The organism is Kordia sp. SMS9 (assembly GCF_003352465.1).
GTDB lineage: Bacteria > Bacteroidota > Bacteroidia > Flavobacteriales > Flavobacteriaceae > Kordia.
In genome coordinates, this window is record NZ_CP031153.1 from 4,139,044 (window position 1) to 4,369,729 (window position 230,686).

The window sequence follows — 230,686 nt, forward strand, 5'->3', positions numbered from 1 at the left end:
TGCTTCCATGATTCAAATATATTGGTTCTACGACATTTTTCAACATATGAAATAGTTTTTTTCGACTGCGATACAGCTTTATTTTCACATTATCATACGATAATTGAATGATTTCCGAGATTTCACGTAGCGATAATTCTTCAAAATAAAACAAGGTTAACAACACACGTTCTTCTTCGGGTAATTGCAACAGTGCTTTTTCTATCATTTGTTTTTTTTCTTTGGCTTCAATATACGTCAACGCGTTTTGCATGCTGCCAATGTCTGCTTCATTGATTTCATCAATATGTTCGGATAACACGACTCTTTTACTCTTTTTGAGATGATCTAAACTCGTATTATACACAATTCTGTACAACCACGTAGAAAATTTAGACGTGCCTTTAAAGCGATCCAACGCTTTGTACGCTTTTACAAATGTATCTTGCGAAACTTCTTCTGCATCTTCTTTATTTTCAACCATGCGCAACGCCAACGTGAATACCATATTCTTGTACTTACTCACAAGTGCCGAATACACATTTACGTTTCCTGAACGGATTTGTGCTATATAATCTTGGTCAGTGTTTGGTGTCATCTTGTAGTTAAGACGATCACTTTCTAGAAATGGTTACAAATTCTTTGATTTTTATTTGGTCTTGGGTTGTTCGCTGCGCTCTATTGTGAGTTGTGAGTTGTGAGTAAGATTATTTACTGTAGGTTTGTTTCAAAGGCTAAACTCTTAAACTTTTGATCTTTTAAACTTTGTTTTTTGTAGATTTATTATTACTCTTAACGTTTACCTTAATTTTTAAATCAAAACGTAAACTGTTAAACTTATAAACTATAAAACTTCTTTATTAAAGATACTTAGTTTTTAATTTTGAATTGTTCATCGAAACTTCTCTATACTCAATACTAATACCTCAATACTAGTTTTTCAAATAAAAAAATAAAAAAATCTGTAACCGAACTTACAAACCGTTCGTCATAATGGACAAATACAAAAACTAAACCTTAAAATATAAAATTATGATGGGATCAGAAGTAATTATTGTACCAGCTATTTTTGGCGTTATTTTCGGAATATATTATTTATACATTTCTTCACGAAATAGAGAACGCTTGGCATTGATTGAAAAAGGTGGAGACGCTTCCATGTTTTTTAATACAAAAAAATCATTAACACCAACTTGGAAGGTATTGGTCATCAATCTTGCCATTTTAATGATGGGCATCGGATTGGGCATTTTCATTGGATATATGTTACATACTGTTATGTTATTACCAGAAGAAGTTGCGTATCCAGGAACGATCTTTTTTGTAGGTGGAACTGCTTTGTTTACAGGGTTTTTTGTGACAAAAAAGTTAATCGCACAGGAATAAACAGTAACATCAATCAAAAAACCAGTTAGTTAATTAATAATGAGCAGAACGATTGTTTTTCTTCGGAAAGTCAATCGTTTTGTGTTTTGTAGACTTCGAGTGCCTTAGTCTACTTTACTGCATCTAACACGTCTAAAAGAAAAAAGATTCCTGCCTTCACATAAACAGGTCTAAACAGTCTCACAATCCAAGAAATTCATGTCTCCTCAGCAAAAGACTTGAAAAATCTAAGTAGTCTAACAAATCTAAGCAGTCTAAGTAAGTCTGTGATTCAATTCGTATCTTTGTTAAAAATTGAAAATATAAATCTACAGTCGTTTGAGAATAAAATGTAAGTTTTAAAAACGCTCACGACTGATACAGAAATTAATTTAATTGCTATGAAATCTATTTATTTGCCTTTAATTGCTATCTTTTTTGTTGTATTGAGCTGTAACTCGAATACTGCTCAAAAATCGATAGTAAAAGCAGAAGTTACACAAGAACAATTAGAAAAATATGAAACGGCCTATTTTGCCAGTGGATGTTTTTGGTGTGTAGAAGCTATTTTTGAAAGTGTACAAGGTGTACAGGAAGTCGTATCTGGTTATGCTGGAGGAAAAGCAGAAACGGCTAATTATCAATTGGTAAGTGCCGGACGAACTGATCACGCGGAAGCGGTAAAAGTGTATTACGATCCAACAATAGTTTCGTATGAAACCTTGGTAAAGGTATTTTTTGGTTCGCACGATCCAACTACGCTGAACCGACAAGGTCCAGATGCAGGAAGACAGTACAGATCTGCCATCTTCTACAAAAACGATAACGAAAAGAAAATTGTAGACACGTACATTGCACAATTGAAAAAAGACAATGTATTTAGCGGAACTATTACCACGGAAGTTACTAAATACACTGCCTTTTACGATGCAGAAGACTATCATCAAGATTACGAAGCAAGAAACCCAAACAATCCATACATTAAAGGTGTTTCAATTCCTAGATTGAAGCGTTTTCAAAAGAAATTCCCAGAATTATTGAAGAAAAATGCGCATTAGAGAATGTTGAACGTTGAATTGTTTAAGAACAATCGAAAATCAATATGTCATTACGAGAAAGCATGACGAAGTAATCTGCTAGTATCAAAGTACGTTCGTTTTTTGAAACAAACAGATTGCCACGAATTTCTTCAAAATTATCGCAAAGACGTATTAAAAAACTAAAAGAGTAGTACATTACAATATATAAAACCGATGACTTTTTGTTGTCGGTTTTTTTGTGAAAATCATTTTAACAAGTCAATTCTTTATTAATTGAACGCTTATTTGCAAAATACAACGCTTACAAAGTTATTTTCATTTATTAAATTACTTTTCCTACATTTATGATGTAATTACATACGAAAAACGCGTTTTTTCTATTTAACGAATTAAACACTTTAAAAACTCATGAAGAAAAAAATGATCTCATTTGCTTCTTTAGGAATTGTATGTGCTACATTTTTCCTAAGTTGTGAATCTAACAACCAAGCTGCAGAAGAGCAATTAGATGCCGCTTTAGAAACACCTGCAAAAATTATTTCGAATGCAAAAGCAGCAACGTTATTCAATAACGATCAACAAACGCGTTTGTCACAAATTGGAAAAGCCAATACACGATTTGAAGACAAAGCCATTCACTTTGATTTGGCAACATTAGAAAGTTACATCAAGCGTTTGGAAACTTTGGCTACTTCTAGAAACCTTCCAATTACAGGTGCGAGTTTTGTATTTGGTGCAGATGCCAACGGAAAAAGAACTGTTTTTTTAATGCCATCTACACGAAATGCTGACTTGGATTATCAAGAATCATTTACGATTGAAAATGGACAATTTCTAACATTCAAACATGTAGATCCGTCGTTAAAACCACAAAATAATTCTCAAAACGACGAGAATTTAGTGCTTTCACCAAACGGTTATGTATCTTTTAATGAATCTGTTGTAATGTTTAACAACTATCAAGCACAATACATTCAGCCATTTGCAAAGAAAGTCACTAAGGACTATTATACAAAAGCAGTTTGGTATTCGTTGGATGAACTTAAAGGTTATATACATTATCTCAAAAGAAAATCACACAAACATAATTTAGCTATTACAGGAATTGATGTATTCTTTGGAGCATACAATAATGATCCAAGTTTAGAATTAAAATCGAACGCGCAAACCGTCTTTTTAGCGGCAAGTACGCAACAACAAACGATTGTGAATGTTACAGGGAAATCATTACAAAGCTTAACGCAAGAAGATTTATTTGCTAAAAATGATGAGAACGTTAATGAAAGTTTAGCTTATAACATGGGGCAACTATCGCCACCGCCGCCAAGAGGATAATTATAACTTTTAATATCAGTATTATTTAAAAGTCGATTCAAGCTATTATGAATCGGCTTTTTTACTTTTTCTATAGAAAATATGACATTTATACATTGAAAACGGACATTCACACAACTTCTCGAAAACGATTGCGCATTTTTCTTACTTTTGTTCTTGTAATTACATTCTAAGTCATGACTTTGTACCAAAAGTACTGACAAACAACTTAGTAAGATGTATTCTAATCTGTAAGTTGCTTTTATTCCACACAAAAGTGGAATTCCTAAGAGTACCAATAATATCGTAAACTAAATACCATGAAGAAAAAAATGATTGCATTTGCTTCTATGGGATTGGTGTGTCTTACATTTTTCCTAAGCTGTAAAGCAAATGACCAAATTGATGAAGAACTCGTATCTTCTGTATTAGAAAAACCCGAAAAGATTATTTCTACTAAAGATGCGGCAATTCTTTTTACCAATGATCACCTCACTAGACTGTCTTCCATTGGAAAAGCTAGTACTACTTTTAAAGAGAAAGCTATTCATTTTGAATTGGCTGAACTCACAAAGTACTTTCAACATTTAGAAACAATAGCAACTACTAAAAATATTCCAATTACTGGAATTAGCTTTGTATTTGGCGCCACAAATGATGGAAAGCGAACAACGTTTATGATGCCGTCCATCAGAAATGCACAACTCGATTATCAAGCATCATTTACTATTGAAAATGAACAAATCGTTCCTTTTGTACATATTGATGACTATGTAACAGCTAGAACAGTTTCCAATAATGATGAAAATTTGATCCTTTCTCCCAATGGCTATATTTCTTTTAATGAAGCTACAGTATTGTTTAATTCGTATCAAACAAAATATATAGAACGCATTGCGAAAAAAGTTAAAAGAGATTATTACACCAAAGCTGTTTGGTATTCGCTGGCAGAAATAAAGTCGTATATAAACTATTTACAAAGACAATCGCAAGCCTATAACTTGGAAATTACTGGCATTGATGTGTTTTTTGGTGTGTATGATACCAATCCAGACTTGGAATTAAAATCGAATGCACAAACCGTGTTTTTAACAGCCAATGCGCAAACACAAACAATCATTGATAGGAAAGCATCGCGTTTGAGCCATTTTTTACAAAACGATTTTTTCCGCAAAGACACAGCTTCTGATGAAAGTGAAGATGAAAGTCTTGCTTATAATGAAGGACAACTTTGTCCTCCACCTAAAAATAATTAAAAAAGTTTCCTCCAAGCCTATTTAATTACTTTTTTTAAAGCAACAATTCATTCCCAATTCTTCACTCCATATTGATTGTAGTCTTTTTCTTAACACTTTTCTTTTTACCACTTTATTAAAAAAGGGAAAAACACCCAATTTTAATTTTTTAATTTTTTTTCTACTAAGATTGACTAATTTTAGCATGAATTAAAAAAGACTAACAAAACTACAACCCTTATGAAAAATTTAGTACGTACAATTGTTCCTTTGGTATTAGGAGCAGTGATAGGATTCTTTATCTGCAAAGAATATTTCTGTGAAAAATCTCCTGTCGTTGAAAAAGAACCTAAAGGAATTATAACCGTAAATGAAGCCATTAATTTGCATGAAGCGTATGTTCAAAAATTAAATGATACTATGTATCAAGACACTAACAATCCCGATTTTAAAGAAACACAATTCGTATGGTTTTCCATGGAAAAAATTCGTGATTATGTAAACTATTTAGATCATGTTGAAAAGGTAAATCCTAAAAATCCTAAAATATCTGGAATTCGCGTATATTTTGGAAAATATAATGAGCACAAGGAATACGAAGGACAACAAACTGTTTTCTTTACTCCAACAGTAGATACAAAGCTTGCAAAAGAAACCGATTATCCAAATATGAAAAATTTACCTTTTTATATTTTACCAAAAGAAGCTTCTTCTCCATTGGTAGGAAAATATAAAGTAATTAAACAATTATTGTTAGATGATCACCGACCATCTACGCGTGCAAATGATGCAAATGTATATTTGGGACATAAAGAATCGAAAGAAAAAATGGCTCAGAAATCTACCAATGCTAAAAATGGAGATGATGGTACTAGTTTATCATTTAATGAAGGGCAATTAAGTCCTCCACCTCCAAGAAATTAAATAGCTAACAATTAATTAATGATCAATAATATTCTAAAGAATTTTAGCCTTTATGCTGAAATAGTTACAGCTATCATTGCTAGTATTTATTACTATAAATACAAAAAATCACCCCTAAAGTATTTTTTAATACTACTATGGTATGTTGCTATTAATGAAAGCTTTGGATATTATTTAAGTATAACTTCAATTGAAAGTAATGCAGTAATATTTAATATATATCATATTATAAATTTTACTGCATTACTTTTAATATATAGACAATTTATTGAAAATAAAATATATAAAAAGTACATTATATATTTTATTTTTACTTATTTGATTTCTGTTATTATTAATGGATTTTATGAAAATTATCTAGAGTTTTCTCAAACGATACCATTTGTTATAGCTTCATGCTTTTTGATCATTAGTATATTATTTTATTTTATAGAAATATTGAAATCTGAACGAATTTTACAAGTGTCTAAAAATATATTATTTTGGATAAGTATAGGACTATTACTATACCATATTGGTTATAGCCCTTACAAATTAATCAGAAGATATGAAGTTTTATCTTCGATAGAGGATACAAGCTTACGGTCACTTTTTTTTAGCTTAATTCTGATTTTAAATATTAGTTACATCATTGGTTTTGTTTATGGAGACAAAATAGATACAAAAGGAAAATAATAATATAAAATTACCACCATGCCAGATACTGATAATGGAGCCTTTATTATTTCATTAATATTCATTCTATTAGTGGTTGTCATAATTGTACTTTTCTTAGTCTTCATCAAGCGAAAGAACAAACTCTTAGCTGAAAAACAACTAGCGCAACGCGAGTTTGAAAACGCCATTGCGGAAACGCAAATTGAAATTCGAGAGCAAACTTTGCGCAATATTAGTTGGGAATTGCATGATAATATTGGACAATTACTGACCTTAGCCAAAATACAATTGCATCAATTGGGTGACTGCAATGAAGATATTTCTAGCGTAAGCGACACTATTTCAAAGAGTTTGACAGAGTTACGCGCACTTTCCAAATTGATCAATCCAGATGCATTGAAAAATATCATGCTACCCGAAGCTTTAAGTTTGGAAGTTGCACGTTTCAATCGTTTAAATTTTATCGAAGCTACGCTAACCATTGAAGGAGAAGAAAAAATAATTGATGATAAAGCTGAAATTATTCTGTTTCGTATCTTACAAGAGTTTTTCTCTAATACCATCAAACATGCAAAAGCTTCTAAATTGGACGTTTGGTTGACCTATACAGACACAACACTGACAATTACGGCGAAAGATAACGGAAAAGGCTTTGACAAATCTGAAGATACACCCAATAAAGGCATCGGATTGCTCAATATGAAAAGTAGAGGTAAATTGATTGGTGCAGAAATTGACCTCGAATCGGAACTAGAAAAAGGAACGCAACTAACGATTATTCATTATCTTTAGGTTTTTGGTTGTTATGTTGGTCACTTGGGTAAGCCATAAACCATTAAACAATATATTAATAAAAGCTATTGGCAGATCGTCTTAGCTAAATCATAAAAACAAAAAAATTGAAAACATATTCTGTTGTCATCGTTGAAGATCATGTATTGTTATCACAAGCCATTGGTGGTTTGGTAGATTCGTTTGATCGTTTCAAAGTAAGCTATTTGTGTAAAAATGGCAAAGAACTCATTACGCGTTTGGAAAGAAATAATTCAAAGGTTCCAGATATCGTGTTGATGGATATTAACATGCCATTGATGAACGGAATTGAAACCACAACCTACATAACAGAACATTTTCCAAATATTGATGTGATAGGACTTTCTATTGAAGAAGACGAACGTACGATTATTCAAATGTTACGCGCTGGTGCCAAAGGATATTTGATGAAAGATGTGGAAAAAAGTGTGCTAGAAATGGCACTAAATGAAGTTGTAACGAACGGATTTTATCACTCAAAACACGTGACGAGTATCTTAATTGGTTCGCTGAGCGGAAAAGGAGGCTCGGGAACACGATTGAAAGAAAATGAAATTGAATTTATGAAGTTGGTTTGTACGGAAATGACCTATAAACAAATTGCCGATCAAATGTGTTTGAGTCCGAAAACAATTGATGGCTACCGAGATGCACTGTTTGAAAAACTTGATGTGAAGAATAGAATCGGATTGGTAATTTATGCTATAAAAAATAAAATCTACTTGCCGTAGTAATTGTTGTTAGTTGTTTTTTATGTTTATACTTAATAACCTATAAACTCATAAACCAAATCACGATTTTTTATTCAACACAACATCACTGTACTTCGCGTTGATATTGATTTCACTTCCAGAATTTGCAGTTTTTTGATACCCACGAACAATGGTATTAAACTGTGTTTTATTTTTGGTTCCTTTGACCGTTTCCGGATACGAAATGCTAGATTTTGAACCAATATAGTACAATTTAAACGCTGAAGACGGCAATTGAATACGTGCATCCGTATTTTCTAAAATAATGTCTAAGGTTTGAAAATTTTCTCCAATATTGTGAATCAACAAGTTTCCAAAAGTTCCACTGATAATTCCCTTCTCTCCTAGCGTTCCAACACTTACTTTGGAAGAATTGGACATTAAATTGATATTTGTTACCGATTGCAAATCTACATTTTCTACAAAATTCACTTTTAAAGCGCCTTCGTTCCATTTGGTCACATGAACAGGTGCATACGACGTTTCAATCGTCGTATTTGCACCTTCTATTACATTGGCATACAAAGCTGCGTGAGACAGCTTTGCATTCATATTTTCTCCAACAGAAGCAATCGTTACTTCTCCATGACGCACATTGAGTTTTAACTTTGCTTTTTTAGGCATTTTAATTTTGATTTTCTTCTTTACTTTTAGATGTTTTCCATCTTTAGATAGAAAGAAAATATTGTCATCCGATCCATTAATTAGGTCAACCTTACCGTTTAATTGCAATGCTTTTACCTTTTCTAATTTTTCAAGGATTTTCTCTTTATTTTTTAGTACTTCCACTTGATATTTCTTAGCAGTTTTTAATGCTTCTTCATGGATTTTAGCTAATTCCTCTTTTTTGAGCGCATGCTTTTCGTAGAATTTTTCTAGTACTTTTTCACGTTCTTCTTGTTGTGCTTCAAACTTTTCCTTCCACTCTTCCATACCTTCTTTGAATTTTTTCTCATCAAAGCCAGATTTCCATTGCTCTTTCCACTTTTTCATATACGCATCACCGTCTTTTTTAAAAGCTTCGTAGTCAAACTTAATGTCTTCCATAGATTCCATAACAATCAGCGGCAATTCAGGTACTTCAATAATCTCTGTGACTTCAGGGATTTCAGCAATTTCATCAATTTCAACTACGATTGGCATTTGGTTTTGCATGATGATTTGATCTGCCAAGACAAATTCGCCTGAATTTCCAAATAATGAATGACTTCCCTTAGAGGTTACGGTTACTTTTTCACTGTTTCCAATGGCTTTAAAATTCCATCTTTCAAAGTATGCGTCTACTTCTTCTTGAGTGGCATCTTCTACTTCAATAGTCGCCGTGATCTCAACTTTATTTTTGTTCCAAGTATCAAATTCTACATCGGCATGAGACGTGCTAATATCTAAGGTAACGTCTTTGTTTACCGTAAAAACTTCTTTCTTTGTTCGTGTTTTTGATTGTGAATATCCAAAGCTTATGACCAATAAGGCGATGAGTAAACTTTGTATTCGTTTTGAATTATACATCATTTTCTGATTTTTTTAGTTCGTTTAATTTTTCCTTTAATTGGTATAGTAATTTTAGTCTAAATTGTAAATTGTCAATCATCGCATTGACTGTTTGCTCGTTAGGTCCAATATCCGTTAACTCTTGCTGCAATACTTTGTGTTCTTCATTCAATTGCGATAGTTTTTGCATGTAACTTTCAAACAATTGTTTCCCGATTTCTGAAACTTCTACTTGCGTCAATTCGTAATTAATACTAGCCACATAATAGTCTTCAATCTTTTTTAAATCGGGTGAAATATCGCCCAAGCTTTTTGGAGAAGTTTTAGTAGCTTCTTTCGAATCTGTTTCTGCAATTGTGATAGTAGGATCAACTGAATCACCAGGTAATTGTTGATAAATCATTATTCCTAAACTACAGATTAAAATCACTACTGCTGCTATTTTATAGAAAGAAAAGGATCGCTTTACCACTTTTTGTTCTTGTGGCAATTCCGCTTCCAATCGTTCTAAAAAACGGGCTTCGTGTCCATCAGACAATCCTTTTTTGATATGTAATTGTTCTTTTTTCAACAAATCTTTAATATCCTGTCCCATGATTTCTCTTTTTTAATGCTTGTTGTAACTTCTTTTTCCCTCGTACTAATTGGGTGCGTGATGCGGTTGATGAAATACTTAATATTTCTGAAATTTCTTGATGATCGTATCCTTCTAACAAGAATAAAATCACAACGACTCGGTATTTATCGGGCAGATTTTCTATGGCTGCTTTTACTTCTTCTAAAGTCGTTTCATCACTCGTTTCCCAATTCGTTTCGTCAGCAACTATTTCTAGCTGCGCTTCGTCAATAGTGATATAATAGTTTTGCTTTGCGCGCAATTTGTCTAAACTTTTATTAATGACAATCTTTTTTAGCCAAGCTCCAAAACTTACTTCGCCAGTATATTGATCGATCTTTTGAAAAGCGTTGATGAATGCTTCTTGCATGGCATCTTCGGCATCTTCTGTATGTTTCAAAAATCGGTTGGCAACAATAAACATTCCTTCACAATACTGCCTGTACAGATGCAGTTGTGCTTTCCTGTCATTTTGTTTACACTTTTCGATGAGCTCTATTTGAGACATACTTTGGTTAGCTTTTTTGGTTTTGGTAATTGCTATACATTTTTAAAGACGTACGGTTTTTTACAATGTGACAATAATTTTTAAAAAAGTTTTTATTATTTGATTTTTATTTTGATAAACCCTTTGAATTTAATAGCTATCAAAAAGGCTTGAAACATGTCTGTTCTTTTTATTTGTAAAGTTTCATAATTTTTTTGAACTTTAGATTGTAAACCAATCAATATAGTATGAATATTATTAATGCGCTTTACGGAAGTCAATATTCCGAATTAAAAAATAAAAGTTACGATGTAAATAAAGGACGATTTTACGGCAATTTGCTATTGACTGCAATTATTATCATCTATCTTTTTATCGCGGTAATTATTCTTAATTTTATTTCAGAAGATATTCTTGATGATCTTTTAAAACCTTTGCGTAGAATGTTTGGCAGAAGTATGGGCAAAGCTGCAAGTCAGATTGTAGCAATTCCGTTAATAGTAGTTATATATTTGATTGTGATGCTCCTTTTTGGTTCTAAAAAACGCTATGAAAAAAGCTATCAAATTTATGATAAAGCTTCGAAGGAAGAAAAAGATAGTGCCATGGGAAAATTGATTGGTATTTTTTTGATTGGCTTTTTATCCTTGGTCATTTTAGGAATTACTAGTTTGTTTCTTTAAATCGAGTTGGGAGACTTGAATAAGCGCTGTTTTGAATACGTAATTGACTCTTTGTTATAAAGTTAACGCGAGTCAAAGACTCGCGCTAACATATCTAGAAAATTAACAAACTAGTTGGTTTAATACATGTTCAGGTACTTGTTTATAATCTTTCAATTTTAAGGTAACTGAACCTTTTCCACTAGTTAAAGTCCGTAATGACGAAATGTATCCGAAGGTTTGCAATAATGGTATTTCAGCATTTACTTTTCTTCGATTTCCATTTTCTTTGATTGAAACTATCATTCCACGACGTTTGTTAATGTCAGACGTCACGTTTCCTAAATAATCTTCAGGACAATTGATTTCTGCAATCATGATAGGCTCTAATAATACAGGATTTGCCTGTTTTGCAGCAACTCTAAATGCTTGACGCGCTACAGTTTCAAAATCCGAACTACTTGAATCATTCTCATGCATTTTTCCATCCAATAATGTAATTTTCATCGCTTCTAATGGATACTCCAACAAAATACCCGATTGCATTGCTTCTCGGAATCCTTTTTCAGTAGCATTGATACAATCTTTCGAAATCACTCCACCTTTGGTTTCGTTTACAAATAACAATCCTTTTTCGGCATCTGTGCGCGGTTGCATGGTAAAGGTAATTTCCGCAAAACTTCCACTTCCTCCAGTTTGCTTCTTCAATAATTCTGTATGTGTTACGGAAGTTGTGAGTAACTCACGATAGGAAACTTTTGGATTTCCTTTATTGATCGCAACTCCGTAATCCGTTTTTAGCTTTTCTATACGAACTTCCAAATGTAACTCGCCCATTCCATGCAGTAAGGTTTGTCCTGTTTGGCTATCATAAGAAGCTCGCAACGAAGGATCTTCATCAAGAAGTTTTGACAACGCATCTCCAAAATTTTTTTCATCATTTTTAGAAACAGGTTCAATAGCCAAACTAATAACCGCTTCAGAAACTTCAATAGATTCTAAAGAAAATGGTTTCCCTAATTCGCACAACGTATCGCCCGTTTTTACATTTTTCAATCCAATTAAGGCAACAATATCTCCTGCATTTGCCAGCGATAACTCTTTAAATTTATCTGCTTGTATGCTTAGAATTCGGCTGACTCTATTTTTGGCATTCGTCCTAGAGTTTAAAACCTGTGTACCAACATCAATGCTTCCCGAATACAATCGCACCATTGCCAATTTACCGACATATTTGTCAACAATCACCTTAAATACAAAGGCAGATAGTTGTTCGTCTACTGTACAAGCTAAAGTAGCTTTCTCATCGGTAATCATATCAATACCATCTACACTTTCAATATCTTGTGGCTGCGGTAAATAGTTTGCAACAGCATCTAACAAAGGTTGTACACCAATGTATTTATATGCTGAACCACACAACATCGGAACGGCTTTTCGTTCCAGCGTAATTCTTCTTATGGCTCGTTGTAAATCGTCTATAGAAATCTCGGTATCTTCAAGATATTGTTCCATAATAGCATCATCAAAATTAGCAATGCGTTCTAGTAAAATAGCACGCCATTTTTCTGCTAATTCAACCAATTGTTTAGGAATATCCGTTACGATATTTGATTTACCATAATCGTCCGCGTTCCAATATATAGCTTTCATTTGCAATAAATCTATCACACCTTCAAAATCGTCAGCATCGCCTATTGGAATTTGAATTGGCAAAGTTGTCGCACCAAATTCTTCTTCTATTTGTGATAATACTTTGAAATAATCGGCACCAATTCTGTCCATCTTATTAATAAATCCAATTTTTGGAATTCCATAACGCTCAGATTGACTCCAAACTGTTTCTGATTGTGATTCAACACCAGAAGCTGCACAAAATAAAGCTACAGCACCATCTAAAATTCGCAAGGAACGTTCTACTTCAATTGCAAAATCAATATGTCCAGGCGTATCAATAATATTGATTTGATAGATTTTTTCATTGTATTCCCAATCGGCTGAAATTGCTGAAGATGAAATGGAAATGCCGCGTGAAGCTTCTTGTACATCACTATCGGTTACCGTATTTCCATCGTCAATATTTCCTGGTTTATGAATAGTTCCTGTATAATATAATATGCGCTCAGTTGTGGTTGTTTTTCCAGCATCTACATGCGCTATGATACCTATATTTCGTATGTCTTTTAATCGTTTCATTTTGTTCTAATTTAATATTTTTTGTAATAAAAAGAAAGCCTCTCGATATCGAGAGGCTTTCTGCTAAGTTTGTACAATAGCAATCCTCTCCTACGTTTGTAGAATGATTTTAGTTCCTATGATTTTTAAAGTAAAAATGATGTTTAGGATTATTCTAGTTGTTAAATTTAAAATGCTATTGTAAATAGTCGATTGAAATTTGGTAGAACAAAAAAGGCTTCCTAAAAAGAAAGCCTTGCGAAATATATGAAGTTTTATCTTTTTAGAATACCAATGTTGCCCTACCCAAAAACACAGTTCTGATAGCGCCGTTTAATGCAATGATGTTAACGTTTGTTGTTTTCATTTTTTTAAAATTCTGTAGCAAATATAGATTTTTATTTGAAAATAAAAAAAGAGTACATGATTTTACCCAAACATACTAGAACCATAATAGAAAGTTAGCCAAACGAATACTGAGGAGAAAAAGATTCCTATCGTATTGGCTGCAAACGCTTGTTTTCTTTCTATATTAAACAAATACGTAGCAATGGTTCCTGCATATACACCTGTTCCTGGCAATGGAATCATTACAAAAAACATCAAGCCCCAAAAACCGTATTTTTGAATTTTGTCTTTGGCACCTTTTTTGGCTCTTCGCGCTACCCACAACGCTCCTTTTTTATAAGATCGAAAGCGTAAAAAGTATCTATTTACGTGATTTAGGAAAAAAATCATAACAGGAAATACCAATACATTTGCAACAAAGGCAGCTACAAAAATCACATACGGATTTGCTTCTGATTGTAAACCGATAGGAATACCAACTTTGGCTTCTCCTAGCGGTGAAATGCTCCACAGCATGGTTATCAATATATCTTCAATCACAATTTTATTTTAAAAGAATTGCAAAATTACGCCAATTTGTACTGTGAACAAATTTTAAGAATGTAAAGTTTTGGTAAAAAATCATTTTCCAGATCAATATTGTCAATTTGCTGTCAAATCACTTCGTTTACGACACTTTTCGTATCTTCCAACTGTAATTTTATGAATCCACGCTATGCATCCTATCCGAGCCATCCATCCTGATTTTGAACACTTCTTACAGTTAAAACCCAAAGCGTGTATTGAACATTTTATAGATATTCGAAATTTTATTTTAGCATTATATCCTGAAGCCAATGAACTTTTGTATCACACACATGCACTTACCGCAGTTTTTTCAATTTCTGAAAAGCTTTCGGATGGATTTTGCATGATTCCGATATATACGAACCATTTAAATTTAGGATTTCATAAAGGAACACTTTTAGACGATCCTTCTCAAGTATTGAAAGGCACTGGAAAGTTTATTAGACACATTCCTATTGCTTCTCCAACCGATTACAGAAATACAACAGTGGAAACATTGCTAAAAAATGCAATCGAATTTGCCATTTCAGACCTAAAGAAACCCTCTGAAACAACTAGTAAGACAATTTCTAAAATAAAGAAGTAACTTTTTGCGTATATTTATACATATCAGTAAAAAAAAACATTTTTAGTATGATGTCATGGCTTATTGCATTTTTTGGAGAATTATTTATTATTTCAGAAGAATGGAAATTTTATAAGAAGAAAAAGAACCGACGTGCTTATGAAAAGGCAAATAAACTTCCCAAGAAGCGAATGCTTTCTCCGCTTACAGAAGCATTTTTTGTGGTTCCTGTCATCATTGTTGCGGTAACTTTTGTGTTTTATTCGTTTGTAAACCCTATAAGACAAACGCGTGACACCAACGATAACCTAAGTGCCTTGATCTATTTATTGAGTAAGGACAAATCACATCATGGTATATATCCTGAAAATATTATCGAACTTTCTCGTAAAAATCCTTTGTATGGCGATTTGACAAAAGATGGTTGGGAACGCGAAGTTATTTACCAACAAATAGAAAATGGACAAGGTTTTACACTAAAATCTAAAGGAAAAGATGGGGTTTTAGATACGAAAGATGATATTGTATTTACAGAAAAAAAGTAACAGACTATTTTAGAGTTGGAGTTTATAGTACTCACAAAAAGTTGTAGACATTTAAGAGGATATGAAAAGTATAGTAACGTTTCAAAAAATAGTTTCTTATTCCAGTATTGGTCTGTTTTTTTTAGTGACTATTGTATTCTTTTCATCATATACTTCCTTAAAAAAAGAACGAAGAACAAAGTGGCGACTATATCATTGTGCAAAATTTCTTGCTACTGAAAAAGCAGCTACAAATGTATATCCACATAGTTTAAGATGTTTAGTGGATAATGGTTACAGAATTGAAGACGGAAACGGATATTTATTCAAATATGAATTCATTAACGACGGAGAAGATTATGTGTTATTTTCTGTTGGAAAAGACGGAATTCCGTATACTGAAGATGATGTGTATGCTACAAAATACGATCTGTCTCGTGACTACTAATAGCATTCTGACATAAAAAAGCGGGATAAACCCGCTCTTTTTTCAGTAGTATTTAATGTTTGTCAACTCCGCAACAAAAAGAAAATTCGAGCACACTAGTATTTGTTCCGCCTTTTATTTTTTGCTTGTCGAAATTTGAAATAACTGTTTTCGTAATCTTTAACGTTTTAAGATTTCTTTTTTTCATAATATATGTTTTTGGTTATGGTGTAATATACTAAAAGAACACTCAAATCGTTTACGGGAATACCATACTAATCTATAGCAAATCCCTTTATGAATCCTTTTCAAAAATTTACAACTTGGCTTACAGAAGAGTGTAAAAGTCATAATTTGCGTTTTCCCGCCGCATGCTGTTTTTCTACAATTGGCGTTGATGGCTATCCGAATGCGCGCTTTGTTTCACTGAAAGAAGTTACAGACGATGGCTTTATAATTACAGGCACACTTTCCTCCCAAAAAGGAGTTGAAATTACACAAAAACCAACAGCTGCATTGACATTTTGGTGGACAGCAACCGAACGACAGGTTCGGATACAAGGCGATCTTGTTGAGATTTCAGAAACACAAGCCGAACGATATTTTAGCCAACGAAATCGTGATTCACAATTGGTTTCTACTGTTTTTAACCAAGGAGAAAAGATAGTGAGTTTTGACATGATGAAAGCTCAATTTAAACAACAAAAAGAAGCTTTACAAGATGCTTCTATTGAAAAACCCGAAAATTGGAGTGGAATTTGTATTCTACCCAAACGTATTGAATTTATGGACTTTAAAGTCAGCAGGCTCCACGAACGAACCATTTTTGAAAAGCAACATGAACGTTGGGAAATCTATTGTATTCAACCGTAATTACATTCCTTTGAACACTTCCTGCATTTTATCATGTTGAATTTCTTGAAAGTCTGAAATGACCATATTGGCAATAGTATAATCTTGGTTTTTGGAATGGTGACTGTCATACCCTACACAAAAAATTCCCGCAGCGTTGGCAGCTTTGATTCCGTTGGTAGAATCTTCAATCACCATACAATTTGTACGTTCATAACCCGTAGCAAAAGCTGCTTTTTCAAAGATTTCTGGATGTGGTTTGGATTGTTGTAAATCTGCACCGCTAAATTTTGCAATGAAGTATTGATTCAAATCAAATCGTTCAAAAACATTGTCAATCGTCATCATAGAAGCGGAAGAAGCCAATACCAACTTGAGTTCTTTTTCGTAATATTCTTTAATAATGTCAAATACGCCATCAATCAATTGCAAGCTGTCATCGTTCGCAAATAGATACTTAAAGTTGTTGCGTTTTTTAAACATTAAGCTTTCTGGTGCTTGTTTTAATTCAAAATGATCACACAAACGTTTGCAAATATTGATGGTTGATTGTCCCGTAAACGACTCGTACAACGCAGGAGAAACTTCAATTCCAACTTCATCAAACATTTGGTGATATGCTTTGTGGTGTAATGGTTCGGTATCTACAATTACACCATCCATATCAAATAAAACGCCTTGTAACATTGTCTATTTTTTTGGCGAAGATACTAAAAGTGCATTGATATTCATGCTGGGTGATATTATTTGAAAGTTACCTTTTTATCAATACAAAACAGGAATACGTTTTTTATAAAATCGCAACGACTTCAATATTTTTTAAACACCTGTTTTTCAGTGTTTTATATTGTAATAAATCAAGATTTTACTTAAAAACAAAACTCCTTTTATCTTCTATAAAATCACTCTAAATGTTTGCTATGCGATTTTATAAAAACTCACAAACAACACTTTTTTAAGGATTTTTAATGGCATTTATTTGTGCAACAACCACAAAAAATCAAATAATTATGAAAAAAAAATTATGCATCGTTTTAGCACTGATTTCTAGTAGCATTCTATTCGCTCAAGCCGATAATACATTTCCTTATCCCAACAGTGGCGATGTAGGAATTGGTACCGGAACAGATCAAAATAACGTGAACTTCAATTTTCAAGTACATGGAATTACGGATTATATTATCCGATTGCAAGAAGCACAACAGGCAGTGACCAAATCAGGTTCTACAAAAGCATCAGGAGCTTTAAACGCTGGAAAAACAGCAAGAATTGGAATTACAAATTCCGAAACTGGAGCTACTGAAAATGATGGCGCTGTGCTTAGAATGTCTAAATTTGACTTCTATATTGTCAATCAAGAACGTAAAAATTTAGCTCTTACTTCTGGTGTTGTTGGATTGAGACTACATGGCGATCATCAACGAATTTGGATGGGCGCACAAAGTTATTACACACCTTCTACAAGTACCGAATTGGCATCCACCAATATTGGCACCACTTCCGATAACGGATTGTACGTTCGTACCAGAAGTAGTTCTGAAGAAGGATATGGCGTAAGTGTACGTGTTCGTAAAAATGAACAAAATGCCATTCAAGTCGTTAGTACCGACGGCGATGATGTCAATTTTACCGTAAAACCTACTGGTGAAGTATATGCTAGAAAATACGTAACTACGCTTAATCCGTTCCCTGATTATGTATTTGAAAACGATTATAAATTGCTGTCTTTTGATGAGTTACGCACTTATATTGCTCACAACAAACATTTACCGAATGTTCCTTCTGCAAAAGTGGTAGCAGCCAATGGTGCTGATTTAGGTGAAATGAATCGTGTTTTAGTCGAAAAAGTGGAAGAATTAACCTTGTACATCTTACAATTAGAAGCGCGTTTACAGAAATTAGAAAAACAAAAATAAACACACAACTATGAGAATATTTTATAAAATATGCCTTTGGTGTGTTATGCTATTTCTAGGAATTTCTTCTGTACATGCACAATGTGATAACGACGTAAGTACAGATCCTGAAAACCCAACAAATAATGCACTTCCGAAAGATTTACTAAATCCCGATGGTGATGAACGCTATTTAAACGGCACCAATTGGTTTCCGTTAACGCTGGGCGGAAGCTTGGAAGATTACGACCTAAGCAACATGTTTTGGTCGGGAACACCTTTGCCAGAAATGGACAATATTTGGTCGTTGTCAATTCCGTATTACAATTATATCAACGCATCTCCAAGACCGACTCCAAAAAATGGTTGGGAATTGTTGTTGGTAAATCTTGGACGGTATCCCAATAATGTAGAAGTGGCAGATAGCAACGAAACGTTTCAAGCATTGCCGTATATCGTGATTTACAATCGCTACTCCGGAGTTGTCCGTGTATTTGCTAATTTTGGATTAGATCAGTTAATTGGCGACGGACCTGACGCAGTTGAAGTTGTGATGAGTTTTGTATTAAACAATGACAACTCTGGCGCAACAGGATTGGCGCGTTTATACAGCGGTAAAGATCTCGCGTTAGATCAACATTCAAAAGTAACAACCATGAAATCGTTGGCAAAAGCAACCAATGCGCAACGGCAATGGTTTTCAACGGATTTTCAAATTGCGTATGATCCATGTACGTGTTCCTATCCATCAAAAATTCAAATTAGTTTTAATCAAATTACAGAAGAAAACATCACCTTGCACGGCAGAAGTTTGTCTGTAGATGATAACCTGATTAACAACGACTTGCAAATTGATCCTATGACATTTCTTTCAGGATTTGATGCGTCTGGAAACGATGCTGAAAAAGGTGGAATCTTAATTTACAAAGGATTACAAACCTTGGTTGATGATTATATTGAGCGTTATGAAAAATACGAAGCTGATTTGTTAGCAGCCAACAGACAGAATAAAATTGTAGAGCATAATTTAAATGTTTTAAAAGCCTTAAAATATACTTTATATGCTGTATTTACGCTTGGTGCGAATCCTTCCGCGATCGATATTGGTCCCATAGAAGCTACCGATTGGTATACAAAGCTAAAAGAAAAATACGGTGCTTTTATCAAAAAAGCAGATAAATTAAAAACAGACAACATTCTTAAAATTGCTAAAAAAGTACTGGGTTCAGATGCAAAAACCTATATAGAACAAAACTTTGAAAAAGTACCATTGCCAACGGCACCAGATCCAAATAAAGTACCAAGTGTTACCTTTACGGAAATGCACTTTGAAGGAATCATCTCGGATTCGCAAGTAAAAGGTGGCCCAACATTTTATACACCTGGAACTTATGGAACTGCAGCAACACAGGTTTTAAATACAGACACAGCAGATCCTACCGATATGCGAGATCCTATTTTGCAAACAATGTATGAATATCCGGTATATAATGAAGTCTTAGGAACGTTTGCCCTATTGAACAGTCCTGCGATTACCATTGCAGATCGGTATGTTCCAGAAACCGTTTTTGAAGATACTTTTTTAGTCGATACATTTTGGAATCCAATTCATTACAAATCTTGGACTCGTGAATATCAAATTAAAATTAGCAATGACTTAATGTACGCGCTCAACGAGTCTTTAGACATTAAAAAGCATGAAATCAAAGCTGCGTATCGCTTCAAAGCGAAAACAAATGTGGCGCTTACGGGACAATTACATTACAACGTATTTTTAGATCCATATTACACAACCAATGTCTTTTCTACAAACTATGATGTAGATGCGTATGACATTTGGATCAATCAGTCAGATACGCCATTTACCAACAGTGTAGAAAACGGTTGGGATCCGTATGTGGGCGATTATGGCGATGATGATGGAAACTTTCAAACTCCTTTTGTGCCGCTAGATGCTTTAAAAAACTTCAACGTGGGTGTGGGTTTAAAGCAAGAATTTTTTGAATTCGGTTGTTTGGATTGTACATTCCCTGACGATCCTAACTTTCCACTTCATGTGTGGCAAGGATTCAAATTTGGTTTCTATGATATTGAATTGGTATTAATGGTTGATATTGAGTATGAAACTAAAAACGAATATGGAGAAAACAATACGAGTACTCAAATTTTGACTTTTGATATTACCGAGGACAATATTGAATACAGCAGCGAACCTTACACGTATGAATTGATTGATGAAACCCTGCACACACAATACGATGCTAAATTATTTAATGAAAACTTAGGCTTTGAAGATGTGGTCTTTGATGGAAGTCCGGTTGAAGGTTGTTGGCTTTCTGGTTCCACATATACCTGTCGTGCTTGGAACGACATTGATATCACTGGAAACCTAAGCACTACAGCGGGATATAACGTAAACATCATCGCGGGGAATCAAATAGAAACATCGCCAGAATCTATTATTTCTCCAGAAATAGCAATGTGGATTGATTCGCCATTCAACCTTTCTCAACCGATGATTCATGCGACAGTAGGACAAATCAATGCGTTTTGTAATAGTAGTGATTACAAAGCAAATATTCTTGATCCGAGCATAGGCGAACGTACGGCAAACAATGAAGATGTATTATTTACACAGGCTGAAGAAGATGAAACTCCAGAAGAAATTTATCTCTATCCAAATCCGGCGAACAATTATGTTAACTTGTATATTGATCAAGAAAATTTAGGCAAAAATATCAGTATAGAAACCTATGACATGTCTGGCAGAAAATATATGCTGGAAATGAACACAATTGGTGCTGCTTCTTTCGCTATCAACATTGAAAGTTTGGCTTCGGGAATTTACTTTGTAAAAGTATACGACAATCAAGCTTTATTAAAAACGTTGAAGCTTATTAGAAAATAATCAAAATGAGTATTGTACTAGAACTAGCCTAATCTAGTTACAATTGATGGCGGTTTTCTTTCGTTAGAAAACCGCCTTTTTTATGAAGTCACACTGCTAATCTCGCAAAGTTGTTCCCTAAAATTATTTTTAAGTAGTATATTTAGTGCCCAAAATTACTTCTTATGACGATTCATGATTTTACTTCACAGCCTTCCTTGTTACATCAATTTATTGCCGAATTGCGCGATGTATCCATTCAAAAAGATTCGATGCGCTTCCGCAGAAATATTGAGCGTGTTGGTGAAATTTTAAGTTATGAATGTAGTAAAGTGCTTGAAAACACTACAGAAACCGTGACAACGCCTTTGGGAACTAAAGAAATGATTATTCCTAAAAAAGATATCGTCATTTGCTCTATTCTACGTGCAGGATTGCCATTACATCAAGGAATTTTAAACTATTTTGATCATGCCGAAAATGCGTTTGTTTCTGCCTATCGCGATCATATGGATGATGGAGATGCGTTTGAAATTGTCGTGAATTATATGGCAGCACCTTCGTTGGAAGGAAAAACGCTGTTATTAGTTGATCCGATGTTGGCAACAGGTCGCACCATGAAAAACGTGTATGAAGTACTATTGCAACAAGGAACGCCAAAAAACATTCATATCATTTCTGTGTTGGGTTCTATGCAAGGTGTAGATTTCGTCCAAGAAAACTTCCCAAAAAACACACATTTATGGATCGCTGCTGTAGATGACGTACTAAATTCCCGCGGATATATTGTTCCTGGACTCGGCGATGCGGGCGATTTGGCGTATGGAACGAAACGATCTTGATTGTTTTGTGTAGACGCGCCGCGCTGTTAGATCGCTATTGCTCTTAGTATTTTGGACTCGCTTTGCTTTAGATTGCTTCACTTCAACTTTGCTCAGCGCAAGTACTTTTGGTATTTTAGTTTACTATTTTCATGAAATTCAAAACGTCATATTGAGTGATTTTTATTGAAAAACTGTATCGAGATATGCTTTGACAACTTATACCAATTTTACTATAATCTGCAACAAATAAGCCCGTTCATTCAGCAGTCTATTTCCTTGCGACTATTTTCCGTAGCTATGGCTATACTTTGATTTTATGTCTTGAATACGCGAAAATTAATCTTAATTCTATACATCGCATTTTATAGTAGAATTGGTATAAAAACTAGCGTTAGTAAGAGGTACAATTCATGTCCATTTATAAACGGGCACAATGTTCTTTTTTGAATCTCACATTTTTCATTTTGATTTGTGTCATTATTAATTTTAAAATATTTAATCATGAAAAAAAAGAATTTAAACCACAAAGGGTTACAATTACAATTGAACAAAGCCACTATTTCTAGCTTAAAGGCTGGCGATTTAAAAGGAGGAACAAATGCTAGTATTTTTAGAGACAAAGCAGGAAACTGTTATGTAAGTGTAACTACTTGTCCGCATCATACACAACCGTATGCTACATGTTAATGTTCTCCAAAATCTGAGGCAGCTTACTGTATGTATCATGTTTTGTATAATTTTCTACTGAAATAATACCAATTTACATTTAAAATGGTATTTTGGATACGAAGTTGCTTTGGCAGTTTAGGACGCCGTGAATGTTTTGCATAGCCGTAGCTACAGAATATATTTGCAAGGAACTAGACTACCAAATGAACAAGTTTATAAACATCATTTTATGTGTAAATTGGTATAAGATAGAAGAATATATTAAAAGCTATTGTGAGTCTGAGACTTACAATAGCTATTTAATACTAATCACTATCATTTATATTTTATTGAATGATGATCTTTTTGATAATACTTTTACCGTTCGCCGTAATTTTTGATAGATACATTCCACTTTGTAAGTTTAACGGTATTTGTGTCGTTCCCGAGAATTGACGCACGAGTAATTTTCGACCATCGAGTGCATATATTTCCATGATTGCTTCATCTGTAATGCCTGCAATGGTTATATGATTTGAAGCAGGATTTGGATACAGTTTGATGGTATTTGCTGTAAATTCTTCATTAGACAAAGGCTGCATCCACACATTGCCAATTTGATTTCCCCAAAGATGTTCCACCAATTCAGGGTGATCTATAAACGGGTTTCTATTAAATTGCCATGTGTAAATCACATTGTTACGATTCATTTCAAAGTCATCTGGTGGATCATTTCTGTGCCATTGTATCAACGTTGCCAAATCTCCCAATTGTCCTTCTACAGCAGGGAAACCGTTTTCAATTGACAATCCGTTGTACCGAACCGCTAAAAAGAAAACACTACGTGCTACATCGCCACGAAAGCTTCCTGCAGTTCCTGTTGGCCCTGTGTATTGTCCGTAATGCTGATTCCCACGCGAACTATTTTCAGGTCCATCACTCGCCCGCAATCCATGTCCGTCAGAGTTTCCATGTCGTAACGAATCGGCTTTGGTCGCCCAAAATACGTCTCTACCATCTGCAATGTCGTCACCTTCAATACTTCCATATCCTGCAAGCGATCTTGGAAATGTATGTTCTCTGTTCCAAGCGCCTGTACTGTTTGAACCTGATTGTTGATCGAGCTTAGCTCTTCCCTGTTCTGTGTATACCAACCACACTTGATTGCTATTGGCTGGGTTTTCATCCGCTTCGCGCAACATATCATACACATCGGCATAGGTTTGCGCACGAACCGTTGCAGGATCTGCAATAATAGCTTGCATGGCATTTCTCAAATTTGTGTCTGCCAATCCGTCCATTGTATCATAATATCCATTAGGTACTGTAGTAGCAACGACGCCATACGTTGGATTTAAAGGTGTTCCAAAAGGTGCGACTGTGAAGTCATCATCTACTGCACGGATTAAAACTTCGTCATTTAGAATGATATATTCTACTGAAAAGTTATCCACCAAATCAATAATGAGTTCTTCATCTCCTTCGTCTAGCGTATCGTCTACCAACGTAATATTTGTGGTAATTGAGCTTTGTCCTGTTGGAATAGTTACGGTTGTCGCTCCTGTATAATCAGCTGCGTCAAAAGTTCCATTAGCAAGTGAATAGGTAATGTCTAAATTTGACGTTACAGGAAGTTCTGTCGTAAATTCTATCGTAAAGGTTTCGCCTTCGGTATATTGATCGTTTGCAACATTGACAGCAATTCCATTGAGAACTATACCGCTTCCATCGTTTAATTGTCGTGGTGTTGGTGTTCCTGTGAAATAACTTCCATCAGTTTCATTCCGTTGAATAGAGTTGGTATTGTTGTTTCCGCCTTCGCTAATTTGTGTTGTTAAACCTAGTAGCGTTAATAAACCTGTATCATCTGCTTCTCCTGTATCGTAAACAATCGCATCTATTAAGTCTGTGGTAGTGGCTTGTGTCCCTTGTGGAAAGTCAAAACCATCTGCTTGATAAATGGCTACTGCATCTGCTCCATTTTGAATGACGTTGGCACCAATTAACAATTGTGGTACTGGCGAAACCGTATTACTTCCAATTAACAGTAAACCGTTAACATCTGTGGTTTGTCCGTCTAAATCTAGTGCAAAGTAACTACTATCATTCCCAGAAGTGGATCCGTTAAAGAGTACTAACACATAGCCATCTAGGGCAAAATTAGGCGTATCAGATTTGAGTTCAATAAATTCTCCCGTATCTGAGCCTGGTGTATCACAATCAATTTCATTAATCACTACTTGACCAAAAGTAACTTGTGCTATCAATAGTAATAGACAGAAGGGCATTAGTTTTTTCATTATTTTACTTTTGGCAAAAGTACGATAATGAATGAATTTAATATGAATTCTGTGTGAAATTCGCTTAAATTATCTAAAAAATGAGACTAAAGTGATTTTATAAAGATTAGCGACTTGTATCGCCGATAGTAATCGTAGTATTTAGAACGATATCGCTTACAGGAACTTCTTCGAGCTTCGACTCTAAACGCAATAAAAGTATCTTTGCCGTTTGCTTTCCTATTTCTTTTGGATGTTGGTCAATGTAAGATATTTTAGGATAGCTGAGATCGTTTTGACCAGAATTTACATACCCAATTAAGGAAACATCTGTTCCTGGTATTAATCCTTGTCTTTGTATGATGCTGTTACAAAGCAGCGTAGCGTTGATATCTGCCGCTATAAAACCGTCAATTTTGTTTTCTTTAAGTGTTTCTTCTAGTGTGATTTGAAGGTCTTGTAAGTCTTCAAAAGCAATAACTGTTGGATTGTTGGTTTGCGATAAATAGCCTTCTTCTCTGGATCTACCAACAATTAATGTAGGAATGGAAGATACGAAAGCAATATTTTTACACTCTTTTTCAGCCAGATATTGATAGGCACTTACAATACTTTCGTAATCGTTTACTTGAACCGCATCAAAGCCAAGTGGTTGCATTGGAATACGATCAAATAATATTAAAGGAATGCCTTTTTGTTTGATTTGAATGATATGATCGAATGTTTTCTTTTTGTTGGTTTCTTCTGCAATACAAATAATAATTCCGTCTACATTTCCTTTTGAAAAGAAATCTAAACATTCTTTCTCTTTGTCTAAGCTTTCATTGCTAAAAAAAGTAATGATGTTGTATTTTGAGGAGCCAACCAATTCGTCAATCCCTTTTAAGACAGAAGCAAAGAAAGGGTTTTCAATGTTGGGAAGAATCACACCAATTTGCATGGTTTCTTGCTTTTGCAAGCGAACTGCAATCGGATTTGGTGAATAGCCGCGTAATTTGGCTAGGTTTTTTACACGTTCTTTTGTTTGCGCACTTATTTCTTCGCTATCGTTTAAAGATTTTGATACCGTGGATACTGATATGTTTAATTCTTTGGCTAATGATTTTAAAGAAACTACGTTTTTCATTGGTTATATTTTATCTGAATAAGAACTTGTAAAAAGCTATTACGATAGCTTGCTTATAAAAAAGTGTGCTTATTTTCATAAACACACTTTTTTGATGTGATCTATTGTATTAGTTTTTGACTAATTTGATACTGTTGGTACCTTTATCGGTATTGATCGTTGCAAAATAAATACCTCTTTGCAAACGAGTTCCATCTATGGAAGTTTGCGATGTTTTAGGTGACATTGTTAATACTTGTCTTCCCGAAACATCATATACTTGAATGGTTTTGATTGCAACATTATCTGTTACTATGTTCCACGCATCATTTGTTGGATTAGGATAAGCTTTAAACGATGTAGCCGTGAATTCTTCTGTACCTAACGTGCTTCCTGCTGTATTCCAAGTATAATCTCTAGACTGTTGTCCTAGTACATTGATGTATCTGTTTGTAAATCCACCATTACTTACTGTACCAGCATCTCCATCCATAAAATTTTCTTGATCAGCCCAGCCATCCACTTGAAACTTAAATTCTGTGTATGCTTCTGCCAATGGAAGTGTTACAGACCACATACCGCCGCCCATATCTGTCATAGGATTGGAAGTTCCGTCCCAGCCATTGAATTGTCCGCTAATATACAAAGTGGTAAAAGCACCACCATAGCCACTCATATCTACGTTAAACGTAGTATCATGTGGTCCAGCGTTTCCGTCATCGTAGCAAACACTAAATGTAGGCGTGTCTAAGGTCATTGCAGCACCATTGACTTCTAAGATTCTGTTTACAAATCCTCCGTCAGTAACTGTACACGCATCTCCACCTGTGAAGTTTTCTTGATCTGCCCAGTCATCAACTTGAAATTTGTATTGATATTCTCCATCGGCAAGATTCACGGTAGTTGACCAAATACCACTACCCATATCCGTCATTGGGTTGGAAGTTCCATTCCATCCGTTCATTTCACCACTTAGGTAAACTGTTGTAAATGATCCTCCGTAACTACTCATATCCACATTAAAAGTAATGTCATTTTGAGCAATTGTTGTTAAACTAATTAGTAATGTTACTACTGAAAAGTAAATTTTTTTCATACTCTATTGTTTAATTTAAGGGATTAATAATAGTATCAAATATATTACTTTATTTTTATAAATAAGGTGTGCCTCTTATTTCAGAAGCACACCTTTTAAAATTTTACTCTAGTTAGTCTAGTTTTTAACTAGTTTAACACTACTTGTACCTTTATCTGTGTTGATTCTAGCAAAGTAAATTCCTCCTTGTAAAGAAGTTCCATCAATAGTAGCACGTGTGTTATTTGGCTCCATTGCTAATACTTGTCTTCCAGAAATATCAAATACTTGAATTGTGTTAATTACCGTATCTTCTGTAACTACATTCCAAGCGTCATTTGTTGGGTTTGGATATGTTTTGAAAGATGATGTATTGAACTCATCTAAACCTAACGTAGTATTTTTGTGAAGGTAAATGTTATCGTACCACACATTCGTTAAGTTTGCAGTTGTAATACCAATTTGAGCAATATCACCTCTTTCAAGGTTTCCTACTACCACACCTCCTAAAGAAGAGATATCAAGATCAACAGAAACCCATGTGTTTGCAACAATAGCTGGCATTGTTCCTGTGTTAATGTTTATTTCTAAAGCAGAAGCTTCTCCGCCTCCACCAGCAAAATCAACTAATTTTACATTGAAAACATCTCCAACTAAATCTACATCATCCGTGTAGAAATCGAAATGTATATGTGTAAATGCATTTAAGTCTTGTCTGTTTGCAGAGAAATCGATTCCTTGACATGGAACTCCAGTATTCTTTTTGAATGTGTTATCACCATTGATTTGTACTTCTGTTACTGCTGAACCACACCAACCTGCATCATACGTACCTACTGTGATACTTGGATACCAATCTGTATAGATACCAATTACATCTGCTGCTGGTCTGTTTGGTGCTGATGGCGCCGCTGTTGCTGGTCCACTGATTACAAACGAAACTGTGTATGTTTCCATCACCATTCCATTTTGAGAAGTTACTACTACTGTAGCATCTCCAGGTACTGCAGGTGCTTGTGTAATAACTGCCATTGCCGCTGGATCCGTTGTTGTTGCCGAAGTAATTTGTGGAACTACTGTTGTTCCAGGAGCTAAATCTACGTTGTAGCTAAATACTCCAGAACCAAATCCTGTTAATGGAGCTGAATCAATTTCTAAAGCGCTTAATGTTGCGTCTGAACCTGCTGCGGTTGGATTCTTCCAAAAGTATACATTGTCTAAGTAGATGTCTACTGGCACTGTACTTCCTGGTCCATTTGCTGCAAACTTCATTTGAAAAACACTGTCCCAAGTCATTCCTGTAAAAGCAGATTTAGGAATATCAACACTTGTCCATGTTCCAGATGTGTAGGCAATTGAAACTAGAGTTTCTCCTGCACCTGATCCGTTGTTAATTGGACTTACTTGAATATCTGTTGCTCCAGGGCTTGCAGATGTCCAAATATCAATGTGTAAAAATTCCATTTGAGAAGCATCTTGTGTTGTCAACTCTGTTCCTTGGTAGTTAAAGTTAGGATACGCTAATAAAAGTTGTCCCGTTCCTGGGTCGTAACTTGGATTTACTAACGTGTGACCAGATTGTCCCCAGTTAGGATCGTAATTTGTTGCAATGTTTGTATAGGTATCACCGTACACAGAAATCACATCAACAGCAGCTTGTGTTGGAGTTGCTGGGTTTGTTGTTGGCTGTGCATACGCGATGCAAGCAAACAACAGAAATAAATACGTAATTTTCTTCATAATAATCTGTTTAAAATTTGAATTGTTCATGTTTATCCCAAAGTCCCCAATACGCGCCAACATCACCTTCATCACTTACTTTCCACGATTCGTCGAAAGAGGAGAAATAAAAGATTTCAATATCTTCTTCTTGGGCCCATCTTTGGGTGTTTATAAAATATTTAATTGCATTTGTGTTTGAAGGATATGCTCCTTCAAGACTTGTTCCTTTGTTTGGCCATCCTGTTTCTGTAATGATGACTTTTTTTCCGTTTCCTGCGCGCAATGCTCTGTTGTACATATCTTTTACATATAACAGCGAATAATCTTGATCGCAACCTTCCCAAAAAGGGTAACAATTTGCTAAGATGACATCACAAGCTTCTGTAATTTCTGGGCGTTCTACAAATTCATAGTACGCATCTACATATCCTACAGGAATTCCGTTGAGTTCTTTTTTGGTATCGTAAATGAATTTTAATAATTCATCTTCTGTTAAATCGCCTCGATACATGACTTCATTACCAACACCGGCAATATCTACAAGACCTTTGTCTGCAAGATTGACGAGTCCTTCAATTTCAGCTTCGTTTGTTTCTGGATTGTTCCCCAACCATGCGCCAACTAAGGTTTTCATGCCCATTTCCTTAGCAATTTCAGGAATTAATTCGTTGCCTTCTGTACATGAAAATGATCGTACCCAATTGGTATATGGTTTGATTACCTCTAATCGCCGTCTTATTTGCGTTTCAGAAAGCGTATCTCCAGGTTCTTGCCCTTCTGCATATGGACTGAAACACATGCCATGCATTCCAGCTTTCACTGTTTTGCGCCATAAAGATTTTAGGTCATCAAAAGTGTACCCTTCAAATTCAAGAGCAGCTAATGAGAAAAATTTTTCTTTACGTAAAGACATTGTTTTTGTTAATTTTTTTATTAAAATTTGAGTTTTTCGTGTTTGTCCCAAAGTCCCCAATATGCACCTACATCACCTTCGTCACCAGTTTTCCAGGATTCATCAAATGATGAGAAGTAAAATGTTTCGATATTGTCTTTTTCAGCCCAAACTTGCGTGTTAATAAAGTATTTTATTGCATTGATCTCAGATGATTCTGCTCCTCGTAAGCTTCCTCCTTGACTTGGCCATCCTGTTTCTGTGATGATGACTTTTTTACCATTGGCTGCATGTGTTGCTTGTCCATACATTCGTTGCATGTGTGCAAGTGATCCGTCAATATGGCAACCTTCCCAATATGGATAACAGTTGCTTAAAATGACGTCACTGATTTCGACCAATTCTGGGTGTACTGAGAATTCATAGTATGCATCTACATACCCTACTTCAACATCTGGTAAGGCTTCTTTTACTCTTCTGATATAGTCTAAGAGTTCTTCCAGTGTAAGATCGTTTCGGTATAGCACTTCGTTTCCAACAGCAGCAATATCAACCATTCCTTCTTTTCCTAATTCAATTAAAGCTGCTATTTCCTTTTCGTTGTCATCTTTGTCATCTCCTAACCAAGCACCAACCATGGTTTTCATACCGTGTTTTTTGGCATATCGTGGAATGTGTTCATTTCCTTCTATACAAGAGAAAGAACGTACCCATTTTGAGTATGGTTTTAGAATTTTTATTCTTCTTTCTACTTGTTCTTCACTAATAACATCGCCAGGTTCTTGTCCGTCTTCATACATACTAAAACAAATACCATGCATTCCTTTATTGAGTGTTGCTCGCCAAAGTTTTTTTAATTCTTCAAAGGAATATTTGCTAAAGTCTATTCCTGAATGCTCGGTGAAATTAATTCCGCCGTATAAGTGATAATCTTCGTCTCTATATGACATTTTTTTGTTTTATTCTAAAATTTATAAATAGGTTATAATTCTCCTCTTCTTCTTACTAATTCTTCTTTGATTTCGACCGCTCTTTTTTCGTTTAAGCTATATTTCCACATTACTATTAATGCTAAGGCAGCTGTAATTGCTGGAATAGTAATATCTGCTACACGCAATTGATATAACGTTTCTGCTGTTTGTTTAGGTAAGTTACCATCAAATCCGATTAACTTTAATACTAATCCTCCTAGGATTAATGCTATCGCTTGCCCTAGTTTTACCATCCACCAGTAAATAGCACCAAATGTACCTTCTTTACGTGGCATTCCGTTTTCTAATTCATCCAAATCACATACATCGGCTGTCATAGACATCATAAGTGTGAATAATCCTCCAAGACCAAATGCCATTAATGGAATAGGCATAAATACTAAATAAGGATTGTCGATATCGAAAGCCCACCACTTGAGAATGTAGCCAATAATAGAGATGAAAGTAGATATTAAGAAAGCCTTTCTTTTTCCTACTTTGTTTGCCATCCATGAAATAATTGGTATGATTAAAAATGCTGTTGCCATAGCATTTACAGTATTAAACCATGCAGGCCAAGTTCCTGCTGCTTCATAACTTCCTTCATACATATAAAATACAATGATATATACACTAAATGCTGCTACCATTTGGAAACCATTGAATACTAAAAATGTAGCTCCGCAAAGTTTCATAAAAGGTTTGTTTTTAGAAATCTGTTTGATCCCTTGAAAAAGATCTTTTAAATTTGAAGATAACGATTTCATGTTAATTTCTTTACGGTTTGCCATATTTGCAGAATCAATTCCTCTACAAAATATTGCTGGTATGATTCCGAAAACAATACAAATTACACCTACTACGACAGCCATGAATCTAACACCTTCTGCTTGTGTAGCAAAATAGTTTTGATCAGGGATTATGAAATATAACCATGGTACTATCATCCATGCAATTTGTCCCATAGTGTTGGAGAATGCCATTAATCTTGTGCGTTCTTTATAATCAGAAGTCATTTCGTATCCCAAACCAATTAAAGGCGTAGCAAATACCGTATTTCCTATTAAGAATATAACTTGCAAAATCATTATGTACCAAAAATTATACATCTCTGGGTCATTCTCGTCAATTTGCCACATTAAAATAAACATGATTCCGCTAAAAATAGCTCCGAAGAATATGTAAGGTCTTCTTCTACCCCATTTAGATTTTGTATTATCTGATATGAATCCCATGATAGGATCCGTAATTGCATCAAATATTCTAGGCAAGCCTCCTAATAGCCCCGCAAGAAAAGGGTCCATTCCAAAAGCAGTTAATAGAAAGTATTGAATGAAAACTCCTAATGTACCAGGTAAAATATTTAATACAAAATGACCAGAACCAAATGAAATTTTTTGAACAAAAGGAACTCTATCTCTGGTGGCTGTTTTATTTGACATATTTCTCAGTTTTAATTGGTTATCACGATAGTTTGAATCGCTTGTGGGTTAATTGATATTGATTTTGATGTTTCACCAAGGTGAAGTGAAAAGTATTTTTCGGTTTTACCCTCATTGAATACAACTACCGCAATGCTTCCGTCAGGATTTTTTGCCGCAGTCACCATTAAGTCTTTGTCTGTGTTGTTTGCGTCGATAATTTTTGCGCCAGGGCGAATGTACTTACTGAAATGTACCATGGTGTAATATAATGGCGTCATGTATACTTCATCCGCATCTGGATCAACGATGATTGGCGCGATACACCAGTTTTTAAACCAGTTTGGTCCGCCTTGTTTGTCTAACACCATGTTCCAGTCTACCCAACCGTCAACCCAATTGTTAAGACATCCGATGATATCACGTGCATACCGATTTACTGGAGCATATTTTGGGTGCAAGTATTTTTCTTCTTCTTTTGCCCAATCCCAACCCCAATCAGTTGCTTCTTTTTTCCAATACCAAGCATCATCTTTCCAAACAGGAACTTGTGCATCTATACAGCCTTCAGTTTCTATTAAATATTTATTTGGCGCTTTGTTGTGTGCATATTGCAAATCTTCAGCATATATTTTATAGGTACTTTCATACCAGTGAATTGCAGTTCCGTCATAGTATTTGGAAGAAGCTTCATCTTTAAACATTACGTCTACCCATTCTTTGAGTCCTGCACGATTTTGATCGTATCCTAAAATGATTAAATCACCTTTTCCGTCTTTTTCAAGTTTTGGTCCTAAGTGATTTTGTACGAAATCGGTCATTTCTTCTGGGGTATAGTGCATACTTTCCCAGTTGTTTCCGTTTCCATGTGGTTCATTTTCTACGGTGAATCCCCAAATATCAATACCTTCTGCTTTGTACGCATCTACATATTTTGAGAAGAATAATGCCCATGTATCGTAATATTTTTTCAAGAGTTTTCCTCCTACCCAAGCATTGTTATCTTTCATCCAAGGTGCTGCTGTCCACGGAGATGCAAATATTTTGAAACCATCTTGTGAAGCTGCCATGGCATCTTTAATCATTGGAATGAGATCGTCCATATCTTCTTCAATGGTAAAGTGTTCCAAATTTACATCGCCAGCTACAGGTGTATATGAATAGTTTGACAATGAAAAGTCGCACGAATTCATGTGTGTACGCGTAAGCGAGTAATTGGCGTGATCTTTATCAAAGTATGCTTTTATAATGAAGTCTCTATTTTTTTTGCTCAATTTGTTTAATAGATACGCAGATGATTCCGTAAATGCGCCTCCAAAACCTGTAATGGTTTGGTATTCTTTCGCAGGAGTTAACGTAATCAAAGTCGTTTTTGTCAGTGTATCTTTTACCGAATTGAATGTGGTTAGTTTTGTAAGTTTGTTTCCACTTTCGGAAGTTTCATATACTTCTGCTTCAAGCTGTTTTACCAAAGGCTTTTGCTCTTTTTCTTTGCAAGCTGTAATCATAATGAGTAGCATTATAAGGCTATATGTTTGTATTTTTTTCATGGTTAGTGATCTACGACTAGTTTTGCTTTTACTGGTGGCAATTGTACTTCTAACAGAAGGGAATCCTTTATGCCGTTATAGGTTTTTACAATTTGGTTTCCATCTCGCGTTAGGCCTTTAAACACGTCTTCATCTACAAGATTCCAAAGTGCATATTTGGCTTTTCCATCAATGGTAAATAATCCAAAGTGATTTTCAGATCCGCCAGGATTACGCGAATCTTTCCATATTTCATCAAATGCTTCAAAATAAAAGCATGAAACTTCGTTATTTTCTGACCACTCGCGTATGCTGTGGTAATAGATCGCTTCTTTGTATTCGTCTGTAGCTTTACTTCCCGTATCGCCATAATGTCCGTTGGAATAGGACGCCCAACCTGTTTCCCCAATATGAATTGGTTTGTCTACGCCCAAACTTTTCATGTAATTATGTACACTGTCAAATTGTGAAATGGCATATTCTTTGGCTTTTTCCATAGCATAGTCTATTTTTTCAAGACTCGATTTTTTACCATCGTCCACAGTTCCCCAAAAAACAGGGTTGTAATGCGTATCGTGCATTGGATAGGTGTGAATGGATAAGTAATCTACAGCTTTGATAAGCTTGTTTAAGTCTTCTACATGATAGATAGTATCGCCACCACCCCAAGAAGCAAAGTTGTCTGAGCTTGTTACCCACAGGTCTTTGTCTAGCTTTCCTTCTTTTTTAAGATTTTGTAGATGATTTACCCATTTTAGGATCACATTTGGTTGCACGTAGTAACTTGCCGCCCATTTTACCATGGCTTCATTACCTACAGCGATGATTTTTATGATATCTGGATATTGATTCGCCAATGCGACAGCTCTTTCGATTTCTTCCTCATTTTGTTCACTTTCTTGATTGTGATCGGGAGTTTGCCCTGTCCAGGCATACTTACAATCAATCCACGCGCCCAACATGACATACATCTCAAAATTTTTGTCTGCGTTTTTCAGTTCCCTGATTGCTTTTAAAAGGTTGGCTGCGTGTGGTAATTGTACATTGTATGTACGCAAAACTCGGATGCCCATCGCATGGAGAATCTTCATATCGTCCTTGAGCTCTGTTATGGTTGGTTGTACCTCACGTGTTTTGGTGCGATATCCTCCATAAGAGATGGCTACATAGTCTTTATTTCCTAATATATCTTTAGCTGTCACTTCTTTTTTTGTTTGTGGTTCTGACGAAGCCTTTTTCTTTTGCTCGCTTTCACAAGACATCATTAATAGCGTTACCAATAGTATTTTAGATATGTGCTTTAACGTCCTCATGATTGTGTTGATATTTTTTACTTTAAATGATCATTTTTTATGTGTACACTTATTTGTGCTACTTCTCCTGAACGGTCAAATACTTTTTGACTGATTTCAGCATCTAAGCTTAAGCTATCAAATGCCAATACACTTCCGTCAGAAAGATGCACTTCTAGTGAGCTTTGATTTGAAATTGTATATACAATTGGTACTTGGCAATAGGTAAAACAGATCGATCCTTTTTCTACAGATAGTTGTTTTGCTTCGCCTTGAATGCTTATATAGTTGAATGTTTTGTCGGCTAGTAAAAATTCATCTGTACGCAACATACATGGATCAAAGTATAGTTTTCCATAGGTAACAAAGACACCCAATTCGCCAAAACGACTTAGTATATCTTCTTTTACTTGTCCTGTCATTCCAGGTTGTTGTGCTCCTTTTCCATACGGCGTATGCGAATATGGATCTGTTGGGAATGCTCCATATAATGATGGAGATTTGTGCACCCCAATTCCTTCATTGATTTCGTAATAGTGTTCTAGAAGTCTTCCTTGAATTTCTGCACTTTCACCATCGTGAATGGCTTTTAAGCAACATTCTAATACGGCTAATTGTAGTTTTGAAACCATGTGCCAATAGATAGAACCTAATCCTTCGTATCCGTAGAAGGTTCCTGAACGACCGGTAAAAGCTTTGTGGTTGAATACTTCTTCAAACGTATTCAATGCGTGATTGCCTTCTGCGGCAGCTACATCACTATATTTTGTATCTTTTAGTTCAGCTAACGCTTCCGCTAAATCGCCTGCATTTTTAAAGTTTCCATTAAAGTGATATTCGCCATTGATATCTTTGGTAATAATGGCTTTGTTTCCGTCCGCAATTAATTGTTGAAATAACTGTGATTCGTTGACCGCTTCTCTTGGAATGGTGTTCCGTTGTATGAAACCTTTGAGTTCTTTGTTTGGATAGAGTAAGTAACTGTACTGATCTGGTCGGAAGAGTTTACTGCTCTTCAATCCATCCAACACTGCCAATACTTCTTTAGATGAGATATACCCTGAACTTAATACGGCTACTTGTCCTTCTAACATTTCATTGAGGTACGAAATTGATACTTCTTCCTCATTTTCAACCGTCATTAAGTTGTATGCATGATATAAGTTGTCTTCACGCCTATTTGCTTCTATAGCATGTTCTAAATATGCTAAACTTGTTGTGACAAACGCTTTAATATCTTCAACAGCAAGAGTTTCTTTTCTACCAGAAAAATCATGGTCATAGATTTGCTCGCGGTATTCACTACCTGCAATTCCAAGTCCATCCAACACCGCTTTACGATCTTTGTTATTTATTTTTCCTGCGAGAATGTATTGATGATCATGCAGCGTTTTTGCTACTTTTTGGAAGAAGGTTGCTAATTCTTTAGAGACTTCAACTGTATCTGTTTGCGATGAATTAAAGACATTTTCAAAGAATTTTAAGAAGCGACGCAAGTAATATAAAGTCACCATTGACACGCCGTTTCCTACCAACGCATTGTTAGCATCGTTCCACTCTGGACGTTGTGTGTTCATCCAAATTCCGCCTTCGGGAATAAAGTTAGAGATTTTAGCTAATGTCGTAGCTAATATTTTTTCGATGAAGTTTACTTTGACAATGAATTTGTTTTCATCGCGTAGTAAAGCGCCATCAGCTCCCAATTCTTCTCGTTTTTGGTGAATTTTATGATCTAATTCTTCATCAAATTCAATGGTATCTTTAGGATTTTTAAGTAAATCCGCATATTGTTTTATTCTGTACGGAACGTTTGCATATACAAACAGGTCTTTGTCAAAGAAACTTTCCAGCTTACCTGGTTTATGATTTTCAATGATTTCCAAGAATTTTTGCAAGTATATGATTTGATGATCGCCCCAATACCCAATGTACGACCATGGATCGTCTGGTTCCGCCACTTCCCAATCAAATCCGTCTTTTGTCACACGATACGGATTGTAACCGTCGAACGTGGTGGCATTTAAGAATTTATGAATCATACTTTCAATAAATTCTGGATAGGAATACGCTAAGGCTTCCCAGTTTTGGAAGATGTCACGCCAGTTTCCTTCGTAATCTAATATTTTAGAGCCATCAATTTCGCTTCGTGTATTGATTGAAAATTTGTTCCAAGGACGACTTGGATCTCCATGACGACGACTGAATTTTAATGGCATGTATTCTAAACACAAGCGTCTGAAATTTTTATCGGTACTTTCGTACGCTACTTTTTGGATGTCAGCCAGCGTGAATTCTGCTTGCAATCCATCCAAAATGTTTTCTGTGGTTCTCGCAACTTTTTTGTTCGCTTTTGCGAGATAGTTTTGAAAGTCCCACTTTTCTATTTGATAGTTATTGTCAAAGATTCCACCACGCATAATGTTGAACAGCGTGTTGGAGAAATGACGTGTATCTCTAAATTTGTCTGCCGTTAATTGCATTCCATCAGAAGCTGCATTGAGTTGTAATAACTTTTCTGTTCCTAAATCAATGTTTTGTTGAATTCTTTTGGTCAGATTGAGCTCATTTTGAATGCGGAATGATAATGCGGCAATGTCACTATGATCTTGATTCACATTTGCAATGGTACACCATTCTTTACTTTCCGAAGCTTGTAATTGCACTTGCGCATTGATAAAATACGCACCTTTTTCTGCTTTTACGTCCGTTTCTTGGTGAATCGGCATAAGTTTTCGGAAGGCATTTAGCTGTAATGATGATAGTAAGTATTGTGCATTTTCTAATCCTAACGACCAGACAATGTTGGCTTTCAACGCTTCACTAGGTTCTGCTTTATCCACAATGATGGCACTTAGTGCAAAGATTCCTAAACCAGTAGTTTCTTCCAGTTCCGTTCGCTTGTAGGCATCCACTAGATTGCTACTTGCGTTTTGAACATCTGCACTGACTCCATAGGGCAACACATTTTGAATCCCATCTAAAATATTTACATGAACTTCTTCTTGGGAATTGTTTGTAAGTGTTGATTTTTTTACAATTCCAAATTCATCACTGGAATTCCATTGGTACCGAAAGGTGAGTTCTAAATCGTGATTGATTTCCTCAAACAGTATTTTGTTTCCGTAATTGTTTTTGTAAAGATTACGTGTGGTTTGGTACTTTCCTCCAAATCGTTCTGAAAAAGGTTCCCACAAGTGTTTTTCACTGTTTTTCGTTACTTGAAATATGGATTTACTTCCGGTGATATCAGCTGATTCTGTAATTTTATCATCTGTATAGTATGGAAATATTGAAAATTCAGCGTTTTTACGCCCTGCAGTTAATCCGCCATTACTGGAAATAAACATCCAATGATCGGAATCACTCACAATACTCATAAAAAATGGTCGTATTGTATCGCTGTTTGAGATTTTGTAAAAATGCTCGTTGTCTATGTGTACGGTTTCTATTTGAGACATATTTGGTAGAATATCTTGATCTAAGCTTATTGTTTCTTTAATCATTAATTGGTCAATTTTTACTTCTAGCGAAGAAGGGGAATTTGTATGCTTTGGTTTTTTATTCTTGCGTTATATCGTCAAAGTAATACGTGTCACCATCACATGCAGCATTTCTTTCAAAGTAGATAATTACACTTTTAAAAGTCCCGGAAGGAACATCTGTGAAATCAAAACTAAGTTCTTGCCACTGTCCTACTTGTGTAATACTTGCAATTCTTTCTTGAAACGGATTTACATTTGGAAAAGGCATAAATTCTAATCGTAAGGTAACATCTGCCACTTGGTCTTCTGCCAACACTTTCATTTTGAATGTTTTGTTGGTGATTGTTGAAAAATCTAATGAAGTATCAAGTGCTACACCTACTCCAGACCATGTTTGACAACCGACTGCCTTGTCATAAACTTGAACAAAGCAACTGCTATTTACGGCATCTAATACTGGGTTTGCTACAATAGCACCACCAATGTCACCAAAGGCATCAAAAGTAGCATCATCACTTAAAAAAGTCCAGTTTAAGTCACCGTTTGCAGGATCAATATTTTCGTCTAATTCGTCATTACATCCGTCAATGGTGAATGTTTCTTCATATACACTTGATTGTCCTTTGTCATTATACGCAGTTAATACAACTGTATATGTTCCGTTATCATAACGTTTTACAGGGCTTACAAATGTTGAAGAGGAACCATCGCCCAAATCCCATGAATAGGATGTGGCATTGTTAGAAACATTTACAAATGAAATTGTTTTAGAATTTTGTTCTGTTATAAATCTTGCTTCTAAGCCAATTAATTCTATTCCACTTTCTTCGTTTTCTTCGCATGAAGTAAATAATGTTGCCGCGAATACTAGTGAAAGTAAGGCTATTTTGTATTTTAAAAATTTCATGTCTTTTTTGTTTTTTTAGTTATACACTCTTACGTAGTCAACAAGCATTCTTTGTGGAAAAGTTGTATTTGCGTTTGGAAAACCTGGTAAATTCCCTCCAACAGCTACGTTCATAATTATGTAGAAAGAGTTATCAAATACCCAAGTTCCATCGCCATCAGTTTCTTCTGCTACAGTTTCTGGCGTAATACTTTGGTACAATACATCATCTACATAGTAGTTGATTTGGTTTGGACTCCATTCTATACCAAAAACATGAAATTCAGTATCAAATCTATTGTCTGTGAGTTCATATTCTTTTGAGATTGAATTTTCTCCTGAAAAATTAGGTCCGTGTGCACTCCCAAAAACAACCGTAGGCGCATCTCCTAAGTATTCCATGATGTCAATTTCTCCACAGGATGGCCAAGGGTTTACATTGCAGTCATTTCCTAATAACCAAAATGCTGGCCATAGACCTTTTCCTTGTGGTAAACGAATTCGCGCTTCAAAACGTCCGTATTGTTGCTCAAATAATCCTTGTGTTTTAATTCTAGCAGATGTATAACCTCCTGCAGGATTTTCTCTAGCGGTGATGACTAGAAGTCCATTTTGAACTTCTACATTTTCGGAATCACTCGTATACACTTGCAATTCGTTATTTCCCCAACCAGGAGGCAGTCCTGCTGCGGTTCCATCTCCTAAGTCATACGTCCATAAGCTTGGATCTGGCGTACCATCAATGTCAAACTCATCGGACATGACTAAATTAGTTTTGGTAACAACCTCTTGAGTTTCATCCAATTCACAACTAACAAAAATAGTGCTTGAGATGATTGTTAGTGCTAGTATACTATTTTTAATTATTTTTTTCATATTTAATATTTTATAATTTCTTAATAGAAATAAATGTTATCAACTAAGAATGATGCTCCGTTGTTAGAAACAAAAACAATGTAACCAATGTTTCCTAAGTTAGGATTACCTGATCCACCTCCACCTGTAGGCAAGGTAAATGAACTTAAAGGAATGTCAATTCCAACCCATTGTCCTGGCATTAATTGACTGCTAAGGTTAAATCCTCCTGCAGATCCGTCACCGAAACCGTTGTCGGTATCATCTGGACCAAAATCAATTAATTCCATCACAAGTGCCGAACCTGCAGCGCTTGTTAACTGAACATCTAAGTGTACCATGGTTTCACCAGTTACATTTACTGTTCCGTCCCATCCAATTCCTATAAAGTCAATTCCTTCGTAGTTCACATGGCTGTTCCCTTCAAAGGTTTGTACTGAAATGTTTTCTGTGTTTGAACCTGCAAAAACTCCTGGATTGAATCCTGAAACACTAGGATATGATTCACTATATATAGAAATCACATCTGCTGCTGCTTGCGTTGGTATTGGCGCATTTACAAATGAACCTGTGGAATTTAGTATTAAAGATCCATCAGCTTGCGCATCTCCTATGCTTCCTGTTATGGTAGCTGTACCTGCACCAATTAGTGCTACGTCACCTGAAGAAGTCACTGTAGCTACAGAAGTATCAGATGAGGAAAAATCAAAATAAGCGCTTGATGCTTCTACTGATATGTTTTGTCCGTTAGGCAAATTGAATGTAGCCCCTAATCCTCCAATGGTAGCTGAAAATCCTGTAAAGTTATCTACTTCTATATCTTCACCGTTAAGAATAAATGGAGCTGCTGGGCTAATTGTTCCTAAGTTTTCATAGCGCAATTCATCAATCCAAAATGTATATCCAAGATTGTCATCTAAGGTCGTTACATTTGAGAAATCGTCATTTGATAAAACATCGAATGATCCGGCAGAGAATAAGAACAATCCTCTTTCTTGAGTTAATCTGGAAGGATCAGGAATTGGAATGATGTATTTTTTCCATCCCGTTGTAAGTTGTATTACAGTAGCTACTGGATAGATGTCTGTTTCAAAATCAGATCCAAATCCAAAGCGCACACTTCCGGTAAGTGTTCCTTTTGCCCAAAAAGTTAAGGCATCATAACCTGATAAGTCTCTACCAGCACCTCGATCTCTAAAGATCCCTCCAATAAATCCTCCATCAGGATCACTTGGAGCTGGCACATCAATTCGTATAGATGTTGTCCCTTCATACGATTCGTTATCATCTGTTCCAAAACCCGTTGCATTTGCGCCTACGGCAGGATCAAATGATTCAAAAAACTGATCTGTTAAGCCTACTGGAGCATCCGTAAATATGTCTGGTGTGTTCGGAAATGTTGCCAAGGTGGCATCATCTGATATATCGCGTTCACAGCTTACGGTTAAGGCAATTACCAAACCTGTAAGTAGTGTGTTTTTAAAATATGTTAGTCCTTTCATTTTTATAGCTTATTATTTTCCGATGTTGATGTGTATGTATGTTCTTATTTCCCATTCTGTTCCATTACCAAATCCTACAGGACTTACTATTGGAGCGTTAGAAAATTCGTCTGCGGCAACGTTTGGTGCAAATCTTGGAGAAAACTGATCTAGCGTACGCCACGTTCCACGAACTCCAATTCTTGTACTTGGTAGGACGAACCAATCTGGTTTTCCTAGCGTTGTAGAAATATCTAACATTAATTGTGTTGGATAGGTCAAGTTGAAATCTCTGTGGTAGTCAAATGGTCCCCAATCGTTAAGTTTCACATGAGTTTCTACTTTTATTTTTCTGTAGATCATTCTCACATCACCACCAAATCGTTTGATTAATCGTTGACTATCACCATTCGCTTGTGCATTTCCGTAGTAGAAATTACCAATGATTCCCAATTCTGGAGATACTTTAGAAACCATACGAGAGTTGATTTCCCATAGGTCTTCTGCTGGAACCGTAGTTGGAAAGGCAAAGAATGTACGATCTGCGTTGAAACCGATATGTGCATCTTGCTGTGTTGGTAAGTGACGGAATACAAATCCTAAGTTTGCTGCAAATTTAGCATCTTCTGATCGGTCGTTATTCCACTCATACATCCAAGTTCCTGGAGTTGGATCATAGGTAAATAAAATTTCACCTGCTGTCATTTCACGATTTCCACCTCTTACTGCAAAAGGATCGTCAATTACATTACGTAATCTTCCTGGTGCATCTACATCAGTAGGCATTGCATCTACTAATGGTTTTTGATACATAAAGTTTGGTGCAATTTGGAAATCTCCCACTGTATAGGTGAAACCAGATAAGAAGTTGGTCATGTTTCCACTTCCAGAGTCTCTCAATCTCCAACCTGTAAAGGTTTGTGTTTGATCTGCTCCACCGTTGGCAACTAATCCCATTACAGAACCTTGTGCATAGAAGTTAAAGCGTCCACCAGCATAGGTGAATTTCGCTTTTGCTCCAAAGTTGTCACTAGATTTTACTTTGTCATTCAGTACTGTATAGTTTCCAGAAGTACCTCTTACATCTTGGTACGTACTTCCGTTTAATGGACTTCCAGCCCAAATACCTCCAAGCTGTATTCCAAATTTTCCAAAGTCACGCTCTAAGGCGATGGTTGCTCTTTCCATTGGCCATGGTGGAATTACACCACTTCGCAATTGGTTGGCATCTAGAACACGGCGTCCTGTTTCATCAAATTCAAGATCAGTTTCAACATCTCTGTGATAGATTCCTGTTACATCCCAACCTTTTATATTTTTTGTGTATTTGAATAACATTGTTGGATTGGCTCCCCACCATAGTTGCGGTCCAAATGCTGCTTTTGCACCACTTAACGCTCCTTTACCGTCTACTTCAATACCGAGAATTTCACCTCCGTAGATATCTAAGTTAGGCCCGTAGTTTGCTTCTGGATACAATCCGAAGATATCACCTTCATATCCCCAGTGATAGTGTCCTGTACGATAAAATCCTCTTAAATCGAAGTCTTTCGCATTCCATTCAAATTCTGCTTGATAAACTCGAACTCTGTTGATATCTCCTACTTCTACATCCACATTATTTCCTCCTTCAATACCAGTCAAAGTGATCGGTCTTCCTGCATTTTCATAGAAAATTTCATTGATTGGATTTTCAGCTACATTTCCAAGAACATTGAAGTTTACACTTGCTCTCATGTTTGGAGAAGGATTTCCTTCTATTCCAATAAAGTATGATTGCATGTGATCAAAACCTAGTTGATTAGGAAATGCATTTTCATTCGGATCTTCTGAATTTGGAGTTGTAATAAGACTTCCACCTGTATTGAAGGTTGTAAATTCTGCTCTAAGTTGGCTTAGACGTATTTTTTGATTGCCGCCACCGCCCATTGCGGCTTTGTCTCCTCTAGCTCTTAAAACAGCATCCATGATTTGGATATTGTCTATATGATTTTCGATAAAGCTTTTGGAAACTCCTTTTTCATAAGGATTTACTTGGTGTACTTCTTTTAATGCATAGTACGCTGCACGTGGATATAATGTATATAATCCTCTTTCGTTGGTTGGTCCTTTGGCACAAATACCAAACCACTCTTCATTCATGTTTAAATCTCCTTCTTTCGCTTGGTCTCTGGAGTAACCTCCATTTGGCCACACGGCAACATTATCATGAACATCTAAGTTTTCAGTTTGTTTGTATTTCCACCATCCATCAGAAAATTGGAAGGTAAAACCTCCTAATGAGTTTTGTGCACCTCCAACGCCTGCTGCATTTGCATATATTTCTTTCCAATTCCCAACCATATAGTATGCTTGCGAATATTGATCTTCTTGATTGTCTCTAGCATTGAAAGCATCTGATCCAAATTCTGCAAAAAGAATTGGCATATCAAGTTCATCTCTTGTTTGTTTGAAAGCATCTCCGAATGATACTCCACGATACATGTTTGTACCATATATATCAACATCTGTACATTCTTCCTTTACTAAGTTTGAATAGAGTAAATCTCCATTACAGATCGCTACTGGATGTGAAGTATCAATTTTCTTTACTTCGAGTGTAGCGTCGTTAAATGCTTTGTATAAAGCTCTTGCTGCTTGTATTTTGTTTGAATCAATTCCTTCTATCGGAATGGCTTCCGTTTCTGCTCCTGTCCAAGATAAGTGATAGTTATTTTCGTTTCCTATCATATATAATAATAGTCCAGGAGTATCTTTATAAGTATTCGCCATGTCAATGGCTTCCTTCATCAATACTTCTCTAGTTGCAGGATCTGCATAATCAGTTTGTGGCGTCCATGCTCCATTGATGGTAAGTCCATAGGCTCCAAAAGTAATATTGAGCATCGTGTAGATACCATAATTCTCATAGATATACGTAATCCACTTTGGTTTTAAGCCATAAGTTCTAATAGCGTTTACACCCATGTTTTTTAGTAGCATCATTTCAGCATCTAATGCTGCCATGATGACATCGTCGGATCTGTTCCATATTCCAGGATCGGTAATTGTAGAACCAATTGGTACGTAATCCCAGTTCATACCATTGATCATAAAATCTTTTCCGTTAACTACTAATTTCATTCCTTGATCCGATTTCTCGACAGTAACTTTGTCTGCTTGAGAAAACATAGATGTCGTTAAAAAAATCAGTGCTAAAGTTAGAAAGGTTTTTTTCATCTGTTTGTTTTTAGTTTGTTAATGAGGTCAGATGGAATTCGCTAAAATTTTTCTGTAGTGAGTTACAAGATCATTTTCAGCTCATTTCATTGTTTATTTAATTTTGATTGGTTGTTCAGCGTATCTAAATACTACTGATTTGATTGTTACTAAAACTATATATTATTATTGCGAAATCTTAAATATAAACCACAACAAAAAACATACATCGCAAAGAAATGGTGTCAAAATTGACGTTTTAACAATTCAAGCCCTTTGTTTTTATAGGATTCACAATGTGTTTAAAGTTTCTATGTTTTAAAATTTTAACATTTCTCATGTAGCATTTTTATAGTATGTTGTGGTAATGTTGTAATGTTTGTATAGCGTTTTGTATATACTTTTTTCTCATTTTATCGACTTTTGGCTTTTTTATGTCGTTTTTGATATGTAAAACGAAAACGATGTCGTGTTAAAGAATTCGTATTTTATAGATAAAAACTTTATTAATTTTATGAATTAGTACGTAAAATTTTGGGAAAACGTTCTTTATCTGTTACTAATTAAACACTGAATATTGGCTATTTTTTTTGCAATGTTTGTTCTTTTCAAATTTGAAAAGAACAAACATTTTGCAAGATTAGTTGTATAGCTATATTCAAATATATTTTTATTATTATTTCTCTTATTGATACACTCTTACATAATCAATCTCCATAGTATCCTGAGTGAAAAGCGGATCAATATCTCCTCCTAAAGTTCCACCCATGGCAACGTTTAATATTAAGAAGAAATCATTGTTGAATGGTAAGGTAACATCGTTACTTACGGTATGATATACAAAATCATCTACTAAAAATGTAATGGTTGTGTCAGTCCATTCTATTGTGTAGTTATGAAATTCTGTCGTTGATGTTGGCAATGCTGTTGTAGAAGAATCACCGGCTCCTGGAGATACACCTGGATGATGTACGGTTCCTAAAACGGTGTTTTTGTCTTGTCCTTTTTGCTCCATAATGTCAATTTCTCCACATACTGGCCATCCAACGCTATCAAAGTTGGCACCAAGCATCCAAATTGCAGGCCATGTACCTTGTGATGCTGGTAATTTTGCTCTTACTTCTACTCTACCATAGGTAAATTCGAAAAGGTTTTCAGATTTTAATCGTGCCGAAGTATAGTTTCCACCAGCTTCTTGTATCGCGTTAATTTTAAGCATTCCATCTTCAATGATTACATTGCTTGCATCGTTGGTATAGGTTTGTGCTTCACCATTTCCCCATCCGCCATCACCTAGATCGTATGTCCAATTAGCTGCATCAGGAGCTCCATCTACATCAAAATTATCTTCCCAAATAAGGTTGTCATATTGTGTAATGAATCCTGTAGCTGGTTCTGCGGAAGTGATGATATGCCACCAATCAAATTCGCCATTACCATCTGTAGTTCTTAGTATTAATTCATTTGGCACAGAACGATCAAATATTTCATAGGTATGTGAACCACCTGTGTAATACCCTATGAATCCATTTCCTGTGAGTGCAATTGTTTCTACATCGTTTGGCGCAATTAACACCCAACTTTCTTGAAAATCGTCATATGGTAAGTTTTCAACATCTGCACCGTTGATTTCTCCACCTGAAGCACCTAAATCATCAATAAGATTTACACGACCAAATACCGTTCCTGAAGTATCTGTTCCGCCTTCATCATTTTCATTGTTTGTGATAAACGTGAAAGTTCCATCTGCATTAAAAATGTATCTGTCATCGTACATTCCCACAGTTGCCTTTTCATCAGGTTGCGCTCCATACCATTCTGTTGGTACTGTTCCCCCAACAGGACCTAAACCAAAGTGTCCAGCCTGTTCAGATTTAATTCTCCATGTTCTAGAGCCATCACCTACTAGTTTCTCTACTAGTTCTACTGGTGGTTCATAAGTAGCCAATACATCTACCGTTATGGTAGTCGTTGTAGCGGTTCCTCCTGTTCCATAAGCCGTTACGTTTACGGTGTATGAATTTAGTCCTAATTCAGCAAATATAAACGATGCTGATCCATTTGCTCTTGTCTTTTCGTCACTTAGGTATGCAAAACGATACGTAATGGCGTTGTCTGCCGTAGCATTAAAGGTAACTACACCACTACCATCTCCGTTTGGATTCATTGCATCTTGTCCTGCCAGCACTGCTGTTACTTGCAAGTTTGTTGGCGTGATTATATCGCCTACGGTTGCTTCATCTTGACAGCTTACTGTAAGTAGCATGACTGCTAGAAGCGATGCGAATATATATTTTAGTTTCTTCATCTTTTTCTATATTAATTTTTGATTAGCTTGTATGTCCAGAATACACCTCCGCCAGCTTCAATTTGTACTGTAATGGTGTTATCATCAATAAAAGTTACATCATATGTAATGGAACTTGGTGCGTCTGCAGGATTTGCAATTTCTCCTGTATTGGTTGCTTTTGGAATTCCTAAATACGATCCTGTTCCGTTGATAGTTACTGTTCCTGCAACAGCATCATAGACAAAAGTTCCTGGTGTTCCGTCATGTGGTGCAATTGGCGCTCCACAAGCATCTGCACTTCCACTTTGCCAACCTTCAATCCAAGTGTCTGTTCCTAAAACATTTGCAAATGATCCGTCATTTCCGAATACATATTCATCGTCATAGAAACATGCTCTTTCTGCAACTTGTGCATCACTGATAGAGAACCAATCGCCTGAACCTGGTGTTGGTCCTACCGCTAATGATCCTGCTTCTGGAGCCACACTCCAAGAACCTGCTAATGGTGAACTTGGCACATCGCCTTCACGGACTAACTTATACGTCCAGAATACGCCTCCTCCTGCTTCAATTTCTACAGTCATGTTGTTGATATCATCCAACGTTACATTATATGTAATTGAACTTGGAGCATCTCCAGGAGTTGATATTTCTCCTGTATTGGTTGCTTTTGGAATTCCTAAATACGATCCTGTTCCGTTGATGGTTACTGTTCCGGCAGCATCGTTATACGTATAGGTTGCTGCACCTCCGTTGTGTGGAGCAATTGGAGCGCCACAAGCGTCTGCACTTCCACTTTGCCAACCTTCAATCCAAGTATCAGCTCCTAAAACATTGGCAAACGATCCGTCTGTTCCGAACACATAGGTGTCATCGTAGAAACACGCTCTTTCTGCCACTTGTGCATCACTGATAGAGAACCAATCGCCTGAACCTGGTGTTGGCCCTACTGCTAATGATCCTGCTACAGGAGCTACTTTCCATGTTCCTGCAATGGTTGGTGCTTGTGATGGTTCTTTATAGAAATAGATATTGTCAATAAATACCGTTCCTGCTGCCCAAGGTGTTCCCACAAATTTTAATTGGAAGATTTCATTGACAGATAAACCTTGATCTACATATTCTGAAATTGGAATTTCAATCGTTGTCCATGAATCCGCTGTTAATGGACGTGTTACAGGCGCTTCTGCTGCACTTGCTGGATTGTTGATGAGTGATACTTCTATATCCGTTACTACATCTGCTGTCCAGACGTCTAAGTGCAAGAATTCCATTCCAGAAACGTCTACTGATGTTCCGTCTGCTAAAGCGATTCCTTGGTAACTGAGGTTGATGTACTGTAACATTTCATCGCCACCTAAATCGAACAATGCCCAGCTACTACCTTGTCCACCTTGTCCCCAATCTGGGAAATAGTTGGTGCCAGGCACATCATTATAGGCACTACTAAAAATCGAAATTACATCCCCATCTGCTCTTGCAGGTTGTGCTGGTGCCGATGCTAGTGGTGCTACAATCGCTGTTACTTCAAAGTCTTCCGTGTAGGTTGTAGTTTCAATGGCTCCACCCATTGCCACTAATGTAATTGTGTAGATTCCTGGATCATCATAGATATGCGAAATGGTTTCGCCAATATTTCCTGTTACGACTTCGCTTCCGTCACCAAAGTTAATTTGATTGCTCATCGCAAAATCTGCCGTAGCGGTAATATTTACTTGTTTAGAGATTCCTGGATCGTTTTCAATAGTTACGACCAAGTTTTGCGGTGCTTGGAACGATACTACAATTTGCTGCGTCAACGTTGTTGTATCTCCGTTTAATGCTTTCGCGATAAGCGTTACATCGTAGGTTCCTTCTGCATAGGTATTTTCTACAAATGCGCCTGGCGCAATGTTAGTGACCATATCAGAACCATCTCCAAGATTTAAGTTATACGAAGTTACCCCTTCTCCAAGCGGCGTGATTTTCACCAAACCTGTATTGTCTTGGGTAATTTCTGTAAGTAAGGACAAGTTTGTAGGTGCGTTAGCGGTGTCTACAAAGTCCAAATTTTCGTCATCCTCGCAACTGAAAACGATCAGTGCGATGAGACATATACTAAATACATATTTTATTGCTTTCATTTTGTAGTGTATTGTTTTCTTTTTCTAGCGATTAATATCCTGCATTTTGTTCCCAACGGTTTCCTGCCAATTCGATTTCAATTCGTGGAATTGGAAATAGTTCGTTTTTCCCTGGTGTAAACCCTGGAATAGAGCTTGTTTCTCCGGTTCTAACTTGATCGAAGAAACGATGTCCTTCTCCTGCTAGTTCTCTTCTTCTTTCTGCTAATACATTTTCTAATGTAGCGGTAATTCTGTTGTTTGTGTCTCCAAAAGCTCTGTCGCGAATGGCATCTAAGAATGTTTGCGGATTGGCGATTGGTGCTGGCGCACGCAAGTTTGCTTCTGCTGCCATGAGTAAAACATCTGCATAACGAATAGCTCTGTAATTGTTACTACGGTTGATATTGGCATCTTGAATTACGTTGTCATTTGCATACGGAATGTATTTTAGGTTGAAAAGACCTGTGTGTTCCGAGCCTTCTGTAAAGGTTACGTCTGGTCGTGCTACCACAAATGCATTGATGTCTAATATTGTTGCTGCTAAACGCGTATCTGCTGCTTGATAGAGATTTACGACGTCTTGCACTGGCACATTGAAACTGAACCCTGAAGCATACGGACTAAAGTTTCCACCTTGAAAACGTGGTCCCATGAAACCAACAGCAACATTTCCTTCTACACATTGAAAACATTCAAAACTTGCTCCTTCTTGTGTACCTGAGTATTGAATTTCAAATACAGATTCTGAGTTGTTTTCGTTGTTGTTTAAGAAGATTGTGTTGAAGTCTTGTACTAATTGATATTGTCCTGAGTTAATGACTTCATTGAATGCTTGTGCTGCTTCTGTAAATTTTTCTTGGTATAAGTATATTTTTCCAAGTAATGCCCAAGCTGCTCCTTTGGTAGCTCTTCCTTGTTGCGTTTGCGTCCAAGGTAAATTAGGAATGGCATCTATTAAATCCATTTCTAAGCGCATATATATTTCTTCTTTTGGAGTTCTGTCAATAGCTTGTGTTTCGTCTATGGTGATTCTTCTGTCTGTATACAAGGGTACATCTCCGAAGAATTTCACCAATTCAAAGTAAAAGTACGAGCGCAAGAATAGGTTTTCTGCAAGTAATTGATCTTTTCCTTCAAAATCCAAGTTGTCTTGAAATTCAACAATGTAATTTGCTCTACTGATTCCCGCATACATCCACTGAAAGATGTTACGCAACGCTCCGTTATCTGGCGTATGAATCATATCGTCAATTTGTTGCCAGTCGAGTACATCGGTTGGACTTTCTCCTCCACAGAGACTGTTATCAGAGGCAATTTCGCCTAATATGTTATTCAAATACGTAGTAGATAGTAAGTCGTACACTCCAATAAGAGCATCTTGATAGTTATCTGGCGTATTGAAAAAGTTTTCTGAGTTTTCTTGCCCTGGAGGCAATATGTCTAGGTAATCATCACAAGATTGTATACTCATAATGATTAACAGCGTAGCTGCTAGTTTTGTTATCTTATTATACATAGTGATGTGTTTAGAATGATACACTGATTCCTGTTGTAAATGTTCTTGCTAATGGATATTGTCCTAAGTCAACACCTGCCGAAAGCGGATCAGCATTGGAGACATCAGGATTGAATCCACGATATTTTGTAAACGTATATAAATTGTTTACTCCAAAGTACAATCTGAATCTGTCTAACTGCAATTTTTCTGTTAAAGATTCAGGCAATGTATACCCAACTTGAATGTTTTGTATACGTAAGTACGAACCATCTTCTACATAAAAGTCGGAAAATAAACGATTGTTTGCCGCATTTGTAGAAGCTCTTGGAACTGAGTTTGACGTTCCTTCTCCTGTCCAACGATCTAAATAGAGCGTTGATTTGTTGCTGTATGTTAAGAAACGTTCGTAACTTCTAGCAATGTCATTTCCGATAGAAGCATATAGCGACGTTCCAAAGTCAAAGTTTTTATAGTTTAGGTTTAAGTTGAATCCCATGGTAAAATCTGGAATTGGATTTCCAATCATTTTTTGATCGTCTTCACTTCCAAATTCAATAACACCATCGCCATCAACATCTACATAACGGATATCTCCTGGTTGCGCATTTGGTTGCACGGCATGTGCGTCAATTTCTGCTTGGTTTTGGAAAATTCCGTCTGTTTGTAATCCCCAAAAAGCTCCAATTGGCAATCCTGATTGGAAACGTGATGTATTTTGATTCAAGTCAAACAAACCTCCTGGTAAGAATCCTGCGGCATTGTTTACTTCAATTGCCTCATTGTCGATACTTGTTAGATTGTATCCTACTTGAATTCTAAAATCATCTGAAAATTCATGCGTAAAATTGATGCTTAAATCCAACCCTCTGTTTTCTACGATTCCCGCATTTACTACTGGTGCTGAACTTCCTCCAGCACTTGTTCCTAGCAATGCTGATACTTCAGGAACTAAGAGTAAATCTTCTGTTCGTTTTTGATAGTAATCAATACTTACGTCTAATTTACGATCAAATAAGCTCATATCAAAACCAATATTGGTTTGCTTGGTAGTTTCCCACTGTAGTTTTTCATTTGATAAAGCACCAATTGCATTTCCAAAAGAGAGTGTGTTTCCAAATGGATAGGTTGCTTCTGCATTGGCTCCTTGTAGGAATCCTAACCAACGGTAACTACCAATTCGGTCGTTACCTGTAATTCCCCAACTTCCTCTTAGTTTTAAATTGTCTATGATGCTTGATTTGAAGAATTCTTCTTTCGAAATTATCCAACCTCCTGAGAATGATGGAAAGTACCCTACACGATTGTCGGGTCCGAAACGCGTGGAAGCATCGCGACGTAACATTCCTGAGAATAAGTATTTTCCTTGATAATCATACTGAACCCTACCAAAAATAGAGTATAAACGATCTTCTCCGATTCCTGTGGTTGGACTTAACGTTTGTTGAATATCTTGTGGATCGCCGTCTGGCGTATCGTCCTCGTCAATAATAAATGATTGTGTATTGCTTAGATATGCATTGCTCCAATCGTCAGGTCCATTTACTAAATATCCTGTAGCGAAGAATCCATCGTATTGAAAACTTTGTAGCGATGTTCCCAATACAGCATTTACATTGTGATCGCCAAATGTTTTTTGATAGTTTACAAAACTTTCCCAAGTATAATCAAAGTAGTTTTGTACATTTTCTCCAACCAAACTGTATACGTCTCTGTCGCCATCTGCGTTGGTATCCAGTACAAATTGATTAGCATTATTAATTAGTACCGTGTTTTGTACTTTGTCTTGTCCGTAATATTGTAACGGAATGTAAAAACGATTGACTTCATCGGCATAGTTAAAGTTGAAACGTGATGTTGCTTGAATATCGTCTGTGATATCATATTGCAATTCTAGTTTTCCTGTAAAACGGTTTACTTTGGTTTCATTATAGGTATTATCAATGACTGCCAAAGGATTTACAATTTCAATTCCTTGTTCAGTTCCAATGTAAGAGAAACCTCTTGAAGGACCACTTCCGTCTGTTCCGTCAAATACGGGCGTTAATGGAGAAGCATTTGCTCCATAATATAGTATAGAACCACGTCCACCTTCAGGAATTCCTCTTCTTTTTACGTTTGTGTATAGTAGTAAAGTGTTTAGTTTTAATTTTTCGGTAAGATCAATGCTTAGGTTGTTTTTAAGTGTCCATCTTGTAAAGTTCGATTTTTCACTGGCAATGATACCTTCTTGTCCTAAGTAACTACCACTAATTCCGTAGGTGATATTTTCTGAACCACCAGAAGCACTTAAACTGTGACTGAATAATGGTGCAGTTGTGAATAATTCATCTTGCCAATCCGTTCCTTCTCCAAGTGAAGAAATGTCTGGATATGGTAGTGAATTCCCATCTGCGATTTCTGTTTCATTTACATACACTCCATATTCTGTAGCATTCATCAAGTCCAATCTGTTAGAAGTTTCTTGCACACTGAAAAAGGCATTGTACGAAAATCTTGTTTTGGCATTTTTGCGCCCTGCTTTTGTGGTAATTAATATGACACCGTTGGACGCTTGCACACCATAAATAGCGGAACTTGCATCTTTAATTACGTCAATTTTTTCAATATCATTTGGATCTATCACACTTAAATCATCTCCAATATTGACACCATCTACAATAATTAAGGGTGCATTATTTCCGTTAGAAGTAATACCACGAATACGAATGTTTAAGGCTGCACCTGGCGAACCAGAAGTAGCATTTACTTGTACTCCCGAAGCTGATCCTTGTAAAGCTTCTTCCACACGAACTGGGTTTCGTGCTACAATTTCTTCCGCTTCCACCGAAGCAAAAGCTCCAGAAACGAGTTCTTTACGTTGTGAACCATATCCAATCACAACGACAGACTCCAATGCTTCTGCGTCTTCTTTAAGTAATACGGTTAATTCTTTGTTTGAATTGACCACAATTTCCTGAGTTGCATATCCAACGGAAGAAAATACAATGGTACTTCCACTTGGTACTTTTTTCAGCGTGAAATTTCCATCAAAATCGGTGGAAGTTCCATTTGTGGTGTTTTTGAGTAAAACGGTGACTCCAGGCAATGGCATTTGTGAGCCATCTTCTAGGACTGTACCTTTTATCTCAAACTCTTGTCCATAACTCCATATCGAGACGAGTAGGAATGAAAGGATGATTACATAACGGTTCATATAGTAGTTTTTTAATTGGACACAATTTATCTACTATTGTTAACGAATCCTTAAAAAACACCTATACAAAAAACATACACGTTAATTTTTAATGAACTTTTTTGAGTAATTGTTAATAAAAGCCCTTTGTTTATATGATATTGACAACAATGCTGTATTTCAAAAAAAGTAGGCTGTAACGCAGAAAAACAACTACTACAACGTTATTGTTGTGGTAATGTTGAGGTGTTTTTTAAAATTGTTGAGGTATTTTACATGCTGATGTAGTCGTGTATCGGCAAGCTATGCTGCATTCTGTCTCTTTTTCTGTATTTTTAGAATGATTATTAATTAAAACTTTAAATCATGAAAAAAGTTAGACTTACACAAAACTTCAATTTTAAAATTGAATGAATTGCCAATGATATCTGGAGGATTAAAAGCTTCTGGTGCTCAAGGTTGTGGAGGTGAGAAAACACAGCCAGGATGTCCAACTACAATTACTAAATAGGAATTATTAATTTTGAATACATTTTTTTAATGAGCTATGATACTTTTGTATTGTAGCTTATTTTTTTGGGGTTGATTAAAGATTCAAGAAATAATCATTCAGATTGATTTCACGTGCAAGACTGATCTTTTTGCGCAAACGGTAGCGCTTTATTTCCACGCTTCGTACAGAAATATTAAGTAATGGCGCAATTTCTTTAGAAGATAGATTTAAACGTAAATACGCACACAAACGAAGATCATTCGCCGTTAATTGAGGATGCAATTCTTTTACTTTTTTGAAGAAATCCTTATCGGCATGATTGAACGCTTCTTCAAAGAATTTCCAATCTTCTGCATTGTTGATGTTTTTATCAATCAAACGAATTACTGGCTTTACGTCTTGTGTTTCGGTTTTCTGTTTTTGTAATTCCTGCTTGATACTGTTGAGCGTTTCATTCTTCTTAATCATGTTCATCGTCGCAATTGCCAATTCGCGATTTTTAGACTCAATATCGTTGTTCAGTTGTGTATTTTTTAATTGAATGATCTCTTTTTGCGCTTCCAATTCTTTTAAAGCTAATTCACGTGTTTTCTTTTCTAGCAAGCGTTCACGTTGCCTTTTATAATAGCGTTTGTAAAAACTATTGATCGCAGTGAAGATTAAAATCGCTAAAATGGCATATACTGCAAGCGCAACATTCGACAAATACCAAGGACGGTTAATCGTAAATTGATACGTGGCTGTATTTGGCGTTACAATATTATTAATGCGCGCCTTTACTTTGAATTCATAACTTCCATGTGGTAGGTTTTCAAAGGAAATTTCTGATGCTGTACTCCAATCGCTCCATGCATCATACAAACCTTCAAGCTGATACGAGTATTCTGAAACTTCATATTTGTTATATGCAGGAATACTGTACATAAACGCTAAGAAATTTTCTTTGGCTTTGAATTCTTGATCTTCTGCCTGCAATGCTATTTCCCGAATGTTTCCAGTCAATGTGCGATTGGTTACACTGTTAATTTTGATTTGGTATTCTTTAGAATCCATGGCGGCTAAATCAATGGTAATGTATCCGTTAGACGTTCCTAAAAGATAGGTTTTCCCTGAAATGTGTGATATGTTTTCATATCCTTTCATTTCGTTACGCAACGATTGTGGAATAGCAATGCGTTGTACTTTAAAATCGCCGTTGAGCTTTTCTTTTGTTACATAATTGATATAATTGTTCGTAAACGCCCACAAATAGCCAACATCATCTACAATCAACTTTCCGGAAGTATAATAATCTTTTTCAAAAATGGTACTCAAAATTGAATCTTTCTGAAAATTTTCGGATGCTGCATCATACACAAAAATGCCATTTTTATTGGCTTGGTAAATATTCCCATCAAAAGCAACCAAACTGGTGTTGGCACTTTTTTTAATGGTTGCATTTTTAGTAAAGGCAGTAACTTCTCGATAGTCTTCATCTAGCGTAAGCTCATACACGCCTTTGTATTCATGGTTCATCAATATTTTTGTCGAATGTACCCATTCAAAATGTTTTGAAGAGATGTCAAAGCCTTTCAATTTGTAATCTAACTTCCAAGTATCATTCTCTTTCGCCAACACATACAATCCGTCGTAATTTCCTTGAATGATTTTGTTGCTTTTCTCAGGAATCTTCTTTACATCCCAAGTTCCTTGTACATTTGCTATGCGTTGTTGTGTGCCTTTTTCAATGAGAAAGGTTCCTGTATCATGTCCGCAAAACAATTGAGCATCAATCACACGCAAACACCAAACTTGTCCTTTTGTTCCTTCAATAAATGTAAAATCGTTGGTGCTTTCAGCAGACTTGTAAAACAATCCTTGGTTTGTTCCCAAATACACATATCCATCATGAATGATAGACGCATAAATCGTTCCCAAACGCCCTGTTTGATCTGCATAATATTTAAACGGTTCTTTTGTATTGATACAATTGATTCCATTGTCCAAACCAGCCCATAAATTTCCATCAACATCTTCAAACAAAGACAATGCAGTATTGTCGCCCAAGCCTTTTTCTTGATCAATATGATAACGCAATTCACCTTCTTCCGTAATGAAAAAGATGCCTTTTGCAATGGTTCCTAACACATAACTTCCATCACTCAATTGCATGCTTGTGTATATACTTTTTTGATTGTATTGTGCTTGATACGGAAGCTGCAACGCCGTTAATCCGTCTTTATCAAAGGTAAACCAACCACTATTTCGGGTAATGATAATTTTTTGTTCTCCTTTCGGGAAAAGTCCCACGATTCTATTATTGCGAAGAATAGCATTGTCGCTCACCAATACTTTATTTCCGTTTTCGATGCTGTACAAACCTTCGCCCAACACTTGAAAAAACAATTCCTCTTGAATCTTATATAATTTCGTGATGATATTGTCTGCATTGATAATTTTAAGCGAATTGTCTTCGGTGTGATAAATATAAATTCGATCTAACGACTGAAAAAGTACCCATTTGTCCAGTTGAATGATCTCCCAAAACTGCTCATCTTCTTTCATTTCTAGCTTTAGCGCATCGCTCAACGAAGTATATTTGAGTGTGCCTGCAGCGTTTCGCTCCCAATAGCCAAAATTCATATAACAACCTGTATACACACGATCGCCAATCACTTTTACTGAACGCATAATGGTTTCATTGGGAGATTTATAGAGTTTCCACTGCGCGCCATTAAACTCCAATAAACCCTGATTATTAGCTACATACATATACGCATCATCGGATTGTGAAATCATCCAATTTTGATTATCTGCATTGTACATTTTGGGAGTATAATTGATAATTGGAGGCAATTCCTGCGCATAGGAAAAGCTCAGAAACAATACAAAGAATACGTTAATTAGGGTTCGCAAAAATTAATTGGGTTTGGGTTGTAATGTAAATTTAAGGCTATTTTTTGACTTTTATCCAAATAAAAGATACAGAAAATAAAGAACAGCTTCGAAAAAAGCTCAAATTGTAAGACATGTGACTAGGAAATTCTACCTTTGTAAAAACTTTTTTTATGGAAGTACAAAATCTGTTTCGTTGGGTATATAATTATTTAATGGCGAATGATGCTAATGAAACGACTGCGATATATTTAAACCTTATTGCAGGTATTGTAGCAGTTGCTGTTTTGGCATTTATTATAGATTATGTTGTACGACGCTTGCTAGTTGCCCTCGCCTACCGTTTGGCTCCCAAAACGAAAAGTAATTTTGATGATTTTCTCGTTAAGAATAAAACACCACAAAACATAGCACATTTGGCACCTGTGTTGTTGATAGAACAAACCACGCCGTATTTGTTTGTTGACTTTCCCAATTTTCAAAGCAGTTTTTTGATTGCGATTGACATTCTACTAGTCATATTGATTATTAAAGTGATTCGCAGTATTCTCAACTCCTTGCGCGATTTCTTAAAGACGCTAAACACGTTTAAAGACAAACCGATTGACAGTTATATTCAGGTGTTTATGATTTTTGTGTGGTTTATAGGACTCGTGTTGAGTTTTTCGATCATTACTGGAAAATCCATTGTCACGTTTTTAACCACTTTAGGAGCGTTGTCGGCGGTTATTTTATTAATTTTTAGAGATACAATTCTCGGTTTTGTCGCAAGTATTCAAGTTGCGGTAAACGATACGGTTCGAATTGGCGATTGGATTACGATGGAAAAATACGGCGCTGATGGTGATGTGATCGAAATTAACTTAGCCACCGTAAAAGTGCAAAATTTTGATAAAACCATTACCACGATTCCTACCTACGCGCTCATTTCCGATTCGTTTAAAAACTGGCGCGGCATGAACGATTCTGGCGGACGAAGAATAAAACGTGCCATTATCATCAAAGCACCGAGTATTCATTACATCAGCAATGAAGAAATTGAAGAATTCAAGAAAATACAGTTAATTACTGAATATATAGAGAAACGCCAGGGAATCATTGAAAAATTCAATGCAGAACGCAACATCGACAAATCTGTATTAATCAACGGACGCAATTTGACCAATATTGGCGTATTCCGACAGTATGTACAATCGTATTTAGAAACACATCCTGCAATTAATAAGGATATGACCATCATGAGTCGCCAGTTGGCACAAACGCCACAGGGAATTCCTTTAGAAATCTATGCGTTTAGTACCGATAAAATCTGGAAAAACTACGAATTCATCATGGGCGATATCTTTGATCATTTATTGGCTGCCATTCCGTATTTCAACTTGGAGATTTATGAGCTAGGTGTTGATTCGGGTGTTGAGTCTTAGGTGTTGGGGCGCTTTGCTGTTTGTTTGTTAATTTGTTGATTTGGTTTGGCTCTTGGCTCTTGGCTCTTGGCTCTTGGCTCTTGGCTCTTGGCTCTTAAAAAAATCAGTTTAACATTTAAAATCCAACATTTAAAATTCAAATTTCATTGTCGTATCTTTGTAAAACAGTTTGAAAAGACTTGAAAATGATTGATACCTTACCAAAAGATAAAAAAATTGTACTGTTTGACGGTGTTTGCAACTTATGCAATGGCTTTGTCGATAAGATCATTTCGAAAGATAAAAATGATGTTTTTCGTTTTGCGTCGTTGCAGTCGGACATTGGTATCGCCATCCAAAAGCATTTACACCTCGATCCTAAACAATTAGATTCCGTTATTTTATATGAACCTGGCGTAGCGTATTATCACAAATCGCAAGCGGCATTGCGCATTATGAACGAATTTGGCGGCGCGTGGAAACTGTTGCAGGTCTTTCGTATCCTACCAAAATTCATCAATGATTCTGTGTATAATTTAGTTGCCAAATACCGTTATAAATGGTTTGGGCAAAAGGAAACTTGCAGAATGCCGACGGCTGAGGAACGTGCGAAGTTTTTGGGGTAGTTTCTTCTCTGAACGCTTTATGTAATTACCATAAATTTATTACTTACTATCACCTTTTTATAGAATGTCTGTCTAAAATTACCTAACAACTCATCCAAAAAATCTGCACTTGGTACACTTTTCGCTAAAACATAAGAAACGCTTTATGTTTCGCGTTATAGAATCGTAATTTTACACCGTAATACCCGAAAAGACATGAAAACATATTTGATAACTGTACTTTTTCTATTAGGAACGTTGACAACATTCGCACAGAAAAAAGAAAAAATTAAAGGAAATAGAGAAGTCACCACCGTGATTTATGAACTCGATCCGTTTACAAATTTGGAACTGAAAGAAGCACTCGAAATTGTACTGATCAATGGAGAAACCCCGAAAGTAGAAGTGATTGCTGATGAAAATTTACATGAAATTTTTAATATTGATGTCGTCGATGGAACACTTCAAATTTCAACTTCCAAAGAAATTCGTAGTAGTAAAAAACTAGAAATTTTTGTCACAGTTTCCTCAGCCTTGACCAAAATTGATGTGGATAATGATGCTGTCATCAAATCGCTTACGACGCTGAATCTCAAAAATACAGAAATCAACGCGTTGGGCAATGCAGAATTGAATTTGCGCATCAAATCTGATTCGTTGACGATTAACAGTTACGGAAAAACGGAACATACATACGAACTTTTTGCAAAAAAATTGCAGATCAACGCGTTTGAAGATGCCGACATGGAACTTACCGTCACAGCAGACAGCATTACGTCTCGCGTAGAATTTGCCGAAGTAAAATTGAAAGGCGAAACGAAGAAACTCATCACAGAAGTCAAGGAAAAAGGCGAATTCATCGCACATGAATTGATGGCAGATGATGTTCATGTAACAACAACCGAACAAGGAAAAGCAGTGGTCAATGCGAGTAAAAATATTACGATTTCGGCACACCAACGTTCAGAAATTGACTTATTGGGCAATCCGAGTTCGATTGTGATTCTTAAATTTGAACAAGAAGCCGTGTTACGCAAGATTAGTGAAGCCAATAAAGGGTTTTTGAAACGGATATTTTAGAAACGCTTTGCTTTAGTATCGGCTAACTTTTCTATCTATTTCGACTGCGCTCAATATGACAGAAAATCACTCGAAGTGACGTTTATAAATCTCTTGATAATCCCGTATCTTTGGCAACTAAAAATGTGTTTCTATGGATTTTTTCACGATCATGATCATCTTGATCACCTTAGTCGTTTTTGTGTTTATTGTACTGATTGCGTTTGTCATGAAGAAATCAAAAGATGTGAAAAATGATGCTTTTTTAGAAACTGCTCGCAAAGAAATGTTGCAACGTATATTGAAAAAGCGTAAAAAACTCGTGCCGCACAAAGCAGACTTTTACCTTCAAATTACGGATGCGATGACTTTTGAACGTACTGCAGCCGTGACAAATTCCAAAATTTCAGGATTTTTATACAACACACATCAAAAACCAATCGTCGCTTTTGAACGTGTAGATCGCGGTTTGAATGCCAAAGGACAATTGGTCGCCGTAACAAAGAAGCACGAATTTGTGTATGAGTTTTTAGGCGAAACCATCACTGTTTTTTTCGATAATTCGTTGTTGGGTTCGTGGAACCAATCAGGGAAAATTTTTAATGCTGATCAAAAAGGAATTGGACAGTTGAAATTTTCCGAAGACAGCAAAACCTTAGTTTTAAACGATCGAACTGTTGCAACCATTCTAAAAGCGCCGTTATATGATACTATTTCGAACACAAACGATGTTTCATATATTTTTGAGGAATTAACATTAGGCACTTCACTCCTATCGCTCCACGAAAAACCTACTGTAAAAGAAGAAAAATGGTTGACAGCTTTGGCAATTTTCGAAATCACTTTCTATGGAAATACGCCTGTTGCCTAACTGAAACGACTCGTTTACGCATTTACGGTTCTGTTTTACAGACAATTTACATAGTTTTATTCCATCAATAATCAATCAAATTATGAAAAAAATCTATCTAATTGGCTTGCTCTTTATGTGTATGATGGGAAGCCACGCTCAAACAGCACAAAACAACGTTATTCAAACAGAAACGACCGAAAACACGATTCCTTTTATTGACAAATTGCAAAACGGTGAACAATTTACTATTCATTTTGGCTCTACAGGTTGTTTTCACAATACAAAAGAAACGATGACTTTTCAGCGAGAAAATGACACCTATTTTGTCATTCTCAACAACGAAAAGAAAACACTCAGTAACGATTTTATGCAGCAAATTCGAAAGTTTGAAAAAGAACTCTCACAACAAAGTGATATGGGCTGCACAACTGTAGATAAATATTTGGTGATTTATAAAGATACACATCGTGTCATTATGGACGGAAGCTGTGCGTGGAATGGTTATGGCAACTTAAAAAAGTTGTTTGGTTTTACGACATAATCACTACATATTAAAAAAAACAAAGCGCCAACTCTCTCGAATTGACGCTTTTCTTAACTCATAAAATGTTCACTCATTTTAGTAGTGATTTGGACAGCAAAAACCGCGTACACATGCCCAATTTAGTGGACAATCAGCGTCTACGTCGCATTCAATCATAATGCCTCCGTTAATTTTTGCTTGTGTTTCTTTGGCTAACTCTGTTGCATTTTGCACATTTTTAATTTTTTGTAACATGATGTTTGTTTTTTGATGTGATTCTTACTCTATTGTGGCTTTTCAGAAAACGCCATTGATTTTTAAAGTAAGAATTGACACTAGAAAAACTGTCAATCCCGATAAATGTTCACAGATTTTAGCAAAGGTTGACAACTATATTTTTGAGGTACGATTGTAGATTTTTGATTTTTTTTCAAATAGAAATTGCAAAACTAAAGAAACAGACTGACACGTTGTAAACCTCTCGCAGTGACGTTTATGAAATGATAAATGTTAAATGCTAAATTATAAATGTTGAATGTTGAATGTTGAATGTTGAATGTAAAACGCAAAGCGACTAAAACACTCATAAACTAATAAATTCACTAAAACAAACCAATCTGCCCATCACCAGCTACGGGCGGTTCTTCTCCGTTGGATTTCTCGTCTCCTTTTACGGTTTCTTCATCTACAACTTCGATATCTTCCGCAGGAATTGCTTCAGGTTCTTCATACGGCAAAGACTCCAAGGCATTGATTTGTCGCACTTTATCCGAAGTCAATTGATTTCCAAGCGCTTTGATTCCTTTTACAGAAATAAACTCTTCCAAATTGACTTCTACATTGGGCTTCTGATCTTTTCCGCGTTGTTTGTAGAAAACGACTTCTGCCATCGGTCGCCAATCAGTCATGACGAGTTCTAATTGTGATTTTGGATGATCGGTAATGAATTTTTCTACTTTCGATTCGTTCTCCACCAAAAAGCGTTTTACATAATAGCGTTCTTTTTCACCGTCAAAATAAATCGCCGAAATTGGCTTTTCAGGATTCCATTTTTCCAACACAATCATATCACTGTCAAAGTGTGACGTGAGCTCTGGAAGAATGGTTTTTAGTTCTCCTTTTTGATTGATGATGAGCAAACGATCTTCACCTTTAAATTCGCCAATCAACTCACCTCTTCCGTCTACATTTAAGCGTTGTACAGTATCGTCAAACCATATTTTACGCGGTTTTAAGGTAGAAACACCTTTTTCTTTGAGTTCTATACGTTTGATGGAATATTTGGTCACAATGTTTCCTTTTACACCACGACCTTTGATGCCTAAATCAGCAAAATCTAAATCCCATTTCAGCTTTTTGATGCTTCCTGCTTGACGCAATAGGATGGTAATCACTTCGGCTTCTCCATTCGGATTTGCCGAAAAGTATGTGATCATGGAACCTTTTTTACCTTGCGTTAAATCGTATTCTTTGTCACGCGTAACACCAGTTACGGCAAAACGTTTTATATAACTTGCGCCACCTTTTCCATCACGATAAATCATGTTGTAAATGGTGCGTTTGTCTTTTTTCTTGAAGATGGCAACATGAATGATATTTTTCCCCACAAAGGTTTTGGAATCTACACGTGTGACTTGCATTTTTCCATCACGTGTAAATACGATAATATCATCAATATCAGCACAATCCGTTACATATTCGTCGCGTCGCAGCGAAGTTCCCACAAAACCTTCTTCCCTATTTACGTAAAGTTTTGTGTTTCGAATCACAACTTTTCGGGCATCTACATCGTCAAAGATTCTGATTTCTGTTTTGCGTTCTTTGCCTTCTCCGTATTGCTTTTTTAAACGTGTAAAATAGTCAATTGCATATTCAATTAAATGTGCCAAATGGTGACGCACTTGCGCGATAGATTCTTCTAAAGCATCAATTTTTTGTTGTGCTTTGTCAATATCGAATTTTGAAATACGCTTGATTCGGATTTCCGTTAAACGCGTAATATCTTCTACCGTTACCGCACGTTTTAAATGTGTAATATGAGGTTTCAATCCTTCATCAATCGCATTGATTACACCTTCCCAGGTTTCTTCTTCTTCTATTTCACGATAGATTCTATTTTCAATAAAAATTCGCTCTAAAGAGGCAAAATGCCATTGCTCTTGCAACTCTGCAAGTTGAATTTCTAGTTCAGATTTTAACAGATCAACCGTATGTTCTGCCGAACGGCGCAACATTTCAGACACGCCAATAAATAAAGGTTTGTTGTCATAAATGATACAACCTAAGGGGGAAATGGAACTTTCACAATTGGTAAACGCGTATAAGGCATCAATCGTTTTGTCTGGTGAAATATTGTTTGGCAAATGCACTAAGATTTCTACATTCGCCGCCGTATTGTCTTCTATCTTTTTAATCTTGATTTTCCCTTTGTCATTTGCTTTCAAGATGGATTCAATCAGCGATGTCGTATTGGTTCCAAATGGAATTTCTGTAATGACTAACGTATTTTTATCTAATTGCGAAATTTTGGCACGAACGCGTACTTTTCCGCCACGCAATCCGTCGTTATAATTGCTGATATCCATGATTCCCGAGGTTGGGAAATCTGGATAAATTTGGAAGCGTTTTCCTTGTAAATGCTTGATAGAAGCGTCAATAAGTTCTAAAAAGTTGTGTGGTAATATTTTTGTGGATAAACCAACTGCAATTCCTTCGGCTCCTTGTGCTAACAACAACGGAAATTTTACAGGAAGATTGACAGGTTCATTTTTACGTCCGTCATACGACAATTGCCAATCCGTAATTTTTGGACTGTATACCACATCTAAGGCAAACTTAGACAAACGCGCTTCAATATAACGCGAAGCTGCCGCGCGATCGCCCGTGAGAATGTTTCCCCAGTTTCCTTGTGTGTCTATTAGTAAATCTTTTTGCCCAATTTGCACCATGGCATCTGCAATACTTGCATCTCCGTGCGGATGGTATTGCATCGTGTGTCCAACAATATTTGCCACTTTGTTGTAGCGCCCATCATCCAAATCTTTCATAGAGTGCATGATACGGCGTTGTACAGGTTTAAAACCATCTTCAATGGCTGGCACTGCTCTTTCTAAAATCACATACGATGCATAGTCCAAAAACCAATCTTTGTACATGCCTGTAACTTTGGTAATGGTATCTTGCGCATTGTTTTCATGTTGCTGATTTTCAGCATGTAGTTCTTCGTTATGTTCTTCCATTAAGAAATTTCGTTGTTATGCTTTAACACTTTTTCAAGTGATTTTTTTAAGGCTCTTTTTTTACTACTACTGAGCAAGCTAATATTAAATCGTACTCTTTTTATGTGACTGCTTTTCGATTTTACATATACATATAAAAAACTAAATACTACATAATTTTGAATGCGATATCGTTGTAGCTTTTCCTTAGGGAATTCGGCTCTTTGTTCGCGATAGTTGATAAAGTTTGAAATGAACAATCCTTTATTTACAAACGTTAACACATTGCCATCGCTATCAAATTCAAAATATTTTGCGGTACTGTAAAAAACAACCATGATAAAAACCAACAAGACAGGAATGGCATACCATAGTTTTTCTTTGTTGAAATCATCTCGAAAGAGCAACAAGTATGTCATTATGATGATACTGCCAATTACTAAAAAAAAGTAGAGAAACGGCACCCACTTTTTTGACTCTGCATTGCTAAACCGCATATACACTATTTGTCTTCAATAAGGTCTAATTCAACCTTTAAATTGTTAATAATAAATTCTTGCCTGTTTGGCGTGTTTTTGCCCATGTAGAATTTCAATAATTCTTCGATAGACGTTTCTCTATCCAACATTACAGGATCGAGGCGGATGTCGTCTCCGATGAAGTGTTTGAATTCATCTGGTGAAATTTCTCCCAATCCTTTGAATCGTGTGATTTCTGGCTTTCCTGATAGTTTTTCTATGGCGGCTTTCCTTTCTGCTTCACTGTAGCAGTATATGGTTTCTTTTTTGTTACGCACTCTAAATAATGGCGTTTGCAAGATGTACAAATGTCCTTCTTTGATCAATTCTGGAAAGAATTGCAAAAAGAACGTAATTAACAGCAAACGAATGTGCATTCCATCAACATCGGCATCGGTTGCGATGACAATATTATTGTAGCGCAAATCTTCCATAGATTCTTCTATGTTTAACGCTGCTTGCAAGAGATTGAATTCTTCATTTTCATACACAATCTTTTTGGACATCGAATAGGAATTCAACGGCTTTCCTCGCAAACTAAATACCGCTTGTGTATTTACATCACGTGATTTGGTAATAGAACCCGAAGCCGAATCTCCCTCCGTAATAAACAATGTCGATTCCAATCGTCTGTCCTTTTTTACATCGCCTAAGTGTACGCGACAATCACGCAGTTTTTTGTTGTGCAAACTTGCTTTTTTAGCACGTTCTTTGGCGAGTTTACGAATTCCAGATAGTTCTTTACGCTCACGTTCTGCTTGCAGAATTTTACGCTGGATTTTTTCAGCAGTATCTGGATTTTTATGCAAATAGTTATCCAAGTATCTTCCAATAAAATCATTGATATACGTTCGAACTGTTGGCAAATCGCCTCCCATATCGGTAGAACCTAATTTTGTTTTGGTTTGCGATTCAAAAACAGGTTCCATCACTTTGATGCTGACCGCAGATATGATCGATTTGCGAATGTCAGATGCTTCATAACTTTTTCCGTAAAAGTCGCGCACGGTTTTTACAATCGCTTCTCTAAATGCTGCTTGGTGCGTTCCACCTTGTGTGGTATGTTGTCCGTTGACAAACGAATGGTATTCTTCGCTGTATTGCGTTTTACTATGTGTGATTGCTACTTCAATATCTTCCCCTTTGAGGTGAATTATTGGGTATAGCATGTCTTCTTTGTTGTTGTTGTCTTCTAAAAGATCTTTCAATCCGTTTTCTGAAAAGAATCGTTCTCCGTTGAAAATAATGGTCAATCCTGGATTGAGATAGACATAATTACGCAGCATTTTCGCCACATATTCCACACGGTATTTAAAGTTTCTAAAGATCGTTTCGTCTGGAATGAACGTCACTTTGGTTCCGCGTCGGCGCGAAGTTTCTTCTAAAAACTCTTGATCTTTTAATTCTCCTGCGGCAAATTCTGCAGCACTCGATTTTCCGTTACGCGTAGATTCTACTCTAAAATATCCCGATAATGCATTCACGGCTTTGGTACCAACTCCATTCAATCCTACAGATTTTTTAAAGGCTCTAGAATCGTACTTTCCTCCGGTATTCATTTTAGACACCACATCAACTACTTTTCCGAGCGGAATTCCACGACCGTAATCGCGCACAATCACTTTGGTCCCTTGAATGGAGACTTCAATCGTTTTGCCGGCGCCCATGACAAATTCATCAATAGAATTGTCTAAAACTTCTTTTAATAGAATATAAATTCCGTCATCGGCAGAAGAACCATCACCCAACTTTCCGATATACATTCCTGGACGCATACGGATGTGTTCTTTCCAGTCGAGTGAACGTATGTTATCTTCGGTATATTGTGAGTCTTGTGCCATTGATTGAAGTACTATTAGGGTTGGTTGCTAATATACTATTTACATTCAAAATATAAAACCCGAACACCTGAAAGTAATCAACAAAAAGCGCACTATTTTTGTGAATATTGCGCTTTTTTACTTGATATTTTAAATATCTTACTGAAAAGATCCTAATTTTGATTTATTCTGACCAATAGTTTAAGGTGACAACAATTTCTCCATTTGCATTTACCAAGCTTGGAGCTAAGGTGACAATCGCGCTTGACGCACCATCAAAATAACCGTCGTACGCATCAAAACGATAGGTTCCTGCGGGTAAGTTTGAGAAGAAGTCAAAGTTGTAATAATCTGTGTAGAAGATTTGCCCTGTAGCTTGATTGGTTGCTGCATATCCTGGTAATGTTCCTGCTGGTACTGGCGCTCCAGTACGCTCGTCTACCAATTCAATACGAACATTGTATACGGTTGCCAACGCTTTTAAAGCAGTTGCTTCGTCTTTAATGTCTTTTGCTAATTGGATTTGATTGTTGAGTAATCCTCTGATTTCACGAATTAACTGTCGCGCAGTTCCGCGATTGTTTTGTTGAATGGCTGTTGCCAATTCTGCACTTCTAATGCGAACAAAATCTTCGTTTCCTTCAATGGTGGATGCTTTGGTTTGAATGCTTGTAGGATCAATGTTGCTGTTTCCTTGCGCAGCTTGTCCGATAAAGAAAATAACTTCATCACTGAATTCTTCGACAACTTCCATTCCAACATCCATGACTTGCAGATACGTTGCTACGTCTGCATTGACATTGTTGTTTACTAAATAATCAACAGTTAAGGTTTTTAAAGCTGCCTTTACTCTATTGGCTTCGATGCGAATAACATCTGCGGAGTCAAACGTTTCGTCCAAATCGTCTAATACGGATTGTTGCGCGTGAATGTTGGCAACAAATAACAGTAGAAATGCACTGAGTACTCGTGTAATTTTTTTCATGGTATATGTGTTTTTTGGTTATACCATAAATGTACAACAGGAATGTATCTAAATGATTACTGTTATATTATAAAAATCTTAATGTTTTCTGTTACTTTTTAATGTGAATTTGATGTAATTTTCTTTCAAATAGAATTACGTGTTTTTATTTCTTTTAACTTATATGGTCTTTTTATACGCTTGAACTTACCTATACTTTTCGGTTAAAATTCATTCCAATTAATAAAAAGACAAAAGGAGCTATTACCGCATATCCAATGATGCCAATATTCCTTATATCCATATTCCCCAATGGCATTCCTATAATTCCTATTAGACTTAATATCCCTGAAATAATCATGAGCATTCTTATTGTTTTTTCTTTGCTTCCATTATTAAAAATTGGGGCGGCGGCTAAAAAAGCAATAGGGAAAAACCAATCCCAAGCAACAATGTCTAGTATGTAAACTACAGATGGCCATTTAAATGAAAAAAATAGAGTTAAATCATTCATTATGGGAGTTTCAAGTTGATGACTTAACATAATGATTGTAAAGTGGACACTTGTGGTAATCGCTGCCATAATCGACATTGAACATAGCGCAAATAGTGTATTGATTTTGTGCTTTTTTGACGCGTGATAGTGAATTGCTATCATATTAAGAACCAAAAACGGTGCAATTAGTATGGTGAGTAATTCCATTAATGTAAAGTATGGATCACCTATTGGTTCTTCTTTTGATTTTAAAGAGAAAAGTCCCAAAATAGTCACAATTAAATATACAATACCTATTGTAAATGTTATCCAACAAGTAATTTTCCCAATTTGCGCATAATTTTTATTTGTATTCACAGATATCATTTATAGAAGATTTGATTGTTTATGATATTCCTTTATGAATTACTAAAGTTAAATAATTATGATTTAAAAGACTGTTAATACATAGGTTTCGCATAAAAAGTATTGGCAGAAGTTGTGTATTTGCAATAGTTCACATCCATTTCCCAAAAATTGATATGGTCTAAGTTTTCTGCACCGCTAGGTACTAACATGAGTGATGCTTTTCCGTCCACCAAATGACGTGAATCGGGATGGTATCTGTTATCAAGAGTTGTGTCTAAATAGAATAAATAGTCGTTTACAAAATTCACATAGCCTATTTTAGAGGTTTTTGTCTTTTCTGCTGCTAGACTTAGGAGTTCGAATTTGTCAAAATTTGTACTGATGGCATGTTGAAATTCTACAGCATTTAGAGGAACTCCATCCAAGCTTGGCATCACATCAAATTGTCCGTCAATAAACACCCATTTTTGCAAATCATTCAAATAGACTTCTGTGGCTACATGTCCTGGCGGATTTTTTCGTGTTTTGGCATCTGCTGTTTTTAAGTATACCGTTCGTGCTTTGAAACCCAATGCATTCAACTGATCGCGCAATACGATGGCATACGCAAAACACGGAAAACGCCCGCCTGCTTCGGCTTCTTGCAATATAGAAATGGCATCATTTTTTTTGGGTGAATTGTTTCCGCTGTGTTTCCAACGATTGTTTGTCCAATGCAATACCTGCAATACTTTTTCCGTATCGTTGGATGCATTGGATAGTGTCAATGGATATGCTTTTTTCAAATTTTCCAGATAGTCACTTTTTCCACGTTGATATTTGATTTTTATGGTGGATTCGTCTGTATTAGTATGACTGATCGCTTCTGTTTTAAAAGGAATTCCTGTAATAATCGTATGCGCCAAAATAGTATCGTTTAGTTGTACGTAGAAGTCTTTACTAGTATTGGGTTTCACATCAAACTGAATACTGTCAATATCGGTTTTAAAGGTAAAAGCAGCTTTAGATCCGTAACAAATGATTTCGAGTGTATCATGTGCCACGTGTGGTGCAATACTCCATCGCCCCGCAAACCATTCTGTATCTACTTTATAGGCTGTTTCTGTGGAAGTTGCTTTGATGACAGGTGGTTTTTTGTCGATTTCTTTTTTGTCTGATGCACAGGCAATCATCATAAATACTCCTAAAAGAATGGCGATGTTTCGTTTCATGTTGTTGGTTTTAAAGAGTTCATAACAAATAAACTTCTTTTTTTTAAGATTAGTATTTGAAATTTTTGATTATCTCCTATAATTCCGTGAATTATCATGTATGTATTATACCAATTTACATTTAAAATGGTATTAGTCCTTTTTCTTTTTCTTTAGATTGATCAAGACAATTCCTAAAATAACAATGAGTGAACCAAAATATTGTAGGAGCGTCAATTTTTCATTCAAAAATAGTACGGCTAGAATGATGGTAGAAATAGGTCCAATTGCGGCAATGATGGCAAAGTTTGAAGAGCTAATCCGTTTGATGGATTCAGACACTAAAAAAGAAGGAATTACCGTCGCAAAACACGCAATTAGAAATCCTAATAAATAGACCTGCCATGGAAAATGAAAGATGTCAAAGCTTCCCACAATTCCATAGTGTACAAATACACACATACAAGATACCAACATCACATAGGCTGTAAATTTTACCACGCCAAATTTTGGAATCAACCAGCCACTTCCCACTAAATAAGAAGCATAGGTTACCGCACTTAATAAAATGAATGCACCACCGATGTACGTATCCGTTCCAGAAAATTGTACTTCTTGTCCAAACGCAATGATGATTCCTATATACGTAATGCTGATGGCAAGCAACTGCTTGGAGGTTATTTTTGTTTTTAAGAAAAAGCGATTTAAGAGCAATACAATGGTGGGATATAAAAACAAAATAATGCGCTCAAGACTCGCTTTGATGTAGGTAAGTCCAATAAAATCGAACAGACTCGCCAAATAGTATCCTACAAAACCAAAGACAAATATCCACAAGTAGTCTTTGCGTGTTGTAACAATGGGTTGTTCTTTGTTTCTATATGCATACGCAATAGCAAGATATATGGGAAAAGCAAAAAGCATGCGTAGTACTAAAGCATCCAAGGCGTTTACTTCATAGCTATACATAAGTTTTACCATTACAGCTTTTGAAGAAAACAGTACAATGCCTAAGATACCGATACTTATGCCGTACAGCAACGCTTTGTTAGATTTCATCACGCAAAAGTAATATCCTTTTTTGCAACACTTTTGTGAATTGAACTCATATTACAATGCTCAAGCCAGTAAGACTATTAAAAAAACGAACTTTTATACGTTGAATAAGAAGTGCATTACATCGCCATCGCTTACTACATACGTTTTCCCTTCTATGTAAAGTTTCCCTGCTTCTTTTACTTTGTTTTCGGTTCCATACTGAACGTAATCGTTATATTTGATTACTTCTGCACGAATGAATCCTTTTTCGAAGTCAGTATGTATTACACCAGCCGCTTGCGGTGCTGTAGCACCAATTTTGATGGTCCAAGCACGTACTTCTTTTTCACCAGCGGTAAAGTATGTTTGTAAATTTAAAAGTTTGTATGCCGCACGAATCAAACGAGAAACGCCTGGTTCTTGCAATCCGATGTCTTCTAAGAACATCTGACGTTCTTCATAGTCTTCCAATTCTGCAATGTCAGCTTCCGTTCCAACGGCTAATACAATAATTTCAGCATCTTCATCTTTTACCGCTTCACGAACTTGGTCAACATACGCATTTCCAGATTTTGCCGAAGCTTCATCCACATTGCAAACGTATAAGATTGGTTTTGCCGTCAACAATTGAAAACCTTGCATCAATTCTGCTTCATCATCGGTAACTTCTACGGCTCTTGCAGAAATACCTTGTTCTAAGAATGATTTGAATTTTTCCAAAGTAGCTTGTTCTTTCTGTGCTTCTTTGTTTCCTGTTTTGGCTGCTCTTTTGACTTTTTCAAGGCGTTTTTCAACCGTTTCTAAGTCTTTTAGCTGCAATTCGATATCAATGGTTTCCTTGTCGCGAATTGGATCTACGCTTCCATCAACATGTACAATATTATCATTATCAAAACAGCGCAATACGTGCATGATGGCATGACACTCACGAATGTTTCCTAAGAACTGATTTCCCAATCCTTCCCCTTTACTTGCGCCACGTACCAATCCTGCAATATCTACAATTTCAACCGTCGCTGGAAGCACGCGTTGTGGATTTACTAATTCTTCTAACTTTTGCAACCGTGGGTCTGGTACATTTACCACTCCCAAATTCGGTTCAATCGTACAGAATGGAAAGTTTGCACTTTGCGCTTTCGCACTTGATAAACAATTAAATAAGGTTGATTTTCCAACGTTCGGTAATCCTACAATTCCAGCTTTCATGTTGATGATAAAATTTTAGTGGTGCAAATATAGTTTTTTTGTTGATTTGTCTATTCGTTTGTTTGTTTTTTGTGGATTGTTTTTTTGGTATTCGGAAGCTTCACTTTTGAATATTTTTTGTTGTTTGCTTTTCGTTTTATGTGTATTTTGATTTTTTAGCAATGCCTAACAACTGAAAACCAACAACCAGTTACCAAGATTATAGTTTTTAAAGGCGACACTATTGTGTTCATATTATTGTACTATTTTTATTTCAGAAAAAACTACAGTCATTTCAGAAAAGCTAAAAAAAGATATGTTGGTTTTTGATGTATCTTTGATTTCAAATCTCTTATACATTGTTAAAGTATCTCTATTTTTGGTTTTGCTTGCTTGCAAGTGCTTATGCCATAGCCCAACAGCCTGCTTCTATCCATCTTACCGAGAAAGATGGCTTGCCAGATATTGAGTTTTACAATATTACAGAAGATTCTAAAAACTATATTTGGCTGGCTTCTGATAAAGGTCTGTACAGATATAATGGACGAAGTTTTGAATACTACGTCCATTCAAGCCAAAAAGGAAACGCTGTTTTTGGCACAAAAGAAGATCATCTCGGTAGAATATGGTGCAACAATATCTCTGGGCAGTTTTTTTACACTGAAAATGAAGCATTAAAATTGTTTATCGATTTGGGCGATAAACTTTACGGTGAGCTTGCAGAATTTATTGTTACTAAAAAAGAACTTATAGTGTTTGCAGGCAACATTATAAGAATAAATTTAGAAACAAAAGCAATTACACAGGTGTCAAATAATCACGTGTTTTTGGGTGCTATTGAAGAAATATCAGACGGTTATCTATACAGTAGAGAAAAATATATTATCAATGCTAACAAATCGTTAGTTACACGCGATAGCTTGCAGATTACTACTTTTCTTCGCAACCTTTATGATGCTGGTATAAAGGATAAAATTAGAATTGCATCCAATGAAAAAATTAATTTGTGTTATTTCTTAAAAAACGGTCGAAACGAATTCTACAGGTTTGATATCAAAAAAACAGCATGTAACCCCATTTCTATACCAAATCAATTACAAGATAGAAGAATATTTGACACTTATTTTCACGATGATACGATTTGGTTTTCCACAGATTTGGGACTCTATATTTGCCGAATAACCAATAATAATTTAGTATTAGATGATATCTACTTTAAAGATAAATTTATAACGAAGGTTATTAAGGATAGTGAAGCTAATTATTGGATAATAACGAAAGGCGATGGTATTTTCATTATTCCAAATATCAATATTCATAAATATGAAAATAAAGACGAAAAACTGAATATTACGCATCTCGAAAAATTAAAAAAACATTTGATGGTATTTGGCACGACAGATGGAAAAGTAGGTGTCTTACATACTAAAGAGTTGCAAGTTTCTATCATAGATTCTAGGAGTTCATCAAGAGTTACGGAGATTAAAAGCCTACCAAAATCTAACGAAACTTTTGTGATAAAAGAAGATGCTTCTTTTAAGTTAGATCATAAGACTGAAAAGATTAAAAAATTATACTCTTTCGAATTTGATGGAGCAAAAAGTCTTTCAAAAATTAATGATTCGGCTTATGTGTTGTCGTCTTACAGGCTTGCCAAAATAGTGGATGATGAGTATAAATTTGTAAAAAATATTGCAGACAAACGTTCTTACGCAAACTACTATTCTACAACAGCTAAAAACATATATGTTGCTACCGTTGATGGTTTGTACGCGTATAATAATAAATTACACAAAACACCCATTTTTTACAAAAACAAGCCTATTTATGCCAAAGATATTGTAGAAACTGAGGATCAAAAAATTTGGGTATCTACATTTAATGATGGAGTTTTTTGTATTAAAGGAACTGTGGTAATAGACTATTTTGGCACAGATGATGGCTTACTTTCTAAACGTATTAGTACCATCAAAAATGATGAAAATTATTTATGGATTGCTACAGAGCAAGGCATACAATATTTACATTCGCCCAGTAAAGCTTTTAAAAATCTAACCAAGCAAAATGGAGTTCCATCTTATCGTATAAGTGATATAGAAATTGATGAAGATAGAGTGCTTTTTGCTACCAATACAGGTTTTTTTAGTGTCGATAAAACTAAGGCCTTTAAGGGCACTAAAATTCCAAAGGTGTATATAAACGAGGTTAGTATCGGATTGAAAAGTATGGCATTGCGCGATCAATACAAATTTGACTATGATGAAAATTCTATAAAAATTAGCTTTAATGCCAATGGTTTTAATAGTTTTTTAAATAACAAATATGAGTTTAGACTACTTGGACAAAGTAATGTGTGGCAAACTGATAATAACGGATCAAACTCTGTGATTTATTACGGTTTACCAAGTGGTGATTATACCTTTGAAGTAAGATCTGTTTTGGCAAATAATAGCGATACCGATAGTATTGATAGCGTGCATTTTAGTATCTCAAAACCTTTTTGGCGAGAGTGGTGGTTTTATATAGGTTTAATTTTTAGTGCTGTATTAGCTGCTTTCGCTCTTTTTAAAAGAAAAATTAACGCACTTAAAAAAGAGCAATCTGAAATTCTTGAAAAAGAGCTTATAAACAAACAACTGATTCTTTCGCAATTGGAAAATTTACGTTCACAGATGAATCCTCACTTTATCTTTAACGCACTTAATTCGATACAAGAATATATCGTATTTAACGAGAAAGAATTAGCAAGCTCTTACCTCATAAAATTCTCAAGACTTATTCGCATATATTTAGAACATAGTAGAGATAGTGAAGTGTTTCTTTCCGAAGAACTTAACGCCTTAAATATTTATTTAGAACTAGAAAAAAACAGGTTTGAGGAGGTATTGGAGTTTACTATTAACGTTGAAAAATCAATCCATACAAATACCATTAAAATTCCTTCGTTATTTATACAACCGTATGTTGAAAATGCGTTAAAGCATGGATTACTTCATAAAATAGAGGATCGTAAACTCATTATCGATTTTACAATGCATAGCGACACATCAATACTCTTTTGTTGTATTAAAGATAATGGTATTGGCATAAAAGCCTCGAAAGCAATAAATCAAGCACAAAATCCACAGCATAAGTCTTTTGCCACTAGTGCTAATGAAAAGCGTGTGGAGTTGTTGAACGCTAATAGAGTAGAAAAAATTAAAGTAGAAACCAAAAGTACAAATAAAGGTACTGAAGTGTTAATAACAATACCCATTACATAAATGAAAGCATTAATCATTGATGATGAAAATAAAGCAAGACGTCTTCTTCAACACTTATTAGAAGAGCATCATCCAGAAATCAAAGCTATAGAAACAGCATCAAATTTGGAGTCTGGAATTACGATTATACAATCACAAAAACCAGATATAGTCTATTTAGATATTGAAATGCCTAAATATTCAGGACTCCAGATATTAAATTTATTGGGGGAATCAGAGATAGATTTTCAAATTATTTTCACCACTGCTTATAATAAATATGCCGTAGAGGCTTTTAAGCTTTCTGCAATAGATTATTTATTAAAACCTATTGACATTACAGAGCTAAAAACAGCAACTTATAAAGCGATAACTGCAGTAAAAGAACATACAATAAACCACCAATTGCAAGATTTAAAAAAAGCATTTAACCAATTGGCTTTAAACAAAATTGCATTGGAAATACCCAAAGGTATCATCTTTGTGTCACATGATGAAATTGTACTTTTTGAAGCCGATGGCATGTATACCAAAGTACATTTAGAAAACCGAACTACAGAACTTATTTGTAAACCTTTAAAGCACTTTGTAGCCCAATTACATCAATTACCCATATTTTACAAACCACATCGTTCATATTTAGTAAACCTAAAACACATTAAAGAACTTTCTAAAAGAGATGGGCAGCATTTGATTATGAGTAATAATAAAACCATCCCAATATCAAAAGATAAACGAGATGAGTTTATGTTGGTGATTAAAGAAGTATTTAACACTTAAATATGATTTAGCAAAAAACAGATTGTTTTCAGAAATAAATTTTCAAAAATGCCACAACTATGTGGCATTTTTGTGTTATACAAAACGTATTTACAGATGAAAACAATTAAAATTACTTTACTCGCATTTTTATCAACGTTAAGTTGTTATGCGCAACAAACATTCTACGAACAGTTAAAAGCCAATGGCAACGATGCAATATATTGCACGTATTACAGGTATAATGCCACTTCAGAAGTATATACACCTGGTGAAAAAGGAGCTGAAGTAAACATAAAGCTTATTGAGATAAAAGGGATTCCTATTGGGTTTAAAGCCTTTGATGTGCAAACGGGAAAATATCTTTTTGGTTTTGATGAAGTACAAAACTATGGCAGAGCCGACCATTACCCTATAACTAAAATGATGAAACATAAATACGATACAGAGGCTTATGCCATGATTGATGGATCTATGTATAAATTTAGTGTAGATAAAGATCATATTTTAAAACCTGTGAGTCTATGGGAAGCTTATGTTTTAAAACGTCCAGAGTCTATGAAAGTAGATAATAACGGAAAGAAAAAATCTAAAAAGAAAGGCTTTTTAAAACGAGTAAAAAATATTGGGAAAGCAGGTTCAATGTCTAGTAGCCCAGAAAAGAAATATCTGCGAAATCTCGATATAAAAACCTTAGTGAACGATTATGAAAAGAGCATGAGAGCGAAGCAACAGTCTTACAAACTAAGTTCTAAAGACAAGCTAAATATTGCTGCTATTCAAAAATTTAGAAAAGAGGGAAAAGACTTCGTAAAACGTTATAACGATTCAATTTACAATTCGCCCAAGGAAGTTGAAAATAGACGTAAGTGGGCTAGAATTAATGCAGGAACTTCATTAAGCGTTACAAACAACAAAAAAACCACTGTATGGATTAGTTCCTCAATAGACAACTTTAGCAATACTAAAATCAATGCAGGAGGACAAGCTAATGCTGATTGTAGAAGCGATTTGTATTACTTTTTTAGCGATAAAAAAGGCGCAAAAGCGTATCAATTTTACAGTGCAAATAGTTCATGTGGCTCTTCGGCAACAATCAATTAATTATTTGTTATATCTCCAAACAAAAAACAACTAAAAAATGAATTTCAACCAAAAAGATAAAATTGAAATATTTGAAAATGCAATAAGTTGGGTTGTTGTACTTGCAATGTTAATTTATGGTTGTGCCAAATTATTTCAATTTGAAGGAGCTGCCGAAATTGACAAAACGGTATCTGAAATGACCGGATTTGAATTAATGTGGGCTTTTTACGGGTATTCCCAACCATTTGCTATTACATTGGGAGTTTTTGAAGTAGTTGGCGGAATTCTCATTCTTATAAAAAAAACACGCCTTCTTGGATGTTTGTTGATATCTAGTATATTAATCAATGTTATTTTTCAAGACATTTACTTCGGAGTTCATGTTGGTGCTTTGAAAGCTGCCATTCTTTATCAAGTACTCATCTTGATTATTTTGTGGCTGAATAGAGAAAAGTTAATCCGAAGTATAAAAACATTATTAGAAACACATAGAACTCAACAACCGAAAGCAAAATTTTTTGCAAAACTTATCATTGCTTTTGGAATTTTCGTCGGTTTGAGAATAGTAGAATATTATGTAACAATAAAATGATAAGCCTCAGAAGTGGTGTTGAAGTCTCAGAATTCACACATAATACGAACCGTAAGTTTAAATTAGAGGAATACTTTATAAAAAGTATGAAAAATTGTATGCTAAACACTAGTCATCATGACCGATAAAAGCATGCATATAATCAACACAGCTTTTAAGGATTTGTAACCTATACTTATTCAGAAAAAAATATACCACTTTCAGAAAGAATACTTCCAGAATGCCTTGTAACAGAGGCATTTTTGTTGCATCAAATTTTTAAAATAATTCACAATGAAAACAAAATTACTTTTACTAAAACTATTTTTAACTCTTTCAGTTACAGCACAACAGGTTTACTATACAATCCCTGGTGCTAATGGTAATAACGGTCAGGTTAGGGATATTATTACATCTGGTTCAACTCTATACGTAAGTGTTGGAGCGTATTCAAACACTGGGACATTTCCTCTTAGAAAAGCTATTTTATCGTTAAATACGACTCAGTCTTCTGTAAGTGCTCAAGAAGTATTTATAGGTTCGTCTCCAGGAGTAGCAAATCTTGCACTTAATCAAAATATACTTCGAGTTAATGGTGGATTATCAAACATCGATTTTTATGATATAGATTTGAATCAAGCCTTACCAACGACACCTACTATTGTCTCTGGGCTACCAGTTACGGGTATTCACAACCATGTATTTTATCAAAATAACTTTATTTATGCTTCTAACATTGGTAATAGTACTACTTTAGAATTATTCTTACCATTACAAACCTTAAACATACCTAGTGTCTTATGGGATGCTGAAGTGCTTAACGATACCTTGTATTATACCACCAGCGATAATACAAACCTATATGCTATCGACTTAACTAGTGCCACAGCCACACCGCAGATTGTACATACTGATATAGATGAAATTGTAGCCATAGAAGTTTCTGCAAACTACATTCACTACGGTACTTTTCAAGGTGCCAAAATAAAGCGTTTAAACAGAACTACGAATGCCGTAACTACTTTGGCAACCATACCGCCGTCTGGGAATACATTTGTAGATTTTCCGCGCGCTGTTGAAGTCATAGGAAATCAAGTTTTTTATGCACCCGGCGCAGGAGAATTGTATGCTATTGTCGATAATACGCTAAGTATAAACGATTTCGACACTACTAAGCTTACCGTTTTTCCAAACCCTGTTATTGATCAATTACATGTGACGGCTGACACTACCATAAAATCCTTTAGTATTTTCTCTGTTTTAGGAAAGGAAATAATGATTGGAGATTCACCAACAACGATTGATGTGTCACAACTAAAATCAGGTATGTATTTTATTAAAATTAATTCTGAAAAAGGCAGTATTACCAAACAATTTATAAAGAAATAACAGGTATAGAAAAATCTACATCACTTTCAGAAAAAAACTCAATAAAAACGCTCTTTACTCTGAGATATTTGTCTCAAAGTCAAACACTTCAAGGCAAGCCCACGAAGCATTCAATAAAAACTGTTTAAACATTTCGACGCAAGTGTCGGAGCATTTTAAATCTCGATTATCGAGTAACATATAAATTTATTATGAAAACTAAATTACTTCTCATTTTACTAGTCACCAATTTTATTTCTTGGTCACAAGTCACAACATTTGATAATTTACCTACGCCGCCAAGATCGTTACAAGAAAGTAATGGATTGCTGTATGCACGATTAAACGCTGAAATTAGAGTTTGGAATTCTCTTCCACAAAACACTGACAATGCTGTTGTTGGTGCAAGTACAGGGTTTGCCGACGGTTTCGTAGTGGAGAATGATATTATTTACTTTACCGATGAGAACTCAGATTTCGTGATAAGCTGGGACACAAACAATTTCACACAGTCTTTTTTAGGAAACAATCTAAATGGTAGAAACCCAGATTATATAACCATTGTTAACGGAACAGACATGTATATAACAGCCGAAACTATAGGTGGTGGTGGCGGTCCAAAAGAATTACTTTTGTATGATAGTGCTACAGATAGTTTTAATGCTGTCGCAGCATTAGGCAACGAAATAATCTCTGGAATACTAAACGAAGGTGACATAATTTACATAATCACACGTGCTGGTTTATTATTACATATTGACACCTCCAATCCCGCGTATCCAGTAAGTACTTTAAATACTAATTTAGGGAATGATCCGCATGGTTTAGAAATCGTTAATAACTTAATTTATTATACAGACCGCAGTCCTGGAGTTCTAAAAACGGTATCAAAAACGATTGTTAACGATACACCACAAACAGTAGCGACAGGTTTGAGTTTGCCAACAGATGTAAGACAAGTTGGTAATACGTTATACATATCAGATAGAACAAACAATACCATCTATACCTATGTGCCAACCTGTGTTGTAAACATCCCTGATCCTATTTTCAAAACTGCATTACTAAATCATGGAAGTACCATAACTGGGGCTAATATCAGTGTCATTGATACCAATGGTGATGGTGAAATACAATGCGCAGAAGCATCTGCATACACAGGACATTTAATTCTTAATAGTAATGTTGCCAATGGCATCAGTAATGTAACAGGAATTGAAGCTTTTACCAGTACACCTTATATATTATTAGACGGACAATCATTAGTAACCGCAATAGACGTTTCAAACAATACGGCATTGACTTTTTTGAGTATAAGAAATAATGCTTTAACAAGTATAGATATAAGCCAAAATACTGCTTTAGAAACCCTAGATGTTGCTGCAAATAACCTTACGACTTTAGATGTTAGCCAAAATACGTTATTAGCAACTCTTTCAATAGGAGAGAATAACTTGTCATCCATTGATTTAAGTGCAAATCCTAGTTTAGATAGCTTTTTCACGACAGGGAATCCAAGTTTACAAACCATAGATTTTAGTGCTAATGCTAATCTATTCAGAATTAGTATTGACAATTCAGCAATCACGGATTTAGATTTATCAAATAATTCTGGATTAGGCGAAGTTGAAGCTTACGACAACTCCAATTTAGCATCCGTAAACGTAGCTAATGGCAACAATGTGGCAATTACATTAGCCGATTTTACAAACAATACTGCTCTCAGTTGTATACAAATTGATACTGGTTTTACGCCTCCGTCTTCTAGTTGGTTTAAAGATGCTTCTGCCAATTACAGTGCCGATTGTAGTAGTTTGAGTGTAGATGATTTTAATAGTAACAATAAAATTAAAATCTATCCCAATCCTGCAAAAAATAATTTATACATAGAATCAAATCAACAAATTGAGACAATAGAAATTTACACACTATTAGGTGAGAAAGTAGTAGAAGCAAAAACGACTACTATTAACATTTCAAATCTAAATTCGGGGATCTATCTCATAAAAATAATTAGTTTGAACCGTAATGTCTTGACTAAAAAATTTATCAAAAATTAAATAAAAATCATTGCCAAACCAGTTCCTAAAATTGGTTTGGCGAGTTGGTTTTTAGATGAAACATACTACACACCATCCGTCAAGGCAATTCTTACCACATTTCTATATACCCATCGCATTACTAATCTTAAAAATTTATTCATGAAAACGATCCTAATATACAGTAGTTTACTTCTTTTTTCACTTCAATTGTATTCTCAAAGTGCTGTACCAACTGATAAAATAAACGGAACTTATTATGTATTGGAAGCAGAGCGAGGTGCCAATACCAAAATTTTTGAATATGGGCAGCATAATAATGCCAAACTATTATTAATAGCTGCATGTAAGCAATGCATACCAGGAACATACACATACCAAAAAGAGGCAAGCGAAGAATTACAAAGAGCAGTGTTTTACAATTCTACAGGATTATATGTGTTTCAATACGATGATGAAAGCTTTGTAATGATAATGCTGAATGCATCTGAAGACGCAGAATGGACCGATTTTTATTTTTCAAATTTTTACAGTAAGAACAAAGCAAAAGTTAAAAATATGTCTAAAGAAAAAATAAAGAAATTTATTCTTAAAATTTCAGGCTAACTAAACTTCTCGAAACTTAAAAGAAGATTAAACTAGCCTACATAACGATTGACTTTAACTATATATTAATCGCTGATAGAATTTATTGAATCCATCATTAAAAAAGCAAACGAAATCAACTCACAACTGAAAACCATATAATTTCAAAGCATATTTTTGTTAAATACAGTGTAACCGTTTTGAATTGGGCAACAAATAGTTGATTTTTGTGTTTTAAACCAATCCAAAAAAAAACAAATGTTTCGATTTTCCAACCTAATCCTTTCTGTGTTTTTCATGAGCTTTTTTATGATGAATGCACAAGAAAAAATTTCACTCTCGTATTATTTACCACAAGATGTTACGTATAATAAAGAGATTCCAACACCTGAAAGTGTAATTGGTCACGAAGTAGGAAAATGGCATGTAACGCATGACAAGTTGGTGATGTACATGAAAACGTTGGCGGCTAGTTCGGATCGAATTACGATAGAAGATCGCGGAAAAACGTTTGAAGATCGTCCTATTTTACTATTGACAGTGACTGCGCCTGCAAATCATCAAAATATCGAAAATATCCGCAAAGAACATCTCTCACTGACGGAAAGTAACGGACAAAATAAAGATGTGTCCAACATGCCAATCGTGGTATATCAAGGATTTTCCATTCACGGAAATGAAGCTAGTGGTAGTAATGCAGCATTGGCACTCGCCTATTATTTGGCTGCTGCCGAAGGCGATCAAATTTATAACTTACTCAATAATACCGTAATTCTTTTAGATCCATCATTTAATCCTGATGGGTTGCAACGTTTTGCAGGTTGGGTAAACATGCACAAAAGCAAACATTTAATCAGCGATCCGCAAGACAGAGAGTTTGACGAATCTTGGCCGCGCGGACGTACAAATCACTATTGGTTTGATATGAACCGTGATTGGTTGCCTGTACAATTGCCAGAATCGAGAGCGCGTATTGAAACCTTTCACAATTGGATGCCAAACATTTTGACAGATCACCACGAAATGGGCTCAAATTCTACCTTCTTCTTTCAACCTGGAATTCCATCACGTACGCATCCACTAACGCCACAAATGAATCAAGATTTAACCAAAGAAATTGCAACCTATCATGCAAAAGCCTTTGACAAAATTGGTTCTTTATACTATACCGAAGAGAGTTTTGACGATTTTTATTATGGAAAAGGCTCTACATTCCCAGACATTAACGGAAGTATCGGAATCTTATTTGAGCAAGGAAGTGCCCGCGGACACATTCAGGAGAGTGAAAATGGTGTCATCACCTTTCCGTTTGCCATTCGAAATCAATTCACAGCGGCATTGTCTACGCTCGAAGCTGCCAAAAATATGCGCACGACTATTCTACGATATCAAAGTCAATTCTATGGAAATGCAAGAAAAGAAGCGGCGCGAACAAACGCAAAAGCCTATATTTTTGGGGATGAGAAAGACGCGGCAAAAGCATATCATTTAGCCGAAATTTTAAAGCGTCACCAAATTAAAGTACACGAAATACAGAATGATTTTTCTGTAAATGATACCAAATACAAGAAAGGTACAAGTTATATTGTACCAAAAAATCAACGTCAACACCGTTTGATTAATGCCATTTTTGAGAAGCGCACACAGTTTCAAGACAGTTTATTTTACGATATTTCTGCATGGACGTTTCCATTGGCGTTCAATGTTTCGTATGATGAATTGTCTTCTTTGAACAATGCAGGAAGTGAAATTAACGACTTAAAAGCACCCACAGGAACCTTGCAAGGAACTGGAAACTATGCCTTTTTATTTGAATGGAACGAATACTATTCGCCAAAAGCCTTGGCAAAAATTAAAGCAAAAGGTTTGCGTGCCAAAGTAGCGATGCAACCTTTTACTTTGGAAGGCGTGACGTATGATTATGGAACGATTATGGTGCCTGTGCAGAATCAGAAGTTGAATTTGCAAGAAATGCGTACATTTTTACGAACAATTGCAAAAGAAAGTCACCTCAACATTACGGCAGTTTCTTCTGGTTTGACCGAAGGCATTGATTTGGGAAGTAATAATTTTGAAGCGATCATTCAACCAAAAGTTGCCATGATTATTGGTGAAAATGTTACTTCGTATGATGCGGGTGAAATTTGGCATTTGTTCGATCAGCGTTATGAAATTCCGCTGACCAAGCTAGATGCACGTAATTTTGGGTATATGGATTTGTCAAAATATACACATATTATTTTGCCGAATGTATATTCACTACAAAAAGACATCACCAACAAACTTAAAGATTGGGTAAAAAATGGCGGAACGTTGATTGCGTATAGAAATTCAGTTCGGTATTTGAACTCCAACAATTTCATGAAGCTCGATATTAAGAAAACGGAGATTGACGCAAAAAATGTTTCATTTGCACAACGCAGAGATCATAACGGCGCACAAGTAATTGGTGGTGCTATTTTTAATACCAAGATTGACCGTTCGCATCCAATTAATTTTGGCTATTTAAATAATGAATTGCCAATGTTTCGCAACACGACTATTTTTGTGAATCCGCATGAGAAAAGTTACAACAATCCAATTCAGTATACAGAATCGCCTTTATTAAGCGGTTATATTTCTGAAGAAAATTTGGAGCATTTGAAAAATACTGTTCCTTTTCAAACCTCTACAATGGGCGGCGGACGCGTGATTGCTTTTACGGACAACACCAACTTTAGAGCATTTTGGTATGGAACAAATAAATTGTTGATGAATGCAATTTTCTTTTCAGGGATGATGTAGTTTGGACGCGCTTTGCTTTTAGAAGTTAGACCATGCTAACGCACTTTTAGGCTTGTTGTTTGTTGTTTGTTGTTTGTTGTTTGTTGTTTGTTGTTTGTAAGGTTAAAAACTACCTTTTTGCTTCAAAACGTAAACTGTTAAACTTATAAACTCAGAAACCCATTGAATCCGTCATTACGAGGAGCAATAGCGACGTAGTAATCTGTATATTGTAAAACACAATTGCTATTTGAAGTCACAAATTGCCGTGACAATGTCTCGCAAAGGCGTTTCAAAAAGCTTCTACATCTTTATTAGTACAATCGTCACATCGAGTGGATTTACACAGCAAATTTGTATCGAGATGTACTTGGAATTTCAAAGCTGTTCTCGATACGATTTTCTTCATTTCGTCTACGCTCAATGACAGAAAATCACTCGAGCTGACGGCTCCGTAATCTCAACACTGACAGCACTTCAAAACGTAAGCTGATAAACTTATAAACTCAGAAACCCATTGAATCCGTCATTACGAGGAGCAATAGCGACGTGGTAATCTGTTACTTCAAAAAACATATTGTACTATGATACACAGACTGCCACGTCCTGCTTCCTCCAGTGACGTTGCTGTTATTGATTTTTTCTTTGAAACTTCTCAATACTCAATACTCAATACTAACTACTCAATTCTAAAATCTAAATACTAAAAAAACAATTCATTCAACTTCGCAAACACCTCTTTTGCATACGCTTTGTTGAACGGAACGTATTTCTTAGCAAGTTCTGAATCTGTTAATTCTGCTTCTAGGTGTGCTAAAGGAATGAGTGTTACATCCGCAACTTCTTCTTCTTGGAGTGTTGCTTGTAAAGGCTTGTCTTCTATTTCACAAGCAAAGATGGTGATGAATTCGCGATCGCGGTAGTCTTCTGCATGTTGGTAGTCGATTCGGAACTGTCCTATTTGTTGTAAATCCGAAGCTTGTACATTAATTCCGAGTTCTTCTGCTGCTTCACGGACAGCGGTTTGCAACGCTGTTTCTCCTGCACTGATATGTCCCGCTACAGAAACGTCCCAACAGTTTGGAAAATTCGGTTTTATCGCCGCACGTAATTGCAACACGACTTTTCCCGTTTTGGTATACAACCACAAATGTGTGGACGCATGAAAATGTCCATGGCGATGTACTTCTCGTTTGGGAAGGATTTCGCCTGTGGGTTTTCCGTGTTCGTCTAGGATGTCGATTTGTTCCATGGTTGTCGGTTGTCGGTTGTTTGTTGTTCGTTATTCGTTATTCGTTATTCGTTATTCGTTATTCGTTATTCGTTATTCGAAAATACTTTTACAATCAACAATCGTTAATCAAAAATCGTTAATCGTTAATCTTTTGTTGCTGGTTGCTGGTTGCTGGTTGCTGGTTGCTGGTTGCTGGTTGCTGGTTGCTGGAAAATTAATTTTTCAGTTAGTATTTTGAGTTTTATATTTTACACTTTGCTTCAGTTGTTGTCGGTTGGTCGCTTTGCTCCGTTGTCAGTTGAGTTATTTACTTTATATTTATTTCATAGTCTAAACTTATACACTACTAAACTTCGTTAGCTGTTTATTCGTTTATTTGGTAATCTGTTTACACTAAGCCTCTCGAAGTGTTATTCAAAAATACTTTTTAATTTGAAATTTAGCAGTTAACATTTATAATTTTCACCTTTTGGTCTTGACCATGAAACAAAAAAAGTTTCTCAGGTGAGAAACTTTTTTGTAAATCAAAGTACAGAATTAAACAGCTATAAACTCTCACATTGAGGCATTACATTATCTAATTCCCTATTAATAATTGGTGTTATGGCACTGGAGATTGCTCCGCGTATTTGTCCTTTAAACAATCCAGAAATCATATCAGTTAATACTCCTATAAATTTATTAAAGATTCCTAACCCACCAATTGATACATCTACATTTCCATAATTAACTGATGCAGCACTAAGCGCAATAGTATTTAGGCATACTTTACTTCCATCAACACTGGCAGAAAAAGTTCCAGTTGCAGCAGCTGTTACTCCACTTACACTAGCGCTACCGCCAATTCCAACTCTAGGATGTAAAAAACCACATCTAGCTTGTAAACTACCACCTAAATGGCTCGAAATATTACTACTTAATGATGCAATCATGTTTACCGTTCCTACTAACTCATTTGGGTTTATTCCTTGTTGAACAGATGTAATTTCTAACTGATGAATATTAAAAGAGCTTAACCCAGTCATGTTTTGGATGTTATAACTCGCTACAACTGAAGCATGACAAATACCTAAATTAATGGAACCGAGCGTATCATTTCCATGTGCTACTTGCCCCCATGGATCTAAATGATTGCTCTTAATGACTCCTTGAATTTCAGAATTAATTTTCGGTAACTGCCCTTGAATGATTTGATTTAAAAGACCTTGAATTGGATTGCTCATAATGAATTAGTTTTTAAATAATTTGTGTATCAAATGTAACTAAATGTTTTTTTTAGGAAAAGCGTAGATTTACTTGATTTAGAAGTTATGAATTGTTTGCACTTCGACTCCACTCAGTGTTGCGGTTGTGGGTGTTAGATGTTGGGTTGTTTGTTGTTTGTTGTTTGTTATTCGAAAATACTTTTACAATCTACAATCGTAAATCAAAAATCGTCAATCGTTAATCGTTAATCTTTTGTTGCTGGTTGCTGGTTGCTGGTTGCTGGTTGCTGGTTGCTGGAAAATTAATTTTTCAGTTAGTATTTTGAGTTTTATATTTTACACTTTGCTTCAGTTGTTATCGGATAGTCGCTTTGCTCCGTTGTCGGTTGTTTGTTCTTTGTTCTTTGTTCTTTGTTCTTTGTTCTTTGTTCTTTGTTCTTTGTTCTTTGTAAAGATACTTTTTAAATCAAAAATCGTAAATCTACAATCATAAATCTTTTGTTGCAGGTTACTGGTTAATATATGTACTCATTTTTTTTTTCATAGACTAAACTCTTAAATTTGAAAATTACTCAACTCCTATTCAATGTTGAATTGATATTTTATAACTATTAACTAAAAAAATAAATGACTTGAATAACATGAAAAATATAAGCTCATCAAGCTTTTTTAAAATTAATTATTTACATTTAGAGTATTCCCCTAAAAAATATTTTTCACTAAAGTACTTGTAAAAGTTCCTTTATAATAAAATGAGACTAAAAATGTGTCGAAACCAAAAGACACTCAACATGTTAAAATCATAAAACAGCTATGAAATATAAATTACAATTCCTTACCCTATTATTCATGTGCAATTATGGATATGCACAAATTGCATTTGAGGAAAACATTATTTTTGAATCCATATCTTATTATATTGACGAAGTTCACGCTGTTGATATTGACGGTGACGGAGATATGGATATACTATCCGCGGCTGATAATGGTTTTAATATAGTTTGGCATAGAAATATAGATGGACAAGGTAACTATAGCACTCCAATAAATATATCTGGTTCTGCATTTGGAAACCCAAAGCTTCATGCAAATGATTTGGATGGAGATGGTGACATGGATGTACTAGCAGGGTATCAAAATGGCAGAATAGTTTGGCACGAAAATACAGATGGGCAAGGCACGTTTGGACCAGAACAAATAATAGATACGTTGTTATTTAATGGAGGTAAGGTATATACAAGTGATATAGATGGAGATGGCGATATAGATATCGCTACTGCAGTTTCTGATAGTAACAGAATAGCTTGGTACGAAAATACAGATGGGCAAGGTACTTTTGGGAACGCGCAAGTGATCTCATCCGCTGCTTGGGGAGTAGCTAATGCACATCTTGCCGACCTAGATGGTGACGGAGATGTAGATATTCTTGTAACATCTACGGGTGATAATAGAGTGTCTTGGCATGAAAACACTGATGGACAAGGTACTTTTGGTCCACAACAAACCATCTCAACAACGGCAACGAATCCCTTATCGACTTATGCTAGTGATATAGATGGCGATGGAGATTTAGATGTGATTTCTGCTTCTAATAACACTAATAATTTGGCTTGGTATGAGAATACCGATGGTCAAGGTACTTTTGGAAGTATACAAGTTATAGGGACAGCGTTTGGAACACGTTGGGTATTTTCAACCGACCTAGATGGAGATGGCGATATGGATGTACTTTCAGCTACACCAAATAGTGGCGGTGATAGAGTGATTTCTTGGCATGAAAATACAGATGGACAAGGTACTTTTGGGAATCGACAAGTATTAATAGGATTTTCATCAGGAACGTATTCGTTTTCTCCTGCTGACATAGATGGTGATGGCGATTTGGATATGCTTACGGCAACTTCTGGGGTAGACGTTATAAATTCGTACGAAAACATAGATGGACAAGGAACTTTTGGTAGTCGAAAAAGTATAGCTCCATTAATAAATTTCCCAAGTTGTGTGTATGCGAATGACTTAGATGGCGATGGTGATATGGATATCGTCACGGCTTCTGAATTTGATGACAAAGTGGCTTGGTATGAAAACACAGATGGACAAGGTACTTTTGGTTCACAACAAATTATTACCACAAATGCAGATAGAGTACGATCGGTATATGCAAGTGATTTGGATGGTGATGGTGATTTGGATCTGCTTTCAGCATCCAACAATGATAATAAAATAGCTTGGTACGAAAACACAGATGGACAAGGCTCCTTTGGTCCGCAACAAATCATTACTACAAATGCAAATGGTGCAAATAAAGTGTTTGCAATAGATTTAGATGGCGATGGTGATATGGATGTACTTTCCGCTTCTGGATCAGATGATAAAATAGCTTGGTATGAAAATACAGATGGACAAGGTACGTTTAGTGCGGAACAAATCATCAGTGCCAACGCAGATAATGCACAATCGGTATATCCAGCGGATTTGGATGGTGACGGTGATATGGATGTACTTTCAGCATCGTATGTTGATGATAAAATAGCTTGGTATGAAAATACAGATGGACAAGGTACGTTTAGTGCAGAACAAATCATCAGTACTAACATAACTAATCCTTCCTCAGTGTATGCTGCTGATGTGGATGGAGATGGTGATATGGATGTACTAGCGGGATTTCAAGGTGGAAGCATCGTTTGGTACGAAAATACAGATGGGCAAGCTACTTTTGGAAGTCAACAGGCAATCACAACAACGTTAGGTGGGCTACGCTCAATTCATGTTACAGATCTAGATGGTGATGGTGATGGTGATGTATTGGTTGGTACTATATTCGATGATTCCGTAATTTGGTTTGAAAATATAGATGGACAAGGTACTTTTGGTTCGCAACAAGATATTGCTACGAATACAAACAATGTACGATCGGTATATGCTGCTGATCTTGATGGTGATGGCGATATGGATGTACTTTCAGCATCACAAGATGATGATAAAATAGCTTGGCATAGAAATGTAGGTGTTGTTGCCAATGAAATCAACGGAACGATTGCAATGGATGTAAATTTCAATGGTTGTGATGCTACTGATCTTCCAATGGGGAATATATTGGTTGAAACCACAGACGGAACTACAAGTTTAGCTACGTTTTCGAATACCAATGGTGTATATCAATTATTTCCAGATTCAGGTAATTATACTACTTCCATAGTATCGCCACTATCTAATTATTATACGGTAACTCCTGCATCAGCAACATCAAATTTTATAGGCGTAGGAAACACAGATACTGTAGACTTTTGTATAGCACCTACAGGAATGCATAACGATTTGAATGTTACAATATATCCATCTATTGATGATCCACGACCTGGCTTTAACACCACGTATCAAATTGTGTACAATAATGTTGGCACTACGCAATTAAGTGGACATATTACTTTTGAATTTGACGATTCTAAAACGCAATTTTTAAGTGCTAGTGAAACTGTGGCTTCACAAACCGCCAATACCTTAACTTTTAATTTTACAAATTTAAATCCGTTTGAAACAAGAACCATCGATGCAGCATTTAATGTATTTCCGCCTCCTACGACAAACATAGGCGAAATACTCTTATCTACTGCTACCATACATCCAATATCGGGAGACGAAACTCCTGGCGATAATATATTCAGTTTGCGACAAACTCTTATAGGTTCGTACGACCCTAATGACATTCGTGTACTTGAAGGTGATGAAATTTTAGTGGAAGACATCGACAAATACCTCCATTATATTATCCGCTTTCAAAACACAGGAACCGCAAGCGCTATAAATATTAGAGTTGAACATATACTAGATGACAAATTGGACTGGCCCACCATGCAATTGCAAAGCCTAAGCCATTCTGGACGTGTCGAGATTACGAATGGCAACAATATAGAGTTCATTTTTGATGGTATTTATTTACCAGATAATACTACAGACGAACCGAATTCGCATGGCTATATTACCTTTAAGATAAAACCAAAAAACGATGTAGTCTTAGGAGATATTTTCAATGCAACGGCTGCTATTTACTTTGACTTTAATCCTCCGATCATCACCAATACTGCTACGACAGAAATTGTAAACCTTTTATCTGTTGATGAGTTTGAAGCCAATACAGTAACCATTTATCCTAATCCTACACGTAATACTTTAACGATCAATTCCAAAAAGAACATCAATACTATTTTCGTGTATGATTTGAATGGTAGATTGCTTGTACAAAAGCAGCTCAACACCTACACACCAAACTATGAATTGGATGTAAATGATTTGTCTAGTGGATTTTACTTTTTGGAAATTAAATCCGATACTGCAAGCGAAACCCTAAAATTTATTAAAAAGTAGTTTGGCTGTTCATTTCGACTCCGCTCAATGAGAGTGCTCAGTGTGGCAGTTATTGGTCGCGTAGTTTATTCGTTATTCGTTATTCGTTATTCGTTATTCGTTATTCATTATTCATTATTCATTATTCATTATTCGAAAATACTTTTACAATCTACAATCGTCAATCAACAATCAACAATCGTCACTCTTTTTCGCTTCGTTGGCTTTTTGCACAATTGCTTTTCGCCTTGCTTTGGTAGCTTCTTTCTCCGCACGCTCTTTATTGAGTTTGCGTTGTAGGAGCTTGGTGTGCTTGGCTTTGTTTTTGGTGTTTTTTTGTTTTGTTTTTTTGGGCATTGTTACAGTGACATTTCTGATCTAAATGTAGTGATATTTAAAATTCTAATGGATTGAGAAATTTGATCTTCTTTTATTTCTTTTATTTCTTTTTCTACTTCTTGTAAAAACTCTTCATCTATAATATTTACAAGTAAGATTGGAATTATTAGTTTTTGGGAATGCTCAGACACTCCTTTTATTCTATGAATATCTTCCGATAGTTTACAAAAATGTTTTTTTAGTTTACTTTTTAGTTTATCCTTGGTTGTATTGATCTTATACATTTTTGTTTCTACAAAAACACTTTCTTCTTTTCGTTTATCAAAAATGCAATCTACTTCAATATCATCAAGAAACAATTGATTTGTTTTATATCCTATATCTTTTGTACTTAAGAGGTTTAATAAAGCATGTTGTAATAACCCATCTTTTTCTCTGATAATTTCATAAATATCCTTGTGAAGATCATAGGGTACAAAATATTTTACTTTTTTTGCACATATTGGGCATTTCAAATTTTTTAGTTTGTTTGGATCTAGCTTTAATTGAAAAACGCCTCTATAGGTTCCTGGTTCACAATGAGTACAATCTACATACGCATCTTCCATACTAGCTGATATAATACCACTTTCATACAAATAATGAAATAACTTAGTTCTTGATTTAAAATTATCTTCACTGTTTAATGAATTAACTAATATTTGGTTCGTTTCATATAGTGCTTTGTAAACTAAATTCACATATAGTTCTTTAATTACCTTGACAACCTCTAAAAAGGTTTCTATATTTTTTTCTGTTAATATTGGATTATTTTTTCTTACAAGTAATTTTCCTTTAGTAAATTCAGCTATTTCGGTAAAAGAATTTAAATGATGGCTTATAAAACCATAATTCTTAAGATTTTCAATTATGATTGATTCTCTGTTATGTTTATCATAAAAAATTCCCAATATAGTCAGACCGAAAATCAAAGGATTATCTTTTACATCATTAACGATTCTTTCGAATGAATCCCTAAGCTTATCCCCAAAAAGCTCCATCAAGATTGGCCCAAAATGTTCCATTTTAGAGGTAATCATCTCTTGCATTTGCAGATTATGATTATCACTCCTGTATTTTATGGTATCGATTGTAAGACTTTCGTCAATTTCTACATTGGAAACAATAATTCTTGGTAATGAATAACGAAAAGACTTTCCATCAACATCTAATGTTTTAGTATCCAACAATTCTTCTTTAGATAATAAAAACAAATTTTGACACGTTTGATTCTTCCAAAATAGGTTATAAAATTTTTTAGTGATTAAGCTCATTTATAATATTATCATCATTAATTATTACTCTTTGCTAAATTATGTGCAACGCATAAAAGTTCTCCATTTTCTAATACAGTTTGTCCGCCTTTAGAATGCGGCAATACGTGATCTGCTTGAAAATTTGACCAACTCACCCTGCATTCTCTCTCTGGTTTTCCTTCTCGCAAACATTGTTGACACATTCCTTTTCCTTTTCTGTAAATAAGAACACGTTGCAATTCAGAAAATGCTCTATTCGAATCTTTTTCTTTCAATTCGATTTCATTATCAGATAAGTATTTAAAAAATATTTGTCTTAATATAATATCACGAACTTCTATATCTGCTTCTCCTTGTTGACGGCGATTACTAAACGTTAGCATATCATTATCATCCGTAGGATCATAGGTTTTCCAACGTTTGTAAAAGTCATACATAAATTTACGGACATGTTCTTTTATTTGTGTATCCATTGCATAGTACATACGTAAATGACGTACTAACATATACATAGAAATGATAAAATACTCAATAGACAATTCTTTGATACCGTTCTTTGCATCCAACATTGGATCGTCTTTGAAGATACCGTAAAATGCATTGAGGTTACTCTTCACATTTTTCGCCACATTTTCATCTTCAAACGAATAATCCGCAATACCATTCTCTGCTTTATAGTCGTTAATTAGTTCCATTATTTTTTTATCACTCAAATCGGCATAACCGCCACCTAATTCAATTAATAAAAAACGTGCCATGAACTGTAAATGCTTCATCCGATCGTTCTTTACATTCAATAACTTAAAAAACGAATGTTTGTCTGGATTGGCATCTATAGGCTTATAATTTTCGTAATCAAATGTAAAATCATCAGAATATTTAACAATAAAGTTTCTACTCAAACTTGAAAGTTGGGCATGCGCTACTTCCATATAATTTAAAGATTCTCCTTGTTGCAATCTCCAAAATATTTCAGTGGCTATAATTTGATGCTCAGCATTATGTGGTTCTTGAATATCATTAATAACATCTGCTTGGTATTTAAGCGATTTATCAATGAAACGCTTAATATCTGTACTTAAATCTTCATAATACTTTCCTGCAAGTCCTTTTCCCAAGTTTCCAACGGATTTTGGTAGTGGATATTTATTCGCAAAAAAATCTTGCACCGTCGTAATTCGTTGCTGTCCATCCACAATTTCATATACCGTATTATGAGTATCTAAGCGGACTTCTCTGATCACTAACTTTGGAATATAATATCTACGAAACAAACTATCCATTAAGTCTTGTTTCTTTTTTTTGTTCCACACCACTTTACGTTGATACGGTGGACGTGTGACATAATCTTCTTTATAATCAAAAAAGTCTTTGATACTGATATCTTTCGACGTAATAATGTATTCTGGTTTTGGATTGAAAGCCATAGGTCATATATTTTTTTAATTTACTAATAAGGTGCTACAATTTCTATAATTTTATTGGTAGAAGTTTTTAGTTTATCAGAAATATTAAAATCTTCTAGTATACTTTCAATGTCATTCTTTTTAACTTCCGATTTATTATTTCTTCTTTTAATTATCTCTTCCATAATTAATTCACACCAATCGCTATCTAATTTTTCGTAGTTATTAAAGTGCTGACCAATATTTCTTGCTAATAAATATCGATACATAAAAATTCGTAATTGGCGTGGTGTTACTCTTTCGGTAATATTTTCTGCTTGTTCTTTTAATAATTCTAGTTCTTTTGCCGTAATCGCATAGTTAATTTCTTTCTCTTCTTGGTTCTCCTGTCTTGTCATACGATGTTCTTGATTATTACGAATAAGTCTATAATTATCAGTACTTTCAGGTTTATTTACATTATTCCTTTCTGCGCTAGACTCATCTTTATCTTCTTCTGTTTTTATATCTTGAACACCTATTTTTTGTGCATAACTATCTAAAATTTCATTTTTCTCATCGTTATATAAAGGCGGTAATTTTAAACATGAAATAAAAAGTTTGTCCATATATTCTTTTACCAATGTATGATGTCTATTGGCTTTTTCATTTTTTAGAAAATTTGTATACTTCCACTGTATAGCTCGTTCTAAAATATCTTCATCAATAGCAGCTACAATAATGACACGCATTAAAATTTCATCATCCTCTAGCATCACTCGCAAGGCATCAATTACTTGAATCAAACGTTCTTCTTGACAACGGTCAATATCATCTACAAACAATAATAAACGTTTTTGATTATTCTTTAAATATTCAATAGGTTTCCCCTCTTCTTCTCTAAATTCAGTTTTCATCCAAGCGCGCAGAATATATTTTAATTCTTCCTGTATCTCTGCCTGCACACCCAATAATTTATTAAAGTTAGGTTTGTGTGTATACCTTTTTACTAATCGTTTTCCTTTATCTCCCAGCTTCCAAGCTTTGTTTAAAAATAACAACACTTGTATTGAAATACTTGTTCCTAAAAAAGCAGTCCAAAATTTTACATCTTTTAAAAAATTAGGATAAAATATCACTATCAAAACCGCTAATAATGATACCACTATAAACATGCTCAGATTGAACATACCATTTCGAATACGGTTCAATCTAAACAGTAATCGCGTTTCGTTCCACTTTGATGCTAAAGGATAATATATATATCTTTGAAACCATTTCCCATGTTTGCGTAATTCATCATTCTTATGCGTTAAATAGAGTTCCATTATACTTTGATACAAATACGCCCAAACACCTTCCGTATCTTGATATTTCCATGCGTGAAATTTTAAATAGTAAAATTGGTTTTCCTTTTTTTTATTATCAGCTTTCTTATGATGTGTCAGCTTCAGTTCTTCTTCCACTTGACGCATGAAATAGGTTTTCCCTCTTCCCCATTGCCCAAAAACCCCAAGCATTTGTCCTGGACTATTTTTTAAATTTCGAATTAAATTTGCAAAACTTTTACTCAATATCCCTACATCTAATTTTGGCTCAAAATCGTAATCATGAGTACTATATCCGTTTCCAAAAATTGCGTCAGGTTTTCTTTGTCTCCTCGCATCTCGAATTTTTGGTCCTCCACGGAAATACATATCTCTTGCGCTTGTAATTCTTGCTGTACGATACATTATATTAGTAGGATTCTTATAATGTTTACCAAACCATAACTCAGTTACTTGTTGTTTTACTTTTTCTTGTTGAATTTGTCGTATACCAGCTTCAAGTTTATATTCAAATTGTTCCTCTTTAGGCAAATCATAAATAATTGCATCTGACACTAATATCCAATCTCCCCAATCAACCTCTAATTTCTCAAATTCTTCTTCTAAACGCGCATAAGGCGATTTTGAAATGGGTTGCATATTACCATTTAAACGTGCAACACCGTTCACGGTATGACCATCAGTAATAGCTACTAAATCTCCTAAACTAAAAGTATATTTCTCAAATGTGATAACTATGTTTTCACGTATAAGTATGTCAAAAAAATTTGGCTTTCCACTTCCCCAACGTGTTCCTAATTTCCAAACCTTCCCTGTAGTTCCACCTTCCAAATGCTTTCCTTTTTTGTCATATATAGGGAACCCCATTTTTACTAAACAATCATTCGTAGGAGCACCACCATTTAGCGCATATTTATTGAGATCTAAGCCTTTAAACCTTGCTGCTTCGCGTATAATTTCTTTAGGAGGATACAATTTTCCCGAAATTAAAACGTCGTATTTTGTTGATGGAATTAAATTAGTAAGATCAATACTTTCTGTAGCGCTTAATACATCATCTCTCGTAACAAGTTTTGCTAAATTCTCAGCCATTTTGTATGGTTTATAATTCTCGTTGTGAACCTATTCATTTTACAGATCATATCCTTACGGTTTCCCGCAACACCAACCCAATAAGTTCATCTCCTAAAAGTAAGAAAAAACAATACAAAACTTACGCAACATCCAACGAATTACTGTAAGACAACAAATAATTTACACAAACAACACAGGCACAACTACATACAACACAAAACTCAAAAACACATTGCTTACGGGAATCCGTACGTTGTATTTTTGATAAATATACTATATTAGCAATTCTATACACACCGATCCGAATACATGAATAATATCCTACAATACGAATCCGAAGTATGGTCTACGGCAGACTTACTGATTGGAGCAGGAATCAAACAATCTGACTTTCCAAAATACATGATGCCGTACTTTGCACTCATCATGCTTGAAAGCCGATTGCAAAGACGCTACACCGAATTACTAGACGAATACAATGTAGCTTCCGCCGATGAAGTGGAAAGTTTAGACGATTTCTTAGCAGACTTTAAAGATGATAATATCGGGTATAATAAGGTCGTTATTAAACAACAAATTACCTTAGCCGATATTTGTAAAAATGACAAAACGTTCGACAATGATTTTGATACTTATCTAAAATCGTTTGACACCGATACGAAAGAACTCTTAGGAGTCGATCGTGGAAATACCGAAGAAAAATACCTAGACATTTCTGGTGTAAGCGGACAACTACGTAAAAAAGGAATTCTATTTGCTACCGTAAAGAAATGGAGTGAGATTGACTTGGTACCGTTCAATAACTCCGAAATTACCACACTTGAAGAACACATCAAACGAAAATGGGCAGACATTTCTGCGGAAACTGCCGGAGAACAATACACACCTGACGACATTATTGCACTGATTTCAGAAATTATTCTCTCCAAAATAGAAGACAATGGAGAGTTTTTAACGATTTACGATCCAACGTGTGGCGGTGGAAACCTGCTCTTTGGTGTGGAAGATATCATCCAAAAGAAATACGACCGACCAACCAAAACCTACGGAGAAGATTGGAGCGATAGCCTATACGCACTCGCCAAAATAGAAAGTCGTTTTCGAAAAGATTCCGACATTCGCTACGGAAATACACTCACAGAACTATCCTTCATTGAAAAGAAGTTTGATGTCATCGTTGCCAATCCGCCGTATGGAGTCGATTGGAAAGGCTACCGAAAAGACATTCTCAACGATACTTCAGAACGTTTTCACGACACGCCATCCATTTCCGATGGACAGTTTCTATTTACGCAACACATCTTGCATCAACTAGATCATAAAGGACTTGCCGTAGTAGTACACAATGGTTCTACGCTATTTAGTGGCGATGCAGGAAGTGGCGAAAGCAACATTCGCAAATACTTCTTTGACAATGATTATGTAGAAGCCATCATACAAATGCCCACGGACGAATTTTTCAACACAGGCATTTACACATACCTTTGGATCTTCAATAAAAACAAAGCCCAAGCGCGTAAAGACAAAATCATTCTTATCAATGGAAGTGACTTTTACGAACCACTCAAAAAAAGCAGAGGAAAAAAGCGCAAACGCATGGAACCAGTCAATCGGAAAACGATTTTGGAAGCGTTGACCAACTTTACCGACACAAACTACGCAAAAGTATTTGACAAATGGCACTTTTACTTTAACAAGCAAGCCATTATATTGACCAATATAGACGAAGACGGAAAAACTTTAGAGGATGTCTTACCCATAAAACGTAACAAAGATGGTGACGAAATCAAAGCAAAATCAATAAAGTTGATGCCTTCAAAAATTACCTTTGAAGAAGATGCGGGATTCGACATAGAGACAAAGTATCCCAATTTGGCGACGCAAGGGATTACAGCCTCAACGCAAATGAGCATTTCACAGTTTTTCATTACGGAATACGATTCTAAAGAACACAATTCGTTACATGCCTATTACACGGACGAAATAAAACAAATGATTCAGGCAATTGATTACAAGGAAGATAATCTAAAAATAATTACAGAAGATAAGTCAGTATATTATTATGACAAACACATTGCCACCATTTTTAAAGGGAAACCTACAGAAAAAGAAACAGAAATTACAGAGTATGATGGTACGGTAAGTATAGAAAAAACAGAAAGTATTGACAACAAACAAGCTTTAGGTTGTGGAAAGATAAACTTAAAAGCTAGTTTCAAAAAAGCAACGAAGACCAAAGCAGCTTCTATTGTGATTTCAGTGGAATTAACACCCGATTACGAAAAAGACTATGAAATCATCCCGTATCATCCAAATGCGACGCAAAACCAACAACAGATTGATGCGTTTATGGCAAAATACATTAGCAAGCCATTTCGTTATATAGAAAATACTGTAGGTGTGGAAATTAACTTCAATAAAGTATTTTATAAGCCTGAAACCTTACGTTCGTTGACAGACATTACCAAAGACTTACAAAACTTAGAAAACGAGTTGGCAACTTTAGATGCAACTCTCAACCTTTAAAAAACGTCATTCTGAACTCTTGTACTGAATCAAGTTCAGTACAAGAGTTCAGAATCATATTATATATGAAACAACCATTAAAAACATATTCAGCCTATAAAGATTCTGATATTGAATTTATTGATGAAATTCCGAAAGGTTGGAAAGTTGATCGATTGAAAACTCTAGGCTCATTACAAAATGGAGTTAGCAAAGGCAAAGAATACTTTGGAACTGGTCAACCTTTTGTTAGTTATAGTGACGTGTATAATGATACAATTGATATAGAATTTTTAACTAATTTAGCTAATTCTTCTAAAGAAGAACAAAAACTATATTCTATTTTAGAAGGCGATATATTTTTCACAAGAACATCTGAAACGTTAGATGAAATAGGAATTGCCGCTACTGCAATGAAAACTATACCTAAAGCAACCTTTTCTGGATTTGTTATTAGATTAAGACCAAAACTTAACAAAATATCTAAACATTATACTAAATTTTATTTCAAAGCACATATAAATAGACTTTTTCTGAGTAAAAACATAAATATTGTCACACGTGCTTCATTAAGTCAAAGCCTTTTAAACAATTTACCAGTTTTATTTCCCCCAAAAAAAGAACAACACCAAATCGCTCACTATTTAGATGTCAAAACCAAGGCTATTGACAAAAAAATACAGCTTTTACAACAAAAAATAACACACTACAAAGCCTATCGTAAAAGCTTGATTAATGCTGTGGTGACAGGAAAACGTTTGGTAAAAGGAAATACAACCATTCCTATTGCAGACGCAGAAACCAAAGACAGTGGTATTTCGTGGATTGGAAAGATTCCTAAGCATTGGTCTATTAAAAGAGGTAAAGATTGCTTGAAAATAAAATATGGAATACCTCTTGATTCTCGTTTATTTACAAATAATGCTCAAAAGGGTTTTCCTATGATTAGAATTAGAGATTTAAATAAAAATCAAATTCAAAATTATTATTCTGGAGAAATAATAACCAAAGGAATAATTAAAAATGGTTCTATTTTAACTGGCATGGATGGTGATTTTAATACAGTCAAATGGAAAGCAGGCAAGGCCTTATTGAATCAAAGAATTTGTGAATTAGATACAGATAATAATGGAATAAGAGACTTTCTTTACTATTACGTTTCTCTACCTTTAAAATATATTAATGATATCAAGTATTTCACTACTGTTAAGCATTTATCAGCTCCTGATTTAAATAACTTATTAATTATTTATCCTCCAAAAGAAGAACAACAAGAAATCGCCAACTATTTAGACCGTACAACAAAAACCATTGACAAAATTGTTGAAAATCTACACACACAAATAAGTACCTTACAAGAACTCCGTAAAACACTTATCAATGATGTGGTCACAGGGAAAGTATCTATTTTACATACCCAAGAAGCGAAAGCTGAGGGGGAAATTTATGAAGAAGAAGCTGAAACAGCACGAAAACTAGATACCTTACGTCGCATATAAAATCAACACCTATGATTGCCAACAACAAACCTTTTCAACTCATACTAGACGCATACAACACAGAATGTTTTACTATTTATTGTGTTTTAAAATCTTTAAAAGGCTATCCTGCTATTTACAATAATGACTATACAGATGAAGAAGGCATGATGCATGCACTTAGTTTTGCATTCTTGTGCGAACGTTTTGTATACCACATCACTAAAAATCAAGGGAATTATGTAGACGAGTATCCCGAATTAATACACGAATTATCCTTAGAAACTGATGTTGCTACCTTTAAAGAAGAATTGGAAAAAACAACAGCTACTATTGTAAAGGATATCAAAACACTCTTTCCCTCCGAAAAATTAGTGCTTTCTTTTTTTGGAACTATATTCAGAATGGAAACCGAAGCAGCATCTTTTGAAGGTGAATATTTAGATGCTCTTGATTTTTATCAAAACTACATACACTAAATTACCATGGATGAATTAGGACTGCAACAAAAATACATACTCGACTTCATAACCAATCACGATTACGGATTGCAATACAAAGAAGTCAAAGCCAATACGGTTTCCAAACTGTGTTTTATTAAAGAAGACCTAAAATATGTCCTCAGTGAAACTTCTCAAAACAAAGTTGCGTACCGAAAGTTGCTCAAAACTTACAGCAATGACGAAGATCAATTATTGGAGGAGTTTATGACGTTTTTAAACAAACGTATTGGAGAACAAACCAATATGGCGTTATTCTTCAATAAAAACAAATCGGTCACGTTCAAAAGTATAAAGTTCAACTTGTTCTATCCTAGTGGAACGCTCACTGGTGGCGATGCTTTATTTGAAGAAAATCAATTCTCAGTGGTACAGGAATTTCCGTTCATTTACACACACGAAGGAAAACAACAATTTCACTTTCGTCCAGACATTAGCTTTTTCCTCAATGGTATCTTTTTTAGCTATTCAGAGCTAAAATCAAACTACAACAACCAAAACGCACACAAAAACGGGAAACTTAAAATTGCCAACGATTACCGAAAAGCGGTAACAGGTTATCTCGCTATTGCGGATGGGAACGATGTGTCGAAAACGATTCGTAAAGACTTTTTAAAAATATTTGAAAAAGCCATTCACATCACCACTACAGATGTTGAAGAAACGTATATCATTAGAAACATTAGCAACTTTTACGACGAAATAAAAAAGCAAGTTGAAAGTAGCCATCATGAATACGAGCACTATACAAAACTGATGAAAGATGCGTTAAAACCGTATCCACTTTTACAACCAAACGCTACACGCAAACAACGTTTTGAAGAAGTATTTACAGCTTTGTACAGCAAAAAAATGATTGAACGCGAAATATTATATTACAACTTTTTAGAGCGCGAATTGGTCAAAGGCGACAAAGGAAACACCAAAGAATACCATCACAACGACGGACGTTTGATTGCGCCGCGACCAAAACAAAAGTTTGGCTCAGACAAAATCATTGCCAAAATAGACGAGTTTTTAGCACATGAAAACGAACCCAATTATTTTATAGACAAACTACGTGCGCAACTAACGGCAAAAAAAATAGGCAAGCAACAAATAGAAGAACTCATTGCCAAAAGATTAAAGTATCAAAACAATAAAAATGTATATTCCTTACTGTTACAATACGCCGCAGGTTTTGGAAAAAGTAATATTATTGGTTGGACAGCCTTGCAACTCAAAGATATTTACAAAAATAAAGCGTTTGTGTATGACAAAATACTATTGGTGGTAGACAGAGTACAACTACGCGATCAGTTGGACAGTAAAATGTACAACATGAACATCAAAAAAAACATGTACATTGAAGCCAACAACCGCAAAAACTTTTTAACTGCTTTACAAACAGACAAACGCATTGTCATTGTAAATCTTCAAAAATTTGGAAGCATTGGCGATTTCTTAGACGATCAGGTTTTGGCGCAACTCGCTACCATGCGCATAGCCTTTTTAATAGATGAAATTCACCGTTCTAACAGTGGCGTGCAACATGAAGAAATGATTTCGGTCTTTGACGAATTACAGCACAGTTTTGATGCGAATGAAAACTATACTAAGAACAAACAAAAAAAGAATCTAATTATCGGTTTTACAGCCACACCAAGTGACGTAACGCTGGCACGCTTTGGAGAGTTTAACACCTACGCAGAAGCGGAAAAAATTTGGGCGCCATTTGACAGTTACACCATGAAAGAAGCCATTGAAGATGGTTATATTTTAAATCCGATTGATGGTATTCTGCCTGTTTCGGCTAAAATGTACTTTGAAAAACCCGAAGATGTTTTAAAAGGTTTTGATGGCGATTATGGATATGATGTCCCAGACAATACAAGTACAGGTATAGACGATGATGGCAAAAAATACCGCATCAGTAAAAAGAAAATCTACGAAAACGAAAATCGCATAGAAGCAATTTCTAAATTCATTGCCAAACGTTTGATAACTGCGGTATATCCAAACATTCGTGGGTATGCAAAAGCTATGTTGGCAACTGCATCGATTCCTGCGGCAATCAAATATCGTAAATACATTAAAAAATATTATGCGGAATTAGTAACTGAAAAAAAATATCATAAATATAAAGACGCACCAATCTATATTGTATACAGTTCGGATGGACAAAAGTATGTAAGTGCCACTACGTTAAACGAAAACCTTTCGGAAGCAAAAGTATTACAAGAGTTTACTCGTAACAAAAATGGACTCATTATCGTAGTAGACAAACTGCAAACTGGTTTTGACGAACCAAAACTACACACACTATTTCTTGACAAGGAAATTCGCGGTATCAATGCCATTCAGACCATTTCCAGAGTCAATCGTACGACCAAATACAAGTTGGATTGTAAAATCATTGATTTATCGTATAAAAATGTAAACGTTGGTAACATCAAGCAGGCTTTTGAACACTTTAGCAATGTGGTGGTTAGTGACTTTGATCCAATTGGACAAGAAGAACGCATGCAGGAACTTTATGAAGAACTGCTATTAGAAAAGCTTTTTGTAGACCACTTCCCTACTTTTAAAGTCTATCAACAAAGTGACAAAGAAGATATATCAGCAATTCTAAACTTTGAAAACGCGGTTACGCAATTAGTGAAAAATGAGTTAGAAACAGCTAAAAAATTAAAAAAGCATGTCAATCACTATTTTAAAATATTGAACCTCATCAATTATGTCATTGAGATTGATAAAAAGTATACGGATGATTTCTTTACAGAATTCTGGCAGCGTTTCAGCATCTTATACAATTCGCTCACCGCAACCGATGAACTTGTAGATGATGTTACCATTTACTTTGACAATAAAATTGGAATCGTCGCTTTGGGAGCGGAAACTCCTCCTGTAAAAAAGCCAGGCGTGAATGAACCATCTGAAGGCTATGGAAATTCAAAACAGTATAAATTTGACATCTTAGCGGTCATTGAAAAGCGCAATCAGGAAGAAGACGATATAGAAGCGTTGATAGAAGAATTTCAAGAAAAAATAGAAGCGTTCTTTGCATACATTCGCATACCAAAAAACGGGAAATACCTAATGGCAAAAATAAAAAATGCTGGTGTTGCCATTGATGAAGAAGAAATTTACGAAGACTTCAAAAAAATCTATGAAAAATACATCCGTCGCAACCGAAAAGCATTGGGTGATTTCTTTATCAAACAAACCAGAGACATTGTAAATCAACTTTGTGATGATTTTGAAAAGACGTTACAATAAATAATACAGTAATTCCCCTAAACTGCTGTCACATGTATAAACAAACACAAACTAACTATGAGACTTGCGGCTATTTTTATACCCGAAAATACATTTCCACATCTCTTTGGGAAAGATCATGAAGAATTGACCATTAATTTAGGTGGAAAGTATTTGTATACAGTAACTGAATTTAGAGTAACCAAAACTGAAAACCCTCAATTCGCCCCATACTTTTGGCGAGAAAACATTTCATTAGTATCTGCCATTGTTGGTGCAAATGGAACTGGAAAAACGAGTTTGCTGGATATTTTTAGAACTACTAATGTTTGTGAGTACATATATGAAGATAATGCTTATGATCGTCATTACAGACAACATGAAACTGCTGGCTATCAAGATGTATATTACTACACACCACATTTAAACATACATTTGGAAGGGAATGAAAAAGGGAATTTCAGAGACCTATCCAAATACCAAATGATGTTGGATGATGTAGGTCATGAACCACTAGAATTGTCAGTTGGTTTAGAATTACATCATTCAGAAAATTTAAAACGCTGGATTCGTGCTATACAAGCTGATGAATTACAGGAGATTATTACTGAAACGAAATTACCATCATTTTCAGGTATCAATATTAAGATAAATTATATTTCAGTAGAAGCACATCAAACTTCTTATCGATTCAGACCATTTTTTAAAAGTTTTGAAGAATTAATCGATGAAGAAAGGACTAGACGTGAAATAGAGATTGTTAGAAACTTAAAACTAACTAGAGAAGATATTGAAAAAAGAAGAGGCTATTATTTTCAAAAATTACGCTTGGAACTAGAAATTATCAAAAGAATCATTACAAAAGTACAAAGTATACTAGAAGCATCAGGAAACAAATACTTAGAGGAAGGCTTTGTAAACAATGATCTTACTGTAAATTCCGAAGAGTTTAAAAGTTTAAGTAGCACTAAAGAAGCTTTTTATCTATTTTTAGCCCATGCGTATGTACAACTTACTCCAAAAAGTAAAAAAATATACTTTCCTGTTGAAGAAATAAAAAATCTGCTAGAAGCATTATTGAAATATGTGCCAGAAAATGAAGACATCGACAACTGGACAATAATGCCAGTAGATTTTAACGCTGCTACGGAGATACTAATTGCTTACAAAGCATTTTTAGTTGCCTTTAAAAAAGACTTTGCTTATGACAAAAAAATAGCTTTGTCGTTTTCTCCTAATAAAAATTTGAGTTCTGGAGAAAAAGCAATGTATGATTTATTTGGCTCATTTTATGATATGAAATATCGTATTTCAAATGCCTTACATACATCGTATGGTATTTATGAAAAAAGTTTCGAAATTCAACAACAACAACTAGTATTAATTGACGAAGGAGATTTAGGTTTTCATCCACAGTGGAAAAAAAGATACATTGATACGCTTCTAAAAGGTTTTCAATGTATATTTCCTGAAAAACAAATTCAGATCATTTTTACAACACACGATCCATTGACCTTGTCAGACATCCCAAAACATAACATTACCTACTTATCTAAGAATGAACAAGGAATTACAAAAGTTGAAGATAGTAGCTTAAAAAGATCCTTTGGTGGAAATATTTCAGATTTACTAACAGATTCATTTTTCATAGAAAACGGATTGGTCGGTGATTTTGCTAAAGCAAAAATTAATTCAATTATTACATGGCTTTCCATTAAAAAGTTAGAAAAAGAAATAAAACAATTAGAAGAAGAAGAAACCTTGATTCCATTGCCTCTATCAATTACAAAAAGAGAGGAACTAGAAATATTAAAAGCTGAATTTGAAAACTTCTATGATGTTCAACCTGAAACACAATGGCGACAAATTCAAATCATTGATGAACCCATACTCCGAATCAAACTGCAAGAAATGTATGCTGAAATATTTGAAGAAGAAGAAGATACAGAAGATACTATTCGAATGGAAATTCAGCGACTTGCAGAAAAACTAGGGAAAGATGTAGAATTTAAAGACAAAGAAGAATGATTTCAATAGACGATACACTACCAAATGTCATTAAAGCAAAAGCAGAACATTACAAAGTAATAAATATCTATTTACGAAGAAGTCATTTACAGAAGAACACGCCTGTAACAGACTTTATTAAAGATAATTTAGATAACCTGATAAACGGTAAACCAGATGAACTTCAAGTATTAAATAAACAGTTTTACGATGCCATTCCTCAACATTCTACCAATGGTTACGAGATGTACCTTACTGCAATAGAGAAGAAAAAAGGAGACAGAACGCAATCAGAAAAAAGGTTGGTCACAAAATATAATAAGCTACGAAAGAAGCTATATAAAATAATCAATTATGAAGATTGGTTTATTTCTTCTCCAAAATTATATGCTTATCAGTTAGCCGAAAATTTAGACAGAACTACCTGTACTTATTGTAATCGACTCTATACAAATACCGTAAAAACCAAAGATGGTGCAAAAGTCATGCGTCCACAATTTGACCATTGGTTTCCAAAAAGTAAATTTCCACTTTTAGCGCTATCGTTTTATAATTTAATACCTAGTTGTAGTGTCTGTAATAGTTCTACCAAAGGCGATACCTTATTTGAGCTAAACTCACACTATCATCCGTATGACAAAGACATATTAGACAAATTCACTTTTAGCTATGATTATGAAAAATCATTAGATGAATATACTGTGAAAATTGCCCATAATACTGCAGATATCAAAGCAGAAAAAACATTCAAAGATTTAAACTTAGCAACCATATACAATGCGCATACATCAGAACTCAAAGATTTAATTACTATCGAAAAGAAGTATACAAAAAGTTATATAGATACCATTCAAAAATCCTATCCTAGTTCAGGTTTATCGTATGATGAAGTCTACCGTTTAGCCTTTGGAACTGAATACAAAGAAGAAAACTTTCATCAACGTCCTTTTAGTAAGTTTAAAAAAGATATACTCGCAGAACTTAAAATTATTCCTAGTAAATAAAAACCACCCAAACAGTTGTAAAACTGAATGAATGGTTTTTTGGTAATGTAGTAATTTGATAATACTTTGATACGTCCTTGCGAGGAACATAGTGACGTGGCAATCTGTGACTTCAGATAACGCTATCGTTATACAATACACAGACTGCCACAGCGTACACACCATGTATGCTTAGTAAATCGAAGTACGCAGTGACGTTTCTTAGTAAATGTAACAATGTACTAATGTAGTAATGTACCAATTTGAAAATGTAGCAATTTGAAAATGTAGCAATGCTTGCTTCGATACGTCCTTGCGAACGCAGTGAAGCAATCTGTTACTTCAAAAAACGGAATTGCATTTTGATAGTGAGACTGCCGCGTCATTCTTCCTCGCAGTGACGTTTCGGAATTGTTTTTTATTCAATAAACAGATTACTTCAGTCATGCTTCCTTCGTAATGACGCATCATAAAACATTCGTTAATTAACTTTGAGAGGCTTCTGCATTTACATCTCCGTTTTGTACAATAGTATCATCTGATACTGGTACTTCCTCAGTAGGCGAACTTGAACGCAAACTGATCGTTTGATTGTACTGTCTTGCCAAGACACTAATTTCATTCACCAAGTCTTGATGAACAACATTGCTTCCTAGTGTAGCATGCGCCTGAATGTGCGCAACTAATTCACGATAGGTCGTTGTGCCTTTTTCGCGAATGGAATAAAAACTAGTGGCAGGATTAGCCGCAGTTTCTGAGATACGCGCTAAATACCGATCGTTAAAAGCTGCATTGGCTATTTTAAGTTCTGCTAACCAATCGCTTAAACGTACCGAAGCTAATGCAGTGCTTAAATCCGTTTCTGTTTCCCAATCGGCAACCATACTGTCAATGACAGCCGTTTCTGCTTGGTAATTCATTCTCGGGATATTCGTTCCGTAATTGTTTAGATTAAATAATAAACTACGTGCCGCAGATTGCTGTGTATCATCATAGTGGTAATTCAAAGCTTCTAAAGTTGCTTTAATTCCCATAAACGCTTTGTCACGTCTGTCATCTAAATCAATCAACTCTTGGGTAATGCCACTTCCTTGCTCCTGTTGAAACAGGTCATCCATTTGTGTAATGAGTGTTGCTAAGGCATCACGCTGTGAAGTGAGTTGCAATACGTCAACATCATTTGCATTGACGAGTTCTAATACATCTTTCATGTATTGTAAAAATTCGCTATTTCTATAGCGTGCTAACATTGGATCGTTCATAATCTTTTGTTTTTAATAAATTCGTAATATTTTAACGTTTTTAAGTGGTTTCATTGAATAATTCGCAATAAAACTACCAACAGAACCATCTCGCAGCAATGCAACAAGCTTTTGTTGAACTTCAGAAGCGTCTCGCAGACCTGCAACACCCTTTTGTTTTACTTCAGAAGCATCTCGCAGACCTGCAACGCCCTTTTGTTTTACTTCAGAAGCATCTCGCAGCGCTGCAGCAAGCTTTTGTTCAACTTCAGAAGTGTCTCGTAGACTTGTAACACGCTTCTGTTTATAGACAAAAGCCGATCACATTACTGTTTGATACTGTGAATCTCAGATATTTTTTAAAAACAATTATTATGAATAGTGATAAAACGAGTAAAATTCAGGGAAAACATCCGTAGTGGATTGTGGGTTTTCTTACGGGATGCATCTCGACTCCGCTCGATGTGACAGGTGTTGGGAAAACACTTTTACATTTTAAATTTAGCGTTTTACATTTTATATTTCGTTTTTATTGTTGTCGGTTGTGAGTTGCGTTATGTATTGACTGTTTGTTTCATAGCATAAACTTTTAAACTTATAAACTCTTAAACTCTTAAACTCTTAAACTTCTCTGATTATAGATTTGTTAATTTGAAAATACCATATAATACGTCTTTACGGAACGCAAGTGACGCGCAACCTGTGACTTCAAAAAACACGCTCGTTCTACAATACACCGACTGCCACGGCGCAAACGCCATGTATGCTCAGTAAATCGAAGTACGCAGTGACGTTTCTAATTCAATGTCGAAATTTGAAAATACCAAAAGGCGAAGCCGAATCTAAACACAACATTTCGACTCCGCTCAATGTAAAAAAAAACCGTCTCACAATACTGTAAGACGGTTTTTGATATATAAAGTGTATTTTATTTATTCACTCATAAAGATGCTGATGATGTACCAGAACAATAACATCAACGAAGCAAACAATCCTAAAGAAGCTGCTACATATTGCTCTTCATGGTATTTGTGTACCATATTAGAAGTTTGGTATAAGATAGAACCTGAAGCCAATACGACCATTCCTACGCTAAACCACAATCCTAAGTGGAATCCGAAAAGCATTCCTGCTACAATCAATCCGATGGCTAAGAAAGTTCCAATAGTTAAGATAGATCCTAAGAATGAGAAATCTTTTTTGGTCATCAATACAATGGCAGACAATCCTGTGAACAAAGCCAAAGTCATGATTCCTGCTTGTGATAATACATCTGTTCCTGTTGCGGCTGTATACTGTAATGCAATAAAAATAAGCGGTACAAAAATGAATGCTTCTGCAATCACATATAAAAATAGCGCAATATGATGCGTCGTTTTATCATTGCTTTTCAACGCCATTTTTTCTGCATAGTTGGTAGCGAGCATAAATAATCCTAAAACAATCAGCCATGTCCATCCTTGTATCATTTGCAACCCTATATTCACAATAAATTCTGATTGTAAAAATAAGTATTCAACCACTACGAATAGTAGTACTGAAAAAGCAAGGTAAGTATATGTTTTTTTGTAAAACGCTACTTTTTTATCTTCTGCTAAGGCGCTTACAGGTAATATTTGTTTGAATTCTTCCATCTGTTTCGGTTTTTTTATAATTACTCAAATGTACTATTTTGTTTTTAACTCTGCAATTGTTAAACGTAAAATACTTGTTAATTTTATACTTAATTCTAGCGATTACTTACACTATTTTAAAACACAAAAAAATACGTAATACACTAAATAACAGTGGTTTATTTTGAAATCTCTTCGTTTTTTTGTATTTTAAGTAATACCAATTTATATTTAAAATGGTATAAGAACTTAAATCAAAAAGATATGACAACCGCAGGAAGTAAAATACGCAGACAACACAAACGACAAACGAATCGACTGAGAAATCTCGTAAAGAATAGTAAAATTAAAAAACAGCACAAACGACAAACTAATGCGATACAAAAGCGCATGAATACTAGTAAAATTAGACAACAACATCAAAAAAACATCAAACGTATTAAAAGCATGTTTCGTAAAGTTAGGACACGTTGATCGCAGAAGTCTCATCAAAATTCACCCTTTAGTTTACCAGTTGTAAAACCCAACACCTAACACCCAAAATCCCTATCTTTGCAAAAAGAAAGAAATATGCTTACTTGGAAAGATATCATACACTACGCGACACATGGAAATAAGAAACCAGATATACGGGTAGAAAAAACAGAAGCGGAATGGAAAGCGCAATTAACTGCGGAACAGTATTACATAACGCGACAGAAAGGAACAGAGCGCGCCTTTTCTGGAGATCATTGCAGTCGCTACGATCCGGGAGTATATAATTGTGTCTGTTGTAACACACCGTTGTTTGATTCCAATTTAAAATTTGAATCCAGCAGTGGCTGGCCAAGTTTTACAGAACCTGTAAAAGACAATGTGATTGATTATATTAAAGATACCTCGTATGGCATGGTACGCGTAGAAGTGACTTGCAGTACCTGCGATGCGCATTTAGGACACGTATTCCCTGATGGTCCCGAACCGAGTGGCTTGCGCTTTTGTATCAATTCGGAGTCGCTGGTGTTGGAAGAGTAGACTTCGACAGGCTCAGTCTACAATTTGATTTGTCATTGAGAATGACTCGACAGGCTCAGTCTACAATTTGATTTGTCATTGAGAATGATTCGACAGGCTCAGTCTACAATTTGATTTGTCATTGCGAATGATTCGACAGGCGCAGTCTACAATTTGATTTGTCATTGAGAATGATTCGACAGGCTCAGTCTACAATTTGATTTGTCATTGAGAATGATTCGACAGGCTCAGTCTACAATTTGATTTGTTATTGCGAACAAAGTGAAGCAATCTGCGCCTTCAAATAACGATTGCGTTTTACAATACACGGACTGCCACGTCGCTTACTCCTCGCAGTGACGTATTTATTTTAATTTTTTTTCGATCCGTCATTGCGAACGTAGTGAAGCAATCTGTGACTTCAAATAACGATTGCGTTTTACAATACACGGATTACCGCGTCGCATACTCCTCGCAGTGACGTATTTATTATAAATTTTTTCGATCCGTCATTGCGAACGTAGTGAAGCAATCTGTGACTTTAAATAACGATTGCGTTTTACAATACACGGACTGCCACGTCGCTTACTCCTCGCAGTGACGTATTTATTTTAAATTTTTTTTGGATTCGTCATTGCAAACAAAGTGAAGCAAAAGTATCTGGCGGTGACTGAGCGGAGTCGAAGTCACGCCATCTCAAAAGCCTTTTGATAAATAAACTCATACACAGGCACAATTTTATTGATGTCAAATTGTAATGCCTGTTCTTTAGCGGCTGCTTTGAATTTTTCTAGTTCTTTGTCGTCTTTTAAAATTTTTAAGGCATTGCGCGACATGTCTTGTACGTCTCCCACATTGCTTAAATAGCCCGAAACTCCATGTACATTCACTTCTGGAATTCCTCCAGTATTGCTAGATATGACAGGAACGGAAGAAATCATTGCTTCCAACGCCGCCAATCCGAAACTTTCGGTTTCTGAGGGTAATAAGAATAAATCGGAGAAACAAAGGATTTTATCGATTTCATTACTGTTTCCTAAGAAATTGACTTTACTCCAAATGCCCAATTCTTCACATAGAAGTTCTGCCGATTCTTTTTCAGGACCTTCGCCCACCATCATGAGTTTGGCAGGAATTTCTTTTTGTATTTCGAAAAAGATCTTTACTACATCATCAATGCGTTTTACTTTGCGGAAGTTACTAATATGTGTGATGATTTTTTCATCTTCATGCGCCATCAAACTACGTTGACAATCGGTAAATCCGTGATCGTATTTAGAAGCATCTATAAAATTCGGAATGACATCAATTTCGCCTTTAATGTTGAATAAACGCAACGTATCTTGCTTCAAACTTTCTGAAACCGATGTAACCACATCCGATTTGTTGATGCTAAATGTCACCGCAGGTTTGTAAAACGGATGACTTCCCACTAAGGTAATATCTGTTCCGTGCAAGGTAGTTACCATCGGAATGGTGATGCCTTCTTCTGCCAACATTTTTTTTGCCATATATCCTGCATACGCATGCGGAATGGCGTAGTGTACGTGCAATAAATCAATATTATGTAGTTTCACCATATCGACCAATTTGCTCGATAAAGCAAGTTCATACGGTTGGTAATGAAACAACGGATATTCGGGTACAAATACTTCGTGAAAGTGAATGTTTTCGCCTAATAAAGCCAAACGAACAGGCTGCTTATACGTTATAAAATGTATTTCGTGTCCTCGGTTCGCCAAGGCAATTCCTAGCTCGGTCGCGACAACGCCACTACCACCAAAGGTTGGATAACATACAATTGCTATTTTCAAATTAAGTCAGTTTACTCTTCAATAGCATCGTATATGAGCTGTTGAATTTTGGTTCGTATATCAGTTTTTATTAGTTTTCGGTTCGACATCGTCGGAAAGGTTCTGTTTGACAAAAATACGTAAACTATTTCTTCTTCTGGATCTGCCCACGTGTAGGTTCCTGTAAATCCAGAATGTCCAAAGCTTTTCATGGAAACACAACCACAGGTTGGTCCTACATCACTCAACTGCGGTTTGTCAAATCCAACGCCACGTCGGTTGTCTTTATGGCAATAGTAACAATTGTTAAACTTGTCAATAGTAGCCGAATTCAAATACTGCACATTGCCATAAGTACCACCTTGCATGTACATTTGCATCATTTTTGCCACATCGTTTGCCGTACTAAACAATCCTGCATGTCCGCCGATTCCGCCTTGCATCGCTGCGCCCATATCATGTACGTAGCCTTGCAACACTTGGTTGCGATAGTAGTCGTCTTTTTCAGAAGGAACTATCACTTTTTTTGAAAATTTTTCCAACGGATTGTACGTGGTTCGGTGCGCGCCTAACGATTTGTAGAAATATTGTTGTGTCAACGCGTTTAAATTCGATTTGTAAGTCGTTTCTACATAGTCTTTTAGAATGTAAAACGGCAAGTCGCTGTATTTGTATTTTTTTCGTTTTAATAAGTCACTGTCAATAATACGCTGCATTATCGAATCTTTGTATTCCGTGTTCATGTAGAGATTTTCCGCAACTTTGACCGTATATTTTTTTGATTTTTTACGACTGTACCATTTTTTAGCAGGCTTCTTTGTTACCGTGTCCAAGGTATTTACATAGAAAGGAATCCACGATTTTAAGCGCGCATAGTGCGATAAGATTTCGACGATTTTCAGCTTGTCCTTGTTGGTTCCTTTGAATTCTGGCAATAAGTTTCCTAATCGAGAACTTAATGAGAGTTTTTTGTTTTCTTCCAATTGCATGACTAACGGCAATGTTGCTAATATTTTGGTCATAGAAGCGACATCGTATAAATCGTGATCGGTTACTTTTTTCTTTTTAGCATACGTGTGATAGCCAAAGTTTTTATTGTAAATGATTTTTCCCTTTCGGGCGATGAGTAGTTGTGCTCCTGGCGCCATTTTTTCAGAAACCACCAAGTTGGCAAGTGAATCTATTCGGTGCAGTTTTTTAGAATTGATTCCGACAGCTTCAGGAATGTCATACGCTAAACGCGCTAAGGTAGTGGTTTGAAATCCTGTTCCTATTGGGAATTCATCTCCAATGGCTACCGGCAATTTCCCTTGTGCTGTTAACGCGCCAAAGATGATTTGTGCTGATATTTCTTGCGCTTCCACACTGTTTTGATAAGAAACCAACATCGTATTGATATTGGTAAAACTTTTGATTTTAGTGAGACTGTGCGGACTCGCAAAGACATTTAAGATGATGTTGTTATTTCGTGATAGTTCTTGCAGCCACACAATTTCTTTGTCCGTAAAGGTATCGTTTTCCATTGGCGTTGCATCCGAAGTATGCAATCCGACAATGATGGTAGAATATCCGTTGAGTTGTGCTACCAAATCGGCTAAGTTGTTTTCTTTAATAACGTCAATGGCGGCGTATTTGCGCAAGGTGTTTAGAAAGACATGCTCGTCTGCCTTGCCCATTTTGATGTAGGCTATTTTTTCTTTTGATAAGTCTTTTATCGGTAAGATGTCCGCATCTACTTTGATGGCTGTTACGGCATGTTTGACCGCTTTGTAATGCAAGGCTTTGTCTTTTCCGTTGGCAATTGCGTCTACGATAGAAGCTTCCTGTAACGGTTCAAACGTGGCTAAACCGAGCTTGTATTTGGCACGCAGTATTTTTTTTACTGCACGAGAAACGCGCGCTTCTTTGATACGTCCTTGTTGTAGTGCTTCTTCAAATTTTTCAATGACAGCAGGCACATCTTCTGGCAACAGCAACACATCATTTCCTGCAATGAAAGCTGCCAATTCGACTTCGCCAGGTTCTTTGCCTTCTCGGAGCATTTTGTTATTTAACGGTGCAGAAAACGTTAAGCCTTGAAAGCCAAGTTCTTGTTTTAATGTTTTGGTGACTACATTATACGATAAAGATGCTGGTGCGCTGGCAATAGAGGTTATACTTGGTACTTTTATGTGTGACGTTTGTACCGCGCCAATATTGTTGTCAATAAGTGCTTTGTACGCTGGCAATTGAATACTGTCCAATTGTTCCGCGGATAGTGTGAGTTCTGGAAGTTGTTCTTTTGCTGTTATAGTATTGTGAATACTTGGAAAGTATTTGGCTGCCGCTATGGTTCCTGTGCTTTGAATTCCTTTTGTAAATGCAGTGACTTTGTTGGTCACTTGCGCAATGTTTGTTCCGTACGAGCGGTTTCCGACCATAGTACGATTGTTTTCCGTTTGTACGACTGGCACAGGCGCAAATACAACATGTACGCCTAATTGTTTGCTGTGTTGTCCAATGCGTTGTCCAATTTGTGCTATGATTGTATCCTCTTGAATCGCGCCAAGCAATAAATTGTTTGGATAACTGTGTGCAGAATCGAGTTTTTTGCCATAATCCCATTCGGCGTCCATTGCAATGAGCAATGGAACTTTGGATATTTTTTGAAATTGATTCGTCAATTCCACTTGATGTGTTGGATTTCCGCCCATAAAAAGCACGCCACCAACGTGTTGTTTCATGATTTGCAGTTTGACTCTGTTATCTGCGGCAAGTCCTTTGTTGGAATACGCGGCAATGGTAAATAGTTGTCCCAACCGTTCTGTTTGCGTCATGTTTGTGTACAGACTGTCTACCCATTTTTCTTGAGCTTCAAATTGTTGTATGTCGATGTAACGCGATTGCTGTGCGCCAGTTATAAAGATAGATACTATAATAAGGAGTATCGTGCTGTATTTATTCATAGGGATTGTTCACTAACATTGATGGTACATGTATGACAAAAAAGATGCCATTTGTACTTCTTTTACATTATTAGATTAAATGTACAGACTTTATGGGACACAAAAAAGTCTTGTTGTAATTTAACAAGACTTTTTAATTTTGAGTATATGATTTTTATATTTTCGTTTGCGTTGGGAGTTTCTTTTCTTGTGATTTTTCAGAGCGTTTTAGGTATTTTTGAATGAAATCTTGCTGCATTTTCAGTCGTTGTTTCCAAATAGAATCTAGATTTTGCTGCTCTTTGAAAAAGCTGAATGGACTTTGAAACGGTTGCATTTCCATTTTAGGAAAGAAGTTGGAGAATTCTCTTGGAAAGAAGTTTTTCATCATCGAATCTAACTTTAACGAATGTCCTTTGAGGTTTCCGCTTGAATACGAATAGGAATACACTGAGTCAAATCGGATGAGATTTCCATTTTCGTCATATTCTCTGTGAACTTCGATACGTTCGTCGGGTTCGTTTTGCTTTTGTTCGTTTTGCGTTTGTGCTTGTAGTGTTTGCGTTGTGAGAAACGTCAAAAACACACATACATAGGATAGATATTTCATGATATTTCTAATTAAACAGTTACACAATAAGTTTAAAGTATTCATAAAATTACAAAAAAAGTGCCAACACCGACACGCTCCTTTTTAAGTTATTGTGGCTATTCTTTTTTTAGAAAAAACTGTCATTTTTATCACATATCATTTTGTGATTTTGTAGTTCATTGCAGTGATAGTGTCATTTTGACAGCAATTTACCTTTTGTTTCTTTAAAATCTTTTTTTAAATTTAGTCATACAAAATGGCATATCTCTTGCTTTTTTGTATTTGTATTTTTAATTGGTTTAACTTTTTTAATTTAATAGATTATGGAGAAACAACCTGTAAGAGTTCAATTACTTACCAAAAAAGGAGAAAGCTATCAAATCAAACTCCCGCATTTAGACATTCCTGTCACGGTTGATAGCGAGATTTACCAACGAATGCGCAATGATCCTATGTATCAATTTGGCAATGCGGTATTAGCCTAATACCAATTTAATGAGCAACATATTAGTTGATCTTGTTTGACAACTATTGTGTTTGTGTTTATCTGTATATTTTATTTCACAAAAAAAGCCTTGCGCTGTACAGTGCAAGGCTTTTTACTTTTATCCAACTAATGAACAAACTTTTCGGAATTGTTCATTATAAACATATTGAAATAGGATAAAATACTTCTTATTGATCTGGACATCCACAAGTCCAATCACCTCTTGTTGGTGTTGGACATGGCCATTCTTTGGTTGGTCCTTGACAATTGATACATGTATCTTGTGTTCCAGAACAAATGTTTGTTCCTGCTCCTTTTACAGTTTCTGCCTGTAAATTAGATACTAAATTCTTCTTTAATGCTAACTTTGCGTTTAAATTTTTCTTTTTCATAATTATTATTTTTTTACAAAGATAAATGATATGAAAACCAGCGCATTACGGTTATTCCATACTTAATTTACTTTTAAATCACTTGCACATGAAAAAAGAAAGTGTAGTCATTAATTTTTTAACATATAATTATAAGTAACTGATTTTCTTTTTGTTATAAGTAAAACTGAAGTATATTATTTATATGTAAGAAATGTAGCATATTAAAGTTTTTATGAAGGGAAGCAAAGTTCGTTGGACATAACTGTGATTGAAAAATGGTTAATATTTTACTACCATTTTATTCTGAATCATTTTAAAGTTCAGTGCAATGGTCCACGCAAGTATCAATATAAAGGTGATTTTTTGTGTAGTTGGCAAGTATGGAAGTAAACTTTCTGTATAATAAAATAAGTTGTTAAGGACTATTAAAATGATACAAACAACTCCACTGACCATGTAAAACATCATGTTTCTTTTGTAAAGTGTTCGAAGTAATGCTATGATGACCAAAGTTCCAAAAACACTTAAAATTGTCGTCATGACATCGTGATAGGTTGTAAAAATAAGTGCACCAGCGGACATGGATACGGCTCCTGAAATTTTAATGGTGCGTTTCCATAGATTGTTTTTTTCAAAAGTAGTTGCAAAGTAAAAGAAGAATAGTATCATACTTGCACACAGAAACGCCATGGAAGCAATAGCCACCCATCTTGCAGGGTTTTCTACTCCATTCTCCCCTTTTTCGCTCATTAAATTGCACCAATAGTTATTGAAGCAATCAAATCCTTCAGCGTTTGCGTCAACTTGTGAGCCGCCAGGATATAAGCTCGCAGCATAGAAAGAAACGCCTATAAAAATTAAAATTCCAAAAGTTGGTAACAGCCTTCGTATGTTTTTTGTGCTTTTCATCTACAGCTTGTTTTAATGAGTTTGTAACAAGAATAGCATAGTTTCAGTGCTCAACTGCGTTCAGGCAGATAAGTTTTTACATGAAACTCACAGTACTATTAGATATATGTTTCCTGCTACAGCTTTTTATAGGTGCTTTTTTCAGCAACATGCGGAAACTTTATCGAAGTTACGACACCATTTTTATACGAAAAATGATATTCCTCATGAAGTGGATTCGTTCGATATAGAATTAAGGTTTCTTTTGTTAGTTTCCATGTTCCTGTGAATTGATGCCAAAGCCAACAACTGTCGCCACGAGATTTATATTCGTATGTGCCATCATTTTTTAATTCAAGTGTGTCAAATGAACGTTGGCTTTCTATTTGATATTTTCCAGAGATATCAGTGGAAGTCAAACAAAAGAAGCTAATTATTATATAAGTGAGGAAAAGTTTGTGCATATAATTAATGAATGATGATACAAGTTTGAAATTTTTTGTTTCTATTGTAATATAAATTAATCAAAAAACTCGTGTCATCAAAATGTCGAATAGAAAAAAAGATGCACGTTTCGGTGCATCTTTATGTATTTTGGAGTTTGTGTTTTTAGTTTAAAAAACGTCCGTGCCAACTCTCTTTGGCTGGTACTTCCCAGTTTTCTAGAAATTCTGCTTTGGTAGCTACCAAATTGTTGAATACGATGGTGTTTCCTGTCACGGCTCTGTCTTTTGCCATTTTACGAAACGCTTTTAGGTCTTTATACGCCACGTATTCTCCTTGTTTGTAGGATACGTTCATTTTGTCCATCAAATCAACATTGTACTCTTTTTCTAATTGTTGAATAAAGTGTACAGATGCATCAATGGAACAACCTGTTGCAGATTGCTTTTCTTGGTCTACCGCCAGAATGATGAAACGTTTGTACTTGATGTCGAACGCCGCTTCTAAATCGCTTCCGTGTGCCGTCCACTGTGTGATAAAGTTGGATAGTTTTGCTTTGATTTCCTCCAACTCTACTTCACTGAAAGATCGATTGGCTTGGTAAATCCAAACTCTGGCTTCATCGGATATGTTGTCAAATTCTACAAGCATGATTTTTTAGTTTACAACTTCAATTTTTCGCAATACTTTGTACGTACGATAGTCTTTTAATTTTGGATCGTACATTTCTATGCTTTCAAAAGAAATTTCTAATTGTTTCTTTTTGAGGTCTTTCATATCGCTCAATAACTCTTGTCCTTCAAAATATTCTAACCACAAAAATTTGTACATTCTTTTGTTGGTTCCTTTAAAGCTAAGCACATTGAACTGATCATTGACCAATTTTACTGCTTCTCCAGAAACCACTGTGAATACAGGTGTTGTTTCATCTGAAGCATTGTAGTTTTCTACTTCTTCTTCAATGATATCTTTGGCAAAAGACATAAAGGTATCTGGGCAAACCGTGATCATTTTCATCCCGATTTCTTGACCAAACTTTTCCATAGACGTTGCATCATCAAAGCTAACATTCATGTATTTGTCTATACGCGCTTTAAACTTTCCATACGAGTTGATCAAACACAATCCTAGTTGTACTTCAATGTCTTTTTGTGAAATGCCTTCATCTACTTTCTCAGAAATACATGCACAGACATCATTGGTGACGTCTTCTAATACTTTATCTTTTGTATCTTTATCTTGTGCGTTGACAATCATTGTCATACACATAATAAGTAATATGCTAATTTTCTTCATATTATAAGTCTTGTGCGTTTGCAATAAGCTCTGCGATATCTTGTACCACAATGCTATCTTCTTTTTCTTTGTTTTTAATTCCGTCCGTCATCATGGTATTGCAAAAAGGACAACCCGCAGCAATGATATCTGGTTGTACTTCTAGTGCTTGCTCGGTACGTTCAATGTTTACTTCTTTGTTGCCAGGTTCGGCATCTTTAAACATTTGTGCGCCACCTGCGCCACAGCAAAGTCCTTTTTTGCGGCAGTTTTTCATTTCTACCAGTTCCACATCCAATTTACGGATCAATTCTCTTGGTGCTTCATATACATCATTGGCACGGCCTAAATAGCAAGGATCATGAAATGTGATACGTTTCCCTTTGAAGTGTCCACCTTCAATCGTTAAACGGCCATCGTCTAACAATGATTTTAGGAATTGTGTATGGTGTACTACATCGTAGTTTCCTCCCAAAGAAGGATATTCATTTTTGATCGTATTGAAACAATGCGGACATGCGGTGACTACTTTTTTTACTTCATACGCATTCATCACTTCAATATTCGTAACGGCTTGCATTTGAAATAAAAATTCGTTTCCGGCACGTTTGGCAGGATCTCCTGTACAACTTTCTTCTGCGCCTAATACTGCAAACTCAACATTTGCATTGTTTAGGATTTTTACAAACGCTTTGGTTATTTTTTTGGCTCTGTCGTCAAAACTTCCTGCGCAACCCACCCAAAAAAGTACTTCAGGTTGTTTGCCTTCCGCCATGTATTCTGCCATTGTAGGTACTTTCATCTTCGTATTTTTTTAGTTGTATTAGTTTTCGTCTTTCCAGTTTAGTCGGTCCATTTGGTTGTATGGCCAAGGCGCTCCATTGTTTTCAATGTTCCCCATCATCACGTTTAGTTCGGATGGTGCAGCTGATTGTTCCATGACTAAGTATTTTCGCATTTCTATAATGATAGATAACGGATCAATGTTTACAGGACAGGCTTCTACACAGGCATTACACGAAGTACATGCCCATAATTCTTCTGGTGTGATATAATCGTTGAGGAGCGCTTTGCCATCGTCTACAAAAGTTCCGTTGTTTGCGTCAATGTTTTTTCCGACTTCTTCGAGACGATCTCTCGTATCCATCATGATTTTACGTGGCGATAGTTTTTTTCCTGTTTGATTGGCAGGACATTCGCTGGTACAACGCCCGCATTCGGTACAGGTATACGAGTTCATCAATTGTACCCAATGCAAGTCTTGCACGTCAGAAGCGCCAAATTTTTCAGGTTCGCCTTCGTCTTCTCCTTCTGCGGGAGCGGCAAACGGATCTGCATTCGGATCCATCATTAACATGACTTCTTTGGTAACGGCGGCATCATTGACAAATTCACCTTTCGGTTTTAAGTTGGCATACCACGTATTTGGGAATGCTAATAGAATGTGTAAATGCTTTGAGTAGTACAGATAATTTAAGAAAATTAAGATTCCTGCAATGTGCAACCACCAAGCAGTACGTTCTACCATGTTTGCCATTTCTATATTTTCAGTACCTTCAAATAAAGGATATAAGTATTGACTGATGACATTTCCATGACCTGCTTCTTGAAATGGAATATCAGAAGCATTCATCACCAAGAATAAAGTCATTAATACGACTTCAAAATAGAGAATGATATTTCCATCGCTTTTGGGCCAACCTTTCATTTCGGCACTTAAAAAACGTTTGAGTTTGATGACATTTCGGCGCAGCCAGAAGATAATCACTGTTACCAATACGGCTACTGCCAATATTTCAAAGCTTCCTATTAAGAAACCATATACCGTTTCGCCAATAACAGTTTCAAAGATACGATGCGTTCCAAAAAGTCCGTCAATAATGATTTCTAACACTTCAATATTGATGATGACAAACCCTACATATACTATAATGTGTAAGAGTCCTGCGATTGGGCGACGCACCATTTTGGATTGTCCTAGTGCGATCATCGCCATGTTTTTCCAACGTTCCGATTTGTTATCAGAACGATCTACATCTCTTCCAAGCTTGATGTTTCTGGTTAGTTTTCGAACATTTTTTGTAAAATAGCCTACGCCAGCAATGAGAAGTATGGCAAATAGAATATTAGGAATGTACTCCATAAGTAGTCAATCTTTTGTTAGTTAGGTGTTATGCTTAGTCTTTCTTTTCTTCGTTTTCTTCTTTTGGAGGTGTGTATTTTTTTGCTTTTTTTCCAAATAGAGAGAAATGTACATATCGTTTCGGATTCAACTTCATGTCTTCTAGCAATTGTTCCATTTGTAAAGTCATGCCCGTAAGATTGTCGTAAAGATCATCTTCTTTCAATAGTTTACCTACTGAACCTTCTCCGTTTTCAATCCCTGCAATGATGTTGTCAAATCCTTGTATGGTGGATTGTAATTGCTTTACCGTTTTGTTGAATTCAATATTTGCTAAGGAGTCCGATACTTTGGAGAAGTTTGCCGTTATCGTGTTGACATTCGTCATAGCACTGTCCAGCTTTTGTTTGTTATTTTCAAGAATGGAATTGAACGTTCCAGAGGCTTTTTTAAAGTTTGAAATGGTCGAATTTAATTCTGTAATGCTGTTTTTGATTTTTTGTCGCGATTCAACATCTAAAATTGTATTCACTGCTGTCAATAACGAATCTGCGCTGACAATCATGCGTTCTACTTTTGCTTGAATTGGCACGAGTTGATTTTTAATATCATCCATCATGCCTGGACGAACTTCCGCGCGGAGTGTATCTCCGGAAACTGCTATTGCCGAATTGTCTTGTTTGAGTAAAATTGACAACGATTTTCCGCCAATAAAACCATTTTCTTGGAGTTGCACCGTACTGTTTTTGGAGAACTTAAAATCATGATTGATGGCTAAGGTAACTATTGATTTTCCCGTAGGTTGCAATTGAATGTCTTCAACTTTTCCAACTTGATAACCATTAATCATTACTTTCGTAGAAGGAACCAAACCACCAACATCGTTGTATTCTGCATAAAACACTCTCGCATCTGAAAAAACAGATTTTGACATTAAGTAACTAATTCCAACGTATAACAGGGCTAATGCAGTAATGGCCAGTAAGCCTGTTTTAATTTCTTTAGATATTTTCAATTTCTGGGTATTTGTGAACTTCACAAAATTAGCTATTTTTTTACTAAGAATACGTCTAATTTATTATTGATTCAATACTTGACTTAAAGGAACCTTTTTTCCTTTTTTGAAAGCTACAATATAACAATCCGTGTAACCTTTGTTTTGGGCAACAGTTTTGAGTCGCTTTATTTCCTCATAATCAGAAGTTTTCCCGTAGAAATACCGAAAGATTCCTCCTGATTTTTCTCTGGAAATTTGATCGAGTCCTTTAAAGTTATAGGATTTTGTAGCGATTTTTTTAGAGCTTGCCGATAACTGTACTTTAAATGTTATGCCTTTGAATACGCGCGAAGGTAAGGTTTCTTTACTAACAGTAGCTTCTACAATCACTTCCTCGTCATCTTCATACGCAGTTTCAGAATGCAATTCTATGTATTTTTTGACTGCATTGTATAAAGATGTCGTCATGATTTTTTTTCCTCGTTTAGAGTTTAAATAATCTTCCTCTTTTTTATGCGTTAAGAAACCGAGTTCTACCAATACGCTTGGCATGTAGGTTTTTGATAATACCCAAAAACCTGCTTGCTTTACACCTCTGTCTTTTCGCTTTGCGGTGACTTTGAATTCTTTTTGAATGTAAGAAGCTATTTCGATGCTTTGATCTAAGTATTCTTCTTGAAGAATGATCAAGCTGATTAAGGATTCTGGCGAATTTGGATCAAAACCTTTATATACTTCTTCATAGTTGTCTTCCATAAAGATCACCGAGTTTTCACGTTTGGCAACTTCTAAGTTAGCTTTGTTTTTACTTAAACCCAATACAAATGTTTCTGAACCGTACGCTGTTCCTTTTCCTTTAGGTTGCGCATTGCAGTGAATTGAAATAAACAAATCGGCTTTTTTCTTGTTGGTCATTACTGCACGTTGACTCAAAGTTGGGTATGTATCTGCTGTACGTGTATACAATACTTTTACATTGGGAAGTTTGGCTAACATTTTACCCAAAGCCAAGGAAACATCGAGTGCAATATCTTTCTCCGTGGTTTTGTAACGTTTGGTTCCTGGCGTTCCTGTATCGCGTCCGCCATGACCAGGATCGATCATTACTACAAACTGTTTTCGCTTTTTTGGCTTGTTTTCGTCTGTCATTTCATTTGCCACAACCATTGTTGTTGAAACCAAAAAAAGAATTAAAATTGAAAAATATTTATACATAAAGTTAATTTCTATTCGTTTATTAGATAATAATGCGATTTGTGCGTTCCTTATTGTGTTAATTATGATTAAAATATCATAAATGTATGATAAAAATACACGACTAGGTTTGGCACTTCAAATATTGAGCCATACTTTTACGCCTTTCGTATGATAAACGAAAATATAAAAGTTAGTTGATTATTCATAAAAGAAACCTTTCTTTTGTGTATTATAAAGATTTAGGACTTACACCATTGCAAACAAAGAGATTTTACATAGGAATACAACTGATCCTACTTTTCATGAGTTTCGTTGCTTTTTCACAAGAACTTCCAGAGAGAAAGAAACTTCCCTTCAAATCTGAAAAGGGAAAGGAAAAAGAAATGGATACTGTGAAGGTAAACGTTGATGACGCTATTAAGCTTGGAACGCGCAAGGTGAATGATTCGGTGAAAAACGATTCTATTCAAAAAGATTCGCTTCCCAAGAAACAACCACTGCTTTTAGATCAAATAAAATACAAAGCGAAAGATTATGTAAAGATTAGCCAACGCAAAAAAGAAATTCTTTTGTATGATGAAGCTGAAATTTACTATCAAGATACGGAACTAAAGTCTGGAATCATCATTTTAAATTATGAAAAAAATGAAGTCTATGCTGGGCGTTTAAAAGATTCGGCAGGTGTATATTCGCAAGCGCCGTATTTTAAACAAGCCAATAGTGTGGTAGAACCCGATTCGATTCGCTTTAATTTTGATACGGAAAAAGCACTGATTTGGAATTCACGAACGGAACAAAATAACACACAGATTCTTGGAGAATTGACCAAAAAGGAAAACGATTCGGTCATTTTTATTAAGAACGCTAAGTTTACGACTTCAAAAAATATTGACAATCCTGAATATTATTTTTTAGCGCGAAAGATCAAATTAGTGCCGAACAAAAAGATTGTTTCTGGAGTAACCAATATGTATATCGCCGATGTACCAACGCCGATTGGTTTTCCGTTTGCCTATTTTCCGCTGACGGACGACAGAGCTTCTGGATTTATATTCCCAACGTTTGGAGAAAATAGCAGTCGTGGGTACTTCTTTCAAAATGGAGGTTATTATTTTGCCATTAATGATTATGTAGATTTGGCGCTCTTGGGCGATTATTACACGAATGGAAGTTATGCCTTTCGAATTGAATCAAATTATGCCTTGCGCTATCGCTTTCGCGGAAATTTAAGCATGCGATTTGAAGCCGTGATAAACAGTCAACGTGGTTTTCCCGACTACAGCAAATCAAATATTTACAACATTCGCTGGTCGCACAATCAAGATCAGAAAGCCAATCCAAATTCGCGATTTTCTGCTTCGGTAAACTTAGGAAGTAGCCAGTTTTTTCAAGCATCGATCAACCAATTGAATACGCCAAATTTCCTGAATAATACCTTGAATTCGTCCGTTTCGTATTCAAAAACATTTCCTTCGTATCCATCGGTCAATGTTTCGTTAACAGCGACACACAATCAAAATACGCAAACGGAAAGCGTCAATCTTACACTACCAACCTTACAGGCTAGTGTAGAGCGTATTTTTCCATTCGCACCAAAAGACAAACCGAAAAGAGGCGCGTTACAAAATATCAACTTTCAGTATAATTTACGAGGTGAAAACAGAATTAGCACTACTGATTCTCTGTTTTTTACCAAAGAAATGTTTAACGATGCCAAAGTGGGCATGCGACATACCATTCCGATCAGTACCAACTTTAAAGTATTCGATTATATTAGTGTGAGTTTGGGTGGAAATTATGATGAAGTTTGGACGTTACAAACGACAAATCGTACAAATGCCTTTGAAGATGAAGATACAGGAGAAATATTTGAGTCTGTAAAAGATACCATTAGCGGATTTGATTCCTACAGAACTTATAACTTTAGTGCCAGTGTGGGAACTACCTTATACGGTACCTTTAATCGTGGGGAAGATAAGAAAATTCAAGCCATTCGACATACGTTGCGACCTTCTATCAGTTATAGTTACAATCCCGCTTTTGATCAGTATTATGACGAATATATTATTGATGCTGAACAAGGAACCAGACAACAATACACACGTTTTGAAGACGGACTTTTTGGGGTGCCGAGTCAAAATTTTGCAAGTTCCATTGGGTTGAACCTTGCCAATACGGTAGAAGCTAAAATTCGTCCCAAAGATTCTACACAAACAGAACCTAAAAAGGTGATGTTGCTAAATAGTTTGAACTTTTCAACCAATTATAATATTGCCGCCGATTCCTTAGCGTGGTCGCCTGTGCGAGTTTCGGGTAGTACCGTTTTGTTAAACAATAAGTTGAGCGTAAACTTTGGAGCTAATTTAGATCCGTATGCCATTGACAATCAAGGAACGCGTATTAACAAATTTAATATTAATAATGGTGGAAGTTTATTCCGATTGACGAGTGCCAACATGAACTTGAATTATTCTTTTTCGAGTAAAAACTTTGAAGGTGGCGGTTCTGGAGTTGACAATACGCGAAGTGGTGGACGAGACGATGACTTGTTTGGTCAGGCACAGGATTTTAGTGATCGGCAAACCTTTAATGATGATAGTGATGACGATGAAGAAAAGGAAGATGTAGAAGCGTATCGAGCCAAAATTCCGTGGGATTTACGAGTCGCCTATACGGTTACCTATCTCAACAGCAATCGACAAAACGAAATTTCTAACAATTCCATCATGTTTTCTGGAAACGTAGAGCTTACGCCACAATGGAAAGTGGGAGTTTCGTCTGGTTACGACTTTAAAAACCAAGGATTTACCTTTACACAAATGCGTTTTGAACGTGATTTGAAAAGTTGGCGAATCAATTTTAATTGGGTTCCGTTTAGTGCGCGTGCTTCTTGGTATTTCTTTATTGGAATTAAAGCATCTATTTTACGTGATGTAAAGTGGGAACAGCGTAGTGAGCCAGATAGAAGGTTGTAATGTAGCAGGTGTTACACTACTTAGACTTGCTTAGACTTACTTAGACGCGCTATGTGCATTTAGAATATAGAGGTCGTTTGCTTTTAATCGAATACACAAAAAGACAAATCCACAAAATAACAACTAGCAAAAAAACAACAACCATGGCAAAACAAATCATTTCTACACCAAATGCGCCGGCTCCTATTGGACCGTACAACCAGGCAATACTCATTAATGGAACTTTATACACATCAGGACAAATTGCTATTGATCCAAAAACGAAAGAACTCGTCATGGATTCTATTGAAGCAGAAACGACCCAAGTGATGGAAAATATGAAAGCAGTATTAGCTGCGGCGAATATGACTTTTGAAAATGTTGTAAAAACGTCTATTTTCATTAAGAACATGAACGATTTTAAGAAAATTAATCCTATATACGGTCAGTATTTTGATGAAGCCACAGCGCCAGCACGCGAAACGGTAGAAGTTGGAAACTTACCAATGTATGTAAACGTGGAGATTTCTATGATTGCGGTGGAAGGTGTATAACTACTAGTGAGCACTTCGTTAATTAATGCCTGTATTTAAGATACAAACAAAAACTTTATATCAAAAAATGAAAACAGTGTTTTTGATGTCATTCATACAATGGTTTCATCATTCCACAAAAAAACTACAAAGTTCTCGAGCGATTTTTCCTAATTTTAAAATCAAATCAAAAACTTAAATCATGAAAAAAATACACGTACATCTGTTAAAACTAAACAAAGTAGCGATTTCTAACGTTCAAGCTCGCCAAATTCAAGGTGGACTTCCTGTTCAAAACAATTACACGCGTGCCAATTGTGAACGCTCTAGCCCTGCTTCCATTTGTCATTGTCGTTAATATTGACAGTTCTATTAAACAAAAAATCCCAAGTTGCTTGGGATTTTTTGTTTGTGTACCTCAGTCTTCTATAAATGAACCGAAGTCTGTATAAAACTATTCAGCCCTAGAATCTCCAGTAGCGGAAGCAGTTACTTCTCCTCCTAAAATAAACTGAGGATTTTCAATTTCAAATTTTTTAGTTAATCCTACTTAAAGATAACCGAAAAATGAAATGAAAACAACATGCATTGGTCTAAATTATGTAATTGACAGCTTTAAAGTGCCAAAAAACGAATTGCTCTCAAAAATTATAAAGCCTAGTAGTTTCTAGAATATTCAATTAATATTCAAAAAAAAATCTTTATCCCTAAGATAAAAGTTGAACCAATTTTTTAAAATATTTTCATATAATAACATTAAAAAAAACTTACATTTATAGGGGATTTTAATTAAAAACACTTTTTAATAATATTACCTTATGGAGACCTTAAACTATATTATTCTTGGGGTGTGTACAATAATCGCAGGAATATTAACTGCATATTTTACTTACTATTATAAACGTAAAAATGAAAAACGCAGACTCAAAAACATTACAACACTACATAATTTTGAAATAATTAATGATTCTACAGATGTTTTAAATACGAGACTATTGCCTATTATTGAAAGATTATCTTTGGAAGGAGAAACAATAGAAATTAACAATATAGGACTCGATTTAGAAACGGTAATTCCATGGATTAATCAAAAAATAATTGCTTCCAAAAAAAATTTAATCGTTGAAATTAAATTAAAAACATTAATAATTGATGACAACAGTGAATTTATTAAGTCCATTATTAATGGTAAAAGTAATATTCAATCGTCAGTATTACATGCATCAATGGATATAGCTCAAAAAATCATACAAGAAAATTATCATAATTTCACCCTCGAAATTAAAAAGTATTCTTCTCCTCCATTGATTCATGGATTTATTATAAATAATGAACATTTATTTTTAGGTTTTACAGAAATTGTCAACAAAAAATTACACGGTGGCGTCTTTCCGTATCTTTATTTAAAAAAAGATAATAGCTCTGATTTGAATAAGCACTATTTTAACTTTTTCAAAAGTTGGTTCGATTATTATTGGATGAACGCTGAATCAATGAACAATAACAAAAAATTATAAACGTATGGAGATTATTGGGCATCGAGGTGCAGCAGGTGTTGAATTAGAGAATACAATAGAAAGTATAAAGGCAGCCATTGAAATTGGAGTCAAGTATATTGAAATTGATGTAAGAGAAACTTTCGACAATCAATTAGTCGTATTTCATGATCCTTACCTCGAAAGAGTTTCGCATGAAAAAGGGTTTATTAAGGAAGTGACTTATGAAAAATTACAAAAAATTAGGTTACATAATGGAAGTTCTATTCCACTTTTAGCAGAAATTCTTCCTTTAATAAAAAACAAGAATATCAAACTAATTGTGGAAGCCAAAACAGATACGTCAGTCCTATTAGCAAAAGCTTTATTACTAAAAAAATTAGACTATACTCAATTTATAATTGGCTCCTTTTTTCATGAAAATATTAGAAAAATAAAAGAGGAAAATCCACGTATTCAAACTGCCATCATGTTAGAAGGAGTTCCTGTTTTATTTAGTGATTATTTGCAAAAAGTGAATCCTGACTTTGTAGTTACCAGTATTGAAACGTTGAATGATAGTCTTGAAAAAGTCACAAAAAACCAAAAAAGAAAATTAATTTTTTACACCGTAAATACGGAAGTTGAAATGCAGATTGCTGCCAAAATGAAGCCATTTGGTATAATAACCAATTATCCAAACCTTTTTATTCAAAAAGAAAACTAGAAATATCTTCAAAAAACAAACAGAATAATGTAAACAATTTTTCGTAGTTTTAAGCAAAACTACAACCCTTGAAAAAAGCTGCCAAAATCATCGGAATTGTGTTACTGATTATCCTCATTGCGGGATATATATTTTACAGAACCTTACTCCCAACCTACGACGGAAGTTTCGATATTGAACACATCCAAGAAGAAGTCACCATTCATTACGATACGTATGGAATTCCACATATTTATGCACAAAACGAAGAAGACGCGTTTACCGCATTAGGTTTTGTACACGCACAAGATCGGTTGTGGCAAATGGAAGTCATTCGCAGAATTGCGCCTGCACGATTGTCCGAAGTATTTGGTGATGTCATGGTGGATACCGATCGTTTTTTTGCTGCCATTGGTATTGATGAAGCTTCGGAGAGAACCATGCAAACGATTGATAAAAACTCAAAAAGTTACCAATTAGCTCAAGCGTATATTGACGGAATTAATGAATTTGTAGAACACGGTGCAACTCCGGTTGAATTTTACCTTACGGGAATTGACAAAGCGGAATTTACCATCAAAGACATTCATAACATCTTTGGCTACATGGCATTCAGCTTTGCGATGGCACACAAAACAGATCCGCTTCTCACAAGTATTCAACAAAAATTAGGCGATGCATATCTAAAAGATTTAGGCATGGAAATCAATCCCAATACAACACTTCTGCACAATTTCCCAAAGAAAGATACTGCCAAGGTTAAAAACACCTTAGTAACTGCCGTTGATAAAGCATTGAAACCCTTGCCAATTCCACAATTCATTGGAAGCAATAGTTGGATATTGGCACCACAAAAAACCGCGACAGGAAAAGTACTTTTTGCCAACGATCCGCATATCGGATTTGCACAACCTTCCGTTTGGTATGAAGCGCATGTGCATACACCAACCTACGAAGCGTATGGTTACCACTTGGCAGGAACGCCATTTCCATTATTGGCACACAATCGCAAAATTGCGTATGGAATGACCATGTTTCAAAATGATGATGTTGATTTTTATTGGGAAGAGAACAATCCCGCGAACGCGAAACAATATAAAACGCCTACAGGTTACGTAGACTATGAAACTGTTACCAAAACGATCAAAGTAAACGATGGTGATGATGTGACACTTACAGTGAAAAGAAGCAAACACGGACCAATTTTAAACGGAATCGCCAACGGAATTGACTTTGAACAACCTGTTGCCATGTCGTGGATTTATACACAACAAAAAAATGAATTGTTGGAAGCCTGTTATTTAATGTCGCACGCAAACAATCAGACAGAATTTGAAAAAAGTATTCCTAAAATTCATGCGCCAGGATTGAATATTATGTATGGCGATGCAGAAGATCATATTGGTTGGTATGCCGCAGGACAATTAATTGAACGACCTGCTCATGTAAATCCAAAATTAATTTTAGATGGTGCTTCTGGAAAAGATGAACCAATTCGCTTGATGGATAGTTCCGAAAATCCGCGCGCGACCAATCCTCCGTGGAATTATGTGTATTCTGCCAACAATCAGCCCGATAGCATCAACGGAAGTTTGTATCCAGGTTATTATTTACCCGAAAACAGAGCCAAACGCATTGTGGAAATGGTGGAAGCCAACGATCAATTCACAAAAAAAGATATGATGAACATGTTGCTCGATGTCACGTCAAACGTACATGCAGCAGCCATTCAAGAAGTATTGAACGTACTTTCGGATGCTGATTTTTCTGCGAAAGAAAAAGAAGTCATCACAGCACTTCAACACTGGAATGGTGACAATCAATTAACGGATATTGCGCCAACAATATATCATAGGTTCATCTATCAATACCTAAAAAATACTTTTATTGACGAGTTGGGCAAAGAAACCTTAGACCAGCTTTTGAAAGCACATATTTCCAAACGTTTTATAGCGCCACTGCTCTACCAAGAATCTATTTGGTATGATGATGTTGCTACAGAAACGAAAGAAACTCGCAGAGATATTCTAATAAAATCATTTAAAGAAACGGTGGTTTTGTTGGAAACACAATTTGGTTCAGATATCAACAGTTGGACTTGGAATACAGTGCATACCGTAGAACATCCGCATCCTATTGGACAAGTAGACATGTTGCGCCCATATTTTAATGTAGGTCCGTATGAAATTGGAGGAACTAGTGAAGTGATCAATAATTTAGGCTTTCATTATGATGAATCTGGGGAATACAAAGTCTATTTTGGACCTTCCACGCGCCGTGTGGTTGATTTTTCCGATATTGAAAACAGCATGAGTATTTTACCAACAGGGCAATCTGGAAATCCGTTTAGCGATCATTACGACGATCAAGCGGAAATGTATGTACAAGGAAAATTCCGAAAGATGCTGATGAACACAGAAGAAATTAAAAAAACAGCTAAAAACACGTTGATACTTAAATAAATAATGTGAGTTCTATATAAAAAAATCAGTTTGATACTTTTCTTTTCCGCAGTGTAGCAGGTATTTTCCGTTAAAATTTTAAAGCCTTGGAAATCTAAGATTCATGAACTCCTTTATTTAAAAATATAAATGACATGAACTAACAGTGCACTTTCTTTTGTTGAAGCCTGTGCTGAACTCGATTCAGTATTCTTTGGGAAAGGAAAGACATCGAAGATTCACGAATTCCTATTTAATAAAATAGAAACCACATGAGCTAAAACGAAAATAGAAAATTTAATTTTAGTACTTTACATTAATCATAATTGAAACAACTAGAATTTATTTTGAATAAAACTTACGTAAAACGACACTAAATAGTCTAAAACTTTATGAAATACAATTGCTCAAAAATTGTTCAGTCACAAAAAGACTTTTTTAAAACGCGACAAACACAAGATGTAAACTATCGAAAAAAAACGTTGAAAAAACTTTTGAAGGAAGTCAAAAAACGTGAACGTGATATTTGCGATGCTTTGTATGCCGATTTTAAGAAACCTGTCTTTGAAGCTGTCATTACTGAAACGAGCATTGTGATTTCTGAATTGAAATTAGCGATTAAAAAGCTACAATCTTGGTCAAAACCAAAGCGTGTCCTTCCGGCATTGCTCAATTTTCCTTCCAAAGATCGTATTCATTCAGAACCGTACGGAACTACTTTGATTATTTCTCCGTGGAATTATCCGTATCAATTGGCGTTAGCTCCTTTAATTGGTGCTGTCGCGGCGGGAAATACCGTGGTGTTAAAACCTTCCGAACTCACACCGCATACGGCACAAATTTTAGAAGAAATAATCTCAGAAGTTTTTGATGAAAATCATGTAAAAGTTTTACAAGGCGGCGTTTCTGTTGCAGAAGCACTGTTAGCCGAACGTTGGGATTATATTTTCTTTACAGGAAGCGTCCATGTTGGAAAAATTGTAGCCAAAGCTGCGGCACCACATTTGACACCTGTAACGCTAGAGTTAGGTGGAAAAAATCCGTGTATTGTAGATATTCACACCAATTTTCATCTGACTGCAAAGCGCATTGTGTGGGGAAAGTTTTTGAATGGAGGACAAACGTGTATTGCTCCTGATTATCTAATTGTACAAGCGCAAGCAAAGTTTGATTTTATAAAAATCTTAATCAAAGAAATTGAAGCGGCGTATGGGAAAAACCCGCAAGAATCACCCGATTATCCACGAATCGTTAATGAAAAGAATTTTCAGCGTTTAGCAAATTTGTTAAAAGAACAAAAGATATTACACGGCGGAACGGTTGATGCAGATGATTTATACATTGCACCTACGTTATTGGACGAACCTGATTTTGACAGCGACGTGATGCGAGATGAAATTTTCGGTCCTATTCTTCCGATTCAAGTATATAGTTCATTGGAAGATATTAGTACTATCATTGCTAGATATGAAAAACCGTTGTCGTTGTATGTGTTTTCAAAAGATAAAAAATTTGCCAATCGTATGATTGAGCGTCATTCATTTGGCGGCGGCGCTATCAATGATACCGTGACACATTTTGTAAACCACAGAATGCCTTTTGGCGGCGTTGGACATAGCGGAATGGGCGCGTATCACGGAAAAGGTAGTTTTGATACGTTCTCACATAAAAAATCAATTACCCATAAAAAAACGTGGCTAGACATTCCAATGCGATATGCGCCTTACAGAGGAAAATTGAAGCTTCTAAAAACTTTTCTGAAATATTTTTAATACATTTTCTGATACTTTTAGTGTAAAATTATGATTATAGCGAGGTCATTTTTATATATTGTAATTATATTTTAAGTTAAAATTTCATTCCACTACTTCATGCGGCAATTACACCTGTTTTTATGTTTTTTTCTTATATCGTACAGCACCGTGTTTGCGCAAGAAGCAAGTTTTCGTATTCCTGATAGTTTGACTGATAAAACAAACGCTGAATTGGTTTCTTCCATCAGAAAACATCGCTATTCCAAACCTCAAATTGCCAAAATATATACAGAAGTTTATCATAAGAAAGCAACTTCCGAAAAAAATCAAAAGTCAATCATAGACAGTTATTTTTATTTTGCATTTCTTGCAGATGTACAGGGTAAATTTACCGAATCAGTTGGGTTAATCAACAAAGGAATTTCGAAAGCAACCACTGAAAAGGACAGTATTTTGATACGGTTTTACAATTTACGAGGGAAAGCGCATGGACAATATGGAAAATACGCTGACGCTGCGGCTGATTTTAATATGGCGCTTCAAATTTCTCAAAAATACCATGAAAGAAAAGGCGAAAACATTGCTAAGATCAATATTGCGCTTTTACAGATGGAGACCAAACAGTATCACGAATCTTTAAAAACATATCATGAAATGTTTCGCATCTCTGAAGATTCAACTTTGATCAGTGAAAATTCGAGAAATAGTATCATTATTGGAATATCTGATAATTTTTTAAGGACGAAACAGTTGGATTCTGCTCGTTTCTATTTAGATTTAGGATTGAAAGAAAGTGCCGCCAATAATGATGAAGAATCGTTAAGTTATCTGTATCCTTTTGATGCTTTATATTATTACCATAGAGGAGATATTCCGAAATCACTTGAAATATTAAAAAAAGCAAAAGAAGCTATTTTAAGCTTACAAGAACATGATACTAGAAACATACAAGTGTATTACTATATGGCACAATGTCATTTTGCTTTAAAGGAGTACAATGCAGCTATTCGTGATATTGAAAATGCTTTTGAGATTATTCGGCAAGAAAATGATAAAAAAGCGATCTCGGTTTCCGAAAAAGATCAGTTTATTCCCTACGAATATTTGTATATGCTTGAAACATTAATGTATTGTTATGAGAAACTAGGCGATGCGGAAAAAAGAGATGAATACTACACAAAATATTATCCGTTAAAATTAGAAAGTCTTGAAAAAGATGTCCGAATTCATCAATTAATTTTCAATTTTCAACAAGCTCCACAGATTGAATTCATCAAAAAAATGAGTCAAAAAGAAGGTGTTGCACAAAAAAAAGTAACGTATTTATATTATGTAGTTGCGCTATTATTGGTTGGAATCGTTGTTAGTTCTATTTTTTACAAAAGAAGAGAGCAACAAAAGCAAATTGCCTACAAAACGCTCATTGAAAAGGTTTCTGTCTTAGAGACTAAAAACGAGCATCGTGAAGAACCCAAAAGTGTGAGTGAAAAGAAAACTGTAAGTATTACAGATGAAAAAGCGCAAGCTATATTAAAAGGTTTGAAAAAGTTTGAAGCACAAGAATTGTATTTAGACTCAGGATGTAATTTGCGTTTCGTAGCCAAGAAAGTAAAAACAAACGCTACCTATTTATCAAAAATCATCAATGCGCATAAAGAAATTAGTTTTAACGAATATATTAACAATCTTCGCATTCAATACACCTTGAAACGTTTGAAGTCTGATACGCTTTTTAGAGCCTATTCCATCAAGTCTATCTCGGAAGAAGTCGGTTATAAAAGTGCCGATTCGTTTACAAAACACTTCAAAAATCAAACGTCATTGTATCCTTCATATTACATCAAAAAACTGAATCAAGAACACGTGTAAATACTGCCCTATTTTGTTTAGATTAGGGTGCTTTTTTTATGAAAACCGTTGAATCTACGGTAAGTTTGGGTATTGACATGTTCGTCAAAAAAAAATTAAATCATAACACAAAAGAAATTACATTATGAAGAAAATTTCAAGCAAACATTTACGATTAAATAAAATCAATGTGTCTAAGGTAAGTAGACTTATAGGAGGAAATCCAACAAAAAATCCTAACCAAACCGATGACTGTCCTGAGGATACGCAAGCTGATACCTGTACTACATCAAGGTATACGGTTGATTTTGCCAGCAATGCTACAACTTGTTAAGGCAAGCAACGCTACATTAAAATTATTTTAAAACCAGGGAACTTCATTTCTCTGGTTTTTTTATGCTTTGTAAACTTCGCTAGGCTTTCTAGATTCTAATACGCAAATCCAATTTTGTTTAATTTAGGGTAAAAATTACACCTTTAAAAACCTTCTCACGCTACTATTTACAAGTACTTCAACATAATTTCAATTTTCCGAATCAATCTCTATATTCATTGCAAAATTTGAAGTCCTAATTCGTTTAATTTGGGTTTCTCTTCCTTTTTTTTCATAAAAAACACGCGTACTATTGTTCTCAGATCGATCAAGATGTGGGAATGCTTGACACATATAAAAACAAGCACATTATAGTAACAGTTAAAATACTTATTATGAAAAAAAAGAAAATTTCAGGATTATCATTACGTAAAAGAACCGTTTCTTCTTTGAAAGCTTCTAGTGTATCTGGAGGAACAGATACTAATTATGGTTGTTTTACATACGCGCCGCCATGTATGAGTTTTACAGAGCCACCAGAGGATTTAACCTTTATTTGTGTTCCACCACCAACAGGGACAAATCCGCCTAACCAAACGCTTACTTGCAATCAGAGTTGTATTCCTCAAGACTGCAATGGCACAGGACCTGGACCAAGCGGACCAGGTACTACGGTTACACAATAGGATATTGATCTTTAACTTAGATTCAACACGAAAGAGAATACTGTAATATGTATTCTCTTTTTTGTTAGCGTTAAGATCGTTATGTTTGTATATGACTACAGAGAAAACAGTAACCGAAGCCATTCAATATAGACGTTCTGTACGCGTTTTTGATAAAGACATTGAGCTTGACACCGAAAAAGTAAAAAATTGTCTCCACAACGCTGTGTTAGCACCTACCAGCAGTAATTTACAGCTATGGGAGTTTTATCATATCACAGATGAAGCTGTTTTGAAACAATTGACTGAAGCGTGTTTGGGACAAAATGCTGCAAAAACTGCCAAACAATTGATCGTTGTTGTCACTAGAAAAGATTTGTGGAAGCAACGCGCCAAAGCCAATATTAAGTTTTATGAACAACTTTTTGACAAACCTAAGGAGGAATATGCACGACGTGAAAAATTTGCCATTAACTACTACAAAAAGCTGATTCCTACGATTTATCCTGACTTTTTAGGCATTTTTGGTTGGTTGAAATATGCAGTTTTTAACTGTATTGGTTTGTTTCGACCGATTTACAGACAAGTCCGATTGAGCGATTTACGCATTGTAGCACATAAAAGCGCAGGATTGGCAGCACAAAACTTTATGATCAGTATGGCAGCCATTGGATATGATACGTGCCCGATGGAAGGAAGCGATACGTTGCGCGTGAAAAAGATTTTAAAATTGCCTCGTGGTGCGGAAATCAATATGGTTATTGGTTGTGGCGTGCGTAGTGAAAAAGGTATTTACGGACCACGATTTAGAGTTCCTTTTGAAAGTACGTATACGGAGGTTTAGCATTTAGCATTTAGCATTTAGCATTTAGCATTTAGCATTTAGCATTTAGCATTTAGCATTTAGCATTTAGCATTTAGCATTTAGCAAAAATACTTTTATATTCTAAATTTTGAATTTTAATAACGTTTAACATCTAATACCAATTTACATTTAAATTGGTATAAAGTAGTCCTCGATACAGTTTTTCTTCATTTCATTCGGCGCATTCAGAAAATACGTAAAGCCTTTTAAATACTAATATTTCTTTGTAAATTAAAGAAACATAAAACCCCGAAAATGACCGATATGGTTCAAAAACGGGGTTTTCTTTTTTCTCTAGCCATGAAAATACAAAGAATTTCTGATTTACAAACCCGTTTATCTCTTTTTTCGATATCTGAAAATTACACGCTGTTTTATGAGCGTTTTTTGCAAAGTGATTTAGGTAAGATTTATACAGCCATTCCTTGGGACGATTTGGTAGCCACTTTTAATATTAAGGAACACAAACTAGGTAGGAATATGCTTTTCAGTCCTAAAGGTCGTCTAGCTTTAATGTTTTTAAAACATTATGCTTGTTGTAGCGATAAACGTCTTTTAGAACAACTTAACAGTAATGTTGACTATCAGTTTTTTTGTGACATTTCTTTAGGTTTTAATCGGTTGACAAATTCTAAAATCGTGAGTCAAATACGATGTGAGTTAGCGGGCTGTTTGGATATTGAAGTCTTGGAAAAGTGTCTATACGTAAACTGGTCTGGTTATATAGAGAATCCTGATCAAGTCACTGTGGATGCTACTTGTTATGAGAGTGAACTGCGATATCCTACCAATCAAAAGCTACTATGGGAAGCTGTTCATTGGATGTACAATCAACTCCGCAAAAATGCTAAAGTAGTAGGGGTAAAAATGATACGCAGTAAATACTTGAAATGGAAACTACGTTATCATGGCTTTAGCAAGATGCGTCGCAAGACCAAGTCAAAACGAAAATCACTAACACGTTCACTTTTAGGGTTATTAAAGAAGTTTATCGACTTTGAAGCTCACTTACGTAAAAAGTACAACTTGCAAGCAAGTGTACAATACTATCGCAGAGTAGCCACCATCAAAAAAGTTTACTCTCAACAAGAATATCACTTCAGAACAGGTAATAAGATTAAAGACCGTATTGTAAGTATTGCAAAGGACTACTTACGACCTATCGTTCGAGGAAAAGAAATCAAACCCGTAGAGTTCGGAGCCAAAGTTAACAAACTACAAATCGATGGAATTAGCTTTATAGAACACCTAAGTTTTCATGCCTTCAATGAGGGAACGCGACTGCAAGCTACGATCTATAAAGCACAAGATCTTACCCATAGAAAAACCAAGATCATTGGAGCAGATGCTATATATGCCACAAACAAGAATAGAAACTTTGTCACAAAGCACAAGATTAAAACCGACTTCAAAAGAAAAGGAAGGCCTCCTAAAGACTACAAGCAAGAGAAAAAATTAAAGAGCTTAATCACAAAAGAAAGAGCTACGCGATTAGAAGGTAGCTTTGGCAAGGAGAAAGAGTATTATCATCTCAAAAAAATAAAAGCAAAAACAAAGCTTACAGAAACCTTGTGGATATTCTTTGGTATACATACCGCTAATGCCTTAGAAATCGGAAGAAGAATCTACAAAAAGCAACAAATAGCAGCATAAAATTTTAAAATAGCTTACTAAAACAATGGAATAGGTATGTCTTATCGTTAACAAAACTCACTAAAAAGAACATAAAAACAGTCCAAAATAAAAATCCAAGAACTGAAATAGATCAAATCTTGGATTTTTATGTTCTTGTTAGCTTTAAGTGAGCTATTTTCTGAATGCGCCTCATTCCTAAAAACCGCTCGAAGTGACGGCTGAGAAATTGAAGCAAAATTTAAAACAACAAGCGTCATATCGAGTGAATTTCTGTTGCGAAATTAGTTTCGAGATGCTATTACGCTGATTTTCAAAATAGCTCTAAAAACCTTACATCGTTGAATTTTTAAATTTTTGAATTGAGCAAAGTTATCAAAAGCGAAGCGTTTCTAAAAATCTAAAAGCGATAGCGCGTTTAGTACTAATTTTACGATCATCTGCAACTAATAATTAATTTATTTTTCTACTTCTTCTGCCTTATAAAATAAAACGATAGCTAAGGCTATACTTTGATGTTATGTTTTGAATACGCGAAAATTAATCTTAATTCTATACATCGTATTTTATAATAGAATTGGTATAATTATCTAACAAGCAACACATGTCTCACTTACTATTCACCAAATTGTTTCGAATAGCATACAATACCAAACCGATTCGGCTTCGTACTTTGAAGTGTTTGAATAAGGATTCGCGGTAGCCGTCGATAGTTTTTGGACTGAGGCACATTTCTTGTGCAATTTCCTTATAGGTCATTTCGGTACAGGCTAACTTTAAGAATGTCAGCTCGGTATCTTTTAATGGTTTTCCGTTTGCGAGTTCTTTTTCGTCATTTCCATGCAGAGAATTTAACAAGGTAGTAGCAACGCGTTCCGAATAGTAGATTCCGTTAGAAATCACTTCATTCAAAGCTTTGTAAAATATTTCTGGATGAATATCTTTCAGTAAATATCCTTTTGCGCCCAAACGCAGCATTTTGATAATGGTTTCTTCATGATCGTCCATAGATAACGCCAATACTTGAATGCTTGGTCGGTTTTCTTTGATCCATTCCATCGTTTCAAAACCGTTCATCACGGGCATATTGATATCAAGTAGGATAATATCTGGGACATTTTCAGATTCTAATAATTTCTTTATCAGCTCGCTTCCATTCTTTACATGGTACAAAACCTCAAACTCATCAAATGCATTGACCAAACCTTGCAAGGATTGTGCAAAGAGCAAATGATCATCTACAATTACAACGGAATGTTTTTTCATTATTTTTCTTTATAGGGATACGCTAAAGTTAAGGAAACTCCTTTATTTTTTGCAGATTTCATAGCAAATTCTGCATTTATGATGGCAGCACGACTCTTCATGTTGATCAATCCAGAGCCTTTTTCTATTTCACCTTCATCAAAACCAACACCATCGTCTTGTGCGTTAATCACTAATTGATCTGCTGCAAAAGTCAAGTTTACTGCTAAATTTTTAGCTTTGGAATGTTTGATTGCATTTGAAAAGAATTCTTGTAAAATTCGGAAGAGAATGATTTCTTCTTTCACATCTAACGATCGTTCTTCTCCTGAAACTTCTAGGGTTGCGGCTAAAAAATTTAATTTATTAAAACGCTCCAACTCCACTTCAATAGATTTGATCAATCCCATGTTTTGGATGATTTCAGTATTCATCGTTTTGGAAAGCAATCGAATTTCTTGCAAGCTCTTCCCTACAATTTCGCTAATATCATCTAGTTTTTCTTTATTGTCTTCCCTAAGCTGAGTTCCTAAAATATTGATATGCATACGTGCTACAGAAAGTAATTGCCCAATATTATCATGCAATTCCCAGCTCATATTTTGTAGGGCTTGTTCTTGAATTTCAATTTGAGATTTGGCTATTTCTTCCATATATCGCTTTTCTGCTTCTTTCTTCTCAAGAATAAACTTCAGTTTACGCTTTTGGAAAAATACAAATAAGATGATGACGGTTATTAACAAAATAAGCAACACCATAGATGTTGCAGCTACAAGCATATATACTTCTTGATCGTTCATATAGTTTCTTCAAATAATATCATTTTACGGAAATGTCTTTAATTTTGATTCCAAATCAACGAATTTCCGCTTTTTTTTATGCAAAAACACGAAAGTAACAACTAAAAATATTCCTACAAGAAAAATCGTTGAAGCGCAAATAAATACTAATATATGAATCTCTTCCTCTGTCATTTTCAGTAGTTGATTACTTTATCTTTTTTGTAAGACTTATAAAACCCTACTGAAAAACAGGTATACATGATTGCATTTAACACAAACAGAACCAAACTTAAAATACGCTGATCGCCTTTGAGAAACACTTGAAATGCAAAGAAGAACGGCATAAATGTTCCATAAAACAATAAAACTCCAAGTATAAACCAAAACTTTATGGAGTCTGTGATACGCAACATCGTTTCTTTGTTAAAAGATTCTATAAAGTAAAAGCTGATTGCGATGAGTAAGAAAATTACACCAACCGCGTATGTATATGTCTGCAATCCTGTCATAAACTCTTGACCATACATAGTGTTAAGTACCGCAAAAACTAAATAACCGACTTGTAGAAAGGCAACAACTTTCCTCCTGCTTTTTGAATTCAGTATCAATCGTATCCACCATAGAAAAAATGAAATTTGAACAATGGTAAAAATATTGGCAATAGGATAATTAGTATCTCCAAAAATATTAGAGTACCATGTGTCAAAAGATTCATAATATAAACTTACGAACTCGACAATTACCGAAAACACAATACAGTAAATAAAATATTTGGCATTCGTATTTGAATAATTTTTGTACGCAATACAGCCATAAATCAAAGTAGCCAATGCCAAATATCCTGTAAAAGATCTTAGTTCTTCTAATGCAATCATTTCTTTTTATTCTCCGTAATCATTTTTAGGAGGATTTCCCGTATTTCCATAATTCATCGCAGAAATAGTAGTCACATCTTCACTATTATTACTATTGTCGTCATCACTAATCTCCTCGCTTGTTGATCTTCCTGATGTACTTAATGTCGTGCTTGGCTTGGTTGGACACATAAATAATGTATTATGTCCAGCTTTCGATGCATCTTCGGTGTCTTCTGGATATACACCAAAATAAAATCGGATACCATCCACACTGATTTCCTGTTCTTTAGCCTGCTCTTTCACATAATTAATGTAGCCTTCCAAATCTTCTAATGAGTACCAGCTTGAACAGCATAAACCGCTGTCATTTGTAGCGCCATATACTTTTTCTTGCTTTGCTTTGAAACATTTGTTCAATTCCGAAGCTTTTTCATTAGTGATAAGTTTGTCTTTAGGGGTTTTGTAGTCACTCATACTTTATAATATTGTTGATTATAGTTGCCAAGTTATTTATAAAGAATCACAATAAAAAATTCAAAATGTAATAAACTTACCAAATACCATCATAAAAAACTGATAATTAGAATATTACATCTAACTCACTATAAAAATATCAGGACTTTTCCTTTGAAAAAGGGGAAAAATCCCCTTTCATTAAAGGCACTTTCCTCTTGTGAACTATTTTTATACGACTTACATTCGCTCACGATACTAACCATACATTTGCCATAAAATGACTTCCCTAGACAGAAATATGAACGCTTCTCGAGCCATTATTCAATCGCATATTGATAAAGCCATTACTGAAAAGTTTATTCAATGGAATGACGGATTGGATTATACCGAATTTATTCGTGCGTTGTGGCGTTTATTTTTGAATCACGATGGATTTAAAGAAGGAACACAAGATATTTTAGGAAAGCTAACGGAAGAAGATGCCATACAATTACTTTCCGACGAAATTGATGTTACGAAATTGAGAGCTTCTTAAAACAAAATGTATCTCTTGTGTACTTTTGCGATAATTTAATAATACTTTGTTGATCTAATTGTAAAATACGTGGATAACCACCTGTAGTTTGGCAATCTTTCATAAGAATGATTAGCTTTCCAGAAGGTGTTAACTGAATGGTGCCTGGCAACACAGCAGAGGTAATGATACTTGGACATTCGTTTTGAATAGTTTCTTCCAATTGATACGCCATTCTATTATTTAACCCTATGGAAAATGTCGTGTTGAAAAGCTTTTCTTGTTGTTTTTTTGACAAAAGATGAAATTCTGGACCTTCGTATACTTTAATTGTAGTATTTGTAAATACCTCTTTTTGTATCGCAATGTTAGTTTTAGGTTGAATTTTCTTAGTGATGGTTTGATACGGAACAAAATCACCTATGACTATGCGTGATTTCGGTGTGATACCTTCGTAAAAACTCCTGCTTTTTAATATTTTTTCAGTTCGAAAACCATTTTTTACAGCGAGATACGCTCGAACACCATAATTTCGTTTGCCAAACGACAATTCATCACCTTTGGATACATTTACAGGAATATTCACTCTTATATCGCTTCTATGGAGCTTTGGAGACAAATCAGCACCACAAATGACAAGTTGCGTAGGTTCGTGAAATTTTACATGTGCACCTTGCAAAGTCATTTCCAACACCGCAGCATTTTCATCATTTCCTAACATCTGATTTGCCAATCTTGCATGAAAATCATCCATCACACCCGAAACAGGAACTCCGAAATTTCGATAGTGAAATCTGCCCAAATCTTGAACCGACGTGTACAATCCGCTATGTAAGATTTCTAACATACTTCTGTTGATTTTAGCGTGTAATTTCCATCAGAAACAGCTTCTGAAATTTTATGATATTCGGCAAGTGTGACGGAAACGAATTTGATAAAATCACCAGGATTTGCAAAGCATGGTTTTTCACTAAAAACATCAAAAAAATTCAATGGAGAATTTCCAATAATTTGCCAGCCACCAGGACTTGATTTTGGGTAAATTCCTGTCTGCATTCCACCAATACCAACGGCTCCTTTTTTGACGTCTAATCGCGGAGTAGATTTCCGATCAATGTGCAGGCGTTGATCAAGTCCACCCAAGTATAAAAAACCAGGCAAAAAACCAATGGAAAAAACTTTATATTTTGGAGCTGTATGAAGCTTGATAATTTCTGTGATAGAAAGCTTGTTTTTTTGTGCGATTTCTTCTAAGTCAATTCCAAAACTCTTGTCATAACATACGGGAACTTCCCAACACAATTGTTTTTGTGTGCGCATTTTGTCAGAAGAAAGCAAAAACAGTCGTTCCAACAAATGTTTGAATGTTTTAAAATCTACTTTTTTATAATCATAAATTATTAATAATGAATTATTTGATTGAATTACATCAAGCACTACTTTAATATTAAAATTCAATATTTTTTCTTTACATTCCAACACTGAATTTAGTACTTCAGAGGTCATTTTTGCTTCCCAAGTGAGTAAAATTGCTGTTTCTCCATATACTTTATACGTTGGGAATTTAGGTTTTACTTGAGCATTTTCGGCATTGAAATATGAGTGTAATTGTTGTATAATTTCTATTGCATTTGGTGTATCTGAATGTACGCAAAATGTATCAGACTTTAGTGAAATTTTTTCACCTGAAACCGTCTGTACTTTTTGTTCGTTTTTCAGTCTAGAGACATGCGGAATGATCTCCCCTATTTTGGTTAAAACTGCATGCTCTTTTGTACGTGAAACTAAAGTCAAATCGTCGGTATAATTTCGGTCTGCAAAGGCTTCATAAATGACTTTAAATTTTTGTTGTAAAGCGAGCTTTTCAATCACAGAATTATACGGAACATAGAGCTTGTATTTTTCTTTATATTTGGTAATTGCTTTTAAAAAAAGTTGTGCTTTTGCTGAACTTTTTGCTACATCATTATACAACGCGCCATGTGGTTTGATGTGTGTAATTTTCGCAGCATGCAAAGCGACAATTTTTTCTAAACTTTCGATTTGATTTTGAATCGTTTTGATAAATTCTGCGGAAGCCATATTTACAGAAATACGTCCAAAATTTTCCCGATCAGGATATGAAGGATGCGCACCAATTGCTACTTGATACTTTTTAGCCAACGTTACCACTTCATGCATTGTTTCCGAATTGCCCGCATGTCCGCCACACGCAATATTGCACGCACTGATGTACGGCATGAGTATTTCCTCATTGTCTGCACCTTCTCCGACATCGCAGTTGATATGTAGCATTTTTTTAGATTATTAGATTTTTAGACCGCTACGCTTTTAGATTGTAGACTATTTAACCCTGATTCTTTACCCTAAAATACACCATAAATCAATTTTATTCCTAATAATAAGGTGATTAGAATGATTCCAACGGCTAAGATATTTTGAAATACGGTATTCTTGTAGTTCCCTAAAACATTGGTTTTGTTGACTATCCACACTAAAAAGATCGCGACAATTGGTAATAGTAAACCATTTGCTACTTGCGCAAAGGTAATTACTTCCAAAGGTTTGAATTGCAAAGATGAAAATACAACACCAAGCACTAAAATGATTGTCCATACGATTCTAAAACGCACATCTTTCAAGGAAGCTTTCCAACCAAAACAACTTTTTGCCACATACGCAGCTGCCAATGGCGCTGTAATTGCCGAAGTGATTCCTGCTGCAAACAAGCCAATTCCTAATAGATATTTGGCGTATTCTCCGTATAAAGGTTCTAATCCTTTTGCCAAATCAAACGCATTGGCAATGTTTCCGCCAGTAGTTGCCGTGGCTGCAATGATGATAGTCATAGAGACAATTCCGCCTAAAATAACAGAGATAATTGTGTCTTTTCTAGCTGCTGATAAGTCTTCTTTTGTTTTCCATTTTTCTTTCACCAAAGACGCGTGTAAGAACAGGTTATACGGCACTACCGTTGTTCCGATCAAACCAATAATGATAAGCATACTGTTTTTTGGAAAAGTTGGCGTAAATGTTCCTTTTAAGATCGCGATAATGTCTGGTTTTGTTAGAATTGCCGTGATTAGAAACGAGATACTCATCACCAAAACTAGCGTTACCAAACTGCGTTCCAACACTTTATAATTCCCAATGAATAGTAGTATAAACGCAATGATTCCTATGAGAATTGGATACAAAACAACATTTTCTTCTCCAAAAACTTGCATTCCCAACGCAGCTCCTGTAATGTTTCCAGCTTCGTAGGCTGCATTTCCAATGACAATTGCGCCTAATATTAAGAAGATCGCTACGTTTCGTAACAATGTACTTGGAATTTGCTCTTTGATAACTTCCGCCAAGCCTTTTTGCGTAATGATTCCAGTGCGTGCCGCCATTTCTTGTAATACAATGGTTGCAATGATGGACAATAACATTGCCCACAACAAACTGTATCCAAATTGCACGCCTGCTTTGGTACACATGGTTACCGTTCCTGGTCCGATAAACGCCGCAGCAACTAGCGTTCCTGGTCCTATATTTTTAATCCATTTGAACATTGGCAGCCGTATTTAAAGCATAAATAGCAAAAGATCCTAACCAATGTGTGCCTTCATAATTGTCGTCTACAATGCTTGGCAAAGAGTAATTAATATGTTGATTGGCAGTATTTTTTAAATGTGCATAAGCTGGAAATTCGTTGGCAATTCCGTACAAACACCAAGCTCTGCTGAAGTTGACACCATCTAAATGCACCAATTTTCCATCGGTACGATCGGATACTTTTCCTTGTGCTAATTGAAAATTTTTGTCTGCTAATTGCGGTAAGAATTTAGACAACCACGTTTTGAATTCGTCTTTCGGCAACACTCTTCGCATGATATCGGCTTCTTCCAAACATGGCGATAAAAAGTCAAATCCGCTCGGTTCCCAAGAGATAGGACAGTTTTCATCAGACAGATAGAAATCTTTTGCGCGTTGTTCAATGAGGCTTTTTAATGCTGTATTTTCAACTGTTTTGGCATAATCGTACGCAAACGTGAGTCCGAACGCAGTATTTGTATGCTCTCCCACTCTGATTGGGTAATTTAATTTTGGTAAAAAGTCTAAATATCCTTGTACAATGATATCCGTTAGCGGTTGCAGATTGGTTTCTAATTCGCGTGCTAACGGATCGTTCCAAGTGTGCAATTCTTCTGCGAGTTTTAACAGCCAAGCCCAGCCATATGTGCGTTCAAAAGACTTGTTGTATGTTCCTTTGAAGTATATGATTTCAATTTCTATGTTTTCTTTGGAGATGTTTTCGGCCAATTTTTCTCTGATTTCCTTGCTGTTTTCCAAGTTTGGAAATTGTTTGAGCAAACTTACCAACGACCAATGTCCGTGTACGGAAGAGTGCCAGTCAAAACAACCGTAAAATGCGGGATGCAATATTTTTGGTGGTTGCAAATCTTCTTCACTACCAATAGTTTGATTGAGTTTGTTGGGATATTCTTCTTGCATGCAATGCAATGGTAAAGATGCGAGTCGATTGGCTTCCGCTAAAGATAACGTTGCAATTGTGTCAGAAACTGTGATCGTTTCACTGGTTTTTGAAGTTTTGGGAGTTTTTTTTTGATTTTTGTTTGGCTGACATTGTACAAAGATACAAAGCATCAAAAAATAGCTGATTTTTTTCAATGTTGTGGGGTATTTTGGTTGAAGCAATCAAGATACATATTTATAATCAGATTTGCGTATTGCGTATTGAGATGTTATCCCAATTTACACATAAAATGATGTTTATAAACGCGTTCATTTGGCAGTCTAGTTCTTTGCAAATCATTCACAGCATCCTATACTGCCAAAGTAACTTCGTATCCAAAACACCATTTTAAATGGAAATAGGTATTAGACTTTTAGAAATATAAAAAAAGCGAACCAGTTGGCTCGCTTAATATTGTGTTGTGCTATCGTTACATTTATTAGCAAATGAAACAGGATACGTTACACCATGCAACCACACTACTTGCACATTGATTATTTTGCGTTGCGCAATTATAATTGGTAAGTGGTTGACAAATGTCTGGACAACCAGAAGCCACATTTGTTGCTGGCACAGGTACTGGAGCACCTCCATTCAATTTTTCTAAGTTTGATACAGCATTTTTGTTAAGAGACAGCTTGTTAAGGTTCTTTTTTTTCATTGTTGGTTATTTTAAGTTCATATTAAGTAATCTTGTGAGTCAAAACCCACCGTATTTTAATGCAAATATTGCCTTTAGCAAATATAACAGGATACGTTGCACCAATAAACTACACTGCTTGGACACTGATTATTTTGCGTAGCACAAAGTCCTCCTGGAACACTTATAGGTACTGGTGGCGTTGGTAATGGTGTTGCTTGTCCTCCTTTTGGAGTGTTTGCATCTAATCGAGAAATAGCTTTTTTGTTTAAGGAAAGTTTGCTTACATTCTTTTTCTTCATGGTTTTAAGAATTTTAAAATGGTTATTGATTGGTTTTTAATTTTCAGCACTATCATTGTAAATATAGTTTCTGAAAGACATTTTAAAATTAGGCTGACTTTCAACGATTTAAAAAAAAATGTGACGAATGCATCTGTTTTGTGACGAATGAATAACTGCTAATTATCTTCTTTTTGTATGTATAAAAGGATTTTTTTTACGTAGCTTTTACTCACAGGGATTTCATTCGTTGCTGTTTCTAGGTTGAGTAAGATTCGTTGTGAATTTCCTTTGTGTGATTTTATTTTTTGGATGTTTACATAGTATTGGCGATGACATTGTACGAGAGAAGGATACGATTGTAAACATTCGGCAATAAAACGCAGTGAAGCGCGTAATAGTTGTACTTTTTTAGCTTCTGTAGTGTAGATTTCGACGTAATTTCCAGAAGCTTTTATGTATTCAATTTGTGATGGAACGACTTCAATACATTGATTGACTACAGGTGATTTTAGAATTATTTTTTTGTTAGAATCGATGGAAGTTGCAACTTGTGTTACTGGCAAATTTGCAGCAACTTTTAATCTTTGTTGAGATGTATACAACTGATCTAGTAGTAGCGTAATGATAAATAGCGGAATGGCAATACTAACAGATCTAGGAATGGTGACAAACAGGTAATATTGTGTATCTACTTCTCCAACATCCATCATAAATCTATGATATACGGTTCCAATAAAACCTGCAATACTTAGAATGGCAACCAACAATAACCAATGATGATAGGTTCTCCATGCTCGTTTTCCTTTGGCAAATTTTAGTTTTCGAAACAACAACCAGTATAAGGAATAGATGACCAAAGCTGTAATAATGCCGTAGCCTATTTGAATGATTTTGATCGGAATTTCAAATTTAGGCACTGCTAAATGATTGTCGTACGGATCAAAAATGTAAACAAAAACAGTGAGTACGATTCCAATGATCAACGAAAGTTTGAAATAGTACTTTTGATTGTCTATGAGTTGATGTTTTTGCTGAAAATAGTAGGTTATTTTGGTTAATGTCACGCTATTGTAATTAAAAAAAGTAATTTCAAATTACAAAATTGATTGCTGTTCTTGGTAAGGTTTTACCGTTTTCTTATTATGAATTTACTATTAATGTGTTTATTTATGTTGAGTCGAAGTTGGAAACTTCGACTAACGTTGGAAGCTTCGACTAACTTGATATGCGCAAATTATGTGCATAAAAAAAGACTCTACTGGAGAGCCTTATTACAGTTATTTTCACTCCTAACAAGTCAACATAGAACCAATGACAGTAGGCACCGAATTGTTGGTGTTTGTCTTATCGTCTGTCATGCCTGTAGTGGTTACTGTGCAGTATTGGCCACAAGAAGCTCCTGGATCGTCTGTATCAGTTTCAAGAGGTTCGGCGGAACGGCCTTGAAGATGATGTATTGTGGTAAGGTTGACAATTTTAGTTTTTTTGAGTTTTAGCAGTAATGACTTTTTTTTCATAATGTAATGATGTTTTGAATTATACTTTCAAACTAAAAAAAATCCTATTGCCAATGCGCATTTTTGCAGATGATAAAGTACACATTCATGAATATGTAGTGTTTTTAACGATTTTTACTCGTTTTTTGCCTTTTTGAGCTGTCTTATAAAATACGAAGGATTGATTCCTTTGGCATTGAAAAAGGCTTTGGAAAACGATTGCACATTGTTGAATCCGACTTCTGCCGCTATGGCTTTTACCGTGTATTTGAGGAAGATTTGATTGGTTTTGAGTTGCTCTATAGCATATTCAATACGTAAATTATTGATGTAGTTTGAAAAAGAGCATTTTTTGTAATGGTTGACAACTTTTGATAGGTAATTTGGATTGGTATTGATTTTTTTTGCCAAATTATTCAGTGTGATGGTATTGGAGATGAATTCTAATTTGTTTTCAAAATCTTCTAAGTTTTGCAAAATATCTTCTATTATTTCATTAGGAATGGCAATTTTTTGTGCTCCAATATCACGTTTTTGAGTGCTTTTTGATGGTTTTGGCGAATTGATCACTTCTTGAAAACGTTGTTGGTATGTTTTACGTTTTCGGTATTGAATTGTAAATCCGATAAGCACAAATACCAATATGACAAATAAGACAATGATTGCTACATTGTATTGTGCTTTTTGCTTTTGTTTTTGTGATTGCAAGTTTTCTTTTTCTGCTTGTAATTTTGGAATGTCATAATCTTTAAAAATTGCCTTGTTGAGATAAGATTCTTGTGCTCTTAAAATACTATCCACTTTGAGCAACTGATTTTTATAGGTTAGTTGGTTCTTTAAATCCTTTTTTTCGTCATAATACGCATCTAATTGTACATAAGCTTTTCTGGTGATTGGAAAGATAGATTGTGTTTTTTGAAAGATAGAATCTACTTTTTTGTAATACTGAATTGCTTTTTCTTCTTGATCTATTTCTCTAAAAACTTCTCCAGTGTAATAATAGCAAAATATGAGCTTGTCATCATCGTTCACAGTTTCAAAATAGTGTGTGTGTTTTAAAATACTATCCAAAGCAACTTGATACATTTTTTTATGGTAATTGGTAATGCCTTCATTGAATGCAAAGTGATTTTTATATGATTCTTTTTGTAGGCGTGTTGCTTCTTTGTGTCCAAATTGGTTGTAGTAAGAAGCTGAATCTACATTTTTTATGTCATTGTAAATGTTTGACAATGCGGAAATTGAGTTTAAATAGGCTATCGCATTGATTTCATTTTTATTTTCTTGACTGTACACAAAGTTCTCGCGGTACAACTTTATGGCTTCTTCTATGTTTCCTGTTCGTCGTTGTACAATGCCTAGATTGTATTTTGCTCGCGAAATCATGTCTTTTTGATCAAATTTTTCCGCATATTCAAAAAATTGCAAATAATTGTCTAACGCACGTTGATACCCTCGTTTTTGGTAGAAGAAGTCTCCCTTTTTTTCATACGCAATCGCTGGATAGTATTTGTTAGGCGCACTCGATGTTAACCTGATAATACTATCACTATACGCAAGTACATATTCATTGGTATACGCAATAGAAAGCATGCGATAGCCAACGACTAATTTGGTTTTTTGATCGGCTACTTGGATATCTTTCTTTGCTTTTTCTAGAAATCGCTTTGCAAAAAACACCTTTTGAGTTTCAGTATTGGCTTCTGCAAAAAGCTGATAAATTTCTTTGTAGTCTTTACTTTCTATTTCACTCAAATTACTATTATCCTGTTGCTGACAACTATATAGACAACACAGCAATACAAAGATTTTGAGGGAAAAGCTGATTTTCAATATTGAAAATCGCTTCTTTTTCATACAGTATACAGTCAAATTTGGTAGTTTTTGATTTTGAAAAATAATAAATGTACTGCTTATTTATAAAAAAGCATGAATTCATGAATGTATTATTCGTTTTCATGAATCTAGTTCACAACAATTTGTATGCCTTTTTTAAGATGTGTTGCTTTGTAAAGTAAGAATATCGCATGCTATTCAATTCTTGCTGACATAGCAGTAAGTGTCCTAAAACTGTTTACTGTTTTTATCAACATTTTAAATTTTAATTTTATGAAAAAATCCATTTTAAACATTGGAACCGTATTGACAAAATCACAACAAAGTACTATTCATGGAGGAGATGCTATTGATGGTGGCGGACCTTCACAAAACCTGAAAGATTATTGTGGCTCTTTGTCAATAGTATATCATCATTTAACAAACGATCCGGAAGGCGATGGAATTAGTGCTGAAAATGATGCATTAGCTGTACAAACACTTGCACAATGGAATACACATTGTATTGGCGTAAATTAATCATATAACCATGTAGAAGGCTTTGATATACGTATTAAAGCCTTTTATTTTATAATCGTAAAAATTTCTAGCAATAGTTTTCGTTGACGCTGACTTACAGGTAATGTTGCTCCATTTTTGAGCGTAAGCGTATAATCTGCAGGTGTTACTGATTTGATTTGACTCGTATTTACGATATATTTTCGGTGTAATTGCACAAAGTTTTCAGGCAAGGTTGCAGCAAAACCTTTGAGTGATTTTTGCACTAAGAAACGTGCGTCTTCTGTGTGAATGTAGCAATATTTGTCATCGGATTCTATGTAAAAAATATCATCTACGGCAACTTTAACCAGCTCATTTCCCTTTTTTATGAGTAGTATGTTGTCTATTTGCAAAGCGTTTTCGTCTTTCGTAGATAGTTGTCCTACTTCATCGGCATATTTTTCAAAAGCCAATTCGATAGCAAACTTTAGTGAGTGTGGATCCACAGGTTTAAGCAAATAGTTATACGGACTGTGTTTTTTGGCTTCTGTAAAAGAAATTCTGTCTTTAGAATTTGTCAAAAATAAGATCGGAATCGGATGTGTTGCTTGAATGTATTCTGCAAAACGAATTCCCTCGCGCTCACCATTGAGAAAAATGTCGAGTATGGCGATATCGGGTGTTTTTTTATCAAACTTTTCCACTGCTTCTTTGTAGTTTGTGGCAATTCCGCTGATAATGTATTCTTCAGAAAGTATGACTTTTAAAATTTCTATTTCATCTAAATGATCTTCCAGAATAAATATACTTAGTTTTTCCATAGCAGTTTAGGCAACGTTTTTATAAGGCAGCGAAATGTTTACAATGGTTCCGCCTGTTGGATTTTGTTTGATTTTGATGTTTCCGCCATTGAGCTGAATCATCGACTTGGTAAGCATGAGTCCTAAGCCAGAACTTTTTCGCCCAGAAGTGTCTTTTTGTACTTTTTTTGATTTGATTTCGAAGATACTTTTGAGTACTTTTTCAGGAATTCCTATGCCTGAATCAGTAATGAATACAGTGAACGATTCGTCTTCTATTTCGCCCGAAATGATGATTTTGCCACCTTCTGGCGTGAATTTTATGGCATTGTCTAAACAATTTCGAATGATAATTTTAAAGATTTCCATATCGCCATAGACTAAAATTGATTTTTTAATGTCTGTGCTGAATTGAATGCCTTTTTCTTCAATTAATGATTGGTATTGTAGTTCTATCTGACGAATAATTTGCCACAACGGAAACCATTCTTTTTGAACCGAAAGTAAGTCTGATTGGCTCAGCGACCAATTCAATAAATTATCTAACAGCAAACTTAAAGAATCAATAATTTTTGAGACATTTTTGTCGGATGAAATCGCTTCAGAATCTTTTTTCATCGCGCGTATTTGAAATAATTGTTTTAAGCGTGCGACTGGACTTCGCAAATCGTGCGCGATAATCGTAAACAACTGGTTTTTAACTGTATTCGTTTCATTCAGTTCACGGTTTAGTTTTTTTATTTTTTTGTTTTGTGCGATGAGTTTTCTGTAAAAAACAAATCCGATTACGAATAACAGTAAAATTCCCGCTGAAATTGCAATAAAGGTGTTTCGTTCTGCCGTTTTAAGGTCTAACTCGGCTTGTTTTTGTGCAATATTAAAGGCTTCTTTTTCTTGTGCTACTTCCCAAATTGCATTTTGTTTTTGAAGTGAATCGTTGATAACGGAATGCTCTTTTAGGTAGTTTATAGCTTCTTCGTGTTTTTTTAATACTTCTGAAATCAGATATTTATTATATGTTATGGTGCTTTTTAATTCTAAATCTTTGATTGATTTAGAATATGTATATGCAGAATCAAAATAATGTTCCGCAAGTTCGTCTTTGTATTGTTCGAAATATAGATTACCAAGATTGGAATACGTTTTTGCTATTTGAAAATTATCACGCTTGTTTTTATAACTTTTTAAGATTTTTTGATATGCTTTGTATGCTTCATCAAATTTGTTATTGGAAAGATGAATATAAGCTTGATTTTCAATAATTTCATTTTTAAAAAGATTTGATTGCTGTATCGGAACTGCTAAAGATTTTTTAAAATAGAAGTTGGCAGAATCGTGTTGATTATTTTTTAGGTAGATGCTTCCGAGGTTTTTATACACAAATTGCTGAATGTCTGTATTCAATGTATTCTGAATGGTTAAGAAGTACCTTTTTGCCTCCGCTTCCACTTCTAGTTTTAACAACAAATGATTTTGGAACAATTGTTTTATAGTATCATTTGTTACGTTATCCTTTAGGATATAAAGTTTGGCAAGTTGTAAATTATTTTCGGTAAGACTTACATGCGCGAGATGCCATGAAGTTTCATTTTCTAAAAATATCTTTTCAGAGTTGGCTGCTTTACTTTTACAGAAGTTACACTGATTTTCAAACCAGTTGTTTGTATATGTATTTTGTCCATGAATTATTGCGCACGTTAAAAATACTATACCGAAAAAAAAAACTTTTAAGCGTTTCATAACTACGAAATGTATCAGTCCTAAAACTGCTAATGAGAACGAATCATTTTACAATAATAACTTTTGTTCCTCGTTTTGGTTCATGATCTAATATCTTCTCCAGCACAATTTCAGATACGCCATGACTAAAATCGACTTCACAAAATACTTTTTTGTTTTCAAGACTTACCTCTTGGGTATCAACTACAATTGACCATAAATTTTGTGAGTTGGAACTTGGAATGTTGATATTTTCATCAACTCTAACTTGTACATAATAGTCATACTGAGTATTTTTAGTATTCTCTACCACTATATCTTCTTCTTTAACCGAAATATCAAAATACGTCAAAATATATATTAAGTTTCGATGTTGAAGTTGGCTAATTCTTAAAAAAGGTCCTAGAGATTTTTTCTGCCCCGTATCGTCGTCTTTAATAAAATTTGCTTCAGTAGCTAATATTTCCTTTTGAACTTTCATGGTAGTAACTTTTAATTGATAAGTGTTGACTATTTTCTGAAATGCAATATAATCATTCTCTGAAAATTTAGACTGAATAATCTTTCTCTATTTTAATCGTTTACTCCATTTTTTTCTGCGTTCACTCCATTTTCAATTTCTCAAAGCAATTGCTAAGTACATTTATAATCAATAAGAAATAGCGATTGAATTCGACATTAGAAACTTATGATGGTGAAATCCGAAAAACCAATTAGTAAATAGAGTAGGAAAATTTAATTAAATAATTATGACAAAACATGCAAACAATGACTTTATGACAAAATTGCCTGGTGGTGCCATCATTATGTGGTCAGGAACACTCGTTGATCTCAAAAAAATTGGAGATTGGGTACTCTGTGATGGAAAAAATAACACTCCTAATTTAATAAATCGATTCATCGTTGGTGCTGGTGATGAATATTCAGTAGGTATAAAAGGTGGTATAAAAAATGTTAAACTCACTGAAGATCATTTGCCTACTCACACTCACGATATTGATGTATCGAACAATGTAGAGCTCATGTCTGGACTTACTCTAGTTAAGAAGAGAAAGCGCGGAGGTAAAGCGAAGAAAGATGATCTTTACTTACCTATGGGAGATCAAAAAAATTACCCTTTAATAGATAATTTAAGTATTGAACATACTGGAAAAGGGGCAGCATTCGATAACAGACCTCCCTATTTTCCACTCTATTATATCATGAAAATAAAATAAAAAAACTATGGAAAATACTATAAATATTCGGAGAGTCAACATTGGAACATGCTTTAATGCATTTTCAAGAGACCTTTTGCTCAATGTGCAAGCGTTCGAGATAGGAAAACTTCAGGGTAAAAATTTATTGAGAACAAATAAAGGAGATGAAGAATTTCAACTGATAGCTTCTTCCGATAATGACTCAGCATACCAAAGTGAATTTTTTGGCTCAAATACAAAAGCTGAATTTGGCTTTTTTAAGACTAAAGTTGGAGCTGGTTTCAGCATGGAAACTAGCAGTAGTCATATGAAAGACAGTACCGCTATAAGTTGTAAACTAAGCAATCAAAAAGTGAGGCAGAATATTGAACTTTTGAATATGAATCACTATGCTGAAACAGATTATTACAGCTGCTTAATGCCAGATGTCCAAAGAGCTTACAAAGATTTAGTGGAGGAAATAAACTTGAAAAAAAAGAGGTTAAAGTATATTACATTTGTACAAACATTTGGAACAGGGTTTGTTTCACGATTGTTTCTAGAGTCTGGCTCCATTGCCAAAATTGTTATTGAAAGTAATTCGGAAAGTAATTCGGAAAGTGAAAAGTATGGAATCACTGGAGGAGTTTCATTTAAAGGTGCTGGAGTTTCGAATGCAACTGATTTTGGAGATACCTTAATGAAAGGAAATATTGAAGGAACATTAGCCGTTTTTGCAACCACTGCTCCTCACGACTCGCCCACGAAAGAATGGATACAACAAGTTACCAATACATTTGTTGGCAAAGGAGTCGATTTTTTAACTAAATCTTCCTCGTTTGCAGACTTGCCAATTGTATCCTATTCAGATTTGCCACCCATTATAAAAGAACCGGTAGAAGATAAAAAGCCGCCAGAGAGTACAAAAGCAAAAGAATTAGAGGATGATCTGAAAATAAGAATTATGAAATTGGAAGATCCTAGTATTGACGAAACTCCGCCTGATTGGGACGAGTGGATTGCTGAAAGAAAAGAGAAGCAAAAAAATGAAACTGACTTGAATGCCGTTATTGAGGAAGTTTTGAACATTGAAAATGAACCAACAGTTAGCGCAAGTAAAAATAATTTTGCGACTACATCCAAAGTGAAAAATCTTTTTAAACCTAATTTTAAATACTCAAATGTTTCCAGTACTAATTCGGATTACATAAGAGGTTTTGCACCCATGGATTTCGTATATACTCCGTGGAGTGCGATTTTTCCTGAGTTTAGTAATATTAGTGCGATTTTTGGAAATGACATCAATGTTTCTAAAATCTTGATTTTTCAAATGTCAAGAATTCAATTTTCACAGTTTTTGCAATTTTCTAAGTTGGCTTTAAATGATATCAAAGATGTCAAAAAAACGATCATCACAGATTCAAGTGAATATGATGAATGCTTACAAGATTACAACAAACATTTGATGAAAAGTATTGAATGCATGGATCAAGAAAGCTATACAGATGATGACTATGCCAAAGATATTGCGGGATTCAGCGCTAATCTAGAGACAAAAAAATTCACTTTAGTTAATTATGAATTGTTTTTCGAATACTATAAATATGTCATCAATTGCCCATTTGGTATGATTTTGCATGGTTATAAGAAAGAAAGAAATTCTGATAACACTTTTTCATACGTTACTGATAAAGATACAGTAATTACTAAAATTAGAGAGGTTGATGGACAGCTGAAACCTACATTTGAAAAAATTAGAGACAAACATACGCAATATAAAAAGGCTTTAAGAATTTATGTATTGCCAAGCTATGATGAGTACAAAGGAATCATTTTTGATTTGTGTTATTACGATACTGCAAAGAAAAAATTTGCTCAATTAAAAACTCTCAGAATTGATGATGAAGTGTTTTATAAATCTAGAATTAGTGAAATAGACTTACTGAAAACAAGAGATAAATTTCCATATAAATTTATTTTTGATAATAAACTATCTCTGGAGCCAACGCATGTTAGTTTTGATGATGTTGATAATAAAGATTTAGAAATTTTAAGTCCATATCCTATGTTTGAAAACTTTCCTTTCGATCTCGCTGGAAACTACAGTTATTTAAAATAAAAGTATATTGTTATGAATGTTAATAAAGTAGAAATTGTAATTGATTTCTACTTTATTTTTTAATTTTTCACCCCAACCAACCTTCTCGATCTAAACTTCGATATTGAATAGCTTCCGCAATATGATTTGGTAAAATATTTGGTTCTTGCCCTAAATCAGCAATGGTTCTCGCTACTTTGAGAATACGATCGTATGCGCGTGCAGATAAGTTTAAACGTTCCATAGCATTTTTGAGAAGGCTCAAAGCTTCTGCATCTAGTTTACAATAGTTGCGGATTTGCTTGGTGTTCATTTGTGCATTGTAATGTAGCATTTCCGAGTGTTTGAAGCGCTGTGTTTGCAGTTCTCTTGCTTTGATGACACGTTCGCGGATTTCTCCACTGCTTTCACCTTTCCGTTCTTCCGAGAGCTTTTCAAACGGAACAGGCGTGACCTCAATATGAATGTCAATTCGATCCAATAATGGTCCCGAAATTTTTCCCATGTAGCGTTGCATTTCTATGGGAGAAGCAGACATGGGCGAATTGGGATCGTTGAAAAATCCGCTTGGACTCGGGTTCATACTTGCCACCAACATGAAACTGCTTGGATAGGTTATGGTAAATCGCGCTCTGGAAATGGTGACCTCTCGGTCTTCCAACGGTTGTCGCATGACTTCCAACACACTCCTTTTAAATTCGGGCAATTCATCTAAAAACAATACGCCATTATGTGCCAACGAGATTTCTCCAGGTTGCGGATAGCTTCCGCCGCCGACTAAAGCGACGTCTGAAATTGTGTGATGTGGATTCCGAAACGGTCGCTCCGAAATCAAGCCACTTTTGTCTTTAATGTTTCCTACCACAGAATGAATTTTTGTAGTTTCCAAGGCTTCATGCATCGTTAGTGGCGGTAGTATCGTGGGAAGTCGCTTGGCAAGCATGGTTTTTCCTGAACCTGGTGGTCCAATGAGAATAATATTATGTCCGCCCGCAGCCGCAATTTCCATACATCGCTTGATGCTTTCCTGCCCTTTGACATCCGAGAAATCAAATTCGGGAAAGTTCAGATTTTTCAAGAATTCCGCACGCGTATCAATGATGGTTTTCTCTAAAGGTTCACCTGCATCAAAGAAATTGATGACTTGCCGAATGTTTTGTACACCATACACTTCTAAGTTATTCACAACGGCGGCTTCTTTGGCATTTTGTTCTGGCAGAATAAAACCTTTAAAACCTTCTTCCCGTGCTTTGATGGCAATGGGCAATACGCCATTGATGGGTTGTAGACTTCCATCCAACGACAATTCACCCATAATGAGATAGTTGTCTAAGTTTTCAGATTGAATTTGATTAGAAGCTGCCAAAATTCCTAATGCTAAGGTTAAATCGTAAGCGCTTCCTTCTTTGCGCAAATCGGCAGGTGCCATATTGATGGTAATTTTTTTCCCAGGAATTTTATACCCGTTATTTTGCAAGGCTGAAGCAATGCGGTAATTGCTTTCGCGAATAGCATTATCGGGCAAACCCACTAAATGATAGCCAATTCCTTTTGCGATATTTACTTCTACTGTAATCGTAGTAGCTTCAATACCAAATACGGCACTTCCATAAACTTTTTTGAGCATTTTGTAATCCAGTTTTTATGAAATTATGTATTTATCTCGTAAAAACCATAGGTTAGTTTGTAAGCGTTGATTTTTTTATATAAGCGTATTTTTTGAAGTTAAAAATGGCAACTTTCGTTAAAGTTTCTCTATCATTTTTGTAAATATACCCAACCTTGATATTCTTGTGCGATGGTTTCTGGCAACTCTGTTTCGTTAAGATTAATCACATAAAAATAAGTTCCTGTAGGCAATTGTTCGCCTTTGTAGGTTCCATCCCATTTTGAAGTAAGCGTATTTCCTTCGTAGATTTTACTTCCGTATCTGTTAAATATCTGAATGACATGATTTGGATAGTTTTCAATATTTAAAATGTTGAAAAGATCATTTTTACCATCATCATTTGGTGAAATTCCTTGCGGGATGAAAATCTCACACACGATTGGCGTGATTTGAAATTGCCCAATGTCAAAACAATTGGTTTGTAAGTTTTCTATACGTACATAAATGGTTGTTGCTGTAGATTGATAGTTTTCTGGAGAAACAATCTGATTTATTTTATCAGTTGCATCGTCAAGGTTTGTGTAGAAGGTGGTTTCAAAATTAGCTGCGTTTTCCTCAATTTCTGAAGATGATAAAAATAAATTGAACGTTCCTTCCCCTTGTATGTTGAGACATTCTTCTAAGTTTTCAAAATCGTACAGTGTTGGTAAAGGTTCAAAGAATACATTAATTTGGTCACTCACCGTACACGCTCCAGAGAATACTTGCACTGTGTATGTTCCTTGTTCATTTACAGTAAATGTTGCATTTGTAGAACCATTTTGCCAAATATAGGTAGCATTTGTGGTGGTAGCATCTAACACGAGCGTTTCTCCCTGACATAGCGTAATGTCAGCACCTAAATTGACCACAGGAAGCGAATCATACGTGATGTTAATTTCGTCCATAGACGAACAACCATTGACCGTCACTTCCACTGAGTACGTTCCAGCTTGACTGACCATAATAGTGGCATTGGTAGAACCATCTTGCCAAATATAGGTAGCATTTGCAGTGGTAGCATCTAAGATGGTGGTGTCTCCTTCGCAAAGTGCGATGTCGTTTCCAAGTTGAACCATTGGCACTGGATTTACCGTGAGTGTTGCTGTATTAATTAATTCTGTTGTAAAGTTTAAAAAACTAATGTTGGTAATGTTAATGACAACCGCTACTGTAGGTAGTGTTATTGGAATGGTTCCGTTTCCTGCGGCATCGAGTTGAATTGTTTGTGTTGTTCCGCCATCAATATTGTAAGTTACCGTGGCATTCACAGTACCTGTAATCGTAAAAAAACCGTCTTCACCTAAACAAATTGCAGCACTTGAAACAACTGTTGCTGTAAGGAAATAATCTCTGTAATCGACATCGCCACCTGAAAAAATATCACTGTCAACATCTGGTAAGGTTGTAGGATCGTTGATGGTAAAGTTAGGATCTTCAAAAGTATCATTAGCTTCCAAACTATTGGTCATACCATTTGAGCCTTCCATAGTGTTTGAAGCGCCATTGTTGTTGGTATCCAACGCAGCATTTCCAACTTCTGCAATATCAAATATACCATCGTTGTCTGAATCGAGATCAAGGTAATCGTAATTGTCAGTATTTTCGGTGTTTTGAGGTTCGTTAAAACTTCCACCATGTCCCGTAAATGTATCGTAAATATCTATAATACCATCACCATCAGTATCGTCATCCGTTACATTTCCATCATTGGAAAAATTAGTGCTAAAATTGAGTGTCGTTTGTGCTTCTACCGCATCAGGAATGGTATCGCCATCACTGTCTACATCTATAAAGTTTTGCAATACATCTGCGTCGGCAGTACTTTCTACAGGCGTAATTCCTGTGTTTTCGCCATAAATTGCTTCTATAGCATCTGCCAAACCGTCGTTGTCGTTGTCTGTAAAATTAGCACCATCTATCACGCCATTATTATCTGGATCGAACTGTGAGACATCCAAACCACTTTCTTGCAAATCACTTATTCCGTCATTGTCGGAGTCTAAATCCAGTTCGTTTAAAATGGTATCTTGATCCACATCTGTACTTGCTATGGTGATTCCACTTGTGAGTACAATATTGTCAATTCCCAATCGCACACCATTTGGAACATTTACATTTGCGTCATCATCAAAAGGTAAAAATTGCAATGTTTGCACCCCTGAAGTTGTAGGCGTAAATGTAAACGATTGAAACGTCCAAATAAGATTGGTATTATTAAATGAGCTATTTGAAATGGTGACATCTGCTTGGAAAATTTGTTGATTGTCGAGAAAAATGCGCCAATATCCTGTTCCATCTATCGCATTGCCTTGTTGTACATTTGCTTGATAAAACGTCATGGTATAGGTAACTCCAGCTACCAAATTTACTGTTTGTTGAATGCCTTCATGAAAAATGGGTGTATTACTACTTGTTGGATAATATTGATATAAGCCAGATATAAATGTATTTCCTTCTTGCGGTATTCCAATTATTCCTGTTCCGGGACTAGGTCCATTGATGTCCGTCACATTTGGTGATGCAGAATTGGGACTACTCTGATTGGTTGCTTCACAGATAGGACTATCTGCTGGAATCCACTGCCATGAAATGGGCAATGTAAATACGTTTGTATTTGGAGCCTCTAATCCTCCGTTTGATATGATATTATTAGTTTGTGGACTAGACATCCCTTCGTCAATATCTAATATTCCATCATTATCATCGTCACGATCCATGGCATCTGGTACTCCATCACCATCAGTATCGACCATAGCAATTGCATTGGCACTTTTTACTGGTTGTACATTGACACATAAATCTTCATGTGAAAAAATACCTAAATTGTTATAAAATTGTATATTATTTGTATACTTTTTTAGAGCATTTGCTTTACAGATACTATCTTTTTTAGGTTCCTTGTAATTTTGACTTATTGCAGATAGAGAACAGCACAGAAGTAGTACTGTGGTAACTTTTTTTAGCTTCATTTGGTAATCGGTTTTAATGGCAGTATTACTGTTTTTTGGTACTAATACCAATTTTAGGTTGCCGTTCTGCAATTTAAAAAATAATTATAGATTTTGTAAGTATACATTTACTTTTTGTGGAATTAAGGTATTATACCAATTTACACATGAAATGATGTTTATAAACTCGTTCATTTGGCAGTATAGAAGTAATGCGGTAATTGCTTTCGCGATATTTACTGCTACAGTAATTGTCGTTGCTTCCATTGCAAAAACGGCACTTCCGTAGATTTTTTGAGTATTTTTTAAACCTTTAGTTTGTATAAAACTATCTTTTTGTTTGTCAAGATGCGAAAACTATTTTGTAAGCGTTGTAGGTTTTTTGTGAGTGTTGGTTTTTATCGTAAAGAAAAAAAATTATTCTTTGACTATTTTATGGGTTAGAATTCCTGAATCGGTTTGAATTTTCATGAAATATATACCCGTAGACAAATCTTTCAAATCTGTTTGATATTCTTTTTTAGAATTTGAAAAAGACTCTGATTTTAGTAACCTACCATTTGTATCTAAAATAGCGATCCTATTTATAGGCGATTTGCATTGGATAAAAAGCATATCTTTTGTTGGATTTGGATATATTGAAATCATGCTTTCTTTAAGTTCATCAATTGATAATGGGTTACTATATTCAAAATCATCCATGTATATTGATCTATTTCTTACCCTTATAGCGAAATTTTTCCCGTAAGATTCGTTATAATTAGATACGTTTGCAAAATATTGAGTCATTTGGAACGTTGGTGAGACATCTCCTAAAACAGTAAATGTGGAATGATCGTCAGGATCTGTCATAAAACCATATTCCAAATAATTAAAAACTGAATTTGTACTTCCTCTTCCTAACCACAAAGAAATAGAACTATCTAAAGATAAATTATTTAATCTAGGTCCTATTAGCATTACATCTCTATAATAACTTGAGGCCAAGAAAATTGTATTTCCTATTCTATCAACATCGTATAAATTACTAACTGTAGCAGTTGTAGACGAACTTCTCGATAAAATCTCCAATTATTAGGCAATTAATTATGAAATGTGGGCAGTATTGGTCCAAGAATTTAATCATTAGTTTTCACCAATTCTTGCATCCCGTAATATTCAATGGCATTTTGTTTTAAAGGATTTATACTCCATTCCGTCCATTCATTAGTATATGGATTGTATCCACATTTTAAAGGTTTGGCATAATCATTTTCTGGACTTTCCTTATACGCTCTGCAATCTGTACAAATGTATCTGAACTCACAATCTTTACATACTTCTATTTGATCTTTGGTAATATTCCAGTATTTTTTGAAGTTTTGATGTTCTAAAGCTTCTTGTAATTTTGTGTCTTTTATGTTGCCAAAGATTTGCTGCATACTTGGACAATTTTTTATATTTCCTTCTCTATCGATTGAGATTTTACGATGAAGGCATGAATTATGGTTTACTGACTCAGTATACGTTGACATGTTTATAGAAAAATAATTCCTATGGATTACTCCACAATTTTTCTCTGAATTGATATCTTTTTTTGAGTATATAACGGCTGCGTTGTCATTAAAGTCGCTAATTGTAACTTTATCTTCTTTGGCATTATAGATTACAATTTTCATTAACCTTGGGTATAATTTAAGTACATCTAAAAATTTAGTCTCTTTAATAGCATCGTTGTATTTTACTAAACATTCAATGGATGTGATGGTAGATTCTATTTTTTTTATGAACTCAAGCGTTTCTATCAAATTAATCATAGAAAAAGATTCAAAAAATCTAAATTGAATTGCTAAGCATCTTAGCTCAGTAAGTTGAGAAATAATTTTTTGTATGGAACTTTCATTTCGTTCACTACAATCTATCACTGCATTGGTTACTGGTGCGCTATTGGAGTAAGAAGTATTTAATGCTTTGAACATTTCTATATGTTGCGAAAAAAAAACAAACTCATGTTCTACAAGAAATGCAAAATATTCATCGATGGTTTCATCATATTCATTTTTGTAAATAGCTTTGATTTCTTCGATGGTTTTGCCCTGATAGTTTGATAAAATTTCAAATAACGAGTTCGGAATAAATTTTATCTGGTGTCTTCGCAAATCACAAATCAATGACCTGGAGTGCCCTTTGACTGGAACACAACTTTTATGTAGTACTAATTTCATTAATATTGTATCATCTTTGTAATGGGTTTCCAATGTATATCGGATACCATGAGTCGTTTGTTATCGTTTATTGTAACCATGCATCGCTGTACCAACTTTCCTCTCTTTAAATAAGATTCGTTTTGAACTGCTAAATGATGACTCACTGGGTATTTTTTTTCTTTCATATTCATATAGTTAATTTTAGATGGTGGTCTAATTTTTCAAAAAGAGTGCAATTTTCTTTTCTAGTTCGTAATTACAGTTGTAACTCATATCTGAAAATTGCCCAACAGGATTCACTTCCAAAAAAATAAAATTATCGTGTGTATCTACAATAAAATCTAAAGAACCACAATCAAGACTCAGGCGCTTCATTAATTTTTTTATCCTATTTTGAATATTTTTGGGCAAAATGAATGGTTCTGTTCTATTGGGTGTTTCATGATTATAGTTTCTGTAATCAACAGTGGTCATGTCATCATTTTGAGAAAAAATAGCTTTTGAAAACATTTCATCATTGATAAAAAAAGTGCGAATTTCAAATCGCTTTTCAATCTTTTTTTGAAATAGTGACAGTGTGAATTCCTTGTCTTTATTTGCTTCAAAATCGTACCCAAACGTTAAATAATTCAATCTTTTTTCATGTTCTAAATGTTCAAAAGGTAAAGGAACAAGAAGTTTTGTTACGATGTTATCTTTGCCTAATCCTGCTAATACTTGATTGGAATTATCGGACAACATTGTCTCAGGAATTGTAAGACCACATTCTTTTGCTACATATAAAACCTCTAATTTGTTTACGTCAGTTCTAAAGGGATTCCCTAGATGTCTTCTATTATTTATTAAAAGATAATTTACAAAAATTTCTATGGTCTGTTTGGTGTTTATATGATATTGCAAAAGATTTTTCTCTACATTCAAATCGAAATCATATACAATTTTAATTCTTCCTCTTCTAAACCAAATACTTTCAATGTCGTCCATACTAAAACGTACAGCATTATACGTAAACGTGGGTTTGTCAAAACCATCTGAGAAATTTACTTCAACTTCTTTATTCTTATCAATGATGAGAACTTTTTGCTTGTAAAAAGTCAACCATTTTAATACTTCATTTGTTGAAATGTCTAATTTTTCGCTGATTATTAAGTGCATTAATATTTTATTTCGTAGTATAACCTGTATTCATTATGAGGAAATTCACTATTGATCAATTGAATCTTAGATTCATCATACCCAACATTGATGAGTAATGATTTTGATTGCTCTAATAAAGCGTGTCTTTTTTTGGCATCCTGAACAGAACAAAAGAGTGTCAAAACAGGATGCTCTAAAGTTTCTAGATCCTTGTTTTGAATTATTTTATCAAATTCAATCTTAGTTAATTCAGCATTCATGTCAATTTGATCTTTGGAGGTGTATTCTGTAAAAATGAAAGGAATAATGTATCGTTGATTGATGATTAGGTCCAAATCCTCTAAGTTATGTCGAAAAGACAAATTGAACATATTATCAACCCTATGCCAATATTCTTTCCCGTTTTGTGCACTTTTCAATGCCATTATCGTATACTTTTTATACTCATTTGTGGGCATGTGAGAAACAATGATACTTAGTTTAGGATTTCCAGGAGTTTGTTTGATGTAATATTTACCTGGCCATTCTCCCAAACTATCAATAAGGTGTTGGAATTCGACCAAATTTAGAGAATCAATAGGTTTTACAATGGAATCCCAAAGTGATTTTCTTAATCCTATTTTTTTTGCTTCCGTTGAACCTAAATTTTTGCTGTATATAATTTCAGTGAATCTATTTCTACTTTCTTGATCTCTATGCATGATTTGATCCAATTTTCCGACAACAGTTTCGGAATTTAGAGAGCTTTCGAAATTTTCCCAATGTAAATTGCATTGATCTCCATGCAATTGTATCAATTTCTCTTTTGCGTCAATGCTTTTTACAGTACTATAAAGATCATTGACAATGGCGCAATCAGTAGCGTAATTATGATTTTTTATTAATTGTAAATCCCTTTTATAATCCATATAGGATATTGCTTCATGTGTACGTTGGTCTTTACAATTAGAAAAAATACCTAAAAGCAGAATGAATACATATTTTTTTTTCATAGAAATCAAAAAGAATAAGTGCTCAATTCAGAAAATCAAGCACTTATGAAATTATAGGCTAAAAAGTATTAACACTCACTAGTGATAATACTTCCTCTTTTCGTGTAAGAACATACATACGTATAAACTCCGTCATCACAATTGTCAGAATATATATCAGTTTGTGTATCTGTATAATCCCAGCCTGAGGTTGTACACGTTTCCGTACATGAAGATCCTCCGCCAGTTTTGCTTCTTACTTGATCAACTGAAATTTGACAATCCTTGAATTTGTCTAAACTTAATTTTTCCATAATTTATCGATTTTGAAATTACCTACTCTGTTAGCTTTTCGGTTTCCGCTTTTCATGATTTTTCGATGTTATGGGAGAATAAGTTTTTTAGGAATTATCTTAAAATTACAATTTATATTTAGAATTCCAAATCAATACTCACAAAAAGTTGATCTAAAATAATAAATATTAATCATTTATTAAATAATTTACACCTCCACAAAACCATGTTGAAACGCATACGTCACCAACTCGGAAACAGAGTGAATGTTGAGTTTGCTACAAGAGATTTTATTAAGCATTATTTTTTTTCTCACTAGTATTTACTGCAATATCTGAATTAAAAAAATCTTTGTAAGATTTGATCAACTCATTGTTAATATTTCTCTCTATTGATGCTTCATTTTCATTGGAATCAATGATTCCTGGAAAATATGACTTGTATTGATATACCCTAGATTTATGTTTTTCTAACTTTTTCTTAATACGATTTAGTTTTTTCCTAATAGACCCAGTATTCACACGCATTCTCTCAGATGCCAATGCATGATGTGTTGAAATATCGTTATAATCATCTTCTAAAATATAGATTTCGTATAGTTTATCATTATAGGCTTTACTATCGGAATGCATTTGGACAACCTTATAATAATATTGGTTTGCAATTTCATAATGTGTTTTAGGCTCCAAATAAGATAAAATTTCAGAACCAAGAATGATCATTAGCTCCTTTTTAAAATTTTCAAAGTTACCAACTAATTGATCTGTTTTTTTGGTTTGCTCAAGAGGTTTAGAATTATGATTTCCATGCTTATCTGATTTTTTTGAGTTCTCAGCCGATTGATCTACTTCATCTTCCTTTACAGAAGATTTGGATTCATTATTATCTAATGAATCATATTTTTTTATTATGTTTTTATAATTTTCGTATACATTACACCAATCTGCCATTCTATCATGAGCCAATGCAATGTAAGAATATCCTATTACATAACCTGGATCATAAAGTTTAAACATTTTAATTAATTCTTGTAGACAGAATAAAGCCTCTTTCGTTAAAAATTCTATTATATCCTTTATTAAAATAGTAGATTCATTGGAATCTAAAATAAAAGCCAAATTACTTTTAGTATGTTCTTGAAGACTCTTTTGGTTTGTTAATTTTGAATTTTCTGAAAAGTCCATTTCCATATCGAAAAAATCTTCTAAACCTAAGATATTTTTCATTATAAAATAACAGCGTTCAGTTCTATATTTCAATTCTAACATTCGCAAATATCTATTATTCATAGAAGAATAAGGAGATATTAGTCCCTTACTTAATTTAAAATCTTTTAAAAATTTAGTATAATTTTTTTCTGTATTCTTCTGCCCTTTTTGTTCTTTTTCCTTTTGTCCTTTTTGAAACTCAATCTTTGTGTTTTTAATATTTGTTGAGTTCAGTTTCATTTTTATTTCTTCAACCAAAATTAATACTTCTCTATTATTAGAAGTATTACTTAAATTATTATATAAAATATTTCTTCCTACATCTTTATTTTCAAAAATTTCAAGAATCTCTCTATATTTGAGAATTTGAGGTCTATTTGCGATCTCATTATTCCAACTTGTTACCATAAATACAGTTTCTGCAACTTCTTCAATACTTCGGAAGTTTTGATCTTCAATTTGGATATTTAAAAATTTTTCAATTCTACTTAAATAATCATCATTTTTAACTATTTCACTTCCGCTTGTTTTATTTTTTTTAGAAACATCCGTATTAACTTTTGTTTCATCAATTTCATTTTTTTCATGCTCCTTATTGATTTCCACAAGATCTTTTATAAGGTACAGCATTTTTATTAAGTGTACTCCATAATAATAGTTGTGTCCTGATCTTTTAAATAGTGCTGCTGCAAGCTTGTATACATGAAAAACTGTTTGAGTTGTGAATAAATTATCATCGACCAACTCTATAAATTTTTTTATATTAATTTCTCTTTTTTCAATTTCTGTATTATTAATATCATTATCTAATATTTTAAATTCTTCTTTTGGTATTTTAAACTCTTCCTTTTTTAATGATGATAAGATACAATCTCCAAGTTTAGCTATTACAGTTGCCAAATAATACATTCGTTTTCCACTAATCATATCAATACATTCAGGCAATAAATATCCAGCACTCATAGCTAACAAATTTTCTTGTAATGATACTTTAGACTGAAGATTATCTGATTCTGAAATTATATTTTTTCTTTTTTTAATTTTTTTGATTATCCTACTCTGATGATTTAAGGTCAAGAAATAAATAGAATTCCAATAATAATTAAATGATGTTAAAGAAGGATAAAAATCGTATGGACGTTTTGTTATGTGTGGACTTTGTATTATATCTTTGTTGTAAATTTTATATTGCTGTTTTAGAATAATGTTATCTTCTTTATTTTTTGTTAAAAATGCTTCTAAATGATATTTTCTTATCTCAGATCTAAAAAAGTTTGGGTATTGACAATTTTTGTAAAACAAAATGCTTCCTACGTTATTGTAATAATCTGATTTTAAGTAATTTTTTCGATAGCTATATATACTTGGTATGTTTTTTAATTTATTTTTATTTGAATTTATTTTTTTACTAAATAACTCTTTACCTGTATTCTCTTTAAGACTAATCAAAGACTTACTCTCTATCATTTGTAAAAAATCTTGCCTATTTTCAAATAAGCTATCATAGGTTACTCCATCTACCCTAGACTTTTCAATAACGCCTAGCAATGCTATAAAAGGCATACTAATCAAGTTCATCTTTCTATGGTCATCTGAAACATCTAATTGAAAATTTTCTTCATTTACAACCATTTTTTCTAAGTATCTTTGTGTATCAAGAATCAATGTTTTGTATAGAGAAAATGCTGAGTCAAAAGCACGTATTTTTTCTAAAGTAAGACCTAATTTTAACTGATTTCTTAACCAAATTAAAAATTGATGTCTTGTTATTTGACCTTTAGTTACTGCAGTAGGAAATCGTAAAGATTGTATGGACTCTGAATAATATATAATTGCTTCATCGTATTCTTTGTCGTAAAAATGTAAATCTCCCAATATAGTTTGAGTAAAACTTATGGCATGTACGAATTGATTATCATCATGAATTGGTATGTATTTATCATATTTGTTCTCAAGTTCAATTAATCTTTTTTTATAATGTCGTTTTGTGAATAACGATTCATCCAATGTAAAATTGAAAGCAGCTGAACTCAAGTCTGAAGTTTTAGAAAGATAAATAAGTTCTCGCCTTACTATTCCTCTAAATTTATAATCAAAAATTCCACTAATAGCATCCTCTAAATAATTTGAAGAATAAAAACGCATTAAATCATCTATAAATTTTCTCAAGTTTGGCTCTCTATTTACTAAAACTACCTCTGGAATAAGTTCAAGATTTCTCCAAGAAAAACCAAAAGGATGAAATTTAAAAATATGATCTATGATGAACGAAGAAGAATATAATAATTTATCCCCTAAGGACTTTAAATGTCGACTATTACTTATAATATAAGGACGATATAAACTTGCTGTTAGACCTATTTCATATTGAAAATTGTAACTGAATTTTAAAAATAATCGGTCTCTTTTGGGCTCCTTGCAGCCTACTTTTTTGTGATCCTGTAATACGACTAAGTTCTCCTGTCTAAAAGATGGTTCTTCTATGTCTTCATTTGATTTAGTTACAATTATTTTTTCAACTAAAGTTGTTAATTTTTTTGGAGTTCCATTACTTCTATAAGCAAGATAAACTATGAAATTTTGTAAAATAGAAACAATTTTAGCTATTTGTTTTTTTGTGTTTTCGTCTACATCTTTTAGCTTTTCAGTATTTTCCTCATATGTTTTTATTAAAAAATTCTTATTATCACTTTTTTTAAAATGCAAATATTTATAAAGCTTTTTTAAATTAGGATCTTTTATATTTTGATCTTTATTATCGACTTTTTCTTCATTTTCATAATCTTTAGTTATTAAATTATTTAAAATTAAATTACAAAGATATTTTTCTGTCATTTGGGTAATTCCTCCTTTACCATATTCAGATTTAGAAGAGTCTTTAAAGAAACTTTTCACATAAATAACATCATTGAAAATACTACTATAAAAAGAATCTCTATCAGCAATATCAGCCAGATATGCATCGTACATTTCTCTCCCTCCTATGAAGAAGAACTTAACTCTAACGACATTTAAAAATCCTTTTAAATTGGCAAGTAAAGAGGCTACTGCTTCTTGTCTTTGTCTATATCTATTGTTATTAAGCGAATCATAGTCAAATTTTGGATTTGAAGATTCTTTTTCTTCAATACTTACTGTACTTTGTTGCTCTATTTTATCTAACTCATCAATAATAAAGATAAATTGTTTGATATCTAATTGAGAATTCTTTCTCATAGTATCTATGTCTTTAAAAATTTCTATTAGTGAATCTTCAACTTCTTTAGCACTTGCTACTGGATAAGAAACCTCATTTCTACTTTTATAAGAACTATAGGGTATTTTTAGAGTCGTAAAACTATTAGCTTTTGTTGTAATACCTCTACCAGAGCCCACCTCTTTTTGTGTTGTAACCTTTCCACTTATTCTGTTCAATAAAATATTTAATTTCAATAAAACTCTATCAAAATTAGCTTCTTCATTGATATTATTTTTATTATTTATCAGTTTAAGAATTAAACTCCCCAAGAAGAATATCCTTCTATCAAAGTTTCTTGTGTTAAAATTATTTTTATTTTTTTGCCAATAATCTCTTACATCTATTGTTATTCTTCTAAGAATATCTATTTCATTAAGACTATCTTGAGAAAGGTTTATTTCAAATATCTTATAGTGATTTATTATTTTTTCATTGTTTTTCTTTATTCTATATTTTTTTATGAGCTGAACTCCTAAATCATTTATGAAGAAGAAGAGATTTAATAAAAGTAAGGATAATAATATTCCAATCATTAATTTAACATAACTAACTTCACTAAAGTGATTTACTAATTCGTATGAAGTCATAATATCTTTTATAGTAGTAGAATCTTTTCCGTATGTAAAAAAGCTTTTGATTGAAGAAAAAATATTGAATTCAGAGAGATAAGCATCTAGACAAACAATAAAAGTTATCGAAATTATAAATAGCACCTTAAATAAATTCCACAATGATTTTATAATTTTTGATTCTTTTATTTTAGGCTTCATATTATTAGTGTAATCTTTCCTAAATATAAATCTGATAGCAAATATTAATAATAATAGCATCAAGAATACCATATGTAGTTGTAATAGTATTAAAAAACCCCCAAATATTAATGAAAAAAGAAATAAGGAATAAATAAATACAAATAGTACTTTTTTAAAAATAACTAGATTTATCCAAAAACTTTTTAAATCACTACTCTCTAGTTTATGTTTATTATTATGTTTAAATACTGCTTCACGAATTACACTTGTTTTCCCCATACCTCTAAAACCAGTTATTAAATAGGCTCCAGACTTTATTTTTGTGTTTTTAAGTATAGATTGTATTCTTTCTAAAATTTTTCTTCTACCAATAAAACGATTATTAGAATTTGCAGAATCTGTATGATCTTCGTCTTGATAAAAAGGACTATGAAAGAACTCATAACCTTTTAATTCAATATAAACATCTTTAATTTTTGCGGAATACTTGGATAGGTTGGAACTTGACATATTCTTTATTTACGTTAGCTAAATATAAGAATATATCTACAATAAAAGAATGAGGATTCCCGTAATACATAAACTAATTATATCTGCATCAAAGAAATAAGGCTCTAAACCTCCACAAAACCATGTTGAAACGCATACGTCACCAACTCGGAAACAGAGTGAATGTTGAGTTTGCTATACAAATTCTTTTTATGCGATTGTACGGTGTTTACAGAGATGAATAAAATGTCCGCAATTTCCTTTGTTTTTTTGTTTTGCGCAATGAGTTTTAAAATATCTATTTCGCGTGGCGTGAGTTTTACAAGCGCTATTTGTTTTTTTTGGGAAACTTCATGCAAATCGTTGAGTAGAATCGTGGTGAGTCTTGGATCGTAAAAATTTTCTCCTTGTGCCACTTTTTGAATGGCTTCCATCAGCATAGCCTTGCTAGTACTTTTTAAGACATACCCTTTTGCGCCTTTGGCAATGGCATCTTTGATGAACTTCACCTGTTCGTGCATAGTGAGCATCAAAACGTTTTGCTGAATTTCGGCTTCTTTCAAAGCATCTAAAACATCCAAACCGCTCATTTCAGGCATGGAAATATCTAAAATCAAAACATCAACTACATGCGTTTGTATGTGCTGTAATGCTTGTGTTCCCGAAGTTACGATGTGAATTTCATACCGGTTTTCACTTTCAAGCATGACTGCAATGCCTTCTGACACTAAATTGTGATCGTCGCAAATGAGTAGTTGTAGTTTTTTCATCTTTCAATAATTGATTGATTTTATATTGGTATATCAATGTTTACGGTAGTACCACGTGTTTTTTTAGAATCTATATCGCAAGTACCATCCATCATTTGTACTTGTTTTCGAAGGTTTTTCAATCCAATACCATGAGTGATTTGATTTGCTTCAAAACCCTTTCCGTCGTCTTCAACCATGATATTAATGCTGCTATTATTTTTGGTGATGTAAATAATTACGCTGGTTGCTGCCGCATGTTTTATGGTATTGTTGACCAATTCCTGCAAGGTTCTAAAAATGAAAATACTGATGTGTGAGTTTTGAAACTGTTCCAAACCGTGAATTGCCGTCTGTATGTTGAGTTGCGGATTTGCCACTTTTTCAGCAAAATTTAAAATTGCCATTTTTAGATCAAATTCGGGAATCGGATCTTGATCAAAACGATGCGAAATGCTCCTAATTTCCTGCGTAATGTTCTGAATGATTTTTAAGGTTTTATCATATAATTGTTTGGTTCCTTGATGCGCTGCCATTATCTTTCCGTCAAATGCTTGTACGTGAAAATTCATGGAAGTCAGCAAACTTCCAATATTGTTGTGCAATTCTTTAGAGATGGAAGCTTTCTCCTTTTCGCGGGCTTCCAAACTTGCATTGATGATTTGTATTTCTTGATCACTCACCAAATTCTGAATGCGTTCTTGTAATAATAATTCTTGCTGTTTGGCGAGTTGACTCGTAGTTTTTTTCAACTTATAAAAGTAAAATGCAATGATAAATAGCAAACACGCAATGACACCAAAAGCGATTAAAAACGCATACAATGTTTCATTTTCTTGTTGCTTCCGAAGCACAATTTCATCAGCCAAGGCTTTTTCCTTTTCCAACAACGCAATTGCTGCTTTTTTGGCTTTTGCTTGTGAAGCACGCTGAATTGCCGCAATATCCCATAACTTTTCTTCATTAAAAATAGAATCATTCAGCGCTTCAAAGCGAATTCTGTGATCGTACGCCTCTTTATAGTTTTGTTCTTTCACAGCAATTTCCGCCTGCATTTTTGCAAAATAACGCTCAAATGTGAGTTTTTCTTGCCCTTTTGAGTGTTGAATTGCTTTTATTAATTCTTTTTTTGCCTGTTGATTTTTGTTTTGAGATTGATAAATAGCAGCTTTTGAAAGATGAATTTTGGCAATATGTGACGATTTTTGTGTGAATTGTATGAGTTTTTCTGCCTTATCTAAATACTTAAAAGCTAGAACTGGCTTGCGTTCCACATATAATTCTGCAATATTCAAATATCCTTCAACTAGTACAGAAGAATCTCGTAATTTTTCTTTGAGTTGAATGCTTTTTTTGAAATAATCTAGTGAAATTCCGTCTTCTCCTTTTTCATAAAACAACGCGCCCAAATTATTGTATAATTTGGCAATTTCAACTTCATTTTCAGCACGTTGACGCTGTCGCAATGCTTTTTTATAATAAAATTCTGCCTGTTTGTAATCGGACGATAAACTGTACACGTTTCCCAAATTTGTGTAAGCTCTTAAAACTTGTTTGTTTGTAGAATCATTTTTTAGTAGCAACAATGCTTGATGATGGTGATATGCCGCTAAATTGTAGGTGCCTTTTTGAGCATAAACATTGGCAATATTGGCGTGTGTTTTGCTCTGCTGAATGTTGGAAATGCTACTATCTTGAATTTTAAGTGCTTTTTCATATACTTCCAATGCTTCGTCGTACAATTCATTTCGTTTGTATAGCAAAGCTTTGGTATTGTATACCGCGCGTAATCCTATAAAATTGTTAGCTTCACGTTCAATTTGTTCGGCTTTTTGCAACGCATAAAATGCACTATCGAGTTGATGCTTATGATTCCAATAATATGATTGAATGCGTATACTTTTAGCAATCCCTTTTGTATAAGAAATAGATTTGGCTAGTGAATCTCCTTTTTTTGCTGTTGAAAACATAGTTTCCCAATCGTTGTTTCGCATCAAAGCAAATGCTTTTGTGTGCAAACTGTCAATCTGTTTTTGAACGTCTATGTTTTGTGGAATATCTTGCTTTTTACATTGCATACACGTAAGCAAACACAACAAGATCACAGAAGTTTTATACTCCTTTTGAACCGTTTTAAAGTATTTCATGTATAGAATTATTTATACTAATATCCCATGGCTTCATCAATTTCATCACAGTCTTCATAGGTAATGACTCTTCGTTTGGTGCCTTCAGGACGCGTTCCTTGAATTTTAACTTCCATCATAAATAGCGAGTTTTCTTCTTCATCGAATTCAAATTGTACACCATCTTCTTTTTCTAGTTTGAATAGATTTTCATGTTGTACCATTTGTTCAGAAGCATCTTCATCTAACGACGGAATTAAATAAATGTCATACTTTAACAGATTGAAAGCATCACCTGCATTGTCAACCATTCGTAAGGTATATAAATGCTTTTGAGAAAATTTGACAACAGTTGCTGTAAAATTGGTTTTTATAGTTGCAAATACGTGGATTTTATCTGCGGAAGCGGCATCTTTTGTACGTTTTACTTTCGCTGTAAAAGAAGTTACTTGAGGTTTGATACGATTCATGGTATTGTAATTAGTTGGTTTACACCATGAATTTAGTCAAAATTTCTCTCTCTTAGTGAATAATTATAACTACAAATTTTAGTACTTAAAAGAATAATTCAATCCAAAACATGTTTCCTGATGATTTTTTTGATGCGGGTACTATGGTAATTTTTTTGGAAATAGTTTTGTCAGGATCTTTGTGTTTTCTAATAAAAACCACAAACAAACCTCGATCTTGAACCGCTTTATTGTTTTTAAAAAAAGCGTTGCTAGAATCATATTCAAAAGCTCTTATAAAAGTGGTTTCTACGGATTCAGCATACATATCGTCCAAAAGTTTGGTTTGTTTACAAACTCCCATGCCTGGTAGAGAAATGACGAGTCTGCCAAATTTATTTATTTTTGGATTCCGTATAAATCCACGAACAATAGTCATAATTGCGTTGTTTACACAGGCACCAATCCACAAACCTGTTAACGTAACGGAGCTTGTATTCAATTGATATGCTGGAGCATCTCCAGCTGGTGCTGTATAGGTTTTTATATTTTTTTTATCTTCAATTGTAATCGCGGATTCTCCACCGGATTCTGGATAGTCTAAGAAAAAACATATTTGTCCGTTTTGCTTGAATGATCTTACTAATACGTTGATCGTTTTCAGCAGTTTATCTCTAACGTTTGGGTATCTAATTTGATTCATGTACGTATTTTGCACATGCAATACGATTAATTCATCTTTTTGATTCATCATACAAGAATTTAAGTTGTGATTAAGTTGCAACAGAGCAATTTTTGATTGCCCTGTTGCATGATTACAAAAGTTTATGCTGGAAGGAATTTTCCAGTTGGCGCATCATAGGTTACTGAAAGATCATTGATTCCGTTTCCGAACACCAATGCCGTTTTCTTTGAAGTAACCGTAGTAACCACCGAATTACTTTTTACTTGCGATTGCAACCATATATACACTGTTGTAAAAGGCGTCATAATTGCCGTGCTTGCCAACAAAACAGGCGCCGCTGAAACTGCATTTCCTTTAATTTCTGTTCCGTTTAGGTTGGCATCTTGAAATAATCCAACTGTCATCACACGTTTGTTGGGATTGTCTGTTCCTGGAATGATTCCGCCAGAATAACTATTGGTCAGTGCATACGAGTTGACTTCTCCTCCATACGAAGGTCCAGAAATGGTTGCATTGTCTTCCAATACATACAGTTTGTTCATAGAAGCTCCTACGGGAACACTTGATAGTTGACTCAATTGTGCGCCGTTTTTCACTTCGCTGGTAGAAGCGTAAATTCCGTATTCTTCTTTCCATGAAAGTGTGTTGGCTTGAAACGGTTTGAATACTTGCCAAGCCACGTTTGGATCGTCTCCGCCAATGGATGGTTTTGCAATAATAACGCTTGTTCCTGAATCGTAAATGGCTCTTAATTCGTCGTCTGAGAATGCGATTTGTAATTTGAATGTAGACATGATATATGTTTTTATTTTGGTTGATTTTGTTTTGTTTCCTACTCTATTGATGGCTTTTCGGATCGCGCCAATTTGTAAATTTTACTGACAGTTACATTTGTTCGTTTCTTGCCAATTAGCAAGCAATATTTGTAATAAAAGATCGTCTGTTTGTTGTAAATGTTTGTTGGGATCGATTCTGTCAAAAGGAATTGGCAAACTAAATTCAGCAGTGATTTCGCCTGTACAGAACGTTGACAAGCAGAATTTTAAACTCACATTGAAATTGATATTGTTTTCTACAATTTCGAAGTTTTTAATTTCTATGACTAGTGAAAATCTTCCATCGTCACTTTTGAAGGTGAATTTTTTATCAGAATCAATGGAAAAAACGCGTTCAAATAAGGTGATGAAACCTGTTTTTACAGCAAGTGTTATGGTTACTTTGCCATCATTGTTGGCTTCAAATGTGGCGCATCCTTTGGTGCCTGCTATAGGATCTGTGCAAATAGTTTTTGCGCCTCTGGCAAAACCTGTATAGGTTTCATTGTTTTCTACGGATGTTATTTCGTATCGTCTATCTAACATGATATTATGATTTATAAATTGGTTCCTACTCTGTTTGGGATTTTCAGATGCCTCCTGTATTCAAATGATCATTTAAATTGTACCCTCCAAAAGTAGCTAGGAAAGAAAGGCGACAAAACACACAGTTAGGTGATTTTTACCTCACCTATTTATGTGATATTTTGTTTTGGAAAGATGGTTTTTGAGAATAGAAAAAGGCGCAATACCTTTTTTGTGGGTATTGCGCCTTTGTGTGTGTTGATTTGAAAAGTAAAACTCTTAGTAGTAGAAGAGCTATTTTTCTTTATTATAATGACTAAATAGAAATCCTATTTTTTAATGATTTTTACAGATTGTACTCCTGAATCTGCTCCAATTTTTATAAAGTAAATTCCTGTAGTAAAACTATTCATATTTATCGTTTTTTCTGTTAGCGCATTTTGTGTAGCTATTTCTTTTAATAGTTTTCCTTGAATATCGTAGATAGAAATTGTTTCAATGGTAGTTGTTCCACGTATCATTAAGTTGTCTACCACAGGATTTGGATATACATTAAATCCTCTATAGTTTGTATTTTCTGCTACCGAAAGTGCATTTACAATTTCTGTTGATACTGTATTTGTAATAATTGGCGCATTGAAATCAAAGTAAATTTTAGCTTCTCCATTTATAATATCACCTATAACCACATCACTTTTTGGTTTTATTCTGAACGCAATAAAACCAATAGAGTTTGGCTCATCATTCATCATGCTTGGCAAATTGATATTTTCAAAGATAAATTCAACAAAATTACCATTAGTGATTCGCACACTATATGGATGACTAGAGGAAATAGGCTGCAGTGTACTCCAATCTAGTTTATCACTCAATTCATCAGTCACAACGACATTGATGGCGCTGGCAGTTCCTGTATTTTGAAAACGAATGAGATAATCTAGATATTCATCTGTTTCATCAATGGTTATTTGACTTCCCTGTAGTACTTGTTTGTCGTTAGGATCAAAAGAGTTGACAACAATTTGGTCTAAATTGTATGTATTATTAGTTGGACTTGCATCATTTGCAATAGGAAGTATTTGCGCCGTCAGGTTTAAAATATCATCTCCATTTACAACTGGTGGCGGATTGGTGTTCAATCTAATTTGAATTACGCGCGATTCATAAGGCAGCAAATTCGCGTAATTAAACGTTAATGTGTTTGCCGTTGTTGAAGCCGTTGAAGGATTGGAAGATACAAAACTTTGCATGCTATCATCAAATTGCAATGTAATGGTTCCGGTCATAGACTGAATGCCCAAATTTTGATATATTAATTGGTATTTTGCATCAAAACCTGGTCGTGCCTCATTGGTCGGAATCAATATAATGCGCAAATCATCAATGTTGGCTTGATTTGGAGTTAAGCAGAAGTCTACAGTTTCCGTAGTATTAAATCCTGTAAAAGTACTCGTAGCAGTGGTTGGATTTGAAGCTATATAGGAAGGAAGATTGATTACAGAGGTAGTATAGGTAGTATTGCTTACATCTATTGCATATACTCCATTTATATTTGTAAAGGTGGCATAGGTATTGGTGCCATCGGTGGTTTCTACCATAAAATTTTGTAATGAAAAATCATTTATATCACAACCGTTATTATCAAGGTCTAGTGCAACAGTTCCCGTAATTATATTGTAATCAACTGTTGTGGCATTACAATCTTCCACAAAAATAGTTTGTGGTTCTATGTTATCGGAAAGATTTATTACTGCATAGCCAATATCATCTACACAAATGGTTTGTAAGTTGGTACATCCTTCTGTATTTAAAGTATCAATATTAACGTTGTTTCCATTTTTTAAATTTACAGATTCCAAAAAATAATTTTCAGTTAGTATTACCTTAAATAAATTTACATTGTTGCTCAAATCGAGCGTGGTTAGCAAATTTCTTGAACAATTTAGTGAATCAAAAAAATTAAAAACTCCTAATGAAACATTTTGAGAAACATCTAAAGTCGTCAACAGATTATCGCTGCATCGTAAATCTCTTAATAGTGTATTCTGTGTAACATCTAAACTCGTTAATTGATTGTAAGAACAAATGAAATAAAGCAATGAAGTATTTTGAGTTATGTCTAAACTTGACAACTGATTGTTAGAACAATAGAAAAATTCCAATTGATTATTTTGACTAACGTCTATGCTTGTAAGTTGATTTTGCTCGCAATATATAGACTTCAATTGTGAGTTTTGAGTGACATCTAAACTGGCAAGTTGGTTATTGTTGCAAGATAAATTTTCTAATGCTGAATTTTGATTAATACTTAGGCTTGTTAATTGATTTCCATCACAAGATAAATTCGTTAAAGCAGTGTTTTGACTGACATCTAAAGTGGTTAGCTGATTAAATGAGCAACGAAGAAGAATTAATACCGAATTTTGAGTTACATCTAAACTAGTGAGTTGATTAAGCGAACAAGATAAAAAATTTAACAGGATGTTCTGACTCACATCAATACTAGTGAATTGGTTTTGAGTAATATCTAAACTTGATAATTGTAAATTTTGACTAACATCAATGCTCGATATATTATTATTATTTAAAATCAGATCTCTTAAACTCACATTGTTGGTTACATCAATTGATGAAAGTGTGTTATCTCTAACATTTAAAGTCTGTAAATTGACATTTTGACTGATGTCTATTTGTGAAAGGTTGTTTACATTGGCTCTTAAAGTTGTAATATTTACAAAGGCTTGAATTCCTGTTAAATCACTGATATTTTTGTCAGTAACATTGAGCGTTCCATTAAATTGAAACGCCTCAGAAACTTGTATTTCATTGTCACCATTCGTATCAATGACAGGCGAATGATTTAGCAAGGCAGTTTTAAAATTTGAATCAGGTATGTTTACAATTTGCCCAAATCCAAATTGAGCAGCACATACTAATAAAATAAGAAGTAATTTATGTTTCATAGGAGTTTAAAAAAATCTTTTTCTTGAATGTATAGTTGGGAATAATGTATTCTTTTGCACGGAGAGGAAGTGACAACAGTTCGTCATCACGAAGGTACATTGTAAAAATCGGTTTATCAGTTAATGAAAAATTTCTGTAAATATAAAGTATTTGTGGGGAATTATGAAAATGTAAGTTTACACCTTAGCAAATCAGATGTAAAAAAAAGTAGTATATTTAAATTTGTTTAGTATAGTTCTGGTTGGTTTGCTACACCATTCGCCCTTCTTTAATATATTCTCTATGAATAGCGTTTATTAAGATTTCATTGGTGAGTTGTGTGCCGCCATTGGCTAAGACTTGCAAACAGGCAAATTGTACAATGTTGACAATGTTGGCACCAGTGACTTCAAAATCTTCTGCTAACTCTTGTAAATTAATTTCGTCACTCATAAATGCATCGGGGATGTATTTTTGCCAAAGTTCCAAACGTTCTGGAATGCCTGGCGTTTCAAAATCAATGATGGATTGAAATCTTCGTGTAAATGCTTTGTCTATATTGCTGCGATAGTTGGACGCCAGTATGACCAATCCTGAATGTGTTTCGATACGTTGTAATAAATACGATACTTCTTGGTTTGCGTATTTGTCATGCGCATCACGAACTCCAGTACGTTTTCCGAAAATGGCATCAGCTTCGTCAAAGAAAAGAATCCAATCTTTATTTTTGGCTTTGTTAAAGAGATTGGAAAGGTTTTTTTCAGTTTCTCCAATGTATTTTGATATTACGAGTGATAAATCAATACGATAGACGTCTTTTCCAGTGTGTTTTCCCATCAAACTAGCGGTCAGTGTTTTTCCAACTCCTGGCGCTCCAAAAAACATGACTTTATAGCCTGGCTTGATTTTGTCAATCATGTTGAAATCGTTCAATAAGGTGTTATTGTGTTCCATCCAAACTAGGACATTGTTTACCTCATCTAGCGTTTTTTGATTCAATACCAAATCGTCCCATCCCATTTCTGTTTCTAGCAATTCTGCTGGAAAATCTTGACTCAGCTTTGGTTTTGATACAGAACCGTACACAAATAGTTCAACATATTCAAAATCTAACAGTAAGGTTCCACTAATTTTTGGTTCGCCTTCTGGTACACTTCCCAATTGTAAAATTGTTTTTTTGGCAAAGGCATGTTCTTCATTAAATATAGAAATAATAAAATCGCGCGCTCTGTAATTCGTTCCAACTACAATGAATATAGCAGTTTCGCCTGTTGGCAAAATACCGCGATATTGTTTTCCTTTTATGCCGCCAAATTCAGGAAAATCGCTTCCGTCGGGAAAATATTCTGATAGAATATTGGTTAAAAAACCAGGCGCAATATACGGCAACATAGAAAGCAACAGAATGAGGATTTCATAGATTTGAAAGTTGTTTTCTGTGACAAATTTGGAAAATTCCGAATCGTCAGCGGCAAAGTCAAACGAAGGAAAGTCAATTTGTTCATCGCTTCCAGAAATGTCTGCCAAGCGAAATCGTACTGCTTGCTTTATGTAGTCTATGATTTCAGTAGTCATATTTCGGTGAATTTAATGATCTATATATAAACGGATTACACACATGCTTATCACTTATAAATAAAAGAATACTTTTTGTTTTATGAAACCGTTGAAAACACTCTTTTTTAGGGTGTTTTTCCCCTTTTTGGGCATTCATTAAAATGATCACGATACAATTGCGCATTCTGAAGCATCATTTTATTGTAATACTAATTCTTTATGTTGACACTACTTTTCTTCTGCTTTTTCAAATTGTGATTTACGCATACAAAAGTAGATTTGTGAGAGTTTTTTAAGTATTTAAAACAAATTAGATATATTATTCGCCAAATATTTCTTTTATGTAATGTTGCATTCTTTTATTTGATGCTGTTTCTGGATATAACATATTGTATTCAAATCCTAAAAATCCTTTATATGTAAAGATTGCTTCTACATATTCTTCAAAACTAAATGGTGCTTTTGCAAACCCTGTTGTACCTTCTTGAATATAATACATTTCATCAGACATTTTTTTATCTTCTATTAAAAAACCCAATCGTAAATATTCATCATGTTTGTTGAAGTATCTAAAGTTTTGTACATCTTCTAATTCTTCTGGCTCCATATTCCCTGTCCAATATTCTGATAAGAGTTTTTCATCAAAGGTTGTCATTCTCGCCAACCCATAAATTTCAATATCTCCGTAAATTTGTTCATCTTCATGATTAAATTTCTGGATGTTTGAATTTTCATTAAGGTTGCACAACCATTTGATTTTTATACTGGAAGTTCCATTATAAAACTTTATAATTTCATCAGAGATCTCAAACGCAAACATGTCAAGAATTACTTTTAATAAATCCTTGTCCGTAGCATCTCCAATAGTAATTTTCTCTATCTGTATGTTCGTATTATTTCTTAACTCTTGTTCCAGTTTTTGGAATTTTTCTTGTAGTATCATTCAATTTTCACTTTTTGATCTATTTCAATTATTTTAGTGAGTTGCGCTATGTGAGCTGCACTTATACCTCTTGCTAAGGTTCTACTAGGTTGCCCACCTTCTTTTGGTGTTAGAGCGTCTGAATACATTAATTTCATGCTGCTAATTAAATCATTAAGATCATCAAATCCTCCATTTGTTTCTTTAAACTTGTCTCTACATTTTAATATATCTTCAGCTAAACCTTTTGTAATTCCTTTTGTTGTAAGTGTAGGTCTACCAACTACATTTAAGTTTGGTGGTCCTCCTAAATTTGGCAACCCAACTGTGATAGGAACAGATGCGCCTTTTGTTTTAGGCACAAACTTGTCTGTGGTTCCTTCTTTTCGTTTCAGCTCTCCAGAAGCAATTCTAATTTTTGTAGGTATATTTTTATCTTCTCCAGTTCTGGAATCATCATACGTGGCATCTGTAATATAATAATAAAATTTACCTTGTTCCTTGATTTTAGGAATCATTTTGTGCTCTATAGTTTCCATTTGAGAATTTGCTGATTGACTTATTGGTGCCATATTCCAGTTTACTCCAGGTCCATGTAGTTGTTCGCTTAAAAAATGACCTCTTACCCATTTATCAGTGGCATCTTGTGCATATCCTGTCCAACCTGGTGGTTTTTCTTTAGGCGTAGAACCAGTATATTCTCCTGGCAAGTATGTTAATGGCCACGCTTTTACATTGCCTGCTCTTCCTCCTTTTTTCTTTTTAGTTATTTTGGTTCTAACCGTTTCGTCATTTTCATTTCCAAACTCTAAGGTCGATAATTTGTTTGCAAAAGTTTGCATTGTTTTCCGTAACTTTTCTGTAGCCTTCTGATATTCATATCGTTTGGAACGTTTCTTTTTCTTATCAGGTTCTACCTTATACGCTTTTTCTTTATTCAGAACATCATTCTCTTCTTTTATCACCGTTTTTTGATAGTAGGTTAATGCCTTTCCTATATTACCTTTCTTGGTTTTATCTTTTTCTTTTGATTTTTTATCTTTTAAGAATTTCTCTACGGGTGTTGGATCACTGGCAACATAAAATACTTGTTTTTTTCCTTTTTTCTTGATGAATAATGTGTGATTGCCTCCGTCTTTTGATTTGAATTTGTTTTTGAATTTAAGCCAGCCTATAAGCTTGGTTGCAATATCTTTTACTTTTGCCTTCCCTTTTTTTACCAAACCTTTGAAAGCTTTTTTAGCCTTCTTAATCACCTTATTAATTGCCTTGTCAATTCGCTTGCGAACACGCTTGATGATTTTCTGTACTTTTCCTGTTAAGCCTGTAATTCCAACTAATGCCGCCAAGAATCCGATGAGTATTGGTAAGGTTTTTGCCAAGGCTTTTTCTATGGATCTAGCCAAGGTTTCTATTCCACCAGCAGCCAAGGCTTTGATTCCGTTAATGAATGCCGTTACCAATTCAAATATTTGTGCAGCACGTTCTATGAAGAAGCGAATGACATCTATAATAAGCATCGCCGCTTTTACAAAAGCACCTGCCGGACTCAATAATCCCATAATCCATTTGATCCCTGCTTCTACTACTTTTGTAATGATCATGTCGCGAATGGCATCCATCACCATTTCCTTCAAATCGCTAAACTGTTCTTTGATGTACTCCCAAAGTCCATTTACTCCTTTTTCTTTGATAATGGTAAAGACTTCCACGGCTTTTTCCATACCAGCAACGACGGTTTCTCCTAAGAGTTTGACGGCTTTGCTTCTGAAATAATCCCACGTAAGTCCTAGAATTTGCATGACCAAATTGAAAATGCCTTTCAGACTGAATAAGTTATCGGGAATGGTAATTCCGACGCCGCCTAACGATCCTGTGAGCCATTCTATTAACCCTGTGATTAAATGTGTTTTTATGTTGGAGAAGAAATATTCAAACCCAAGTTTGATTCCCATAAACAGATTTTTCAAGAAACCAATCGGATCGGTAATAATTGCCGTAATAGCATCAACCAGTGCTGCTATAAGGGTAAACAGCATGTCTTTTATTTTTAGAATGGTTTCTACAATTCCTTTTAAGAAATTGAAGGCCGCTTCTAACCAAGAGGAACTTACACGCTCCTTTATTTCGTCAAAAGTAGCACGCAAACTGTCTACATTTTCTTTGTATTTTTTGGCTAAATCTTGAGCCAATTCTTGTTCTTTGGAAGCGACTGTATCTTCTAAATCGGTGTATTTGTCGTTAAATGTATCCAAGGAATCTTTGGCAAGTTCTTTTTGTTTGTCGCTCAGTCCTTTGTAAAAAGTATCCGTTTCTTTTCTACCTGTTTCAATAATTGTCATGGATTCATTCAATCCAGTGGCAATGATTCCTGAAATTTTATCAAATATTTTATCCAACTTATTGATAAATATTTGCTTTTCCATTTGGAATACACGTTCTATTTCGCCTGCATTTACATCTTCTCCTGCAAAGAAACTCGCAATACTATCGTCGATAGTTGTCCAACCATAAATATCGCCTAGTTTTTTCTCTACACGTTTTTCAAATGATTTCTTCGCCTGTTCAACGGCGCCACCTTCTTCAAAATACGCATCTACATCTGTAGATATTTTGTCCAAACGTTTTCCTACGGCTTCTTTGGTTTTGTCATAGATTTTGGTGAATTCTTTGTTGATGCGTTTTTGCTCTAGTTTATCGGCACTTTCATTGGTGTTTTGCGCACCCAACACATCTTTAAAACTTGTAGAACGCATGGCATGCATGGCGCCAAGTTTGTCCGTACCTTCTTTTCCTGCTTGCAGTTTTGCTTCACCTAATACTACATTTTCTTTTTTACGATAGGTTTTTGGCGCTTTTTTAGCTTCGTCTTGCGCTTTGTTTTTGGAATCGAGTGCTTCTGAAAATTTTGGTTCGTTGGCGTTGGACAGTTGCGAATCGGAAATTTTATTTTCTGCCATAAAATCATCTAAAGAATCGCTTTCCTTTTCCATGGAAATCTCAGTGCGATGCTTCGGTTTTGGCGTTGCCGATTTTTTATTGATTGGTTTTGGCTGCTTTCCAACAGCATCTACAGGCAATGCTTTGGCTTCCACGGTTGGCGTTGTACTTTTTGGCGGATTCGGATCTTTGGCATCTGTTGCCAACGGACCAGCTACTTTGTCTTTTTCGGCAGTTACATTACTGTTTACATTCCCTTTTACTTTATCGAGCGGTTTGTCTTTTTTAAACTTCTCTGCTCCTGCTTCGTCAGTTGGCAAGTTCTCCTCAAGTGCTTCTAATTCTTTTTTGAGTGCCGCTTTAAAGGTATCTTTTGTAAATTTCTTTTTGCTTACAACTTTGGAAGTCGATTCCATGCTTGCGTAATGCGTTGCACGGTCATTTACCTGTTGCTGATCTTGCGCTGGTAAAACGGCTGCTGCTTTTACCTCAGCAGCTTTGGCTTCTCCTGGTGGATGTACTTCCTGTTCTTCTTTGACACCTTTTATATGCTTTAGAGTATCTTGAAAAGCCTTGTCTTTTTCAGGTTTTGAAGGTGTTTTTATCACCTTATATTCTTTCTTAGCTGCTTCTTTTCCTTTGGGTGTTTTGCCTGCTTCGCTTGCCTTTTTTTCTCCTTTTTTCTTTTTTCCAACCCCAACATTGGTCTCTCCTTTTTTGGAATCGCTTTTTTTGCTTTTCGGAGTTTGTGCTGCGATGAATGTTCCTGACGCTTTTTTACCTTTTGCCTTTTTTTCCGTAGGCGTAGCAGGTTCATTAGTTTTTGACGATTCAGTGGTTGATTTTGCTACAATAAATAATTCTACTTTGGTTTCGTCAGTAGCTTTTTTTTGCTTTTTTTTATTTTTTTTTGGCGCAATAAACGTGCTTGATCCAGCGGAATTTCCTTTGGATTTTTCTGTTGTACCTTTTTGAGCGCGCGCTGTATTCATGTGTGTTCTACCTTATTCTAAATTTGTGTTACCATTCAATGTGCATCATTTTATCCATCCATTTTAAGCGGAATAGACTGATGTTCCAAGGAATTTTTTCCAATAAAACATCTTGTGCTGCACGCTCTATTTTAAGTTTAATACTGTCTTCTGTAAGCAGTATTTGTCCATCGCGTTTGATGAACAAATCTCGCAGCGTATTGATGGTACTTTTTTTAAGAACTTGCCAATGTTCCAATACAGCATTTAGCAATTCTTTACATAGTTTTATCTCATTTTCTGTGAGCGGCGTTTGGTAGTTGATGATGGTTTCAGGGGGAATTCCTAAAAGTATTTTTTCCAGAGTCAATTCTACATCGGTGACTTCTTCGGTTTCGGTGGCTAAGTAATGCAATAGCATACAGGCTTTGCCAATATCTTTAAATTCTTTGTCTTCGTTTAACAATCCGACACCATTAAAAAATCTTGATAAGAAAGGATGCAATAAGATCAATCCTGCTTTTTCAGTCGTTACCTCAATAGCGGTTGTCATGTTTTTTCGAATTCTTGGTATTGCTATTTCTTCGTTGGTTTTGTCCGCTTTCGCGAGATGTGATTCAGCTTCTTTCCCAAATGTCTTTTTTAGAGCATCTGTGGTAGTATTGCCTGTTTTTTCGCTTTGTTTTGAAAGATGGTGTGTTGCTTCATTATTTCTATTGGTAGCAGTTTGAAACTTCTTTTGAGCTGCTTTTTCTGGATTGGTTTTGTCAGTGACTTTTGGGCCTTTCCTACTATTTTCCGAGTTGCTTTTTGATTGCGTTTCTGCTTGTTTTTCTATTTTTTGTGTTCTTTGCTGTGCCACATCATTTTCACTGCTTTTTTTCGTAGATTTTTGCCCTGTTTTAGGATCACTTTTTTGTGCTTTTGTATGATCATCCGTAACGATCGTTGCTATTTTAGAAGCGTCAATGGCAATGGAATTGTTGGTTTCATATTGTGCAATAGCTTGTACCACTAAAACTGTCAGTTGTGTTTCGTCTACTCTTGTCAGTCGCTTTCCTGCTGCTACTGCTTTGGGTTGGAACAATTGCAACAAGGTTTTTGAAAATTGTGGTAATGAACTGCTAACCCCAAGTGTTTGATACCAAATTTCAGCTTCTTCCGGTTTGTAACTGAGTTTGAATTGTGTACACATCACTTTCAAAAGTTGCTGAAAGAATGCGTTTTCTACCTTTATAAATTGCGATGTAATTTGCTGTTTGTTTGAGATGATGTTGGACAGTTTCTCGTAATCATTCCGCAGCAGCGATAACATACGTGCTATTGCTTCCGTTTTTACTAAAAATAGTGCATTGAGTTTTGTTTTTTCCACGGAAGTGAATTCTGCCACAGCACCCAACCATTCTTTAAAAGCTTTTACCGAAATATGTGCGGGCAAAATACCTTCTGATAAATACCCGACAAGTGCCTCGAATGGAGACGCTTGTTTGGTAATCGTAGCTACAATTTTCCCATCGCTATTGGTTCCGTCTGATGAAATACTGTGTAATTGCTGACTGATTTGCTGGAGGACTTCTTTTTGCAAGGTTTCCAAGTCTACATTGCGCACTTCCACATCAATAGCAAGCGTATCAATGACACATTTTGAGTTTGGGTGTTTTTGATCCCAATCGTCGCACATACGTTCCACACGCGGAAGCAGTCGTTCTTGAAAGAAATCTACATAGTATTGTTCCCAAGAAACCAACGGATTGTTATAGTTGACGTCTACTTCAAACGCTATGTTGTGGATGGTATGCATAATGGTTTACCCTCTATTTCTTGTGTATGTGTTATTTACAACGGTTTTAAATGTAGTGTCTTTCGTATCGAAACTATCTAAATAGACCTGCGTTATTTTTGATCGAGAATTTGTATCTCCATAGTCTCCAGCTCTGTCACCTGATATGGTAATCATTTCATTGTAAATCCCTGACATTTCAGGATTGTTTTCATCCACACAACGCAGTAATTCGAGCGACATGATTTCTAAGAGTTCATCTAATTCTAAAATAGCCCTTTTATCGCTTGTAAAACTTGGATTTCTAAGATAGTTACTCTTCAAATCGTTTCGTAGACTATTGATAAGACTGATAGCTCCAATACTGTCGTTTACAATATCTGTAGTTCTATTCATTTGCATAACAACATTTTTCATTGGCGTTATCACATTCCCCGTAATATCGTTACTGAATGATTCATTAAAGAATCCACTTTCTAGGTTTTGTAAGTCTGTATCAAATCCTAAATCAAGCAATCGATCATTATACGGTGTACTACAGGTGAGTCGTTCAAATGGATTGTCTGTTGGTCCGCCATCTAGAACATCTGCTACAGTGATTAAAACTCTATCAGTAGAACATAAGCCTGGAATAAATATTCTTACTTCAAAACGTTGGTTGATAGAATTATCGGCTTGTACTTTAAATAACCCATCTCCAACACGTTCTACAGGTTGCCCAGTTTCGGCATTGATGACTTCATAGTCAAAATAATCTTTGTCATCAAAGGTATGATTCAACTTGAATATATAACTTCCACTATCCCAAATAGAAGCACCTGAGTCATGTACAATACTGGTTTCAGATGGTAATTTATACACCGTAGTAGTATCTACAGTAGTACCATTTATTTGAAATTGAATCGTATTTCCAAGTAAGGCATTAGAAATTAAAGAAGCTCTAAATGTGTATGAGCTTGTGTTTGCTCTTAATATACTCGTTCCTACTTGTGGCGATGTGATCGTGAAATCATTTGGTGACACCGCAATTGGAATGTTAAGCGCATTACTACCTTCTTTCCAGCAATAGCTTGGTGCCAATCCTAAATCTGTTGGTAATTCTGGCGCTGGCGCATCTTCATTTATAGGTACCGTAATTGGATTGGTTTCGCAAGGATCGGTATCTAGTAAGCTTGATTGAACACAAACGATCACTGTATAGTTGATATCTACATTGTTTCCACCTGCAGCAATTCTGTGATTTGTTGTCGTGCTGATTGGGTTTCCGTTTTCGTCAAACCATTTTATTTCTAAGTAATTTTCTGGATTCGTTACTCCTGGTACAGTATAACTTGCGGTAAGATCTATAATTAAATCATCTCCATCCCAACGATCAAAGCTGTAGTTTGCATCTACATTTTCAACCGAAGGAACTCTGTATACATGCGTGGTTGCTGCTGGCGAACCATTTAAGAATACTTGTATTTCTGTACCAACATCATTGTTGGCAACCAATCCAGATTCGAATGTAATGATGTCCGAAATATTCTGAATTACATTATTGTCTAACGAAGTAGTTACTACATCGTCTGGATTTACCATCAATACTACCGAATCTCCAGAGCAAATGCCTCGCGGAATTTCTAGTGTTGGTCTTTCCAGCGTAAAGTTTATGTTAAAACTTTCTGTACACGAATCTTCCAATCCTTCAACACTCATAACAACTCTGTAATTGACGGTAATGATATCTTCTCCAAAGTCATTAATTCTGAAATTGGTCAGGTTTCTAGTAGTTCCTATTTGCGTGTTATCGTTATTTAAGTCTTCCCAACTGTATTGAATGTATGTTTCGTTTTGGAAAATATGAGCGGCTCTAATGTTTACATTCACGCCTGTATCATCCCAAGAAATTACTTCAAATGCAGTTAAATCTGTATTGATAGCAAACGGTAATTTGGCTACGCGAGTCGACACATCTTCAATGAGTTCTCCATTGACGATAAATTTTATATCATCACCAGCCAATTCGTTTGGTACGTTTGCAGGATTGATAAAGTATTCTCCATCTACGTTTTGCTCTATAAAGTTTGGATTGTCAATCGGTACTTGTGGTGATGTAAGTGTAGCATCTGATGGTGTAACAATAACCTGCGTCCAAGCTGGCGTAGTTTCTATCAATCTATGACAAATGATAGGTGGCACCGTTACGCTATTTTCTACAGGTCTTGAAAAGTCTATTTCTAAATTCGTAGTTACCGTACAATCTACAGGACTTCCTGTGATGCTTATGGTTACTGAAACCGTTTCTTCAAAGGTTGCGCCTGCATTGGCAAAGAATGCTGCAATGATATCTTTGGTCGTTCCTATTTCAGAACCATCTGCACGATTCCATACGTATGAAAAGTATGTAAGTGATTCTAATTCGTGATTTAGGTATAAATCTAGGTTGATTCCTGCATCATTCCACGATAAAAATTCTACCGTTGGCGTGATATCTGTTGGCAATTTCCATACACAGATTTCTAATGGAACAACAGGAGTCGTTCCATTGACCAAGAATGTTAATGGTTGTCCAAGCAATTCATTTGGTACTGCCGATGGATCGAAGGCATATCCTGAATCTGTTGCCACAATATATGCATCGCCTTGCGGTGAAGTGATGACTCCATCAGTGATACTTGTGATAAAATCTACCTGTCCTTCGTCGGTTGGCAAACAGTATTTTGTTTTGGCAATTGTGAGTGTTACATCAGGTTCTGCATTGTACACTACGGTTTCTGGCGGACAATCTGAACAGCAGATATACGGCAATGCAAAGTCAAACTGTACTATACCATCAAATCTGCTTAGTGTGCTATCGTCTTCTAACAATTCTTCCGTTCCACCCAAATACACTATTAGGAAAGTTCCGCCTTTTGGCACACCTGCCATGTGCTCGGCTCCTGGATGTTTTTCTATCAATCTGGACAGAATGAGTTCTCTGTATAGATTGTCTCGTATTTCATCCATTTGTACTTTTAGCCATGCAAATTTTTCTTTGAGACAGCAAAGCTTAGACAATTCATAGATAAAGAGTTCATACATTTTATCGTGCGTATTCGATCCATACGAGGTATTGTCTGATGCTTCAGAAATAGCAAATAACACCTGATCTACTTCTGCACATAAATTTTCAATCGCATTGTTGAGTGCCGTCCATTTTTCAGTCACATACACTTCATCTAACGATTGTAAAAAGTTGCGTCTGATGTCTATTAATCCTGCAATAATTTTGATAGGTACTTCTGTATAGAAATAGTAATCATTATCATTGTCGACCGTTCCTTGCTCTTGGTTTGCAATGGCTAGTGTGATGGCTGCCAAATGTGCTGCCGTTACATTTTGAGTTCCAATATTTGAATATGCCATGTCGATAGCATATTGAATGGATCTGTCATATGCTGCTGATTCAATACTTTCTCCAGCTTCCAAAGCTTCTATATTGGTATTGATGCTTCTTTCTACAATTTTTTCTGGATTTGTGGTCTCTTTGCCTGCGTTTCTTCCTCTTCCTAAGAGTGTAAGTACTTGTTGTGGCTGTTGATTTGCCAAAGCAAATGCCGCCGTACTTGTATTGTTGTTTCCTAAATTATCTAATTCATATTTTGAGAAGAATTCAATTGCACTTTCTGCTACACATTCAAATTCTTGTTCCCAAGTTTGTAGTAAGATTGCGTGATCTTTGGTGTTACATACATCGTCATCAAGTGAAACTTTGTTTACTGGAAAGCCAATGCTTACTGCTTTTACATCAAATGCGAGATTGTATGTTGATTTGAGTTTATTTATTTTTCCTAATGCCAATCGGAAATCTTTGCCAATATGACCTTCAATTCGATAGAAATCTTTGCCTAAGTGACAATATTCTAAAGGTTTTTGAATACACGCAATGTTTTTTAGGTTTTGAACGTGATATCCTAATTGATTTTTAAGTTTTCGCAATTGAATTGCATGCGGATTCCAATTGGAAATAAGCGAATTTTTGGTTTCGTAGTAGTACGGAATGGAACGATCACTAAGTTTGAATTCGTAACTTTTTGAAGGTGTTACTTTGATCGCCGCCGAACTTACTTGCGGTATTTTGTATTCTTTTAATTGATTGAAGAATTTGATACATAATGCTCTGATTGCCATCAAATTTTCATCATTTTCTGAAACTGTGGGCGATGGATAGAATTCGTGTCGTGTTTGCAAACGTGTAACTTCATCCAACGTTCCTAAGAGTAAGTGTTTTGGAAAAGCGTTTATATTTGCAATACATTCAAATTTTGTAAAGAGAATCAACGCTCTGATCTCACGATACGTATCAATTAAATCTTTTAATAAATCGTATTTGTATTGAATAAACGGTTCGTCCTGTACTACAAAAATATCGTCAAAATATGCGGTGATTTGCGGAATATTCACCCCAAATTTTGCAAAGTTAATACGATGACTGAAACGGTCAATAATCGTGGTAATTCCTGTATATAAATCTGTTTTTAGTGCAAAACTTGCCGTAAATTGATCTTGAATGTCAATTCCTGAAATGGTATTTTCTGGAGTGAGTAATACACGTGGCATGCACAGTTCTGGAAGTGTATCATAATACGACAATACATCGTGACTGTTGTAAATGGTGTCTTCAGCTATAAGTGCTGCTTTGTTACTTTTGTGGATTAGTAAAAATTTTAGATTGCTGTAGACTTTGTTTCCAGTTTCGTCACAGCCAGAACCTCCACACAAACCTTCATCTTCGGAATAATCTTCCACATACGCTACTAATATATAATCTTTAAGCGCGCCTGGTTCGTTAGAAGTAAAAGAGGAAAGCGGAAGCTCGTCCGTAGGACGCCCCGCTTCCTCTTGTTCGTAGATCTCATATACCTGTAGTCCATCAAATATTGCGTAAGACGCTCTATCAGTCAGTACCGAATAGTAGTGAAATCTACGTGTTTCTGATTTTATAATGTCGCCATCGGTGGTTACACCAACACCTTGACCTATTTCAATATATGTATTTGTGTATGAAACAATATTGAGTCCACACCCGACACCAACACCAACTAAGTACACACGACTCATTCGGTCTTGATCTTCGAAGTAATTTACGACTTTATTTAGATTTTTGTGTGTTAACACTTGATCTGGCAAAAATTCTTCATAGATATTGCCGCGTGTGTTCAAGGTGTGTAAGTACGGTTCTTTTTTCTCTATTGTTTTCATCGTTGTTGTATTTTTTGCTGGTTTTGGTAGTTGAGTTTTGGTTTTTTTGTTGATTTATCAATCTGGTTGTTTTTTTCTGGTCTAGCTTCATGACCTATCACCCAATACCTAATACCTATAAGCGTTCTTTCAATGTGTATTCATAATTTTAGTACTTAGAGTGAGCCTAGCGCACTTCTGTTAAGTATGATTCTGTTTTTGTTTTCGCCATCATCGTCATTGCAATCATGTAATGTTCCTGTGGCGTAAATGGTGTTCATTTGGTTCATTGCGCAAAGCAATTTTTTCGTAGCTTCCTGCGAAGCCATATATTTAGGTTCTTTCTTTTTGGACGTTAAAAACTCTTTCCACGCTTTTTGTATTTGTTTCATGTCATAATCTTCGTCATTGTCTATGATTTGATAAAAATCTGCTTCCGATAGCTCTTTTTTTACTTCACTCGCTTCACTTAACACTTCTGATACAGGTTCTGAAACGGCTATATCTGAAACAGCCACATCTGAAATGTTGATATCAGGATTGCTCACTGTTTTTATTTCTTCTACTTGTGACAATGCGCCATCAATGTGTCCTACCCAACATATCCTTGGTAGAATGTGCGCTGGCAATTCTCTTCGGATCAAATCTTCCATGAAAATGCGGAAATCAATATTAGAGAATCGCGACGTGTATCCTGGAAATATGATCGTGACTTGGTACGAGAATGGATCCATGTTTTTACATGTGTTGCATCCGTCAAGACACAAAGGCAAACAATCGTTTAAATCGTCTATATTTTTGGTGTGATATGGCAACGTGAGAATGTTTTCAATTAAATAAAAACCTTCATCAAATAATAGATTGTTAATGTATGCAATGGTTTCTGCCAGTTTTTCTTCCGCCGTTTCTTCGCTTGCATAGTAATGATTGTATTGTCTGCCAATGATTTCGCCTTCTTCATCCAATAATGCTACATAGTAACGCTGCGATTTTGTTTCCGTTTGGCGCAATACATAGTTGTTTTGATTCGTCGCAAGTTTTAAAACTTCTAATAATTCATTGATCGCTTTTTGCTTCGATGTAAAGTCTTTTTGTGACGACATATATACTTTTTCATCACTTTTTATCAACCAACGATATTCCACATGAAAGCCACCTTTTGCAGTATCACGCAATAAGGTTTCGATGCTAATAAAATCGTTGAATAAATCACGACGTGAATAATCGTCTAAACCAGATAAGAGTGCAATTCGTTTTTGAAAACCAGATACATTTTTGGTATCCCATTGTGTTTCCAATCGGTAATTGAATGCCAATCCGCGTTCCGAACTGATTTTGTCATATTCTTTGATGAATCTGTTTTTCGTCGTAATAATGTTTGCTTCTACGCTATCTTTGTCTTTCCCAAAGAGCTTGTACATTGTGTTGGAATAGTTTTCAAAGACTTCAGCAAAACGCGCAATTAAGTGATCTAAAAGTTCGTTTCTACGTGCGTTGAAATCTTCCAGGGTATCAATGATGTTTTCTACATTGTTTTGGTATTTTGGAAAATTTTCTAATAAGGTTTCTATACCGTTGATGCCTTCTACTGCTTTGAAAAAGTACGTTTGCTGTAAGTTTTCATCAGAAGCCAAGAGTGTTTTTACATGTTCTAAGTGTGAAAAATACGTGCTTAATACTTGATCGAAAAATAGTAAGTATCCTTGTAATTGTTTTGCTTGCACTTTGCGTTCGTCAGAAACCGTATTGGACAGTCCATATTTGGAAATTCCGTAGTTTTCTGGCAAGTGATGTTGTACAGTGTTGTATTTTATTTGACTGTACACACCTAATGGCATTGGCAAATCGTCAAAAGATTTTTCGGTACTTGCTTTCTCTTCTGCTTCTAATTCTTCTGTAAATTGATCTACCATTTCTTGGTTTAATCCCACAGGTAAGAAGCCTTTTTTGTATTTGAATGTACTTTGATCGCACAATATTGGCAAATGATTTGGTGCTACACAAATCAACCAAGCATCGCTTTCTGCTGTGATGTTTTGATTGCAATCGCCATCTTCTCCATTTATTTTCGGCGGACAGTTGTCAATGCTGATGTCTTCAATGAGTTTTACACCGTCAATCTTCATGATAATGTTCATGATGTCTGACAAACGTACTTGCGTACGCAGCTCCGATTTTTGTAAAGCTTCTGCCGTTAAGAAACCATTTTCTAAAATTGGACCTTCAAATATTTCATCTGACGAAAGTCCTAAATCTAACATTTCCGTTAAAGATTTTGCTTGTACACTTGGTGAAAGATATTGTCCCACACTCCATTGAATGGTGGCATGTACTTTTTCCTCATTGGCGTCATTTTCCAACTGAACTTCTGCACAGACACGAATGCATTGTTTTTGTATTTTTTTTACGGTAACTAAGTCTTCACAGAGGTTTCTGTTTTCGTGATATTTGGTAAATATTGCTGCAATAATGTCTTCTTCTACATATTCCTCATCATCATCAAAATCGACCAAAATAGTGTATAACCCTTTAATATTGAAGCTTTCAGTGTTGTATTCTGAACCGACAAACGGATCAAAGCTAATGCGCGGATTTGCTTCGTTGCATTCTGCATGTAATGGTAATACATGAATTGCCAACCAGCAATTTTTGACACCTTTGATGTCTATAAACAATTTTCGGTAATCAATTGCTGTAACTGGTCTGCATGTTAAAATATTTTTTGCCGATTTGAATTGTTCATGCATTTTTTCGAAGTTGTCTTCTTTGGAAGCGACCAAGTTTTCAATTGGTTGATCCATGCGTAATCCTAAATCTGTAATGGCATAGCACAACAATTCTAGGATCGTAATCCCTGGATCGCTGATGTTGTAATCGGTCCAAATTTTTCGACTGAGATCTTCAATGTATTGCTGTCCTGCGTCTCTTAGATGTTGAAAATCTAAGTCGTTCCCGTAGCTTACATTGCTTGGTATCGTGATATGTTCGTCTCCGTTTAACATGTTTCGTTAGTAATCGCGTTTACAGTATGTGCTGTTGGCACTACTGAGGTTAGTATACTTTTTTGATCTGTGGGAATGATTTCATCTTTTTCGTCTCCATCGTGTACCATTTTGAAATCTTTTATATAATCGACATAGTCTAAATTTTCTATGTAATAGATAACTTCACTTCCGTAGAGCGCATTGCCAAATGATATGGGTTGATTTTTGTCAAATGCCCATGGCGACAAGTATTGCGCTAAGTCTTCTTTGAGTTGTTTCGCATAAAAATTGGCGTCTAAACCTTTATAGAATCGTGCACTGAGCATAATTTTTACAGGTTCGTATACAGGCGAAACGACTTTGGCTGCTACATGCATTGTGTTGAGTTGATTGATATACGTTTCTATTGCGTTCAGCTTGGTTTGACTCAGTTTTGGTTTGTAAATGTCATACACATTTTGATCGATGATGTTTGGAATGGCAACCAATAATACTTCTCCTGGTGCTTTAAAGCTGGTATTTGTACTGTGATTTAAACACTTTATTTTGTGCAAATAATTAAATTCTTGCAGTACGAGATGTTCATAATCCCACAGCGTAATTGCTCGGTTTTTATGACGTAATCGTTCGCTAACTCTTCGGTAAAAATCCAAGTCACTTTCTTTTGGAAAGCCATCAAAAGAAGCATACGGTTGCGTTACTTTTTTTACAGTTGCCAAGCGATCTTCCAGTTTGGCTATGGTTTCGGCTGGCATGCCTTTTTCCAAGTGTTCTAACGTATTTTCATTATTTACAAATTGAACTTCTACGGCTTGCGCATGAATGTTTGTAAATTTTGATACGGTATCAAACGGCTTGTCAATTGTGGCACGAATCCATAAATAATCTTCTGTAAAAAGTGTGTTGTCTCCAAATTGCTTTGGCACTGTAAAGGCTACCAATCCTGCTTTTAAAAAGTTATCGGTTTGGTCTTTGAGTAAGTATGCTGGTTTTAGATTGTTCCAAGTATTGTTGTATAAATATTGCCACGTTACAGTTGCTTTGTCGTAGGTTTCTATCGCATCTGGGTTTTCTGAACCTTCTTCTATCTGACATAGTAGTTGGATGTTTTGATCCGCGACAGCTTCCTCAATCCCAATGTATAATTGTCCCCCATTTTCTGGCGACGGCATGAGTGCTAAATTGGCACGACTCACACGATCAATTCCGAAAGGCAATTCGTGATAGAGTTGTACTTCGTTTTTGTTGCTACCTATTTTTTCAACTGTTGTAATGGTAACTGTTAGGTTTTCAGCAAATGGCGTGTATGCTTGGTTTGGCAATGCTAATTTTTCTAAGGCATGATAGGTATACACTTTCGGGAAAGCCGCATGTAAAAAGTCGTTTTGCAACGATAATTGAATAAAATAATTGTCAGTCTTTTTAGGTACATACGTCGTATTCGAAGGCAAAAAGTTATTGAACGTTACACTTTCAAAGCCATTGAACATGCGTTGTCCCAATCCGCTTGACGAAGTGGTAGCTGTTCTTTCTGCTTCCTCAGTTCTTCCTTTTCTATCCGTATGTTTACGGCGCATGGCTTGCGATTCCTCGTCTGAATGTTTTTTAGAGCGTTTATCTCTTCTTCCTATTGACCGTCTGTCACGACTACGACGACTGTCACTTTCTGAAAATTCGTTCCGAAGTCCTTTTTTGCGTGCTTCTCGTGCTTCTTGCGCTTCTTTTGCAATAGCATCTGCAACACTTTCTGTACGAGATTTTGTGGATCCGATATAACTTGCATCTACTAGAAAACGATTTTGACCGTCAACACCTGTGACTAGTTTTGTTCCTGTTTTGGTTCCATCTTTTATATCATTGTAAATGTCTAAAAAGATTTCTGTAGGTTGCAGGTTTACATATTGCTGTAAGTATTGCTGATAGTGTGTTTGAAAGCTATCTGGACGATCTTTCCAACTGAGTGATACTTCTACATTGCTAATGCGTTTTCCAATCCATTCGTCAGAGCCTATGCTGAATTTTGCACGTTTTTTTGCTTGCGTTCCAAATGGATAGAACGGATTGTCGGTTTTGATAGTTCCAAAATCGTTTTTTACGTGTAAGTTTTCAGCGTACGTTCCTGTTGTTGTGATAGTGATTTGCTGTAATTCTGCATTGGCAAGTAATAAATAGGTTTCATATGTAGCTAACGAAGTATCTTCTTGGGAAAATAACACACGGATAATTGGATGTTCCGTATCGTATTTTCCTTCATGAATTTCAGCATCGTAGTTGGTAATTTTTTCATCGTCTTCTGTGAGTTCAATGACAATTTCTACCTCATTATTATTTGTCGTTGTTGCTTTGGTAACTGCTGTGAATGGCAATGCTACCCATTCTTTTTCGCCTGTATGTTCTATGTTGATGATGGAACGTAATTCTTCGCCATTAGGCACCGAAGAAAATTGTGCGTTGATGGTAATCGTTCGGACACCTTCTGATAATAGTAATGATGGCGCACTGAGTGAAAATCCTTTTTTTGCTAAGTCGCGATCTGTATCGCCGAAAGGCAACCAAGATGTTCCTCCGTCTTCTGCTTCGCCTCCATCACCATCTGCCGAATTTGCAATGCTAGATGCATGCCAGTTAGATTCGTCAGTATAAGCGTAGGTATTTTGTAGCGCAGCAACTTTTGCCTTGTTGATAACAATTTCGTCTTCAAGTTGATAATGAATGTCGTTTCCTTCACTGTCTTTTCCAGCTTTTACGAGTGTTTCATCACTTAAAAATTGTTCATTGGCATTTTTCGCTAATTCGAAAATAATGTAGGCATGATCTGCTTTTTCGTCATTTTTTTCAAGTTGCAATACTTCTTTGTAATAGAAATCGAGATGACGTTGCGTAATTTGATTGAATCGTTCTTTGCTTTTGTTGAGCAGTTTTAAGAACGCAATGAATAGTGCCAATTGTGGTGTAATGTCTCCTTCAGTATAGGTTTCAATGACTTCCTTTATTTCTGCGGAAGCATTGTGAAATGGTTCCCAAGTACCACTTGGATTTTTGTAATCGCCTTGATCGTATAATTGTACATGCTTCGAAAACTCTTCTGCAAAACGCATCCAATCCTTTACCTCAAATCCCATTAACGCTACGCTGTTCGGATCGAGCAAAGAAAGGTAACGCTCTTGCTGTGTTGTGCCTTCGCGTGACTTGATTAGTGTATTTTCTGTACAATCGCTCATGATTAGATGTCTGTTGCTTCAGTTATATAGTAAGGGAACACGATGTTTCTCCTTGTGTTTGTCGCTCTGATTAGGTATTCTATTTTGATTAAAAACTTTCCTTCGAGAAAATTTTGAGTGTCTAAGGCTATTTTTATGACTTCAATTCGTGGCTCATAAATAATAATTGCCTCTTTGATTCTATTTTTCATAATCGTCATCTGCGTGGCACTTAGGTTTTCAAATATTTGATCCGTAAGATCACATCCGAATTTTGGGCGCATCACTCGTTCGCCGCGACGTGTTGTGATGATGATTTGTAAACTGCTTTCTATGTCTTCTATGTCAGAAATCATTTTGATTTCTCCTTGATGTTTCAAGAATTTCGGTGGAAAATCCCATCCTTTTCCTAAATATGTTGCTTTTGATAAATCCATCTTTTATCCTCCTATCATTACAGTGAATTCTCCTAATACTATACTTCCGCCATGTGCGGTAGAATCGCCCATTCTTGCAGCAGGCATGCCTTCTATCAGTACCGTTCCTGAACCTGCAATAATGCTGTCTGGCGGTCCTGTACATACACACATATCACCTAGTTTTGCGGCTGGCAATCCACCAATTAATACTGTTGGTGCGCCTGGTGGCAATATAGGTCCGCCCACATGTGGAACTGGTCCTGTGGTCATGGGACAAACGTGCATATCTGTGATTCTTGCTGCTGGTGGCATGGTGTTGTTTTTAGTTGATTTGTACTATTCCTCCTTTTATCGTTGTTGTAGCAGAACCTTCTAAGGTTGCCATCGCGGCTTCTGCTGTTAATTCTGCTGAAGCGGTAATTCCTACATTGATTCCTTCCATCGTGATGTCGCCTGTGGCTTTCATGATGATGTCTTTTCCCGATTCAATGGTGATTCCGTCCGTATTCATTGTAATGATGTTGTTGTTTTCATCTTCTAATGTGATGACACCTTCATCATCGTCAATGTTGATAATTTTTTCTGCGGGTGTTTCTAGTTTGATGCTTTTGAGTTCATCATTCATGGTAATTTTGATTTCACTTTTGGTCATGATGACTTTTTCAAAATTATCATCTGAATATTCTACTGGCGATAGATTGGTGTTGCTAAATAATGAACCGAGTACAATTGCTTGATTGGGATCGTCATTTAAGAAGCCTACTAAGACTTCGTTTCCTATTTCTGGTAAGAAGTGTACGCCATATTCTTCGCCTGCATGCATTGTTAATACGCGTGCCCACACACCTTCTTCTTCTGCGCTGATGATGGGTAATTTGACTTGTATTCTGTGTTCTTCTTTTGGATCGCCTTCTAAGGCAGAAACGACACCGATTTGCAATCCGCTGATAGCTGGTAACATTCCTGATGCTGGTAATTGACTCACTTCGTATGTTTCTGCGAATGCTTCTGGATTTAATCCGAATTCGATGGTTGTAATCCAGTTTCCGTCCGTAACCGTATGATGAACACCACATGCAAACACATCGCCGTTAAAACGATCGCTCATTCCTTCTAGCGTGATCATGGTGCCTGGCAATACCAATTCTGTGCCTTGTACTTTGACCATTCCGCAGATTTTAGCGAGTTGTTGATACATACTTCTGGATTCTGCCCAAGACGTTAGTATTTCATCTGGAATGTCTCCTGTATGTGAGAGTGTGAAATTGTTTCCTCCTGCGGCTTCTGCAAGTGTTCCTGAGTCTAGGTTTCCTGCGGCATTTAAACCATTTCCACTCGTGGTTTTAGTCACCAATTCTTGATTGGAATAGTTCCAAGCAGAGGCTTCAAACTCGTTGTATTGTTTGCGTGCATCTATTTCTGCTTCAAATGCAAATATATTGTCTCCAAAAATTGCTGTAAATACACTTCCGCTGAGTGTTGGTACTTTGATGCTGATTTCTCCATCTTCCACAAAACACAACATGTTATTGACTTGTGCGCGGCATTGAATGAAATCCCAATCCGTTGCTTGGTATTGTACGATTTCATGATGCGTGTGCGAAGTTGCTTCCATGCTTCCACTAAGTCCATTTTCCTTGATAATATCGCCAACTACGTCACTTTCTGTCGTTTCATAGAAAATTTTATTTTTACGTGCTTGCGTCATTTTGAACGCTTCGTCTTTACATTCAATGAGTAAGTAATTGGATTTGTTTGTTGCTTTTATGGCGTGTTTGGTGATGATTCCTTTGAAAAGCGTTTTATCATCAAAATCGTAGCCAGCTTTGATATGAATTTTTTCTCCAGGAGCAAACGATGCGGCATTGCTTGCTTCAAATTCTTGCGTAACGCTGTCACCATCTACAATGACTAAGGTTGCTGTTGGAATGCGATTGCAGGTACGTTCCACCGTGATGGTTTTTACGCCATACGTTGCGCTAATTTCCTCCTCGGCGTCTCCAATGAGTACTGCAAACGTAACTAAGTTTTGAACATCTGTCGATATGTCTCCGACTAAACTCATGCGCTTTGTGTTTTGTTTAATGGTGGAAAAAATAATTCAGTTCCTGGTTCTAAGTTTCTAAAATTGAGCACGTTATTTACTCTTGCTACTTCTAAATAGTATTTGGAATCTCCGTAGATTCTGTATGCCATCAACGGTAATGTATCACCTTCTTTTACTTGTCGCACGTGCGTTAAATCGGGAGATGACTTGTTTACTGCTGCTTCGCGTAGTTCATCTGCGGTGCTGTCTTTACACGTAAGTGTTGCAAGGGCACGAATTGGATATCCTTTGGTATTGAATAGTTTGTAGTCAATGTCTAGTTTTATGAGGAAGCATTTTAGATTTAATGATCCCCAAGCAACTTCGAGTTCGTACGGCATGTGCATATCGCCTTTGTACGTGACGAGTTCTTTGATTTTGTTGATTTCGTCAACTACATTTTTTTCACTGCCTTCATCGTCTTGAAACGGATTGAACCCTGCGATGTCATCTGCAATACTGCTGAGTGTGTCTGCAATGTTCAGCTCTACAATATCGAAGATTCCGGTAGCATCAAATAGTAGTTTGAACGTAAAATCGCCAGGTTTTACTTTGACAAATTTTGGTTTTTTACCACTTGAGTTTGCTTCTTGATCTTGGTTGTACTCTACCGTAAAGGTTTCTTTGTATCCTTCTGGATTGATCGCTACAGTGATTGGCTCGCCTTGTCTATTGCCTTTGTCATCGAGCTTGTATATGAGCATTTTTTCTAATTCTCCAAGTATAGACATGATTTAGCGTTCTTTTTTGTTAGTGATCATTTTTGAAACGGCTGCCATGATTTCGTGCGACGTCCAGTTGGTACGTTCTTCTTTCACCAATGACATTTCTTCTTCTTTTTGAGCATTGACATTTACTTTGATACGCAAATTTTTTATTTCGATTCCCATAATGTTGTTATAGTAATAGTTTAAAATAGTCATACTTTAACTCTAGCGTTTCTATAAGTATGCTTTGCGTTTCTGCATTGAATTCTCCCAGTTCGTATTTGATAGGATAGGCTCCGACAACATTCCATGTTTTGATAGGAATGTGATTTTCACTGAGCAATACGACGATAAGATTTAAGCGTTTGAATTCAAATTTTTCATACGCGTCTTCACACCAATTTGCTATGGATGATGGAACACTTTTGAGTCCTCTTTTGAGTGTCAGTGTGCTGAATTTTAATCCTTTTGGTATTTCATGGACAAATCTATTTTCTCCACCTTCTGCGTAGCTTTCGGTTTCTACGGTAACACTCAAACCTGATACCGACTGAAAACTCATGTCAACAGGATTTGGTAAGAGTCCGTTAAAGTAGACTACAAAGTGAAAGCCAGAAACTGGATATTTAAAACTGTCAAAAAGTGCCATAATTTGGATTATCCTTCGTTGCTTATTTCAATACGTTCGTGTGCTAACGTTAGTGTTTCGATAGCGACTTCGTTTGATTCTCCTTTTAAGTCCGTAGATTGAATCTTCATCGGCCAGGCATTTAATACTTTCCAAACGACTACAGGTGCATGTTCTTCATCCAATAGACTGATGGTGATATCGCGACGTTCTGTTTGGTTGAGTTTGTTTGTTTTCATCCACTCATAAAATTCATTGTCACCCTTAAATACGCCTCTTTTGAGGACGATGTCCGTGTATTTTACCATTCCTGGCATGTTAATTTTGCTGTATTCTGGACTTGATCCTTCACGGTATTCTAACTTTTCAACTTCCGCGTCGAGTCCTGTTACTTCTTGAAAACCGATTTTAGTTCCTCCCCATTCTACTTGGAAGTGAAACTTTGGTAATGGATATGACATAGTTTTATATTTTTAATGATTTATTCTTTTTAGTTGTAAATAATTATCGCTTACGATTCTTGCATTTTGTGAGAGAACTTCAATACGATGAATTCTGCTGGTCGTACGACTGCCATTCCTATTTCCACATTCATGATTCCGTTTAAGATATCATCTGCGGTCATGGTTTGATTGAGTCCTACTTTTACATAGAATGCGTCATCTGCTGTTGCTCCAGCTAGAGCGCCTGCTTTCCACTGATTGGTTAAGAAATTTTCTATCATTGATCGGATACGAACCCATGTGTTTGCATCATTTGCTTCAAATACAAATTGGTCGCTTGCCTTTTTTACAGATTCTTCTACCATGTTGAAGAAGCGTCTTACGGAAACATATCGCCACTCATTGTCATTTCCCGCCAAGGTTCTTGCTCCCCAAACGATGACTCCTTTTCCTGTGAACGAACGAATTGCATTGACTGATTTTCCTGCGGTTGTATCCACATTTAAACCATCTTGAATGTCATTTGTTACACGAACTGTTGGTTTTACCACATAGTTGAGTCCTTCATTTGCAGGTGCTTTCCATACGCCTCGTGTACTGTCTACTCGTGCATATACGCCTGCTACTGCTGAACTTGGCGGTAATTCCATTGGCAAGTTGTTAATTTCTGTTTTGATTTTGTTATACGTAGAATTGTCAAGCGTTTCTACTTCTGCTAAAGATTTTCCGTTTAAGACACCTGCGCTTCCACCAGCGGTTACAATAGCGTCAATTGCAGTAACGATTGCTCCAATTCTTGCGTCGATTTCTGTCGGAATGTCTAAAGCATCTACACTTGCATTTGCAGTTACGCCTGCAGCATCTGCTTCTGTTTGATCTGCAGCAGCGTTTAAACTGTCTTTGTTAGCTTCTAAACCTACAATTCCGCTACGTACGTGCGATGTAATGACCGTATCTAGAGCATTTACAGCAGTTGTTACATTTCCTTTGAGTGTAGCATCATCAGTAGCGTCTGCGGCGTCTCTTCCTGCATCTACTAAGCTTTCTGCTTCTGAGATTACATTTTCTAGATGTGTAATGATTGCATCAACAGCATTGACAACATCTGCTACTAAAGCTAAGGCTCCAGCATCATCAGAAGCACTTGAAACTGCAGTTATTGCCCCTTCCATAGTGGTTTCTAAATCTCCTAATACGCCATCTGTTGTGTATCCTTCTAAAGTATCTTTTGCAGCATTTGCTTTTGCTTGTGCAATTGGTGCTGGCGAACTTCCTCCTGAGTGTACTACCGTGATTCCTGTTTCGCTGATGGTATAATCGAGAATGGTTTCTAAGTGTGGATAGTACGCTGCTCCATATTTTACAAAGTCTTTTCCTAAGCTGATTCCGCTTCGGAGTGCTGCAATGTTTGGATCTGTAGACGTTGAACCATCATAGCTTAGTGTATCTATGATTGTGAATCTGTCTTGTAGTTTGTTACATTGACTTAATGCATCGTTGTATAAACCGTAGAATGTAGTAGCATCTACGCTATCAATTTTGGTTGCATCTGGAAATAGAATGAGTGTAGGTTCGTCTACTTTGGCAATTTCGTCTAATCCTGTTTTTAATGCCGCGGCGTCTACAATGCTTGTTACAGCAACTTCGGCGTCTGCCAATTGGCTTCCATAACGTCCTACAGATACAATGTAGCATGGCCCACCACCATTTGCAAAGTAGAGTTGCATTGCGTAGTACATTATAAACGGTTGTTTTGCTGTAGGTTGTGTTACCGCAATGGATTTGTTATTGTCTGAATCTTCCGTGATGGTCACACTAATCGAGGTTTCGGCTTTTGCGCCACCGAAGAAACGTTCGTATTCTAATAGTGATGTAATTCGCGTAGGAACTTCGTTTAGATCACCCGCAAGTTTGTTGGTTGCTTTTTCAGTGTATCCAATAAATGCAGGTATAGCCGTTTCAACTTGCGCTACCGAAGGTGGAAATTTTACAATTTCCTCTACGTAAACTCCTGGTGTTTTTAATGTACTAGGCATAATATTTATGATTTAAAAGTTTTGTTAGTATTTGATTTATTTTTCGTTGTTTTCTCTACTTCTGTTTGAAGTTATGTGTCAATATTTTGATTGTTTATATGTTTAGATTGACTTCAAATGTCAATGATTCTGGTGTTGTGATGTTGGCTTCTTGTATGTTGATTTGCAGTATGGCATCGGGTTGTATTCTTTCGTTAACGGCTGTGTTTGTTGTGATGGTTCCTTCCAAATCTGTCGCACTGTACACTACAAAATCGCGTAATGCCAAGTTGTTCCAATCTGTGTCATTTTTGTATTCCTGATCGGCAATTGCATAGAATTCTAAGTCAATATCTACCACATCGGGCAACCAGTTTGAAAATGTAGGATCGGGCATGGTGGACACGTATCCTACGATTCGCTTGTCTGTCACTTCATCTTCTCCAATCATAAAAACCTCATCGACAGTTTGCGCTACAAATTCTTCTTGTTTTTTGTAGAGAAGCACCAATCCTTCTGGAATTTTCTTTACCAAAAGTTTGTGTTTGTCCATCAGCACTTCTGAAGCTTTGGTTGGGTATATATTTACATAGTTTTGCGCTTCTAACTCATTTTCATGATTGAGTTTTATGATGGCAAGCGGTTCGTATGTGTAACTAAATTTACTCATAGTGCTTTTCTTCTGCGCTAATAGTTGTAATAACTGACGTTAGTTTTTCTATGTCTCTTTCTAATGCAGATACTCTTGCTTTGTAGAGTATGCTTGGTATTTGTTTGCCTCCTAACATTCCCCAAATGTTGTTGAGTTGCTCAAAACTTGGTGAGCATAGTTCCATATTTAGTTCGATATCGTCTTCATCTGCTGTGAATACAAATTTTCTTTGATGTTGAAAAAATTTGACCGTTTTGTATATGACTGCTACCGCTTTGTCATATTGTAAGGTGCAGGAAAACAGTAAGTAATAGTTGAGATGAATTTTTGGAAAACGTTTGTCAAGTTTAAATCCACCGCCACTTTCTACCAATCGTTGATTTGGAAAGTTTTTTAACGTACTTTCTTCTTCAATACGAACTATTGTGATTAATAAATTGTCGCCGTCAATATCGCTTTCTTCAGATTGAATATCGCCCACATTTTGCGCTCCCAATTTTACCGTAATTCCCGCAAGAGTATTGATATAGGTAACGAGTCCATCTGTGCTTAATTTTTCTACGAATTTATTAATCATGTTTTCCCAATTGATTATAAAACAAATCTATGTATCATATTGGCGGTTTGGTAGAGTCTATTCGCTAATTCGGCACAGGAAAAACACGGTTTTGTTTAGGGAGAAAAAACATTTTTTTATAGGAAAAACACGGTTTTGTGTTTTGTGAAAAATGATTATTTTATATGTTAAAAATTAATTTTCAATAACTTACACTCAAAAAAAAGTCCCTTTTGAGTAAAAAGAGACTTTTTTTTAATGCAGCAACATTAAATTCATCATGAGAAATGTGTTGTTGATTGTCAACGATATATATTGTGTTAGTTTTGCTTGAATTTATTGTAGTTGTATGTTTTCGCTGTTGCTTCTAAAGTAGTTGCCATGTTTGTTTCTTTGAGTTCATCTGAACAAGAAATTGATAATATTATTAGTTGTTGAGTAATTTGTATACTAGTTGCAATCATTAGGACAAGGCTTCGAAAAATCAAATGGATCTCCTTCGTCGTTTATGTTTTTTGTGTTTCCTCCTAGTAATAGTTTTCCGTGTTTGTCTTTCCCAATGAAAACCGTTGTCATTTTTTGATTGTTATTTACACCCAAATGTAACCCTAGTGAATGTATATTGTCAATATGTAGTATTCGCTGAACTACATTTGCATCTAACCCGAAGCGTTCTATACGTTGTCCACTTTGGTCAATGATTGCCTCGAAGTTATCATACGAGTTTTGCATTTTTGTGAGGTATTCAAAGGCTTCGCTATTTTTTAAAATATGCGTCACTTCTTGAAGCTCATTCGATGTTTTGTCTCCTATTTTTTTGAAAATTGATATCTCTAATTTGTACTTATCAGTAGTTATAATTTGTGAAGGAACTTGCGCGATGATTTCGCCCATATTTTTGTTTTCGCCTGTAGCTGTAAACGTTAATTGATGGTTGGTGTTTAGTCCTATATCAAACCAAATATAACTTACCTTTTCTGTATTGATGAGTTTTTTTAATGCAGTAACATTAAATTCATAATGAGAAATCTGTTGTTGATTGTCAATAATATCTTGTGTTAGTTTTGCTTGAATTTATTGTAGTTGTTATGTTTTCGCTGTTGCTTCTAAAGTAGTTGCCATGTTTGTTTCTTTGAGTTCATCTGAACAAGAAATTGACAATATGTAAACGAATAAAGCTGTGAAGAGTTTTGATTTCATAGTATAGTGGTATTGGTTATAAACCTACAAGATAGTCAAAACTAATAAATTTAAAGTTATTTCAACTGTAATTTGTAAGATTAAACACTATAAATTATAGTTTAATCTTTTAAAAAATTATACTATTTTGATTTTTTTTAGATAAGATTTTCCTTTTGTAAAACTTCCCAAAGACTTTCTGTCACTTTTTCAGGAGAATCGTCTCCATTAACAGCCACAATATGTTCTTCATTTTTTAGTTTTTCAAATGCTCGTAAGTATTGCGATTGTACGGCTTTGAGATTGTCTAGCGTTTCATAGATTTCTACCGAATCGCGATTGGTGTTGATGCGTTTCATGGCAACTTCGGGAGATACATCGACAAAGATATTGACATGCGGTTTTAGAATTTCAGCTGCCATTCTGTTGGAGTCAATTACCCAATCCATGTCTACATGTGCGCCATGATATGCATAGGAAGAAAAGTAGTAACGATCGGTTATGACTGTGTATCCTTCTGCTAATTTTTTGAGAATTCCGTTGGTTTCATGAAGTAAATGATCCAATCTGTCCGCAGCAAATAAAGCCGCAATTACTTTTTCATCCGCATTTTCTTTTCCACTCAAAATGCTTCTAATCATTTTACCAATGCGCATATCGGTTGGTTCAAATGTAAGATATACTTTGTGTCCGTCAGCTTCTAAACGTTTGGCAATGTTTTTGGCTTGTGTACTTTTTCCGCTTCCATCAATCCCTTCTATGGCAATGAATATGTTGTTTTTCATGAACTTTTTATTGTGGCGTCAAAAGTAAAGATAATATTCTGGATTTTGATATGGTATTTTGAATATCTAAGTGATTTCCATCCGAATGGATTCATCATAAAAATGTCAAAAAATAGGCTTAAAAATCTGGTGAGAGTTCGATGAGCTTTTTTTGAATTCCGTAAATGACCAAACCTGCTACATTTTTCGACTCTGTTTTGAGCAATAAGTTGTTTCGGTGTCCTTCAACCGTCCGTGGACTGATAAATAGTTTGTCAGCAATTTCGTTGGTGGTGTATTGATTGCAGATGAGTTCAAGAATTTCCTTTTCGCGTTTGGTGAGTAGATTGTTGTCTAAATCGCTCTTGATACGCTTACTTTTAGCAGATAAGAGGTTTTCATGAATGATTTTTAATACGCGTTCGTCATAGTAAAAACCTTTGTCGTACACTTCATTAATGGTATGCACGACCACTTTTGGCGATGTGTTTTTGAGTAAGTAAGAAGAAGCTCCAACATCTATCATATTCGTAATGAATGATTTACCATCATAACTTGTAACGGCAATAACTTTGATTTCTGGATATTCTTTTTGTAAAATTTTGGTACATTCAACACCATTGAGCAATGGCATTTTTAAGTCCATTAGAATCACATCTGGTTGTTCTGGTGCTACTTTTAGCTTTTCAATTAAATCGGAACCATTTTCTGCTTCAAAGATAATTTCGAAGTTTTTAACACGCGTAAGTATGAATGACATTCCTGCTCTAAACAATGCTTCATCGTCTGCGATGGCAATTTTGATAATTGGTGTATCCATGATGTTGTAATTTATATGGTGATTTCTACTTGTACTCCTTTTTCTTTTTCGCTGTAATAGTTAATTTTTCCTTGCAATAAAGAAACCCTACTTTCTATATTTCGCAACCCAAGTCCTTTTTGAACGCCTATTTTTTTGGTGTCGAAGCCCAATCCGTCGTCTTTGTAATGTAAAAATAAGTTTTCTTTTGTAGGATTAAAATTTAATTCGATGCCTTTTGCTTTTCCGTGACGCATAGAGTTGTTCATGAGTTCTTGTACAATTCTGAACACATGCAATTCACTATCTTTAGAAAGTCTGCCAGCGGTATAGTCAATCTTTGAAGAAACATGTACTTTTTTGCTATTGCTAAATTCGTCACACAATTCTTCTAAAGCGGCACCTAAACCGAATTTTTCAAGAATTGGCGGCAATAAATTGTGCGCTATTTTTCGTGAACTTTCAATCGTTTTGTTCGTTACTTTTAGCATGTGTGTGATGATTTCTTCCGTTTCTTGCGACGATACATTTTCTTCTTCTAATAGAAAGTTTGCACTAAGTGAAACTACATTGAGTTTCGCACTAATGGCGTCGTGTAAGTCTTGTGCAATGCGATTGCGTTCCGCTTCTTGCGCTACAATCGTAGCTTTTAGCATTTCTTTTTGATGCTTGAGTTCTAGTGTCTTTTTTTCTAATTCTTTTTGAATAATTTTTTTTCGGGATAAATAGAAAAACAAAATTAATGTCAGTGCCATGATTAGCATCAATATGGCTCCTAAAATAACAATGGTGATAAATTTATTATCTCCTGAAAAAAGTTCTTCCATTAAAAATTAAGTCCTTTGTGTTATCGCTACGTTTTGAAATTTGGTGTTAAGATATAAAGAATTATAGTACTTTCTTTCTAAAATTGCGAAACCATTCTACCGAAATTAATATTTGATATACCAAATACAATACTACATTCATAAACCAAACCAAGTGATTTATAGATGGATCTAACTCAGTCATGATGTTTCCAGAGCAGAAAATGAGTGTACTGCTAAGTACATAAATAAAAATTCCTGAATTGATATATGTGAATTTTTTAGTTTCGCTCAATGAATTATAAAAATGAATGATGCTGTAAAAAACGATCGTTAGCGATGTTAGTAAGATTTCAGTCAAATTAAACCTATATAGTAATTCTGGCATAAAGTACGATTGTACAATCAGAATACCAACCACGAGAATAAGAATAATAGCTACTAATAATTTTTGTCTTTTATTGATAAAAAGCGAATAGTAGAATAAACTTAATAATATGAATTGTATGCTTAAATAGTAATGCGTTAGGTGTAAATTATTAACACTATTGTACCACAACCAAAAAGTAGCAACTTGAATGATTCCCATACTTAATAAATACCATGAAAATAGTTTAGCACTTATCCCATTTTTGGAATAAGTGCTAAAAAAAAGTATGATATTTATAAATAGAACTAAATATCCTACATATGTTACAATATCTTGGATAACGAGTTTTATTACTTAAAATTTACTTCTTTTTGTGGACCATATAATGGACTTGACGTATCACAGGTAGTAGGACAAGGTTGAGAGAAGTCATACAATCCAGTATTTACAGTTCCATCGCCATCTTCGCAGCCTATGCCAGAAGCTTTGTAAATAATATCTTCCCCTTCTTCATTAACGCCGACAATAATTAAGTGTGGTTGATAGTCATTATCTTTATTTACACCAATATAAGCGCGTACGTTTACTACATTAGGCTCAGCTATAACTTCTTTTAAATCGTCTAAGGGAATTAAAAAGGCTTTTAAATCGGTGTAGTTTGTAAAAGTGCCTTCTTGCGATCTCCATTGGGTTGTCCAATCAACTGCGGTGTCTAAACAAATTGTGTTTACCATAATAATAAAATTTTGTAGTTAGTATGGCTTAAAAATAGTAAATTAAATCTTTTTAAATTCGAAGTACGGCTTTAAAAAAATATTATTTAAATATAATTACGTATTTCTACCTGTTTTTAATTTTAAGTGATTCAACCATTATATTACTGACGCATTACTTATATTTTTGTGAGGACTAGTATTCAAGAAAAAATACTATCTTTATTCTTTTAACCTTATAAACTATATTATTATGGATCCATTTATCGGAGAAATTGTTATGTTCGGAGGTAATTTTGCACCAAGAGGTTGGGCATTATGTAACGGACAATTATTAGCTATCTCATCAAATTCAGCTTTGTTTTCTATCTTAGGAACAACGTATGGTGGTGATGGTAGAACATCGTTTGCTTTACCTGATTTACGAGGAAGAGCTGCTGTTCACCCAGGAACAGGCCCAGGACTCTCAACAATTAAGCTTGGACAAAGAGGTGGTGCTGAGTACCACACACTGACTGTTAATCAAATGCCAATGCATAATCACCTTGGATCAATGAGAGTATCTAATGTTGCTGGTGACGATGATGTTCCTGGTACTAATGCTTCTATTGGTGCATCTGAAATTTATGTGGAAGGAGCTCCAAATACAAGTTTAGCAAATGGAAGTGTCACTACATTAAACAATGGAGGTGGCCAACAATTTTATATGAGAAATCCTTTCGAAGGAATCAACTATATTATTGCAATGTTGGGTGTATATCCATCAAGAAGCTAATAAAGTAATTTTATAAAAAACGAATTAATTAACATTAAAAAAATATAATTATGAATCCATTTTTAGCGCAAATTGTAATGTTTGCCGGAAATTTTGCTCCAAGAGGTTGGGCATTTTGCGACGGACAATTACTACCAATAAATGCAAATCAAGCTCTTTTCTCACTTTTAGGAACTACCTATGGTGGTGATGGAAGAACAACTTTTGCTTTGCCAGACTTACGTGGTAGAACTCCTAACCATGCAGGACGTGGTCCTGGACTTTCAGACATTAAGTTAGGACAAAGAGGTGGTCTAGAAACTGTTACTTTGACACTTTTGAATTTACCTAGCCACAACCATACTGGATCTATAAAAGTATCTAATGCTGCTGGTGATGATGATGTTCCTGGAACAAACTCATCTATAGGAGCATCTGAAATTTATGTGGAAGGAGCACCAAACACAAGCTTAGCTAATGGGAGTGTGACTCTTAGTAATACTGGTGGACAACAACCATTCAATATTAGAAACCCATTTTTAGGGATTAACTATATTATTGCTTTGCAAGGAACTTTCCCTTCTAGAAGCTAATATAACAGTTATACATCTCCGAGTTAAGTAAAAATTATCTAACTCGGAGATTATTTTTCAACTCAAAATATTAGGATTTCCCTTAAATAGAAAAATTACATTACCTTTACACAAAACTAAACGAACAAGCATGAAAAAAAACTACATTTTAAGAGTATTATTACTATCATTTTTTATGATTTTTAGTACTTATTCACATTCACAGGTAAATCTGTATACTCAAAATTTTGAGGGACCAGATTTTGATACATACCAGCTTTATAATGGTGGAGGCACAGCTGTTAATTTTGGAACAACAGGTACCGATTATATCATAAGAGCTACTCCAGCTTCATTACCGCTAGGAAATACAGTTACTGGATTTTCTGGTAATGTAATTGCTTTTGAGGATCACGATGGTGCAGGTTTTTTTGGACAACACTATATTGATACAGATGCAATTAATATTACAGGCGCTAGCGGTTTGACTTTAAAATTTCGTTTAGCAGCAGCTAGAGGAAGTGATGGTAATAGATATGAAAATGGCGACTTTTTACAAGTACAAATATCTATTGACGGCGGCAGTTTTCAAACGATTATCAATACAGGTGGAACTTCTTCAAACAACAATTATTACCATGATGTTGGCATGAACGGGATTACAGGTACTGGAGATGATGTTTTAGTAAATCAAGCTTCTCAAGAGATTAATGCTACTATTTCTGGTAGTGGAGATTCTTTGGTGGTACGTGTTCTTTTTGATTCACAAGGACCACAAGAAGAAATTTTGTTTGACGATATTGTTGTAGATGCTGCAATGGTATTAGGTGTTGAAGAAGCGACTCTTGAGAATGGTATTGAACTATTCCCTAATCCAACTTATGGAAATGTAACTATTAAAAACACTGGAATTGCATTGCAAAATGCTACTATTACAGATTTAAATGGTCGCACAGTAGCTTCGTATCCTTTAAATGGAATTAATACAAATACAGATTTAAGCTTGAATTTAAAATCAGGTGTGTATTTTGTAAAAATAACATCCGAATTTGCTTCAACTACAAAGAAGTTAGTGATTAAATAAGGATAGTATAACATAAAATATTACAAAAGCGGATACATTGTGTATCCGCTTTTTTTTTATACGATTCATTTAAAATCTATATTTTCATACCAATTCTACTTTAAGATGTAACATACTTTTTGCTGCAAGTCGCTTCAAACCCTGCAAAACGAAGAGAATCGTTGTTGTTCCGCTAAGTTTTATAGCAGAATTACTGCCTTTTCAAAGAAACGTGTGCAATCTCACGAAAGTGAAAAAGAAGGTAATACTACCAATTTACACATAAAATATAGAAGTCTTAGAGAGAGTTGAAATAAAAAGCGAATCCTTTTTACAGCATTCGCTTTTGCTTTTAGTAGCTTATATTTTTCTACTTATGTTTTGAGTTTAATTACGTTTTTACTTGCAATCCATTCGTCAACTAAATCGCTAAGTACGTTGAGTGGTACCGCGCCATTGCTGAGAACGACTTCATGGAATTCGCGAACATCAAACTTCTCCCCTAGCGTTGCTTTTGCATTTTTACGCAACTCAATGATTTTGTTCATCCCAACTTTATACGCCGTTGCCTGACTTGGCATTACAATGTGTCGTTCTACCATTTTTACAGCATCCGATTTGGCATTTGGCGTGTTTGTGGTGTAATACTCAATTCCTTTTTGACGTGTCCATTTTTTGGCGTGAATTCCTGTATCCACCACCAATCGGCATGCGCGCCATAATTCCATTGCCAAACGTCCGAAATCTGAATACGGATCGCTGTAAAAGCCCATTTCTTTTGGGATATACTCCGAATACAATCCCCAACCTTCTACATAGGCTGTGTAACGCCCAAATTTTCGAAACATCGGAACGTTTTCCAATTCTTGCGCAATGGCTATTTGCATGTGATGTCCCGGAATTCCTTCATGATACGCCAAGGCTTCCATTTGATAACTTGGCATTGCTTCCATGGCATACATGTTGGCGTAATAGGTTCCTGGACGTGAACCGTCTAAAGCTGGTTGTTGGTAGAATGCTTTTCCTGCCGATTTTTCACGAAACGCTTCTACGGCTTTTACCTGAATGTCTGCCTTAGGTTTCGTGATGAACAATTCGTCCAAACGTCCTTTCATCGTATTGATGATTTCCGTTGCTCTGTTCATATAGTTTTTGCGACCTTCTGCTGTAGCTGGATAGTAGAATTGCTTGTCATTTTTCATAAAGGTAAAGAATTCTTGTAGCGAACCTTTAAACCCTACTTTTTCCTTTATTGTTGACATTTCACTATGGATACGAGCGACTTCTTTTAAACCAAGTTCATGAATTTCATCGGCTGTCATATTTGTAGTCGTCGTGCGCTGTAAGGCATTGTTATAAAACGCAGCTCCGTTAGGGAATTTCCATGCGCCATCTTCATCTGTTGCACGCGTTCTTTGATCTTCTAGCAAAGTGATTAATGAAGTATACGCAGGACGTACCGAGTTTAATAAGGCTTCTTTTGCCATATCATCTAATAATTGATGCGCTCCTTCTTCTAATTCTAACTCGTTGATTTTGGTAGTAAAATCGTTCCAAAGTGTGCTGTTCTTACTGCTATTATCAAATGGCTTGCCTTTAATGATGTTTTTACAGTCATTAATAACGTGATCAAACACAAATTTTGGTGGCATGATACCTGCTTTTTCGCGTGCTTTTAAATTTTCTTCTACTTGAGAAAAGAGCGATTTTAAACCTTGCAAACGAGAAACATACGCTTTCGCATCTGTCGTGTCTTTTATTTGGTGCATGTTGATGAGAAACGCAGGAATTTCCGCTTGCATTCCGTGCATTTGATTCAACGGATAATTGTATAATTTGTATGTGTAATCGTCAATATGATTGCGCATTTGTTGCTTGTATAGCTTGTAACTCAATGCGGTAGAAGCATCTAAAGCCGTTTCTTCTACATTTTCGTTCAACCATTTTAAGCGATCTTTGGCTACTTGCAATCGGTTTTCATCAGCTTCTGCCGAGATATCATCCCACTTTCCGTAATCGGTTTTATCGCCAATACGAGTTTGCATTTGAGGAGACTCTTTTAAATCGAGTGCAAACTGATCTTGAAACCAATCATTTAAACGTTGCGAATGTTCTGTAACTTCAGCTATTGTATACGTTTTTACTGTTTCTTTTTTTTCGCTTTCGCAAGAAATAACTACTGTAAAAGCAAACAACATCAATATACTTTTAGAGATTGTATTCATATATTTTTTGGGTTGGTTAGTTTCCTTTTTTGAATTTGTCAATACCATCTTTGAGCCAATTTTCGTATTCCACAGGATTTGGTGTGTACGCTACAGCTTCTGTTAAATCATTTCCATCCGTATCTTGAATGACATATAATGGTTGTGCATTGGTATTGTAATGTATTTGTTGGAATTCTTGCCATTTGTGACCAATGGTGCGAATTTTGTTTCCTGTAACTTTGGATTCGTATTGTTCGTCTTTTGGTAGTTCTTCTCTATTATCTGCATAGAGCGAGATTAACACAACTTCATTACTTAGTAAATCGAGAATATTTCCTTCAGTCCAAACCTGTTCCTCCATTTTACGACAATTTACGCAAGTATACCCTGTAAAGTCGAGCATGACAGGTTTGTTCACTTTTTTAGCATATTCCAATCCTTTTTCATAATCTAAAAATGCCGTTAATCCATGTGGCCCTTCATGGGAAGCTTCTTTATCTGCTGCTGTTGTTTTTGAAGTTTCTTTTTGGTTTATATCTGAATAATTTACGCTTGCCTGTACTCGTTTTTTATAACCAACTCCATACGGTGATTCACTAAATCCGTTCATTGGTGGCGGAAAACCACTAATTAGTTTTAATGGCGCTCCCCACAGTCCTGGTAATAAGTATAAGGTAAATGCTAAGACTAACATGCCTAAAGAAGCTCTTCCTACTGATATTTTTTGCAAAGGACTGTCATGCGGCAATTGAAGTTTCCCGAAAAGGTACAATGTCAAGGTTCCAAAAATGGCGATCCAGATGGCTAAGAATACTTCTCTGTCCAAAAAGTGTGTTTGCAAAGCAATATCGACCATGGATAAAAATTTGAACGCAAACGCCAATTCCAAGAATCCTAAAAATACTTTTACCGTATTTAACCATCCGCCTGATTTTGGCAATGAGTTCATCCACGCAGGGAAAATAGCAAATAGCGCAAATGGTATCGCAATCGCTAACGAGAAACCAAACATACTTACAATAGGCGTAATTCCTCCTGTTCTAGCGGCATCTGCTAAGGCGGTTCCTGCAATGGGAAATGTACACGAAAAAGATACAACAGCTAACGCCAACGCCATAAAAAAGATTCCTGCTATTCCACCACGATTTGATTGTTGATCTACTTTGTTCACCCACGAATTTGGCAACATAATTTCAAATGCGCCCATAAACGAGAATGCAAAAATGAGTAATACGGCAAACATGACTAAATTAAATGTAACGCCTGTTGAGATTTCATACATCGTATTTGAGCCAAATAATACTGAAATAGTTGTTCCTAAGCCTGTATATATGATGATAATAAAAAGTCCGTACAAGATGGCATTGCGAATTCCTACGGCTCTGTTTTTACTCTGCTTGGTGAAGAAACTTACCGTCATTGGAATCATTGGGAATACGCATGGCGTAAATAATACTAAAAATCCTGAACCAAAAGCAATCAGAAAGGTGGCCCATAAACTTCTTTTTTCATCTTTTTTATCTGCCTTTTTCGCTACGGTAGCTTTTGAAAGATTAAATTTTATTTCTTTTGCTGTGGGTGGCAAACACTTTTCATCATCACACACCATAAACACGACTTCTGCCGTGATTTCTTTTGTGTTTTTATCAGTTACCTTTATTTTTTGCCTGAAGGTTCCTTTTCCTTCATAGAAAGATATTTTTTGATTGAATACTTTATCAAATACTTCTTTGGTTTTAGATTCTTCTACATTTCCAACAGTCTCATATCCTTTGCCAGCTTCTAAAAATGAAAATTCGGTAGGAAATGGCCCAGAGTCGCCATAACTTTTTTGTGAGTACAAGTGCCATTTGTCTTCCACAGTAGCTTCCATGACCAATTCATATTCGTCATCGGAATATTTTAATACAGAACCTTTCCATTGTACAGGATCAAATATTTTGGGGTGTTCATTTTGAAAAGAGCCTTGTGCTTGCGCCACATTCCATCCAGATTCCACCTTTTTTCCAGATTCCTTCTTTTTTGTTGTCGATTTGGGAATGGCAAACGTAAATTCTTCATCACCCAAAATACATTTTTCATCGTCACAGCTTTGATAAATGACTTCTGAAGTAATGGAAGTTGCATTCGGATTGGTGAGTTCTATTTTTTGTATAAATGTTGCTGTGCCTTTAAAATAGGTCAGTTCTGCTTGAAAAACCTTGTCAAATTTGGTAATTCCTTTGCTTTCTTTGTTTTTTCCAACAAGTTTAAAATCAGTTGCTTGTTGAATGGAATCGTACATGAATTCCGTTGGAAAACCGCTATCTTCTCCCAAATACTGAGAGTACAATCGCCATTTCGTCTTAATTTCTGCTTTGTAGATCAAATTGTATTCTGTATCAGAAACCTTTTCAATTTCAGAAGTCCATGAAACAGGATCTATCATTTGTGCATGTAGCGTGAAACTCGTCACACATAAAAATAAAAGCGTAGTTAGTAATTTCTTCATTGCAATGTTAGCTTAATAATAGTGTTAGTTGGTTGGGTTACTTTGTACCGATTATCCGAGCGTTTTCCAATAATCCATACAATATTTTCTTCACTGCATAGCAACCATTGATTTTCCTTGTCAATCAATGAATACTTTTCATCTTTAAAGTATTTGCTCAACTTTTTCTTTCCTTGCATTCCAAACGGATAAAAATAGTCTCCATTTTGCCATTTCCGTACGATTAAAGGAAACTTTAACATCTTTTTATCAACATATAGGATGTTTTTACCGGTGTTGGTAATGCTTGCTACTTCTTCAATATGGAGTTGAATAGGTGATTTTATAGTCGATTCCGAATCGTGAATGAATATCGGTTCGGAAGTTTCTTGTTGGTTTTGCTTTTGAATGAACAAATAGTCGCGATCTTTAACAAGGCGATAGTTTACCGAAAATACTTGTTTCCCGCTTTGTGCGGACAATAAATCAGAAATGTCATTCCATGCACTGAATCCAAATGCTTTCAACAATTCATACAAATAGGCTTTCGGATTGGATAGTTTTTGAAGCGCCGCAATTTCAATTTGATATGTATCGTTTGCCACTTTTTCTAGGAGTGTTTCACGAAGTTGCTGAATGCGATCATGAACAATGTCTTTACTTCCTTGCAAATGTTGTTGCGTACTTTCAAAATTGTCCATAAATGTGGGATGCAATTCGTGCAACAACGGTACAATTTCGTGTCTTATTTTATTGCGAAGGTATTTTGTGGAAGCATTACTGCTGTCTTCTCGCCATTGCAATTTGTATTGTTCCGCATACGCGCAAATGTCGTTTCGTGTGAATGGTAACAGCGGACGCACAATGTTTTCGTTTCGTTCAGGAATGCCTGTCAAACCTTCCATTCCGGTGCCGCGAGACAAATTGATCAAAAAGGTTTCCAACGCGTCATCTTTGTGATGTGCTGTTAAAATGTAATCGTATTCAAAAGTTTCTGTAAGTTCTTGAAACCATTCGTAGCGTAACTTTCGAGCCGCCATTTGAATAGATAGTTTCTGTTCATTCGCAAAAGTTGCTGTTTCAAACTTTTTCGTATAAACGTTCACCTTCATTTCCGCAGCTAACTGTGTTACAAACGCTTCGTCCGCATCACTTTCGTCATTTCTAAGTTGAAAATTACAATGTGCAAACGCAATTGAGTAGTTCAGTTTATAGAGCAATGTAGAAAGTACCACGCTGTCCAATCCGCCACTCATGGCGATCAGTACTTTTGCATCTTTCAAAAAAGGCAAATGCGTAGTGATATGTTTTTCTAAATTCTCTAGCAAACGAATAGATTAAACAGAGTAAAACCCTTGTGATTCTTAGTGTTTCCAAAGATAATTAAATAGCCGAATTATCAAATAAATCAGCTTACAAAATGTTACATAAAGAGCTGTATTTTTTAAATAAAAGATCATCGCTTATTTTGATTTAAAGTAAGATTTTACTACATTTAAAATAGGTATTTATTTTACGTATAGAAATAAAAAACTACACTAATTTAAAACCAATATCTAATGAATCTAAAAAAAAACACCATGAGAACAACTTCTTTAAGAAAAATGGCAAAAAATGATATTACAAAATATCAAAAAAGAGCATTGAAACGTTTGGATGCCGAAGATTTAGAAATGATAAAATTTCTAGTAAAGAAAATCCACAAGGAAAAAGGAAAAAAAAGAGATGAAAATTATTACAACGAAGGATGTACTGCCTTGTTTCAATACTATACAACAGCAATACTAGATCCTTTTAACATGCACGCTATTTCTGATGAATTGGACGATTTTTGGCATGCGCACGTTATTGATACTGTTAGTTATGATTTATTATGCAAAGATTTAGGTTTTTTCATGCATCATGATCCATTAAATCCTAAGGATATTAAAAAAGAAAAGGATGTTAAAATTGTGTATGAATATACCAGACGTAAAGTTTTACCGAGTATTTTCGGAGAAAAAAATCTCAGTAAAATTTTTCACCCTATCAAAACAAAATTAGTATGTCTACATGACCTAGAAATTACAAATCATGCGTTATTTTCAGTAGAAGGTTTTTTCCCAGAACACACAAAAATGCAGACTATTAAAGCAAAATACGGTCATGCAGCTCGAAAATTAAAAATCAGACAGGGATTATTGAAGCGGAAATTTATTTAGTCAGTATTTGAATGCTAACTACGTTTTTGAGTGTAATTTTCTATGAGATCACAGTCGTAGATTGATACTCTGTGTAAACGCATATTATTACTAATTTTCGTTCGAAAAATTTTGTCAAATTTCGTAACTTTAAGAAACACCTAAAAACAACGAAATCATGTCAGAATTCATTCAACTGAACGCTCAAAACATATCCAAAGAACATATTTGTTGTGCAATTTCTGATAAAAAATGCGCCGATAGTTATCAAGCTAAAAAAGAATGGCTACAGAAAGAGTTTCACAACGGATATGTTTTTAGAAGACTGAATGAGAGAGCCAAAGTATTTATAGAATATGGTCCTGCAGAAACCGCATGGATTCCCATTACGGCTTCCAATTACCTAAATATCAATTGCTTTTGGGTTTCTGGAAAGTATAAGAAAAATGGACGAAAATGCTCCAGATCCAAAGTTCAATGCCTCTATACAAAGTGGAGAATGTCCAAATACAAACGGAATTGTAGTGTATTATTCCAATCGGTGTCCGTTTGCGGAGTTTCACGCGAAAGAATCACTCGTCACTACTGCTAAAAACAGAAATTTACCATTGGAAATCATCAAGTTAAAAACCATGGAAGAAGCACAAAATTGTCCAAGTCCCGCAACTATTTTTAGCATGTTTTTGAATGGAAAATTTGTCACGACCGATTTGAGTGTTTGCATGGATACAAGGTATGATAAAGTAATTGCAAAGGCACTTAAATAAAACTCATTTACGATTCCAACGCTTCACGCATCGCTTTCGCTTTAATTAAGCATTCTTCGTATTCCTTTTCAGGAATGGATTTTGCTGTAATGGCGCCGCCAACGGAATACGAAACATATTTTTCCGTGCTGTTGTAGAGAATGGAACGAATGACCACATTGAAATCAAAATCATTTTCAGGTGTAAAATACCCAATGGCACCCGAATAGATACCGCGTTTGGTTTCCTCCAAGTTTTCTATGATGTTCATAGCTGAAATTTTTGGCGCACCAGTCATACTTCCCATGGGAAAGGTAGTTTGTAAAATTTCGATTGGATTTTGATCTTCTTTCACTTCCGAAGTTACGGTAGAAATCATTTGATGCACTTGATCAAAAGTATAAATTTTGCACAACTCGGCTACTTGCACACTTCCTTTGATCGCGGTTTTCGATAAATCGTTGCGAACCAAATCGACAATCATGACATTTTCGGCACGTTCTTTTTCGTCGTTTTGTAAGTTTTCTATGAGTTGTTGATCTTCTGTAACATTTTTAGATCGTTTTGCCGTGCCTTTGATCGGTTGCGAAATGACTTTTGTACCTTTCTTTTTAATGTAACGCTCTGGCGAAGCAGAAAGAATGTACTTGTCTTCCAAACGCATGTAGGTTGCAAAAGGCGGTTTTGAAATCGCGTTTAAATGTGTATAAGTTGACAACGGATCAATCGCTGCGTTTTCTGCATAAAATTCTTGACAAAAATTGGCTTCATAGATATCGCCACGATGAATATGTGCCAATAATTTGTTGACTTTCTCGTAATATTCGTCCTTGTGAATTCGGAGTTTTATTTTCGGGCGATGTTCTTTGTTGGAATCATCATAGGTAAAGATTTCTACATCAATTTTTGTATTTAAAATTTCTGAAATATCTGCATCCAATTCGTCATCAACTGCTTTTAAATAGTGGATTTCAAGTGTGTTTTCTTTGAGAAAGAATACCTTTTTAGGCTGAAAAAAATACAATTCTGGAAAGTGTAAACCATCAACGTTTTGCGAGATTAAATGTTCCACGTCATTCTTCAAATCGTATGACAAATAGCCAAAAATCCAGTCGCTCGTCGTTTTTTGATATTCTGCTAGTTTTTGAAATGCGTTGGTATGATCGGTTTGTAGCAATGTAAACGCATCTACTGCTAAAACGGCGTCAAAATCTCCGTAATTTGTTTGATGCTTGTTCGAATCAAACCAAACAACTTCATGATATTGTTGGCTCCACAACAACAATTGCTGCTTTACTTTTTGGGGATTTTTTAGGGAAATTTGTAACGTGACTCTCAAGAATTCAAGTTTAGGTTGCAAATTTCTTAATTAAAGCTCGTATTCGCAAAAGCTAATGGATATTTTTAGAGCTAAAAGTGAAATCATTCAAAATAGATAAACATAAAAACCTTGAACGTGTGTCCAAGGTTTTCCAAATGAAATACCAGCAATACTGACATTATAACGTCAATTTGTATTTATTTAGTATATAAGTTGTAAGATATTTTTTATTAATAATTTACAGCTGGTTGAAATTATGTTATCATAAATCTGAATATGTTAACAAATACCGCTTTTTCATATCTTTGATTACTGCCACTACTTGTTCCGTGAAATACGGTTCTGGCGGAACATTTTTATTGTTTGCGCTGAGTATTTCAATAATTTCATGCAATCGGTACTTTCCCGAGCAAAGTTCGTAAATTTTTCCTGCCATATCGTTAAATATAACTGGTCCTGTTGGATAGGCAATGACTGCAAAATGATTATTGAGTGAACCTATGGTATCCGAACGCCGAGGAATTATCTGTAAAAGTTCACTATCTGAGATGTCTTCTTTTATTTTTTGTCGACTGCGAATCTCTTCATGTTTTTTAATACATGGATATACGAGATAATGATTAGAGTTTTGTGTATTCATACCATAATCCCTCAGTTTTAAATGTTCATCAATGAGTTTCAAAGGTACATTTATAATGGTTTCTAAATGGTGTTTTTGCAATTCCCTGTAAAAACGATGGTACTGTCCAATAACCCAATGTTTTGTTTTTCCTTTTGGAATTACTACAGGGTGTTGCAATGATATCGTTGTCATCACGTCTGTATCTAGAATTTCTAAATCATATTTATCTGAATTCACCGTGAGTTCCGTACCTGGAAAGAGTGTTAAATACGAAGCGCCGCATTCCATTCTTCCAGGAGCTTTATCGTATAATGTTTTTACAAGCGCTATACTTTGGTCAATCGTTTCCTCCGTTTCAAAAGGGCCACCAATGATAAAGTTACCGTATATAGAAGGAATATTGGCTTCTGCGAGAATTTCAACAGCTCGAATGATCTCTTCTACTTTTACTTTTTTATTGTAGGTATCTAATACTTTTTGACTTCCAGATTCGATGCCAATTTGCACTCGTACCAAACCTGCTTTTCGTAATAATTTAAAAAGCTCAGGGTTTTTGATGATAAAATCTACCCTACTTTCACAAAACCATTTCAGTTTTTTGTTTTCAGCATATTCTTCAATAAGCCCTTTTGCAATTTCCTCTACCCGTTTTCGATTCACCAAAAATGTATCATCCAAAATACTTAGGTAGGTATATTTTCGATTTCCTACAATGTTTCGTATTTCCTCCAATACAGATTTTGCTGATCGGTACCGATATTGGACACCAATAATTCCTTCGGCACAAAAGGTACAATGATACGGGCAACCTCTTCCGGTAAGTATTTGATACGCTGGATATTTTTGCGCTCTTACTAAAAGTGAAATATCAGGAAAAGGCAAACTATCTAAATCTTTGATAAAAGGTCTGTTGGGCGTACGTTTTATTTCATTGTTTTCATCCACATACGTGATTCCTTTAATGTCTTCTAATGTACCTTCATTTTTAAGAAACCAACGTCCAATTTCGCGTGCTGTGAATTCACCTTCACCTCGCACTACAATATGTCCCCAGCCTTTTTCAAGCAGCTCTGCATCTGCAACACTTACGTGTGGTCCGCCAAAAATGATTAGCTCTGGTGCTTCGTCAAGTGTACGTAACTTCTCTATCACACGTCCCACAATAGGTACAGAATCTGTATTGACATGAAACCCAAGAATTCGTGGTCTATGTTTTTTGTATAATTCAATAAATGAAGCTGTGTCGAGTTCGCAATCATCTATCACTTTTACATTGAAACCGTCTTCTTTCAAACTTGTAGCTACACAAAGTAAACCAAGTTGGAATGTTTGATTTATGGGACCTTCACGAAATGGAAGGTGAACCAATAGGAAATCAATACATTCCAACCTTGGTTTAGTAACTGTAGCTATATTTTCTATAACTTTTTCCATTAAAATACTAATTAAATTATACTACGTTACAATGCTAGAAACTTAGGCACAAAACATTTTCAATACCTATGTAAAAATTTCTAGCGAGATTCCATTCTACCCACAATATCACCTGCTGTTGTTCCTGCTTCTTCGGCAGCTACCTTTACAGCATCTGCTGCAAAACCTCCAGCAATTGCAACCAATGCAGGGTGAATTCGAGTGACAATATCACCTCCTAAATCATGTGGATCTTTCAAGAACTCAGGTTTCATATAGCCCACCTTATACTGTGGCAAATCATTATCAATAATATTGCTTTCCTCAGAATCTTCTATGCTACCTGTAAATTCAATGAATAACATATCGTACGCAAGTAGCATTGCTAAGTTTCCTTTCAAACGATTGTACATTTTGTATTCATTCTCTTTCGTTTCTTTGGCAATGATACTATAGGCGTCTCTCACTGTAAAGTTTCCCTCGCTATCAACTATTTCTTTCAATATTGGGGAAATAGTTATGTTTTCTGGGTTTTCTTTAGAAAGTCGGAAGTTTAAAATTTCACATTCCCACATACTTATACAAAAAGTAGTAACTTGAAGAAATCGGTCATTCAATTCCGTTTCTAAATTGAAACTTTCAAGTGTTTTAGTATTCGTGATCTCAATGTCTGTACCAACAAGAGATTCATTGACTAGTTTGCTAAATGGTTTTTTTCCATCAGCTAATGCTAACACTTTACTTGACGACGCATTTATTAAATGCATCATGCTTTTATCCTTATGCCATACTTTTTTGTCCATAATCCTCAATTTTTATTAGTTGTGTTTACTCTATACCGGTTTTCAACTTCCCCGTATTTTTAGTTATTTGAAAAATCAGATTTGATGATCCGATCTTGTATATTTCTTCATTTACGGTACTTAAAGGTCAGAAAAAAGGGCGATTTATTTTATGACTTTTGTCATAAAGAAATGTTGAAAAAGTAAGCTATTTCAGGAGCAAAGGTGCAAAAAGTATTGAGTAAAGGAGCCCAGAATCAGAGCAAAGGTGTAGCGAAAATTATGAAGCGGTGCAGAGAATCTGAGCAAAGGTGCAAAAAAGCATAAAAAAAGCTCCAAACATTTGTTCAGAGCTTTTGTTTGTTAAAAAACCTGCTTAGGTTTTGACCAAAACCACAGGAGGTTTTACCAAAAAGCAGCGGAGGTTTTATCAAAAACCTCCGCTGCTTTTTTTATAAACGTGCTTTTGTTAATTAACGTTAGTTCGACTTAAAAAACCTTTATTTTACTTGTAATTTACTGAAAAATAAACACTTGTCAGTTCGAGCGCAGTCGAGAACAGCTAAGAATTGATATTTTCAAAGGAATCTCGACTGCGCTCGATTTGACATTAAGTGTAATGTATTAACAATAAAGTACATAGCATAATATTTATATCGAACTCACGTTAATTAAGCGTTGTTTTCTTTTTTGATTAAGTTCAAGGCAGAACCTTCGTTGTACCAATCAATCTGACTTTGGTTGTACGTGTGGTTTGCTACAATGATGTCTTTGCTTCCATCGGCATGCACAGCTTCAATAGTCAATGGCTTTCCTGGTGCAAATTCGTGTAAGTCTACAAAGTTGAACGTGTCATCTTCTTGAATTAAATCATAATCACTTTCATTTGCAAAGGTTAGTCCTAACATTCCTTGTTTTTTCAAGTTTGTTTCGTGGATACGTGCAAATGATTTTACGATGACTGCCGCTACACCCAAGTGTCTTGGTTGCATGGCTGCATGCTCACGAGAAGAACCTTCTCCGTAATTGTGATCTCCAACGACAATTGTTTTGATTCCTGCTGCTTTGTATGCTCGCTGCGTCTTTGGAACGGCATCGTATTCACCATCTAACTGACTTTTTACAAAGTTTGTTTTCATGTTGAATGCATTTACAGCACCAATTAGTGTGTTGTTAGCAATATTGTCTAAGTGTCCACGGAAACGCAACCAAGGACCAGCCATAGAAATATGATCCGTAGTACATTTTCCATGTGCTTTTATCAATAGTTTTGCTCCTGTAATGCTATTACCAAGTGGTACAAAAGGCGTTAGTAATTGTAAACGTTCAGAATCTTCTGCAACGGTAACGACAACGCCACTTCCATCTTCTTCTGGTGCCAAATATCCGTTATCTTTTACTTCAAAACCTTTTGGAGGCAATTCCCATCCTGTTGGTTCGTCTAACATGACTTCTTCACCATTTTCGTTGATCAACGTGTCCGTAATCGGATTGAAATCCAAACGCCCTGAAATCGCAATGGCTGCTGTAATTTCTGGAGACGCTACGAATGCGTGTGTATTTGGGTTTCCATCAGCACGTTTTGCAAAGTTTCTGTTGAAAGAGTGTACAATGCTGTTTTTTGGTGCATTTTTAGGATCGCTGTAACGTGCCCATTGTCCAATACATGGTCCGCAAGCATTGGTAAATATTTTGGCGTCTAATTTTTCGAAGATATCAAGGATTCCATCTCGTTCTGCTGTGTAACGTACTTGTTCTGATCCTGGATTGATTCCTAGTTCAGATTTCATTTTTAAGCCTTTGTCTAATGCTTGCTGTGCTACAGAAGAAGCTCTTGATAAATCTTCATACGAAGAGTTCGTACAAGAACCAATTAATCCCCATTCTACTTGCATTGGCCAATCATTTTCTTGTGCTCTTCCTGTCATTTCTTTACCAACGGTTGTTGATAAATCTGGCGTGAACGGTCCATTCAATAATGGTCCTAATTCTGATAAGTTAATTTCAATAACTTGATCAAAGTATTGCTCAGGATTTGCGTATACTTCAGCATCTCCTGTTAAGTAATCTTTTACTTCATTCGCTGCATCAGCAACATCACTTCTGTCGGTAGCACGTAAATAGCGCTCCATAGATTCGTCGTATCCAAACGTTGACGTTGTGGCACCAATTTCCGCTCCCATGTTACAGATCGTTCCTTTTCCTGTACAAGACATTGATACTGCTCCAGGTCCGAAATATTCAACGATCGCGCCTGTTCCTCCTTTTGCAGAAACAATGCCAGCAACCTTTAAGATCACATCTTTTGGTGCTGCCCAACCAGAAATTTTCCCAGTAAGTTTTACACCTATTAATTTAGGAAATTTAAGTTCCCAAGGCATTCCTGCCATGACGTCAACGGCATCTGCTCCACCAACTCCAATAGCAACCATTCCAAGTCCACCAGCATT

177 protein-coding genes (3 of these 177 only partly in view) are annotated in these 230,686 nt (G+C 35.2%); 60 read left to right on the plus strand and 117 right to left on the minus strand.

What is annotated here, in order from left to right; genetic code table 11:
* Positions 1–9, minus strand: partial view of a hypothetical protein gene (locus KORDIASMS9_RS17605; protein WP_114904104.1) — the beginning only. 399 nt of this gene lie to the left of the window's left edge; only the first 9 of its 408 coding nucleotides appear in the window; its start codon is at positions 7–9; the stop codon falls past the left edge of the window.
* A protein-coding gene (locus tag KORDIASMS9_RS17610) for an RNA polymerase sigma factor (RefSeq protein ID WP_114904105.1) crosses the window boundary here: on the minus strand, positions 1–577 show its 5' portion. The gene continues 8 nt to the left of window position 1, outside the view; 577 of the gene's 585 nt are visible here — the first part of the coding sequence; the start codon lies at positions 575–577; its stop codon lies beyond the left edge, outside the window. Before KORDIASMS9_RS17610 ends, KORDIASMS9_RS17605 begins: the two co-directional genes overlap by 17 nt.
* A 434-nt stretch (positions 578–1,011) precedes the next feature.
* Between KORDIASMS9_RS17610 and KORDIASMS9_RS17615 the strand changes: the two genes are divergently transcribed.
* From KORDIASMS9_RS17615 to KORDIASMS9_RS17650, 8 genes are all read left to right on the plus strand, one after another.
* Positions 1,012–1,365, plus strand: a complete 354-nt coding sequence (locus KORDIASMS9_RS17615; protein ID WP_371412746.1) for a DUF6249 domain-containing protein — start codon at positions 1,012–1,014, stop codon at positions 1,363–1,365.
* A gap of 380 nt (positions 1,366–1,745) precedes the next feature.
* A complete protein-coding gene (gene msrA, locus KORDIASMS9_RS17620; RefSeq protein WP_114904107.1) occupies positions 1,746–2,402 on the plus strand; it encodes a peptide-methionine (S)-S-oxide reductase MsrA in 657 nt (218 codons plus the stop codon).
* Between the two features lie 390 nt (positions 2,403–2,792).
* Entirely contained in the window at positions 2,793–3,719 is a 927-nt protein-coding gene (locus KORDIASMS9_RS17625) for a hypothetical protein (RefSeq protein WP_114904108.1), read from the plus strand.
* Between the two features lie 299 nt (positions 3,720–4,018).
* A complete protein-coding gene (locus KORDIASMS9_RS17630; protein WP_114904109.1) occupies positions 4,019–4,954 on the plus strand; it encodes a hypothetical protein in 936 nt (311 codons plus the stop codon).
* 219 nt (positions 4,955–5,173) lie between these two features.
* Positions 5,174–5,857, plus strand: a complete 684-nt coding sequence (locus KORDIASMS9_RS17635; protein ID WP_114904110.1) for a hypothetical protein — start codon at positions 5,174–5,176, stop codon at positions 5,855–5,857.
* A gap of 18 nt (positions 5,858–5,875) precedes the next feature.
* Positions 5,876–6,532: a hypothetical protein gene (locus KORDIASMS9_RS17640; protein WP_114904111.1), complete on the plus strand. Its 657-nt coding sequence runs from the start codon at positions 5,876–5,878 to the stop codon at positions 6,530–6,532.
* Positions 6,533–6,550: 18 nt separating this feature from the next.
* Entirely contained in the window at positions 6,551–7,306 is a 756-nt protein-coding gene (locus KORDIASMS9_RS17645) for a sensor histidine kinase (RefSeq protein WP_114904112.1), read from the plus strand.
* Between the two features lie 107 nt (positions 7,307–7,413).
* Positions 7,414–8,058, plus strand: coding sequence for a response regulator transcription factor (locus KORDIASMS9_RS17650; protein ID WP_114904113.1), 645 nt, complete (start codon positions 7,414–7,416; stop codon positions 8,056–8,058).
* Positions 8,059–8,118: 60 nt separating this feature from the next.
* Here KORDIASMS9_RS17650 and KORDIASMS9_RS17655 read toward each other — a convergent pair whose 3' ends face one another.
* Genes KORDIASMS9_RS17655 through KORDIASMS9_RS17665 form a run of 3 tightly spaced genes read right to left on the minus strand, consistent with a single transcriptional unit; the run spans position 8,119 to position 10,694 of the window.
* Positions 8,119–9,591 carry a hypothetical protein gene (locus KORDIASMS9_RS17655; protein ID WP_114904114.1) on the minus strand — a complete coding sequence of 491 codons (1,473 nt, stop codon included), beginning with the start codon at positions 9,589–9,591 and terminating at the stop codon, positions 8,119–8,121.
* Positions 9,581–10,165, minus strand: coding sequence for a hypothetical protein (locus KORDIASMS9_RS17660; RefSeq protein WP_114904115.1), 585 nt, complete (start codon positions 10,163–10,165; stop codon positions 9,581–9,583). The genes KORDIASMS9_RS17655 and KORDIASMS9_RS17660 overlap by 11 nt, the downstream gene beginning before the upstream one ends.
* The gene (locus KORDIASMS9_RS17665) at positions 10,149–10,694 is read right to left on the minus strand and encodes an RNA polymerase sigma factor (RefSeq protein WP_114904116.1); all 546 of its coding nucleotides are present in this window, start codon (positions 10,692–10,694) and stop codon (positions 10,149–10,151) included. Before KORDIASMS9_RS17665 ends, KORDIASMS9_RS17660 begins: the two co-directional genes overlap by 17 nt.
* 227 nt (positions 10,695–10,921) lie before the next feature.
* On the opposite strand from KORDIASMS9_RS17665, the gene KORDIASMS9_RS17670 reads away from it, so the two are divergent.
* Entirely contained in the window at positions 10,922–11,356 is a 435-nt protein-coding gene (locus KORDIASMS9_RS17670; protein WP_114904117.1) for a hypothetical protein, read from the plus strand.
* 102 nt (positions 11,357–11,458) lie between these two features.
* Here the strand turns inward: KORDIASMS9_RS17670 and fusA are convergent, their stop codons facing one another.
* Both fusA and KORDIASMS9_RS17680 read right to left on the minus strand, forming a co-directional pair.
* A complete protein-coding gene (fusA, locus tag KORDIASMS9_RS17675) occupies positions 11,459–13,531 on the minus strand; it encodes an elongation factor G (RefSeq protein WP_114904118.1) in 2,073 nt (690 codons plus the stop codon).
* Between the two features lie 408 nt (positions 13,532–13,939).
* Positions 13,940–14,398: a small multi-drug export protein gene (locus tag KORDIASMS9_RS17680; protein WP_114904119.1), complete on the minus strand. Its 459-nt coding sequence runs from the start codon at positions 14,396–14,398 to the stop codon at positions 13,940–13,942.
* 175 nt (positions 14,399–14,573) lie between these two features.
* Here KORDIASMS9_RS17680 and KORDIASMS9_RS17685 point away from each other — a divergent pair, with 175 nt between their 5' ends.
* From KORDIASMS9_RS17685 to KORDIASMS9_RS17700, 4 genes are all read left to right on the plus strand, one after another.
* Complete coding sequence (locus KORDIASMS9_RS17685; RefSeq protein ID WP_114904120.1) at positions 14,574–15,011, plus strand: DUF1801 domain-containing protein; 438 nt, start codon at positions 14,574–14,576, stop codon at positions 15,009–15,011.
* A 47-nt stretch (positions 15,012–15,058) separates the two neighbouring features.
* Complete coding sequence (locus tag KORDIASMS9_RS17690; protein ID WP_162820023.1) at positions 15,059–15,535, plus strand: hypothetical protein; 477 nt, start codon at positions 15,059–15,061, stop codon at positions 15,533–15,535.
* A gap of 61 nt (positions 15,536–15,596) precedes the next feature.
* Positions 15,597–15,962 carry a hypothetical protein gene (locus KORDIASMS9_RS17695; RefSeq protein WP_114904122.1) on the plus strand — a complete coding sequence of 122 codons (366 nt, stop codon included), beginning with the start codon at positions 15,597–15,599 and terminating at the stop codon, positions 15,960–15,962.
* Positions 15,963–16,238: 276 nt separating this feature from the next.
* Positions 16,239–16,814, plus strand: coding sequence for a pyridoxal 5'-phosphate synthase (locus KORDIASMS9_RS17700; RefSeq protein WP_114904123.1), 576 nt, complete (start codon positions 16,239–16,241; stop codon positions 16,812–16,814).
* Here the strand turns inward: KORDIASMS9_RS17700 and KORDIASMS9_RS17705 are convergent, their stop codons facing one another.
* Entirely contained in the window at positions 16,815–17,480 is a 666-nt protein-coding gene (locus KORDIASMS9_RS17705) for an HAD family phosphatase (RefSeq protein ID WP_114904124.1), read from the minus strand.
* 323 nt (positions 17,481–17,803) lie between these two features.
* On the opposite strand from KORDIASMS9_RS17705, the gene KORDIASMS9_RS17710 reads away from it, so the two are divergent.
* The 4 genes from KORDIASMS9_RS17710 (at position 17,804) to KORDIASMS9_RS17725 (ending at position 23,086) form a co-directional block, all read left to right on the plus strand.
* The gene (locus tag KORDIASMS9_RS17710; RefSeq protein ID WP_162820024.1) at positions 17,804–18,709 is read left to right on the plus strand and encodes a hypothetical protein; all 906 of its coding nucleotides are present in this window, start codon (positions 17,804–17,806) and stop codon (positions 18,707–18,709) included.
* A gap of 10 nt (positions 18,710–18,719) precedes the next feature.
* Positions 18,720–21,596, plus strand: coding sequence for a T9SS type A sorting domain-containing protein (locus tag KORDIASMS9_RS17715; protein WP_114904126.1), 2,877 nt, complete (start codon positions 18,720–18,722; stop codon positions 21,594–21,596).
* 164 nt (positions 21,597–21,760) lie between these two features.
* The gene (upp, locus tag KORDIASMS9_RS17720) at positions 21,761–22,417 is read left to right on the plus strand and encodes a uracil phosphoribosyltransferase (protein WP_114904127.1); all 657 of its coding nucleotides are present in this window, start codon (positions 21,761–21,763) and stop codon (positions 22,415–22,417) included.
* 483 nt (positions 22,418–22,900) lie between these two features.
* Entirely contained in the window at positions 22,901–23,086 is a 186-nt protein-coding gene (locus KORDIASMS9_RS17725; RefSeq protein ID WP_114904128.1) for a hypothetical protein, read from the plus strand.
* A 308-nt stretch (positions 23,087–23,394) separates the two neighbouring features.
* On the opposite strand, the gene KORDIASMS9_RS17730 is transcribed toward KORDIASMS9_RS17725, so the two are convergent.
* The 19 genes from KORDIASMS9_RS17730 to KORDIASMS9_RS17820 all read right to left on the minus strand — a co-directional run bounded on the left by KORDIASMS9_RS17730 (position 23,395) and on the right by KORDIASMS9_RS17820 (position 57,688).
* A complete protein-coding gene (locus KORDIASMS9_RS17730) occupies positions 23,395–25,347 on the minus strand; it encodes an endonuclease (RefSeq protein WP_114904129.1) in 1,953 nt (650 codons plus the stop codon).
* Positions 25,348–25,453: 106 nt separating this feature from the next.
* On the minus strand, positions 25,454–26,452 hold the full coding sequence (locus tag KORDIASMS9_RS17735; protein WP_114904130.1) for a LacI family DNA-binding transcriptional regulator: 999 nt from the start codon (positions 26,450–26,452) through the stop codon (positions 25,454–25,456).
* Between the two features lie 109 nt (positions 26,453–26,561).
* Positions 26,562–27,527, minus strand: coding sequence for a T9SS type A sorting domain-containing protein (locus KORDIASMS9_RS17740; protein WP_114904131.1), 966 nt, complete (start codon positions 27,525–27,527; stop codon positions 26,562–26,564).
* Positions 27,528–27,644: 117 nt separating this feature from the next.
* On the minus strand, positions 27,645–29,246 hold the full coding sequence (locus tag KORDIASMS9_RS17745; RefSeq protein ID WP_114905282.1) for a T9SS type A sorting domain-containing protein: 1,602 nt from the start codon (positions 29,244–29,246) through the stop codon (positions 27,645–27,647).
* A 10-nt stretch (positions 29,247–29,256) separates the two neighbouring features.
* Entirely contained in the window at positions 29,257–30,141 is an 885-nt protein-coding gene (locus KORDIASMS9_RS17750) for a glycosyl hydrolase family 17 protein (protein WP_114904132.1), read from the minus strand.
* Positions 30,142–30,161: 20 nt separating this feature from the next.
* Positions 30,162–31,070: a glycosyl hydrolase family 17 protein gene (locus tag KORDIASMS9_RS17755; protein WP_114904133.1), complete on the minus strand. Its 909-nt coding sequence runs from the start codon at positions 31,068–31,070 to the stop codon at positions 30,162–30,164.
* A 32-nt stretch (positions 31,071–31,102) separates the two neighbouring features.
* Positions 31,103–32,533: an MFS transporter gene (locus tag KORDIASMS9_RS17760; protein WP_114904134.1), complete on the minus strand. Its 1,431-nt coding sequence runs from the start codon at positions 32,531–32,533 to the stop codon at positions 31,103–31,105.
* Between the two features lie 11 nt (positions 32,534–32,544).
* Positions 32,545–34,062, minus strand: a complete 1,518-nt coding sequence (locus KORDIASMS9_RS17765; protein WP_205318005.1) for a glycoside hydrolase family 30 protein — start codon at positions 34,060–34,062, stop codon at positions 32,545–32,547.
* A 2-nt stretch (positions 34,063–34,064) separates the two neighbouring features.
* Positions 34,065–35,354 carry a glycosyl hydrolase family 17 protein gene (locus KORDIASMS9_RS17770; protein ID WP_114904136.1) on the minus strand — a complete coding sequence of 430 codons (1,290 nt, stop codon included), beginning with the start codon at positions 35,352–35,354 and terminating at the stop codon, positions 34,065–34,067.
* 17 nt (positions 35,355–35,371) lie between these two features.
* Positions 35,372–38,836 (minus strand): hypothetical protein, encoded by a 3,465-nt coding sequence (locus KORDIASMS9_RS17775; RefSeq protein WP_114904137.1) that lies wholly within the window; start codon positions 38,834–38,836, stop codon positions 35,372–35,374.
* Positions 38,837–38,891: 55 nt separating this feature from the next.
* Positions 38,892–39,722 (minus strand): PKD domain-containing protein, encoded by an 831-nt coding sequence (locus tag KORDIASMS9_RS17780; RefSeq protein WP_114904138.1) that lies wholly within the window; start codon positions 39,720–39,722, stop codon positions 38,892–38,894.
* Between the two features lie 15 nt (positions 39,723–39,737).
* The gene (locus KORDIASMS9_RS17785) at positions 39,738–40,577 is read right to left on the minus strand and encodes a family 16 glycosylhydrolase (protein ID WP_114904139.1); all 840 of its coding nucleotides are present in this window, start codon (positions 40,575–40,577) and stop codon (positions 39,738–39,740) included.
* Positions 40,578–40,597: 20 nt separating this feature from the next.
* The gene (locus KORDIASMS9_RS17790) at positions 40,598–42,058 is read right to left on the minus strand and encodes a hypothetical protein (RefSeq protein ID WP_114904140.1); all 1,461 of its coding nucleotides are present in this window, start codon (positions 42,056–42,058) and stop codon (positions 40,598–40,600) included.
* Between the two features lie 12 nt (positions 42,059–42,070).
* Positions 42,071–45,256 (minus strand): glycoside hydrolase family 2 TIM barrel-domain containing protein, encoded by a 3,186-nt coding sequence (locus KORDIASMS9_RS17795; protein WP_114904141.1) that lies wholly within the window; start codon positions 45,254–45,256, stop codon positions 42,071–42,073.
* A 664-nt stretch (positions 45,257–45,920) separates the two neighbouring features.
* Positions 45,921–47,543, minus strand: a complete 1,623-nt coding sequence (locus tag KORDIASMS9_RS17800; protein ID WP_114904142.1) for a glycoside hydrolase family 16 protein — start codon at positions 47,541–47,543, stop codon at positions 45,921–45,923.
* A gap of 11 nt (positions 47,544–47,554) precedes the next feature.
* Positions 47,555–49,648, minus strand: a complete 2,094-nt coding sequence (locus tag KORDIASMS9_RS17805) for a PKD domain-containing protein (RefSeq protein ID WP_162820025.1) — start codon at positions 49,646–49,648, stop codon at positions 47,555–47,557.
* Positions 49,649–49,679: 31 nt separating this feature from the next.
* On the minus strand, positions 49,680–51,146 hold the full coding sequence (locus KORDIASMS9_RS17810; RefSeq protein WP_114904144.1) for a RagB/SusD family nutrient uptake outer membrane protein: 1,467 nt from the start codon (positions 51,144–51,146) through the stop codon (positions 49,680–49,682).
* 10 nt (positions 51,147–51,156) lie between these two features.
* Entirely contained in the window at positions 51,157–54,321 is a 3,165-nt protein-coding gene (locus tag KORDIASMS9_RS17815) for a TonB-dependent receptor (RefSeq protein WP_114904145.1), read from the minus strand.
* 565 nt (positions 54,322–54,886) lie between these two features.
* Positions 54,887–57,688, minus strand: coding sequence for a triple tyrosine motif-containing protein (locus tag KORDIASMS9_RS17820; protein ID WP_114904146.1), 2,802 nt, complete (start codon positions 57,686–57,688; stop codon positions 54,887–54,889).
* Positions 57,689–57,840: 152 nt separating this feature from the next.
* Between KORDIASMS9_RS17820 and KORDIASMS9_RS17825 the strand changes: the two genes are divergently transcribed.
* From KORDIASMS9_RS17825 to KORDIASMS9_RS17845, 5 genes are all read left to right on the plus strand, one after another.
* Positions 57,841–59,091: a mechanosensitive ion channel family protein gene (locus KORDIASMS9_RS17825; RefSeq protein WP_114904147.1), complete on the plus strand. Its 1,251-nt coding sequence runs from the start codon at positions 57,841–57,843 to the stop codon at positions 59,089–59,091.
* A 185-nt stretch (positions 59,092–59,276) separates the two neighbouring features.
* Positions 59,277–59,696 (plus strand): thiol-disulfide oxidoreductase DCC family protein, encoded by a 420-nt coding sequence (locus KORDIASMS9_RS17830; RefSeq protein ID WP_114904148.1) that lies wholly within the window; start codon positions 59,277–59,279, stop codon positions 59,694–59,696.
* A 195-nt stretch (positions 59,697–59,891) separates the two neighbouring features.
* On the plus strand, positions 59,892–60,755 hold the full coding sequence (locus KORDIASMS9_RS17835) for a GIN domain-containing protein (protein WP_114904149.1): 864 nt from the start codon (positions 59,892–59,894) through the stop codon (positions 60,753–60,755).
* Positions 60,756–60,888: 133 nt separating this feature from the next.
* Complete coding sequence (locus KORDIASMS9_RS17840) at positions 60,889–61,605, plus strand: hypothetical protein (RefSeq protein ID WP_162820026.1); 717 nt, start codon at positions 60,889–60,891, stop codon at positions 61,603–61,605.
* 82 nt (positions 61,606–61,687) lie between these two features.
* Positions 61,688–62,128: a hypothetical protein gene (locus KORDIASMS9_RS17845; protein ID WP_114904151.1), complete on the plus strand. Its 441-nt coding sequence runs from the start codon at positions 61,688–61,690 to the stop codon at positions 62,126–62,128.
* Between the two features lie 78 nt (positions 62,129–62,206).
* On the opposite strand, the gene KORDIASMS9_RS23420 is transcribed toward KORDIASMS9_RS17845, so the two are convergent.
* The 9 genes from KORDIASMS9_RS23420 to ychF form a co-directional block, all read right to left on the minus strand.
* A complete protein-coding gene (locus KORDIASMS9_RS23420; protein WP_162820027.1) occupies positions 62,207–62,365 on the minus strand; it encodes a hypothetical protein in 159 nt (52 codons plus the stop codon).
* 347 nt (positions 62,366–62,712) lie between these two features.
* Entirely contained in the window at positions 62,713–65,349 is a 2,637-nt protein-coding gene (locus KORDIASMS9_RS17850) for a DNA gyrase/topoisomerase IV subunit A (protein ID WP_114904152.1), read from the minus strand.
* Positions 65,349–65,738, minus strand: a complete 390-nt coding sequence (locus tag KORDIASMS9_RS17855; RefSeq protein WP_162820028.1) for a hypothetical protein — start codon at positions 65,736–65,738, stop codon at positions 65,349–65,351. The genes KORDIASMS9_RS17850 and KORDIASMS9_RS17855 overlap by 1 nt, the downstream gene beginning before the upstream one ends.
* Before the next feature lie 92 nt (positions 65,739–65,830).
* Complete coding sequence (locus KORDIASMS9_RS17860) at positions 65,831–67,687, minus strand: DNA topoisomerase IV subunit B (RefSeq protein ID WP_114904154.1); 1,857 nt, start codon at positions 67,685–67,687, stop codon at positions 65,831–65,833.
* Positions 67,688–67,850: 163 nt separating this feature from the next.
* Positions 67,851–68,651: a hypothetical protein gene (locus KORDIASMS9_RS17865; RefSeq protein ID WP_114904155.1), complete on the minus strand. Its 801-nt coding sequence runs from the start codon at positions 68,649–68,651 to the stop codon at positions 67,851–67,853.
* A gap of 190 nt (positions 68,652–68,841) precedes the next feature.
* Positions 68,842–69,483 (minus strand): hypothetical protein, encoded by a 642-nt coding sequence (locus tag KORDIASMS9_RS17870; protein ID WP_162820029.1) that lies wholly within the window; start codon positions 69,481–69,483, stop codon positions 68,842–68,844.
* Positions 69,484–69,566: 83 nt separating this feature from the next.
* Entirely contained in the window at positions 69,567–70,685 is a 1,119-nt protein-coding gene (locus KORDIASMS9_RS17875) for a transglutaminase domain-containing protein (protein ID WP_114904157.1), read from the minus strand.
* 132 nt (positions 70,686–70,817) lie between these two features.
* Positions 70,818–71,723 (minus strand): DMT family transporter, encoded by a 906-nt coding sequence (locus KORDIASMS9_RS17880; protein WP_114904158.1) that lies wholly within the window; start codon positions 71,721–71,723, stop codon positions 70,818–70,820.
* 93 nt (positions 71,724–71,816) lie between these two features.
* A complete protein-coding gene (gene ychF, locus KORDIASMS9_RS17885; RefSeq protein WP_114904159.1) occupies positions 71,817–72,908 on the minus strand; it encodes a redox-regulated ATPase YchF in 1,092 nt (363 codons plus the stop codon).
* 338 nt (positions 72,909–73,246) lie between these two features.
* Between ychF and KORDIASMS9_RS17890 the strand changes: the two genes are divergently transcribed.
* The 8 genes from KORDIASMS9_RS17890 (at position 73,247) to KORDIASMS9_RS17925 (ending at position 85,321) form a co-directional block, all read left to right on the plus strand.
* The gene (locus KORDIASMS9_RS17890) at positions 73,247–76,150 is read left to right on the plus strand and encodes a histidine kinase (protein WP_114904160.1); all 2,904 of its coding nucleotides are present in this window, start codon (positions 73,247–73,249) and stop codon (positions 76,148–76,150) included.
* Positions 76,151–76,909 carry a LytTR family DNA-binding domain-containing protein gene (locus KORDIASMS9_RS17895; RefSeq protein WP_114904161.1) on the plus strand — a complete coding sequence of 253 codons (759 nt, stop codon included), beginning with the start codon at positions 76,151–76,153 and terminating at the stop codon, positions 76,907–76,909. It abuts the gene before it with no gap.
* A 96-nt stretch (positions 76,910–77,005) separates the two neighbouring features.
* Complete coding sequence (locus KORDIASMS9_RS17900) at positions 77,006–77,992, plus strand: hypothetical protein (protein ID WP_162820030.1); 987 nt, start codon at positions 77,006–77,008, stop codon at positions 77,990–77,992.
* Between the two features lie 37 nt (positions 77,993–78,029).
* Entirely contained in the window at positions 78,030–78,566 is a 537-nt protein-coding gene (locus KORDIASMS9_RS17905) for a MauE/DoxX family redox-associated membrane protein (RefSeq protein ID WP_114904163.1), read from the plus strand.
* Between the two features lie 273 nt (positions 78,567–78,839).
* On the plus strand, positions 78,840–79,934 hold the full coding sequence (locus KORDIASMS9_RS17910) for a T9SS type A sorting domain-containing protein (protein ID WP_114904164.1): 1,095 nt from the start codon (positions 78,840–78,842) through the stop codon (positions 79,932–79,934).
* A 191-nt stretch (positions 79,935–80,125) separates the two neighbouring features.
* Positions 80,126–81,973 (plus strand): T9SS type A sorting domain-containing protein, encoded by a 1,848-nt coding sequence (locus KORDIASMS9_RS17915; protein ID WP_114904165.1) that lies wholly within the window; start codon positions 80,126–80,128, stop codon positions 81,971–81,973.
* A gap of 141 nt (positions 81,974–82,114) precedes the next feature.
* Positions 82,115–82,558, plus strand: coding sequence for a hypothetical protein (locus tag KORDIASMS9_RS17920; protein WP_162820031.1), 444 nt, complete (start codon positions 82,115–82,117; stop codon positions 82,556–82,558).
* Between the two features lie 237 nt (positions 82,559–82,795).
* Positions 82,796–85,321: a M14 family metallopeptidase gene (locus KORDIASMS9_RS17925; RefSeq protein ID WP_114904167.1), complete on the plus strand. Its 2,526-nt coding sequence runs from the start codon at positions 82,796–82,798 to the stop codon at positions 85,319–85,321.
* 682 nt (positions 85,322–86,003) lie between these two features.
* Here KORDIASMS9_RS17925 and KORDIASMS9_RS17930 read toward each other — a convergent pair.
* Complete coding sequence (locus KORDIASMS9_RS17930) at positions 86,004–86,552, minus strand: NUDIX domain-containing protein (RefSeq protein ID WP_114904168.1); 549 nt, start codon at positions 86,550–86,552, stop codon at positions 86,004–86,006.
* Positions 86,553–87,079: 527 nt separating this feature from the next.
* Positions 87,080–87,757, minus strand: coding sequence for a hypothetical protein (locus tag KORDIASMS9_RS17935; RefSeq protein WP_114904169.1), 678 nt, complete (start codon positions 87,755–87,757; stop codon positions 87,080–87,082).
* A gap of 795 nt (positions 87,758–88,552) precedes the next feature.
* On the opposite strand from KORDIASMS9_RS17935, the gene KORDIASMS9_RS17940 reads away from it, so the two are divergent.
* Positions 88,553–92,104, plus strand: a complete 3,552-nt coding sequence (locus KORDIASMS9_RS17940) for a T9SS type A sorting domain-containing protein (protein ID WP_114904170.1) — start codon at positions 88,553–88,555, stop codon at positions 92,102–92,104.
* A 171-nt stretch (positions 92,105–92,275) separates the two neighbouring features.
* Here KORDIASMS9_RS17940 and KORDIASMS9_RS23750 read toward each other — a convergent pair whose 3' ends face one another.
* The 4 genes from KORDIASMS9_RS23750 to KORDIASMS9_RS17960 are packed head-to-tail and all read right to left on the minus strand — an operon-like array spanning position 92,276 to position 97,522.
* The gene (locus tag KORDIASMS9_RS23750; RefSeq protein WP_205318006.1) at positions 92,276–92,440 is read right to left on the minus strand and encodes a hypothetical protein; all 165 of its coding nucleotides are present in this window, start codon (positions 92,438–92,440) and stop codon (positions 92,276–92,278) included.
* A gap of 2 nt (positions 92,441–92,442) precedes the next feature.
* A complete protein-coding gene (locus tag KORDIASMS9_RS17950; RefSeq protein ID WP_114904171.1) occupies positions 92,443–93,735 on the minus strand; it encodes a hypothetical protein in 1,293 nt (430 codons plus the stop codon).
* 17 nt (positions 93,736–93,752) lie between these two features.
* A complete protein-coding gene (locus tag KORDIASMS9_RS17955) occupies positions 93,753–95,144 on the minus strand; it encodes a DUF262 domain-containing protein (RefSeq protein WP_114904172.1) in 1,392 nt (463 codons plus the stop codon).
* A 23-nt stretch (positions 95,145–95,167) separates the two neighbouring features.
* Positions 95,168–97,522, minus strand: a complete 2,355-nt coding sequence (locus KORDIASMS9_RS17960; protein ID WP_114904173.1) for a P-loop NTPase fold protein — start codon at positions 97,520–97,522, stop codon at positions 95,168–95,170.
* Between the two features lie 291 nt (positions 97,523–97,813).
* Here KORDIASMS9_RS17960 and KORDIASMS9_RS17965 point away from each other — a divergent pair, with 291 nt between their 5' ends.
* From KORDIASMS9_RS17965 to KORDIASMS9_RS17990, 6 genes are all read left to right on the plus strand, one after another.
* Positions 97,814–100,030 (plus strand): class I SAM-dependent DNA methyltransferase, encoded by a 2,217-nt coding sequence (locus tag KORDIASMS9_RS17965; RefSeq protein WP_114904174.1) that lies wholly within the window; start codon positions 97,814–97,816, stop codon positions 100,028–100,030.
* Positions 100,031–100,095: 65 nt separating this feature from the next.
* On the plus strand, positions 100,096–101,508 hold the full coding sequence (locus KORDIASMS9_RS17970) for a restriction endonuclease subunit S (protein ID WP_114904175.1): 1,413 nt from the start codon (positions 100,096–100,098) through the stop codon (positions 101,506–101,508).
* 11 nt (positions 101,509–101,519) lie between these two features.
* Positions 101,520–101,966: a hypothetical protein gene (locus KORDIASMS9_RS17975; RefSeq protein ID WP_114904176.1), complete on the plus strand. Its 447-nt coding sequence runs from the start codon at positions 101,520–101,522 to the stop codon at positions 101,964–101,966.
* Between the two features lie 6 nt (positions 101,967–101,972).
* Positions 101,973–105,245 (plus strand): DEAD/DEAH box helicase family protein, encoded by a 3,273-nt coding sequence (locus KORDIASMS9_RS17980; protein WP_114904177.1) that lies wholly within the window; start codon positions 101,973–101,975, stop codon positions 105,243–105,245.
* A 57-nt stretch (positions 105,246–105,302) separates the two neighbouring features.
* Complete coding sequence (locus tag KORDIASMS9_RS17985) at positions 105,303–107,252, plus strand: AAA family ATPase (protein WP_114904178.1); 1,950 nt, start codon at positions 105,303–105,305, stop codon at positions 107,250–107,252.
* Complete coding sequence (locus KORDIASMS9_RS17990; RefSeq protein WP_114904179.1) at positions 107,249–108,235, plus strand: hypothetical protein; 987 nt, start codon at positions 107,249–107,251, stop codon at positions 108,233–108,235. Before KORDIASMS9_RS17985 ends, KORDIASMS9_RS17990 begins: the two co-directional genes overlap by 4 nt.
* A 464-nt stretch (positions 108,236–108,699) precedes the next feature.
* Here the strand turns inward: KORDIASMS9_RS17990 and KORDIASMS9_RS17995 are convergent, their stop codons facing one another.
* Both KORDIASMS9_RS17995 and KORDIASMS9_RS18000 read right to left on the minus strand, forming a co-directional pair.
* Positions 108,700–109,476 carry a DUF6261 family protein gene (locus tag KORDIASMS9_RS17995; RefSeq protein WP_114904180.1) on the minus strand — a complete coding sequence of 259 codons (777 nt, stop codon included), beginning with the start codon at positions 109,474–109,476 and terminating at the stop codon, positions 108,700–108,702.
* Between the two features lie 911 nt (positions 109,477–110,387).
* Entirely contained in the window at positions 110,388–111,089 is a 702-nt protein-coding gene (locus KORDIASMS9_RS18000; protein ID WP_114904181.1) for a Bax inhibitor-1 family protein, read from the minus strand.
* 549 nt (positions 111,090–111,638) lie between these two features.
* Between KORDIASMS9_RS18000 and msrB the strand changes: the two genes are divergently transcribed.
* On the plus strand, positions 111,639–112,082 hold the full coding sequence (gene msrB / locus KORDIASMS9_RS18010; RefSeq protein WP_114905284.1) for a peptide-methionine (R)-S-oxide reductase MsrB: 444 nt from the start codon (positions 111,639–111,641) through the stop codon (positions 112,080–112,082).
* A gap of 665 nt (positions 112,083–112,747) precedes the next feature.
* On the opposite strand, the gene bshA is transcribed toward msrB, so the two are convergent.
* The 3 genes from bshA to KORDIASMS9_RS18025 form a co-directional block, all read right to left on the minus strand.
* Positions 112,748–113,875 (minus strand): N-acetyl-alpha-D-glucosaminyl L-malate synthase BshA, encoded by a 1,128-nt coding sequence (gene bshA, locus KORDIASMS9_RS18015; protein WP_114904183.1) that lies wholly within the window; start codon positions 113,873–113,875, stop codon positions 112,748–112,750.
* A gap of 11 nt (positions 113,876–113,886) precedes the next feature.
* On the minus strand, positions 113,887–116,799 hold the full coding sequence (locus KORDIASMS9_RS18020) for a glycoside hydrolase family 3 N-terminal domain-containing protein (protein WP_114904184.1): 2,913 nt from the start codon (positions 116,797–116,799) through the stop codon (positions 113,887–113,889).
* A 154-nt stretch (positions 116,800–116,953) separates the two neighbouring features.
* Positions 116,954–117,388: a hypothetical protein gene (locus KORDIASMS9_RS18025; RefSeq protein WP_114904185.1), complete on the minus strand. Its 435-nt coding sequence runs from the start codon at positions 117,386–117,388 to the stop codon at positions 116,954–116,956.
* A 305-nt stretch (positions 117,389–117,693) separates the two neighbouring features.
* Between KORDIASMS9_RS18025 and KORDIASMS9_RS23425 the strand changes: the two genes are divergently transcribed.
* The gene (locus KORDIASMS9_RS23425) at positions 117,694–117,855 is read left to right on the plus strand and encodes a hypothetical protein (RefSeq protein WP_162820032.1); all 162 of its coding nucleotides are present in this window, start codon (positions 117,694–117,696) and stop codon (positions 117,853–117,855) included.
* A 190-nt stretch (positions 117,856–118,045) separates the two neighbouring features.
* Here KORDIASMS9_RS23425 and KORDIASMS9_RS18030 read toward each other — a convergent pair whose 3' ends face one another.
* The 9 genes from KORDIASMS9_RS18030 to KORDIASMS9_RS18070 form a co-directional block, all read right to left on the minus strand.
* Complete coding sequence (locus KORDIASMS9_RS18030; protein ID WP_114904186.1) at positions 118,046–118,249, minus strand: hypothetical protein; 204 nt, start codon at positions 118,247–118,249, stop codon at positions 118,046–118,048.
* 261 nt (positions 118,250–118,510) lie between these two features.
* Positions 118,511–119,140 carry a hypothetical protein gene (locus tag KORDIASMS9_RS18035; RefSeq protein ID WP_114904187.1) on the minus strand — a complete coding sequence of 210 codons (630 nt, stop codon included), beginning with the start codon at positions 119,138–119,140 and terminating at the stop codon, positions 118,511–118,513.
* Positions 119,141–119,256: 116 nt separating this feature from the next.
* Positions 119,257–119,538, minus strand: coding sequence for a DUF5004 domain-containing protein (locus KORDIASMS9_RS18040; RefSeq protein ID WP_114904188.1), 282 nt, complete (start codon positions 119,536–119,538; stop codon positions 119,257–119,259).
* A gap of 190 nt (positions 119,539–119,728) precedes the next feature.
* Positions 119,729–120,214, minus strand: a complete 486-nt coding sequence (locus KORDIASMS9_RS18045) for an ABC transporter ATPase (protein ID WP_114904189.1) — start codon at positions 120,212–120,214, stop codon at positions 119,729–119,731.
* 6 nt (positions 120,215–120,220) lie between these two features.
* Positions 120,221–120,859, minus strand: coding sequence for a hypothetical protein (locus KORDIASMS9_RS18050; protein WP_162820033.1), 639 nt, complete (start codon positions 120,857–120,859; stop codon positions 120,221–120,223).
* Position 120,860: 1 nt separating this feature from the next.
* A complete protein-coding gene (locus KORDIASMS9_RS18055; protein ID WP_114904191.1) occupies positions 120,861–121,640 on the minus strand; it encodes a (Fe-S)-binding protein in 780 nt (259 codons plus the stop codon).
* A gap of 21 nt (positions 121,641–121,661) precedes the next feature.
* Positions 121,662–122,981 carry a (Fe-S)-binding protein gene (locus tag KORDIASMS9_RS18060; protein WP_114904192.1) on the minus strand — a complete coding sequence of 440 codons (1,320 nt, stop codon included), beginning with the start codon at positions 122,979–122,981 and terminating at the stop codon, positions 121,662–121,664.
* Between the two features lie 34 nt (positions 122,982–123,015).
* Positions 123,016–123,975: an MlaD family protein gene (locus KORDIASMS9_RS18065; protein ID WP_114904193.1), complete on the minus strand. Its 960-nt coding sequence runs from the start codon at positions 123,973–123,975 to the stop codon at positions 123,016–123,018.
* 63 nt (positions 123,976–124,038) lie between these two features.
* Positions 124,039–125,124, minus strand: coding sequence for an N-acetylmuramoyl-L-alanine amidase (locus KORDIASMS9_RS18070; RefSeq protein ID WP_240321188.1), 1,086 nt, complete (start codon positions 125,122–125,124; stop codon positions 124,039–124,041).
* Between the two features lie 332 nt (positions 125,125–125,456).
* Here KORDIASMS9_RS18070 and KORDIASMS9_RS18075 point away from each other — a divergent pair, with 332 nt between their 5' ends.
* The 12 genes from KORDIASMS9_RS18075 (at position 125,457) to KORDIASMS9_RS23870 (ending at position 140,361) form a co-directional block, all read left to right on the plus strand.
* Positions 125,457–128,129, plus strand: a complete 2,673-nt coding sequence (locus tag KORDIASMS9_RS18075) for a putative LPS assembly protein LptD (protein WP_114904195.1) — start codon at positions 125,457–125,459, stop codon at positions 128,127–128,129.
* Positions 128,130–128,272: 143 nt separating this feature from the next.
* Positions 128,273–128,662: a Rid family detoxifying hydrolase gene (locus tag KORDIASMS9_RS18080; protein WP_114905285.1), complete on the plus strand. Its 390-nt coding sequence runs from the start codon at positions 128,273–128,275 to the stop codon at positions 128,660–128,662.
* Positions 128,663–128,843: 181 nt separating this feature from the next.
* On the plus strand, positions 128,844–128,999 hold the full coding sequence (locus KORDIASMS9_RS23430; protein WP_162820034.1) for a hypothetical protein: 156 nt from the start codon (positions 128,844–128,846) through the stop codon (positions 128,997–128,999).
* A gap of 460 nt (positions 129,000–129,459) precedes the next feature.
* Entirely contained in the window at positions 129,460–130,158 is a 699-nt protein-coding gene (locus KORDIASMS9_RS18085) for a hypothetical protein (protein ID WP_114904196.1), read from the plus strand.
* Positions 130,159–130,162: 4 nt separating this feature from the next.
* Complete coding sequence (locus tag KORDIASMS9_RS18090; protein ID WP_114904197.1) at positions 130,163–130,843, plus strand: glycerophosphodiester phosphodiesterase family protein; 681 nt, start codon at positions 130,163–130,165, stop codon at positions 130,841–130,843.
* 68 nt (positions 130,844–130,911) lie between these two features.
* A complete protein-coding gene (locus KORDIASMS9_RS18095; protein ID WP_240321078.1) occupies positions 130,912–133,284 on the plus strand; it encodes a penicillin acylase family protein in 2,373 nt (790 codons plus the stop codon).
* Positions 133,285–133,655: 371 nt separating this feature from the next.
* Positions 133,656–135,035 (plus strand): aldehyde dehydrogenase, encoded by a 1,380-nt coding sequence (locus KORDIASMS9_RS18100; RefSeq protein WP_114904198.1) that lies wholly within the window; start codon positions 133,656–133,658, stop codon positions 135,033–135,035.
* 150 nt (positions 135,036–135,185) lie between these two features.
* Entirely contained in the window at positions 135,186–136,886 is a 1,701-nt protein-coding gene (locus tag KORDIASMS9_RS18105) for a helix-turn-helix domain-containing protein (RefSeq protein ID WP_162820035.1), read from the plus strand.
* Positions 136,887–137,010: 124 nt separating this feature from the next.
* Positions 137,011–137,199, plus strand: coding sequence for a hypothetical protein (locus KORDIASMS9_RS23435; RefSeq protein WP_162820036.1), 189 nt, complete (start codon positions 137,011–137,013; stop codon positions 137,197–137,199).
* Between the two features lie 374 nt (positions 137,200–137,573).
* Entirely contained in the window at positions 137,574–137,864 is a 291-nt protein-coding gene (locus tag KORDIASMS9_RS18110) for a hypothetical protein (protein WP_114904200.1), read from the plus strand.
* 91 nt (positions 137,865–137,955) lie between these two features.
* Positions 137,956–138,687, plus strand: a complete 732-nt coding sequence (locus KORDIASMS9_RS18115) for a nitroreductase family protein (protein ID WP_114904201.1) — start codon at positions 137,956–137,958, stop codon at positions 138,685–138,687.
* Between the two features lie 321 nt (positions 138,688–139,008).
* Complete coding sequence (locus tag KORDIASMS9_RS23870; RefSeq protein ID WP_162819764.1) at positions 139,009–140,361, plus strand: transposase; 1,353 nt, start codon at positions 139,009–139,011, stop codon at positions 140,359–140,361.
* Between the two features lie 588 nt (positions 140,362–140,949).
* Here KORDIASMS9_RS23870 and KORDIASMS9_RS18125 read toward each other — a convergent pair.
* The 4 genes from KORDIASMS9_RS18125 to KORDIASMS9_RS18140 all read right to left on the minus strand — a co-directional run bounded on the left by KORDIASMS9_RS18125 (position 140,950) and on the right by KORDIASMS9_RS18140 (position 143,698).
* Positions 140,950–141,606, minus strand: a complete 657-nt coding sequence (locus tag KORDIASMS9_RS18125) for a response regulator transcription factor (protein WP_114904202.1) — start codon at positions 141,604–141,606, stop codon at positions 140,950–140,952.
* Complete coding sequence (locus KORDIASMS9_RS18130) at positions 141,606–142,385, minus strand: sensor histidine kinase (protein ID WP_114904203.1); 780 nt, start codon at positions 142,383–142,385, stop codon at positions 141,606–141,608. Before KORDIASMS9_RS18130 ends, KORDIASMS9_RS18125 begins: the two co-directional genes overlap by 1 nt.
* A 176-nt stretch (positions 142,386–142,561) precedes the next feature.
* Complete coding sequence (locus KORDIASMS9_RS18135) at positions 142,562–143,242, minus strand: hypothetical protein (protein WP_114904204.1); 681 nt, start codon at positions 143,240–143,242, stop codon at positions 142,562–142,564.
* 6 nt (positions 143,243–143,248) lie between these two features.
* A complete protein-coding gene (locus KORDIASMS9_RS18140) occupies positions 143,249–143,698 on the minus strand; it encodes a hypothetical protein (RefSeq protein WP_114904205.1) in 450 nt (149 codons plus the stop codon).
* A gap of 280 nt (positions 143,699–143,978) precedes the next feature.
* Here KORDIASMS9_RS18140 and KORDIASMS9_RS18145 point away from each other — a divergent pair, with 280 nt between their 5' ends.
* Positions 143,979–144,215, plus strand: a complete 237-nt coding sequence (locus tag KORDIASMS9_RS18145; protein WP_114904206.1) for a hypothetical protein — start codon at positions 143,979–143,981, stop codon at positions 144,213–144,215.
* Here the strand turns inward: KORDIASMS9_RS18145 and KORDIASMS9_RS18150 are convergent.
* The 9 genes from KORDIASMS9_RS18150 to KORDIASMS9_RS18185 all read right to left on the minus strand — a co-directional run bounded on the left by KORDIASMS9_RS18150 (position 144,193) and on the right by KORDIASMS9_RS18185 (position 152,891).
* Positions 144,193–145,041 carry a biotin-dependent carboxyltransferase family protein gene (locus tag KORDIASMS9_RS18150; protein WP_114904207.1) on the minus strand — a complete coding sequence of 283 codons (849 nt, stop codon included), beginning with the start codon at positions 145,039–145,041 and terminating at the stop codon, positions 144,193–144,195. The two genes, KORDIASMS9_RS18145 and KORDIASMS9_RS18150, sit on opposite strands and share 23 nt — an antisense overlap.
* Positions 145,035–146,489, minus strand: coding sequence for a 5-oxoprolinase subunit PxpB (pxpB, locus tag KORDIASMS9_RS23875; protein ID WP_240321079.1), 1,455 nt, complete (start codon positions 146,487–146,489; stop codon positions 145,035–145,037). The genes KORDIASMS9_RS18150 and pxpB overlap by 7 nt, the downstream gene beginning before the upstream one ends.
* Before the next feature lie 71 nt (positions 146,490–146,560).
* On the minus strand, positions 146,561–147,751 hold the full coding sequence (locus KORDIASMS9_RS18160) for an Nramp family divalent metal transporter (RefSeq protein ID WP_114904208.1): 1,191 nt from the start codon (positions 147,749–147,751) through the stop codon (positions 146,561–146,563).
* Entirely contained in the window at positions 147,735–148,847 is a 1,113-nt protein-coding gene (locus KORDIASMS9_RS18165) for a DUF2891 domain-containing protein (RefSeq protein ID WP_114904209.1), read from the minus strand. The genes KORDIASMS9_RS18160 and KORDIASMS9_RS18165 overlap by 17 nt, the downstream gene beginning before the upstream one ends.
* A gap of 308 nt (positions 148,848–149,155) precedes the next feature.
* On the minus strand, positions 149,156–149,377 hold the full coding sequence (locus KORDIASMS9_RS23440) for a hypothetical protein (RefSeq protein ID WP_162820037.1): 222 nt from the start codon (positions 149,375–149,377) through the stop codon (positions 149,156–149,158).
* Positions 149,378–149,451: 74 nt separating this feature from the next.
* A complete protein-coding gene (locus KORDIASMS9_RS23445) occupies positions 149,452–149,658 on the minus strand; it encodes a class I lanthipeptide (RefSeq protein ID WP_162820038.1) in 207 nt (68 codons plus the stop codon).
* Between the two features lie 158 nt (positions 149,659–149,816).
* On the minus strand, positions 149,817–150,704 hold the full coding sequence (locus KORDIASMS9_RS18175) for a LytTR family DNA-binding domain-containing protein (protein ID WP_114904211.1): 888 nt from the start codon (positions 150,702–150,704) through the stop codon (positions 149,817–149,819).
* A gap of 225 nt (positions 150,705–150,929) precedes the next feature.
* Complete coding sequence (locus tag KORDIASMS9_RS18180) at positions 150,930–151,157, minus strand: hypothetical protein (protein WP_114904212.1); 228 nt, start codon at positions 151,155–151,157, stop codon at positions 150,930–150,932.
* Between the two features lie 114 nt (positions 151,158–151,271).
* Positions 151,272–152,891, minus strand: a complete 1,620-nt coding sequence (locus KORDIASMS9_RS18185) for an AraC family transcriptional regulator (protein WP_162820039.1) — start codon at positions 152,889–152,891, stop codon at positions 151,272–151,274.
* 354 nt (positions 152,892–153,245) lie between these two features.
* Between KORDIASMS9_RS18185 and KORDIASMS9_RS18190 the strand changes: the two genes are divergently transcribed.
* Positions 153,246–153,491, plus strand: a complete 246-nt coding sequence (locus tag KORDIASMS9_RS18190) for a hypothetical protein (protein ID WP_114904214.1) — start codon at positions 153,246–153,248, stop codon at positions 153,489–153,491.
* 44 nt (positions 153,492–153,535) lie between these two features.
* Here the strand turns inward: KORDIASMS9_RS18190 and KORDIASMS9_RS18195 are convergent, their stop codons facing one another.
* From KORDIASMS9_RS18195 to KORDIASMS9_RS18205, 3 genes are read right to left on the minus strand one after another with little or no spacing between them, the layout of a single operon-like run.
* Entirely contained in the window at positions 153,536–154,273 is a 738-nt protein-coding gene (locus tag KORDIASMS9_RS18195) for a LytTR family DNA-binding domain-containing protein (RefSeq protein WP_114904215.1), read from the minus strand.
* A 6-nt stretch (positions 154,274–154,279) separates the two neighbouring features.
* Positions 154,280–155,992, minus strand: a complete 1,713-nt coding sequence (locus tag KORDIASMS9_RS18200; RefSeq protein ID WP_114904216.1) for a tetratricopeptide repeat-containing sensor histidine kinase — start codon at positions 155,990–155,992, stop codon at positions 154,280–154,282.
* A gap of 43 nt (positions 155,993–156,035) precedes the next feature.
* Complete coding sequence (locus tag KORDIASMS9_RS18205; protein ID WP_114904217.1) at positions 156,036–156,452, minus strand: hypothetical protein; 417 nt, start codon at positions 156,450–156,452, stop codon at positions 156,036–156,038.
* 268 nt (positions 156,453–156,720) lie between these two features.
* Between KORDIASMS9_RS18205 and KORDIASMS9_RS18210 the strand changes: the two genes are divergently transcribed.
* Together KORDIASMS9_RS18210 and KORDIASMS9_RS18215 are read left to right on the plus strand one after the other, a co-directional pair.
* Positions 156,721–157,188 (plus strand): hypothetical protein, encoded by a 468-nt coding sequence (locus KORDIASMS9_RS18210; RefSeq protein ID WP_114904218.1) that lies wholly within the window; start codon positions 156,721–156,723, stop codon positions 157,186–157,188.
* A gap of 7 nt (positions 157,189–157,195) precedes the next feature.
* Complete coding sequence (locus KORDIASMS9_RS18215) at positions 157,196–159,268, plus strand: hypothetical protein (RefSeq protein ID WP_114904219.1); 2,073 nt, start codon at positions 157,196–157,198, stop codon at positions 159,266–159,268.
* A gap of 67 nt (positions 159,269–159,335) precedes the next feature.
* On the opposite strand, the gene KORDIASMS9_RS18220 is transcribed toward KORDIASMS9_RS18215, so the two are convergent.
* From KORDIASMS9_RS18220 to KORDIASMS9_RS18405, 38 genes are all read right to left on the minus strand, one after another.
* Entirely contained in the window at positions 159,336–160,874 is a 1,539-nt protein-coding gene (locus KORDIASMS9_RS18220; RefSeq protein WP_114904220.1) for a YifB family Mg chelatase-like AAA ATPase, read from the minus strand.
* A 131-nt stretch (positions 160,875–161,005) separates the two neighbouring features.
* Positions 161,006–163,867, minus strand: coding sequence for a gliding motility-associated C-terminal domain-containing protein (locus tag KORDIASMS9_RS18225; RefSeq protein WP_162820040.1), 2,862 nt, complete (start codon positions 163,865–163,867; stop codon positions 161,006–161,008).
* 396 nt (positions 163,868–164,263) lie between these two features.
* Positions 164,264–164,917, minus strand: coding sequence for a T9SS type A sorting domain-containing protein (locus KORDIASMS9_RS18230; protein ID WP_162820041.1), 654 nt, complete (start codon positions 164,915–164,917; stop codon positions 164,264–164,266).
* 47 nt (positions 164,918–164,964) lie between these two features.
* Positions 164,965–166,050 carry a grasp-with-spasm system SPASM domain peptide maturase gene (gwsS, locus tag KORDIASMS9_RS18235; RefSeq protein WP_114904223.1) on the minus strand — a complete coding sequence of 362 codons (1,086 nt, stop codon included), beginning with the start codon at positions 166,048–166,050 and terminating at the stop codon, positions 164,965–164,967.
* A 195-nt stretch (positions 166,051–166,245) separates the two neighbouring features.
* Positions 166,246–167,187, minus strand: a complete 942-nt coding sequence (gene gwsG, locus KORDIASMS9_RS18240; protein ID WP_114904224.1) for a grasp-with-spasm system ATP-grasp peptide maturase — start codon at positions 167,185–167,187, stop codon at positions 166,246–166,248.
* Entirely contained in the window at positions 167,187–168,161 is a 975-nt protein-coding gene (locus KORDIASMS9_RS18245) for a hypothetical protein (RefSeq protein ID WP_114904225.1), read from the minus strand. The genes gwsG and KORDIASMS9_RS18245 overlap by 1 nt, the downstream gene beginning before the upstream one ends.
* Positions 168,162–168,229: 68 nt before the next feature.
* A complete protein-coding gene (locus KORDIASMS9_RS18250) occupies positions 168,230–168,454 on the minus strand; it encodes a hypothetical protein (protein ID WP_114904226.1) in 225 nt (74 codons plus the stop codon).
* 273 nt (positions 168,455–168,727) lie between these two features.
* Entirely contained in the window at positions 168,728–174,142 is a 5,415-nt protein-coding gene (locus KORDIASMS9_RS18255) for an ATP-binding protein (RefSeq protein WP_114904227.1), read from the minus strand.
* Positions 174,143–174,246: 104 nt separating this feature from the next.
* A complete protein-coding gene (locus KORDIASMS9_RS18260; RefSeq protein ID WP_114904228.1) occupies positions 174,247–174,891 on the minus strand; it encodes a response regulator transcription factor in 645 nt (214 codons plus the stop codon).
* Between the two features lie 20 nt (positions 174,892–174,911).
* Positions 174,912–177,017 carry a tetratricopeptide repeat protein gene (locus KORDIASMS9_RS18265; RefSeq protein WP_114904229.1) on the minus strand — a complete coding sequence of 702 codons (2,106 nt, stop codon included), beginning with the start codon at positions 177,015–177,017 and terminating at the stop codon, positions 174,912–174,914.
* Between the two features lie 17 nt (positions 177,018–177,034).
* Complete coding sequence (locus KORDIASMS9_RS18270) at positions 177,035–177,466, minus strand: hypothetical protein (protein WP_114904230.1); 432 nt, start codon at positions 177,464–177,466, stop codon at positions 177,035–177,037.
* A gap of 85 nt (positions 177,467–177,551) precedes the next feature.
* The gene (locus KORDIASMS9_RS18275) at positions 177,552–178,199 is read right to left on the minus strand and encodes a hypothetical protein (RefSeq protein ID WP_162820042.1); all 648 of its coding nucleotides are present in this window, start codon (positions 178,197–178,199) and stop codon (positions 177,552–177,554) included.
* 71 nt (positions 178,200–178,270) lie between these two features.
* The gene (locus KORDIASMS9_RS18280) at positions 178,271–178,924 is read right to left on the minus strand and encodes a hypothetical protein (protein WP_114904232.1); all 654 of its coding nucleotides are present in this window, start codon (positions 178,922–178,924) and stop codon (positions 178,271–178,273) included.
* An 81-nt stretch (positions 178,925–179,005) separates the two neighbouring features.
* A complete protein-coding gene (locus KORDIASMS9_RS18285) occupies positions 179,006–179,491 on the minus strand; it encodes a hypothetical protein (protein ID WP_114904233.1) in 486 nt (161 codons plus the stop codon).
* Positions 179,492–179,799: 308 nt separating this feature from the next.
* On the minus strand, positions 179,800–182,433 hold the full coding sequence (locus KORDIASMS9_RS18290; protein ID WP_114904234.1) for a T9SS type A sorting domain-containing protein: 2,634 nt from the start codon (positions 182,431–182,433) through the stop codon (positions 179,800–179,802).
* A gap of 250 nt (positions 182,434–182,683) precedes the next feature.
* Entirely contained in the window at positions 182,684–183,988 is a 1,305-nt protein-coding gene (locus KORDIASMS9_RS18295; RefSeq protein WP_114904235.1) for an ATP-binding protein, read from the minus strand.
* Between the two features lie 301 nt (positions 183,989–184,289).
* Complete coding sequence (locus KORDIASMS9_RS18300) at positions 184,290–184,913, minus strand: hypothetical protein (protein WP_114904236.1); 624 nt, start codon at positions 184,911–184,913, stop codon at positions 184,290–184,292.
* A complete protein-coding gene (locus KORDIASMS9_RS18305; RefSeq protein ID WP_114904237.1) occupies positions 184,910–188,824 on the minus strand; it encodes a hypothetical protein in 3,915 nt (1,304 codons plus the stop codon). Before KORDIASMS9_RS18305 ends, KORDIASMS9_RS18300 begins: the two co-directional genes overlap by 4 nt.
* A 28-nt stretch (positions 188,825–188,852) precedes the next feature.
* Entirely contained in the window at positions 188,853–190,604 is a 1,752-nt protein-coding gene (locus KORDIASMS9_RS18310) for a contractile injection system tape measure protein (protein WP_114904238.1), read from the minus strand.
* A 6-nt stretch (positions 190,605–190,610) separates the two neighbouring features.
* Complete coding sequence (locus KORDIASMS9_RS18315; protein ID WP_114904239.1) at positions 190,611–195,806, minus strand: hypothetical protein; 5,196 nt, start codon at positions 195,804–195,806, stop codon at positions 190,611–190,613.
* 155 nt (positions 195,807–195,961) lie between these two features.
* Positions 195,962–198,787, minus strand: a complete 2,826-nt coding sequence (locus tag KORDIASMS9_RS18320; protein ID WP_114904240.1) for a hypothetical protein — start codon at positions 198,785–198,787, stop codon at positions 195,962–195,964.
* Entirely contained in the window at positions 198,781–201,990 is a 3,210-nt protein-coding gene (locus KORDIASMS9_RS18325; protein ID WP_114904241.1) for a baseplate J/gp47 family protein, read from the minus strand. The genes KORDIASMS9_RS18320 and KORDIASMS9_RS18325 overlap by 7 nt, the downstream gene beginning before the upstream one ends.
* Positions 201,991–201,992: 2 nt before the next feature.
* Positions 201,993–202,406: a GPW/gp25 family protein gene (locus tag KORDIASMS9_RS18330; RefSeq protein WP_114904242.1), complete on the minus strand. Its 414-nt coding sequence runs from the start codon at positions 202,404–202,406 to the stop codon at positions 201,993–201,995.
* A 3-nt stretch (positions 202,407–202,409) separates the two neighbouring features.
* Complete coding sequence (locus KORDIASMS9_RS18335; protein ID WP_114904243.1) at positions 202,410–202,700, minus strand: PAAR domain-containing protein; 291 nt, start codon at positions 202,698–202,700, stop codon at positions 202,410–202,412.
* A gap of 10 nt (positions 202,701–202,710) precedes the next feature.
* Positions 202,711–204,453, minus strand: a complete 1,743-nt coding sequence (gene vgrG / locus KORDIASMS9_RS18340) for a type VI secretion system tip protein VgrG (RefSeq protein ID WP_114904244.1) — start codon at positions 204,451–204,453, stop codon at positions 202,711–202,713.
* Complete coding sequence (locus tag KORDIASMS9_RS18345) at positions 204,450–205,205, minus strand: LysM peptidoglycan-binding domain-containing protein (protein WP_114904245.1); 756 nt, start codon at positions 205,203–205,205, stop codon at positions 204,450–204,452. The genes vgrG and KORDIASMS9_RS18345 overlap by 4 nt, the downstream gene beginning before the upstream one ends.
* A 3-nt stretch (positions 205,206–205,208) precedes the next feature.
* The gene (locus KORDIASMS9_RS18350; RefSeq protein ID WP_162820043.1) at positions 205,209–205,364 is read right to left on the minus strand and encodes a hypothetical protein; all 156 of its coding nucleotides are present in this window, start codon (positions 205,362–205,364) and stop codon (positions 205,209–205,211) included.
* 7 nt (positions 205,365–205,371) lie between these two features.
* Entirely contained in the window at positions 205,372–205,830 is a 459-nt protein-coding gene (locus KORDIASMS9_RS18355) for a phage tail protein (RefSeq protein WP_114904247.1), read from the minus strand.
* Between the two features lie 8 nt (positions 205,831–205,838).
* Positions 205,839–206,270, minus strand: a complete 432-nt coding sequence (locus tag KORDIASMS9_RS18360; RefSeq protein WP_114904248.1) for a phage tail protein — start codon at positions 206,268–206,270, stop codon at positions 205,839–205,841.
* 50 nt (positions 206,271–206,320) lie between these two features.
* Positions 206,321–208,288 (minus strand): phage tail sheath C-terminal domain-containing protein, encoded by a 1,968-nt coding sequence (locus KORDIASMS9_RS18365; RefSeq protein ID WP_114904249.1) that lies wholly within the window; start codon positions 208,286–208,288, stop codon positions 206,321–206,323.
* Between the two features lie 94 nt (positions 208,289–208,382).
* Positions 208,383–208,937, minus strand: a complete 555-nt coding sequence (locus KORDIASMS9_RS18370; protein ID WP_114904250.1) for a hypothetical protein — start codon at positions 208,935–208,937, stop codon at positions 208,383–208,385.
* Positions 208,930–209,496, minus strand: a complete 567-nt coding sequence (locus KORDIASMS9_RS18375) for a DUF4255 domain-containing protein (RefSeq protein WP_114904251.1) — start codon at positions 209,494–209,496, stop codon at positions 208,930–208,932. The genes KORDIASMS9_RS18370 and KORDIASMS9_RS18375 overlap by 8 nt, the downstream gene beginning before the upstream one ends.
* Before the next feature lie 429 nt (positions 209,497–209,925).
* Positions 209,926–210,369 carry a hypothetical protein gene (locus KORDIASMS9_RS18380; protein WP_114904252.1) on the minus strand — a complete coding sequence of 148 codons (444 nt, stop codon included), beginning with the start codon at positions 210,367–210,369 and terminating at the stop codon, positions 209,926–209,928.
* Positions 210,370–210,812: 443 nt separating this feature from the next.
* Entirely contained in the window at positions 210,813–211,439 is a 627-nt protein-coding gene (tmk, locus tag KORDIASMS9_RS18385; protein ID WP_114904253.1) for a dTMP kinase, read from the minus strand.
* Positions 211,440–211,557: 118 nt separating this feature from the next.
* Complete coding sequence (locus tag KORDIASMS9_RS18390; protein WP_114904254.1) at positions 211,558–212,238, minus strand: response regulator transcription factor; 681 nt, start codon at positions 212,236–212,238, stop codon at positions 211,558–211,560.
* 11 nt (positions 212,239–212,249) lie between these two features.
* Positions 212,250–213,044 carry a sensor histidine kinase gene (locus tag KORDIASMS9_RS18395; protein WP_114904255.1) on the minus strand — a complete coding sequence of 265 codons (795 nt, stop codon included), beginning with the start codon at positions 213,042–213,044 and terminating at the stop codon, positions 212,250–212,252.
* Between the two features lie 61 nt (positions 213,045–213,105).
* Positions 213,106–213,411: a hypothetical protein gene (locus KORDIASMS9_RS23765; protein WP_205318007.1), complete on the minus strand. Its 306-nt coding sequence runs from the start codon at positions 213,409–213,411 to the stop codon at positions 213,106–213,108.
* 332 nt (positions 213,412–213,743) lie between these two features.
* Entirely contained in the window at positions 213,744–214,127 is a 384-nt protein-coding gene (locus tag KORDIASMS9_RS18405) for a hypothetical protein (protein WP_114904257.1), read from the minus strand.
* 232 nt (positions 214,128–214,359) lie between these two features.
* Here KORDIASMS9_RS18405 and KORDIASMS9_RS18410 point away from each other — a divergent pair, with 232 nt between their 5' ends.
* The 3 genes from KORDIASMS9_RS18410 (at position 214,360) to KORDIASMS9_RS18420 (ending at position 216,516) form a co-directional block, all read left to right on the plus strand.
* Positions 214,360–214,881, plus strand: a complete 522-nt coding sequence (locus KORDIASMS9_RS18410; protein ID WP_114904258.1) for a phage tail protein — start codon at positions 214,360–214,362, stop codon at positions 214,879–214,881.
* 50 nt (positions 214,882–214,931) lie between these two features.
* A complete protein-coding gene (locus tag KORDIASMS9_RS18415) occupies positions 214,932–215,453 on the plus strand; it encodes a phage tail protein (RefSeq protein WP_114904259.1) in 522 nt (173 codons plus the stop codon).
* Between the two features lie 130 nt (positions 215,454–215,583).
* Positions 215,584–216,516, plus strand: a complete 933-nt coding sequence (locus tag KORDIASMS9_RS18420) for a T9SS type A sorting domain-containing protein (RefSeq protein ID WP_114904260.1) — start codon at positions 215,584–215,586, stop codon at positions 216,514–216,516.
* A 353-nt stretch (positions 216,517–216,869) separates the two neighbouring features.
* Here the strand turns inward: KORDIASMS9_RS18420 and KORDIASMS9_RS18425 are convergent, their stop codons facing one another.
* From KORDIASMS9_RS18425 to tilS, 3 genes are read right to left on the minus strand one after another with little or no spacing between them, the layout of a single operon-like run.
* Positions 216,870–218,720: a DUF885 family protein gene (locus KORDIASMS9_RS18425; protein ID WP_114905288.1), complete on the minus strand. Its 1,851-nt coding sequence runs from the start codon at positions 218,718–218,720 to the stop codon at positions 216,870–216,872.
* 16 nt (positions 218,721–218,736) lie between these two features.
* A complete protein-coding gene (locus KORDIASMS9_RS18430) occupies positions 218,737–221,193 on the minus strand; it encodes a protein-disulfide reductase DsbD domain-containing protein (RefSeq protein WP_114904261.1) in 2,457 nt (818 codons plus the stop codon).
* Positions 221,190–222,500 carry a tRNA lysidine(34) synthetase TilS gene (gene tilS / locus KORDIASMS9_RS18435; RefSeq protein ID WP_114904262.1) on the minus strand — a complete coding sequence of 437 codons (1,311 nt, stop codon included), beginning with the start codon at positions 222,498–222,500 and terminating at the stop codon, positions 221,190–221,192. The genes KORDIASMS9_RS18430 and tilS overlap by 4 nt, the downstream gene beginning before the upstream one ends.
* Positions 222,501–222,752: 252 nt before the next feature.
* On the opposite strand from tilS, the gene KORDIASMS9_RS18440 reads away from it, so the two are divergent.
* Positions 222,753–223,373 (plus strand): hypothetical protein, encoded by a 621-nt coding sequence (locus KORDIASMS9_RS18440; protein WP_162820044.1) that lies wholly within the window; start codon positions 222,753–222,755, stop codon positions 223,371–223,373.
* Between the two features lie 425 nt (positions 223,374–223,798).
* Positions 223,799–224,119 carry a YoaP domain-containing protein gene (locus tag KORDIASMS9_RS23880; RefSeq protein ID WP_240321080.1) on the plus strand — a complete coding sequence of 107 codons (321 nt, stop codon included), beginning with the start codon at positions 223,799–223,801 and terminating at the stop codon, positions 224,117–224,119.
* Between the two features lie 7 nt (positions 224,120–224,126).
* On the opposite strand, the gene pabB is transcribed toward KORDIASMS9_RS23880, so the two are convergent.
* From pabB to KORDIASMS9_RS18465, 4 genes are all read right to left on the minus strand, one after another.
* Complete coding sequence (pabB, locus tag KORDIASMS9_RS18450) at positions 224,127–225,437, minus strand: aminodeoxychorismate synthase component I (RefSeq protein WP_240321081.1); 1,311 nt, start codon at positions 225,435–225,437, stop codon at positions 224,127–224,129.
* A gap of 244 nt (positions 225,438–225,681) precedes the next feature.
* On the minus strand, positions 225,682–227,475 hold the full coding sequence (locus KORDIASMS9_RS18455) for a B12-binding domain-containing radical SAM protein (protein ID WP_114904265.1): 1,794 nt from the start codon (positions 227,473–227,475) through the stop codon (positions 225,682–225,684).
* A gap of 80 nt (positions 227,476–227,555) precedes the next feature.
* Positions 227,556–228,257, minus strand: a complete 702-nt coding sequence (locus KORDIASMS9_RS18460) for a hypothetical protein (protein ID WP_114904266.1) — start codon at positions 228,255–228,257, stop codon at positions 227,556–227,558.
* A gap of 650 nt (positions 228,258–228,907) precedes the next feature.
* On the minus strand, positions 228,908–230,686 hold the 3' portion of the coding sequence (locus tag KORDIASMS9_RS18465) for an aconitate hydratase (protein WP_114904267.1). It continues 492 nt past the right edge of the window; the window shows 1,779 of its 2,271 coding nt (coding positions 493–2,271); the start codon falls outside the window, past its right edge; it ends in the stop codon at positions 228,908–228,910.

Bases quoted from the DNA above. Each gene is read 5' to 3' on its own strand.
- KORDIASMS9_RS17705 (WP_114904124.1), bottom strand. From the start codon at position 17,480: ATGTTACAAGGCGTTTTATTTGATATGGATGGTGTAATTGTAGATACC.
- KORDIASMS9_RS17835 (WP_114904149.1), top strand. From the start codon at position 59,892: ATGAAAACATATTTGATAACTGTACTTTTTCTATTAGGAACGTTGACA.
- KORDIASMS9_RS17935 (WP_114904169.1), bottom strand. From the start codon at position 87,757: ATGAGCAATCCAATTCAAGGTCTTTTAAATCAAATCATTCAAGGGCAG.
- KORDIASMS9_RS18035 (WP_114904187.1), bottom strand. From the start codon at position 119,140: ATGAAAAGCACAAAAAACATACGAAGGCTGTTACCAACTTTTGGAATT.
- KORDIASMS9_RS18135 (WP_114904204.1), bottom strand. From the start codon at position 143,242: ATGATTGCATTAGAAGAACTAAGATCTTTTACAGGATATTTGGCATTG.
- KORDIASMS9_RS17755 (WP_114904133.1), bottom strand. From the start codon at position 31,070: ATGTCATATAGAGACGAAGATTATCACTTATACGGCGGAATTAATTTC.
- KORDIASMS9_RS17735 (WP_114904130.1), bottom strand. From the start codon at position 26,452: ATGAAAAACGTAGTTTCTTTAAAATCATTAGCCAAAGAATTAAACATA.
- KORDIASMS9_RS18190 (WP_114904214.1), top strand. From the start codon at position 153,246: ATGAAAAAATCCATTTTAAACATTGGAACCGTATTGACAAAATCACAA.
- gwsG (WP_114904224.1), bottom strand. From the start codon at position 167,187: ATGCACTTAATAATCAGCGAAAAATTAGACATTTCAACAAATGAAGTA.
- KORDIASMS9_RS17800 (WP_114904142.1), bottom strand. From the start codon at position 47,543: ATGAAGAAACTAAAATATATATTCGCATCGCTTCTAGCAGTCATGCTA.
- KORDIASMS9_RS18315 (WP_114904239.1), bottom strand. From the start codon at position 195,806: ATGAAAACAATAGAGAAAAAAGAACCGTACTTACACACCTTGAACACA.
- KORDIASMS9_RS18320 (WP_114904240.1), bottom strand. From the start codon at position 198,787: ATGTTAAACGGAGACGAACATATCACGATACCAAGCAATGTAAGCTAC.
- KORDIASMS9_RS17895 (WP_114904161.1), top strand. From the start codon at position 76,151: ATGAAAGCATTAATCATTGATGATGAAAATAAAGCAAGACGTCTTCTT.
- tmk (WP_114904253.1), bottom strand. From the start codon at position 211,439: ATGAAAAACAACATATTCATTGCCATAGAAGGGATTGATGGAAGCGGA.
- KORDIASMS9_RS18215 (WP_114904219.1), top strand. From the start codon at position 157,196: ATGGAAAATACTATAAATATTCGGAGAGTCAACATTGGAACATGCTTT.
- KORDIASMS9_RS17805 (WP_162820025.1), bottom strand. From the start codon at position 49,648: ATGAAAGCAATAAAATATGTATTTAGTATATGTCTCATCGCACTGATC.
- KORDIASMS9_RS18060 (WP_114904192.1), bottom strand. From the start codon at position 122,981: ATGGAGTACATTCCTAATATTCTATTTGCCATACTTCTCATTGCTGGC.
- KORDIASMS9_RS17915 (WP_114904165.1), top strand. From the start codon at position 80,126: ATGAAAACTAAATTACTTCTCATTTTACTAGTCACCAATTTTATTTCT.
- KORDIASMS9_RS17955 (WP_114904172.1), bottom strand. From the start codon at position 95,144: ATGGCTTTCAATCCAAAACCAGAATACATTATTACGTCGAAAGATATC.
- KORDIASMS9_RS17930 (WP_114904168.1), bottom strand. From the start codon at position 86,552: ATGGAACAAATCGACATCCTAGACGAACACGGAAAACCCACAGGCGAA.
- KORDIASMS9_RS17745 (WP_114905282.1), bottom strand. From the start codon at position 29,246: ATGAAGAAAATTACGTATTTATTTCTGTTGTTTGCTTGCATCGCGTAT.
- KORDIASMS9_RS18425 (WP_114905288.1), bottom strand. From the start codon at position 218,720: ATGAATACAATCTCTAAAAGTATATTGATGTTGTTTGCTTTTACAGTA.
- KORDIASMS9_RS17950 (WP_114904171.1), bottom strand. From the start codon at position 93,735: ATGAGCTTAATCACTAAAAAATTTTATAACCTATTTTGGAAGAATCAA.
- KORDIASMS9_RS23420 (WP_162820027.1), bottom strand. From the start codon at position 62,365: ATGTTACAAAAAATTAAAAATGTGCAAAATGCAACAGAGTTAGCCAAA.
- KORDIASMS9_RS18310 (WP_114904238.1), bottom strand. From the start codon at position 190,604: ATGCATACCATCCACAACATAGCGTTTGAAGTAGACGTCAACTATAAC.
- KORDIASMS9_RS17700 (WP_114904123.1), top strand. From the start codon at position 16,239: ATGAATCCTTTTCAAAAATTTACAACTTGGCTTACAGAAGAGTGTAAA.
- KORDIASMS9_RS17905 (WP_114904163.1), top strand. From the start codon at position 78,030: ATGAATTTCAACCAAAAAGATAAAATTGAAATATTTGAAAATGCAATA.
- KORDIASMS9_RS23880 (WP_240321080.1), top strand. From the start codon at position 223,799: ATGGACGAAAATGCTCCAGATCCAAAGTTCAATGCCTCTATACAAAGT.
- KORDIASMS9_RS18245 (WP_114904225.1), bottom strand. From the start codon at position 168,161: ATGAAAAAAAAATATGTATTCATTCTGCTTTTAGGTATTTTTTCTAAT.
- KORDIASMS9_RS18115 (WP_114904201.1), top strand. From the start codon at position 137,956: ATGACTACAGAGAAAACAGTAACCGAAGCCATTCAATATAGACGTTCT.
- KORDIASMS9_RS17730 (WP_114904129.1), bottom strand. From the start codon at position 25,347: ATGAAAAAACTAATGCCCTTCTGTCTATTACTATTGATAGCACAAGTT.
- KORDIASMS9_RS23750 (WP_205318006.1), bottom strand. From the start codon at position 92,440: ATGCCCAAAAAAACAAAACAAAAAAACACCAAAAACAAAGCCAAGCAC.
- KORDIASMS9_RS18455 (WP_114904265.1), bottom strand. From the start codon at position 227,475: ATGGAAAAAGTTATAGAAAATATAGCTACAGTTACTAAACCAAGGTTG.
- KORDIASMS9_RS18000 (WP_114904181.1), bottom strand. From the start codon at position 111,089: ATGGAAGAATTCAAACAAATATTACCTGTAAGCGCCTTAGCAGAAGAT.
- KORDIASMS9_RS18390 (WP_114904254.1), bottom strand. From the start codon at position 212,238: ATGGATACACCAATTATCAAAATTGCCATCGCAGACGATGAAGCATTG.
- KORDIASMS9_RS23440 (WP_162820037.1), bottom strand. From the start codon at position 149,377: ATGAAAAAAAAGAACCTTAACAAGCTGTCTCTTAACAAAAATGCTGTA.
- KORDIASMS9_RS17985 (WP_114904178.1), top strand. From the start codon at position 105,303: ATGAGACTTGCGGCTATTTTTATACCCGAAAATACATTTCCACATCTC.
- gwsS (WP_114904223.1), bottom strand. From the start codon at position 166,050: ATGAAATTAGTACTACATAAAAGTTGTGTTCCAGTCAAAGGGCACTCC.
- KORDIASMS9_RS17690 (WP_162820023.1), top strand. From the start codon at position 15,059: ATGATGTCATGGCTTATTGCATTTTTTGGAGAATTATTTATTATTTCA.
- KORDIASMS9_RS17965 (WP_114904174.1), top strand. From the start codon at position 97,814: ATGAATAATATCCTACAATACGAATCCGAAGTATGGTCTACGGCAGAC.
- KORDIASMS9_RS17780 (WP_114904138.1), bottom strand. From the start codon at position 39,722: ATGAAATTTTTAAAATACAAAATAGCCTTACTTTCACTAGTATTCGCG.
- KORDIASMS9_RS18210 (WP_114904218.1), top strand. From the start codon at position 156,721: ATGACAAAACATGCAAACAATGACTTTATGACAAAATTGCCTGGTGGT.
- KORDIASMS9_RS18330 (WP_114904242.1), bottom strand. From the start codon at position 202,406: ATGGATTTATCAAAAGCAACATATTTAGGAAAAGGATGGGATTTTCCA.
- KORDIASMS9_RS18380 (WP_114904252.1), bottom strand. From the start codon at position 210,369: ATGGGCGAAATCATCGCGCAAGTTCCTTCACAAATTATAACTACTGAT.
- KORDIASMS9_RS17635 (WP_114904110.1), top strand. From the start codon at position 5,174: ATGAAAAATTTAGTACGTACAATTGTTCCTTTGGTATTAGGAGCAGTG.
- KORDIASMS9_RS18410 (WP_114904258.1), top strand. From the start codon at position 214,360: ATGGATCCATTTATCGGAGAAATTGTTATGTTCGGAGGTAATTTTGCA.
- KORDIASMS9_RS17790 (WP_114904140.1), bottom strand. From the start codon at position 42,058: ATGAAAGGACTAACATATTTTAAAAACACACTACTTACAGGTTTGGTA.
- KORDIASMS9_RS18250 (WP_114904226.1), bottom strand. From the start codon at position 168,454: ATGGAAAAATTAAGTTTAGACAAATTCAAGGATTGTCAAATTTCAGTT.
- vgrG (WP_114904244.1), bottom strand. From the start codon at position 204,453: ATGAGTTTAGTCGGAGACATATCGACAGATGTTCAAAACTTAGTTACG.
- KORDIASMS9_RS18220 (WP_114904220.1), bottom strand. From the start codon at position 160,874: ATGCTCAAAAAAGTTTATGGAAGTGCCGTATTTGGTATTGAAGCTACT.
- KORDIASMS9_RS18045 (WP_114904189.1), bottom strand. From the start codon at position 120,214: ATGCTTGTAGAATTTGACAACATATCCGATGAAGCCAGAGTTTGGATT.
- KORDIASMS9_RS18150 (WP_114904207.1), bottom strand. From the start codon at position 145,041: ATGTTAGAAATCTTACATAGCGGATTGTACACGTCGGTTCAAGATTTG.
- KORDIASMS9_RS18165 (WP_114904209.1), bottom strand. From the start codon at position 148,847: ATGCTTTGTATCTTTGTACAATGTCAGCCAAACAAAAATCAAAAAAAA.
- KORDIASMS9_RS17865 (WP_114904155.1), bottom strand. From the start codon at position 68,651: ATGAAAAAAATTACACGAGTACTCAGTGCATTTCTACTGTTATTTGTT.
- KORDIASMS9_RS17685 (WP_114904120.1), top strand. From the start codon at position 14,574: ATGCATCCTATCCGAGCCATCCATCCTGATTTTGAACACTTCTTACAG.
- KORDIASMS9_RS17960 (WP_114904173.1), bottom strand. From the start codon at position 97,522: ATGGCTGAGAATTTAGCAAAACTTGTTACGAGAGATGATGTATTAAGC.
- KORDIASMS9_RS17760 (WP_114904134.1), bottom strand. From the start codon at position 32,533: ATGTCAAATAAAACAGCCACCAGAGATAGAGTTCCTTTTGTTCAAAAA.
- KORDIASMS9_RS23435 (WP_162820036.1), top strand. From the start codon at position 137,011: ATGAAGAAAATTTCAAGCAAACATTTACGATTAAATAAAATCAATGTG.
- KORDIASMS9_RS18080 (WP_114905285.1), top strand. From the start codon at position 128,273: ATGGCAAAACAAATCATTTCTACACCAAATGCGCCGGCTCCTATTGGA.
- KORDIASMS9_RS18405 (WP_114904257.1), bottom strand. From the start codon at position 214,127: ATGGTAAACACAATTTGTTTAGACACCGCAGTTGATTGGACAACCCAA.
- KORDIASMS9_RS17975 (WP_114904176.1), top strand. From the start codon at position 101,520: ATGATTGCCAACAACAAACCTTTTCAACTCATACTAGACGCATACAAC.
- KORDIASMS9_RS18365 (WP_114904249.1), bottom strand. From the start codon at position 208,288: ATGCCTAGTACATTAAAAACACCAGGAGTTTACGTAGAGGAAATTGTA.
- KORDIASMS9_RS18070 (WP_240321188.1), bottom strand. From the start codon at position 125,124: ATGGTTGTGGCAAATGAAATGACAGACGAAAACAAGCCAAAAAAGCGA.
- KORDIASMS9_RS17695 (WP_114904122.1), top strand. From the start codon at position 15,597: ATGAAAAGTATAGTAACGTTTCAAAAAATAGTTTCTTATTCCAGTATT.
- KORDIASMS9_RS18075 (WP_114904195.1), top strand. From the start codon at position 125,457: ATGAGTTTCGTTGCTTTTTCACAAGAACTTCCAGAGAGAAAGAAACTT.
- KORDIASMS9_RS18055 (WP_114904191.1), bottom strand. From the start codon at position 121,640: ATGAAAGTACCTACAATGGCAGAATACATGGCGGAAGGCAAACAACCT.
- pxpB (WP_240321079.1), bottom strand. From the start codon at position 146,489: ATGCTACATATCAACTGCGATGTCGGAGAAGGTGCAGACAATGAGGAA.
- KORDIASMS9_RS18270 (WP_114904230.1), bottom strand. From the start codon at position 177,466: ATGAATCGTATCAAACCTCAAGTAACTTCTTTTACAGCGAAAGTAAAA.
- KORDIASMS9_RS18460 (WP_114904266.1), bottom strand. From the start codon at position 228,257: ATGGACAAAAAAGTATGGCATAAGGATAAAAGCATGATGCATTTAATA.
- KORDIASMS9_RS17850 (WP_114904152.1), bottom strand. From the start codon at position 65,349: ATGGAAGAACATAACGAAGAACTACATGCTGAAAATCAGCAACATGAA.
- msrB (WP_114905284.1), top strand. From the start codon at position 111,639: ATGCTTACTTGGAAAGATATCATACACTACGCGACACATGGAAATAAG.
- KORDIASMS9_RS23430 (WP_162820034.1), top strand. From the start codon at position 128,844: ATGAAAAAAATACACGTACATCTGTTAAAACTAAACAAAGTAGCGATT.
- KORDIASMS9_RS17815 (WP_114904145.1), bottom strand. From the start codon at position 54,321: ATGAACCGTTATGTAATCATCCTTTCATTCCTACTCGTCTCGATATGG.
- KORDIASMS9_RS18440 (WP_162820044.1), top strand. From the start codon at position 222,753: ATGAGAACAACTTCTTTAAGAAAAATGGCAAAAAATGATATTACAAAA.
- KORDIASMS9_RS18145 (WP_114904206.1), top strand. From the start codon at position 143,979: ATGAACGCTTCTCGAGCCATTATTCAATCGCATATTGATAAAGCCATT.
- KORDIASMS9_RS18125 (WP_114904202.1), bottom strand. From the start codon at position 141,606: ATGAAAAAACATTCCGTTGTAATTGTAGATGATCATTTGCTCTTTGCA.
- KORDIASMS9_RS18085 (WP_114904196.1), top strand. From the start codon at position 129,460: ATGGAGACCTTAAACTATATTATTCTTGGGGTGTGTACAATAATCGCA.
- KORDIASMS9_RS17825 (WP_114904147.1), top strand. From the start codon at position 57,841: ATGGAAGTACAAAATCTGTTTCGTTGGGTATATAATTATTTAATGGCG.
- KORDIASMS9_RS17840 (WP_162820026.1), top strand. From the start codon at position 60,889: ATGGATTTTTTCACGATCATGATCATCTTGATCACCTTAGTCGTTTTT.
- KORDIASMS9_RS18100 (WP_114904198.1), top strand. From the start codon at position 133,656: ATGAAATACAATTGCTCAAAAATTGTTCAGTCACAAAAAGACTTTTTT.
- KORDIASMS9_RS18050 (WP_162820033.1), bottom strand. From the start codon at position 120,859: ATGAAGAAAATTAGCATATTACTTATTATGTGTATGACAATGATTGTC.
- KORDIASMS9_RS17990 (WP_114904179.1), top strand. From the start codon at position 107,249: ATGATTTCAATAGACGATACACTACCAAATGTCATTAAAGCAAAAGCA.
- KORDIASMS9_RS18195 (WP_114904215.1), bottom strand. From the start codon at position 154,273: ATGGAAAAACTAAGTATATTTATTCTGGAAGATCATTTAGATGAAATA.
- KORDIASMS9_RS18090 (WP_114904197.1), top strand. From the start codon at position 130,163: ATGGAGATTATTGGGCATCGAGGTGCAGCAGGTGTTGAATTAGAGAAT.
- KORDIASMS9_RS18180 (WP_114904212.1), bottom strand. From the start codon at position 151,157: ATGAAAAAAAAGTCATTACTGCTAAAACTCAAAAAAACTAAAATTGTC.
- KORDIASMS9_RS18415 (WP_114904259.1), top strand. From the start codon at position 214,932: ATGAATCCATTTTTAGCGCAAATTGTAATGTTTGCCGGAAATTTTGCT.
- msrA (WP_114904107.1), top strand. From the start codon at position 1,746: ATGAAATCTATTTATTTGCCTTTAATTGCTATCTTTTTTGTTGTATTG.
- KORDIASMS9_RS18160 (WP_114904208.1), bottom strand. From the start codon at position 147,751: ATGTTCAAATGGATTAAAAATATAGGACCAGGAACGCTAGTTGCTGCG.
- KORDIASMS9_RS18110 (WP_114904200.1), top strand. From the start codon at position 137,574: ATGAAAAAAAAGAAAATTTCAGGATTATCATTACGTAAAAGAACCGTT.
- KORDIASMS9_RS18030 (WP_114904186.1), bottom strand. From the start codon at position 118,249: ATGAAAAAGAAAAATTTAAACGCAAAGTTAGCATTAAAGAAGAATTTA.
- KORDIASMS9_RS17645 (WP_114904112.1), top strand. From the start codon at position 6,551: ATGCCAGATACTGATAATGGAGCCTTTATTATTTCATTAATATTCATT.
- KORDIASMS9_RS18295 (WP_114904235.1), bottom strand. From the start codon at position 183,988: ATGACTACTGAAATCATAGACTACATAAAGCAAGCAGTACGATTTCGC.
- KORDIASMS9_RS18430 (WP_114904261.1), bottom strand. From the start codon at position 221,193: ATGAAGAAATTACTAACTACGCTTTTATTTTTATGTGTGACGAGTTTC.
- KORDIASMS9_RS17910 (WP_114904164.1), top strand. From the start codon at position 78,840: ATGAAAACAAAATTACTTTTACTAAAACTATTTTTAACTCTTTCAGTT.
- KORDIASMS9_RS17970 (WP_114904175.1), top strand. From the start codon at position 100,096: ATGAAACAACCATTAAAAACATATTCAGCCTATAAAGATTCTGATATT.
- upp (WP_114904127.1), top strand. From the start codon at position 21,761: ATGACGATTCATGATTTTACTTCACAGCCTTCCTTGTTACATCAATTT.
- KORDIASMS9_RS23870 (WP_162819764.1), top strand. From the start codon at position 139,009: ATGAAAATACAAAGAATTTCTGATTTACAAACCCGTTTATCTCTTTTT.
- KORDIASMS9_RS17740 (WP_114904131.1), bottom strand. From the start codon at position 27,527: ATGAAAAAAATTTACTTTTCAGTAGTAACATTACTAATTAGTTTAACA.
- KORDIASMS9_RS18350 (WP_162820043.1), bottom strand. From the start codon at position 205,364: ATGGGAATCGAAATAAAAAATTTGCGTATCAAAGTAAATGTCAATGCT.
- KORDIASMS9_RS17765 (WP_205318005.1), bottom strand. From the start codon at position 34,062: ATGAAAAAAATACAAACATATAGCCTTATAATGCTACTCATTATGATT.
- KORDIASMS9_RS18325 (WP_114904241.1), bottom strand. From the start codon at position 201,990: ATGAGCGATTGTACAGAAAATACACTAATCAAGTCACGCGAAGGCACA.
- KORDIASMS9_RS17715 (WP_114904126.1), top strand. From the start codon at position 18,720: ATGAGAATATTTTATAAAATATGCCTTTGGTGTGTTATGCTATTTCTA.
- KORDIASMS9_RS18200 (WP_114904216.1), bottom strand. From the start codon at position 155,992: ATGAAACGCTTAAAAGTTTTTTTTTTCGGTATAGTATTTTTAACGTGC.
- KORDIASMS9_RS18375 (WP_114904251.1), bottom strand. From the start codon at position 209,496: ATGATTAATAAATTCGTAGAAAAATTAAGCACAGATGGACTCGTTACC.
- KORDIASMS9_RS17920 (WP_162820031.1), top strand. From the start codon at position 82,115: ATGAAAACGATCCTAATATACAGTAGTTTACTTCTTTTTTCACTTCAA.
- KORDIASMS9_RS18420 (WP_114904260.1), top strand. From the start codon at position 215,584: ATGAAAAAAAACTACATTTTAAGAGTATTATTACTATCATTTTTTATG.
- KORDIASMS9_RS17640 (WP_114904111.1), top strand. From the start codon at position 5,876: ATGATCAATAATATTCTAAAGAATTTTAGCCTTTATGCTGAAATAGTT.
- KORDIASMS9_RS17860 (WP_114904154.1), bottom strand. From the start codon at position 67,687: ATGGCACAAGACTCACAATATACCGAAGATAACATACGTTCACTCGAC.
- KORDIASMS9_RS18260 (WP_114904228.1), bottom strand. From the start codon at position 174,891: ATGAAAAAACTACAACTACTCATTTGCGACGATCACAATTTAGTGTCA.
- KORDIASMS9_RS17880 (WP_114904158.1), bottom strand. From the start codon at position 71,723: ATGAAATCTAACAAAGCGTTGCTGTACGGCATAAGTATCGGTATCTTA.
- KORDIASMS9_RS17725 (WP_114904128.1), top strand. From the start codon at position 22,901: ATGAAAAAAAAGAATTTAAACCACAAAGGGTTACAATTACAATTGAAC.
- KORDIASMS9_RS17925 (WP_114904167.1), top strand. From the start codon at position 82,796: ATGTTTCGATTTTCCAACCTAATCCTTTCTGTGTTTTTCATGAGCTTT.
- KORDIASMS9_RS23445 (WP_162820038.1), bottom strand. From the start codon at position 149,658: ATGAAGAAAAAGAATGTAAGCAAACTTTCCTTAAACAAAAAAGCTATT.
- KORDIASMS9_RS17810 (WP_114904144.1), bottom strand. From the start codon at position 51,146: ATGTATAATAAGATAACAAAACTAGCAGCTACGCTGTTAATCATTATG.
- KORDIASMS9_RS17995 (WP_114904180.1), bottom strand. From the start codon at position 109,476: ATGAACGATCCAATGTTAGCACGCTATAGAAATAGCGAATTTTTACAA.
- KORDIASMS9_RS18265 (WP_114904229.1), bottom strand. From the start codon at position 177,017: ATGAAATACTTTAAAACGGTTCAAAAGGAGTATAAAACTTCTGTGATC.
- KORDIASMS9_RS18335 (WP_114904243.1), bottom strand. From the start codon at position 202,700: ATGCCACCAGCAGCAAGAATCACAGATATGCACGTTTGTCCCATGACC.
- KORDIASMS9_RS18360 (WP_114904248.1), bottom strand. From the start codon at position 206,270: ATGTCATATCCATTACCAAAGTTTCACTTCCAAGTAGAATGGGGAGGA.
- KORDIASMS9_RS18025 (WP_114904185.1), bottom strand. From the start codon at position 117,388: ATGAAATATCTATCCTATGTATGTGTGTTTTTGACGTTTCTCACAACG.
- KORDIASMS9_RS18275 (WP_162820042.1), bottom strand. From the start codon at position 178,199: ATGATGAATCAAAAAGATGAATTAATCGTATTGCATGTGCAAAATACG.
- KORDIASMS9_RS18355 (WP_114904247.1), bottom strand. From the start codon at position 205,830: ATGGCACTTTTTGACAGTTTTAAATATCCAGTTTCTGGCTTTCACTTT.
- KORDIASMS9_RS18130 (WP_114904203.1), bottom strand. From the start codon at position 142,385: ATGAACGATCAAGAAGTATATATGCTTGTAGCTGCAACATCTATGGTG.
- KORDIASMS9_RS18305 (WP_114904237.1), bottom strand. From the start codon at position 188,824: ATGAATACAGCGCGCGCTCAAAAAGGTACAACAGAAAAATCCAAAGGA.
- KORDIASMS9_RS17795 (WP_114904141.1), bottom strand. From the start codon at position 45,256: ATGAAAAAAACCTTTCTAACTTTAGCACTGATTTTTTTAACGACATCT.
- KORDIASMS9_RS18020 (WP_114904184.1), bottom strand. From the start codon at position 116,799: ATGAATAAATACAGCACGATACTCCTTATTATAGTATCTATCTTTATA.
- KORDIASMS9_RS18255 (WP_114904227.1), bottom strand. From the start codon at position 174,142: ATGTCAAGTTCCAACCTATCCAAGTATTCCGCAAAAATTAAAGATGTT.
- KORDIASMS9_RS17875 (WP_114904157.1), bottom strand. From the start codon at position 70,685: ATGAAACGAAACATCGCCATTCTTTTAGGAGTATTTATGATGATTGCC.
- KORDIASMS9_RS17785 (WP_114904139.1), bottom strand. From the start codon at position 40,577: ATGAAAAAAATAATTAAAAATAGTATACTAGCACTAACAATCATCTCA.
- KORDIASMS9_RS17625 (WP_114904108.1), top strand. From the start codon at position 2,793: ATGAAGAAAAAAATGATCTCATTTGCTTCTTTAGGAATTGTATGTGCT.
- KORDIASMS9_RS17670 (WP_114904117.1), top strand. From the start codon at position 10,922: ATGAATATTATTAATGCGCTTTACGGAAGTCAATATTCCGAATTAAAA.
- KORDIASMS9_RS17940 (WP_114904170.1), top strand. From the start codon at position 88,553: ATGAAATATAAATTACAATTCCTTACCCTATTATTCATGTGCAATTAT.
- KORDIASMS9_RS23425 (WP_162820032.1), top strand. From the start codon at position 117,694: ATGGAGAAACAACCTGTAAGAGTTCAATTACTTACCAAAAAAGGAGAA.
- KORDIASMS9_RS18280 (WP_114904232.1), bottom strand. From the start codon at position 178,924: ATGTCTACATTCAAATTACAAATCGCATTCTCAGACGACGAATTAAGA.
- KORDIASMS9_RS17660 (WP_114904115.1), bottom strand. From the start codon at position 10,165: ATGGGACAGGATATTAAAGATTTGTTGAAAAAAGAACAATTACATATC.
- KORDIASMS9_RS18140 (WP_114904205.1), bottom strand. From the start codon at position 143,698: ATGAGTGACTACAAAACCCCTAAAGACAAACTTATCACTAATGAAAAA.
- KORDIASMS9_RS18285 (WP_114904233.1), bottom strand. From the start codon at position 179,491: ATGTTAGATAGACGATACGAAATAACATCCGTAGAAAACAATGAAACC.
- KORDIASMS9_RS17710 (WP_162820024.1), top strand. From the start codon at position 17,804: ATGAAAAAAAAATTATGCATCGTTTTAGCACTGATTTCTAGTAGCATT.
- KORDIASMS9_RS17830 (WP_114904148.1), top strand. From the start codon at position 59,277: ATGATTGATACCTTACCAAAAGATAAAAAAATTGTACTGTTTGACGGT.
- KORDIASMS9_RS17655 (WP_114904114.1), bottom strand. From the start codon at position 9,591: ATGATGTATAATTCAAAACGAATACAAAGTTTACTCATCGCCTTATTG.
- KORDIASMS9_RS23765 (WP_205318007.1), bottom strand. From the start codon at position 213,411: ATGCCAGAATTACTATATAGGTTTAATTTGACTGAAATCTTACTAACA.
- KORDIASMS9_RS18395 (WP_114904255.1), bottom strand. From the start codon at position 213,044: ATGGAAGAACTTTTTTCAGGAGATAATAAATTTATCACCATTGTTATT.
- KORDIASMS9_RS17750 (WP_114904132.1), bottom strand. From the start codon at position 30,141: ATGTCTTTACGTAAAGAAAAATTTTTCTCATTAGCTGCTCTTGAATTT.
- KORDIASMS9_RS18290 (WP_114904234.1), bottom strand. From the start codon at position 182,433: ATGAAACATAAATTACTTCTTATTTTATTAGTATGTGCTGCTCAATTT.
- KORDIASMS9_RS17775 (WP_114904137.1), bottom strand. From the start codon at position 38,836: ATGATTAAAGAAACAATAAGCTTAGATCAAGATATTCTACCAAATATG.
- KORDIASMS9_RS17770 (WP_114904136.1), bottom strand. From the start codon at position 35,354: ATGAGGACGTTAAAGCACATATCTAAAATACTATTGGTAACGCTATTA.
- KORDIASMS9_RS18345 (WP_114904245.1), bottom strand. From the start codon at position 205,205: ATGTCTATACTTGGAGAATTAGAAAAAATGCTCATATACAAGCTCGAT.
- KORDIASMS9_RS17615 (WP_371412746.1), top strand. From the start codon at position 1,012: ATGATGGGATCAGAAGTAATTATTGTACCAGCTATTTTTGGCGTTATT.
- KORDIASMS9_RS17845 (WP_114904151.1), top strand. From the start codon at position 61,688: ATGAAAAAAATCTATCTAATTGGCTTGCTCTTTATGTGTATGATGGGA.
- KORDIASMS9_RS18225 (WP_162820040.1), bottom strand. From the start codon at position 163,867: ATGAAGCTAAAAAAAGTTACCACAGTACTACTTCTGTGCTGTTCTCTA.
- KORDIASMS9_RS18205 (WP_114904217.1), bottom strand. From the start codon at position 156,452: ATGAAAGTTCAAAAGGAAATATTAGCTACTGAAGCAAATTTTATTAAA.
- ychF (WP_114904159.1), bottom strand. From the start codon at position 72,908: ATGAAAGCTGGAATTGTAGGATTACCGAACGTTGGAAAATCAACCTTA.
- KORDIASMS9_RS17980 (WP_114904177.1), top strand. From the start codon at position 101,973: ATGGATGAATTAGGACTGCAACAAAAATACATACTCGACTTCATAACC.
- KORDIASMS9_RS17665 (WP_114904116.1), bottom strand. From the start codon at position 10,694: ATGTCTCAAATAGAGCTCATCGAAAAGTGTAAACAAAATGACAGGAAA.
- fusA (WP_114904118.1), bottom strand. From the start codon at position 13,531: ATGAAACGATTAAAAGACATACGAAATATAGGTATCATAGCGCATGTA.
- KORDIASMS9_RS18300 (WP_114904236.1), bottom strand. From the start codon at position 184,913: ATGATACTACAAGAAAAATTCCAAAAACTGGAACAAGAGTTAAGAAAT.
- KORDIASMS9_RS17630 (WP_114904109.1), top strand. From the start codon at position 4,019: ATGAAGAAAAAAATGATTGCATTTGCTTCTATGGGATTGGTGTGTCTT.
- KORDIASMS9_RS18370 (WP_114904250.1), bottom strand. From the start codon at position 208,937: ATGAGTAAATTTAGTTACACATACGAACCGCTTGCCATCATAAAACTC.
- KORDIASMS9_RS17900 (WP_162820030.1), top strand. From the start codon at position 77,006: ATGAAAACAATTAAAATTACTTTACTCGCATTTTTATCAACGTTAAGT.